General features: G+C 43.4%; 208 protein-coding genes and 1 tRNA gene (2 of these 209 only partly in view). 109 read left to right on the top strand and 100 right to left on the bottom strand.

Annotated elements, in window-relative coordinates; genetic code table 11:
• Nucleotides 1-991, top strand: the 3' portion of a protein-coding gene (locus tag WAE59_RS21940; RefSeq protein ID WP_337858136.1) for a peptide chain release factor 3. The gene continues 590 nt to the left of window position 1, outside the view; the window shows 991 of its 1581 coding nt (coding positions 591-1581); its start codon lies beyond the left edge, outside the window; the stop codon is at nucleotides 989-991.
• A gap of 53 nt (nucleotides 992-1044) precedes the next feature.
• Here the strand turns inward: WAE59_RS21940 and argH are convergent, their stop codons facing one another.
• From argH to WAE59_RS21895, 9 genes are all read right to left on the bottom strand, one after another.
• Nucleotides 1045-2376 (bottom strand): argininosuccinate lyase, encoded by a 1332-nt coding sequence (gene argH, locus WAE59_RS21935; protein ID WP_337858135.1) that lies wholly within the window; start codon nucleotides 2374-2376, stop codon nucleotides 1045-1047.
• 48 nt (nucleotides 2377-2424) lie between these two features.
• Nucleotides 2425-3492, bottom strand: a complete 1068-nt coding sequence (locus tag WAE59_RS21930; protein WP_337858134.1) for a M20 family metallo-hydrolase — start codon at nucleotides 3490-3492, stop codon at nucleotides 2425-2427.
• A 5-nt stretch (nucleotides 3493-3497) separates the two neighbouring features.
• A complete protein-coding gene (gene proC / locus WAE59_RS21925) occupies nucleotides 3498-4316 on the bottom strand; it encodes a pyrroline-5-carboxylate reductase (protein WP_337858133.1) in 819 nt (272 codons plus the stop codon).
• A 4-nt stretch (nucleotides 4317-4320) separates the two neighbouring features.
• Nucleotides 4321-5109 carry an acetylglutamate kinase gene (argB, locus tag WAE59_RS21920; RefSeq protein ID WP_337858132.1) on the bottom strand — a complete coding sequence of 263 codons (789 nt, stop codon included), beginning with the start codon at nucleotides 5107-5109 and terminating at the stop codon, nucleotides 4321-4323.
• 22 nt (nucleotides 5110-5131) lie between these two features.
• On the bottom strand, nucleotides 5132-6097 hold the full coding sequence (locus tag WAE59_RS21915; protein WP_337858131.1) for an acetylornithine carbamoyltransferase: 966 nt from the start codon (nucleotides 6095-6097) through the stop codon (nucleotides 5132-5134).
• Nucleotides 6094-7227 (bottom strand): aspartate aminotransferase family protein, encoded by a 1134-nt coding sequence (locus WAE59_RS21910; RefSeq protein WP_337858130.1) that lies wholly within the window; start codon nucleotides 7225-7227, stop codon nucleotides 6094-6096. Before WAE59_RS21910 ends, WAE59_RS21915 begins: the two co-directional genes overlap by 4 nt.
• Nucleotides 7228-7358: 131 nt before the next feature.
• Nucleotides 7359-8333: an N-acetyl-gamma-glutamyl-phosphate reductase gene (argC, locus tag WAE59_RS21905; RefSeq protein ID WP_337858129.1), complete on the bottom strand. Its 975-nt coding sequence runs from the start codon at nucleotides 8331-8333 to the stop codon at nucleotides 7359-7361.
• Nucleotides 8320-9516, bottom strand: coding sequence for an argininosuccinate synthase (argG, locus tag WAE59_RS21900; protein WP_337858128.1), 1197 nt, complete (start codon nucleotides 9514-9516; stop codon nucleotides 8320-8322). The genes argC and argG overlap by 14 nt, the downstream gene beginning before the upstream one ends.
• An 11-nt stretch (nucleotides 9517-9527) precedes the next feature.
• On the bottom strand, nucleotides 9528-10229 hold the full coding sequence (locus WAE59_RS21895) for a GNAT family N-acetyltransferase (RefSeq protein WP_337858127.1): 702 nt from the start codon (nucleotides 10227-10229) through the stop codon (nucleotides 9528-9530).
• A 399-nt stretch (nucleotides 10230-10628) separates the two neighbouring features.
• Here WAE59_RS21895 and WAE59_RS21890 point away from each other — a divergent pair, with 399 nt between their 5' ends.
• The 4 genes from WAE59_RS21890 to WAE59_RS21875 all read left to right on the top strand — a co-directional run bounded on the left by WAE59_RS21890 (nucleotide 10629) and on the right by WAE59_RS21875 (nucleotide 14064).
• Nucleotides 10629-11777: a M28 family metallopeptidase gene (locus tag WAE59_RS21890; RefSeq protein ID WP_337858126.1), complete on the top strand. Its 1149-nt coding sequence runs from the start codon at nucleotides 10629-10631 to the stop codon at nucleotides 11775-11777.
• A gap of 11 nt (nucleotides 11778-11788) precedes the next feature.
• Nucleotides 11789-12859 (top strand): NADPH dehydrogenase NamA, encoded by a 1071-nt coding sequence (namA, locus tag WAE59_RS21885; RefSeq protein ID WP_337858125.1) that lies wholly within the window; start codon nucleotides 11789-11791, stop codon nucleotides 12857-12859.
• A 218-nt stretch (nucleotides 12860-13077) separates the two neighbouring features.
• A complete protein-coding gene (locus WAE59_RS21880) occupies nucleotides 13078-13383 on the top strand; it encodes a YbaB/EbfC family nucleoid-associated protein (RefSeq protein ID WP_337858124.1) in 306 nt (101 codons plus the stop codon).
• 3 nt (nucleotides 13384-13386) lie between these two features.
• The gene (locus tag WAE59_RS21875; RefSeq protein ID WP_337858123.1) at nucleotides 13387-14064 is read left to right on the top strand and encodes a metal-dependent hydrolase; all 678 of its coding nucleotides are present in this window, start codon (nucleotides 13387-13389) and stop codon (nucleotides 14062-14064) included.
• 17 nt (nucleotides 14065-14081) lie between these two features.
• Here WAE59_RS21875 and polA read toward each other — a convergent pair whose 3' ends face one another.
• Nucleotides 14082-16886: a DNA polymerase I gene (gene polA, locus WAE59_RS21870; protein WP_337858122.1), complete on the bottom strand. Its 2805-nt coding sequence runs from the start codon at nucleotides 16884-16886 to the stop codon at nucleotides 14082-14084.
• Between the two features lie 113 nt (nucleotides 16887-16999).
• Here polA and WAE59_RS21865 point away from each other — a divergent pair, with 113 nt between their 5' ends.
• Complete coding sequence (locus tag WAE59_RS21865; protein WP_337858121.1) at nucleotides 17000-17689, top strand: hypothetical protein; 690 nt, start codon at nucleotides 17000-17002, stop codon at nucleotides 17687-17689.
• A gap of 1 nt (nucleotide 17690) precedes the next feature.
• Here WAE59_RS21865 and WAE59_RS21860 read toward each other — a convergent pair whose 3' ends face one another.
• Together WAE59_RS21860 and trmB are read right to left on the bottom strand one after the other, a co-directional pair.
• Nucleotides 17691-18017: an MGMT family protein gene (locus WAE59_RS21860; protein WP_337858120.1), complete on the bottom strand. Its 327-nt coding sequence runs from the start codon at nucleotides 18015-18017 to the stop codon at nucleotides 17691-17693.
• On the bottom strand, nucleotides 18017-18667 hold the full coding sequence (trmB, locus tag WAE59_RS21855; protein ID WP_337858119.1) for a tRNA (guanosine(46)-N7)-methyltransferase TrmB: 651 nt from the start codon (nucleotides 18665-18667) through the stop codon (nucleotides 18017-18019). Before trmB ends, WAE59_RS21860 begins: the two co-directional genes overlap by 1 nt.
• Nucleotides 18668-18788: 121 nt before the next feature.
• Between trmB and fcl the strand changes: the two genes are divergently transcribed.
• From fcl to WAE59_RS21805, 10 genes are all read left to right on the top strand, one after another.
• The gene (gene fcl, locus WAE59_RS21850) at nucleotides 18789-19718 is read left to right on the top strand and encodes a GDP-L-fucose synthase (RefSeq protein ID WP_337858118.1); all 930 of its coding nucleotides are present in this window, start codon (nucleotides 18789-18791) and stop codon (nucleotides 19716-19718) included.
• Nucleotides 19719-19776: 58 nt separating this feature from the next.
• Entirely contained in the window at nucleotides 19777-20709 is a 933-nt protein-coding gene (locus tag WAE59_RS21845; RefSeq protein WP_337858117.1) for a hydrogen peroxide-inducible genes activator, read from the top strand.
• Nucleotides 20710-20809: 100 nt separating this feature from the next.
• The gene (locus WAE59_RS21840; protein ID WP_337858116.1) at nucleotides 20810-21355 is read left to right on the top strand and encodes an RNA polymerase sigma-70 factor; all 546 of its coding nucleotides are present in this window, start codon (nucleotides 20810-20812) and stop codon (nucleotides 21353-21355) included.
• A 57-nt stretch (nucleotides 21356-21412) separates the two neighbouring features.
• A complete protein-coding gene (locus tag WAE59_RS21835) occupies nucleotides 21413-22579 on the top strand; it encodes a FecR domain-containing protein (protein WP_337858115.1) in 1167 nt (388 codons plus the stop codon).
• Between the two features lie 242 nt (nucleotides 22580-22821).
• Nucleotides 22822-25998, top strand: a complete 3177-nt coding sequence (locus tag WAE59_RS21830; protein WP_337858114.1) for a SusC/RagA family TonB-linked outer membrane protein — start codon at nucleotides 22822-22824, stop codon at nucleotides 25996-25998.
• Nucleotides 25999-26012: 14 nt separating this feature from the next.
• A complete protein-coding gene (locus tag WAE59_RS21825; protein ID WP_337858113.1) occupies nucleotides 26013-27452 on the top strand; it encodes a RagB/SusD family nutrient uptake outer membrane protein in 1440 nt (479 codons plus the stop codon).
• Nucleotides 27453-27460: 8 nt separating this feature from the next.
• On the top strand, nucleotides 27461-27928 hold the full coding sequence (locus tag WAE59_RS21820; RefSeq protein WP_337858112.1) for a hypothetical protein: 468 nt from the start codon (nucleotides 27461-27463) through the stop codon (nucleotides 27926-27928).
• Nucleotides 27929-27934: 6 nt separating this feature from the next.
• Nucleotides 27935-30754, top strand: a complete 2820-nt coding sequence (locus WAE59_RS21815; RefSeq protein ID WP_337858111.1) for a M16 family metallopeptidase — start codon at nucleotides 27935-27937, stop codon at nucleotides 30752-30754.
• A gap of 5 nt (nucleotides 30755-30759) precedes the next feature.
• Nucleotides 30760-32526, top strand: coding sequence for a hypothetical protein (locus WAE59_RS21810; RefSeq protein ID WP_337858110.1), 1767 nt, complete (start codon nucleotides 30760-30762; stop codon nucleotides 32524-32526).
• 14 nt (nucleotides 32527-32540) lie between these two features.
• Complete coding sequence (locus WAE59_RS21805) at nucleotides 32541-34103, top strand: calcineurin-like phosphoesterase family protein (RefSeq protein WP_337858109.1); 1563 nt, start codon at nucleotides 32541-32543, stop codon at nucleotides 34101-34103.
• A gap of 46 nt (nucleotides 34104-34149) precedes the next feature.
• On the opposite strand, the gene WAE59_RS21800 is transcribed toward WAE59_RS21805, so the two are convergent.
• Both WAE59_RS21800 and WAE59_RS21795 read right to left on the bottom strand, forming a co-directional pair.
• Nucleotides 34150-35604 (bottom strand): alpha-N-arabinofuranosidase, encoded by a 1455-nt coding sequence (locus WAE59_RS21800; RefSeq protein ID WP_337858108.1) that lies wholly within the window; start codon nucleotides 35602-35604, stop codon nucleotides 34150-34152.
• A 102-nt stretch (nucleotides 35605-35706) separates the two neighbouring features.
• A complete protein-coding gene (locus tag WAE59_RS21795) occupies nucleotides 35707-36453 on the bottom strand; it encodes an outer membrane beta-barrel protein (protein ID WP_337858107.1) in 747 nt (248 codons plus the stop codon).
• Between the two features lie 154 nt (nucleotides 36454-36607).
• Here WAE59_RS21795 and WAE59_RS21790 point away from each other — a divergent pair, with 154 nt between their 5' ends.
• Entirely contained in the window at nucleotides 36608-39319 is a 2712-nt protein-coding gene (locus tag WAE59_RS21790) for a PQQ-dependent sugar dehydrogenase (RefSeq protein ID WP_337858106.1), read from the top strand.
• A gap of 69 nt (nucleotides 39320-39388) precedes the next feature.
• On the opposite strand, the gene WAE59_RS21785 is transcribed toward WAE59_RS21790, so the two are convergent.
• The 3 genes from WAE59_RS21785 to WAE59_RS21775 all read right to left on the bottom strand — a co-directional run bounded on the left by WAE59_RS21785 (nucleotide 39389) and on the right by WAE59_RS21775 (nucleotide 40904).
• Nucleotides 39389-39994 (bottom strand): superoxide dismutase, encoded by a 606-nt coding sequence (locus tag WAE59_RS21785; RefSeq protein ID WP_337858105.1) that lies wholly within the window; start codon nucleotides 39992-39994, stop codon nucleotides 39389-39391.
• A gap of 85 nt (nucleotides 39995-40079) precedes the next feature.
• Nucleotides 40080-40553 (bottom strand): nucleoside deaminase, encoded by a 474-nt coding sequence (locus WAE59_RS21780; RefSeq protein WP_337858201.1) that lies wholly within the window; start codon nucleotides 40551-40553, stop codon nucleotides 40080-40082.
• 15 nt (nucleotides 40554-40568) lie between these two features.
• Nucleotides 40569-40904 carry a tRNA-binding protein gene (locus tag WAE59_RS21775; RefSeq protein WP_337858200.1) on the bottom strand — a complete coding sequence of 112 codons (336 nt, stop codon included), beginning with the start codon at nucleotides 40902-40904 and terminating at the stop codon, nucleotides 40569-40571.
• A 213-nt stretch (nucleotides 40905-41117) separates the two neighbouring features.
• Between WAE59_RS21775 and WAE59_RS21770 the strand changes: the two genes are divergently transcribed.
• A complete protein-coding gene (locus WAE59_RS21770; RefSeq protein WP_337858104.1) occupies nucleotides 41118-42302 on the top strand; it encodes a class I SAM-dependent rRNA methyltransferase in 1185 nt (394 codons plus the stop codon).
• Here the strand turns inward: WAE59_RS21770 and WAE59_RS21765 are convergent, their stop codons facing one another.
• The 7 genes from WAE59_RS21765 to WAE59_RS21735 form a co-directional block, all read right to left on the bottom strand.
• A complete protein-coding gene (locus WAE59_RS21765; RefSeq protein ID WP_337858103.1) occupies nucleotides 42303-42542 on the bottom strand; it encodes a DUF6814 family protein in 240 nt (79 codons plus the stop codon).
• 9 nt (nucleotides 42543-42551) lie between these two features.
• Nucleotides 42552-44087, bottom strand: a complete 1536-nt coding sequence (locus WAE59_RS21760) for an MFS transporter (RefSeq protein ID WP_337858102.1) — start codon at nucleotides 44085-44087, stop codon at nucleotides 42552-42554.
• A 77-nt stretch (nucleotides 44088-44164) separates the two neighbouring features.
• On the bottom strand, nucleotides 44165-45220 hold the full coding sequence (locus tag WAE59_RS21755) for a nucleoid-associated protein (protein WP_337858101.1): 1056 nt from the start codon (nucleotides 45218-45220) through the stop codon (nucleotides 44165-44167).
• Between the two features lie 12 nt (nucleotides 45221-45232).
• Complete coding sequence (locus tag WAE59_RS21750; RefSeq protein WP_337858100.1) at nucleotides 45233-46024, bottom strand: TerC family protein; 792 nt, start codon at nucleotides 46022-46024, stop codon at nucleotides 45233-45235.
• An 83-nt stretch (nucleotides 46025-46107) separates the two neighbouring features.
• Nucleotides 46108-47412, bottom strand: coding sequence for a hypothetical protein (locus WAE59_RS21745; RefSeq protein WP_337858099.1), 1305 nt, complete (start codon nucleotides 47410-47412; stop codon nucleotides 46108-46110).
• Complete coding sequence (locus WAE59_RS21740) at nucleotides 47409-47936, bottom strand: hypothetical protein (RefSeq protein ID WP_337858098.1); 528 nt, start codon at nucleotides 47934-47936, stop codon at nucleotides 47409-47411. The genes WAE59_RS21745 and WAE59_RS21740 overlap by 4 nt, the downstream gene beginning before the upstream one ends.
• 1 nt (nucleotide 47937) lies before the next feature.
• A complete protein-coding gene (locus WAE59_RS21735) occupies nucleotides 47938-48483 on the bottom strand; it encodes an RNA polymerase sigma factor (RefSeq protein WP_337858097.1) in 546 nt (181 codons plus the stop codon).
• 146 nt (nucleotides 48484-48629) lie between these two features.
• On the opposite strand from WAE59_RS21735, the gene aspS reads away from it, so the two are divergent.
• A complete protein-coding gene (gene aspS / locus WAE59_RS21730) occupies nucleotides 48630-50384 on the top strand; it encodes an aspartate--tRNA ligase (protein ID WP_337858096.1) in 1755 nt (584 codons plus the stop codon).
• A 60-nt stretch (nucleotides 50385-50444) separates the two neighbouring features.
• Here aspS and WAE59_RS21725 read toward each other — a convergent pair whose 3' ends face one another.
• The 9 genes from WAE59_RS21725 to WAE59_RS21685 form a co-directional block, all read right to left on the bottom strand.
• Nucleotides 50445-50891, bottom strand: coding sequence for a hypothetical protein (locus WAE59_RS21725; protein WP_337858095.1), 447 nt, complete (start codon nucleotides 50889-50891; stop codon nucleotides 50445-50447).
• Nucleotides 50869-51252 carry a phage holin family protein gene (locus WAE59_RS21720; RefSeq protein ID WP_337858094.1) on the bottom strand — a complete coding sequence of 128 codons (384 nt, stop codon included), beginning with the start codon at nucleotides 51250-51252 and terminating at the stop codon, nucleotides 50869-50871. The genes WAE59_RS21725 and WAE59_RS21720 overlap by 23 nt, the downstream gene beginning before the upstream one ends.
• 20 nt (nucleotides 51253-51272) lie before the next feature.
• The gene (locus tag WAE59_RS21715) at nucleotides 51273-51539 is read right to left on the bottom strand and encodes a YtxH domain-containing protein (RefSeq protein ID WP_337858093.1); all 267 of its coding nucleotides are present in this window, start codon (nucleotides 51537-51539) and stop codon (nucleotides 51273-51275) included.
• 54 nt (nucleotides 51540-51593) lie between these two features.
• A complete protein-coding gene (locus WAE59_RS21710; protein ID WP_337858092.1) occupies nucleotides 51594-52646 on the bottom strand; it encodes an AI-2E family transporter in 1053 nt (350 codons plus the stop codon).
• Between the two features lie 11 nt (nucleotides 52647-52657).
• Nucleotides 52658-54106, bottom strand: a complete 1449-nt coding sequence (locus WAE59_RS21705) for a hybrid sensor histidine kinase/response regulator (RefSeq protein ID WP_337858091.1) — start codon at nucleotides 54104-54106, stop codon at nucleotides 52658-52660.
• Between the two features lie 8 nt (nucleotides 54107-54114).
• Nucleotides 54115-55680, bottom strand: a complete 1566-nt coding sequence (locus tag WAE59_RS21700) for a sensor histidine kinase (RefSeq protein WP_337858090.1) — start codon at nucleotides 55678-55680, stop codon at nucleotides 54115-54117.
• Nucleotides 55681-55746: 66 nt separating this feature from the next.
• A complete protein-coding gene (locus tag WAE59_RS21695; RefSeq protein WP_337858089.1) occupies nucleotides 55747-57147 on the bottom strand; it encodes a sigma-54-dependent transcriptional regulator in 1401 nt (466 codons plus the stop codon).
• 189 nt (nucleotides 57148-57336) lie between these two features.
• Nucleotides 57337-58113, bottom strand: a complete 777-nt coding sequence (locus WAE59_RS21690) for an enoyl-CoA hydratase/isomerase family protein (RefSeq protein ID WP_337858088.1) — start codon at nucleotides 58111-58113, stop codon at nucleotides 57337-57339.
• 3 nt (nucleotides 58114-58116) lie between these two features.
• Nucleotides 58117-58536, bottom strand: a complete 420-nt coding sequence (locus WAE59_RS21685; RefSeq protein ID WP_337858087.1) for a cobalamin B12-binding domain-containing protein — start codon at nucleotides 58534-58536, stop codon at nucleotides 58117-58119.
• A gap of 80 nt (nucleotides 58537-58616) precedes the next feature.
• On the opposite strand from WAE59_RS21685, the gene WAE59_RS21680 reads away from it, so the two are divergent.
• Nucleotides 58617-60278, top strand: a complete 1662-nt coding sequence (locus WAE59_RS21680) for a glutamine--tRNA ligase/YqeY domain fusion protein (protein ID WP_337858086.1) — start codon at nucleotides 58617-58619, stop codon at nucleotides 60276-60278.
• A 28-nt stretch (nucleotides 60279-60306) separates the two neighbouring features.
• Here WAE59_RS21680 and WAE59_RS21675 read toward each other — a convergent pair whose 3' ends face one another.
• The gene (locus WAE59_RS21675; protein WP_337858085.1) at nucleotides 60307-61140 is read right to left on the bottom strand and encodes an N-acetylmuramoyl-L-alanine amidase; all 834 of its coding nucleotides are present in this window, start codon (nucleotides 61138-61140) and stop codon (nucleotides 60307-60309) included.
• A 116-nt stretch (nucleotides 61141-61256) separates the two neighbouring features.
• On the opposite strand from WAE59_RS21675, the gene WAE59_RS21670 reads away from it, so the two are divergent.
• Nucleotides 61257-62933: a dipeptidyl-peptidase 3 family protein gene (locus tag WAE59_RS21670; protein WP_337858084.1), complete on the top strand. Its 1677-nt coding sequence runs from the start codon at nucleotides 61257-61259 to the stop codon at nucleotides 62931-62933.
• A gap of 53 nt (nucleotides 62934-62986) precedes the next feature.
• Here the strand turns inward: WAE59_RS21670 and WAE59_RS21665 are convergent, their stop codons facing one another.
• The 8 genes from WAE59_RS21665 to gltX all read right to left on the bottom strand — a co-directional run bounded on the left by WAE59_RS21665 (nucleotide 62987) and on the right by gltX (nucleotide 72376).
• Nucleotides 62987-63355 (bottom strand): response regulator, encoded by a 369-nt coding sequence (locus tag WAE59_RS21665; protein ID WP_337858083.1) that lies wholly within the window; start codon nucleotides 63353-63355, stop codon nucleotides 62987-62989.
• A gap of 15 nt (nucleotides 63356-63370) precedes the next feature.
• Complete coding sequence (locus tag WAE59_RS21660; RefSeq protein ID WP_337858082.1) at nucleotides 63371-63937, bottom strand: chemotaxis protein CheB; 567 nt, start codon at nucleotides 63935-63937, stop codon at nucleotides 63371-63373.
• Nucleotides 63934-64755: a CheR family methyltransferase gene (locus WAE59_RS21655; protein ID WP_337858081.1), complete on the bottom strand. Its 822-nt coding sequence runs from the start codon at nucleotides 64753-64755 to the stop codon at nucleotides 63934-63936. Before WAE59_RS21655 ends, WAE59_RS21660 begins: the two co-directional genes overlap by 4 nt.
• Before the next feature lies 1 nt (nucleotide 64756).
• Nucleotides 64757-65122 (bottom strand): response regulator, encoded by a 366-nt coding sequence (locus tag WAE59_RS21650; protein ID WP_337858080.1) that lies wholly within the window; start codon nucleotides 65120-65122, stop codon nucleotides 64757-64759.
• 3 nt (nucleotides 65123-65125) lie between these two features.
• Nucleotides 65126-68722 (bottom strand): response regulator, encoded by a 3597-nt coding sequence (locus tag WAE59_RS21645; RefSeq protein ID WP_337858079.1) that lies wholly within the window; start codon nucleotides 68720-68722, stop codon nucleotides 65126-65128.
• Between the two features lie 13 nt (nucleotides 68723-68735).
• Complete coding sequence (locus WAE59_RS21640; protein WP_337858078.1) at nucleotides 68736-69860, bottom strand: hybrid sensor histidine kinase/response regulator; 1125 nt, start codon at nucleotides 69858-69860, stop codon at nucleotides 68736-68738.
• 93 nt (nucleotides 69861-69953) lie between these two features.
• Nucleotides 69954-70793, bottom strand: coding sequence for a KPN_02809 family neutral zinc metallopeptidase (gene ypfJ, locus WAE59_RS21635; protein WP_337858077.1), 840 nt, complete (start codon nucleotides 70791-70793; stop codon nucleotides 69954-69956).
• 74 nt (nucleotides 70794-70867) lie between these two features.
• Nucleotides 70868-72376, bottom strand: a complete 1509-nt coding sequence (gltX, locus tag WAE59_RS21630) for a glutamate--tRNA ligase (RefSeq protein WP_337858076.1) — start codon at nucleotides 72374-72376, stop codon at nucleotides 70868-70870.
• A gap of 47 nt (nucleotides 72377-72423) precedes the next feature.
• On the opposite strand from gltX, the gene WAE59_RS21625 reads away from it, so the two are divergent.
• The 6 genes from WAE59_RS21625 (at nucleotide 72424) to WAE59_RS21600 (ending at nucleotide 77675) form a co-directional block, all read left to right on the top strand.
• Nucleotides 72424-73647, top strand: coding sequence for a sensor histidine kinase (locus WAE59_RS21625; RefSeq protein WP_337858075.1), 1224 nt, complete (start codon nucleotides 72424-72426; stop codon nucleotides 73645-73647).
• The gene (locus WAE59_RS21620; RefSeq protein WP_337858074.1) at nucleotides 73625-74128 is read left to right on the top strand and encodes a DinB family protein; all 504 of its coding nucleotides are present in this window, start codon (nucleotides 73625-73627) and stop codon (nucleotides 74126-74128) included. The genes WAE59_RS21625 and WAE59_RS21620 overlap by 23 nt, the downstream gene beginning before the upstream one ends.
• The gene (locus tag WAE59_RS21615) at nucleotides 74125-74544 is read left to right on the top strand and encodes a hotdog fold thioesterase (protein ID WP_337858073.1); all 420 of its coding nucleotides are present in this window, start codon (nucleotides 74125-74127) and stop codon (nucleotides 74542-74544) included. Before WAE59_RS21620 ends, WAE59_RS21615 begins: the two co-directional genes overlap by 4 nt.
• A gap of 28 nt (nucleotides 74545-74572) precedes the next feature.
• Nucleotides 74573-75121, top strand: coding sequence for a LemA family protein (locus WAE59_RS21610; RefSeq protein ID WP_337858072.1), 549 nt, complete (start codon nucleotides 74573-74575; stop codon nucleotides 75119-75121).
• A gap of 18 nt (nucleotides 75122-75139) precedes the next feature.
• Nucleotides 75140-77116: a DUF2207 domain-containing protein gene (locus tag WAE59_RS21605; protein ID WP_337858071.1), complete on the top strand. Its 1977-nt coding sequence runs from the start codon at nucleotides 75140-75142 to the stop codon at nucleotides 77114-77116.
• Between the two features lie 85 nt (nucleotides 77117-77201).
• Nucleotides 77202-77675, top strand: coding sequence for a VOC family protein (locus tag WAE59_RS21600; protein WP_337858070.1), 474 nt, complete (start codon nucleotides 77202-77204; stop codon nucleotides 77673-77675).
• Between the two features lie 287 nt (nucleotides 77676-77962).
• Here the strand turns inward: WAE59_RS21600 and WAE59_RS21595 are convergent, their stop codons facing one another.
• Entirely contained in the window at nucleotides 77963-78460 is a 498-nt protein-coding gene (locus WAE59_RS21595; protein ID WP_337858069.1) for an Lrp/AsnC family transcriptional regulator, read from the bottom strand.
• A gap of 132 nt (nucleotides 78461-78592) precedes the next feature.
• Between WAE59_RS21595 and WAE59_RS21590 the strand changes: the two genes are divergently transcribed.
• Nucleotides 78593-78775, top strand: coding sequence for a hypothetical protein (locus tag WAE59_RS21590; RefSeq protein WP_337858068.1), 183 nt, complete (start codon nucleotides 78593-78595; stop codon nucleotides 78773-78775).
• Nucleotides 78776-78809: 34 nt separating this feature from the next.
• Entirely contained in the window at nucleotides 78810-79364 is a 555-nt protein-coding gene (locus WAE59_RS21585) for a DUF2911 domain-containing protein (protein ID WP_337858067.1), read from the top strand.
• On the opposite strand, the gene WAE59_RS21580 is transcribed toward WAE59_RS21585, so the two are convergent.
• Both WAE59_RS21580 and WAE59_RS21575 read right to left on the bottom strand, forming a co-directional pair.
• A complete protein-coding gene (locus tag WAE59_RS21580) occupies nucleotides 79357-79737 on the bottom strand; it encodes a hypothetical protein (protein WP_337858066.1) in 381 nt (126 codons plus the stop codon). The two genes, WAE59_RS21585 and WAE59_RS21580, sit on opposite strands and share 8 nt — an antisense overlap.
• Nucleotides 79734-80312 (bottom strand): RNA polymerase sigma factor, encoded by a 579-nt coding sequence (locus WAE59_RS21575; RefSeq protein WP_337858065.1) that lies wholly within the window; start codon nucleotides 80310-80312, stop codon nucleotides 79734-79736. The genes WAE59_RS21580 and WAE59_RS21575 overlap by 4 nt, the downstream gene beginning before the upstream one ends.
• 146 nt (nucleotides 80313-80458) lie before the next feature.
• Between WAE59_RS21575 and WAE59_RS21570 the strand changes: the two genes are divergently transcribed.
• From WAE59_RS21570 to WAE59_RS21545, 6 genes are all read left to right on the top strand, one after another.
• Entirely contained in the window at nucleotides 80459-80815 is a 357-nt protein-coding gene (locus WAE59_RS21570) for a DUF6249 domain-containing protein (RefSeq protein WP_337858064.1), read from the top strand.
• Between the two features lie 210 nt (nucleotides 80816-81025).
• Nucleotides 81026-81646 carry a TetR/AcrR family transcriptional regulator gene (locus WAE59_RS21565; protein ID WP_337858063.1) on the top strand — a complete coding sequence of 207 codons (621 nt, stop codon included), beginning with the start codon at nucleotides 81026-81028 and terminating at the stop codon, nucleotides 81644-81646.
• Nucleotides 81643-82959 (top strand): TolC family protein, encoded by a 1317-nt coding sequence (locus WAE59_RS21560; protein ID WP_337858062.1) that lies wholly within the window; start codon nucleotides 81643-81645, stop codon nucleotides 82957-82959. Before WAE59_RS21565 ends, WAE59_RS21560 begins: the two co-directional genes overlap by 4 nt.
• Nucleotides 82960-82978: 19 nt before the next feature.
• A complete protein-coding gene (locus tag WAE59_RS21555) occupies nucleotides 82979-84022 on the top strand; it encodes an HlyD family secretion protein (RefSeq protein ID WP_337858061.1) in 1044 nt (347 codons plus the stop codon).
• Nucleotides 84023-84025: 3 nt separating this feature from the next.
• The gene (locus WAE59_RS21550) at nucleotides 84026-85573 is read left to right on the top strand and encodes a DHA2 family efflux MFS transporter permease subunit (protein WP_337858060.1); all 1548 of its coding nucleotides are present in this window, start codon (nucleotides 84026-84028) and stop codon (nucleotides 85571-85573) included.
• A gap of 248 nt (nucleotides 85574-85821) precedes the next feature.
• Nucleotides 85822-88410, top strand: a complete 2589-nt coding sequence (locus WAE59_RS21545; protein ID WP_337858059.1) for a phosphoenolpyruvate carboxylase — start codon at nucleotides 85822-85824, stop codon at nucleotides 88408-88410.
• A 54-nt stretch (nucleotides 88411-88464) separates the two neighbouring features.
• On the opposite strand, the gene WAE59_RS21540 is transcribed toward WAE59_RS21545, so the two are convergent.
• The 8 genes from WAE59_RS21540 to WAE59_RS21505 all read right to left on the bottom strand — a co-directional run bounded on the left by WAE59_RS21540 (nucleotide 88465) and on the right by WAE59_RS21505 (nucleotide 93886).
• A complete protein-coding gene (locus WAE59_RS21540; protein WP_337858058.1) occupies nucleotides 88465-88713 on the bottom strand; it encodes a DUF6952 family protein in 249 nt (82 codons plus the stop codon).
• Nucleotides 88710-89021, bottom strand: a complete 312-nt coding sequence (locus tag WAE59_RS21535) for a thioredoxin family protein (RefSeq protein ID WP_337858057.1) — start codon at nucleotides 89019-89021, stop codon at nucleotides 88710-88712. Before WAE59_RS21535 ends, WAE59_RS21540 begins: the two co-directional genes overlap by 4 nt.
• A gap of 18 nt (nucleotides 89022-89039) precedes the next feature.
• A complete protein-coding gene (locus tag WAE59_RS21530) occupies nucleotides 89040-89672 on the bottom strand; it encodes a peroxiredoxin (protein WP_337858056.1) in 633 nt (210 codons plus the stop codon).
• Nucleotides 89673-89834: 162 nt separating this feature from the next.
• Nucleotides 89835-90998 (bottom strand): hypothetical protein, encoded by a 1164-nt coding sequence (locus tag WAE59_RS21525; RefSeq protein ID WP_337858055.1) that lies wholly within the window; start codon nucleotides 90996-90998, stop codon nucleotides 89835-89837.
• A 107-nt stretch (nucleotides 90999-91105) separates the two neighbouring features.
• The gene (gene ygiD / locus WAE59_RS21520; RefSeq protein ID WP_337858054.1) at nucleotides 91106-91933 is read right to left on the bottom strand and encodes a 4,5-DOPA dioxygenase extradiol; all 828 of its coding nucleotides are present in this window, start codon (nucleotides 91931-91933) and stop codon (nucleotides 91106-91108) included.
• A 115-nt stretch (nucleotides 91934-92048) separates the two neighbouring features.
• Nucleotides 92049-92855: a hypothetical protein gene (locus WAE59_RS21515; protein ID WP_337858053.1), complete on the bottom strand. Its 807-nt coding sequence runs from the start codon at nucleotides 92853-92855 to the stop codon at nucleotides 92049-92051.
• 7 nt (nucleotides 92856-92862) lie between these two features.
• Nucleotides 92863-93399: a heavy-metal-associated domain-containing protein gene (locus tag WAE59_RS21510; protein WP_337858052.1), complete on the bottom strand. Its 537-nt coding sequence runs from the start codon at nucleotides 93397-93399 to the stop codon at nucleotides 92863-92865.
• 88 nt (nucleotides 93400-93487) lie between these two features.
• Nucleotides 93488-93886, bottom strand: coding sequence for an HYC_CC_PP family protein (locus WAE59_RS21505; RefSeq protein ID WP_337858051.1), 399 nt, complete (start codon nucleotides 93884-93886; stop codon nucleotides 93488-93490).
• 132 nt (nucleotides 93887-94018) lie between these two features.
• On the opposite strand from WAE59_RS21505, the gene WAE59_RS21500 reads away from it, so the two are divergent.
• From WAE59_RS21500 to WAE59_RS21490, 3 genes are read left to right on the top strand one after another with little or no spacing between them, the layout of a single operon-like run.
• Nucleotides 94019-94708: a peptidylprolyl isomerase gene (locus WAE59_RS21500; RefSeq protein WP_337858050.1), complete on the top strand. Its 690-nt coding sequence runs from the start codon at nucleotides 94019-94021 to the stop codon at nucleotides 94706-94708.
• 7 nt (nucleotides 94709-94715) lie between these two features.
• A complete protein-coding gene (locus WAE59_RS21495; RefSeq protein WP_337858049.1) occupies nucleotides 94716-95486 on the top strand; it encodes an exodeoxyribonuclease III in 771 nt (256 codons plus the stop codon).
• Nucleotides 95487-95489: 3 nt separating this feature from the next.
• The gene (locus WAE59_RS21490) at nucleotides 95490-96458 is read left to right on the top strand and encodes a formimidoylglutamase (protein WP_337858048.1); all 969 of its coding nucleotides are present in this window, start codon (nucleotides 95490-95492) and stop codon (nucleotides 96456-96458) included.
• Nucleotides 96459-96624: 166 nt separating this feature from the next.
• Here WAE59_RS21490 and WAE59_RS21485 read toward each other — a convergent pair whose 3' ends face one another.
• The 8 genes from WAE59_RS21485 to WAE59_RS21450 all read right to left on the bottom strand — a co-directional run bounded on the left by WAE59_RS21485 (nucleotide 96625) and on the right by WAE59_RS21450 (nucleotide 105058).
• On the bottom strand, nucleotides 96625-98385 hold the full coding sequence (locus tag WAE59_RS21485) for an OmpA family protein (RefSeq protein WP_337858047.1): 1761 nt from the start codon (nucleotides 98383-98385) through the stop codon (nucleotides 96625-96627).
• Nucleotides 98386-98450: 65 nt separating this feature from the next.
• On the bottom strand, nucleotides 98451-99011 hold the full coding sequence (locus WAE59_RS21480) for a 5-formyltetrahydrofolate cyclo-ligase (RefSeq protein WP_337858046.1): 561 nt from the start codon (nucleotides 99009-99011) through the stop codon (nucleotides 98451-98453).
• A 107-nt stretch (nucleotides 99012-99118) separates the two neighbouring features.
• Complete coding sequence (efp, locus tag WAE59_RS21475) at nucleotides 99119-99679, bottom strand: elongation factor P (RefSeq protein WP_337858045.1); 561 nt, start codon at nucleotides 99677-99679, stop codon at nucleotides 99119-99121.
• A 157-nt stretch (nucleotides 99680-99836) separates the two neighbouring features.
• Entirely contained in the window at nucleotides 99837-100451 is a 615-nt protein-coding gene (locus WAE59_RS21470) for an ABC transporter ATP-binding protein (RefSeq protein WP_337858044.1), read from the bottom strand.
• A gap of 3 nt (nucleotides 100452-100454) precedes the next feature.
• The gene (gene lpxA, locus WAE59_RS21465) at nucleotides 100455-101240 is read right to left on the bottom strand and encodes an acyl-ACP--UDP-N-acetylglucosamine O-acyltransferase (protein ID WP_084238270.1); all 786 of its coding nucleotides are present in this window, start codon (nucleotides 101238-101240) and stop codon (nucleotides 100455-100457) included.
• The gene (locus tag WAE59_RS21460; RefSeq protein ID WP_337858043.1) at nucleotides 101237-102649 is read right to left on the bottom strand and encodes a bifunctional UDP-3-O-[3-hydroxymyristoyl] N-acetylglucosamine deacetylase/3-hydroxyacyl-ACP dehydratase; all 1413 of its coding nucleotides are present in this window, start codon (nucleotides 102647-102649) and stop codon (nucleotides 101237-101239) included. Before WAE59_RS21460 ends, lpxA begins: the two co-directional genes overlap by 4 nt.
• Nucleotides 102639-103715, bottom strand: a complete 1077-nt coding sequence (lpxD, locus tag WAE59_RS21455) for a UDP-3-O-(3-hydroxymyristoyl)glucosamine N-acyltransferase (protein ID WP_337858042.1) — start codon at nucleotides 103713-103715, stop codon at nucleotides 102639-102641. The genes WAE59_RS21460 and lpxD overlap by 11 nt, the downstream gene beginning before the upstream one ends.
• Nucleotides 103716-103834: 119 nt before the next feature.
• Nucleotides 103835-105058, bottom strand: a complete 1224-nt coding sequence (locus tag WAE59_RS21450) for an HD domain-containing protein (protein ID WP_337858041.1) — start codon at nucleotides 105056-105058, stop codon at nucleotides 103835-103837.
• A gap of 105 nt (nucleotides 105059-105163) precedes the next feature.
• Between WAE59_RS21450 and porX the strand changes: the two genes are divergently transcribed.
• From porX to WAE59_RS21430, 4 genes are all read left to right on the top strand, one after another.
• A complete protein-coding gene (gene porX, locus WAE59_RS21445) occupies nucleotides 105164-106717 on the top strand; it encodes a T9SS response regulator signal transducer PorX (protein ID WP_337858040.1) in 1554 nt (517 codons plus the stop codon).
• A gap of 2 nt (nucleotides 106718-106719) precedes the next feature.
• Entirely contained in the window at nucleotides 106720-107136 is a 417-nt protein-coding gene (tsaE, locus tag WAE59_RS21440; RefSeq protein WP_337858039.1) for a tRNA (adenosine(37)-N6)-threonylcarbamoyltransferase complex ATPase subunit type 1 TsaE, read from the top strand.
• A 67-nt stretch (nucleotides 107137-107203) separates the two neighbouring features.
• Entirely contained in the window at nucleotides 107204-108433 is a 1230-nt protein-coding gene (locus tag WAE59_RS21435) for an alanine dehydrogenase (RefSeq protein ID WP_337858038.1), read from the top strand.
• Nucleotide 108434: 1 nt separating this feature from the next.
• A complete protein-coding gene (locus WAE59_RS21430; protein WP_337858037.1) occupies nucleotides 108435-109115 on the top strand; it encodes a M15 family metallopeptidase in 681 nt (226 codons plus the stop codon).
• Here the strand turns inward: WAE59_RS21430 and WAE59_RS21425 are convergent.
• The gene (locus tag WAE59_RS21425) at nucleotides 109110-110429 is read right to left on the bottom strand and encodes a D-alanyl-D-alanine carboxypeptidase/D-alanyl-D-alanine-endopeptidase (RefSeq protein WP_337858036.1); all 1320 of its coding nucleotides are present in this window, start codon (nucleotides 110427-110429) and stop codon (nucleotides 109110-109112) included. The genes WAE59_RS21430 and WAE59_RS21425 overlap by 6 nt on opposite strands.
• A gap of 42 nt (nucleotides 110430-110471) precedes the next feature.
• On the opposite strand from WAE59_RS21425, the gene WAE59_RS21420 reads away from it, so the two are divergent.
• The 4 genes from WAE59_RS21420 to WAE59_RS21405 all read left to right on the top strand — a co-directional run bounded on the left by WAE59_RS21420 (nucleotide 110472) and on the right by WAE59_RS21405 (nucleotide 113887).
• Nucleotides 110472-111713, top strand: coding sequence for an aspartyl protease family protein (locus tag WAE59_RS21420; protein WP_337858035.1), 1242 nt, complete (start codon nucleotides 110472-110474; stop codon nucleotides 111711-111713).
• A 22-nt stretch (nucleotides 111714-111735) separates the two neighbouring features.
• The gene (locus WAE59_RS21415) at nucleotides 111736-112605 is read left to right on the top strand and encodes a phosphodiester glycosidase family protein (RefSeq protein ID WP_337858034.1); all 870 of its coding nucleotides are present in this window, start codon (nucleotides 111736-111738) and stop codon (nucleotides 112603-112605) included.
• Between the two features lie 12 nt (nucleotides 112606-112617).
• Nucleotides 112618-113610, top strand: a complete 993-nt coding sequence (locus tag WAE59_RS21410; RefSeq protein WP_337858033.1) for a hypothetical protein — start codon at nucleotides 112618-112620, stop codon at nucleotides 113608-113610.
• Nucleotides 113611-113695: 85 nt separating this feature from the next.
• On the top strand, nucleotides 113696-113887 hold the full coding sequence (locus WAE59_RS21405) for a cold-shock protein (protein WP_090993574.1): 192 nt from the start codon (nucleotides 113696-113698) through the stop codon (nucleotides 113885-113887).
• 198 nt (nucleotides 113888-114085) lie between these two features.
• Here the strand turns inward: WAE59_RS21405 and WAE59_RS21400 are convergent, their stop codons facing one another.
• A complete protein-coding gene (locus WAE59_RS21400) occupies nucleotides 114086-114877 on the bottom strand; it encodes a glycerophosphodiester phosphodiesterase (protein ID WP_337858032.1) in 792 nt (263 codons plus the stop codon).
• Between the two features lie 93 nt (nucleotides 114878-114970).
• On the opposite strand from WAE59_RS21400, the gene WAE59_RS21395 reads away from it, so the two are divergent.
• The 5 genes from WAE59_RS21395 (at nucleotide 114971) to WAE59_RS21375 (ending at nucleotide 124618) form a co-directional block, all read left to right on the top strand.
• Complete coding sequence (locus WAE59_RS21395; RefSeq protein WP_337858031.1) at nucleotides 114971-118312, top strand: hypothetical protein; 3342 nt, start codon at nucleotides 114971-114973, stop codon at nucleotides 118310-118312.
• A 12-nt stretch (nucleotides 118313-118324) separates the two neighbouring features.
• Nucleotides 118325-118768 carry an rRNA maturation RNase YbeY gene (gene ybeY, locus WAE59_RS21390; RefSeq protein ID WP_337858030.1) on the top strand — a complete coding sequence of 148 codons (444 nt, stop codon included), beginning with the start codon at nucleotides 118325-118327 and terminating at the stop codon, nucleotides 118766-118768.
• Between the two features lie 280 nt (nucleotides 118769-119048).
• Entirely contained in the window at nucleotides 119049-120908 is a 1860-nt protein-coding gene (locus WAE59_RS21385) for an ABC-F family ATP-binding cassette domain-containing protein (protein ID WP_337858029.1), read from the top strand.
• A gap of 76 nt (nucleotides 120909-120984) precedes the next feature.
• Nucleotides 120985-122847 carry a tRNA uridine-5-carboxymethylaminomethyl(34) synthesis enzyme MnmG gene (mnmG, locus tag WAE59_RS21380; RefSeq protein WP_337858028.1) on the top strand — a complete coding sequence of 621 codons (1863 nt, stop codon included), beginning with the start codon at nucleotides 120985-120987 and terminating at the stop codon, nucleotides 122845-122847.
• Between the two features lie 142 nt (nucleotides 122848-122989).
• Nucleotides 122990-124618, top strand: coding sequence for an Ig-like domain-containing protein (locus tag WAE59_RS21375; protein WP_337858027.1), 1629 nt, complete (start codon nucleotides 122990-122992; stop codon nucleotides 124616-124618).
• On the opposite strand, the gene WAE59_RS21370 is transcribed toward WAE59_RS21375, so the two are convergent.
• Together WAE59_RS21370 and nadB are read right to left on the bottom strand one after the other, a co-directional pair.
• Nucleotides 124619-125128: a gamma carbonic anhydrase family protein gene (locus WAE59_RS21370; RefSeq protein ID WP_337858026.1), complete on the bottom strand. Its 510-nt coding sequence runs from the start codon at nucleotides 125126-125128 to the stop codon at nucleotides 124619-124621.
• A gap of 4 nt (nucleotides 125129-125132) precedes the next feature.
• Complete coding sequence (gene nadB, locus WAE59_RS21365; RefSeq protein ID WP_337858025.1) at nucleotides 125133-126719, bottom strand: L-aspartate oxidase; 1587 nt, start codon at nucleotides 126717-126719, stop codon at nucleotides 125133-125135.
• Between the two features lie 393 nt (nucleotides 126720-127112).
• Between nadB and nadA the strand changes: the two genes are divergently transcribed.
• Together nadA and thiL are read left to right on the top strand one after the other, a co-directional pair.
• Entirely contained in the window at nucleotides 127113-128153 is a 1041-nt protein-coding gene (gene nadA, locus WAE59_RS21360) for a quinolinate synthase NadA (RefSeq protein WP_337858199.1), read from the top strand.
• A gap of 55 nt (nucleotides 128154-128208) precedes the next feature.
• Nucleotides 128209-129252: a thiamine-phosphate kinase gene (gene thiL, locus WAE59_RS21355; RefSeq protein ID WP_337858024.1), complete on the top strand. Its 1044-nt coding sequence runs from the start codon at nucleotides 128209-128211 to the stop codon at nucleotides 129250-129252.
• On the opposite strand, the gene WAE59_RS21350 is transcribed toward thiL, so the two are convergent.
• Nucleotides 129247-130554, bottom strand: coding sequence for a DNA recombination protein RmuC (locus WAE59_RS21350; RefSeq protein WP_337858023.1), 1308 nt, complete (start codon nucleotides 130552-130554; stop codon nucleotides 129247-129249). The two genes, thiL and WAE59_RS21350, sit on opposite strands and share 6 nt — an antisense overlap.
• Nucleotides 130555-130748: 194 nt before the next feature.
• Between WAE59_RS21350 and WAE59_RS21345 the strand changes: the two genes are divergently transcribed.
• Nucleotides 130749-131444, top strand: coding sequence for a zinc metallopeptidase (locus WAE59_RS21345; protein WP_337858022.1), 696 nt, complete (start codon nucleotides 130749-130751; stop codon nucleotides 131442-131444).
• Between the two features lie 4 nt (nucleotides 131445-131448).
• On the opposite strand, the gene apaG is transcribed toward WAE59_RS21345, so the two are convergent.
• Together apaG and dusB are read right to left on the bottom strand one after the other, a co-directional pair.
• Entirely contained in the window at nucleotides 131449-131835 is a 387-nt protein-coding gene (gene apaG, locus WAE59_RS21340) for a Co2+/Mg2+ efflux protein ApaG (protein ID WP_337858021.1), read from the bottom strand.
• A 32-nt stretch (nucleotides 131836-131867) separates the two neighbouring features.
• Complete coding sequence (gene dusB, locus WAE59_RS21335) at nucleotides 131868-132875, bottom strand: tRNA dihydrouridine synthase DusB (RefSeq protein ID WP_337858020.1); 1008 nt, start codon at nucleotides 132873-132875, stop codon at nucleotides 131868-131870.
• Nucleotides 132876-132928: 53 nt separating this feature from the next.
• Here dusB and WAE59_RS21330 point away from each other — a divergent pair, with 53 nt between their 5' ends.
• Entirely contained in the window at nucleotides 132929-133825 is an 897-nt protein-coding gene (locus WAE59_RS21330; protein WP_337858019.1) for a CPBP family intramembrane glutamic endopeptidase, read from the top strand.
• Nucleotides 133822-134631 carry a phosphatidate cytidylyltransferase gene (locus WAE59_RS21325; RefSeq protein WP_337858018.1) on the top strand — a complete coding sequence of 270 codons (810 nt, stop codon included), beginning with the start codon at nucleotides 133822-133824 and terminating at the stop codon, nucleotides 134629-134631. Before WAE59_RS21330 ends, WAE59_RS21325 begins: the two co-directional genes overlap by 4 nt.
• 156 nt (nucleotides 134632-134787) lie before the next feature.
• On the opposite strand, the gene WAE59_RS21320 is transcribed toward WAE59_RS21325, so the two are convergent.
• Nucleotides 134788-135003 (bottom strand): DUF3820 family protein, encoded by a 216-nt coding sequence (locus WAE59_RS21320; protein ID WP_337858017.1) that lies wholly within the window; start codon nucleotides 135001-135003, stop codon nucleotides 134788-134790.
• Between the two features lie 12 nt (nucleotides 135004-135015).
• On the bottom strand, nucleotides 135016-138357 hold the full coding sequence (gene mfd / locus WAE59_RS21315; protein WP_337858016.1) for a transcription-repair coupling factor: 3342 nt from the start codon (nucleotides 138355-138357) through the stop codon (nucleotides 135016-135018).
• A 77-nt stretch (nucleotides 138358-138434) separates the two neighbouring features.
• On the opposite strand from mfd, the gene WAE59_RS21310 reads away from it, so the two are divergent.
• The 13 genes from WAE59_RS21310 to WAE59_RS21250 all read left to right on the top strand — a co-directional run bounded on the left by WAE59_RS21310 (nucleotide 138435) and on the right by WAE59_RS21250 (nucleotide 156038).
• Entirely contained in the window at nucleotides 138435-138782 is a 348-nt protein-coding gene (locus WAE59_RS21310; RefSeq protein WP_337858015.1) for a DUF2752 domain-containing protein, read from the top strand.
• Nucleotides 138775-139134, top strand: a complete 360-nt coding sequence (locus WAE59_RS21305; RefSeq protein WP_337858014.1) for a TM2 domain-containing protein — start codon at nucleotides 138775-138777, stop codon at nucleotides 139132-139134. Before WAE59_RS21310 ends, WAE59_RS21305 begins: the two co-directional genes overlap by 8 nt.
• 20 nt (nucleotides 139135-139154) lie before the next feature.
• The gene (locus tag WAE59_RS21300; protein ID WP_337858013.1) at nucleotides 139155-140252 is read left to right on the top strand and encodes a Nif3-like dinuclear metal center hexameric protein; all 1098 of its coding nucleotides are present in this window, start codon (nucleotides 139155-139157) and stop codon (nucleotides 140250-140252) included.
• A gap of 64 nt (nucleotides 140253-140316) precedes the next feature.
• Entirely contained in the window at nucleotides 140317-142116 is a 1800-nt protein-coding gene (locus WAE59_RS21295) for a 7TM diverse intracellular signaling domain-containing protein (RefSeq protein WP_337858012.1), read from the top strand.
• A gap of 501 nt (nucleotides 142117-142617) precedes the next feature.
• The gene (locus WAE59_RS21290) at nucleotides 142618-145824 is read left to right on the top strand and encodes a SusC/RagA family TonB-linked outer membrane protein (RefSeq protein WP_337858011.1); all 3207 of its coding nucleotides are present in this window, start codon (nucleotides 142618-142620) and stop codon (nucleotides 145822-145824) included.
• 31 nt (nucleotides 145825-145855) lie between these two features.
• Nucleotides 145856-147784 (top strand): RagB/SusD family nutrient uptake outer membrane protein, encoded by a 1929-nt coding sequence (locus tag WAE59_RS21285; RefSeq protein ID WP_337858010.1) that lies wholly within the window; start codon nucleotides 145856-145858, stop codon nucleotides 147782-147784.
• A 19-nt stretch (nucleotides 147785-147803) separates the two neighbouring features.
• The gene (locus WAE59_RS21280) at nucleotides 147804-149027 is read left to right on the top strand and encodes a DUF5000 domain-containing lipoprotein (protein ID WP_337858009.1); all 1224 of its coding nucleotides are present in this window, start codon (nucleotides 147804-147806) and stop codon (nucleotides 149025-149027) included.
• A 24-nt stretch (nucleotides 149028-149051) separates the two neighbouring features.
• Nucleotides 149052-150401, top strand: coding sequence for a DUF4998 domain-containing protein (locus WAE59_RS21275; protein WP_337858008.1), 1350 nt, complete (start codon nucleotides 149052-149054; stop codon nucleotides 150399-150401).
• A complete protein-coding gene (locus WAE59_RS21270; RefSeq protein WP_337858007.1) occupies nucleotides 150401-152188 on the top strand; it encodes a glycoside hydrolase family 9 protein in 1788 nt (595 codons plus the stop codon). Before WAE59_RS21275 ends, WAE59_RS21270 begins: the two co-directional genes overlap by 1 nt.
• 20 nt (nucleotides 152189-152208) lie before the next feature.
• The gene (locus WAE59_RS21265; RefSeq protein ID WP_337858006.1) at nucleotides 152209-152988 is read left to right on the top strand and encodes a ThuA domain-containing protein; all 780 of its coding nucleotides are present in this window, start codon (nucleotides 152209-152211) and stop codon (nucleotides 152986-152988) included.
• Nucleotides 152989-152999: 11 nt separating this feature from the next.
• Entirely contained in the window at nucleotides 153000-153782 is a 783-nt protein-coding gene (locus WAE59_RS21260; protein WP_337858005.1) for a ThuA domain-containing protein, read from the top strand.
• The gene (locus tag WAE59_RS21255; protein WP_337858004.1) at nucleotides 153769-154989 is read left to right on the top strand and encodes a DUF5009 domain-containing protein; all 1221 of its coding nucleotides are present in this window, start codon (nucleotides 153769-153771) and stop codon (nucleotides 154987-154989) included. The genes WAE59_RS21260 and WAE59_RS21255 overlap by 14 nt, the downstream gene beginning before the upstream one ends.
• A gap of 35 nt (nucleotides 154990-155024) precedes the next feature.
• Entirely contained in the window at nucleotides 155025-156038 is a 1014-nt protein-coding gene (locus WAE59_RS21250; RefSeq protein ID WP_337858003.1) for a glycoside hydrolase family 18 protein, read from the top strand.
• Here WAE59_RS21250 and WAE59_RS21245 read toward each other — a convergent pair.
• On the bottom strand, nucleotides 156028-156861 hold the full coding sequence (locus WAE59_RS21245) for a ThuA domain-containing protein (protein ID WP_337858002.1): 834 nt from the start codon (nucleotides 156859-156861) through the stop codon (nucleotides 156028-156030). The two genes, WAE59_RS21250 and WAE59_RS21245, sit on opposite strands and share 11 nt — an antisense overlap.
• A gap of 256 nt (nucleotides 156862-157117) precedes the next feature.
• Between WAE59_RS21245 and WAE59_RS21240 the strand changes: the two genes are divergently transcribed.
• From WAE59_RS21240 to WAE59_RS21230, 3 genes are all read left to right on the top strand, one after another.
• Nucleotides 157118-158644, top strand: a complete 1527-nt coding sequence (locus WAE59_RS21240) for a hypothetical protein (protein WP_337858001.1) — start codon at nucleotides 157118-157120, stop codon at nucleotides 158642-158644.
• Between the two features lie 171 nt (nucleotides 158645-158815).
• Nucleotides 158816-159559 carry a zinc ribbon domain-containing protein gene (locus WAE59_RS21235; protein ID WP_337858000.1) on the top strand — a complete coding sequence of 248 codons (744 nt, stop codon included), beginning with the start codon at nucleotides 158816-158818 and terminating at the stop codon, nucleotides 159557-159559.
• Between the two features lie 97 nt (nucleotides 159560-159656).
• The gene (locus WAE59_RS21230; protein ID WP_337857999.1) at nucleotides 159657-161144 is read left to right on the top strand and encodes a tetratricopeptide repeat protein; all 1488 of its coding nucleotides are present in this window, start codon (nucleotides 159657-159659) and stop codon (nucleotides 161142-161144) included.
• 1 nt (nucleotide 161145) lies between these two features.
• Here the strand turns inward: WAE59_RS21230 and WAE59_RS21225 are convergent, their stop codons facing one another.
• The 4 genes from WAE59_RS21225 to rsfS all read right to left on the bottom strand — a co-directional run bounded on the left by WAE59_RS21225 (nucleotide 161146) and on the right by rsfS (nucleotide 165488).
• Nucleotides 161146-162228: a 3-oxoacyl-ACP synthase III family protein gene (locus WAE59_RS21225; protein WP_337857998.1), complete on the bottom strand. Its 1083-nt coding sequence runs from the start codon at nucleotides 162226-162228 to the stop codon at nucleotides 161146-161148.
• 65 nt (nucleotides 162229-162293) lie between these two features.
• Entirely contained in the window at nucleotides 162294-162938 is a 645-nt protein-coding gene (locus WAE59_RS21220) for a LutC/YkgG family protein (protein WP_337857997.1), read from the bottom strand.
• 57 nt (nucleotides 162939-162995) lie between these two features.
• A complete protein-coding gene (gene ftsH, locus WAE59_RS21215) occupies nucleotides 162996-165086 on the bottom strand; it encodes an ATP-dependent zinc metalloprotease FtsH (RefSeq protein ID WP_337857996.1) in 2091 nt (696 codons plus the stop codon).
• Nucleotides 165087-165113: 27 nt separating this feature from the next.
• The gene (rsfS, locus tag WAE59_RS21210; RefSeq protein WP_337857995.1) at nucleotides 165114-165488 is read right to left on the bottom strand and encodes a ribosome silencing factor; all 375 of its coding nucleotides are present in this window, start codon (nucleotides 165486-165488) and stop codon (nucleotides 165114-165116) included.
• Nucleotides 165489-165529: 41 nt separating this feature from the next.
• Between rsfS and WAE59_RS21205 the strand changes: the two genes are divergently transcribed.
• Both WAE59_RS21205 and pfkA read left to right on the top strand, forming a co-directional pair.
• Complete coding sequence (locus WAE59_RS21205; protein WP_337857994.1) at nucleotides 165530-166300, top strand: biotin--[acetyl-CoA-carboxylase] ligase; 771 nt, start codon at nucleotides 165530-165532, stop codon at nucleotides 166298-166300.
• Nucleotides 166301-166436: 136 nt separating this feature from the next.
• On the top strand, nucleotides 166437-167420 hold the full coding sequence (gene pfkA, locus WAE59_RS21200; RefSeq protein ID WP_337857993.1) for a 6-phosphofructokinase: 984 nt from the start codon (nucleotides 166437-166439) through the stop codon (nucleotides 167418-167420).
• Between the two features lie 21 nt (nucleotides 167421-167441).
• Here the strand turns inward: pfkA and WAE59_RS21195 are convergent, their stop codons facing one another.
• The gene (locus WAE59_RS21195; protein WP_337857992.1) at nucleotides 167442-167762 is read right to left on the bottom strand and encodes a heavy metal-binding domain-containing protein; all 321 of its coding nucleotides are present in this window, start codon (nucleotides 167760-167762) and stop codon (nucleotides 167442-167444) included.
• A 193-nt stretch (nucleotides 167763-167955) separates the two neighbouring features.
• On the opposite strand from WAE59_RS21195, the gene WAE59_RS21190 reads away from it, so the two are divergent.
• The 3 genes from WAE59_RS21190 to trmD all read left to right on the top strand — a co-directional run bounded on the left by WAE59_RS21190 (nucleotide 167956) and on the right by trmD (nucleotide 169872).
• Nucleotides 167956-168525 carry a 30S ribosomal protein S16 gene (locus WAE59_RS21190; protein ID WP_337857991.1) on the top strand — a complete coding sequence of 190 codons (570 nt, stop codon included), beginning with the start codon at nucleotides 167956-167958 and terminating at the stop codon, nucleotides 168523-168525.
• Between the two features lie 126 nt (nucleotides 168526-168651).
• Entirely contained in the window at nucleotides 168652-169179 is a 528-nt protein-coding gene (gene rimM, locus WAE59_RS21185) for a ribosome maturation factor RimM (protein WP_337857990.1), read from the top strand.
• Nucleotides 169180-169194: 15 nt separating this feature from the next.
• Nucleotides 169195-169872: a tRNA (guanosine(37)-N1)-methyltransferase TrmD gene (gene trmD, locus WAE59_RS21180; RefSeq protein WP_337857989.1), complete on the top strand. Its 678-nt coding sequence runs from the start codon at nucleotides 169195-169197 to the stop codon at nucleotides 169870-169872.
• Here the strand turns inward: trmD and WAE59_RS21175 are convergent.
• Entirely contained in the window at nucleotides 169869-170285 is a 417-nt protein-coding gene (locus WAE59_RS21175) for a hypothetical protein (RefSeq protein WP_337857988.1), read from the bottom strand. The two genes, trmD and WAE59_RS21175, sit on opposite strands and share 4 nt — an antisense overlap.
• A gap of 43 nt (nucleotides 170286-170328) precedes the next feature.
• On the opposite strand from WAE59_RS21175, the gene WAE59_RS21170 reads away from it, so the two are divergent.
• The 5 genes from WAE59_RS21170 (at nucleotide 170329) to WAE59_RS21150 (ending at nucleotide 173998) form a co-directional block, all read left to right on the top strand.
• A complete protein-coding gene (locus WAE59_RS21170; protein ID WP_337857987.1) occupies nucleotides 170329-170619 on the top strand; it encodes a hypothetical protein in 291 nt (96 codons plus the stop codon).
• A gap of 65 nt (nucleotides 170620-170684) precedes the next feature.
• Nucleotides 170685-170963: a hypothetical protein gene (locus WAE59_RS21165; RefSeq protein ID WP_337857986.1), complete on the top strand. Its 279-nt coding sequence runs from the start codon at nucleotides 170685-170687 to the stop codon at nucleotides 170961-170963.
• 120 nt (nucleotides 170964-171083) lie between these two features.
• On the top strand, nucleotides 171084-171431 hold the full coding sequence (rplS, locus tag WAE59_RS21160; protein WP_131593363.1) for a 50S ribosomal protein L19: 348 nt from the start codon (nucleotides 171084-171086) through the stop codon (nucleotides 171429-171431).
• Between the two features lie 219 nt (nucleotides 171432-171650).
• Entirely contained in the window at nucleotides 171651-172877 is a 1227-nt protein-coding gene (locus WAE59_RS21155) for a Glu/Leu/Phe/Val dehydrogenase dimerization domain-containing protein (protein WP_337857985.1), read from the top strand.
• Nucleotides 172878-172879: 2 nt separating this feature from the next.
• The gene (locus tag WAE59_RS21150) at nucleotides 172880-173998 is read left to right on the top strand and encodes a mechanosensitive ion channel family protein (RefSeq protein WP_337857984.1); all 1119 of its coding nucleotides are present in this window, start codon (nucleotides 172880-172882) and stop codon (nucleotides 173996-173998) included.
• A 58-nt stretch (nucleotides 173999-174056) separates the two neighbouring features.
• On the opposite strand, the gene WAE59_RS21145 is transcribed toward WAE59_RS21150, so the two are convergent.
• The 3 genes from WAE59_RS21145 to WAE59_RS21135 are packed head-to-tail and all read right to left on the bottom strand — an operon-like array spanning nucleotide 174057 to nucleotide 177501.
• Nucleotides 174057-174716, bottom strand: coding sequence for a phosphatidylserine decarboxylase family protein (locus tag WAE59_RS21145; protein ID WP_337857983.1), 660 nt, complete (start codon nucleotides 174714-174716; stop codon nucleotides 174057-174059).
• A gap of 56 nt (nucleotides 174717-174772) precedes the next feature.
• Complete coding sequence (hpt, locus tag WAE59_RS21140) at nucleotides 174773-175318, bottom strand: hypoxanthine phosphoribosyltransferase (protein ID WP_337857982.1); 546 nt, start codon at nucleotides 175316-175318, stop codon at nucleotides 174773-174775.
• Between the two features lie 2 nt (nucleotides 175319-175320).
• Complete coding sequence (locus WAE59_RS21135) at nucleotides 175321-177501, bottom strand: transglycosylase domain-containing protein (RefSeq protein ID WP_337857981.1); 2181 nt, start codon at nucleotides 177499-177501, stop codon at nucleotides 175321-175323.
• Between the two features lie 116 nt (nucleotides 177502-177617).
• Between WAE59_RS21135 and WAE59_RS21130 the strand changes: the two genes are divergently transcribed.
• The 3 genes from WAE59_RS21130 to WAE59_RS21120 are packed head-to-tail and all read left to right on the top strand — an operon-like array spanning nucleotide 177618 to nucleotide 179672.
• Nucleotides 177618-178691: an Mrp/NBP35 family ATP-binding protein gene (locus WAE59_RS21130; RefSeq protein WP_337857980.1), complete on the top strand. Its 1074-nt coding sequence runs from the start codon at nucleotides 177618-177620 to the stop codon at nucleotides 178689-178691.
• A gap of 37 nt (nucleotides 178692-178728) precedes the next feature.
• Nucleotides 178729-178974 (top strand): NifU family protein, encoded by a 246-nt coding sequence (locus WAE59_RS21125; RefSeq protein WP_136836724.1) that lies wholly within the window; start codon nucleotides 178729-178731, stop codon nucleotides 178972-178974.
• Nucleotides 178975-179030: 56 nt separating this feature from the next.
• Nucleotides 179031-179672 (top strand): hypothetical protein, encoded by a 642-nt coding sequence (locus WAE59_RS21120; RefSeq protein ID WP_337857979.1) that lies wholly within the window; start codon nucleotides 179031-179033, stop codon nucleotides 179670-179672.
• On the opposite strand, the gene def is transcribed toward WAE59_RS21120, so the two are convergent.
• The 4 genes from def to WAE59_RS21100 are packed head-to-tail and all read right to left on the bottom strand — an operon-like array spanning nucleotide 179669 to nucleotide 183681.
• Nucleotides 179669-180223: a peptide deformylase gene (def, locus tag WAE59_RS21115; RefSeq protein ID WP_337857978.1), complete on the bottom strand. Its 555-nt coding sequence runs from the start codon at nucleotides 180221-180223 to the stop codon at nucleotides 179669-179671. The two genes, WAE59_RS21120 and def, sit on opposite strands and share 4 nt — an antisense overlap.
• Before the next feature lie 18 nt (nucleotides 180224-180241).
• On the bottom strand, nucleotides 180242-181471 hold the full coding sequence (locus WAE59_RS21110; protein WP_337857977.1) for a M16 family metallopeptidase: 1230 nt from the start codon (nucleotides 181469-181471) through the stop codon (nucleotides 180242-180244).
• 42 nt (nucleotides 181472-181513) lie between these two features.
• Nucleotides 181514-182701: a hypothetical protein gene (locus WAE59_RS21105; RefSeq protein WP_337857976.1), complete on the bottom strand. Its 1188-nt coding sequence runs from the start codon at nucleotides 182699-182701 to the stop codon at nucleotides 181514-181516.
• Nucleotides 182698-183681 (bottom strand): DUF2157 domain-containing protein, encoded by a 984-nt coding sequence (locus WAE59_RS21100; protein ID WP_337857975.1) that lies wholly within the window; start codon nucleotides 183679-183681, stop codon nucleotides 182698-182700. Before WAE59_RS21100 ends, WAE59_RS21105 begins: the two co-directional genes overlap by 4 nt.
• Before the next feature lie 141 nt (nucleotides 183682-183822).
• Between WAE59_RS21100 and htpG the strand changes: the two genes are divergently transcribed.
• The 8 genes from htpG (at nucleotide 183823) to WAE59_RS21060 (ending at nucleotide 191324) form a co-directional block, all read left to right on the top strand.
• Nucleotides 183823-185712, top strand: a complete 1890-nt coding sequence (htpG, locus tag WAE59_RS21095) for a molecular chaperone HtpG (protein WP_337857974.1) — start codon at nucleotides 183823-183825, stop codon at nucleotides 185710-185712.
• A 201-nt stretch (nucleotides 185713-185913) separates the two neighbouring features.
• Nucleotides 185914-186600 carry a DUF4397 domain-containing protein gene (locus WAE59_RS21090; protein ID WP_337857973.1) on the top strand — a complete coding sequence of 229 codons (687 nt, stop codon included), beginning with the start codon at nucleotides 185914-185916 and terminating at the stop codon, nucleotides 186598-186600.
• A 94-nt stretch (nucleotides 186601-186694) separates the two neighbouring features.
• Nucleotides 186695-187264 carry an RNA polymerase sigma factor gene (locus tag WAE59_RS21085; RefSeq protein WP_337857972.1) on the top strand — a complete coding sequence of 190 codons (570 nt, stop codon included), beginning with the start codon at nucleotides 186695-186697 and terminating at the stop codon, nucleotides 187262-187264.
• Nucleotides 187251-188504, top strand: coding sequence for an outer membrane beta-barrel protein (locus WAE59_RS21080; RefSeq protein WP_337857971.1), 1254 nt, complete (start codon nucleotides 187251-187253; stop codon nucleotides 188502-188504). Before WAE59_RS21085 ends, WAE59_RS21080 begins: the two co-directional genes overlap by 14 nt.
• Before the next feature lie 113 nt (nucleotides 188505-188617).
• Nucleotides 188618-188989, top strand: coding sequence for a hypothetical protein (locus WAE59_RS21075; RefSeq protein ID WP_337857970.1), 372 nt, complete (start codon nucleotides 188618-188620; stop codon nucleotides 188987-188989).
• Nucleotides 188990-189027: 38 nt separating this feature from the next.
• A complete protein-coding gene (locus WAE59_RS21070) occupies nucleotides 189028-189621 on the top strand; it encodes a penicillin-binding protein activator LpoB (protein ID WP_337857969.1) in 594 nt (197 codons plus the stop codon).
• Nucleotides 189622-189646: 25 nt separating this feature from the next.
• Complete coding sequence (locus WAE59_RS21065; RefSeq protein ID WP_337857968.1) at nucleotides 189647-191080, top strand: COG3014 family protein; 1434 nt, start codon at nucleotides 189647-189649, stop codon at nucleotides 191078-191080.
• Complete coding sequence (locus WAE59_RS21060) at nucleotides 191064-191324, top strand: hypothetical protein (protein WP_337857967.1); 261 nt, start codon at nucleotides 191064-191066, stop codon at nucleotides 191322-191324. Before WAE59_RS21065 ends, WAE59_RS21060 begins: the two co-directional genes overlap by 17 nt.
• Before the next feature lie 3 nt (nucleotides 191325-191327).
• Here WAE59_RS21060 and WAE59_RS21055 read toward each other — a convergent pair whose 3' ends face one another.
• The 8 genes from WAE59_RS21055 to ruvX form a co-directional block, all read right to left on the bottom strand.
• Entirely contained in the window at nucleotides 191328-192866 is a 1539-nt protein-coding gene (locus WAE59_RS21055; RefSeq protein WP_337857966.1) for a YifB family Mg chelatase-like AAA ATPase, read from the bottom strand.
• Nucleotides 192867-192993: 127 nt separating this feature from the next.
• Nucleotides 192994-194334, bottom strand: a complete 1341-nt coding sequence (ffh, locus tag WAE59_RS21050; protein WP_337857965.1) for a signal recognition particle protein — start codon at nucleotides 194332-194334, stop codon at nucleotides 192994-192996.
• A gap of 111 nt (nucleotides 194335-194445) precedes the next feature.
• Nucleotides 194446-195477, bottom strand: a complete 1032-nt coding sequence (locus tag WAE59_RS21045; protein WP_337857964.1) for a DUF3078 domain-containing protein — start codon at nucleotides 195475-195477, stop codon at nucleotides 194446-194448.
• Between the two features lie 72 nt (nucleotides 195478-195549).
• Nucleotides 195550-195885 (bottom strand): hypothetical protein, encoded by a 336-nt coding sequence (locus tag WAE59_RS21040; protein WP_337857963.1) that lies wholly within the window; start codon nucleotides 195883-195885, stop codon nucleotides 195550-195552.
• Nucleotides 195882-196676, bottom strand: coding sequence for a hypothetical protein (locus tag WAE59_RS21035; RefSeq protein WP_337857962.1), 795 nt, complete (start codon nucleotides 196674-196676; stop codon nucleotides 195882-195884). Before WAE59_RS21035 ends, WAE59_RS21040 begins: the two co-directional genes overlap by 4 nt.
• Nucleotides 196677-196725: 49 nt before the next feature.
• The gene (locus tag WAE59_RS21030; protein ID WP_337857961.1) at nucleotides 196726-197727 is read right to left on the bottom strand and encodes a glucosaminidase domain-containing protein; all 1002 of its coding nucleotides are present in this window, start codon (nucleotides 197725-197727) and stop codon (nucleotides 196726-196728) included.
• A gap of 2 nt (nucleotides 197728-197729) precedes the next feature.
• Nucleotides 197730-198365: an O-methyltransferase gene (locus tag WAE59_RS21025; RefSeq protein ID WP_337857960.1), complete on the bottom strand. Its 636-nt coding sequence runs from the start codon at nucleotides 198363-198365 to the stop codon at nucleotides 197730-197732.
• Between the two features lie 4 nt (nucleotides 198366-198369).
• Nucleotides 198370-198789, bottom strand: coding sequence for a Holliday junction resolvase RuvX (ruvX, locus tag WAE59_RS21020; protein ID WP_337857959.1), 420 nt, complete (start codon nucleotides 198787-198789; stop codon nucleotides 198370-198372).
• Nucleotides 198790-199016: 227 nt separating this feature from the next.
• Between ruvX and WAE59_RS21015 the strand changes: the two genes are divergently transcribed.
• Genes WAE59_RS21015 through WAE59_RS21005 form a run of 3 tightly spaced genes read left to right on the top strand, consistent with a single transcriptional unit; the run spans nucleotide 199017 to nucleotide 202148 of the window.
• A complete protein-coding gene (locus WAE59_RS21015) occupies nucleotides 199017-200165 on the top strand; it encodes a DNA polymerase III subunit (RefSeq protein ID WP_337857958.1) in 1149 nt (382 codons plus the stop codon).
• Nucleotides 200166-200167: 2 nt separating this feature from the next.
• Nucleotides 200168-201679: a regulatory iron-sulfur-containing complex subunit RicT gene (gene ricT / locus WAE59_RS21010; protein WP_337857957.1), complete on the top strand. Its 1512-nt coding sequence runs from the start codon at nucleotides 200168-200170 to the stop codon at nucleotides 201677-201679.
• Entirely contained in the window at nucleotides 201666-202148 is a 483-nt protein-coding gene (locus tag WAE59_RS21005; RefSeq protein WP_337857956.1) for a gliding motility lipoprotein GldH, read from the top strand. The genes ricT and WAE59_RS21005 overlap by 14 nt, the downstream gene beginning before the upstream one ends.
• Here the strand turns inward: WAE59_RS21005 and WAE59_RS21000 are convergent.
• Nucleotides 202131-203432, bottom strand: coding sequence for a UDP-N-acetylmuramoyl-tripeptide--D-alanyl-D-alanine ligase (locus WAE59_RS21000; RefSeq protein ID WP_337857955.1), 1302 nt, complete (start codon nucleotides 203430-203432; stop codon nucleotides 202131-202133). The genes WAE59_RS21005 and WAE59_RS21000 overlap by 18 nt on opposite strands.
• Before the next feature lie 92 nt (nucleotides 203433-203524).
• Here WAE59_RS21000 and WAE59_RS20995 point away from each other — a divergent pair, with 92 nt between their 5' ends.
• The 4 genes from WAE59_RS20995 (at nucleotide 203525) to WAE59_RS20980 (ending at nucleotide 212081) form a co-directional block, all read left to right on the top strand.
• Nucleotides 203525-206002, top strand: coding sequence for a M14 family metallopeptidase (locus tag WAE59_RS20995; RefSeq protein WP_337857954.1), 2478 nt, complete (start codon nucleotides 203525-203527; stop codon nucleotides 206000-206002).
• A gap of 319 nt (nucleotides 206003-206321) precedes the next feature.
• Nucleotides 206322-209468 (top strand): SusC/RagA family TonB-linked outer membrane protein, encoded by a 3147-nt coding sequence (locus WAE59_RS20990; protein WP_337857953.1) that lies wholly within the window; start codon nucleotides 206322-206324, stop codon nucleotides 209466-209468.
• A 5-nt stretch (nucleotides 209469-209473) separates the two neighbouring features.
• A complete protein-coding gene (locus WAE59_RS20985) occupies nucleotides 209474-210955 on the top strand; it encodes a SusD/RagB family nutrient-binding outer membrane lipoprotein (protein WP_337857952.1) in 1482 nt (493 codons plus the stop codon).
• Between the two features lie 7 nt (nucleotides 210956-210962).
• Nucleotides 210963-212081 (top strand): hypothetical protein, encoded by a 1119-nt coding sequence (locus tag WAE59_RS20980; protein ID WP_337857951.1) that lies wholly within the window; start codon nucleotides 210963-210965, stop codon nucleotides 212079-212081.
• A 47-nt stretch (nucleotides 212082-212128) separates the two neighbouring features.
• On the opposite strand, the gene WAE59_RS20975 is transcribed toward WAE59_RS20980, so the two are convergent.
• Entirely contained in the window at nucleotides 212129-212989 is an 861-nt protein-coding gene (locus WAE59_RS20975) for a S66 peptidase family protein (RefSeq protein ID WP_337857950.1), read from the bottom strand.
• 40 nt (nucleotides 212990-213029) lie between these two features.
• On the opposite strand from WAE59_RS20975, the gene metG reads away from it, so the two are divergent.
• From metG to WAE59_RS20935, 8 genes are all read left to right on the top strand, one after another.
• Entirely contained in the window at nucleotides 213030-215138 is a 2109-nt protein-coding gene (gene metG / locus WAE59_RS20970; protein WP_337857949.1) for a methionine--tRNA ligase, read from the top strand.
• A 290-nt stretch (nucleotides 215139-215428) separates the two neighbouring features.
• Nucleotides 215429-218599, top strand: a complete 3171-nt coding sequence (locus tag WAE59_RS20965; protein ID WP_337857948.1) for a SusC/RagA family TonB-linked outer membrane protein — start codon at nucleotides 215429-215431, stop codon at nucleotides 218597-218599.
• Between the two features lie 11 nt (nucleotides 218600-218610).
• Nucleotides 218611-220521, top strand: a complete 1911-nt coding sequence (locus WAE59_RS20960) for a RagB/SusD family nutrient uptake outer membrane protein (protein WP_337857947.1) — start codon at nucleotides 218611-218613, stop codon at nucleotides 220519-220521.
• A 19-nt stretch (nucleotides 220522-220540) separates the two neighbouring features.
• Nucleotides 220541-221245 carry a DUF3823 domain-containing protein gene (locus WAE59_RS20955; RefSeq protein ID WP_337857946.1) on the top strand — a complete coding sequence of 235 codons (705 nt, stop codon included), beginning with the start codon at nucleotides 220541-220543 and terminating at the stop codon, nucleotides 221243-221245.
• Nucleotides 221246-221294: 49 nt separating this feature from the next.
• Complete coding sequence (locus WAE59_RS20950) at nucleotides 221295-221957, top strand: helix-turn-helix domain-containing protein (RefSeq protein ID WP_337857945.1); 663 nt, start codon at nucleotides 221295-221297, stop codon at nucleotides 221955-221957.
• Between the two features lie 244 nt (nucleotides 221958-222201).
• On the top strand, nucleotides 222202-223074 hold the full coding sequence (locus tag WAE59_RS20945) for a universal stress protein (protein WP_337857944.1): 873 nt from the start codon (nucleotides 222202-222204) through the stop codon (nucleotides 223072-223074).
• A gap of 4 nt (nucleotides 223075-223078) precedes the next feature.
• Nucleotides 223079-223798 carry a TIGR00730 family Rossman fold protein gene (locus WAE59_RS20940; RefSeq protein WP_337857943.1) on the top strand — a complete coding sequence of 240 codons (720 nt, stop codon included), beginning with the start codon at nucleotides 223079-223081 and terminating at the stop codon, nucleotides 223796-223798.
• Nucleotides 223799-223902: 104 nt separating this feature from the next.
• Nucleotides 223903-223974 (top strand) — tRNA-Arg (locus WAE59_RS20935).
• Nucleotides 223975-224016: 42 nt separating this feature from the next.
• Here the strand turns inward: WAE59_RS20935 and WAE59_RS20930 are convergent.
• Nucleotides 224017-225084, bottom strand: a complete 1068-nt coding sequence (locus WAE59_RS20930) for a DNA polymerase beta superfamily protein (protein ID WP_337857942.1) — start codon at nucleotides 225082-225084, stop codon at nucleotides 224017-224019.
• Nucleotides 225081-225836, bottom strand: coding sequence for a nucleotidyltransferase domain-containing protein (locus tag WAE59_RS20925; protein WP_337857941.1), 756 nt, complete (start codon nucleotides 225834-225836; stop codon nucleotides 225081-225083). The genes WAE59_RS20930 and WAE59_RS20925 overlap by 4 nt, the downstream gene beginning before the upstream one ends.
• Nucleotides 225837-226152: 316 nt before the next feature.
• Between WAE59_RS20925 and WAE59_RS20920 the strand changes: the two genes are divergently transcribed.
• Nucleotides 226153-227202, top strand: coding sequence for a helix-turn-helix transcriptional regulator (locus WAE59_RS20920; protein WP_337857940.1), 1050 nt, complete (start codon nucleotides 226153-226155; stop codon nucleotides 227200-227202).
• Between the two features lie 154 nt (nucleotides 227203-227356).
• On the opposite strand, the gene WAE59_RS20915 is transcribed toward WAE59_RS20920, so the two are convergent.
• From WAE59_RS20915 to WAE59_RS20900, 4 genes are all read right to left on the bottom strand, one after another.
• The gene (locus WAE59_RS20915) at nucleotides 227357-227977 is read right to left on the bottom strand and encodes a DUF4291 domain-containing protein (RefSeq protein WP_337857939.1); all 621 of its coding nucleotides are present in this window, start codon (nucleotides 227975-227977) and stop codon (nucleotides 227357-227359) included.
• A gap of 6 nt (nucleotides 227978-227983) precedes the next feature.
• Nucleotides 227984-228856: a hypothetical protein gene (locus WAE59_RS20910; RefSeq protein ID WP_337857938.1), complete on the bottom strand. Its 873-nt coding sequence runs from the start codon at nucleotides 228854-228856 to the stop codon at nucleotides 227984-227986.
• Between the two features lie 47 nt (nucleotides 228857-228903).
• Nucleotides 228904-229926 carry an SPFH domain-containing protein gene (locus tag WAE59_RS20905; RefSeq protein WP_337857937.1) on the bottom strand — a complete coding sequence of 341 codons (1023 nt, stop codon included), beginning with the start codon at nucleotides 229924-229926 and terminating at the stop codon, nucleotides 228904-228906.
• Nucleotides 229927-230049: 123 nt separating this feature from the next.
• Nucleotides 230050-230686, bottom strand: partial view of an NUDIX hydrolase gene (locus tag WAE59_RS20900; RefSeq protein WP_337857936.1) — the 3' portion only. The gene runs 71 nt beyond the window's last position; the window shows 637 of its 708 coding nt (coding positions 72-708); the start codon falls outside the window, past its right edge; the stop codon is at nucleotides 230050-230052.

Genomic DNA, 230686 nt, shown 5'->3' with positions numbered 1-230686 from the left:
CGAATCAGTGATCCAGGTAAATGACCTGAACGATGAAAACCTGAGTAATTTCCTGAAGGCAAAAGAACTGGAAGGACTAAAAGGTGACCTTGAACTCGTAGATGGCGTATATGGCCAGCTGGATAAGAGCATGTACATTGAAGGGCTGCTGGCACCGGTATTCTTTGGCAGTGCCATCAATAACTTCGGGATCAAGGAATTGCTGGACACCTTCATCAACATTGCCCCTAGTCCAAAAAGCCGTGAGGCTGAACAGCGTGAGGTGATGGTAGAAGAAAAAAACTTCAGCGGCTTTGTATTTAAAATCCATGCCAACCTCGATCCTAAACACAGGGACAGGATTGCTTTCCTAAGGATTTGCTCAGGCAAGTTTGAACGTAACAAGTTTTACTTCCATACGCGCCAGGGTAAGAAAATGAAGTTTTCCAATCCGATGGACTTCATGGCCAATGAAAAGAGCATTGTAGAAGAAGCCTGGCCGGGCGATGTGGTCGGTTTGTACGACAGTGGTAACTTTAAAATCGGCGACACCTTAACTGAAGGTGAACAATTGCAATACAAAGGCATTCCGAGCTTCTCTCCCGAGATTTTCAAGGAGGTAGAAAACAGAGATCCACTAAAAACCAAACAGCTGGAAAAAGGCATACAGCAGCTTACCGAAGAGGGTGTTGCGCAGTTATTTACCATGCAGCCCGGTAACCGCAAGGTGGTGGGTGCTGTAGGTGAACTTCAGTTCGAAGTGATTGCTTTCCGTCTGGAGCATGAGTACGGCGCGAAAGCTGCCTTTCGGATGTTAAGCTATACGCGCTCCAACTGGGTAACTTCTAAAGACAAAACAAAACTTCAGGAATTCCTGAAGCGCAAACAACAACATATAGGTGAAGATAAAGATGGCAATCCGGTGTACCTGGCCGACAATGAGTTCATGATCAACATGACCATGCGGGATTATCCTGATATCGAATTCCATAAAACATCTGAGTTTAAATAAAAGAAGGGCGGCCCAATCAAATGAGCCGCCCTTGCTTTATAAAAATATACGGATCAGGAGATCAATTTTTCAATTGCCTGATGTGTTTTCTCAAATTTAAACTGTGACAGCACTTCCTCCATCATGGCCGAAATCTCCGCATTGCAAAGGTTACCAATGCTGCCTTCATGGGTATGGTGTATCGCGGTTCCAGGTTCAAATGTGCCATTTTCAATCTGTTCGCCAACAATTTTATAAGCTTCTCTGAAAGGTGTGCCTTTCAGCGCCAGTTCATTCACCACCTCTACACTAAACAGGTAGGCATATTTTTTATCATCGAGGATCTGATCTTTAACGCTGATATTTTGCAGCATGAAAGTGGTCATCTCCAGACACTCATTTAAAGAAGTAATGGCCGGAAACAAGTTTTCCTTCAGCAGTTGAAGATCACGGTGATAGCCTGAGGGAAGATTGGTGATCATCATGGCAATCTCATTCGGCAAAGCCTGAATCTTATTGCAGCGTGAACGGATCAGTTCAAATACGTCAGGGTTTTTCTTATGCGGCATGATGCTGGATCCTGTAGTCAGCTCATCAGGGAAACTGATAAAACCAAAGTTCTGGTTGATAAACAGGCAGACATCCATTGCCATTTTTGCAAGTGTAGCCGCTATAGAAGACATCGCCTGTCCCAGGATGCGTTCCGTTTTGCCCCTACCCATCTGTGCATAAACAACATTGTAATTCAGCCTTTCAAAGCCCAACAATTCAGTGGTCATGGTACGGTTCAGTGGGAAGGATGAACCATAACCCGCAGCAGAACCCAATGGATTCTTGTTGCAGACTTTATAGGCGGCCAGCATCATCTCCAGATCATCTACCAGACTTTCTGCATAGGCACCGAACCAAAGTCCGAATGACGACGGCATCGCGATCTGCAAATGGGTATAACCCGGCAACAATTTATTCTGATGTGTATTGCTCAATTCGATCAACTGGACAAAAAGCTGTGAGGTATTGCCCACCATTTCCTCGATGCAGCTCCTGAAATAAAGCTTCAGGTCGACCAGCACCTGGTCATTTCTGGACCTCCCGCTGTGAATTTTCTTTCCGGCTTCACCAATCCTTTGTGTCAGCAACCATTCGACCTGGGAATGTACATCTTCTACTGTATCTTCGATTGTAAAATTGCCGGCTTCAATCTCTTTATAAATGTTTTTCAGTTCAACCTGGATAGCGTTCAGCTCCTCGGCAGTCAGCAAACCAATGCTTTCCAACATCTCCACATGCGCCAGTGAACCCAGTACATCAAATGCTGCCATCTGCAAATCCAGTTCCCTGTCCCTGCCTACCGTGAAAGTTTCGATATCCTTATTTACGTTTACGTTTTTTTGCCAGATTTTCATGTATTGTCTATTTGTATTCCGCAAGTGCGGATCAATATGCTTTCAAATTTATTTTCCGTTGATCACCGGTTTCAGCATTGCAATATACAACTCAATGCCTTCTGCGATTTCATCTACATGCACATACTCATCTGCCATGTGCGAGCGGGCAGAATCACCAGGGCCAACTTTTACAGAAGGGATACTCAGCAAAGCCTGGTCTGAAGTGGTAGGCGAGCCATAAGTACTACGCCCCAAGGCAATGCCGGCCTGCACCAAAGGGTGATTTTTATCAATGGACGATGGCTTCAACCGGATAGAACGTGGCTTTACCCCACAATCCACATTGGTGCGGATGATCTTCAATACCTCTTCATTGGTATAAGCATCAGTCACACGTACGTCCACGGTAAAGGTGCAGGTGGCAGGCACCACATTGTGCTGTGAACCTGCATTAATGATCGTCACGCTCATCTTCAATGGGCCGAAAACTTCAGATACTTTTGCAAACTGATAATTTCGGAACCATTCAATATCCTTCAGGGCTTTGTAAATCGCGTTATCCCCTTCCTCCCGGGCTGCATGTCCGGCTTTTCCGGTCGAAGTGCAGTCGAGCACCAGCAATCCCCTTTCGGCAATCGCCAGGTTCATCTGTGTAGGCTCTCCAACGATCGCAAATTCCAGTTCTCCCAAATCGGGCAATACACATTCCAGTCCATCGTTTCCGGAAATTTCTTCTTCCGCAGTGGTCGCCAGGCAAATGTTGTAACTCAATCCTTCCTGCTCATAGAAGTATAAAAAGGTTCCTACCAGCGATACAAGGCATCCTCCGGCATCGTTACTGCCCAAGCCATACAACTTGCCATCTTCTACAGCAGCATCATAAGGATCGCGCGTATAGCCTGAATTGGGTTTTACGGTATCATGGTGCGAATTCAGTAAGACAGTAGGCTTGCTGGAATCAAAATGTCTATTGTAAGCCCAGATGTTATTGAGCTTACGGTGAGTATTGATATTTCTTTGCTGCAAAAATTGTTCTATCCTATCCGCCGTTTTATCCTCCTCCTTACTGAAGGACTGAATGGCTATCAGCTGTTTCAACAATTCTAAACTATCCTTTTGCAGTTGTTCGATCATAAATTTTATTCTTTTGTATACAATGCGCCGGCTTTGATGGCCGACAACTTTATGCCTTTGATCAGCGAAGAGCTGAAGCCGTTGTGTTCCATCTCGTTCAATCCCGCAATGGTACAGCCTTTAGGCGAAGTCACTTTATCTATTTCCTGTTCGGGGTGCGACTGCATCTGAAGCAATAGATCTGCGGCTCCCTTTGCCGTCTGCACAGCCATTTTCAAAGCCTCATCGGCATGAAAGCCGATCTCTACTCCGCCCTGCGAAGCTGCCCTGATTGCCCTCAGAAAGAAAGCAATACCGCAGGCACACAGTGCTGTAGCTGATGTCATCAGGTCTTCATTGATCTTCACCACTGAACCCACTGTTTCAAACATCCTGGTTACTTCATCTAAATTCTCTTTGGAAGCATTATCGCTGGCTACACAGGTCATCGACTGCCCGATGGCGATCGCCGTATTCGGCATGGCACGTACTACTTCTACCCCTTCTCCCAACTTATGCCTGATGTCGGCGCAACTCACACCTGAAGCTACAGAAATGAATACCTGCCTGTTTCTGTCTACAGATGGTTTGATCTGCTCCAAAAGCTGGTTCAACTGTTGAGGCAAAACGGCCAAAACAATGATATCGGCACCCGCAACTACAGCTGCATTATCCGCGCTAACCGCAAATCCCTGTTCGGCTAGTGCATTCAGGTTGGCCACGTTCCGGCGCGTCAGCGTGATCTGACCGGGCTGCGCATAATCAGCCTTAATCAGGCCTTTAGCCAGTGACACACCTATGTTTCCACTTCCTAAAATGGCAATACTGCCTTTAAACTGGTTCATGTTTTTATTTGATTAATCGGGTTCCAAAATTTTGCTCGTCTATCGCAGGCAGTTCATCAGCTTTGCCAATATATACCGCAGCAACACCACTTTTGATCGCTTCAAAAGCATTGTGCAATTTAGGGATCATTCCTCCGGAAACAATACCTTCGGCCTTCAAAGCTTCAAATTCATCCATTTTTATTTCCGGAACCAGGGAACCATCATCCTCCACATCCCTCATTACTCCTCTTTTTTCAAAGCAATAAATGAGTGAAGTATCGTATTTTGCCGACATCGCTACGGCTACAGCTGAAGCAATAGTATCCGCATTGGTGTTTAGAAGCTGACTGTCCCCATCATGGGTTATCGCACACAAAACTGGAGTCAGACCTGCATTGAGCAGGCTTTCCAGCGTATCCGCAGCTACAGAACCGGCATCCAGATCGCCTACAAAACCATAGTCAATATCTTTTACCGGACGCTTCACCGCTTTAATGACGTTACCATCTGCACCCGTCAGGCCGATTGCATTGCAGCCTTTGGCCTGTAACTGGGCCACCATATTTTTGTTGATGAGACCGGCATAGACCATGGTCACAATCCTCAGGGTTTCTATGTCTGTAATTCGGCGTCCTTCTACCATTTTGGCCTCTATGCCTAATGAAGTGCCCAATTCGGTCGCGATCTTACCACCACCGTGGATTAAAATCTTATCTCCGGGCAACGCAGTGAAGTCCAACAGGAACTGATGCAGTTTCTCCGAATTATCGATGACGTTTCCGCCGATCTTGATGACGTTTAGTTTTCTCATGATCTTTAGGATAATGACCGTATTATACCAATTTTTCCAATATGTTTTTCAATACCGCCTGTGCCGCCCAAAGTCTGTTGCCTGCTTCATGGATCACCAGTGAGTTTGGCCCGTCCAGGATTTCCGAAGAAAGTTCCAGGTCGCGGCGCACAGGTAAGCAGTGCATTACCTTAGCATCATTCGTAGGCTCCAAATGCGCATTGGTCAGCATCCAGCCTTCCGGAAAAGGCAAAACCTTTCCGTAGTCCTGATAGCTCGACCAGTTCTTCACATAGATATAGTCTGCTCCGGTCAATGCTTCATCCAGGTTGTGAGTGATGGTTGCACCGGGGGTAAAATCTTCAGAAAGTTCATATCCTTCCGGCTGTGCAATCGTGAAGTGCAGCATGCCTTCTGCCTGCGCCTGGCACATCCATTCTGCAAAAGAATTCGGTACGGCCTGCGGCAAAGCTTTGATGTGTGGTGCCCATGCCAGCACGACCTTGGGTTTGCCTGCGCCCGTCCAGGTTTCCCTGATGGTTACCAGGTCGGCAAGGCTCTGCAGAGGATGGCGCGTAGCACTTTCCAGACTTACTACAGGTACTTTACAAAACTCGATGAACTTGTTGAAAAAATCCTCGTTATAGTCTTCATCCCTGTTCTGCAGTTTGGGAAAGGAACGCAGGCCCAGGATATCACAATACTGCCCCATTACAGCCGCAGCTTCCCTGATGTGCTCTACGGTGGTGCCGTTCATCACCACACCATCCTGTGTTTCCAATGCCCAGCCCTCTTTGTCCATATTCATCACCATCACACTCATGCCCAGATTTAGCGCCGCTTTTTGCGTGCTCAGCCGGGTACGCAGACTAGGATTCAGGAATACTAAACCCAGCGTCTTGTTTTTTCCAAGATCCTGGTGTGCATAGGGGCTTTTCTTCAAAGCCAATGCATCATCAACCAATTGGTCGATCTGTGCTACATCATTTACTGAGGTAAACTGGTTCATCCTTTTAAAGCAATTTTAAATTCGTTTAAAAACTGATCTGCATGATCTTTAGTTAGATTCAGAGCTGGCAATAACCTGATGACATTGGGCTTGGCTTCGCCAGTAAAGATATAATGTTTGTAAAGTAAGTCTTTTTTAACATGACCAAGCGATTCCGGCAATTCAATACCGATCATCAGGCCACGTCCGCGTACCTCTTTCACTTCTTCAATTTTTTGGAGTTCTTCGATCAGATAGCTCCCTACAGCGGCTGCATTTTCCATCAACTTGTCCTGCGCAATTACTTCAAGTACAGACAAAGCTGCTGCACAAGCCAAATGATTGCCACCGAAAGTAGTACCCAGCATCCCATGCCATGGCTTAAATTTCGGAGCGATGGAAATCCCTGCTATCGGAAAACCGTTACCCATGCCCTTAGCCATCGTATATACATCGGCTGCTACGCCTGCATAGTCATGGGAGTAAAACAAGCCTGTACGGCCATAACCGCACTGTACGCTGTCGGCAATGTATACCGCATTGTACTGATCACAAAGGGAACGGATCTTTTTAAGGAAATCTACAGAAGCTTCTTTGATGCCGCCTACACCCTGAATGCCCTCAATGATCACAGCAGCGATTTCCTGCCCATAGTCGGCAAATGCCTGACCCAATGCTTCTACATCATTGTGTGGCAGGAAAATGATGTTATCGGTTTCATTTACCGGGGCAATGATCTTCGGATTGTCAGTTACAGCGACTGCCAATGAAGTCCTGCCATGAAATGCGCCTTTAAAAGCAATCACTTTTTTTCTGCCATTGTAAAAAGAAGCCAGTTTTAAAGCGTTCTCATTGGCTTCTGCTCCTGAATTACACAGGAACAACTGATAATCAGGCTTTCCGGAAACTTCACCAAGTTTTTCTGCCAGTTGCACCTGCAAGGGAATCTTAACAGAATTGGAGTAAAAACCGACTTTATTCAGCTGTTCGGTCAGTCGCTCCACATAGTGCGGATGCGTATGGCCGATGGAGATCACGGCATGACCGCCATACAGGTCCAGGTATTCTTGTCCTGCTGCATCCCAGACAGTGCTGCCAGATGCTTTTACAATTTCTATATCGTTTAGTGGGTATACGTCAAATAAGTTCATTTTCTTTAAGTTTTTGCTCCACGTCATCCTGAATTTATTCCAGGATTCCGTTTATGCCAGTTAGAAATAATTGCTGCTAGGTCCTGAAATAAATTCAGGACGACGGTGAAATGAGTTAGGGCAACGACCGCTTAAAAAGCCGCTGCCTTAAGCCGTAATCCTTCGCTTTCAGGCAAACCAAACATGAGGTTCATGTTTTGTACCGCCTGTCCGCTGGCACCTTTCAACAAATTATCAATGATACTGATGATGAACAACTTACCCCCATGCTTCTCCACATGCACTAAGCCCTTATTGGTATTCACCACCTGTTTTAAGTCAATATTCTTTTTGCTCACATGGGTAAACACATGATCCGCATAATAGCTTTCATAGAGCTCCTGCGCTGCTGCTTCACTGAGCTCAGTTTCGAGGTATACTGCTGCCAGTATCCCCCTGGTAAAATCTCCGCGCTGCGGAATGAAGTTCAATACTTCAGCAAAACCTGGTGTCAATTGCGACAAGCTCTCGCCGATCTCGTTCAGATGCTGGTGCTCAAACGCCTTATAGATCGACAGGTTATTGTTCCTCCAGCTGAAATGTGAGGTGGTCGATAAGCTCTGTCCCGCCCCTGTAGACCCTGTCGTCGCATTGATGTGTACTTCACTGTTGATGAGTCCTTTTGCTGCCAAAGGCAATAAGGCAAGTTGGATACAGGTTGCAAAACAACCCGGATTTGCGATGTAGCTCGCAGCTTTAATACGTTCACGGTTCAGCTCGGGCAATCCATACACCCAATCTGCACCGGCATTGGCCTTCAGTCTGAAATCCTGGCTGAGGTCGACAATTTTGATGCCTTCAGCGATAGGATTAGCGTCCAGGAATTTCTTCGCATCGCCATGACCTACGCACAGGAACAGCACATCAATCTCCGATGACAGTTCAGCAGTAAAACGCAGGTCCGTATCGCCCAGCAAATCGGTATGCACATCCGAGATCAGGTTGCCCGCATTGCTATTGCTGTGCACAAAAGCAATCTCTACAGAAGGATGGTTGACCAGCAAACGGAGCATTTCGCCGCCAGTATACCCTGCTCCACCTACGATACCCGCTTTAATTGTTTTCATCGCTGTTTACTTTATGCCAGATCATCACCTGGTTGCCAAAAATCTTCGAAAAACCTTTCACATCTTCACCGCTCCATGCATTGTTCATCTCGCCATAGCTGCCGAATTTATTGCTCATCAGGTCATGTGCCGACTCAATTCCGATGATATTGAAACGGTAAGGCAATAATTCTACAAACACTTTACCGCTTACCGTTTTCTGCATATCAGACAGGAAAGCTTCAATGTTGCGCATGATTGGGTCATGGAACTGACCTTCATGCAGCCAGTTGCCATAGAACGACGACAACTGTTCTTTCCAGGACAGTTGCCATTTCGTCAAGGTATGTTTTTCTAACGTATGGTGTGCTTTGATGATCACCATCGGCGCAGCAGCTTCAAATCCGACACGGCCTTTGATGCCAATGATGGTATCTCCTACGTGGATGTCTCTGCCAATACCATAAGGCTGTGCGATGGCCTGTAATTTCTGGATTGCCCTTACCGGTTCAAATGTTTCGCCATCAATAGCCACCAGTTCACCTTTTTCAAAAGTAAGCTCCAGTTTGCGGGGTGCTGTTTCCGAAACCTGGGTTGGCCATGCCTCTTCAGGTAGGGTCTCGTTGGAGGTCAGGGTTTCCTTACCACCTACAGAAGTTCCCCAAAGCCCTTTATTAATGGAATATCTTGCTTTTTCAGCACTATATTCCACGCCATGGGCAGCTAAATATTCTATTTCCGCTTCGCGGGACAATTTCAAATCTCTGATCGGGGTGATGATCTCTACATTAGGAATGATAATATTGAAGATCATGTCGAAACGCACCTGGTCATTACCAGCTCCTGTACTTCCGTGAGCCACATAATCAGCGCCGATCTTTTTTACATAATTGGCTATCGCTGTGGCCTGGCTCACACGCTCTGCACTTACAGAAAGCGGGTACGTGGCATTTTTCAGGACATTTCCAAATACCAGGTATTTAATACAGCTGTTGTAATAGTTGGTAGTTTCATCTACCACAGCATGAGAAGCCACACCAAGGGCATACGCACGTTTTTCTATTTCCTGCAATTCTTCATCAGAAAAACCGCCGGTGTTCACAATCACAGAGTGAACTTCTAATCCACGATCCTGAGCAAGGTAAATGCAACAAAACGAGGTATCCAGACCTCCGCTAAAAGCTAAAACTACTTTCTTCTTCATGATATAAACAGCTATTTAAATAAAACGGTAAACAATAACAACAGGGATTTCAGTCCCTTACTCTGGGGTTTTGATTTCAGTACCAGCTTCTGCTTGATACTCATGAAACGTTCGTACAGACTTGGGTTCTTATGCAGCTCCTCGGCAAATTTTTTGGCGGCATCGTGCTTTTGCTCAACCGGATCGTACAGCATGGCAGTACACATGCAGTTTTTACGCTCCTTCATTTTCAGGATCTCAAAGTTCACACAACTCTGACAGCCTTTCCAGAACTCTTCGTCCTGGGTCAGCTCCGAATAGGTAACCGGCTCATAGCCCAAATCCGAATTGATCTTCATGACGGCCAGACCGGTAGTCAACCCAAAGATTTTGGCCTTAGGGTATTTCTGTCGGGAGAGCTCAAAAATCTTATGCTTGATGGCATTCGCCAAACCTGCTTTACGGTATTTCGGACTCACGATGAGACCCGAATTAGCTACGAACTGCCCATGGCTCCAGGTTTCGATATAGCAAAAGCCCGCCCATGTCCCATCTTTGTGAAATGCGATCACCGATTTGCCGTCTACCATTTTACCGGCTACGTAATCGGGTGAACGTTTGGCGATACCTGTACCTCGTGCTTTAGCAGATTCTAACATTTCCTCGCAGATTTCTTCTGCAAAGACACGATGTTCAGGAAGTGCAACCTGCACTATAAAATCGTTTATATTCATTAATATACTAACGAAAAAATATGAATGTTCTGATTAATTGTTTTTTGAGAGGCAATCCTCTTCGTAAATGACCTGTTTAAAAGGAATTTACTCAGATCCGCGGCGTATAGGTTTGCCGGTTCGTAGTCACAAAAAACACGGGTTGTAAACGTTCTATAAACAGACTTCGTGAAGCAATATTCTTTGCTTCAACAATAGAAAGTTTATGCGCTGCGTGTTTGATCATTTCTTGTTTCTAAATAGTTCTTTGAATGTATTGAGGCGCAAAGGTTTAAATAAATATTGAGTTGTGCAATACGTTTTTCATTTTTTTACATTTTCCGTATAGAGATTTAACCTCAATTTAACCAACTGTTTCCATATATTTACGGGAACACACCAGATAAAACCTACACCACCATGAACAGATACCTGGCATTACTTTGCCTGTTGCTCTGCCAGCAGGCCTTTGGCCAAGATGTACAAAAAGCAAAAAACACCGTGGCATTACTCAGCTCCGAAACCTTCTGGGGCCGTGGCTACACCAAAAACGGAATGGGCAAAACTGCCGATTTCATCGTCAGCGAATTTCTGTCTTACGGACTAAAGCCCATGGACCAGAAGGATTTCCGGCAAAACTTTGAAATGCCTGTCAATACTTTCCCCGGAAAAATGTCGGCCAGCATCAATGGCAAAACCCTCAGCCCTGGCAAAGACTTCATTGTTTTCGCAGAAAGCGGCACAAAAGCCGGCACTGGAAAGCTTCGCCAAACGGACTCGGCAAGCTTTATAGATCCCGACCAACGGTTTATCGTGCTCCTCAAAGACAAACTGACCTGGTCAGTTTCCATGCAGCAGGCCGATTACACCGGGATCCAGGTCGACAAACGCGCATTAGACTCTCCCCCGGAAAGCTATGCGATCGACATCCAGAATGCATTTGAACCTGTATTCAAAGCTTCCAATATTTGCGGCATCGTGCCCGGCACCCGAAAACCTGATTCCCTGGTCATCATTACCGCACATTATGATCACCTCGGTGGCATGGGCAGCGACACCTATTTCCCTGGTGCCAATGACAATGCCAGTGGCGTGGCATTCCTGCTGAATCTGGCCAAATATTATGCAAGCAACCCACAGCCCTACAGCATGGGCTTCCTCTGCTTTGCAGCAGAAGAAGCGGGCCTCGTCGGCTCTAAGTACTTCACAGAAAACCCATTGAAACCACTCGCTAATATCCGCTTTCTCATCAATGTAGATATGGTAGGCACGGGCGAAGAAGGCATTACGGTAGTCAACGCCACCCAGCATCCTACTGAATTTAAAGTCCTCAACAAGATCAACGACGCGCAAAAGTACCTCCCCAAAATCAATTCGAGGGGCAAGGCGGCCAACAGCGACCATTACTTCTTCAGTGAAAAAGGCGTCCCCGCATTCTTCATTTACACACAGGGAGGCATCAGCGCTTACCACGATATTCTTGACAAATCCAATACGCTTCCCCTGACAGAATTCTCCGATTTATTTAAGTTATTTGTGTCATTCAACCAGTCGTTGATGGAAAAATAAAGAAAGATCTTATGTCCAGCTTATTCTCCCCGATTCAAATCAAAAACCTCTCCCTTAAAAATAGAATTGTGGTCTCCCCGATGTGCCAATACTCGGCCACTGATGGCTTTGCTACCGATTGGCACCTGGTGCACCTTGGAAGTCGAGCAGTAGGCGGTGCCGGGCTCATCATCCTCGAAGCCGCAGCGGTAAGCCCCGAGGGGCGCATCAGCTATGGCGACCTGGGAATCTGGAGTCAGGAGCACGTCCCTTTTTTAAAACGCATTACCGATTTTATCCATAGTCAGGGTGCCGCCAGCGGCATCCAACTGGCCCATGCCGGCAGAAAAGCCAGTACAGAAATCCCCTGGAAAGGTGGCAAGCAGATCAAGGACGGCCCAGGCAGCTGGCGTACTGTGGCACCCAGCGCTATTCCTTTTCACGAAGGAGACAACCCACCTAAAGAAATCTCACTCAATTACATTCATGAACTGAAACAGGATTTCAGGAATGCTGCACAGCGTGCCCTGGAAGCGGGATTCAAAGTCATAGAGCTACATGCCGCCCACGGCTACCTACTTCATCAATTCCTTTCTCCTTTGAGCAATCAAAGAATCGATCAATACGGTGGAAGTTTTGAAAACCGCATTCGTTTGCTGACAGAAGTCATTCAGGATGTTCAGCAGGTATGGCCATCAGAGAACCCCTTGTTTGTACGCATTTCCGCAACTGACTGGGCAGAAGGGGGCTGGAACCCGGAAGAATCGCTAAAACTGGCCGCAATATTGAAAGACCTGGGTGTTGACCTCGTCGATTGTTCCTCCGGCGGACTGGCAGCGCATCAGCAGATTCCGGTATTCCCCGGCTACCAGGTACAATTTGCTGAAGAGATCAGAAAGACGGGAATCCTAACAGGCGCAGTTGGTCTAATCACCACGGCAGAACAATCAGAGCGTATTCTCCAGGAAGGAAAGGCCGACCTCATTTTCATGGCAAGGGAGCTGCTCAGAGATCCGTATTTCCCGTTACATGCTGCTCAGGAACTGGGCGACGATCTGAAATGGCCTGATCAGTATGACAGAGCGAAACGGAGGCACAACTAGTATAGGCAAGGCCTCACATTAAACACACAATAGTCACACTTTCTTCACAAAAAGGTACCTGTTTGTGGCTTTCTTGTGAACAAGGTGTGAAGAAGGTCTGAACCAGCATCCTTTTGTGAACGAACTGTTCTCATCCGAAGTATATCTTTTGATAGATTGCAGCAAATTAAACCAAATTGCTTTAATTTCGTTTTATATTAAAACTAAGATCTGATACTATGTTCGATAAACTCATGGCAGCCCAGCAAAAGGCTGAAGAAATAAAAAAACGTTTGGATACCATATCTGTATTCGGCGAAGTGGAAGGTGGCGCAATCAAAATCACTGCTACAGCCAATAAGGCCATCACTGCAGTAGAGATTGATGAAGCATTTTTCAAGCAGGCGGATAAAGAAGAGCTGGAAGAGCTCCTGCTTACCGCAATCAATAAAGCATTAGCTCAGGCTGATCAGGTAAGCGCTGTAGAAATGCAATCAGCGACTAAAGATATGCTGGGTGGACTTGGTGGAATGTTTGGAGGATAAGCCGTGAAATATACGTATTATGGCCAATCCTGCTTCTCTATAGAAGCCGATGGCAAAAAATTCCTGTTCGACCCCTTCATCTCACATAACCCGCTGGCGAAGGACATTGACATTAGCAAGATAGAGGCAGACTATATCCTGGTAAGCCATGGTCATGGCGACCATGTGGCCGATCTGGTACAAATTGCCAACCAGACCAAAGCCCAGGTAATTGCCATGGTAGAAGTGGCTTCATGGATCAAAAAGCAGGGTGTAGAAAATGTGACAGACATCAACTTCGGAAAGTCGAAGTTTGATTTTGGCACTTTGCGTACAGTATGGGCCGTACACAGCAGTTCCAATCCGGATGAAAGTTACGGCGGAAACCCCGCTGGTTTTGTCCTTGAACTGGAAGGAAAAACCATCTACTTTGCAGGTGATACCGCATTGACTTTAGAAATGAAACTCCTTGCTGACCTCTATAAATTGGACTATGCAATTTTGCCGATTGGCGGACATTACACCATGGATGTAGATGATGCATTGGTAGCTACCAAGTTCCTGGAATGCGAAAAAGTGATCGGAGTACACTATAATACTTTCCCTCCAATAGCCATTGATACCGAAGAGGCCGTGGCGAAATTTAAAAGAGAGCACAAAACACTATTGCTTCCCTCAATCGGGGAAACAATAGAATTATAGCACACAGTTGGCTGCGATTAATGCGCAGCCAACCAAGTTTCACCTTCGCCGATCTCCACTTCAATCGGCACGGTCGTTTTAATTGCCGTTTTCATTCGGTGTGCAATGATCTCCTTCATTTCATCTACTTCTGTCTTCAATACATCGAAGACCAACTCATCATGTACTTGCATGGTCATCTTAGACTGCAGCCCTCTTTCTTTAATATCTTTATGAATATTGATCATGGCCACCTTGATCATATCCGCCGCTGATCCTTGAATAGGCGCATTAATCGCATTTCGCTCCGCGAAACCTCTTACGGTCTGGTTCGCAGAATTGATGTCTCTCAGGTACCTTCTGCGGCCCAGGATCGTCTCTACAAACCCATTCTCACGGGCAAAGTTCATGGTGTCTGACATATACCGCTTGATGCCCGGATATTGCGTGAAATACTGTTCGATGATTTCCGCAGCTTCCTTACGTGGTATCCCCAGATTTTGCGAGAGACCGAAAGCAGACTGCCCATAGATGATACCGAAATTGACGGCCTTTGCGTTTCGACGCTGTGTGGCATCTACTTCCGCTATCGCAATTCCGTATACCCTTGCGGCGGTAGCAGTATGGATGTCAATGCCTTTGGCGAATGCATCCAGCATATTTTCTTCCTTGCTAATATCAGCAATGATCCGGAGTTCAATCTGCGAATAATCTGCAGAAAGCAGGATATGATTTTCATCCCGGGGAATGAAGGCCTTCCTTACTTCCCTGCCCCGTTCTGTTCGTATCGGAATATTTTGCAGGTTGGGGTTATTGGAGCTCAACCTACCCGTTGCGGCTACTGCCTGATTGTAACTCGTATGCACCCTTCCTGTTTTGGGATTTACCAATAATGGCAGGGCATCCACATAGGTAGATTTTAGTTTCTGCAATTGCCTGAAATCGAGGATATCCTTCACCACATCACTTTTACTGGCCAGGGCCAGCAACACATCCTCTCCGGTTTGGTACTGACCGGTTTTCGTTTTTTTAGCCTTGGGATCCAAACAGAGCTTCTCAAACAAGACTTCACCCAACTGCTTTGGCGATGCAAGATTGAACGTCACACCGCATTTATCATATACGCTCTGCTCGAACCTGCGGATATCGATCTCCAGCTCTTTGGAATAATTGATCAGCGTATCCATATCGATACGTACACCTTCCTTCTCTATATCCGCAAGTACATAGATCAGCGGGTTTTCTACCTCCATGGCCAACTGCTCTGCGTTCAACTCTTTCAGCATTGGCCTGAAAGTCTCAGCGAGCTGCAGGGTCACGTCGGCATCTTCAGCGGCATAATCCACTACCTTTTCCACAGCCACATCCCTCATAGTCCCCTGGTTTTTCCCTTTAGGACCAATCAGCGTAGTGATAGATATCGGGGAATAATTGAGGTAGTTTTCCGAAAGCACATCCATTCCATGACGCGTATCCGGGTCAATCAGGTAATGTGCAAGCATGGTGTCAAACAATTTTCCTTTGATAGCCACACCATACCAGCTCAGGATGAGCATATCGTACTTGATGTTCTGACCGATCTTGGCGATATTTTCATTTTCCCATACTGGCTTAAACTCATCTACGATCAACTGTGCCTCCTCCCGGTTTTCGGGAACCGGAATGTAATAACCTTCTCCTGCTTTAAAAGAGAAAGACAGGCCCACCAGGTCGGCCAGGTTTGCATCCGTGCCTGTAGTCTCCGTATCAAAGGAAAGACTTTCCTGTTGGAGCAACAGCGCAATCAATTCTTTCCTCAGCTCGGGTGTATCTACCAGTTTATAGTCGTGGGGCGTATTCTCTATGGTCTTCGCTTCCGGTTGTTCAAACATCTCCGGTGTAGCCACAAATACTTTAGGATCGCGTTCAGGCAGTGCGCTACCAAAAAGATCTGTTTGCATTCCTGCCCCAACTTTTGCATCATTGACGCTAAAGCCATCTCCGAATACCCGTTTTCCAATGGTACGGAATTCCAGTTCGGCAAATAAAGGTTCCAATAGTTCGCGACTTGGCTCTTCCAGTTCCAGGGACTTTTCATCAAAATCTACAGGTACATCCAGGATTATCGTTGCCAGTTTCTTAGATACAATCCCCTGTTGCGCATACATTTCTACGTTTTCACGCTGCTTGCCTTTCAGTTCATGGGAATTCGCAATGATATTTTCCATAGAACCGTATTGCTTGATCAAAGACTTCGCAGTTTTTTCTCCGATACCTGGAATACCCGGAATATTATCTACCGCATCGCCCCAGAGGCCAAGGATATCGATTACCTGTAAGGGATTCTCAATCTCCCATTTGGCCAAAACTTCCGGCACCCCCATGATTTCCATCTCATTGCCCATTCTCGCGGGTTTATAAATGAAGATGTTTTCTGATACCAGCTGCGCGAAATCTTTGTCGGGCGTCATACAATATACCTGAAAGCCTTCTTTTTCTGCTTCCTTCGCCAAAGTACCGATGATGTCGTCGGCCTCATAACCATCCTTGGTGATGACCGGAATACGGAAACCTTCGATCAGTTTGAAGATATAGGGTAAAGCCGCGGAAAGGTCCTCAGGCATGGCCTGGCGGTGGGCTTTATAAGCCTCGAAATCTACATGCCTTTCTGTAGGGGCATCGGTATCAAAAACAACCGCAATATGGCTGGGCTTTTCCTTTTTTAATACCTCCATCAGCGTATTGGCAAAACCCATTACGGCAGAAGTATTGATTCCTGTTGAGGTAAACCTGGGGTTTTTACTCAGGGCAAAATGCGCCCTGTAGATCAGTGCCATGCCATCTAGGAGAAAAAGTTTTTTCATCGGATCTATAATTTTGCTTTTCAGTGCTGGGATAAAGGTAACAATTACTGGCAATCTAAAATAATCCAGGCAGAAGGGAACAACAAAGCCCAAATAATTTCCGTTATTTGAGCATGACCCAAACCTTAAAAGCAGTGGCCTTGTTTTTAGGCCTTTTTATTAGCACAGCAACAGCAGTCGCCCAGGATGCTGTAGTGATCAGCGATGGCAATTACGTTCGCGGCACCATCAAAGCCACCAATTTTTCCAGCGTAGTGTTAAAGAACGAAGATGAATCGCTATCGCAGTACATGGCCAAAGACATCAAGGAATTTGTATGGAACGGGGAGACTTATGTGAGCAAGCCTATCGTAGTTAAGAAACGTATGGAGCACCGCTTTTTTAAATTGGTGGAGCAAGGCGCTGTCAATCTTTATGCTATCGGCGGGACAACTATGGCTGAAGAGCCGCCTGTAAAAAAGACAAGGGTAAGACCCGACATCAGTGTAGGTGGCGGGACAGGTGGTTTCGGTGCCGGCGGTGGCATAGGCATTAGTTTGGGCGGCGGAAGGCGTAGTAGCGAACCTACAGCCAAGACCGTTTTGCCGGTAACCTACTTTATTGAGAAATTTGGTACAGGCCCAATGCTCGAATTGAATGTGGAAGCGGCACCCTCAGCAGGAAAAACACAGCAGATCAAAAGCGCCTTACTCCAAAAGATGAGCAATGACGAAACGCTTGCCGAACGCATCAAGTCGACCGAAGAATTTGATGCCAAATCAGTCAGGGCTTTGGTAGTTGCGTACAACTCGATGAAAAAATAACTTACAGTTCTTCCAGCGGATTCCAGAAATGCTTTTTAAAGTTCTGGATTTTATCATCTTTCACCGTCACACCTTCCTGCTCCAGCAATTCCTGCATCAGCTCAGGAGGGTTAAAATGAAATTTGCCGGTTAGTAAACCAGCACTGTTGACCACCCTGTGTGCAGGAACCGGCAGTTCCGCCGAGCCAGCATTGCTCATGGCATACCCTACCATCCTCGCAGAACCTCCTGCGCCCAAACTTTTGGCAATGGCCCCGTAGGACGAAACCCGTCCTTTGGGGATAAGTCTCACCAATTCAAAAACCTGGTCGTAGAAGGAAGGTTCCATTAAATAAACGAGAATTGAATGTAATTGATGTTTTTATCGTGTTTCAGGTAAATTCTTTCGTAATGCGTCTTAATCGACAAGACCGCGTCGGCGTATTCAGATTTATACAATTGATCCGTTTGCTTATGGGTGATGAGTCCAAGCTGGGCTACGGTTTCCACGGTGTAAGCATAGAGGCCATCATTGTCGGTTTTCAGGTTCACTTTACCTCCGGTTTTCAGCATCACTTTGTACCTGTCCAGAAATGCAGGAAAAGTAAGTCGCTTTTTCTCCCGGCTATCCTGTGGCTGCGGATCAGGGAAGGTGATCCAGATCTCATCTACTTCGCCTTCGGCAAAATAATCCATAATGTCTTCAATCTGTATTCTTAAGAAAGCCAGGTTAGGAATACCCTCATCTACACCGGTACGTGCACCACGCCAGATTCGATTGCCTTTCAGATCGACACCGATAAAATTCTTTTCAGGAAAAAGCTTGGCCAGCCCGACAGAATATTCGCCCTTACCACAAGCCAGCTCCAGCACCACTGGCTTGTCATTTTTAAAATGATCTGCCGCCCATTTCCCTTTCAGCACTTTACCCTGGTCAAGCTGATAAACATTCGGAAAAGTATCTATTTCCGCAAACTTTCTTAATTTATCTTTACCCACTTTGTATTCTTTTTTACAAACTTAGGCAAAACTTGGTAAATTACTAGAAAGCGGGATAATGACTGCGTTTGTCGATTAACGAAAGGATTTCCTTATTTTTGCAGGATTAAACATTCATTCATTGGAAAAGAACGCAAAAATATATGTAGCCGGGCACCGTGGCATGGTAGGATCGGCCATTTACCGCAAACTCATTGCAACAGGCTATACCAACGTGATCACACGGAGCTCATCAGAACTCGACCTGCGCAATCAGCAGGATGTTATTGATTTTTTTGAATCGGAGAAGCCGGAATACGTGTTTCTTGCCGCAGCAAAGGTCGGCGGTATTGTGGCCAACAATACCTATCGTGCTGACTTTCTGTATGAAAACCTGTGCATCCAGAACAATGTAATCCAACAGGCTCATAAAGCCGGCGTAAAAAAGCTCATGTTTCTGGGTTCAAGTTGCATTTATCCTAAGTTAGCCCCACAGCCTTTAAAAGAAGAATACCTGCTCACAGGCCTCCTGGAAGAAACGAATGAACCCTATGCCATTGCCAAAATTGCAGGGATCAAAATGGCTGATGCATACCGTGCGCAATATGGTTGTAATTTCATCTCGGTAATGCCGACCAACCTATATGGCTACAACGACAATTACCATCCTCAGAACTCACATGTATTACCTGCATTGATCCGCAAATTCCATGAAGCTAAAGTGAATGGCAGTCCAGAGGTGACCATCTGGGGTTCGGGCTCACCGATGCGGGAATTTCTTTTTGCAGACGACTTAGCAGATGCCTGTTACTTTTTAATGCAAAACTTCAATGAAGCGGGATTCGTGAACATTGGCACAGGGCACGACCTGACCATCAAAGACCTGGCGCTACTTATCAAAAAGATCATTGGTTTTGAAGGAGCGTTGATATTCGACAGCAGTAAACCAGATGGAACACCACGCAAACTGATGGATGTATCTAAACTGAATGCACTGGGCTGGAAGCATAAAATTGAACTGGAAGAAGGCATACAACTGGCTTATAAAGACTTTTTAGCAAAACACATCTAAACATTTGCCCATATAGCTAGAATTGATATCTTTGCTAAAGAACATCAATTTTAGCTATATGACTTTAGTCCAACTGGAATACATTGTTGCCGTAGATACTTACAGAAGCTTCGTAGGCGCTGCAGAGAAATGCTTTGTAACCCAGCCTACCCTGAGTATGCAGGTACAAAAGCTGGAGGAAACGCTCAATGTCAAAATCTTCGACCGCAGCAAGCAGCCCATCATCCCAACAGAAATCGGGGCCCAGATCATAGAACAGGCACGCCTCGTTTTGCAGGAAAGCCAAAAGATCAAAGAGATCATCAGCAGTCAGCAACAGGATGTAGTAGGCGAACTAAAGGTGGGCATCATCCCTACCGTAGCCCCCTACCTCCTCCCAAAAGTCATATCTGCCATGATGGAGAAATATCCGGAACTGAAACTCCTCATCTGGGAATACACCACAGAGGAGATCATCCATCACCTGAAAACAGGGGTACTGGACTGCGGAATCCTCGCCACTCCTCTCGCGGACAATGCCATTGCCGAGACCCCCATGTACTATGAAAACTTTGTGACCTATATCAGCAAGAACAGTAAACTGTACAAAAAGAAAACCATAGATGCGGACGACCTGGAAGATGAGAACATCTGGTTACTGAACGAAGGGCATTGCATGCGCTCACAGGTACTCAACATTTGTCGGTCGACCAAGCACAATCGCCTGCAGGGGCTTACTTACAATACAGGGAGTGTAGAAACGCTGATCCGTATGGTAGACATCAACAATGGAGCAACGCTGCTGCCAGAACTGGCGCTGGAAGAGCTGAGCAACAAACAGCTGAGCAAAGTCCGCTATTTTAAATCGCCGGAACCGGTCCGCGAGATCAGCCTGGCTACCCACAAGAACTTCATCAAAAGGAGAATGCTGAATGCGCTGAAAGAAGAGATCCTGAATGTGATTCCTAAGACCATGAAGCAAAAGAAGAAAAAAGACGTTGTTGGTCTGTAACCAAAACCAACTCTCTGTTGGCAATAGGATTTAATGTATTGGATTGCTGGGAGATAAATCTTATTTTTGACCTGCAGATTCATTTAAATCTTCAATCAGGTTGTCCAGGGAAACACATACCGTTAATTCTTTTGAAGAATTATTTAGAAGCAATTATTCCAAGCTCTGTCATTTTGCCATGCAATTTTTGAATGACAATGATGCAGCGAAAGATATTGTTCAGGAGAGCTTTGTGACCTATTGGAACCTCCGGGAACGGCTCTCGGATGCACCGGAAGCCATTGTCAGTTTCCTTTACTCTTCGGTAAGAAACGCCTGCCTGAACAAGCTCCGCAGGCAAAAATTGGAATTGGGCTATCTGAACCAACAGGAGCTGGATCCTGCTGAAGATGCCGTAGCCTTAAACGCCATGATACGTTCGGAAGTACTCAGCGAACTGAATAAAGTGATTACTACTTTGCCGGAAAGCTGCCAGCGCATCTTTCGCATGGGCTACCTTGAAGGGCTGAAAAACCCTCAGATTGCCGAAGAGCTGGGCATTAGCATCAATACCGTGAAGACCCAAAAGAAAAGAGGGCTTGAGCTTTTAAAGCTCCGTTTGAATCCGGATTTCTTCGCCTTACTATCCCTCTTCCTGATCAAATAAAAATTATTTTCATTTCTTTTCACCCCATTTTCATTTTCAGGTTTCTTATACCTGTCTATGGGAACGCAAAGCAATTACAAACATACCGCAACACTCATCATCAAATTCCTGAAGAATGAGCTGACAGGCCAGGAGGCCCTTGATTTTGAGCGCTGGCTCAATGCCTCAACGGAGAACAGGGAGCTCGTGGAATCCTTCCGCAATACCAGGGATGTGCAAAAAGAGATCAGTTATCTCCATGGAACGGACATAGACGAAGGCTGGGCAGCCATTAGTAGCAGGATCACGGAGCGACCGGCGAAAAGAATGCTCTGGAACAGCGCATGGAAATATAGCGCAGCTGCTGTATTCCTGATTACTGTTGGATTTGGACTTTACCGCTACAACCAGCAGTCCAGCGATGCCGCACAAGTGACCAGCAAGGTGGCGGACGTGATGCCGGGCAGTAAAAAAGCAGTACTGAGCATGGCCGATGGCTCAGAGATCAGCCTCAATGAAGCCTCACTTCGTCTAAACGGTGCGGATAAAAAAATGGATGTACATGCTTATCAGGGCTTATTGGTCTTTAACCAGACCTCGAAAACCACTCGTAAAGGATATAACACCGTAAAAACCCCAAGAGCAGGAGAATACCGGATGATCTTGCCCGATGGCACGAAGATCTGGCTCAATGCGGCCTCTTCCATCGCCTTCGCAACCGATTTTAACAAAACCAACCGAAAGGTAATCCTCAAAGGGGAAGCTTATTTCGAGGTTGCGCACAACAAAGCCCTGCCTTTTAAAGTCGATTTTAACGAAACGGAAGTGGAAGTTTTAGGCACGCACTTTAACATCAGCTCCTTTGGCGGCAAAAGCAGGACAACACTGATACAGGGCTCTATCAAGATTACAGAGGCAGGTAAGAAGCAAATGCTCATACCGGGAGAAACCGCATCTGTAGAAGAGGGGGCTTTAGCCATCAGTCAGGCAAACATGCAGAAATCCATTGCCTGGACGGAAGGGACCTTTTATTTTGACGGAGATACCATGCCCGAGATCATGAATCAAATCTTCAGATGGTATGATGTAGAAGTAAAGTACAAAGGAAAACCTATTGAAAAAAAATATAGCGGAAATATCCGCCGGCAGGCAACTTTGAAACAGACGCTGGAAATGCTCAATGCGGTGAGCGGGATCAAGTTTAGCCTGGAGGGCAGAACGGTAACCGTCGACTACGATAAATAAACCTTAAACCAAAAAACCAAACCACATGAACTAACCACTACCACACCACGGACAAAAGAATAGACATAAAAAAACCGGAAACACTGCCATGTTCCCGGAATTTATTGTGCGGCTATTCTCATTTGATGACTATCGAATTTCAATCAATTTTCAAAACCAACACATACAAAAATATGAAACAATTTCTTCTCGGCAAGTGTGCGGGAATATCCATGTCATTTAATAGAAAGATACTATTAGTTATGAGGTTAACTATTTTCTTATTAATACTCGGCACCCTGGCTGTACAAGCATCCGGCTACGCCCAAAAAGTCAGCCTTTCGGTACGCAATGCCAATATGGAAAGCGTATTTAAAGACATCAACAAACAAACAGGATATTTTTTCCTGTATGATGCAGATGTACTGAAGAAATCGGGCAGCATCAGTCTGGACCTCAACAATGCCGGACTTAACGAGGCACTTAAACAAGTGACAGCTGGAAAATCGCTGAGCTATAAGATCATTGATAAAACGGTGATCATTTCAGAGGTAAAGCTTAATGCGAAGGACATAACAGTAAAGGGCACGGTTCGCTCAAAAGAAGGCCCAGGCCAGCAAGACCTCCCTATACCAGGTGTAATTGTGACTTTAAAAGGAACACAGAAATCGGTAAGGACTTTTGAAAACGGCAGCTATTTCCTGGAAGCACCGGAAAACGGGACACTGGTATTTTCCATGATCGGATATGCCACGAAAGAGGTTCCAGTCAATGGCAAGACCACCATTGATGTGCTATTGAACGAAACAGCCAGCGATCTTCAGGAAGTGATCATTACCGCGTACGGTACAAAAGAGAAAAAAGAAAATCAGGTGGGAAGTGCTTTTCAAATGACCAGAAAAGATCTGGATAACCGTCCTTTGGACCGCATCGACCGATTATTAGAAGGTGTAGTACCAGGTGTACAGGTGGAAATGCAAGACGGTACGGCAGCAAGCGCAAGGCCGAGATATCAAACACGCATCCGTGGAGAATCGTCTTTCAGCTCTTCCAATGAACCCCTTTGGGTCCTCGATGGAATTCCTATCAATACAGGAGATGAGACCAATATGATTACGGGCACACAGACCAGCGTCAGTCCGTTAAGCTACCTTAATCCAAACGATATAGAAAGCATAACTATACTCAAGGATGCGACAGCAACCTCCATTTATGGTGCAAATGGCGCGAATGGTGTGGTGCTTATTAATACAAAAAAAGGTCTAGAAGGAGTAAATAATGTAGATTACAGTTTTAGAACAGGCATCAATTTACTGAACAACAACCGTTTCCATGTGTTAAGTGCTGATGAATACCGTGAACTGTCAGCAGAGTCTTTTGCCAACTCTCCTTTGGCCACCAACCCGATCATAGACAAGGGAACCAGCACAGACTGGTATGATGTTTTTTTCCGCAATGGCATTACTACGCAGCATGACATCTCTTTTAGGGGAGGAAACAACAAAACAAGATATTTTGTCTCTGGGGCGTATTTCAACGAAAAGCCAATCATGATCAAGAACTCGACCCAGAGATTCTCTAGCAGGATCAACCTGGATCAGGAAATCAATAACTCTATTGACATGTTTTTCCGCCTTGGCGCATCGTATAACCTCAATGATATGTTCAACCCCGGAAATGCATACTACATTAACCGTCCAATAGACAGTCCATTGAATCCAGATGGTTCTTATGTAATGCAGTTTTACAATAAGCTTGCAGATGCAGAATTTAACGACAATAACCAGAAGGCAATGGCCATAAACGGCAATATTGGGGGTAAAATCAGTATTATTCCTGGGCTTACTTACACAACGACAAATGGCATTGATTACAACTCGATCAACGAAAATATGTACACGTCCATCTATACGTTTTTAGGTCGCGATGGCGCTGAAGCTTACAAAGGACAGAGCACAAACTTTACCTGGAACTCACAACACCGTTTGAATTATGAGAAAACCATCAACCAGCATGCCTTTTCTGTATTGCTGGGAGGAGAGGCTTCTGATAAGGACAGAAGATCGATTTCATCAACCGGGCGCGGTTTTGCAAATGACAAGATCAGAGAAGTAAGCTATGCTGTAACAACGTTGGGAACCAGTTCTGCTGATGAGCAGAGCTCTCTTTCGTACTATGGCCAGTTTAACTATTCCTTGTCTGAAAAATACCATTTAATAGCCAGTTTCCGTGGCGACGCGAACTCCGACTTCGGTTCTGACGTTAGGTGGGCAACTTTTAAGTCTATCGGTGCCGCATGGACCATCAGTAAAGAAGATTTCTGGAATATCCCTGCCATCGACTTTGCAAAACTGAAATTGAGTTATGGTAACAATGGAAACTCGAGAATAGGCGCATACAAATCCAAGGGCATTTACAGTTTTTCGATCAGCAATAATTATAATGGTCAGCCAGGTGCAATTATGTCCAACGGTGAGAACCCTGGGCTATCATGGGAAACTACACAAATCCTTAACGGGGGAATCAGTCTGGGTTTGTTTGGACGGATTTCGATAGATCTTGAAGCCTATCAGAATACCACAAAAGATATCCTCGATGATGTAGATGTATCCCGGACCAGTGGGTTTGTAGGCATTTTGCAAAACCTGGGCTCAGTCAGGAATACGGGGGTAGAACTAACCCTGAATACGCAAAATATCATTAAGAAAGATTTTGAATGGAGAACCCGTTTTAATTTAGCAGCCAATAGGAATAAAATCCTGAAACTGCAGAATGGTAATGACAAAGTATTTGGTAGCACTATCAGAAGCGAAGGAGACCCTCTGGGAACATTTTACCTGATCAGGTGGGCTGGCGTAGACCCTCGTGATGGAGGACCACTCTGGTATGATGCCCGAGGTAACTTGACGAAAGAGTTTGATCTGAATAACCGTGTAATGTTAGGAACCGGCAATCCCGATTTCTTCGGCGGCATGACCAATACTTTCAAATACAAGAATTTTTCATTGAATGCATTGCTTGTTTACAATGCGGGCGGCTATGCTTTTAGCAACCTTCAGCGGGACGCTGAATCTGACGGAAGAAATCTGGCAGCAAATAATCAGTCAAGAAACCAATTGGACAGGTGGAGAGAACCGGGTGACCTGACCATTGTACCCAGAACTTCACTAGGAGAAAATGCAAATAATGGCCGTAACTCGACACGTTTCCTGCACAAAAAAACAAGCTTAAGACTAACCAATGTGAGCATGAACTATAATCTACCGCAAGGTCTCCTGCAGCCTGTAAAACTGCGTCAGGCCAGCTTCTATCTGCAAGCTGATAATGTAGGCTTTTGGACACCTTACAAGACTAAAAAGAACTACAACGACTATAAAAATTCATTTAATCCTTACCCACAGCCGCTGGTATTGTCCTTTGGTCTGAACGTAGGCTTTTAATAATATACTGAGAGATGAAAAATATATCTAAAATAGCTTTATTGACGCTCCTGACAATCGGTCTGGGCTCATGTAAAAAATTCTTAGAAAAAGACCCTATAGGAAGAATTGGGAAACAAGTGCTCTTTGAAGACGTGAATGGGGCCACCCTGGCCCTGAACGGATCCTACAAATCAATGCTCAATTACTATAAAGCAGAATTCGGTATGTACGGAGATGTAGCTTCCGATAACCTGACTACCGTTTTGGCCAACGATGTATATATGCCGGAGCAATTTAATTTCAGCAGTACACCTGACGATGAGGCCAGCGCTGCAGGACACATTTGGCTGGCTATCTTCGAAAGTCTTAATAATGTCAACAATCTGATCAATGCCTTGCCAGAGTTAAAAACCAAATTTCCGGATCAGACAGCACAATTGGAGACGATACAAGGACAGGCTTTAGTGCTGCGTGCGCTGTGCCATTTGGACCTGACCAAAGTCTTTGCACAGCCTTATAATTTTACACCAGATGCTTCACACCTGGGTGTTCCTATATTATTAAAAACACCGACACCGGGTCAGGAAATCCCAAGGAAAACCATGAAGGAAACCTACGATCAGATCCTGAAAGACATTAACGATGCACTTCCTCTTTTACAGAAATACAACAATACGAATCAGGCAGTAGTGAGCTATCAGACTGCACTTGCTCTGCTTTCCAGAATCAATCTATACAAAGGCGATTGGGCCCAAAGTGTAACTTATGCAGATCAGGTAATTGCAGGCAACACCTTTAAACTGGCTACTGCTACTGAATATAAAAATGTCTTTATAGCCTACCCCTCTCCTGCTACCACCCCAAGGGTAGAAGTACTTTTTCAACTTTCTGCATTCGGCTTACCAAGCTATTCAACTACAGACATCAACTCTATATTTTCTTCATTCAGCAGCGCAAAATACAGGGCATCTACAAAACTGCTCAATTCTTTTGATGTTACAGACATCAGAAAGACAGAAATGTTTGTCAGTACTTCCGCAAAATCGATTACTAAAAAGTACGCGGATACCATTGCTACGGCGCCAAGGCCATTTGCAGTAAAAGTGATCCGGTTATCGGAAGTCTACCTGAACCGTGCAGAAGCCAACTGGAATCTGGGAAAATATGAACTTGCAGCAGAAGACTTACGAATCATTTCTCAACGTGCACATCCCGGACAGACGATCGCCATCAGCTACACTAACAATGCAAATCTATATAAACAGATTGCAGATGAAAGGAACCGGGAATTGTGTTTTGAAGGACACCGTCTGTTTGATATTGTAAGACGTAAGGAAGGTCTAGAACGCGGGGCTGACTGCAATTCGACCATATGCAAGCTAACTTATCCAAATGACAAGTTTGTCCTGCCAATAACAAACAAAGAGCTTGACGCAAACAAAGCAATGAAACAAAACCCAGGATATAACTAGTTAAAGAGATGAAAAACAAAATAAAAAACTCATTGGCCATGGCTATTGTATCGGCAATAATGCTATTGGCTGCCTGCTCCAAAGAACAAGTGCCGTATGATAACCCGTTTATTCATATCAATTTTGAAAATAAGAGCGCTATAGAAGTGCTAGCAAACCGGAAAGATACTGTTGCCTATCCAGTGTATCTGAGCACGAAACTTTTGTTTGAACCTGTAGAGGTCCAATATGAGGTGAAGGTAGGGGACGGCCTGTTAGAAGGCAAGGATTTTGAACTGATTACCAAAGGCAACAGTCTCAATTTTCCGCAGGGGATTTTCGAAAGACAGATCAAAATTGCCTGGAAAGAGGCTACGCTAGATCCGGCAAAAGATAATACCATCACCATCAGGTTGCTGAGCAATAATAAAAACTTTACAATGGGCATGCCTGGTCCAGATCAGTTGCAAAAACAATTAGTTATCACTAAAAAGTAAAAGCAAATGAAGATAACGATTAATTTAATGTTTTTACTCGCCTGGTGTAGCGGAATATTGGGCTCCCAGGCATTCGCTCAGCAATTGCCACAAGACCCAAACCTGCTGAAGGGAAAGCTTAAAAACGGCTTTACGTATTACATTTACAAGAGCAATAAAACGCCGGGGACTTCAGCCTTAAGACTGTTTCTCGATGCCGGCTCCTTGCAGGAAGAGCCGGATCAATTGGGGCTGGCCCATTTTATAGAGCACATGGCCTTCAACGGAACCAAACATTATTCTAAGAATGATGTGATTGAGTTTCTGGAGTCCAAAGGAGTGAAATTTGGTGCCGACCTGAATGCGCATACCAGTTTTGATGAAACGGTATACAAGATCAGCATCAATACCGAAGACGAAAAGAACCTGGAGAAATCGATAGACATCATGGCCGACTGGGCTTTTGGTGTAAGCTTCGATCAGCAGGAGATTGACAAGGAACGTGGTGTGGTAATAGAAGAATGGAGGAGCAAGCAAGGTGCTGACAACCGGTTGCGCGACCAATATCTGCCTGTGCTTTTCAATAAATCACGTTATGCAGAAAGACTGCCCATCGGTAAAGTGGAGATCCTGAAGAATTTTAAGCGCCAACGGATCGTAGACTTCTACGAGAAATGGTACCGGCCAGACCTGATGTCTATTGCGATTGTAACAGACATCGACCCTAAAAAAGTAGAAAGCTACATCCAGAAAGAGTTCAATCAGTACCGTGCGAAAAGTAAGGAAAAACGTATCTACTACGAACTGCCGCAGCACAAAGATACTTTGTTTTCGATCCTGACTGACAAAGAGGCCCGATCCATAGAGTTGAGTGTATTCCATAAGATCAAAGCATCTGCAGGGGTCAAAACGGAACAGGATTATCAACAGCAATTGATCAAAACGTTTTTCAATGCACTAGCGAAAAACCGTTTCAGTAGGATTTCACAACTCCAGAACGACTTCAAAGACGGAAGTTTTTCAGTAAGCAATGTTGTCCTGAAAAACGGGATCGTAGCCGGAGGTGTAGCCTTATACCATGACCAAATCCAGGAAGGCATCAGACAATACCTGATAGAAAGCCAAAGGATTGCCCGGTTTGGGTTTACCAAAGCTGAAATACAGAAATTCAGGGATGAATATATCGCTGCCATCAAACGTTCTGCGGCTGCAGAAGACAAGACACAGGCCGAAACTTACCTCAATGAGATCCATGATACCTTCTATGAAGGCAGCACCATGATCGCAAAAACAACCCGCAATCAACTCGCATTAAAATACGCTCCTCAAATAGATTCATTGACCCTACTCACCTTTTTACAATCGAAAAACAACCCGGACAATACCGTTGTCCTGCTGACAGCTCCTGAAAAGGATGCTGCCAGCCTACCGGGCCAACAGGCACTAAAAACCTTGTTTGCAGAAGTGAAAGCAATGAAACTAAAGCCATGGACTGATCAGGTGAGCATCCCTGATCGTTTACTGGTACAGGAACCAACAGCAGGAAAAGTAATCGGGGAAGAAAGGATTGATGCAGTAGGCCTTCTGAAATGGACCTTATCCAACGGCACTACCGTATACCTGAAGCCAACGACAGAGAAGAAAGATTACATCTCCATCTCCGGTTTTAGAAAAGGGGGCATTTATGCTTTAGATTCTACCCAGTTTGCCACAGCACAATTTGTAAAGCCGGTAACCGGGCTGAGCGGGGCCGGGGCATTTAGCCGTCGCGCCTTAACCGAATTCCTTACTGGCAATTCCGCTTCTGCCACACTGGTGCTTTCCGGCACCCGTGAAGGTGTAGTAACCAGTGCTGACTGGAAAGATGCAAAAACCATGTTTCAGCTGATGTACCTGAAATGGGTTTATCCTAACGCGGATCAGGTCACCTTTGAGCAAACGAAGCGCAGCACCATAGAAAGCCTGGAAAACAATAAACTCTCTCCTTCCTATGCTTACAATAAAGCGATTGCAGAATTGCTGAAAGGCGATGACGACTACGCTTCTGACATGACTGCGGAACGCATCAATAAAGAAGTCCGCTTCGAGAACATCATTCCTATATTTAAAAGCCGTTTTGGGTCGGCAAAAGACTTCCAGTTTGTAGTGGTAGGCGGCTTCCATCCGGACAGCATCAGACCGATGATTGAGCAATACATCGGGGGATTGCCTTCTGGTGATTACAAGAAAGGATTCGAATACAAAGGACCGGTAGGTGGTACTGAGGGCAAGGACATTCTGGTGTATGCAGGCGCTGCCCCTAAAAGTACGGTGAACCTGTTTTACCAAAGCAACAAAGTCAACTATGAATATCCAGAGATCCTGGTGCAGACCTTACTTCAGGAAGTGCTGAAAGTGAAGCTGCGCCTGAACCTGAGGGAAGAGAATTCAGGAGTTTATGGTGTCGGTGTAGCCATCTCTGCGACCAGCATCCCCTCTCCTTTGATTCGTTCAAGAATCTCCTTCAGTTGTGCCCCGGAATCGGCGGAATTTCTGATTAAACAAGCTAAGCTGGAAGTAGCCAAAGTGGCCAATGAACCCAATTATTTCCTGAGCGATCTTGCAAATATCAAAGTACAACAGATCGATGCTTACAAAAAGCAGGCAGGAAAAAACCTGTTTTGGAGTTCAGCGCTTAGAAACCAGTTTTACTACGGCTTCAAAGGCTACAGCTACTTCAATGAATACGAAAATATGATCAACAATATCACTCCTGCATCGATTGCAGCTTATGCTAAAAAGTATCTGATAGATACCCCCGGCATAAAGGCTGTTCTGATGCCGGAAAACTTTAAGACATTAAACTAATTGCGATGAAAAATATTCAAAAAATTTCCTTTCTGCTGATGTTGATCTTCCTGACTGCAGCGGGATGTAAAAAAGACCCCATTATGTATAGTAAAGGTATAGAGTCCTTTACACTGGTTGAAAAAAATGCCGCAGGTGTAGTGCTAAAGGAATATCCGGGGAGTATAACAAATGATGAGATCCTGGTATCCCTTCCTATAGAGGTTGACGTCACAAAACTAATTGTAGACTTCAAAACTGAAAATCCAAGAACAATTGTTCAGGTGGGTAACGAAGTTCAGGAGCCAGGATTAACAGAACAGGACTTCTCACATCCTTTAGCTTTCAGGATAAAAGCAGAGGACAAGAGCACACGTACTTATCAGGTTAGGGTAGAGAAGAAAATTGCACTGGAATCCTTTGGCTTTTACAAAGCCGACAATCCTGTATTACAGGACGATTATAAAGGAATCATCCGCGGAACGAAGATTGAAATTCCTGTACCTGAATCGATCGACCTGACAAAACTCGTTGCGAGATTTAAAACGACGACTGGTGCATCATTAAAAATCGGAGCAACGGCTCAACAAAGTCAGGTAAGTGTCAACGACTTTAGCAATCCCATTGAATATCTATTTTCTGATCCTGCACTGCAGATGGCTGAGCCGATCAAATTCACCGCATCGATATCGTTTATCGGCCCGAAATGGTGGATCATCGGAGAAAGCAACATCATTGTACCGACTACGAGTGACCTTAAGATGGCCATCAACCCCATCACCAAATATCCATACCTAGTCTATTACAGATCGGGAAAGGATGAGCAGGGAAATACTATCGCTACAGAGAACAGAAAAGCTGCCGTCATCAGTTATACAGGATCGACCTGGACTTACCTTGGGGCCTCAACTGGAATTTCAGAGGCAAGGGCGGTGGGCACTCAAATTTCCTTTGATGACGAGGGTAATCCTTATATTGGGTATAACGACTATAGCGACAGTCAGCAAAAAGGAACTGTGCTTAAATATGAAAACAACAAATGGGCGCCAGTCGGTGCAAAGTATTTTACACCAATGAAGCTGGATAAGTTCTCTTTTGCCATAGGCGAAAATAGCCAGCCGATAGTAGCGGTTTCAACTGGAACTGCAATAACAGGATATGCACGTCGTGCGATTTATGTTTCGGGTTTCATCACGGGTCAGTGGAACAACATGACACCAGCGATCGCGAACCCATTGATTGGCGCTGTATCTGCTTTTAGGGGGCTAGACGGAAAAAGTTACCTCGCCGTACTTGATAGAAACAGCAATTTAAGCATGTATAAGCTGGTAAATGGCGTTTGGACGGCCGTTGGCCCTACTGGCTTCAGGGCAGCTGATAACTTGGCTCCCTATACGTCGGTAATTGGCGCTGCAAGTGCAACAGGAGAAGTTTATATCGGATACCAAACTGTAGTTTCCAGTCAGCGCCTGAACCGCATACTTAAGTTCAACAAAGTAAGTGCTGTCTGGGAAGAACTCGGGTCTGCCGGAAACAGCCAGGGCGAAGATGAAAAATATGCATTAGCCATAGACCCAAGCGGAAAACTGTACTTCGCTTTTGGGAATAACTCGGGTTTGTACTTCCGGACGTTTAACGAAGCTACAAATAACTGGAACACGCAACGATTAGTGGTATCAGGTAAAATCAACGGCTTTGACCTCCAGGTTTCCTCCGATGCTATTCCCTATATCGCGGTGAGTACAGCAGGTGACAACAAAACTACAGTATACAAATACACGACTACAAAGTAAGCAATATTCAACTTATGAAATTAAGACTAGTAGTAGTATTAGCGATGATCTTTGTGCAAGTGAAGGCACAAACAGTGGCATCCGGCTACGTATACCATGACAGCAACAACAACGGCAAAAAAGATCCCAATGAAAAAGGGATTGCCCGCATTGCGGTCAGCAATGGACAGGAAGTTACACTAACAGATGCGAAGGGCTTTTACAAGCTCCCTATTGCTGAAGACAATATGATCAGCGTGATTAAACCCACAGGATATCAGGTTCCTTTGAATGCAGATAACCTGCCGCAGTATTTTTACAACCACAAGCCGAAGGGCTCTCCGGTGCTAAAATACAAGGGTGTAGCCCCTACCGGCCCTCTGCCAAAGTCTGTGGATTTTGCTTTAAGAACCCATAAAGAAAATGACAACTACACTGCGCTGATTTTTGGTGACCCACAGGTCTATAACGAAGAACAGGTGGATTACTTCGTCCGCGATGTTATTAAGGAAGTAGAGGGCGTTAAAAACGTTTGCTTCGGCATCAGTATGGGGGATGAGGTAGGCGATAAGCTGGATCTGTTTCCTTCCTATACCGCAGCCGTGAGGCGGGTAGGTATTCCATGGTACAACATGATAGGCAATCACGACCTGGATATGGATGCGAAAGACGACTTGTTTTCAGACGAATCTTTCGAAGCTCATTTTGGCCCTGCTACCTATGCCTTTAACTATGGGAAAGTGCACTTTATCGTGCTCGACGATGTGTTGTACCCAGATCCGAGAGATGGCCGTGGTTACTACGGAGGCCTCAGGGAAGATCAGTTGAAGTTTGTAGAAAACGACCTGAAGTATGTACCCAAAGATTACCTGATCGTGATGACCATGCACATCCCGATGAGCGAGCCGGAATTTCTTTTTAGCTCAGCAACCAGGAAAAGGTTGTTCAATGCCATCAAAGATTTCCCTCATACGCTGTCCATTTCTGCACACACGCACATGCAGCGCCAGGATTTTTATGTCAGGGGAACGGAATGGCTGCAGGATAAACCACATCACCATTTCAATATAGGAACTGCATCCGGCGATTTCTATTCAGGCTTGAGCGATAAAAATGGCACACCGATCTCTACCATGCGGGACGGTACACCAAAAGGCTATGGTTTCATTCATTTTAAGGGAAACCAATATGTAATCGACTATAAGGTAGCAGGTAAAGATGCCAGCGAACAGATGAGGATCACAGTTCCGGAAAAATTGACCAAAAACAGCGACAGCATTGCAGAGGTATGCGTCAATTTCTATACCGGAGCGAAGGACAATAAGGTACAATACAGGATAGATAACGGGGACTGGAAACCAATGGAGCAGCGTTTTGAATTTGACCCTTTCTACCTGGCAGAGGTCGCCGAATGGAAGCGTATTACAGACAAGACGAAGAAAGCCAGAAGACCTTCCAATCCCGCTAAAAGCACGCATTTATGGAAAGGTATTTTGCCTTCGGACCTAAGCCCGGGAACCCACGCTATCGAAGTGAAGGCAGTAGATGTATTTGGCCGCTCTTTTTCTCAAAGGAGCAGTTATACGATTGTTGAGTAATTTAAAACATCCCGAAGCAGAATGACTGCTCCGGGATGTTTTTCTATCAGTTAAGGGTGAGCATCACCACACTTTTTGCAGGGATCTGCACCGTTTTACCTTTTGCGGCAAAGTCTTTCAATACGATCTTATTTTTATTTTCAAAGGTATTGTAGTCAGACACATTTGCTGAACTTAGGATTTTCCCTGATAACACCTCTGAATCCAAATTTACATTAACGTTGGCTGTCAGAGAAGTGTTCACTATGCTTACATGCACAACGCCTTTGGCATCTCTGGAGGCACTGACATTCAAATCAGGATGCGAAATGTCTGTCTTGACCAACGTGGCGTCCTGATGCACTTTATACAGGTCGAAAATATAATAGGTTGGCGTGAGCAACATCTGATCTCCCTTCGTTAAGATCACCGACTGAATTACGTTTACGGTCTGCGCAAGGTTGGCCATTTTTACGCGCTCTGCATGGTTATTGAATACGTTCAGGGTAAGACCAGCAACCAGCGCATCACGCAGGGTATTCTGCTGGTACATAAAGCTTGGGTTGGTTCCGGCCTCTACATCAGCCCAGACACCCCATTCATCAACCACCAGAGCTACTTTTTTCCCTTTATCGTATTTATCCATGATCGCCGAATGTTTGGTTACGATCTCTTCAATTCTTTTTGCCTGCTTAATAGAAGTTTGGTATTCTGCTTCATTGAAATCTGTGGCCTTACCCCTTGGCTCCCACCGTCCACTCGGAAAGGTATAGTAATGCAGCGATAAACCCCACATGCTCCTGCCCGGGATATTTTTCATCAATACCTCTGTCCAGTTGTAATCATCGATATTGGCTCCGCCTGCAATCTTCTTCAACGGGGCGCCCGGATAGCTCATACAGAAGGTCTCATACTGCTTATACAGATCGGCATAATACTCGGGCCGCATGTTTCCTCCACAGCCCCAACTTTCATTTCCTACTCCCCAGAAAGGAACTTTAAAGGGCTCAGGATGTCCATTTTTTGCGCGGAGTGCCGATAAGGTACTCTTGCCTCCATAGTTCAGGTATTCGATCCAGTCTTTCATTTCCTGCGGATTTCCAGTTCCGACGTTTCCGGCCAAGTAAGGATCACAACCAATGAGGCTGCAAAGCTCCAGAAATTCATGCGTACCGAAGGAATTGTCTTCGGGTACCATGCCCCAGGTGGTGTTGATGCCTATGGGTCTCGAGACTTTGGTGCCGATTCCATCGCGCCAATGGTATTGGTCGGCAAAACATCCGCCAGGCCAGCGCAAATTGGGTACTTTGATTTCCTTCAAAGCTTTAACAATATCCATCCTGATCTTTCCATTTCGGTAAAATCCATCGTAAATACTTCTGCCCAGGTGCTCAGCAAACTGTCCATAAATGTGTTTGGATATGATCACGTCGGTTTTCTGAAGTTTCAAATCTGCTGATTCCTGTGAAAAAGCAAGGTATGGGCCTGCCAGCAGCCATAAAGTGGCAAATAGTTTTTTCATTATATCTGGTTTTCTCTCAGACAAAGCTAAGTCATACCACAAAAACTCATGATTCGATATTAACCCATCATCACCTTATTTTAACCCTGGGTCCGACAAACATTAAAACCTGAGCCCAAGCCCGATAGAGCAGGTCAGCATTGCGGTCTTCAAATTATTGCCATTGGCTGCTACATCTTTTTTAAAAACAGGCAGCATGGTATAGCTCATTCTGAAATCCCCAAGAGGCGACACGCTGCGGGTATTGTGCTCACCGACTTTGATCCCCAGCAGAATACTATTGTTGAAATGATTGACGTTATCCAGCCGGCTTTTTTCATTAACGGCTCGTCGCCCTGAAGCATCTATTGATTCCGCATACCTTACTTTCGTAGTGGCACGAACAGAGATCGCAGGTGCCATCCCCGCATACGCAGCGACATAAGTTCTGCTATCAGGATCAGCGAAATTGTAGTTTACGGTGATCGGAAACTCCAGGTAAGCCAGGTTGTAATTGAAATAATTGTAGGCCTGCTGTTCATTCCCTTCCTCATCATAAGTAACCACATAGTCGTTTTTCTCCCGATGTGCCATCCCCCTGGAGCTATACAATACCTCGGCGCCGATACTAAACCGATTCGAGATGCTTCCTTCCGCGGTTAAACCACCAAATCCGGAAGCATGGAAAAAACGCCTGAAATAGTCGAGTCTGGCACGCTGGGCAGGACCAAAGGGTTCTACCGTACGGGTAAAAAGCGAAGCGTTGAACCCTCCCTTGATGCCAAATTTTACTTTACGTTCAAATGGGTCCTGGGCATGTGCATACAGCCCATAGAAGAGCAAGACGCTCAAAATAGATGTAAATTTCATAACGGTTATATTTGTGTGTAATCTAATTTATGAAATAAAAATCCATTGGCTGATTTTACCCCATCATTATCTGATCTTCGCATAATGATGTTACAAAACATAGATATCTGAGAATACTCTTATTTTTGGTACAAAATCAAAATTGAAACCATTCATGTTCCAAATCAAACCCGCAAAACTCTACCTGACCATAGTGTCGGCTGTTGCGATTACTTCAGCTCTACTTGCCTTTAAGACGGGAAGTACAGATGCAAAACATGCTTTAAAGCCGCTGGACACGGTTAAAAGCAGTCTTAAAAAACCAGAAGACAACAGATTTACAAAAACTATTCTATCCAATGACCTGAATGAACCCATAGAGCTTTCCCTGGCCCCTGACGGCAGGGTCTTCTTTGTGGAGCGTGCCGGAAATTTCTATGTATATAACCCGGCAACGAAAAAAACTTCCCTGATTTATAAATTCCCTGTCAAGGCGGTTGACAAATACCTGAACGGTATGCTGGGCATGACCATAGATCCTGATTTTGCCAGCAACAACTACCTGTACTTTTTCTACACCGCATCTGCAGGTAATCAGTACAAACAGCACATTTCACGCTTTAAGATCAGCAAAACCAGTGTGCTGGACCTGAAATCGGAAAAAGTGATCATTGAGGTACCCATAGACCTGGAGGTAAGTGCACATACCGGGGGCTCCATGGCCTGGGACAAGGACAAAAACCTATTCATCTCTACCGGTGACAACACTGTTCCATTTGAATCTCAAGGTTATGCCCCCATAGACAGACGTCCAAACCGCGTAAACTATACCGCCGAACGTTCGGCAGGAAATACCAATGACCTTCGTGGCAAGATCCTCAGGATTCATCCCGAAGCAGATGGCAGTTATACCATTCCTGAGGGAAACCTCTTCCCAAAAGGGACAGAGAAGACCAGACCTGAAATTTATGTGATGGGCTGCAGAAATCCTTACCGGATTTCTGTTGATGCCGCTACGGGCTACTTGTACTGGGGTGAAGTAGGTCCGGATGCCGGTACCGATGCTGCTCAGGGTGTACGTGGATATGATGAATTCAATCAGGCTAAAAAAGCCGGAAACTATGGCTGGCCGTATGTCATTGGCAATAACATCCCTTATAAGGAATTTGATTTTGCCACTAAAGCTGTGGGCGCAAGTTTCGACCTCAATGGTACTGAGAACAACTCGCCTTACAATACCGGACTACAAAAACTGCCTGCAGCGCAAAAACCCTTAGTGGCTTATCCCTACAATAAATCGGAAGAATATCCTTTCCTTGGTGAGGGAGGCAGATGTGCCATGTCAGGGCCTGTATACCACTATGATCCGGCGATAAAGGCTACTGGCAAAATGCCTGAGTATTACGATAAAGCGCTGTTTGTATACGACTGGATGCGCAATTGGATTTTCGCCATGCGCCTGGATGAGAACCAGAATTACAAAAGCATGGAGCCTTTTATGGAAAGCAATGGCGACTTCAGGCGCCCTATGGATATTGAGGTGGGACCTGACGGCTCTTTATACATCCTGGAATACGGATCTGTATATGGCATAGACAATGTGGATGCGAGGCTGGTGAGGATTGATTTCAACGGAGGCAACCGCGCGCCTTTCGCAAAGATTGCTACAAACGATACCATAGGACTTGCACCTTATAAAGTTTCCTTCGCCTCAAAAAGTTACGACAATGATACCGGTGACAAACTGAGCTACCAATGGACTTTCGAAGGTGGTAAAGTAGGATCTACAGCGGAAAATCCAGAGCACACTTTTAAGAAGAATGGCATTTACAAGGTTTTGTTGAAAGTGACCGATCAGTCCGGAAAATTTTCAACTACCTCTAAAGTTATAAAAGTGGGCAATACGATGCCACAGGTCGCCATCAACACCAGTAGCAATAGCACCTTCTTTTTCCCCAAAGCATCGGCTTTTAGTTACAATGTAGTGGTAAAAGACAGAGAAGACAAGGTGATCAGCCCGGCGAGGCTAAAAGTGAGCATGAACTATATTGCTAAAGTGGCGAGCACACAGGCCCTGATAGGACATCAGGAAATCAGCCCGACTTACAATTTCGGTAAATCGCTGATCGCTAAAAGTGACTGTAAAGCCTGTCACCAGGTAAATGCCAAATCCGTTGGTCCCTCATTCATGCAGGTAGCCAAGCGTTATGCAACTAATAAATCTGCAGTGACTGTGTTATCCAAAAAAATCATTGCCGGTGGTGGCGGGGTTTGGGGCGAACATTCCATGAGCGCCCATCCCCAACTGAGCAGGGACGATGCCAGCGAGATGGTGAAATACATCCTCTCTTTGACTGCAACGGCGGCTAACCCGGCCTTACCAAAACAAGGCAGCACAACATTGAACAAACACCTGACCACAAGGGATCAGGGCAGGTACGTATTCACGGCTTCCTATACAGACAATGGCGGAGCGATTACACCACTAACGAAAAAAGAGACCATCTTGTTGCGTCCGGCAAAAGTACAGGCAGAAGATGCAGACCTGCTAAACAATGTACAACGGAGCGAAACCTATCTGGGCAGCATCCATAACGGTTCCTATTTTGTGTTCAAAAACATCGACCTGAAGAACATCTCCCGGTTAACCTACAACTATGCCTCTGCACAGCACAACGGTACGATAGAAGTGCATATAGATTCAGCGGAAGGACTACTGATCAGTACGGTGGATTTCAGTACAACTGGGGACTGGAAAAAATATGTAGATCTAAATGCCCAGATTAAGAATCCTGGTGGAAGGCATGACCTCTATTTTGTGGTGAAAAAAGCGTCGAAGCCAAATAATGACCTGATCAGTATCGATTGGATCAATTTCGCACAGTAAGGTAAAGGCAATGCATAAAAAAGGCCCCGCTGCGATGCAACGGGGCCTTTTTTATAGCTAATTTTAAGATTAAGCTTTTTTGAAACGCTCAGCTACAGCATCCCAGTTTACTACATTCCAGAAAGCAGCAATGTAATCAGGACGTTTGTTTTGGTATTTCAGGTAATAAGCATGTTCCCATACATCCATACCCAAAATAGGAGTACCTTTTACTTCAGCGATATCCATTAAAGGGTTATCTTGATTTGGTGTAGAAGAAACTACCAGTTTTTTATCGGCACCAACACTTAACCAAGCCCATCCGGAACCAAAACGTGTAGCACCTGCTTCTGCAAATTTAGTTTTGAAGTCTGCAAATGAACCAAAAGCAGCATTGATTGCATCAGCCAGTGCACCTTTAGGTTCACCACCTTTGTTTGGACCAATTACTTCCCAGAACAAGGAGTGGTTATAGTGACCACCACCGTTGTTTCTTACTGCAGCAGGGAATTTAGAGATATTTTTAACGATTTCTTCAATGCTTTGGCTTGCCTCAGGTTTGCCTTCCAATGCCTTGTTCAGGTTGGTTACATAAGCCTGGTGGTGTTTACCATGGTGGATTTCCATAGTTTGTTTATCGATATGCGGTTCTAATGCATCTGTTGCGTACGGTAACGCAGGTAATTCAAAAGCCATATTTATTTATTTTAAAAATTAAAACTTGTTTTTCAAGACAAATATAACATTCGGGGGTTAAGTTTTGTTCTTTCCTTTGTAAAGTTTAGCCTCTTTTGTTGAGAAAGAACCTGGTCATCAGTTCTCCGCATTCATCGGACAGTACTCCTCCTTTTAAATTTGTTTTTGGATGCAACAATTGCGCTCCTTTGGTACTGAAGCCACGCTTTGGCTCTGCTGCGCCATAGACAAGGCGGCCCAATTGTGTCCAGTAGCTCGCTCCGGCACACATCACACAAGGCTCGATGGTAACATACAGCGTACAGTCTTTCAAGTATTTTCCACCCAAAGTTTGCGCTGCGGCAGTAAAAGCCTGCATTTCAGCATGGGCTGTGACATCATTCAGCTGCTCGGTAAGGTTATAGCCGCGACCTACGATGCGGCCTTTACAGACGACGATGGCCCCGATAGGGATCTCTTCTGCCTTATAGGCTTTCTGTGCCTCCTGCAAAGCCATACGCATATAATGCTCATCTTCCGCTGCCGGGTTCTCTTCTTCTGAAAAATTATAAAAGCTCATGTCCAAAGATAGCATTTATATCATTTTACTTCCATTGGGCACCTTCCCTTTGAGCGTGCAAAGCACAATATGACCATTTTCATCTGCGAAGCCAGTGACCAAAAATTCCGACATAAACTTGCCGATCTGTTTTTTGGGGAAATTAACGACTCCAATTATTTGCTGACCGACCAGTTCTTCTTTAGTGTAATGACTTGTGATCTGGGCACTACTCATCTTAATGCCCAATTCGCCAAAATCAACTTTTAGTTTGTATGCCGGTTTACGAGCCTCCGGGAAATCAAAAACCTCAAGGATCGTTCCTGCACGCAATTCCACTTTTTCAAAGTCGGCCCAATTTATTTCTTCCATCATAGGGCTAAAAGTATCAAATTTAGTTTTCTCAGGAAAATCTTGAGCTCTTGCTTTTTTCAGCGAAAGATGCAGCCTGCGAAGAGAATGCTCAATTTTTCATTCCTTTTTCTAAAATTTAGTTTTCTAAGAGCAGGCCTAAGCGGTTTCGCTTTTTCAGCGAAAGATGCAGCCTGCGAAGAGAATGCTCAATTTTTCCTTTACTTTTGCATCATGATTGAGGTAATACTGAAAAAAGGCAAAGAAAAAGCAGCTGTGCTGCGCCACCCATGGATTTTCTCCGGAGCACTCGACAAAGTGAAAGGCAAACCCTTAAATGGAGAAGTAGTGGCAGTAAGGTCGGCCGATAAAGAATTTCTTGCTTACGCTTATTACCACGACCAATCCAGGGTCGCATTGCGCCTCCTGGAATGGAACGAAGAAACGATCATTGATAAGGCATGGTATAGCCAAAAAATAAAGCAAGCAATTGCCTCACGTTCACACCTGCTGAGCGAAGAGACCAATACTTGTCGTCTGGTATTCAGCGAGGCTGATATCCTTCCCGGCCTGATCGTCGACAAATACGCGGATTTCTTATCCCTGCAAGTATTGAGCGCAGGTATAGACGCGGTACAGAGCGACATTATAGAAATCCTGATCGCAGAATTAAATCCTAAAGGAATATTTGACAAGAGCGATGCCGGCGCAAGAAAACACGAAAACCTGGAGCCTGTACAAGGATTATTATGGGGTGAGACTCCTCCTGAGTTTATAGAAGTAAAAGAAAATGGCATCAAATACCACATCAACATTGCCGATGGCCAGAAATCCGGATTTTATTGTGACCAGCGGGACAACAGGATGATCCTTGCCGAATACACAAAAGAGAAAACCGTATTGGATTGCTTTTGCTATAGTGGTGGCTTTTCATTAAACAGCCTGAACCATGGCGCGACCCACGTAACCAGTGTAGACAGTTCCGGTCTGGCCATAGAAACCCTACAACATAATTTGGGACTGAACGGCTTTGCTGCCGACAAACAAAACAGTATACAATCTGATGTTAATAAACAACTGAGGACATTCAAAGAAGAAGGAAGAAAATTTGACGTCATTGTATTGGATCCGCCTAAATATGCACCTTCCCGTTCTGCGCTTGATCGTGCAGCAAGAGCATACAAAGACCTCAACAGGCTGGGCATGCTGCTACTCGAAAGCGGGGGCATACTGGCTACTTTCTCCTGCTCAGGAGCGGTAGATATGGAAACCTTTAAGCAGATCATTGCCTGGGCTGCATTGGATGCAGGTAAGGAAGTCCAGATCATCAAACAATTCCATCAGCCGGAAGACCATCCGGTAAGGATTTCCTTTCCGGAAGGCGAATACCTGAAAGGTTTGTTGCTCCGCGTCTTGTAATTAGTCTTCGGGGAGTTGATCATACTCCCCTTTCATGGCGTAGTACCCAAAAATGACCAATCCAGCACTGATGGGAATAAAGATGAACAATATAATCCCCCATTGCAGGGCAGTATTTGTTTTAGCCACTCCTTCCGCTGCGAGGCCTACCTTTTCTATGGCCTGCATGAACATAAATATAATGGATGCGGGGCCCAATACGATCCACAATAATCCTAATGCTTTCTTTAATCCGTTCATAACCTTATTTTATGATTCAGCCTCTCCGTGGTCGGGCTTTTTGTTTGACAAATAAACAGCTCCAATAACAAAACTCAATGCGGCGATACCGATTGGATACCATAAACCAGATAATGGCGTGGAACCGGAGAAACTGGCTATCAGTGTAGCAATGAAGGGCACCAGTCCGCCAAACACCCCATTACCAACATGATATGGCAGGGACATCGAAGTATACCTGATCTTGGTAGGGAACAGCTCTACCAGGAAAGCTGCAATAGGGCCATAAACCATTGTGACCAGTAAGATTTGAAAAAAGATCAGCGCAACAAATTTCCAGAATACTGGTGTGGACAATTTTTTATCAATAAAACTATCAGGATGGGCAATTGCTGGTTTACTGGCATCTGCATATTGTGTATGTGACTGAACTTTGGTGAAAGAAGCGCCATCTTGCAAGCTAACCATAAAACTGGCAGAAATCAAACTGTCCTGTGTACCCTCAATCAAACGCTTACTCACCACAGGACCGGAAACTTCTTTAATATCTTGCTGTGTCACCCTGCTGAAATCTGTGTCATCTAGGAAAACCTGATAAATCGGCCGGTAAAAAATAATCCCCAGTAGCATACCTGTGAGCATGATCCATTTCCGACCTACTTTATCACTCCAGGAACCGAAGATGACGAAAAATGGAGTTGCAAAGGCAATTCCCCATAAAAGAATGTACCTGGAATCATTGAAATCAACTTTACAGGTATTTTCTATGAAAGACTGTGCATAGAATTGCCCTGTGTACCAGATCACGCCCTGACCCATGGTAGCACCAAACAGGGCAAGCAATACCATTTTGAAATTGGCCTTGTGACTGAAACTTTCCTTTAGTGGGTTTTTAGAAATATTGCCTTCTGTCTTCAGTTTGGTGAACATGGGTGATTCATGCATTTTCATCCGGATGTAGATGGACACCCCTACCAGTAAGATAGACAAGAGAAAAGGCACCCTCCAGCCCCAGTCTGCAAAACCCTCGGCCCCGATGATGTTTTTGGTCAGTACGATAATGCCAAGAGAAAGGAACAGTCCGCCTGTGGCTGTGGTCTGGATCCAACTGGTAAAGAATCCTCTTTTATGTGCTGGCGCATGCTCTGCTACGTAGGTCGCTGCGCCACCATATTCTCCTCCGAGGGCGAGTCCCTGAATGAGGCGCAGTATGAGTACTAGGATGGGAGCTGCATAGCCGATACTGGAATAGGAGGGTATCAATCCGATCAGGAAGGTGGAACCTCCCATGAGGACTAAGGTAAGCAGGAAGGTATATTTCCTGCCAATCAGGTCACCTAGGCGCCCAAATACGAGGGCTCCAAATGGCCGGACAATAAATCCTGCTGCAAAAATGGCCAGGGTATTGATCAGTGCAGAGGCGCCCGCATCTGCAGGAAACAATTGTGCCCCAATGATGGTAGCCAGGCTACCGAAGATGTAGAAATCATACCATTCGATCAGCGTGCCCAATGAAGAGGCACCGATCACCTTGAAAATACTGCTTTGTTGTGGTTCCCGGCTCATGTAAGTAATTGGAATATTTGGCTTTAGAAATAAAGCTACAATTTATTCTCAATTATGCACACGCGGTGCTTAAAAAATTATTCTTCTTCTTTAAAATAAACTTTATAATAGTTCATGTACTTCTCATCGTCGAAGCCCTTTTCTATCAACTCCTTATCTCCATGGATATAGATATGAAAGTTCTTATCGAGTTTAAGTACGCTTTTAAATACCCTGGCCTGCTTTTTTACCGCAGCTCCGGAGATGTCGAAGCTATCTGGTATCGGTGCATCGAACTCTTCTTCGTAGTTTTTTTTAAAGTTTTTGAAGGATGCTATTCCTTCTTCATTTCCGATAACTTCATTTGAGAATTCTTCCAGATCAAAGCTTTCCTTTTCCTTGAAATATTTCATTGATTTATTGAGCAGATCAATCTTATCTGCTTTAGAGATTTCAAAATCCTGATCCAGCTTCTCAGTAACGAAGGTCTTGTAAACGCCAAGGACATTATTGGTTTGGTTGAAATTGTCATTTCTGATCCTCAGTTTCAGGAACTCATCTTTCCAATAAACAGCCTCTGTACCCCTGTTGGTATGGTCTATTACAGCGACACAAAAGCCTTCTTCCTTGTCTGTATTGAAGATCAGGCAACCTTTGTCCAATTTGTTGATGTTGATCGCATCCTGCTCATAGCTCAGTGCAAAGCCACTATTTTCGGGATAGACTTTCAAATAGGTTTCCTTGGTCTCCGATTTGAAGATCCCAATCGCATCATGTAGTTCACCTTCAATCTGCACGTTTTCAAAATAAGCCAGGTAAAGTTCTCCTGATTTGATTTTAGGATGCCCGGAAACTTCGTAAAGGTACTTCGCAAGTTCTTTACTGTTTTCGTGGAAGGTTTCTCCGTTCTCAAAGATCCCCGCAGCAAAGTGATAGACTTCATTCAGGTTCAGGTCCGAATTGGGATGAAAAAACCGATAGACTTCATTTACTTTCTCATAAGGCCCCAAAAAGTATTGTTGCAGCAAATTACTCAGCATACTGTCCTGAATGGCTACTGATGTTTCGGACAATACGTAAAATTCGTCCTGGGATTTATTTCCGATCCTATGGATGGAAAGTTCTGCCAGGGAGGCTTCAAAAAAAGAGATCATGAAATGGTTTTACTATTTTTCGGTTTGTTCTTTGTGTGGCGTATTTTTCAGCTTAATGGGCTTCTCTGTATTTTTCTTCATTTTCAGATTGAGCATTTCTACCAGAATAGAGAACGCCATGGCAAAATAAATGTAACCTTTGGGAATATGCTGGTCCAGGCCTTCTGCGAGCAGAGAAACACCGATCAGTAGTAGAAAGGAGAGGGCAAGCATCTTAACTGTAGGGTGATTATTGACGAAGTCACTGATCGCGCTGGCCGAAATCATCATGATAATGACTGCAATCATTACCGCAGCAATCATAATCTCTACATGCTCTGCCATCCCTACTGCGGTAATTACAGAATCCAGCGAGAACACGATATCCAGAAGAAGTATTTGAACAATGACGCCGGAAAACGAATAAACTTTCCCTTTCAGTTCTTTCTCTTCTTCGCTTTCCAGTTTATCATGGATTTCATGGGTGCTTTTATAGATGAGGAATAATCCACCAATGATGAGGATGAGGTCACGACCCGATATAGCCAGCTTTTCCAGCCATTCCTGACTGCTGACATTAAACCAGGCGCCGATGTTGAATAGCGGGGTAGTCAATGTCATGACCCAGGTCAGCGACAATAAGAGTAGTATCCTGGTAATCATAGCAAGACCTAAGCCCAGCTGACGGCCTTTTTTCTGTTGATGGGCAGGCAGTTTACCTGACAGGATCGAAATAAAAATGATGTTATCTATTCCTAATACAATTTCAAGGACGGTTAAAGTCAGGAGAGAAATCCAGGCTTCAGGACTACTTAAAAATTCCATATGGTAAATTTTTCTTGGCGCTAAGATATAAAAAAAGCTTGCTGAATCATCAACAAGCTTCCGGTGTGTTTGGTTTAGCTTTTTTATCTAAACAGTACGGAACCATAATCAGACTTGATTTTTACAAGTCCTGTTCCTCCATTTCCTATCCTGCCGGTATAATTTTTTGAGGTTGAATTGCGATCTCCCAAAAGCTGTGCTGAAATCTGATCTCCGTACTTGAATGGGGCATAACTCGTCTTTACATCAAAATCTGCATTGAAACCTCCCGCAAATCCGACATTGATCGCCAGGTAATTTCCATCTATCTGTAGTGACCTGCACTGGGCACCAACTTCATCTATGCTGAGTTTGTTGTATTGCATGTCTATATTGCCATTGCCTTTTAACGAACCGATCGTTACGGACGTGTATTGTGTATTCAGGTCAAGCCCACTTACCGTTCCCAGGCTGAGGTTACTGTATTGCTGGTTGATGCGTGCGTTTGCCTTAACGGTGTTTATTGTCGCATTGGCATATTGAATATTAAGATCCAGTTGTTCAGTCGTACCGATAGTCAAGCCTGAACCGTATTGCTGCTTGATCAATGCCATTCCTCGGATTGTGTTGATGCTCACTGCAGCGTATTGTGCATCAAGATCCAGATTCGATACAGTACCAATAGTCAATCCGGAGCCATATTGGTGCTTGATTACTGCTTTATTGATACGCTGAATATCTGTCTTACCATACTGTACGGAGATATAATTGTTGTTGCTCTTTAAGTTGGTTGCCGAAAAATTGCCATACTGCACTTTGGCATACAATGCTCCTGTCAGATCTTCCAGGGAAACATTGCCGTAATTCTGCGATAAGGTAAGGGAATTTGAAACAGGCATATAAACGATATAATCTACTTTCACTTCCACCCTGCCGCGTTTCCTGGTTAGCCCCAGATTCACCTGATTGATCTTCGTCTTAAAAACAACCTGATCTCCCTGCTTCCCAGCCTCAATGTTCACTCCATCTAAAAGTTTCTGGGCATCAGTATCGGAGTTACCATAGGCTTTGATACTCACTTCAACCTTCACTTCCTTCTTTTCCCAGGTCTTGATTTGCATCGATCCGTACTCATTGCTGAGCACAACTTTATCGTTAGCTGTAGCAGGGTAAGTACGGCTGAAAATTTTTAATTTCTGCGGGCCGTCTAAATTCACCTGATCGGCCTTCAGAACCGCAAGATTTACATCCAGATTAAGGTTTACTTTGGCAAGAACGTTCTCCAACCGTTGCATCCCCAACTCTATTTGACGCTCAATGGCCCGCTCATCAATATTGACCTCCACATGCTGCGCAAAAGCTCCGTTCATGGTGAAAAGTAAAAATAATAGTATGGTTAAAGCTCTCATATACTGTTCTCTTTTTTATACTGGTCTACCTCGTTGATGATCGATAGCTGCTGATTGATAATTTGAAGTTGTATCTCCAGGTTTCTGACCATGGCTTTTACTACTATTTTTTTGTTTGGGCTGGTTTGCAGTTCTTCTTTAAGTCTGGTATAATCCGCAGCCAGGTCATTCAGATCCTGACTAAACTTCTTATACAGATCAGGGTTGCTTGTGGCAAACACCATTAGGCTATCTTTTTTCTCTTCGATCAGTGTCGCAAATTTCATCTCCTTTTTTGCATATGAAGGATTGATGTCCGCGATATCCAGTTCCCTTGTCCTGTTACGATAGGTATATATAAAAATAAACGTGATGATCACGGTGAAGGATGCTGCTATACTGAACCAAAACGGCACCCTTAAAGGCTTTTTTAGGCGGTCCTGCTCCAGGCCGATTTCAATTCTGCTCCATAAATCTCCTGGTGGGGACGCGACATCAAACGCTTTCTTATTTGCTTTGATATACTCTTCTAAGTTATTGCTCATCTCATGCTCCTCTCTTTGCTAATAAGCTATTTAATTTCACTTTGGCCCTCATGTACTGTGATCTTGAGGTATTTTCTGATATTTTCAAAATGTGGGCAATTTCTTCATGATCATAACCCTCAAATAAATACAAGGTCAACACAACACGGTATCCGTCTGGCAGTTTCGAAACCGCGTCCCTAATTTCATTCACCTTCATCTCCAGATCATCAAAAGGCACTGTTTCCTCGGCTGCAACATCAATACCATCTATGCTGATAAATTCGGCTTTGCGTTTCCTGAGTTGATTGATTGATTTGTTGATCACGATCTGCTTTAACCAAAGACCAAAAGTAGTTTCCCCTCTAAAACTATCTATCCGGGTAAATGCATCTAAAAATGCCTCCTGTAATACATCCTCTGCCTCCGCCTCCTGGGCCAGAATCCTCAAAGCAACATTATACATCGCTTTCGCGTACAACTTGTAAATCTCAAATTGTGCTTTCCTGTTGGCCTTACGACATTCTTCTACCAGGTGAAGGTGCTTATCTATGTATACTGCTTCCAATGATCTTTGTATTCGTTATATAGGACAATGAGGAATCTGAAACGTTGCATATCTGTTTGATTTTTTTTCAATGTCCCATTAAAATCTCCATAGCCTGAAATATGTGGTTCAAAATCAATATTTTTGCCGCTTAATTATTATTAATAATGCTAAGAACAACTACTTGCGGCGCTTTGACCATCGATAACCTGGGAGAAAATGTGATCCTATGCGGCTGGGTACAGAAATCCAGAGATCTTGGAGGAATGACCTTTATTGATATTCGTGACAGATATGGAATCACCCAATTGGTTTTCAATATGGATGACAACCGCGAATTATGCGAAGCAGCACGCAACCTGGGCCGAGAGTTTGTAATCAAAGCCAGCGGTCTTGTCGTAGAACGCTCCAACAAGAACCTGAAAATGCCAACAGGGGAAGTGGAAATCAAGATCACTGCGCTTGAGGTATTGAATGCAGCCAAATTACCTCCCTTTTTAATTGATGATGAAACCGACGGCGGCGACGATCTTCGGATGAAATACCGTTACCTGGATTTACGCAGAAATCCTGTACGCAATAATATGGTCTTACGCCATAAAATGGCCCAGGCTGTAAGACGTTATCTGGATGGACTGGACTTTATCGAAGTAGAAACTCCTGTCCTGATCAAATCGACACCTGAGGGTGCACGTGATTTCGTAGTACCAAGCCGAATGAATGCAGGCGAATTTTATGCCCTGCCACAATCTCCACAGACTTTCAAGCAACTGCTGATGGTTTCTGGTTTTGACCGGTATTTCCAGATCGTTAAATGTTTCAGGGACGAAGATCTAAGGGCCGACAGGCAACCAGAGTTTACACAGATTGATTGTGAAATGTCATTCATTGAACAGGAAGATATTCTGAACACTTTTGAAGGACTGATCCGAACCCTCTTCAAAGATATCAAAGGAATAGACCTCCCTGAGGTACCGAGAATGCAGTATTCCGACGCGATGCGCTTATACGGATCTGATAAACCGGATACCCGCTTCGATATGCAGTTCGTTGAATTGAATGACATTGTAAAGGGCAAAGATTTCCCTGTATTTGACAATGCTGAACTCATTATCGGCATCAACGCTAAAGGCTGTGCGGGCTATACCCGTAAACAGGTAGATGAACTGACAGATTTCATCAAGCGTCCTCAAATCGGGGCAACAGGCTTAATTTATTTAAGACACAATGAAGATGGTTCGCTGAAATCATCCGTTGATAAGTTTTACAACGAAGATGAACTGAAGAAATGGTCTGCCGCATTCCAAACTCAGCCAGGAGATCTCGTTCTCGTGATGGCAGGAGGGCAGGATAAAGTGCGCAAACAACTGAGCGAACTGCGCCTGGAAATGGGCACACGTCTCGGACTGCGCGACAGGAATACTTTTAGTGCACTTTGGGTCCTCGACTTTCCTTTGTTGGAATGGGATGAGGAAACGGAACGCTATCATGCCATGCACCACCCCTTTACCTCACCTAAACCGGAGGATATAGCCTTACTGGATACCAAACCCGGTGAAGTGCGGGCCAATGCTTACGACATGGTCGTTAATGGAACTGAAATTGGCGGTGGCTCTATTCGTATCCACGACAGGACGCTTCAGGCCTTAATGTTTAAACATCTCGGTTTTTCTGCTGAAGAAGCTCAAAAACAGTTTGGATTCCTGATGGATGCTTTTGAATTTGGTGCTCCGCCACATGGTGGAATCGCATTTGGTTTTGATAGGCTTTGCTCTATTTTTGCCGGTTTAGACAGCATCAGAGACGTCATCGCATTCCCTAAGAATAATTCTGGCCGTGACGTAATGATAGACAGTCCTTCTACTATTGACGAGAAACAACTGACAGAGCTGAAGATCAGGTCTACTGCAGAGCCAAAATAGGAATCAATTCACTACTAATACAAAAAAGAGCATCGTCGGTTGGCGATGCTCTTTTTTGTATTAATAGGTTTCACTATCGGGTGGTATGCCATAATCCACATACCCCACAGGTTTGTCTTTTTTCTTTTTAGGCCCAAACCAGGACTTAACCGAATTAAAAATAGCAGAAAGATGTTCAGCATCCAGGGTCTTGCCTACCTTTCCTGAAGCTAATCCAACCAAAGCTTTTGTAATAAATCCAGAACCACGGAATACAGTATTATTCATGATCAGAGGTAAGACCAGGGACATGATGCTGCTACTAATATTCAGCTTATCATCTACTTTTAAAAATGAAGAAGGTGTTGCATACTTCTTGATCAGATTTCCGACCGTAAATTGCTTAAGATAGGTTTTACCATCATTTACCAATGCTTCCGCCTGGAGATCGCTTTCCAACTTTAGCGAACAGACCATTGCATGGAGCTCGTCCAGGTTATTGATGTTATATTTTCTGATCTTCTTCATCCTTATCTGCAAGTTTGTTAAAGTAGTTTCTAATCGTAAAGTTAATAATGGCCTTCTCGATATATTTATCTTTCGTATAATACACGATCATTGCCAGGAGGGCATATATGAGTGCCACACAACCAAAACCTCTGGTGAAGCTCCCCAATACATCTGACAGGAAAAGCGCTAACGTAACGGTTCCGAAAAGAAAAGCAAGGATAAAACAAATGACAACCACAGCATTCGTCACTATGTCTGCAAATATTTTAGACACTTTCTCTACCAGATAAAGCCGCATATACTCTACCTTGGTATCCAGGTAGCTTCTTGCATCTTCGTAAAGATCTTCGATCCCTTTTTCTTTATTGTTTTCCTGCATGATATCGTTGGTTATCGTGCCTAAGCGTGTTCAGTGTCGTCAACAAATTCCTCTTCAGTCTGTTGAATTTTACTTTTCACAGAACTCACCACTTTATCTTTAAAACTAGCCAGGTTATTAATTTCATCCGCAGCCCTGTCTTTAATAGAGTCTCCAAGATCTTTTAATGATTGACTCAATTTATCTCTTGTCTCACTTCCTTTATCAGGAGCAAACAGCAATCCCAGTGCCGCGCCTGCAGCTAAACCGGCTAAAAGTCCTATCAATACTTTTGAATTATCGTTCATGGCATTTAATTTTTATGTTTATTACTTAATTTCTTTTTCATGGAACTTATACCATCATAACTCTCCCTGATCGGAAATTGTTTTAATTCTCTCCAATCTTTCAGAGGCTAATGAGCTCGTTTCATATATTTTGATCAATAATACGAAATAAGATAATAATAACGGACCAAAGACCAATCCTAAAATTCCAAACAAAGGGATGCCAATAACTACACCAATTACAGTGATGATCGGATGAATATTTCCAACTTTTTTAGCGATCATAAACCTAAGGACATTATCTATGTTTATGATGACTATAAAACCAAAGATCAACATGGCCCATCCAGCAAAATTATTTCCGTTGGCAATCTGCATCAGCGCAGCCGGAACAAATACCACTGGCGGCCCAAGAACTGGCACAAAAGAGATAAAGGTAGTGATCACTCCCCAAAAAACGGGGTCAGTATAACCCAGAACATAAAAAGACAATCCGACAAGAGAGCCTTGCACCAGGGCAATAAAACCTTGTCCCAAAACATTGGCATAAGTAGTATTCCGCATTTCCTCTGCAAAGCGCTGTGCATTTTGTGAACGGAACGGTGCATATTTCAACAATGCTGCCTCAAATTTTTCCTTTTCCACTAACATGAAATACAGTAAAAAATACATAAGTAAGAGCCCCAAAATGATATTGAATGCTCCTGAAATAAGAGAAGGGAAGAGATCCGTCGCCCAGGTTCCTGCCTTCTTCATTCCTTCCTCCACCATATTCTGGAAATCACCACCAATAGGAATCAGGTGCTTGACCTTAAACAGCATATCCTTAAAATAGCTTGGATCGTTTTGCAATTCGGCAATCTTATCAATCACCATACTGCTCAGGGCATAAAAAGGAAGGATAATGACAATAACTGAGATGAACAATAACAATATGGCCGAGAAGCTTCTGTTCATTTTTTTATCGTCTACCAGGTACATATAAGCAGGACGCAGGATGGTATATAGAACCAGGGTACTAAGAATGGAACCAAAGATCCCTTGCAGTGAATAAGCGATCAAACATCCAAGAGCGATGATGATGATCAAATTAATGGTATTCCGCTGCTTATAGGTAAATAATGACATACAATATTAATTTAAGACCATAATGAAATCTCATTCTCTATGGGGAGCTGCAACACAAAACTTCCATTGCTGACCCTAAGGTTTCCATTGTGTGTGGTCAACACCCGCTGCGCATGGGTCAGACCAAGGCCATTTGCACGCTTTTTCGTGGTAAAAAAAGGCTCAAATATTTGATCCTGATATTTCGGATCTACCCCCGGACCGTTGTCCGCAATACTGATCTCATACCTGTCCTGGCTCAGGGCACCGGAAATATGGATGAGCTTGGGATATTGTTGCATGGCCTCTACCGCATTCTTAACGATGCTCCTCAGAACGTCCTTAATCTTTAATTTATCCAGTAATATCTTTTTATCAAGCCTAAACAAGTCCAGGCTCAATTTGATATGGTGGCCAACCAGCAAATCTTCCATTTCTGAAATAGATTCCTCTATCAATTCCGCAATATCACAGCGCTGCAGATTCAGCGTTTTAGTCTCAGTACTGGAAATAAAATTTTGCATCAGACCAGTTACGCGGTCACAATTGCCTTTGATGATCTCCAGATATGCCTGTACAGATTCATTTTCAGAGATCTCCTCTTGTGATGCAAGTTCATCCAGCACAAGATTGATCGCCGTGAGCGGATCGCGGATCTCCTGGCCCAGCCCCTTTGCAATATGTTCCGAAATGGCCATTTTCCCCAAAGTAACCGATTGGTCCTCTATACCCTTTCTATAACTCAGGTCCCTGATGATGGTATGGTAAACCTCGGTAAAATTGATCAGATCCATTTGTATGAAAGAGGAGATGCTGCAATAATAAACCCCTCCATTTTTTGAGACCAATTCACACTCAAAATCCCTCAAAGAGCCACTGCCTTCCAACAGTTCACGAAAACGTTCACGTTCTGCGGCATTATGAAATAGATCCTTATCAGTCAAAGTCATAAACTCCGATCTTTCGTAACCGAAAAACTTTAATCCTCCATTGTTGATATCATGGATGCGTCCGGAATAATCGGAAACCAGAATGGGATCGTTGGCCTGCTCAAATATTGTTTTATACTTGCGCTCACTATCCTTCAGTGCTTTAAGTGTATTGGCTTGCTTGAGCGAATAACGAATACTTCTATCGACCAGCGAAGGCTCAATCCTATCTTTGATCAGGTAATCCGCCGCCCCACTATCCATCGCCTGCTGATCTATACTAATGTCGCCATTACCCGTAAGCATTATGATTGGTTGTTCACATCCGGAACGAATGGCCTCATTGAGCAAATCGATACCAGTGCCCTTACCCAGCCTATAGTCAACCAGATACACATCAAATTGCCTCTTCAGAATCGCACTGATGCCTTTATCATAACTGTTTACCCAAGATAAAGAATAACTATCCGCGAGTTGATCAAATATACCCTTAGTGAGGATGTAATCATCTTCATCATCGTCAATTAATAAAACCAATATTTCTTGTTTCATTCTCTAATTCATTTTGATTGCTTCAACGGTAAAATCACGCTGAATGTCGTTCCTTTTCCTTGTTCACTGAAGGCAGAAATAAACCCGGAATGATTTGATACAATTTTTTTGCATATGGCCAGTCCAATGCCCGTACCCTCATAGTCAGATCTGGAATGGAGCCGATGAAAAATATCAAATATCCGTTCTGCATCCTGTTTTTCAAATCCAATTCCATTGTCCGACACCTCAATAACACCATACCACTGATTTTGGTTGACTTCAGGTAGACCAAGTGTCATGCCATTTACTTTCTTTCCGGTAATACTGATAATTGGATCAATACCTGCGGCGGTAAATTTAAGTGCATTTCCGATTAAATTCTGAAATAATTGACTCAGTTGACTCTCGATGCCTTCAACCTCCAGTTCAAGGGACAGATGTATCGTAGCTTTTTTTTGTTCAATGTAAAAATCTAAATCTTTTAAAGTTCTTTGCAGAAGATTGGCCAGATTGATCTTTGCAAAATGCCGGGGCTCCCTTGTAGCCTTCGAAAAAGTGAGCAGATCATCGATCAGTTTGCGCATTCGCTCCGAAGCCTTGCGCATCCGTTCTATGTAGTCTACAGCTTCTTCGTCCAGTCCTACGAAGCTTTTTTTCATCAAACGTTCACCAAAAGCCTGGATCTTCCGCAAAGGCTCCTGCAAATCATGGGAGGCAACATAAGCAAATTGCTCCAGATCCTGATTCGAGCGGTTCAGTTCGATCACTTTTTCTTCCAATTGCACTTGGGCTTCCCTCAATTCCGTAACATCTTGTGTTGTACCAATATAAGCATAGCGGTCATCCAGCCCAATTTTTTTATACTCAGCAATGGAAAGTACGTGGCGGATCTCGCCTGAAGGCCTGATGATCCTATAATTGATTTTAAAAGCATTTTTTTGCTGCCCGGCCTGACTGAAGCTTTCTAAAAAATGCGCCAGGTCATCTTCATGCACAAGACTCCGGTAGAATCGTAGGTTAATGAACACCGAATGAGGCAGAAATCCATGAATAATGTACATTTCATCAGACCACAACATAAACTCCTTTCCATCGGCGAGTTCCCAGCTTCCATTATGAGAAACAGCCTCAGCTTCCCTAAGCAAAGACTCATTTACTTTTAATTTTAAAACTGCATCCTTTAATTCTGTGATATCTTGTATGGTACCTACAATTTTATGGTCTTTGCTTACATAACTTCCCTGCCCTAAAATGTATTTTCTGGTACCGGAAGGTAGTGCCACCTGATATTCCACCGCAAAGGACGTCCTGTTAACTACAGCAGCCGCCAGCTCTTTAGCTACCTTTTCGCGATATTCAGGAATAATAATTTCTTCATTAAGCGCTGAATCCGGTAAAAAATTATTTGAACTGAAACCATAAATCCGGTATAGTTCTTCAGACCACCTTACCGATTGGTTGCCGAGATCAATCTCCCAGCTTCCAAGGTTTGAGGTCCGTTCTACCAGCTCAGCAAGCTCAGCCTTGTCTCTCAACAATCTATTCTCGGCGATCAGGCCGGCCATTTCATTCCTCGAGTTTCTGAGCGACATAGTCCGGCTGATAAGGCAAAAAGCCAGTATCAGGCACCCAACGGAAACAAGGACTGAAAACAACACTTATGTATCCAAATTAATCGCTTTCATTTTATTGTATAACGTTTTTCGGTCTATGTTTAAGATCTTGGCGGCTTTGGTTTTATTAAAATTCACTTCCCGTAAAACCTTTAAAATCGCCTCATACTCCGCTTCCAGAGCGGCATTCTTTAAATCTCTGGGCTTCTCAATTTTTGAGATGGAATTCTCTATTGCTGAAGCCTTCGCATAGGTTGAAATTTCCAAAGGCAAAGCTTTCAGCTGAATTTCCTGGGATTCCGTAAGCAATGTCGCTCTTCGTACCACATTTTTCAATTCTCTCACATTACCCGGCCAGTTATACGTCAGGAAGCAATCTTCCACTTCCTGAGAGAAGCCCTGCACATTACGTCCAAGCTCCTGGTTTGCAACCCCCAGAAATGTTGTTGCAAAAACCATAATATCACTTCCCCGTTGACTCAATGGCGGAAGATTGATCGAAAATTCATTAAACCTGTGGTATAAATCTTCTCTAAACCTGCCCTTTTGGATCGCATTGGCCAGGTTCTCGTTGGTCGCAACAATAATCCTCACATCCAGATCGATCTCTTTGGTGCTCCCGATGCGTTTGATTTTACGCTCCTGAACTGTCCGAAGTAGCGCGGCTTGGATCTCATAAGATAGATTACCTACCTCATCCAGAAATAAAGTTCCTCCATTAGCCATTTCGAAATGGCCGATTTTTGTATATAAAGCTCCAGTGAAGGACCCTTTCTCATGTCCAAAAAATTCGCTGCCTGCGAGTTCCTTCGTCAGGGATCCGCAATCCATAGCCACAAAAGGACCATCTTTTCTGGGGCTGTTTAAGTGAATGGCTTTGGCTACAGATTCTTTTCCTGTGCCGCTTTCCCCGGTTAAAATAACACTGTAGGCCGTCGGCGCAACCAGCTGAATCTGTTTCAGCAGCTCCCTTGAAGCTCCACTTTGACCAGCGACAAAATTTTCGGCAGGACTATATGCCGGCTTGACGGCCTTTTGCTTAGGAGCTTCCTGAGCCCCCTCTCGTTTGTCGACATTCAGCGCAATTTGCGTGTCAATTGCTTTGTTGATCGTATTTAATATTTCGTCCGGATAAAGTGGCTTGGTAATGTAATCATAAGCGCCCAGCTTGATCAACTCGACAGCAAGTTTAATATCGGAATATCCGGTAATTATAATCACACCGGTACTTGGATATTTTTCCTTAATCTTAATGAGAATTTCTTTACCATCGGTATCTTCCAGCCGGTAATCACACAATACCAGATCATAACTTTCTTTTGCCAGGTAATCCATTGCAATGACTCCGCTTGTGGCAGTAGATACAATAAAAGAATTTCGGGTCAAAAACCTGGAGAGTAACAGACCGATGTTTACTTCATCGTCAACAATCAATATTTTTCTCATAACAATAGCATTAGCGCGAATTCATGAAATAAATATAGCTAGTTTTTTTATAATGGGAAATTTTTTCTACACTTTCATGATAAAATACCCAAAAAATACGTTTAAAACCAAAAAAAATGACGACAACAAATAACTGTGCCAAAAATTCCACAAATTCCTGAAAATTGCTAAACCTTGTCTGCCAGCACTTTACTTACCTGAAAAAGCTGGCTTCCTTTTTTCGAGAAAGGCCGCAGTTCCCTCGTTGAAATCGTCTGTTCCAAAACACCGTCCAAATTCAGTAATCTCGATTTCAAACCCGTTTTGATCCAGGGCAGCATTAATTGCTCTTATGGCGCTGGATATGGCCAGTGGGGCCCTCTGAATGATCTGAGCCAGCAGATCTTCTGCTTTACCAAGCAATTGAGACTGAGGAACAACATGATTGACTAGTCCGATTTTTTCGGCCTGAACCGCAGAGATCATCTCCGCAGAAAGAATCATTTCAATTGCCTTTCCCTTACCGACCAGCTGGGTTAAACGCTGGGTGCCGCCATATCCCGGAATTAAACCCAGGGTAACCTCAGGAAGACCCAATTTAGCGTTTTCCGAAGCGATCCGGATGTGACAAGCCATTGCCAGCTCCAAACCGCCCCCCAGGGCAAATCCATTAATAGCGGCAAGAAAAGGTTTCGCCGATTTTTCGATGGCATCAAAAACAGAGGCCTGGCCTGTCCTTGCCAATTCCTCACCTTCCTCCACACCAAAATCTTTAAATTCAGAAATATCTGCTCCAGCTACAAAAGCTTTTTCTCCCGCCCCGGTCAACAACACTGCACGAACATTTTCATTCTGCTGTACTCCAGCAACTACCTCTGCCAGTTCTTTTAATGTTTCCTTATTCAATGCGTTTAATTTACGCTCACGGTTGATGGTTACATAAAGTACCTGTCCTTTCAGTTCCGATAAAATATTTTGATAAGTCATGATCTAAAAATTTCTATGTTGAGTTACCCAATTCTCGATATAAGCGACAATGCTAGCCATGGTAGCACCAGGAGCAAACAATTCACCGACACCCAGCTCTTTCAGCTTTTTCATATCTGCTTCCGGAATGATTCCGCCACCAGTTATAAGCACATCTGTCATCCCCTTCATTTTCATGATTTCTACAATTTTAGGGAAAACCGTCATATGTGCGCCTGATAAAATAGAAACCCCTATAGCATCAACATCCTCTTGAAGGGCTGTATTCACCACCATTTCAGGACTCTGTCGCAATCCGGTATAGATTACCTCCATCCCCGCATCCCTGAGTGAAGTCGCAATCACTTTCGCGCCGCGATCATGTCCGTCCAGTCCAACTTTAGCTACTAAAACACGGATTGGTCTCTTTAAAGTGCTGCTCATAATTTATACTAATAGTATAGGGTAAATGTAAGTAAATTAGCGGTTTTATGTTAACTTTGAGCACTAAAATTACAGTTTTTATGAGTGAGGAAAGATCATTGAACTTTATCGAAGAGATCATTGAGAACGATTTAAATAGCGGAAAATACGACACATTAATTACCCGTTTTCCACCTGAACCGAATGGCTATCTGCATATCGGTCATGCTAAGGCAATATGCCTGAACTTTGGCTTGACCCAGAAATATGGAGGATATACCAACCTCAGGTTTGATGACACCAATCCGGTTACTGAAAAAACGGAATACGTCGACAGTCAGCAACATGACATCAAATGGCTCGGCTTTCAATGGAAGAACGAACTGTACACTTCTGATTATTTCGATACGCTGTATGACTATGCAGTAACGCTGATAAAAAAAGACCTTGCTTATGTAGACCATAGCACCGCGGAAGAGATTGCATTGCTCAAAGGAACCCCAACTGAAGCAGGAAAAGATAGTCCATATAGAAACCGGACAATAGCAGAAAACCTGGACCTGTTCAGCCGAATGAAAAACGGGGAATTTGAGGACGGTGCCTGTACGCTACGCGCAAAAATTGATATGGCCAGCACCAATATGCTGATGAGGGATCCAATTATTTACAGGATCAAGCATGCTGCACACCACCGTACGGGTGATAAATGGTGTATTTACCCGATGTACGATTTTGCACACGGACAAAGCGATAGCATAGAAACCATTACGCACTCTATTTGCACCCTGGAATATGTTGCGCACCGTGAACTTTATGACTGGCTAATCGAGAAACTGGAAATCTTTCCTTCCAGGCAATATGAATTTGCACGTCTGAACTTGTCATATACTGTAATGAGCAAACGCAAACTGCTTCAACTGGTTAATGATGGCGTAGTAAGTGGATGGGACGATCCTCGCATGCCAACAATCAGTGGACTCAGGAGAAGAGGATATACACCTGAAAGTATCCGCGAATTCTGTGAGCGAATCGGGATCGCCAAAAGAGAAAATCTCATTGAACTTAGCCTATTGGAATTCTGCGTGAGGGAACACCTGAATAAAACAGCCAACAGAGTCATGGCTGTATTGGATCCGATCAAATTGATCATCAATAATTATCCTCAGGGACAAGAAGAAGTCCTGATCGGAGAAAACAATCCTGAAGCAGAAGATAAGGGTGGAAACCGGGAAATCCCATTCAGTAACGAGCTATGGATAGAGCGTGAGGACTTCATGGAAGAGCCTGCTAAAAAATGGTTCAGACTAGCTCCAGGAGCTATGGTACGACTAAAACATGCTTATATCGTAAAGTGCGAAAATTTCATTAAAGATTCCGAAGGCAATGTTACTGAGATTCACTGCAGTTACATCCCTGAATCGAAAAGTGGTGAGGATACCAGTGGAATCAATGTCAAAGGTACAATACACTGGGTGAGTAGTAAACACGCTAAAAAAGCAGAAATACGGACTTATGACCGCCTGTTTAGTGTCGAATCACCAGATTCTGAAGAAGGGGACTTTAAAGATTACTTAAACCCAAACAGCATTGAAGTCATTCAAGAGGCTTATATAGAACCATACCTGGCCGGAGCAGATAAAAATGCACGTTACCAGTTCATCAGAAAAGGTTACTACTGCCTCGACAAAGATTCAACGACCGATCATTTGGTTTTCAATCGGACAGTTGGACTGAAAGATGCCTGGGCAAAGACAAATAAATAATAAAAGGGGCTTAGGCCCCTTTTATTATTTACATATATTTCTTGTATAAATTAAACAAAATCAATTTATCCGCTGGCTTTAATTCCTGACTGATGTCGTTTTGCACAAAGTGAATTTTAAAGGCTTCTATCGCCGCCCGGGGGTTTTTAATGTCATAGCCAATGATCCGAAGTGCTGCCATCGCATCAAAATCAGCAGGAGGCATTTTCAATACCGCATCATACCACAAGCCAAAACCTTTGTCGGCCAGCTTTTTCCATGGGAAGTTTTTAGGATCATTCTTGCGCCCTGGTGCAATGTCTGCATGCCCGATAAAATTAGCAACAGGTATGTTATAGCGCTTTTTTAAGTCGGTCAATACTTTGACCAGGGCGTCGATCTGCACATCTGAAAAAGGCTCAGCTCCGTTATTATCGATCTCTATCCCTATTGAAGAAGAGTTCAGATCTGTTTCATTTCCCCATTTACTTACACCGGCATGATTGGCCCTCAGGTAATCATTTACCAGTTGGAAGATCTTTCCGTCTCTGCCAATCAGATAATGTGAACTCACCCCCTCTTTCTTACGTGTAAAAACTTTAATCGTCAGATCGGAAGAAGTCTGTGCAGTATGGTGTAAAACCACAAAATTTGGTTTACGGATTCCAAAATTAACCGACCCAACCCACTCTTGTTGGTCCGCAGGTGCCGACGTGACCTGCTGGTCCACCGGAGGCATTGACTTAATGATCTCCGCATAACTTTTGGCCTGACCTTTATAGATCTTATTTGTAGCAGCGTATTTACCTGACCCACAGGCGCTGAAAAGCAGAAGTAAACCGATTGCAACTGTTTTTAATTGATGTTTTTTGGGGTGTTCCATATGAATAGATAGCAAGGTGTGAAATTACTATTTTTTACTATTTTAGCCGCAATTAAATCCATAATGGATCCTAGGTGTTTGAATACATAGGAACTACTGATAAAACTACCTTGAATATGAAATACATTCACAAAGCGACTCTTTTTATTGCTGGATGCTCAATCATCTCCGGAATTGCCGCTTGTACCAATCCACGTGAAAACAGCGCAAAAACAACTGCGACAGTAGCAGAAGATAGCCTTCAAAAATATGTAGATGAGCGCCTTGCAATATACGAAACGGTGAAGCTTAGTACAAATCTCAATGAGCTTAGCCCTAACGAGCGTAAGATTCTTCCGCTACTGATCCAGGCCGCGAAAATTATGGACGAACTCTTCTGGAAGCAAGCTTATCCTCAAAGGGACAGCCTCCTGAATACTGTAAAGGACGAAAAAACGAAATCTTTTATATGGATTAATTATGGCCCATGGGACCGGCTGAATGGAGATAAGCCTTTTGTAGCTGGGATCGGAACTAAACCAGAAGCAGCAACCTTTTATCCATCTGACATGACCAAAACGGAATTGGAGAAGTCAGCCATAAAAGATAAATTGGGACTGTATTCCGTTGTTAAAAGAGATAGTAGCGGTAAGTTAACTACTATACCATACCACGTCCTATACGCGGAAGAGCTACAGAAAGCCTCCAGTTTACTCAAACAGGCTGCAATCCTGGCAGAAGACCCAGGATTTAAAAAATACCTCAATCTACGGGCAGATGCATTGGTTACTGATCAATATACAGCGAGTGATTACGCCTGGCTTGATATGAAAGACAATACACTGGATATCATCCTGGGGCCTATTGAAAATTATGAAGATAAGTTATTCAATGCCAGGGCATCCTATGAAGCCTACGTGCTGGTAAAGGATAAAATCTGGAGTAAACGCCTGGCTAAATACGTCAGTATGCTTCCGGAACTACAAAAAGGATTACCTGTGCCTCCAAAATATAAAGCTGAAAAGCCCGGTACAGATTCCGAACTCAATGCATATGACGTCGTATACTATGCCGGAGATTGCAATGCCGGTTCAAAAACTATAGCTGTAAATCTGCCGAATGATGAAATCATCCAACAGAAAAAAGGTACCAGACGTTCTCAGCTTAAAAACGCAATGAAAGCAAAGTTCGATAAAATACTCATTCCTATTTCCAAGGAGCTTATCGATCCGGAGCAACAGCAATACATCAACTTCGACGCCTTCTTTGCTAATGTAATGTTCCATGAAGTAGCACACGGACTCGGTATAAAGAATACAGTCACAGGAAAGGGTTTTGTAAAAGAAGCACTACAGGAACAGTATTCATGGCTAGAGGAAGGTAAAGCGGATGTATTAGGCCTTTACATGGTCACAGGCTTACTAAAAAAGGGTGAGTTGAGTGGAGACATCAAACAGTTCTATACTACCTATATGGCAGGGATTTTGCGCTCAGTAAGATTCGGTGCAGCGAGTGCACACGGAAAAGCGAACATGCAGTGCTTTAACTTCTTTCAACAGGAAGGAGCCTTTGTCCGCAATTCCAATGGAACCTATAAGGTAGATTTCAGCAAATTTGAGGGGGCTATGAATAAATTGGGTGCAATGATTCTTACTTTACAAGGCAACGGAGATAAAGCTGCAGTAGAAAAGGCTCAAAAAGAAAATGCCGTAATCACCCCGGAATTACAGACTGACCTGGATAAACTCACCAAAAAAGGCATCCCTGTAGATATCGTATTCGAACAGGGGGTCGATGTCCTGGGTGTAAAATAATAAAAATATTAAAAAGCGGATCTCATCGGAACTCCGCTTTTTTTAGTTCAATATCAATTGGAAATATACTTTACAACAATGCTTTCCAGTTCCTGGATATCAAAAGGTTTAGACAAATAATCATCCGCTCCGGCTTGCTCAGCCAGTGTTTTCACATCATTATTTGCAGAAAAGTAAATCACAGGGATGTGTTTCAGGGTATCGTCGCTCTTTAATGACCTTGTGGCATCAATACCACCAACATCCGGCAGCCAGTTATCCATAAATATAATATCCGGCATATAAGCCGATACTTGTCCGATAATATCATTAGAGGTAACCGAGGTTTTGATCTCGTATCCCGCATCTTCAAGGATAATCGTGCACAATTCCAGGATATCCGGGTTATCATCAAATACAAATACTTTTTTGTTCCTATCCATTTAATCAGGTATTAATTAAGCCAATAAATTTATAAATTCTCCCATATCTTCGATGTTCAAAATATGGTCTATGTCCACATGGAGTTTTGCCTGAGCCGGCATATAAGGTACTTGAGCGGAATCTGGGTTCTGAATTAATGCGTTACCAGACCAGGATTTTACACTTTTCAGGCCATTTACCCCATCTGAGTTTGATCCAGACAGTAAAAGACAGTAGAGGTGATTTCTATAAACCTCCGCCGCGGTCTGAAAAGTCACATCAATTGCGGGCCTGGAATAGTTGATCTTTTCAGAATAATCCAGGGAAAATGTCTTATCCCGCTCAATGAGCAGGTGATAATCTGAGGGTGCAATATACACTGTACCACCTTTGATAGGCTCTTTTTCATCTACTTCTTTCACTACCAGTTTAGTCCTGCTGGAAAGCAGGTCTGTAAGCAATGAATCGGTACCGTGCTTCCTGTGGATAACAATAATAATAGGAAAAGGGATGGTAGCATCAACCTTGGGGAGCAACCGTAGTAATACATCCAGGCTTCCAGCAGAGCCTCCTATTATAAATGCTTCACACTTTGTCATCATACAACCTTTCGCCAAATTTTTTCTGCGTCTAAACGCCGGTATCTGTTTGCAATATGCGAGAAATTCAATGTTTCCTTCGTTCCTAAAGCCAAATAACCAAGTGCTTCCAGGCTCTCATCAAAAAGATTTAAGACCTTATGCTGCAAATCCCGATCAAAATAGATCAATACATTTCTGCATAAAATCAGCTGAAATTCATTGAATGAATGATCAGACACCAGATTATGGGTAGAGAATATGATCTTATGCTTCAGCTCCTCGTCAAACTTGGCCAATGAGTAGTTTGCAGTATAATAGCTCGAAAAATCTTTTGTGCCACCGGACAAAATATAGTTTTCTGAATATTGCTTCATCTGACTCAGGGCAAACATACTCTGTGCTGCCTTTTCTAAAACCGCAGGATTCAGGTCCGTTGCGTAAATCAATGATTTGTGCAACAGATTAAGCTCCTTCAGCAATATCGAAATGGAATATGCCTCTTCTCCTGTCGAACAGCCGGCCAACCATATTCTGATGAAGGGATAAGTCCCCAATTTAGGCAAGACCTCTTCTCTTAGTTTTTTAAAGAACTCAGGATCTCGGAACATCTCCGTCACATTAACCGTGATCTGCTCTACAAAACGCTTAAAGTAGATCTGATCATTATTGATCCGGTATCTGAATTCTGCAAAACTCACGGCTTTATCTAATCCATACAATCTAATGATCCGTCGTTTTAAAGAAGCTCTGGAATAACCGGTAAAATCATAGCCATATTGTTCCAGCAGATCTGATAAAAGAACTTCTACCTGTTCGTCATTAATTACGGGTATTTCCAATTTAAATATATTTTTTTAGTAAACCCGTCAGCTCCTCCACATTGATTGGCTTGGACACATAAGCCGCTGCTCCTGCACTAAGACATCTTTCTTTGTCTCCTACCATAGCCTGTGCCGTGACAGCGATCACCGGAATATGTTTCAACTCTGGTATTTTTCCTATCTCAGCCATCGCCTGATAACCATCCATTCCAGGCATCATCATATCCATCAATACAACAGCGATATCTTCATCTTGTTTTAACAGGTCTATCCCCTCCTCAGCACCAGAAGCAGCCAGACAGAGGTACCCCTTAGCCCTCAAGACAGCCTTCAGAGCAAAAATATTCCTGTTATCATCGTCAATTATTAAAACCTTAGCCGTCATGTGTTATACCTTATCGTAAAGCCAAACCCGCAACAGAGAGATCAGCTGATCAATATCTACTGGCTTCGAAATATAATCCGAGGCGCCTGCTGCTATACATTTTTCGCGGTCTCCCATCATTGCCTTAGCTGTAACGGCCAGGACAGGCAATTGTTTGTAGCCGGGCATTTTCCGGATCTCTTTCGTACTCTCATAACCATCCATTTCCGGCATCATCATGTCCATCAACACAATATCCACTAAAGGGTTATCCTTAAGGATTTGCAAGGCCTCTTTACCATCTGTAGCTGCCAGCACTTTCATTTTGTGCTGCTCTAAGGCTTTAGTCAGGGAAAAGATATTTCTGACGTCATCATCAGCAATCAGCACAGTCTTATTGTTCAATACCTCGTAAAGCCCGCCAAGTTGCTCAGACGATGGCTTTTTCTTCCCGTCCACCTCCTTAGCTTCCACCAAATGAAGGAACAACCCCGCCTCGTCTAATATACGCTGGTAAGAATGTGCTGTTTTCACCACAATAGAGTCTGCATACTGCTTGATTTTATTTTCCTCCCCCTTAGATAAATTTTTACCGGTAAATATGATGATCGGCAAGTTTTCCAGCCCCTCACTTTTTTTGATGGTCTCCAGGGTCTCATAAGCATTTTTCGCAGGAATCCCCATATCCAGGATCACACAATCCACTTCTTTTTTATGTAATGCACCAATGCTCTGCCCCACGTTATTGACGACTTCAGTATTGATATTATAATTGCTTAAAAAGTAACTGAGGGCTTCTGCATGCTGCTTATTCTCCTCTACGATCAATACTTTTTTTGGATGCCGGCTCAGTGCGTACTCCAGTTTCTGAAAGATCTGTTGCATGTGCTCTAAAGCCACGGGTTTATTGATGAAATCAACAGCACCTTTAAGCAAACTTTCTTTTTTCACCTCCATAGACGACATGATGTGTACTGGGATTGGTCTGGTTTCCGGATTGGATTTTAACTCTTCCATTACCTGCCAGCCATCCTTTACCGGCAGTTGGATATCCAGCAATATAGCTAGGGGTTTATAATGATTGGCCATTTCTATGCCTACATCACCCCGAACAGCTACAATCCCCTTATAACCTCGTTTTCTGGTAAAATTTAGCAAAGTCTTTGCAAATGCAGTATCATCTTCCACGATCAGGATGATCTTGTCGCCCTGATTGATGTTGCTTCTGTCATCCTCCAGCTCCTGGGGAATGCGGTCTACCGTAAACCGCTCCGGAACGATTACCCTGGCTTTTTCAGTTGGAGCAGTTACCTCAAATGCTACAGCATCCTGCTCAAAAGTCTTTTGCTCAACTGCTCCACGATCCAGTGGAAGGGACAATGTAAATTCACTCCCTACATTTTCTTTACTGACGAGGGCAATTTCTCCACCCAGTAACTTCGCCAATTCCCGGCTGATAGAGAGCCCAAGACCTGTTCCTCCAAACTTACGCCTGGTCGAACCATCTGCCTGCTGAAATGCTTCGAAGATCAATCCTAGTTTATCATTTGCAATACCGATGCCAGTATCAGTTACCTTAAACAGTACTGCTTTTCCATTTTCACTTCTCCTCACCGTAAGGGATACCCGTCCTTGCTCAGTGAATTTTACGGCATTAGACAATAGGTTTTTAAGGATTTGCTCCAGCCGCATCTTATCCGTATTGATCGACTGAATATTATCATCCACATCGATCACCAGGCTAAGGGCCTTATTATTTGCCAGAGGGTTAAATAGCGACCTCATATCCGTCACCACCTCATTAACGTTTACCTCAGCAAACTCCAGCTTCATTTTACCGGCCTCAATCTTAGATAAATCCAAAATCTCGTCAATTAAGCCAAGCAGTCCTTGTCCGGAACTCTGGATCACTTCGGCATATTCGATATATTCCTTATCCAGATCTTTATTTTCAGACATTAATTTCGATAAAAGTAAGATCGAATTTAATGGTGTCCGTAATTCATGAGACATATTCGCCAGAAATTCAGATTTATATTTCGTACTCTGTTCCAATTGCTCGGCTTTCTGCTGGATATCCAAATTACGCTCCTGAATCAACTGGTTCTTTTCTTCCAGTAAACTTGTACGTTCTTCCAGCTCCTGATTACTTTGAAGCAACTCCTCCTGCTGTACCCTGAGCTCTTCTTCAGAAGTCTGTATTTTTTGGGTCTGGGCCTCCAATTCTGCATTTAAGCCCTCCAGCTCACTATGCTGCGCCTGCAGCTCTTCAGACTGCGCTTGGGTTTCTTCCAATAATTCCTGCAGCTTTCTCCTATTCTGGGCTACATGAATCGCGATGCCGATATTAGTGGCAATACCGCTCAGGAACTCCAGGTGTATTGGGGAATAAGGGGTCAGAGATCCAAACTCCATCACTCCGGCAACCTCATTATTCCTCAGAATCGGGACAGCAACAATATTTCTTGGTCTTGTACTGCCGGCCGCATAACTTACTGTCATTTCTCCTTCAGGTATATCCTCAATCAGGATTTGTTTCCCTGACTTAAACACCTGCCCTGCCACGCCTTCACCGATCGCCAGATTGCTGTTCTTGAAATCTTTGGGAAGAGAATACCCTCCTTCCAAATGCAGCTTTTTATCTTCTCCAATAAGATAGAAAGCAGCAACCACACTGTTGGTATGCTGAATTATATTTTCCAGAATGTCATTAGCGAGCTCAGCAACGCTTTTCTCACCGACCATCTTGTCGTTGAGGTTTGCAATACCCGATTGGAGCCATTCCTTATCTGCAAGCAGGGAAAAAGAATACTGCAGGGAATCGGCCATCGTATTCAATGAACCGGCAAGGCTTCCAAGACCATCCTTTGTTTCCTCATCTAACCTGATCTGGTAATCTCCATTAGAGATTTGCCCGGCAATGCCCTGAATGACTTCTATTCTGTGGTCTATTTCATCATTCTTTTGCTGTAATTCCCTTTGAAGTGCAAGTCGCTTGCTAAAATCCGAAGAAACCTTTCTATAGAAGAAAATAGTAATCAAAATCGCCAGCGCCGCGGCAATCAGGATCAATACCGGTGTATAGCTGGCAAAAAGGTTCATGCTTTCTGTTCTTTCTTCCAGCAATCGTTTTTCTTCAGCCTGCATTTTATTGACCAAAGCCCTTGCGTTATCCATGTAAGACTTTCCATTGAGCAGCTCGGCTACACTCACATTTCCTCCCCTCGTCCTAATGCCAATGGTCTGTTCCAAAACAATGAGCCTTCCCTCCACCACCTCCTGCAATTCTTTTACATTTTTCTGCTGGAACGGATTGTCCCTGGTTTCCAGGGTAATTTTATTGATCAATTCCAAAGCCTTTTCCCGCGCACCTTCATAAGGTTCTAAAAAGACTTTGTCTCCGGTCAGCAGGTATCCGCGCTGACCGGTTTCTGCATCTTTCAGCGTAGACATCACCTCATCCAGACCACTTTTTACCTGATTACTGTGGGCGACCATATCTGCGCTGCTGATCAGGTTGCTGATACTCATGTAAGAAGCAAAGGAACTGATAAAAAGGATCAGCATAGAAAGCCCGAGACCGATACGCAGATTATTCCTTAAAGTTTTTGTTTGGTTCATAAAAATCAATGTATTAATCTGTTTCTACTCCAGAATTGAGGGGCAACAGAAAGAAGAACTCAGACCCTTGCCCTAATTTACTTTTCACACCTACTTCTCCCTGATGACGCCTGATGATCTCCGACGAGATGTAAAGGCCGATACCAAGTCCCTGAAAATGTATCGCAGTTTCTTCCACGCGGTAAAACTTATCAAATACGCTTTTTTGTTGAGCCGGTTCTATCCCAATACCATAGTCCTTGACTCCCAGATATACTTTATCTCCTTCCAGACTGGCGTTGATTTCAATCTCCGTGGTACCGGGAGAATATTTGATGGCGTTGGTGAGGAAGTTAATGATTACCTGTTCGATACGCATTTCATCGGCAAAGACATCTTCCCCGATTTTTCCATTTCTCCGGATAGTGAATTCAGGATTGGACTGGTGAATAATGTCCACTACACTGTCCAGCAAACAGTCAAAGGAAAAATGTTTCTTGCTGAATTTCATTTTTCCACTTTCAATCTTAGAAATGTCCAGCAGATCGGCTATCAGCTCATTCAGTTTTTCCAATTGCACCTGCGCTTTACCTAAATGCCGTTTTACCGTAGGTATATCGCCTTTTTCTACGCTTCTTCCCAGTAATTGCATGTACCCCTTCACACTCGTAAGCGGTGTCTTTAATTCATGACTGGCAATACTGATGAATTCATCCTTTTTACGTTCCGCTTGTTTCCTGTATTCAATCTCGTCAAGCAATGCGCTTTGGATCTCGATCAGCTTTCGGCTCTGCTCATAAATTCGGTAAAATGTCTTTACCTTGAGCAATAGGATATCCATATCCACGGGTTTGGTAATGTAATCCAAGCCCCCTGAAGAATAACCTCTGGTAATGAATTTAAGCTCTTTATTTACTGCAGACAAAAATATGATAGCCGTCTCTTTTGCCCTGCTATAGCCAGAAATGGCTTCAGCTACCTCAAAGCCATCCATACCAGGCATCTGCACATCCAGGATGATCAGGACATATTCATTTTTCAGCACTTTCTTAAGTGCTTCTTCACCCGAAGAAGCGGTATCTACTTCAAAGTTATGTCGCTCAAGCACCCGTTTCAATGAAATCAGGTTCTCAGGGGTATCATCTACAATTAATATCATTCGCTAAGGTCAACGGGCTTGTGGTTCGTATTTTTATCATCATCCCTGAAGCCTGACGACTTTTCGGGTACGTGGTGTTTGCATTGTATTTCATCAGAGTTCTGTAGAATTAAAGGTATCACCCTGTTTAATATCTCCCGTCTCAAATCCTTTTTTAAACCAATACATCCTTTGAGCCGAGGTTCCATGTGTAAAAGCATCCGGAACTACTTCACCTTGCGATTGCTTTTGCAGTTTATCGTCACCAATTGCATTTGCAGCATTTAGCGCCTCCTCAAGATCTCCCTCCTCCAATTTGAAGTCTTTTAGGTTCTGTGCATGGTGTGCCCAAAGCCCAGCCAGAAAATCGGCCTGTAGTTCGAGTTTAACAGACAACTTGTTGTATTCTTTTTCACTGAGTTCAGCTCTGGCCTTCTGCAGCTTATCGGATATTCCTAGGAGGTTTTGTACATGGTGACCCACTTCGTGTGCAATTACATAGGCTTGTGCAAAATCACCGGAGGCACCGAATCGGTCCTTGAGTTCTGCATAAAAAGATAAATCTATATATACCTGATGGTCACCGGGACAATAGAAAGGCCCAACAGCAGCACTGGCATTTCCGCAAGCAGACTGTACCATATCTGTGAACAATACCAATTTAGGCTCTTCATAGCTTCGGCCCATCGCCTCGAACTGCCCGGCCCAAACCTGGTTAGTCGATTCTAATACACCATCCACAAACTTGCCTTCGGCATCCGTAGGATCACCTGTTTTACCCTGCACCTGTTCACTTTGGGAAACAGGCATCTGACTCACCAGTCCGGTAAGGTCTTTTCCAAAAAATAAGCCTACAAGTACGATGATAATACCCAAGCCGCCGCCAAGTTTCAGGCCACCGCCCATCCCTCTCCGATCGTCTATATTACCACTCCCTTTGCCGAACCATTGCATATGCGATTTGTTTAATTTGGTACAACGAGACAGTTCAACAATCTTTATACCAAATTAAACAAATCCAACATATTTTAAGCAAATGCGATCAGTGCTTTCTCAATCCGTTCTTTCGTTTCCTTTCCTCCAAGTGCCACTGCAATATCAAATATAGCCGGACCAAACTTACCTCCGACCAACATGATCCGGAAAGGAAGCATCAGTTCCCCCGGTTTAAATCCTTGTTCAGCAGCCAATTCCTTGAACTTTTCTTCCAGTTCCAAAGCAGAAAGCCCCTCATCAACCAGACCTGCATAAGCTTCAAAAAAGGCAGCTTTCTCCACAGTCCATTTCGGCTTCACTGCAGGGAGATCAAATTCCACAGGTGCCTTAAAGAAATATATTGTTTGTGCTACAAAATCTGTCAACAGATTGCATCGATCTTTAATCAGGTCAATAACCTTCGTTAAATATACATCATCCTGCAAGTCCAGACCTTCCGCCAGAAATGCTGTCTTCACCGCCGGAATCAGTTTTCCTGCTGCTGCATTTTTGATCCACTCATGGTTATACCATTTTGCTTTTTCAAAGTCAAACTTCGCCCCCGCCTTGCTGATCCGCTCTACAGAGAATTTTTCTATCAGCTCAGCCATAGAAAATAGTTCCTGATCAGTACCATCATTCCAGCCCAGCATTGCCAGCAGATTCACGAAAGCCTCCGGCATAAAACCCAGTTCTTTGAATCCCTGTGTCAGATCGCCGGTTTTCGGATCTGTCCAATTCTGTGCATATACCGGGAATCCAAGTCGGTCACCATCCCTTTTACTCAGTTTACCATTACCATCCGGCTTCAGGATCAAGGGTAAATGCACCCATGCCGGCATTACGTCAGCCCAGCCCAGATACCTCCAAAGCAAGATATGTATTGGAGCAGAGGGCAGCCATTCTTCTCCTCTGAAAATGTGGCTGATCTCCATCGCCTTATCATCGGCCACTACGGCCAGGTGGTAGGTAGGCATTCCATCTGCCTTGAGCAACACTTTATCATCAACGAGATTGGTTTCAAAGCTCACGTGCCCGCGGATCAGGTCAGTGAAAGAAACCAGTTCATCTTCAGGCATTTTGATCCGCACCACATGTGGGGTTCCAGATGCCAGCAGGGCAGTTACCTCTGATTCGCTTAAAGTCAAAGAATTACGCATAGATGAGCGGGTAGCCTGTCCGTAAGTAAAATTTGGAACCTCTTTGCGCTTCGCATCAAGTTCCTCCGGAGTATCAAAAGCATAGTAAGCATAGCCGTCAGCGATCAACTGGTCTGCATATTGTTTATAAGTTGCCTTGCGTTCGCTCTGACGGTAAGGTCCAAAGGGTCCGCCTTTCTCCGGACTCTCATCAGGTTCCATGCCACACCATTTCAGGCAGGAAACAATATACTCTTCTGCCCCTTCTACAAAACGGGTCTGATCTGTGTCTTCCACACGAAGAACAAAAGTTCCGTTATGCTTTTTGGCAAACAAATAATTGAACAAAGCGGTACGCACGCCGCCCAAATGCAGGCCTCCCGTTGGGCTGGGGGCAAATCTTACTCTTACTTTCTTTTCCATATTAATAGCAGCAAAGATATATTTTTGTAATTTGCCTTCATAATCCTATGAATCCGTACGAGAAAAAGCGCCGCTGGAAGTTCTTCTTATTGTTCTTTGCCATTATCATTGGCACAGCATCTGTTTTTTACTCTGATTTCTTTGTCAAGAAAATGGAACGGGAAGAACAGTTGCAGTTTCAGCTTTTTGTTAAGGTGACGGAGCAATCTCTCATCATGTACGACGACGATCGTTATACCGGATTGATCGACCTCATCCGGGCCAACACCAAATTGCCAATCATCCTTACCAATGCTAAAGGCGAGATTCTGGCCACTCAAAACCTCGATTCAACCAAAACCAACTATGAGGTGACCAATAAGGAAGGTGTGACTTACGATCCTGCTTATTTTCAACGGGAGCTCCGAAAAATGAAGAAACAACATCCCAGAACCCCCATCACGGGGCTGGAGCCGGATGGTTCCCGCTGGTATATTTATTATAAAGATTCTCCTACGCTCACTCAATTACGCTATTTTCCATACATTCAGTTGGGGGTGATTGCACTGTTCCTGCTTACAGCATATGTAGCTTTTAGTTCAGCACGGAAAGCCGAACAGGACCAAGTCTGGGTGGGAATGGCCAAAGAAACTGCCCATCAGCTTGGCACACCTATCTCTTCTCTCATGGCCTGGGTAGAACTGATCAAGTCACGCTTTGACGCGGAGGATGACCCGCTGATTGCCGAGATGGAAAATGACATCAAGCGATTGGAAGTCATTACAGACCGGTTCTCGAAAATCGGCTCCAAGCCTATTGTCGAAGACCATGTGGTCTACACCGTCATTCATAACTTCGTAGAGTACTTCAGGATCCGTACCTCAGATAAGATCATATTTACCATTACAGGTGATGAACAGGTCCGTGCGTTACTCAATGTACCACTGTTCGACTGGGTTACAGAAAACTTACTAAAAAACGCAGCAAATGCAATTGAAAATGAAGGAAAGATCACCATCAACATCATTGAGAACCTCACCAAAGAGGAGGTATTCATTGATGTGACCGATACCGGAAAGGGCATCGCACGGTCTAAGTTTGACGCAGTATTCCAACCGGGTTATACTACCAGAAAACGAGGCTGGGGACTTGGACTTTCCCTCACCAAAAGAATCATAGAAAACTACCATCATGGCCAAATCTTTGTCAAGGATTCGGAGTTGGGCAAAGGGACTACATTCCGGATCGTTTTAAAAAGCAGCATTACTTATGAACCGACCTCAAATACATGAGTACCCAGCATGGGGCGAAAACTACATTAAATTAGTAGATGGAGATGTGATGGAAATCCTGGAGCGTCAAGCTTCTGAATTTCCTGATTTCATCAACAGCCTGTCAGAGAAAGCAGATTATGCTTACGCTCCGGGAAAGTGGACAATTAAGGAACTGGCAGGCCATATCATAGATACAGAAAGAATCCTGGTATATCGGCTTACCTGCTTTGCCAGGGGAGAAACACAAGCCCTTCCGGGCTTCGAAGAAGACGACTACGTAGCCAATGCTCACTTCTCTGACCGTAGCCTGTCCAATTTTTCCAGGGAATTCGAATTGTTGCGCAGGGCCAACCTTTATTTATTTGGATCCCTTCAGGAAGCAGAGCTTGACCGTACCGGCACCGCCTCCGGTAGGCAGATTAGTGTAAGGGCCTTATTATTTGTAATCGCCGGACACCTTATCCATCATACACAAATCATTAAAGAAAGGTATCTATGATCTGGTTCAGTGAATTCAGTGCAGAAAAGTTAAATGACCGGCCCAAAAATCACATGGGTGCCTTCCTCGACATCCGCTTTACAGCGGTTGGGGAAGATAGCCTCACGGCCACCATGCCGGTAGACGAACGCACCCATCAACCCGCAGGCATCTTGCATGGCGGGGCCTCGGTGGTACTTGCCGAAACTCTGGGGAGCGTCGCCTCTTACATGTGCATCGATCCCGATAAATATCAGGCCGTGGGCCTGGAGATCAATGCCAATCACCTGCGCCCGGTAAAGAGCGGGCTGGTCACAGGTATTTGCAAGCCCCTGCATATCGGAGCGAAGACACATGTCTGGGAGATTAAGATTTACAATGACAAGGGAAAAATGAATTGTGTAAGCAGGCTTACTGTAGCGATCATTAGTAAATAAACAAGTTTTTCCTATCTTCCTCCTACCTATGTTATACATCCCCATCTCCCTATTGGCTCTGCTGATATTTGGCAGCATATTTTATTACAACGCACTTGTCAACAAAAAAAACAGGATGAAAGAAGCCTGGAGCGGCATAGATGTTTATTTAAAAAAACGTTACGAACTCATTCCTAACCTCATTGAAACGGTAAAAGGATACGCCAGACATGAACAACAGCTAATGGTAGAGCTGGCGACCTTACGTACACAAGCCATTCATGCCCAAGAGGATCAGGAAAAAATAAACACGGAGAACCATCTCTCTCAACACATTGCCCGCTTGATGCTAATTGCAGAAAATTACCCGGACCTGAAAGCCAGTACCAATTTCCAGCAGCTGCAAACACAATTGGAAACCCTTGAAACAGAAATAGAGCTTTCCAGAAGATATTACAATGGCACAGTAAGGGAAAATAACATCCAGGTACAATCATTTCCTTCCAATCTGGTAGCCAGGGTCTTTGGATTTAAAGACGGATCCTTCTTCGAAGTTGACAACCCTGCGGAACGCTCCTCTGTAAAAGTTTCTTTTTAACAGAAAAATCGGATACAAATGAAAATCAACCAATTGACACGATATCTGCTGCTGATCTTCTGGATGATGAGCATGCTCTGGCCAGCAGCAACTGTTGCTCAGGACATCATGCTGGCAGAGCCGAAAACGCAGGCCGCAGCTGAGCATCACACACAAGACGAAGCACAGGAAGCACAATATGAACGGATCGTTTCTTTTCATTCAGACATCAGGATTGATGTCTCTGGAATGATCCGCCTGACTGAAAAAATCCAGGTGTATGCTACCGGTGATCAGATAAAACGGGGTCTGGTACGACGCATCCCAATTTACCGTAAAGACATTTTTGGAGATAGGAAACCTGCGGATTTTAAGATCAGCAGCATTTTAAAAGATGGAAAAAAGGAGAAGTATAAGACTAAAAACGATGGCAGTGTACGAAGTATTTACATCGGCGATGAAGATATCACCCTGAGCCCGGGCTTGTATACTTATGAAATCAATTATGAGACTAAAGGCCAGATCGGCTTTTTCAAGGATTACGACGAGATTTACTGGAATGTCACAGGCAGTGAATGGGACTTTAACATTGAGCAGGCTTCGGCGACAGTAACATTTCCAAATGGAGCATCCCACGGCAATACGGCCTGTTATACCGGAGCTAAGGGTTCAACAGGGAAGGATTGTGAATTCAGTGTGAATGCTGACCAGTCCCTGACTTTTAAAACAACAAATTATTTACCCTCTGGAACGGGGTTTACCATTGCCGCTGCATTCACCAAAGGCATTATCCGCAGACCTTCCAATTTTGAACTTTTCTATCAGGATTACCTCAAAATCAGCTTGTCGCTCCTCTTGCTGATTGGGCTTGGAACGTATTATTATATCAGCTGGTCGCGTTATGGCCGTGATCCGGAGCAACCAGTGATCATACCGACTTTTAACATCCCCAACAACTGGTCGCCAGCCCTGTTGCGCTATTTCTACAAGAAAAAGATAGATGACAAGTCTTTTGCCATCTCCATCATTAACATGGCAGTTAAAAAAGTTGTGAAAATCCGGAAAGGTATCGGAACGAAAGAAGACTATGCTGTAGAGAAGTCGACCGCAGCAGCTAACCTTTTGTCTAAAGAAGAAGAGGCCATTTATACCCGTTTTCTTGGTAAAAAGGATCGCATATACATCAATAAGGCCAATGGATCAACCATCAATGCGGCAAAAAATGCACATCGTGATCGTTTGAAGCCACAGATCAACTTGACAGATTTTTTCGTCAGCCATAAAAAGCACCTCATCAGGGCTACCGCGATGACCGCGGGTATACTGATTACCTTTATGATCTTCGTAGAGACAGGCACACCTTTGATGATGCTATTTTTTAGTCCTTTTATTGTGATCGGAGGATACTGTTTTGTGATGGGCATCAAATCGTTGCCTAAGGCTCCAGTAGTTGGAATATTTTTAATCATCTGGGGTGCGGGCTTTGGTGGTATTCCTTTGGGCATGCTGATGTTTAACCTAAGCAGTCTGCCCATCATTTCATTGGCTTTTATCCTGTCGAGCACCGTCATGTTTTCTTTATATGTTTACCTCATAAAGGCGCCCACGGTCGCAGGAACGGAGTTGATTAGTAAAATCAAGGGATTCAAAATGTACCTGGAGACCGCAGAGGAACATCGGCTAAACCTCTTGAACCCACCTGAACATACCCCTGAACTCTTTGAGAAATTCCTTCCCTATGCCATGGCACTGGACGTAGAAAATGCATGGGGAGACAAGTTTGAAGCCCTCCTGAGTCAGGCAGATTACATGCCCGACTGGTATGACGGCGACCGTTTTAATCACCGCAACTTAAGTCCTGGATTCATTGTACCATTCAGTACTGCGATCGGCGACAGCAAGCCAGACACAGGATCTTCCTCCGGTTCATCAGGAAGCTCCAGCTGGAGTTCAGGCAGCAGTGGAGGAGGATCTTCCGGCGGAGGTGGAGGCGGCGGCGGAGGTGGGGGCTGGTAGCAGATGCTCAGGTTATTGTTTTTATCGATGTTCCGATCAATAAATACAATTTCTAATGCCTGGTATAATGCCATAGCTTTACAAAATGATAAAAGGACTATTTGAAACGCACATCTTCGTCGAAGACCTGGAGAGATCTATTGATTTCTATAAAAATGTTCTGGGATTAACTCCATGTAACTATACTGATGAACGCAGAATTGCTTTTTTCTGGATAGGCGAGCCGAAAACAGCAATGTTAGGTTTATGGGAAAAACCAAAAGAACAAATAGAAAGCAGACACTTTGCCTTTAAATGTGATGTTGATGATATCCTGAATAAATCCATATCGTTTTTAAAAGCAGCAAATCTGCAACCCTATAATTTTCTGAAGGATGGATCAGAGCAACCGATGGTCTTCGCCTGGATGCCTGCAATAGCCATTTATTTTAAAGACCCCGACGGACATGATTTGGAGTTTATCGCGATGTTAGAAGGTGAAGGCAGACCTGAATTGGGTGTGATTTCTTTTCAAGAATGGCTTGCTGTTCAGCCGCAAGGATATCAGCCAAATATATGAAGCAATTGACTTTATAAAACCAGACGCTTCTTTCTTCCGTATCTGCTAATGAAAAACAAATACCTATGAAAAGAGAAGGGGCCGGCAGAAATTCTACCGGCCTTTTCTTATGAATTGTTTTTTATTCCTTCACCTGATGGAGCGGTCAAAACATCTACTATCGAATTTACAGGAATATGTGCTGGTTCGCCCCTGCTTCATACCAGCATTAGGTCAGCTTCGGGTAAAGGTACCCAATACCCGAAGCGCTCCCCTTTCTGGTCAGATTCTGGCCTGTTTCTGCCCAATCAATTTCCGCGATTTGCCGGAAGATGGTTTAGGTTGAAAATCTCACCGGATTTGATTTCATCAGTCACAATCATGGATCTGATGCAGTCGATGCATTGCAAATGATCCAACAATTCTTTGTAAAACCGGTGGTAAGCATGCAGATCTACAGTGAGCACCTCCAGGCTAAAGTCGTATTCACCGACGACTTTGTAGCAATTCACTACTTCCGGCAAATTTTGGATCACACGTGTGACCATGTCCAACACCTCAACAGAATGCTGCTTTAGCTGCAGGTGCATAAAGGCCCGAACCCGAATGTTGACTTTGTAGGGGTTCAAAAGGGCTTTATATCCCAATATGAAGCCCTGGTTTTCCAGATTTCTGGTCCGTTTTCCGATTGCTTCTTCGGAAAGGTGAATCTTGCGGGAAATATCTGCAAAGCTGGCTCTTGCATCTTTTTGCAGACAGTTCATGATCTGCACGTCGTGCAGATCTAATTTTCGAAATAAATACATAGGCGTTATGTGTTTTTAGCCGAATCTATTTATTTTCCCAGACATAATAAAAATCCGAACGCAGTTTTTTTTTCCTGAAAAAGCGTAAACAGAATTAAATCAATATCTTTGGGCCAATAAAGAATCTGTATAATGACAAAACAAGACAACAATACCAGTTTCGACTGGGTTTATTACGTACTAGGCCTATTTTTTGGAACTTTAACCGCTGCGATCATCTCCGGACATTTCGGATGGTCTGTTTTGGGTGGCATCATTGGTTTCGTTATTGCTGCCATTTTCTTAAACGGTATCGTTAAAGATCGCGAATACTAAACAGCCCCTTTTATACTGCCTCATCTTTACTGCCATGAAGAAATTAAGGTTATTTGCGCTGCTCTGTTTTTTTGCTGCTGGTGCTCAGGCACAAGACATAAAATTTCCCGGACTGGATTCCAGTCCGGCAGATATTGTCTACTATCCCTTAAATGTTGCCAAGGCTAAAGATAATTCTGCCCCCCTCATCAAAGTCATCTATTCCCGCCCATCAAAGAAAGGCCGGGAAATTTTTGGTGTTTTGGAACAATTTGGAAAAGTATGGCGCCTGGGGGCCAATGAATCTACAGAAATCCGCTTTTATAAACCTGCCTCCATTGCTGGCAAACGGATAAAAAGTGGCTCATATAGCCTTTTCGCCATCCCCCAAAAAGACAAATGGACATTAATCCTGAATAAACAAACGGACAAATGGGGTGCTTTTACTTACGACCAAAGCAAAGATGTATTGCGTCTGGATCTTCCTGTAAAAGCCATGGCGAAAACAATGGAAGTATTTACCATCACCTTTATACCATCAGCTGAAGGGGCCAACATGATCTTCGCCTGGGACAATACCATTGTAGAATTGCCGATCACGATCAGGTAGCACTCCGGTTTCTCCGCAAAAACCGGTCAAAGTAAAAGAGCGCAATCACTACATCTGTAAAGAGAAAAACCTTCAGCAACATCGACTGAAGCTCGGTAGCCAGCGAGCTGTCAAACTTAATTTGAAATCTCCCTGAAGGTAGGACATCACTAAAATCGCTCCGAGTACCTGCATAAACGATTAACCCCAAAATAGCCGCCACAAAAACCGCGGAAATCCCATAGATGATGCGTTTATCAACATGGGTCTGAAGCGAAACAGGTTTGATTTCCCCCCTTAGCTCTTCCATCACATTCCGGGTAAAGGCCATGGAAGGACTTTCAAGTTCGATGCTGTCCAACAGCTTTTCCAGTTGTTCTTCTGTCATTTTCATATCAAATCCTTTACTTCGTCTTTCAATAACAATTGCAGTTTTTCCTTCAGTTTGAGCCGGGCACGGTGTAGCTTTACCTTCACGTTATTTTCCGATATACCCAGAACTTTCCCAATCTCTTCCTGGCTCTGCTCGCCCTTGTAAAACAAGGTAATGAGCACTGCGTCTTCCGGAGACAGCAGGTCTATTGCATAGTTCAGGTATGCATGCGCCGATTTTTGCTCTACTAAATTAGCATTATTATCGGAATGTTCCTGCCCCAACTGCAGAGCACTTGTCTCGTCATCTATCGAAATGGTATCCAACTTTTTCTTTCGCAGGAAAGACATCGCCGTGGTATAAGTAATGCTGTACAGCCAGGTAGAAAACTTCGCCGAGTGCTTATAAGTGCCTAAGGCACGATAAGCTTTTACGAAACAGTCCTGAGCAATTTCCTCGGCATCTTCCCTGTTTTTAGCAAACCGAAGCGCCAGTGTAAATACGAAACGCTGGTGGAGCTTTACCAAGTCGGCGTAAGCCATGGTATTGCCCCTCAGCACTTCCGCAATCAGGTCTACTTCTTTTTTTTGCTGCATATATGGGTTATGACGCCGCATGACGGAACCTGGTTACATTGAGCTAATGATTATTTTTTTGATTTGGCTGTAACCTGTTTCTTTTTGCTGTGGTCATAGTAAACAGAACAGGCTTAAATTCAATATTAATCATTAAATTCAACACAATGGAAGGAGTAATTATATGTGTAATGCTTTTTATCTGTACCACGGCATTGGTTTTCGGACTAAGGTACATGAGCAATAAAGAAAAAATGGCGATGATAGAACGGGGCATGGATCCAGGTGTACAAAAACCCAGGGCCGCAGCCCCCACACCTTTCCTCAGCCTTAAATTCGGCTTGCTGATGGCCGGACTGGGATTGGGCCTCATTGCCGCACTGTTTACCGTAATGGCAGACAATATGGAGAATAAATATGCCGTAGCGGTTTACTTCGGCTTCATATTACTTTTTGGCGGTATAGGCCTCATCATTTCTTATGTCATTGAAAAAAGATGGCTTGATCAGCAGAAAGACCTTTAAAGAGATTTCAGGCTAATTTAATTTCAGGAGCATCATAGCGCTAGTTTATCCCGGTTATACCTGGCATGAACTAGCGCCATGGTGCTTTTACACCAACCATCCCCTGAGTTTGACACTTTTGTCAAAACCTCGTCAATTCAATATCTCCATGGATGATTTTTGAGAAAACTAATCAATCGATTGATTAGTTTTGTGCCATCAAATTATCACATGGAAAAAATCGATAAGCGTGCAAGTATCCTTGAAGCAGCTGAAAAGCTGTTTTCGGAACTCGGGTACGAAGGTGCATCTACCCGACAGATCGCCAAAGAAGCCGGAGCCAACATGGCCATGATCAGTTACTACTTCGGCTCCAAAGAAGGGGTATTCATGGAGCTCCTCACCCTTCGCATCCAGGCATTCAAAAAAGACCTGGACCAGATTAATCAGGACAACCTTAGCGGAATGGAAAAATTGCTCAAGGTCACAGAAGGTTATGCCCGGAGGATCCTTTGCAATCATGCACTTCATAAAATGATGAACCGCGAACTTTCCCTTCCGCAGCGCCCGGAAATGTTCATCACCATCAAAAATGCAATGGCAGAAAATATGCTCATGATCGAGCGCATCATCAACGATGGCATTGCCGATGGCAGTTTTAAAACCGTCGACGTACGCATGCTCATCGCAACCATCATGGGTACGATCAGCAATGTAGCCATCTCACCTGCTAAAATCACTTATGGTACTACACTGGACATCAATAAAAAGGCCGACCGAAAGGTCATCACCGACCGCCTGATTGCCCATTTGAAAGACCTCATCACCACTTATTTAACACCCCAACAATGATACGTAATCGGATTACATTAAGCTTTTTGACATTCCTGCTTCCGGGAATGATCTACGCTCAGGACCTGAGAAAGCTGACTTTACCGGAAGCCATTGCCTTAGGCATAGAAAACAGCAAAAACTTAAAGCTTTCACAAAATAAGATCGACGAGGCGGTAGCAAGGCTGGCAACGGTAAAAGACAATGCCCTTCCTACAGCCAAAGCCTCTTTCCTTTACAACCACGCGGAAATCCCCACCAATAAACTGAGCATCGGTGGTGCAGACCCGATCAACCTGCCGAAACGGGCAGATGCTTTCGTGGGCACCGCAGCGGTAGAAGAATTGGTATACGGGGGCGGTAAGCTGAAATACGCCGAAGAATCTACACGCTTATTGAAAGAGGTGGCCAACCTGGATGCGGACAAAGACAAAGAAGAAATCAGCTATGCCGTAATCAATACCTACTACTCACTTTTTAAAGTCCTGCAAAGTAAAAAGGTGGTAAACCAGAACCTGGAATCCATTGCCAGCCAGCTGAAACAGGCCCAGCGCTTCTTTGAACAAGGCGTGGTGACCAAAAATGATGTCCTGAGGTTCCAACTGCAACAAGCGAATGTATCGCTGACGGAAATGGAGATCGAGAACAACAGAAAGATCATCAACTACAACCTGGACATTTTACTGGGCCTGAACGACAATACCCAGATAGAGATCAGCGAACCTGACAATGCTTTAAAAACTGCGGGAACTTTGAGCAGCTATATCGACATGGCCATGAGCAACCGTCAGGAGCTCAGACAACTGGACCTGCAGAACAAAGTGGCAGACCTGAACATCAAATCCATCAGGGCCAATACTTTACCTACCGTAGGTGTAGGCGCCAACTTGTATTACATTAATCCAAGCGGCAAGTTCATCCCTCCTACAGATCAGTTCATCATGCCCATTACCCTGGGCGCCAATGTCTCCTGGAACATCGGGAACCTCTGGACGAACAAAAACAAAGTCACGGAGGCCCGAATTCAGCAGAAAAGCGTGGTGATCCAAAAGGACATCCTCTCCGATGAACTGAAAAAGGACATCAACAAGGACTACCAGAATTATCAGCTGGCCATCAATAAGATCAATGTCTTGGAAACTTCCATTGCACAGGCAACAGAAAATGACAAGCTCCTGGCTTCCAAATACAAAAACAATGTAGCTTCTGCCATAGACCGGATTGATGCGGAAACTTTGCTCTACCAGGCTAAGATCAACCTGGAAATCGCGAAAGCAGATGCCGGACTGGCGTACTATACCTTATTAAAATCAACTGGAAAAATTTCTCAATAATACCATAACAAATACTGCGATGACAACCGAAAAGAAAAAGAAAAATAAAGTTATCCCCATCATATTGGGCCTGCTCGTCCTGATTGGTGCCATATTCGGCACTAAGGCTTACATCTATTACAGTAAGCATGTAGATACCGATGATGCCCAGATCGATGGCGACATCAGCCCCGTAGTAGCCCGCGTAGGTGGCTATGTAAACGAGATCGCCTTTGAAGAAAACACCCTGGTACATGAAGGTGACGTGCTGGTAAAACTGGATGACCGTGATTATAAAGTGAAACTGGAACAGGCAATGGCCGGGCAACAGGGCGCCAGCGCTGGTGTAGGGGTTTCTGAAGCCCAGATTGCTGCTACTGCTGCAAATACAAGTACCGCCAAAGCAAATATTGAAGCGGCTAGGGTAAAACTGGACCTCGCAAATAAAGATTATGCGCGCTATGCAAATCTGGTGAAGGACGGTTCCATCACCCAACAGGCCTTTGATCAGGCCAAGGCAACAAAGGAATCGGCTGAAGCGGCGTACGTAGCTGCGAAAGACCAATACACGGCAGCAGTAAAACAGGTGGGAACTACCCAATCGCAACTGGCCGTGAGCAGCAATGGCGTCAGCCAGCGCCAGTCGGACGTAGATTTTGCGAAATTGCAATTGTCATACACCGATATCAAAGCCCCGGCAACCGGAATTGTGTCTAAAAAGAATGTGCAAAAAGGTCAGCTGGTGCAGGCCGGACAGGCATTGTTCTCCATCGTCAATGAAAACAGCATTTATGTAACTGCAAATTTCAAAGAGACGCAACTGGAGGAGATCACACCGGGACTCAAAGTAAAAGTCGAAGTAGATGCCTATCCTGATGCAGAGATCGAAGGTGAAGTCTACAATTTCGCGCCGATCACCGGTGCAAAAGGTTCGCTCCTGCCGCCGGACAATGCTACAGGTAACTTCGTAAAAGTGGTACAGCGTGTACCGGTAAAGATCAAAATCAAAAATGCGCCTAAAGACATCCTGGCCAAATTACGTCCGGGTATGAGCGTGAAAGTTTCTGTTTCTATAAAAGACTAAACAATGGCCGAAAAAGGTTTAAAAAAGTGGATCATCACCTTCACCGTGATCACAGCTTCCCTCCTGGAGCTGATTGACACGACCATCGTGAACGTGGCGATACCACAGATACAGGGTAACCTGGGCGCTACCCTGGAGGATGTCGCCTGGTTATCTACCGGCTATGCCGTAGCGAATGTCATCGTCCTGCCCATGTCGGGCTGGCTGGGCAGCCGCTTTGGCCGGAAAAACTATTTCCTGTTTTCCATCATTCTCTTTACCATCGCCTCTTTCCTCTGCGGAAATGCCACAAATCTGGAAGAACTGATTGCATTCAGGATCCTGCAGGGATTGGCAGGGGGTGGTCTGATCTCTACCGCTCAGGCGATCCTGATCGAGACCTGGCCAAGAGAAGATGTGGGGATTGCGACGGCATTATTTGGACTGGGTGCCGTAGTAGGCCCTACAGTGGGTCCTACCATCGGGGGGTACCTGCTGGAGATCAGCACCTGGCCCATGATTTTTTATGTGAACATTCCAGTCGGGATCCTGGCCGCTTATTGTACCTATATGTTTGTGCGGGAAACACCTAAGGACGGAAAAGGGATGCCTGTCGACTGGTGGGGCATTGCCCTGCTGGCCATCGCAGTAGGCAGCTTACAGACCGTTCTGGAAAAAGGAGAAAGTGAAGATTGGTTTGCTACGCCCTACATTACTGCGCTTGCCGTGGCTTCCGTACTGGGCCTCCTGCTGTTCATCTGGCGGGAAACCACCACAGAGCACCCGATCGTAAACTTCAAGATCATGAGACACCGCAGCTTTTCTGTAGGGATGTTCACCTCTTTTGTTCTTGGTTTTGGCCTCTATGGATCTGTGTTTGTATTTCCGGTATTTTGTCAGAATCTGTTGGGCTTTTCTCCCTTGCAAACGGGGGAATTACTTTTCCCTGGCGGCTTATGTACCATTGTGATGATGCCCTTTATCGGGATCATGCTGAAGAAAAACATTCCGGCCCAGTTTATGGCCACCATAGGGATGTTCCTTTTCTTCGTGTTCTGTAGTATGCTGAGCAACTCTACCTTACAGTCTGGCGAAAATGACTTTTTCCTGCCCCTGATCATCCGGGGCGTTGGAATGGCCCTGCTCTTCGTACCGCTGACCACACTGGCGATCCAGGACTTAAAAGGTCCGGAGATCGGTCAAGGTTCGGGATTAAACAACATGATGAGGCAATTGGGCGGTTCTTTCGGCATTGCCGCATTGACCACACTGATCCACGTAAGACAGGGCTTTCACCGCAACAACCTGTTGGTGAATGTAAATGAATACAACCCGGCTTTTACCGAGCGCTTCAACGGCTTCGTCCACAATTTCATGGCCAAAGGCTATACTTACCTGGATGCGAAAACACTGGCAGCAAAAGCCATAGAAGGTACGCTGACCAAACAAACCTTATTGCTGACCTATAGCGATGCTTATTGGGTTGCAGGACTGGTATTGTTATGCTCTATCCCATTGCTGTATCTGCAGAAATTTAAAAAGAATGTGGAGGTTCCGGCCGACCTGCATTAAAATAAAAAGCCGTTAAGAAATCTTAACGGCTTTTTGCTACCCCAAAAAATTTAACAATTAATTGCATCATTTAGATGTCAACCCAGACATCAAAATCCGCACATACGTTTAAAAGGATTTGTTTAACCTTTGTATGTCTAAATTAGTGATTTCCCCTCAAAAAAACAAAATTTAAATTAATCCCAGTACGCAGGTCGTTTTTTTAGCTGATTTTTGGTAGCTTAAGGGCTTCAAATTTTCCTTAAAAAATGATGCAGAAACAACGCGCAAAAGGCCAGAGAGAATCCGTATTCAACAACGAAGTAGTTTCCAGGTTCGAACTTTACAATAGCCTTTTCCTTACCCTTCCGTTCTACAAGATCAAAGACACAGGCACCTTACTGCCGCTATTTATCAAATTCTGTGAAGAAGGCATTCATCAGCATGAAACCCCGGCAGAGATCATCAATGCGTTTTTTAAGAAATACACCCAGACCAATGCCACTAAAGATGTCATCGATCTGCTGTTCCGCTTTATTCAGTACATTGAACGCCAGGTGGTGTTATTTGATGCGATTGAAGATGCTTCTTTCAATAAACTCAATGCAGATGATGAAGAAAACGCCCTGCTTTCTTACCTGAAAAAAGGGGTGGACAACCATGCACTGAGCGACAAGATCGAGAAACTGATTGAAGATTTCTCGCTGCGGCTGGTACTCACAGCACACCCGACACAGTTCTATCCGGGCAGTGTGCTTTCCATCATTACCGACCTGACCTCGGCCATTAAAAACAATGAAATTTCAAATATCCACCTGCTGCTGCAACAACTGGGAAAAACGCCTTTCTTCAATAAGAAGTCGCCAACACCGGTTGATGAAGCACTGAGTCTGGCCTGGTACCTGGAAAATGTATTCTATTTTGCTGCAGCCAATATCCAATCGGGCGTAGACAAAACCCTGAATGAGTACAGTCTGGAACCTAAAAAGGTAATTGAGCTGGGATTCTGGCCTGGGGGCGACAGGGACGGCAATCCAAACGTACATGCAGACTCTACCATACAGGTTTCCAAAATGCTGCGTCAGATCCTTTTCCGCTGCTATTACAGGGATTTCAGGAACCTGAAACGCCGCATCACCTTCAGGGGCGTGGAAGATTCCGTAGCATTGGTACACGACATTCTGTATCAGAATGCTTTCGATTCCAACATCGATATGGAAAACATTTCCTGCGATGTGATTGGTCACCTGAACGACATCAAAACTACCCTGGACAACGACCATGATGGCCTCTTCGTAGACCTGGTTTCCGACCTCATCCGTAAAGTAGAGTTGTATGGCTGTCACTTTGCTTCCCTTGACATCAGACAGGACAGCAGGGTATTAAGAGCTGTACATGCTTATTGCAGACAAAGCAAACCCATTGTATCTCTTTTCCCGGAAAACTACGATGAATTGTCCGAACAGGAGAAAATCCAAACACTTTCCTTTAAAAGCGCAAAACTTAGTTATGAAGGAAAGCCCGACTCCCTGACAGAGGACACCTTACAGACCATTGCAGAAGTAAAACAGATCCAGCAAAGCAATGGCGAACTGGCCTGCCACCGCTTCATCATCAGCAATTGCCAGCAGGCAAGTGATATCCTGCAGCTGATCGAACTGTTCCTTTGGAATGGCTGGGACGAAAACGATCTGAGCATCGATTTTGTACCGCTCTTTGAAACAGTACATGACCTGGCAGGGGCTTCCGAAATCATGGAAACCCTGTATTCGCACCCATTCTATAAAAAACACCTGGAAAGCCGCGGCAACAAACAGGACATTATGCTGGGCTTCTCCGACAGTACTAAAGACGGAGGCTACCTGATGGCCAACTGGTCAATCTTTAATGCCAAAGTGAGCCTGACGGAAACCGCGAACAAACACAACATCCAACTGGCCTTCTTTGACGGACGCGGCGGACCTCCTTCACGTGGGGGTGGTAAAACACACCGCTTCTATGCTTCCATGGGCAAAGAGATCGCCAATAAAAACATACAGCTTACTATACAGGGACAGACCATCAGTTCACAATATGGATCGATAGATAGTGCAGAGTTCAACATTGAACAGCTCATCAATGCAGGTATTTCAGCGGGCATCAGGGAAAAGCACAACATCCTTTTGGATCCTGTACACAAGAACCTGCTGGATGAAATGGCGGAGGACAGTTTTGAATCTTTTGTCGCCCTGCGTAAACATCCTTTGTTCTTAAGCTATCTGGAGAAATTCTCTCCACTGACATTATTGTCGAAAATCACGATCAGCAGCCGCCCGGTGAAAAGAAATTCGGGTGGGGCGCTGAAGCTGGAAGACCTCCGCGCGATTAGTTTTGTAACGGCCTGGAGCCAGTTAAAACAGAACATCCCGGGTTTCTATGGCGTCGGAACAGCTTTGAAAAACCAGGAAGATAAAGGCAACTGGGATAAGGTCGTAGAAACCTATAATGAATCCGGGTACTTCAAGACCATCGTGGAGAACTGCATGATGTCCATGAGCAAATCAGATTTCGCGATCACGGCACATTTCGTAAACGACAAGGACTACGGACAGTTCTGGCAGGTCTTGTTCGATGAATTTGAGCTTTCTAAACAGATGTTATTAAAGCTTTCGGGCCAGGAGGCACTCATGGAGAATTATCCCGCAGAGAAGCGCTCAATTGCCGTCAGAGAGAAGATTGTACTGCCGCTGGTATTGATCCAGCATTACGCATTAGAGCAGCTCCAGGGCGAGCTTTCGGAGACCGAGCAGGCTTCCTACGAGAAGCTGGCCATCAGAACGGTTTACGGAATTGTAAATGCCGGCAGGAACCTGGCTTAATCAGAAATAAAAAAAGCGACCCTAGGGTCGCTTTTTTTATTTAGGCCATTACGACTATCTGTCTATAGAACCCATTACCTTTTGAGAAAATGCATTCAGTGCGTCTTTCTCTGTGGCCCCAGCTTTCACATCGGCATGTACTTCCAATGCGCCGCAGATATTGGTGATCAGCTCACCCGCCATATCGATTTCTGCTTCATGTACTCCCCTGAACTCACAGAAGGCTTCCAACACATTTAAAGTTGCTTCAAGGTCTTCTGTTGTGCTGCTCTGAAACAGCTGTCTGATTACTGGTATCTTCATGACTTGATCTGATCAAATAATCCGTTCAACACTTCTGCTTTATTGGTCTGCACCTGCCCTACCAAAACTCCGCCTTCAAAAGCAGCGAATGTCGGCAGGTTGTCCACGTTCGCCAGTTTACGGGAGTCAGGGAGTTTTTCAGCATCCACAATCAGGAAAGCGACTTCCTCATTCTCGGCAGCCAGCTTCTTGAATTTTGGTTTCATGATCCTGCAGTTTCCACACCAGGAAGCCGCATATTGCACCATGACCTTGTTGTTTTCAGCAACATATTGTTGAAGGTTGTCTTCTGTTAATTCTAAAAACATACGTTTCCTTTTTTTAAATTAGTTTGCGCTCAGGTATTCTGCTACGCTGTTTCTGTTTGCATTCATGGCTTCTTTTCCTTCTTCCCAGTTCGCAGGGCAAACCTCACCATGTGTCTGAACGTGTGCATAAGCATCGATCAAACGCAAATATTCTTTAACATTACGTCCTACCGGCATATCGTTTACACTTTCGTGGAATACTTTTCCTGTCTCATCAATCAGGTACGTAGCCCTGAAAGTTACATTGGAACCAGAGAATGTTTCGTTTCCTTCTGCATCATAATCTACATCCTGCTCTACAATACCCAGGATGTTTGCCAATTGTCTGTGCGTATCAGCCAGGATCGGATAAGTCACACCTTCGATACCGCCATTGTCCTTTGCCGTGTTCAACCAGGCGAAGTGAACTTCGTTGGTATCGCATGAAGCACCGATCACGATGGTATTTCTTTTTTCAAACTCAGGCAGGGCAGCCTGGAAAGCATGCAATTCTGTAGGACAAACAAAAGTGAAATCTTTTGGATACCAGAACAATAAAACTTTGCTCTGTTTGTTTACTGCTTCTTCAAATACATTGATCTTCAGATCATCGCCCATCTCTGACATTGCATCGATGCTCACACTCGGGAACTTTTTACCTACTATTGCCATAATTATAATTGTTTTATGTTTTTTATTCTGCGGCAAATGTACGGCAAGCGAAACTGAAAAGCAACGAATTCACACGCATCCCGAATACTTAATCTTGATAGGCGAATAGCTTTTATCTATAATCTTTTCGAAAAACTTAGTTTTAATCTATTAAATCTACCCTTACCTCAGGACTTTTCCAGTCTTGTCGAAAGTCATGTTAAATGGTTTCAGGTATTGATTCACCAGCACGGCAAACTCTCTTCTGGAAACCACTCTTTTCTCTTCAAATTCAGTATTGAAATGATAGGCTTTTTTCCAGTTCTTCTTGACTTCGGCTGTCGTATTCGCCAGAGACACTCCGCCTACATAAGCGATCATGTCCAATGTTGTCGACAGGCTCATGTCTTTACCCTTGTGGTCATCAAACCAGATCTGGGCTTTGTAATAGAAGGATTTAACAGGTTCCCTGATTTCTTCCATGGTTACGGGACGGTCAGGCCTGAAATAGGCCGTGCCATTCGTCAGTTCGGCTTTCAGGAAGCCGGACATGCCAACCATTTGGATGGCCCGCCAATTGCTATCGGCTGGGGTGATGTCTGCAAATGGCAGCAATGACAGCTTGTAATTGAGCAACTCTCCCTGGATGACCTTCAGCTTGGCTTCCGAGGTTTTGGTTTTAAAAAAAGCCGCGTAGGCTGCTGTCGCACCTGCTGCCTGTCCAGCTGCAAGGCTTTCATGTTCCGGATCGAGCAGCACCAGGTTTTCCTGACCGGGCAGCATCAAAGCGGAGAAAGTCAGCACATTCGCAGAGCTGTTCCCGATCGCTTTTCCGGTAGCAACACTGGTTCTGTACATAAAATCGTCATACCCAAAGGCCTTCCATTGCCTGGTTATTTTTGGCAATTGGAGATCAGCACTGAGTTTCCCACTATGCTCAGCATGCACCAATACGACTGCTTTAATTGATTTTCCGCCCATCAGTTCCAGGTTCCAGCCTCCTCCCGAACGTTTGATCTTGATCCAGTCTGTACCCCGCACAATTGTCAGGTTCTTTAGGGTGTCTGTCCAGGTCTTCAGCGTAACCGCAGCTGAGCTGTGGCTTTCAGCCATCCTTTTCTGTAACTCGGCCGAAATTCCCGAGGGAAGTTCGTCTGGCGTGGCCATCACAAAGCCAGGATTGGGCAGGAGCAATACGGTTTTGGCCCCGGATACTGCCGACTGAATGCTCGCCGCGATGGCATTACTCCCATTCCCGATGACCAATACGCCCGTCTTTGTCGTCTGTGCTTGTCCCAACTGAACCAACAACAGTGATGCGCACACCAAAAAAAATCCCCTTATCATTTTTAACATCGATTTAAACCGCAATATCCTTTATTGCAAGCTATTTACGTTATAAAAATAACAAAGGAAATTTAATTTAACCTTTTTTAACAAAAAGAGGGAGAGGCTCAGCCAATCCTCACAGAGGTCATCGTCAGTGAACCTCCAATGGCCTTATCATTGAAAAGGGAAATCGGCTCTTTTTCCTGCTTTAAGCCCAGGGTATACATCAGCGGCAGATAGTGCTCTGGCGTTGGAATGGCCAGCATCGCTTCTTTGCCCAAACTCTGGTAATTCATCAGCGGGCGATGATCATTATTCAGGATCAGTTCTTTGAATTTATCATTGATCTGCAGCGCCCAGTCATAACCTCCACCGTTCATCATCGGCCAACTGATCATACGTAAGTTATGCACCATGTTGCCACTACCCAAAATCAGCACGCCTTTTTTCCTGAGCTGATAGAGTTCTCCTGCAAGTCCATAATGATAGCGGGCATCTTTGGTATAATCAATACTCAGCTGAAGTACGGGAATGTTGGCCTCGGGATACATGTGCCTGACGACCGTCCAGGCTCCATGATCTAAACCCCAGTCGTGGTCCAGTCCCACAACTGTACTGTGGACCAGCTGCGCAGTTTCTGCAGCCAGTGCAGGATTTCCGGGTGCCGGATAGGCAACGTCGAAAAGTTCCTGGGGAAAACCACCAAAGTCGTGAATGGTCTGTGGAAAATCCATTGCAGTAATGTGCGTCCCTTTGGTAAACCAGTGCGCCGAAACTACCAGAACAGCAGCGGGCTGAGGGATATCCTTTGCGATAGCCGCCCATTGTGTGCTGAACTCATTGTCTTCAATTCCATTCATGGGAGAACCATGCCCGATGAAGAGCACGGGCATCAGGTAATCCTGCTCGGGCAGCTTGCTGGTAAAAGTATTGAACTGAGATAAAGCCGACATAACGTTACATTAAAGGAGGATGCCCTCTCAGACATCCTCTGGTGAACGATTTAACAGTGCTAAATTACTTCGCTTTACCGCTCAATTCATTGACTTATGGTAAGAAACGCAGGCGCTATTTGAGCACACTAAAAAAGTTAAACTCTACACGGGCCAGGTACATGTTCTTGTTGTAACGCCCTGGAAGGTTTCCCGCCACTTCAAAACGGTATCCGAGGTCAATCCTCGTCCTGCTGTTGATGATCACCTGTACCGCAGGGGCGAGATCCAGGTATGACCTTCCATTTTCCGGATTGGTCTTGCCCAATGCCTCGAAATACAAATTGAAATTTGGTTGCTTATAGTCCTTATACACAGAAGGCAGCAGCAGGTATCCTGAGGACAGGCTATATCCCAGAAGCTGGTCCGGAGCTGGCATGTGGTGTTCCTGCTTGTCCAGATCTTTGAACGATTTGGTATAGCTCAGCGTTCCTGAAAGTGCCAGCTTGTGCAGCAACTGGGTAACGACCAGGCCTGCCTGAACGCCGCTGTTGTCACCTTCGAGGTTGATGTCCTGCGTATAGGTAGGCCGGTTACTGGTACTGATGCGTCCAAAAGCAGCAGCTCTGAAATGACTCTGCGCCTCATCCACCGACAAAAACCGGTACTTTGCATACAGGCTTCCGCCTTCTACACGGTACCGGCCATCCATATCAGAAGCAAAGCCCTGTGCATGGATCATAAAATTCTTATTGAACCCGATCATCAGTTCCGGAATGAACCGGTTGGCAAAGTCCGGATTAAAGAAGCCCTCACTGGTCAGCCGTATGCCGATTGATTTCGACGGCATATTACTTGCCGGTTCTGAAAAGACATACAGCTCCTGTGATTTGACACTGCCGGCCAATAAAGCCAGCAGCGTCAATAACTTGAAAAACTTCATAAAAGGATTAGATCGTTAAATGATAAATTCTTGTCTTTTTACCATTTACAGTGCCTGCTCCCGAAGCGTAGCTCTCGGTTTTATATTGCGCAGCCGCTTTCTTAAAGGCCGATCCGGAGATGAAATCTTTATCTACCACATTGGCCTTCACCGGTCCGTTCAGGGTTTTTCCCTTGGTGTTCAGGAATTTATAGACATTGCTGCCGACAATGGCCTGACCATTGTCATCCACTTTAGTATTGCTAAAATTGAACACAGCGGTCAAATTCCCGACGGAGAATCCCGCGTCCTGTACTTTGTTCTTGATCTGATCGATGTTTACGCCTTTATCTTTTTTGAAGTCAATGACAAACACATTCCTGTTCAGATCGGGTTTAATGGCTTCAATAAAATCCAGTGTCCGCAATGATTTCTCTGTGGCCTGCGAACACATTGAGCAGGTGAGCCCGGTTACTTGCAGTTCAGCAGATGAGATTTGTTGTGCAGAAACTTTGCCTGCAGCCAGTAAAATAAAAAATATGCTTAATAATTTGATCGTTTTCATGTAAATCGTTTTTAACCGTAAAATAAATTGTCAATAAAAAAGCCGCTACAGGTTAGTATAACCCATACGGCAACAATTCATTCCTGGTCTAATTCCTGAAAACGCAGTGGTAAAGGTGCAGCGCGACGACTGCGGAAAGCGGCGGAGCTTTATTCTCTGCCTTACGGAACAAACGGCTGAAGGTACCCTTAATCGAATGGCTTAGCGCCGGTCCTAAAAATAGCTCCAGGCTAAAATTTTGAGGCAGCTTTACTTTAAGCCCGGCTTCATGACTGTCCTTTACCTTCACATCTACGGAAGTATCTTTGCAGCAGTCATGTGCCTTTTTTACTTTATTTTCACCCTTACAAGCTCCACATCTGGCCTGTTCGATCAGCTTCACAGCAGAAAGCTTTCCTCCGCAAAAATGCATATTCACAGCAATCCCGATCACGGTGATCAGGTAAAAGGCACATAAGGCCATCGCTATTTTCTGCTGCAGTTTCATTCCAATACAAAACTAAACAATAAATCGCATAAACAAAGCCCTGCTTGTAGCTGCAACGTAAAATAATTGATAGGCCGGGCGGGTTTGCTACTCACATTTTTAACTTAACTTAGCAGGCATTAAATCAAAAAAATGAACCGCATCTTTACCTTTATCCTCTGCTTTTGCTGCCTTAGTGCCTTTTCTGCAAAGCCTAAACATCAATACATCCGAATCAAAACCGGCAAGGGTGAATGCATCATCCAGCTCTACAATGAAACCCCAAAACACCGGGACAACTTCATCAAGTTAACCAAATCGAAGGTACTCAACGGCACCTTGTTCCACCGCATCATCAAGGACTTCATGATCCAGGGTGGAGATCCTGATTCTAAAAAAGCCATTGCCGGAGCAGAACTCGGAAATGGCACTGTCGGCTATACCATTCCTGCCGAATTCCGAGACAGCCTTTTTCATAAGAAAGGAGCCCTCGGTGCTGCACGGGACGATAATCCGGGAAAAGAATCCAGCGGAAGTCAGTTCTACATCGTACAAGGCAAGAAATTTACGGACGAACAACTCAATACCGTGGAAGAAAAACGCCTGAAATTTAAATTGCCGGAATGGCAGAGGGAAATTTATAAAACCCTGGGCGGCAGTCCGCACCTGGACAGAAACTATACCGTATTCGGCGAAGTGGTCAAAGGTCTGGAAATGGTCGATGCCATCGCAGTAATGGAAAGGGATGCTAAAGACAGGCCACTGGTCGACATCAGCATGACCATCACCCTCTTAAAACGAAGGGAAGCCCGCCGCCTGGAAAAAGAACTCAACATCAAATAACAATAACATGAAAATCATTTCTTATAACGTAAACGGCATCCGCTCGGCCAGCACTAAAAATTTCTTCGGCTGGCTGCAGTCTACCGATGCCGATATGGTTTGCCTGCAGGAAGTCAAAGCCCTGCCCTCCCAGATTCCGGAGATCATTGTCTTGATCGAGCAGCTGGGCTATCACCATTACTGGTTCCCCGCAGAAAAAAAAGGCTATAGTGGTGTTGCCATTTTCAGCAAGATCAAACCCAATCACGTAGAATATGGTTGCGGCGAAGAATGGATCGATAAAGAAGGACGCATTTTAAGGGCCGATTTCGATACTTTTTCATTGATGAGCGTCTACTTGCCGTCTGGATCAAGTGGAGACGAGAGACAGGTTAAAAAGTATGAATTTATGCGCTTTTTTGATCAGTATGTAGGAGAACTACGGAACGAACTGCCAAACCTGATCATCTCCGGTGATTACAACATCTGTCATACCGCCATCGACATCCATAACCCAAAATCCAATGCCAATTCCTCAGGCTTCCTTCCGGAGGAGCGCGAATGGATGCAGTTGTTCCTGGACAATGGTTTCATCGACACCTTCAGACATTTCAACAAGGACCCGCACCATTATACCTGGTGGAGTTTCCGTGCCGGATCCAGGGGCAAGAACCTGGGCTGGCGCATCGATTATCATTTGGCCTCCCTGCCTATGCTGGACCGGCTGAAGAATGTCCAGATCCTGCCCGATGCCGTGCATTCAGACCATTGCCCTGTATTGCTGGAACTTAATCCTTAAGCCATGGATGGGCTTCAGTTCTACTCCCGGGAAGATATCCTTAAGCTGGTCAACCTGCGTGAAGGGGAAAGCAAGCTTGGAGAATGTGTCCAGCTTAGCCAAAACCTGGATGAGCTCTCTTCCAGTACAGCCAGGTTTGTCCTGCTGGGCATCCCGGAAGATATTGGCGTGAGGGCCAATTACGGAATAGGGGGAACTGCGACTGCCTGGCCCGCAGCACTAAAGGCCATACTGAATGTACAAAGCAACCGATTCCTCCAGGGATCTGAATTACTGGTATTGGGCCACATCGCAGTCCATGAGCCAACACATACGGACACAGCCGCGCTGCAGGAAAAGGTTGCTGCGATCGACGACCTGGTTTTTCCGATCATTCAGCAAATTGTTGCTGCCGGAAAAATCCCCATCGTGATCGGTGGTGGGCACAACAATGCCTATCCCATCATCAAAGGAGCTGCACTGGCGAAAAACCGGAGTATCCACGTCATCAATATCGATGCGCATGCGGACCTAAGACCTGCTAATGGCAGACATAGTGGCAATGGCTTTACTTATGCGCTTAGAGCAGGCTTCTTGGCGAAATACGGGCTCTTTGGCCTCCACCAGAACTACAACAATGAAGCAATCTTGCAGGAGGTAGCGGATAATCCGGTCATTTCAGCGATCTTCTTCGAAGAAATGCTCGTCAACTCCAATTTCAAAATCCAGTTCTGGAAAGAACTCTCGGACAATTTTGAGCAGCCAGGACTGGAAATCGATCTCGATAGTATAGAGGGATTACTTTCCAGTGCAGCAACACCTTCTGGGCTGGAACTGAATCTGGTAAGGGAACTGATCCTCACCTCTACTCAAAAATATACTTACCTGCACCTCTGCGAAGGGGCGGTTGAAATGGCCGATGGCCGCAGCGCTCCTCAAACAGCCAAGGCAATTGCCTACCTCATTACGGATTTCATCAGAAACCAGAAATAAAATGAGGGTGTCCGAAAAGGTGCGATTTACTATTCTATGTTTCTCGTCATCCTGAATTTAGTTCAGGATCCCCGCTTGAGCATGGTTTAAATAGCATGTCAGTAGATCCTGAAATAAATTCAGGATGACGTACGTACCTTTTCGGACATCCTCTTTTATTTTTCAATCAATACTTTAACACCTTGATTTCTGTTCTCCGATTCTCCTGATGTATTGCCTCATCACATTCAACACCATTCCCACATTTGTTCAATAAGCGGCTCTCACCATATCCTTTGGCCTCCATCCTGTCCCTGGAAATCCCCTTGCTTACCAGATAATCTACAGCGGACTCTGCCCTTTTCTGAGATAAAACCATGTTATAGGCATCCTTGCCTCTGCTATCGGTATGTGAAGAGAGTTCAATACGCAGGCTTGGGTTCTGCTGCATGACATTCCATACATTATCAAGGATCCTTTTGGCATCCGGCCTGATGAACGACTGGTCGAAATCATAATGGATATTCTTCAGCACAAATACGGCACCGGCATCCAGGTTGCTGATACCCAGTTTTAAGGTTACGTATAGCGTTTTACTCCTGTCGAGCCCCTTAGTACTGATGTCCTCGGTCTGTGAGAATTTTCCAGACTGATTGGCTACCACCTGGTAATCTGAAGCCTGCTCCAGCTGATAGACAAACTTGGCTTCCGCGTCCGAAATCTGGCTCATGTTCTTGTTGCTGGCAGTATTGGTCAGCACCGTACTGATTCCCGGCAGTTTTGCATTGTCATTGGCCCTGATCGTTTCGCCAATCAGCGTAAACCTCGGATCATCATGATAAATCTCCTTATAGATCAGGGACCCGGACTTGTCGAAATCACTTTCCATAATCAGCACTTTTTCAGCAGCAATCCCATTCTTCAGGGCAGAGATCTCGTACTTGCCACGCTGCGCAGCCCTCACTTTATCGGCCTCCCCATTGGCATTGCTGAGGGAGATCTCCTCTTGTCCGGCACGACTGATGACCACCTTCACTCCACTGAGGGCAAGTCCCGTCTGTTTGTCTTTTACCACCACCAAAATGTCTTTAGGCGCAGTATTTATTGGGCTGATAGGGCTTTTTACCACACTGGAAACCGCTTCTTTTTGCTTTTTCGATTGACGTCCAAAGCTAAACCTGATTCCCGCAGCTACGTTTACAGCCTGCACGAAGGTTTTCTGACTAAGGGGTACTTCCTCGTAAAAATCGGAAAGGTTTGTGATCCTATCGTCTTTTACAGCAAAAACATCTGCCGCAGTAATGGCTTTCTTTTCCTGATACCTGAGCACATGAAATTCACTGGAATCTCCGGCAAAGCTTTTTCCAAAGCTCCGTAAATAGTCGGCCTGTAAAAATACCCCCCAATTCGCATTCAACCGGTAGGAGAGGCGAAATCCGCCCAATCCCATCAATGCTTTGCTGATCCGTTTTGGATTATCAGTGTACTGGTTATCGAATAGCCTCAGCGCCGGCCCTACGGCCTGATTGATGTACACCGATTGCTGATATTTAGGAAAGCCCTGGAAGAGTACGCCTCCCCGCAAAAAAGCTTCCAGATCCAGTGAGCCCAAGCTATTTTTATAGCTTGGTCCGATACTCAACCCAATATGTTGGAACGAGGGATGGTTGTCGTAATTCGCTGCGATATAGCCATTGCTGAAAAATACACTGTCGAACTTTCTGATGTTGTGGTTCAAAAACCGGCCGTCAATCCCCAGTCCCCATTTTCCGGCTTTGAAATGATGGTCAATGGCAATCCCGGCATGATACCCCGGTTCTGCCCTGCCGATATTGCCTTTATAAGTGCCCAAAGGCATGCTTAGTCCGCCATAGGCGGAGATTTGCTGCGCCCAGCTGAAGCTGGCGACCAATAGCAAAATACAGGTAAATAGTAACTTTTTCATCATCTTCCTTTCTTTTTTGTGAACGATCTGATCTGATATCAGGAAAGGAAGAGATTTGTTACCCTCTTTTAGAAAAAATAGGTTTTATCAGGCGTCAGGCAACAGTCCATGCGGACATCATGCTCATTGAAATCCTCGATCTGAGCTATGGGTTCAAACAAACTTAGGCCGACTTTAAAAGTCTGGATACCCGACAAAAAGCGGTCATAAAAACCTTTTCCATATCCCGCGCGATAGCCCTTCAGGTCAAATCCCAGCAAAGGAACCAACACCAGATCTACATCTCCTGTATGCAAATGTCCTTTTTCAGGCTCCAAAATTTGGTAGAGGTTCCTGCGTAGGCTTTCCTTGCCTTCATAAATGTAATTCTGCATTAGGGCGGTATCGAAATCTGCTCTTGGCACAATGATCCTGATCTCAGGGTGAAATTCGGCCAACCATTCAATAATCAAAAAGGTATCAGGTTCATTTTTCTCAACGATCGGAAGAAAAATATGGAGCACGCGTACAGCAGAAAGATCGAGGAGTTTAAACTGCGCCAATAATCCCTGACTAAGGAGAGTCAATTGACTGGTAGATAAAGATTTTCTTTGTTCCAGAGCTTGCTTTCTGAGTACCGCTTTTTTCATACGCGGCAAAATAATCAAATCTGCAGAATAGCCCTAAAAAAAGATGGCTTCGGGAACCACTCCGAAGCCACAATCAACCTAAACCTAAAACTAAACTATGAAAATTCTTATTTTACTCTTTCTACGTAATCGCCTGTACGTGTATCAATCTTCACTTTGTCGCCCTGATTGATAAACATCGGCACTTTTATTTCTACTCCGGTTTCTACTGTAGCATATTTCAATGCGTTTGTAGAAGTGTCGCCTTTTACTGCAGGCTCAGAGTAGGTAATTTCTAATTCAACATGTGAAGGCGTTTGCGCCATGATCGGCTCATCACTTTCAAAAGCAATGATCACATTCATGCCTTCCTTCAGGAAGCGGAGACTTTTACCGAACAACAGCTTAGGAATGTTAAACTGTTCGTAGGTATTGTTATCCATTACCACCAGTGCTTCGCCATCTTCATAAAGATATTGGTAATCGCTGGTCTCTACACGGCAAATTTCTACTTCTTCATCAACACGAAATCTGTATTCAACCAATTTTCCGGTTTTTACATTCCTCATTCTGGCCTGGTAGAACGCACGGAGATTACCCGGCGTACGGTGTAGAAACTCTTCTACTTGTACCAATTCTCCGTTAAAACGAAGGATATTACCATTTTTAATGTCTGATGCTTTTGCCATTTTTAGTTGAAATTGAGCCTAAACTTTCGGCCTTTTTTCGTGCCGCAAAGGTAAGACTATAATTTAATTAAACAATAATTATTTTAAAATATTTTTTTCATGCCCTTTAACGCCCTAAATAGGCGCCTTGACTGGGCTTAACAAATATAATTTTTACTTATTTATAATCCTTTATTTGCACGAAATGGTTACAAAAGGAATACTCGAATTCCTGATTTGAGCCTACAATCACTGTTTTTTTTTCGCTGAATGCAGCGATCAGTTCCTGATACCAGGCTAAGCCCTGGGCGTCCAGGTTGGAGCCTGGCTCATCCAGCAGCAGCAGGGGATCTGCGGTACAACAGGCAAGAACCAGCTTCGTCCGCTGCTTCATTCCGGAAGAAAAGTACTTTAAAGGCTTGTCTTCTGAGCTGCCCAGCCCCAACTGCGCCAATACATCCCGCTTGCTCAGGCCAGGGTACAACTGCTTAAACTGAAAATGAAAATCGATGGTTTCCTGGAGCGTAAATTCTTCGATCAGATCGAGGTATGGTGCAGCAAAGCTGACATGCTTATAGATTTGTTCTACTGGAACTTCCTTATCCAGTTGATAGTTGATATGACCTGCTGAGGGCGTCAGATTTCCCAGGATCACACTCAGCAGGGTCGATTTTCCCGAGCCATTTGGCCCAAGAACGGCATATTTTCCGCCAGATTCAAATTGGTAGTTCAGTCCCCGGAAAATCCATTCCTGGTTAAAGCGCCGGCCAATATCATCTAACTTTATGGTCATGAACTAACTTCCTGAACCGAAGCCTTTCATCACTCCCCTATTGGAGTTCCTGATAAAATCAACGATCTCATCACGGATTTCAGTCGGCTTAAATTCAGCTTCGATCATGTCCAGTGCTTTGGTTACATTGTTGTGTTTCACAAATAATACCCTATAAATCTCCTGGATCTCATTAATTTTCTCTGAAGAAAATCCCCTCCTCCTCAAACCAACGGAATTGATCCCTGCATAGGATAGCGGCTCACGGGCGGCTTTCACGTAAGGGGGAACATCCTTTCTCACCAATGAACCTCCGGTAACAAAGGCATGAGAACCTACCTTCACAAACTGGTGGATGGCAACCAATCCGGCCAGTACGACGTAGTTTCCGATCGTAATGTGCCCCGCAAGTGTGGTGCTGTTGGAGAAAATACAGTAATCACCTACTTCACAGTCATGTGCAATGTGCGAATAAGCCTGGATCAAACAATTACTGCCGATCACCGTCTTCCATTTATCTTTCGTGCCACGGTTGATCGTTACACACTCCCTGATGGTGGTGTTGTCGCCGATCTCAGCGGTGGTTACCTCGCCTGCAAACTTCAGGTCCTGGGGCACACCAGAGATCACAGATCCCGGGAAAACCCGGCAATTCTTGCCAATCCTCGCACCATCCATGATCACCACATTAGAGCCAATCCATGTACCTTCACCGATCTCCACATCTTTGTGGATCACTGCAAAAGGTTCAATTACTACATTATCGGCAATTTTTGCCTGCGGATGTATATACGCTAGGGGTTGTATCATGCTGTGGTTTCGTTTTCTTTTACTTTACTAATCTGGGCCATCATCTCGGCTTCAACAACAATTTTCTCGCCTACCATACCTACACCTTTCATCTGTGCGATACCTCTGCGTATGGGCTCCATTAAATCGCACCTGAAAACGATGGTGTCACCTGGCAATACCTGTGCCCTGAACCTTACCTTGTCGATCTTAAGGAAATAAGTCAGGTAATTCCTTGGATCCGGCACCGTGCTCAATACCAGCACGCCGCCGGTTTGCGCCATGGCCTCTATCTGGATCACTCCCGGAAGAACCGGGGCACCGGGAAAATGACCCCTGAAAAATTCTTCATTCATGGTGACATTCTTCACGCCCACAACATGGGTTTTAGAGAGCTCCAGAATTTTATCTATGAATAAAAACGGTTGTCTGTGGGGCAGGATGTCCATAATCTGAACAACGTCATATAATGGCTTCGCTGCCGGATCGTATACCGGTTGTACTTTTTTATTTTTTTCTTTTTTAATGGCTGCTTTGATCTTTTTAGCAAAAGCGACGTTCGCAGCATGTCCAGGTCTGGCAGCCATGATGTGGCCCTTCAGATGCACGCCGACCAGCGCCAGGTCTCCGATCATATCCAGCAATTTATGTCTTGCAGGCTCATTTTGATACCGCAGCTCCATGTTGTTGAGGATGCCCTGTGGCGCCACTTCCATTTCAGCACGGTTGAAGATCTTGGCCAGGTGGTCCAGCTCATCTTTAGTCACTTCTTTATCTACGATGACGATGGCATTATTCAGGTCCCCGCCTTTGATCAGGTTGTTCTGCAACTGGTATTCGAGTTCATGCAGGAAGCAAAAAGTCCTGCAGGAAGCAATTTCTTTTTTAAATTCAGCGATGCTGGAGATTCCGGCATGCTGACTGCCCAAAACAGGTGAATTGTAGTCAATCATGCAAGTGAACCTGTAATCGTCCAGGGGCATGGCCACGATCTCCACCTTTCTATCTGGCTCAGTATAAGTGATGTTGTGGGGGATCTGGAAGTATTCACGGTCTACAGACTGCAACTGCACTCCTGCCTCTTCCAGCGCTTCAATGAACAAAATCGCACTTCCATCCATGATGGGGGTCTCCGGCCCGTCGAGCTTCATCAGCACGTTATCCAGATCCATGCCGACCAAAGATGCCATTACATGCTCCACTGTGCTCACACTGGCCCCGTTCTGGGAAATCGTAGTTCCCCTTGCAGTATCGGTTACATTGTCGCAGTCTGCGTCTACAATAGGGCTGCCCGGCAGATCAGTTCTCTGGAATTTAAAGCCGTGATTTTCAGGCGCAGGACAAAAAGTCAGCGTAACATTCGCTCCCGTATGCAGGCCTACGCCCGTTACAGAAACCTCATTTTTAATGGTTTTTTGCTTAACGTTCATTCTTATTTATCGTACTGTTTTGATCTATTATTGTTTTGAGCTGCGCAATTGTATGTTCTAATGAAGCGATTCTTTTCTCTACGGAAGGCAATTGTTTGAAAATTACTGAAGCCCGCATCCAGTCCCTCAGTGGCTGGGCCGGACTACCGTGCCACTGTTTATTTTCTTCAGAAGTGTTGAAATTGATACCGGCCTGGGCTCCTACCTGTGTCCCCTTAGCCAGGGAAAGGTGACCTGCAATACCTACCTGACCGCCTATTACTGCGCGTTCGCCAAGCTTGGTGCTACCGGAAATCCCCGTCTGAGCTGCAACAACACTATGCTGTCCTACATCTACATTATGGGCAATCTGGATCAGGTTATCCAGTTTTACGCCTTTACGGATAAAAGTAGAACCCATCGTCGCCCGGTCTATTGCCGTATTGGCACCGATCTCCACATCATCCTCGATCACCACATTTCCAATCTGGGCGATCTTGGAATAGGTACCATCTGCCTGGGGGGCAAAGCCGAAACCGTCGCTCCCGATCACTGTATTGCCGTGGATCATCACGCGGTCGCCAATTACGGAGCGGTTATAAATCTTCACTCCCGGATACAAAGTGCAGTCATTGCCAATCCGGGATTCCGGACCGATGTAAACTTGTGCCAGAACGCGGGTATTGTCGCCAATCACTACGTTTTCTGCCACATAAGTAAATGCGGCAATAAAGACATTTTTACCAATCTTTACAGAGGGATGGATAAAACTTGGCTGTTCTATGCCCGATTTGGTATTCTGATTGACTTCATTGTATTTTTTCAGCAGCACAGAAAACGCACTGTAAGGATCTGCTACCCTGATTAACGTACTTTTAACTTCCTCTGTAGGCACAAAATCCTGACCCACGATGACAACCGATGCATTCGTTGAATACAGGTAATTTTCATATTTGGGATTAGACAAAAAGCACAAGGAACCGGCTTCACCGCTTTCTATTTTTGAAAGCTCCTGCACTGTCACATTTGCATCGCCCTCAATGACGCCATTTATAAACTCGCTTATCTGCTTGGCAGTAAATTGCATTTTACAAAGTTATATGTTAAATTGATATGAACAAATAAACCTATTTTGGTTACAAGTACATCCGGAGGATGTAAAAAACTAAAAACGGGATTAAATTTTAATTATTTTGTTAAATTATGCTAAATAATTCTGGGATAGCATAGTATGTGCTTTTTCACTGTTTTGTCTAAAGATTCTAAGTTAGATAAATCTGAGGCTTTTGCAATATCAATCGTGCTATTGTTTTTCAGCAGGATGTTGATATTACTGTTCCCCGCGTCATACGCCCTGTTTCTGATCACATCAGTAAAAACAAAATATTCCAGATCCGGATCGTCCAGTTTCAGGGCCAGGGCAGTATTCTCCCGCAGCATCACTACACGGGCCGGATCAGGCGCCTCATTGCTGATCTCCACCTTGTACAGGTTCCGGTCAGCGAGCATATTGCAAAGCTTCGACAGGATCCTGTCGGAATGCGACCGCCAAACTTTGATCGACGCAAAAATGTCCTGATCGTCCAGCTTGGTAAACATTTCAAGATGTATGTCCGACGAGAAAAAATCAGCTTCAGTCACTTCATTTTGCAGAAAATGCGCCAGCGCAGGTGTAGCAAATAGCTCCGCTCCCTCCGCAGCCAGCATTTTTGCCCGCTTCAGGATTTTCACCAGTACCATTTCCCCTGCCACTACTGTTTTGTGCAGGTAAACCTGCCAGTACATCAGCCTCCTGGAGATCAGAAAATTCTCAATGGAATAAATCCCTTTTTCCTCGATCACCAGGTCATCGTCCAATACATTGAACATCTTGATGATCCGGTCAAAACTGATCACGCCTTCACTCACGCCGGTAAAAAAGCTGTCCCGGTTCAGGTAGTCCATGCGGTCCAGGTCCAACTGTCCTGAAACCAATTGCGCCAGGAACCTTTTGTGGTATTTGCCTTTGAAGATATTGATTGCAGGTGTCAATCGCCCGTCAAATTCCTCATTGAGCTTGTCCATGATCAGCATGGAAATGTCTTCATGCCTGATGCCATTCACGAGGGAATGCTCCAGTGCATGGGAAAAGGGGCCGTGCCCGATATCATGAAGCAATATTGCGATCGTAGCAGCCTCTTCTTCCTCCTTTGTGATCACATGTCCTTTACCCCTCAAAACCTCTATCGCAAGCCCCATAAGGTGCATTGCTCCCAAGGCATGATGGAAGCGGGTATGAAGCGCGCCGGGATAAACCAGGTGCGTCATGCCCAGTTGTTTGATATATCTTAGCCTCTGAAAATACGGATGGGATACCAGGTCAAATAGGATGGCCGACGGGATATTGATAAAGCCATATACCGGATCGTTGATGATTTTCTTTTTGTTCAATCCTTAAAAATAAAATTATACGGTACAAAAATTGCTATTTTTATCCATAGTTAGAAAGAGCAGGGCTTTTTTTGACAAATTATTTTACATTATATAAAAACCAGCATGCAGGAAACCAAAATTCTCTGGGCAGATGACGAGATCAACTTATTAAAACCACATATATTACTATTAAACGAAAAAGGCTACCATGTCACCACCTTTACCAACGGAAATGACGCCCTGGAGGCCTTTGGAAAAACACATTTTGACCTGGTATTTCTGGACGAGAACATGCCCGGAATGAGCGGACTGGAAACATTGTCTGCCATCAAAAATATCAGGAATGATGTTCCTGTAGTCCTCATCACCAAAAGTGAAGAAGAAAACCTGATGGAGGACGCCATCGGATCCAAAATCGACGACTACCTGATCAAACCGGTAAACCCAAAACAGGTGCTGCTCACCATCAAGAAACTCATCGACAATAAACGTCTGGTGAGCGAAAAGACTTCAATGGCTTATCAGCAGGATTTCCGCCGTCTGGGCATGACACTGAATGATAAACTCAGTTATGAAGAATGGGTAGATGTCTACAAGAAACTGGTCTTCTGGGAACTGGAACTGGAAAAACTGGACGATCCGCAGATGCACGAGATCCTGACCATGCAGAAGTCTGAAGCCAATACACAGTTTTCCCGCTTCATCGAAGACCACTACCTCGAATGGGTAAACGGCAAGGGAAAAGCGCCTTTATTGTCAAATGAACTGCTCAAGAAAAAGGTCTTTCCGCTCATCAACAGCACCACTCCGGTATTTTTTATCCTCATCGATAACCTCCGCTACGACCAGTGGCGCATCATCAATCCACTGATTACAGAGTATTTCCGGCTCGACGAAGAGGAAACCTATTCCAGTATCCTGCCTACAGCGACCCAATACGCACGTAATTCCATTTTTTCCGGACTTATGCCCCTGGAAATGGAAAAACGATTTCCCGGCCTTTGGCAAAATGACGACGATGAGGGGGGTAAAAACATGCACGAAGGTGCTTTTCTGAGTGATCAGATCAAACGCAGCCTCAGGAAGGACTGCAAACACAGCTACCATAAGATCCTGACCTACGATGACGGAAAAGCGCTCAACGAGCAGTTGAATAACCTGATGCAAAATGAATTCAACGCCATTGTCTACAACTTCGTCGACATGCTTTCTCATGCGCGTACAGATATGCAGATGATCCGCGAACTGGCCAACGATGATGCCGCCTACCGTTCCCTTACCTTGTCCTGGTTCGAGCACTCCCCTTTAATGGAGCTCATCAAAAAACTGGCACAGAAGAACGTTAAGATCGTACTCACTACCGACCATGGGACCATCAGGGTAAAACATCCGAGCAAAGTGATCGGCGACCGAAATACCAATACCAACCTTCGCTATAAACAGGGAAGAAACCTGAACTACAATGCCAAAGAGGTATTTCTCATCAAAAACCCACATGAGGCCCAGTTGCCAAAGATCAACATCAGTTCGAACTACATCTTTGCCAAGGAAGACCGTTATTTCGTGTACCAGAACAACTATAATCAATTTGTGAATTATTATAACGAGACCTTTCAGCACGGAGGCATTTCCCTCGAAGAAATGATCATCCCTATTGCTACGTACAGCTCCAAATAAATATGAACATCAAAATAAACCAGCTGGCTGATCTGGATGAGGCAGCCAGCGAACTATTGCTTTTTGCAGGCCCGGAAAAGATCTTCATTTTCGAGGGCGACATGGGGGCCGGAAAAACGACTTTTATCAAAGCCATTACCTATGCCCTTGGCGTGAGGGAAACCGTGTCCAGTCCTACTTTTTCCATTGTCAACGAATATGATGCAGAAGGCCGCATCATTTACCACTTTGATTTCTACCGGATCAAATCCATCAGGGAAGCTTACGATATTGGCTACGAAGAGTACTTTTATTCGGGAAACATCTGCCTGATCGAATGGCCGGAAAAGATTGAAGAACTCCTGCCCGATCATTATATAAAGATCAGGATTGAAAGTTTGAGCGAAACCGAAAGAATGCTCTCACTGTCAAAAATTTAAGCAGACTTCCCTGCATTATACCTGTTATTTTTTATTAATTTCAGGCAAAATATCATAATTACCCAAAATGGCTACAGGATTCAGAGAAGGTATGGCCGCCATTGCTCAAAAAGGGCTTATACAACCCAAAGAAGCAATGTCAGAAACGCAGCAAAGAAACAATAGTCTGTACATTGGCATTCCAAAAGAGATCTCTTTTCAGGAAAACCGGATCGCACTTACCCCGCTCTCCGTCGCTTTACTCGTTCACAACGGGCACAAAGTGATCATAGAAAGCGGTGCAGGTGTAGGTGCTTATTTTTCTGATAATGATTACAGCGAACAGGGAGCCATCATTTCTTTTGATAAAAAAGAGGTCTTCAATGCCGACGTGATCGTCAAGATCGCCCCGCCAACCCTGGAAGAGATCGAACTCCTGCACAAAGGACAGACGCTCATTTCGGCACTTCAGATGGGCGGACTGAAAGAAAGCTACCTGAAAGCTTTGATGAATAAAAAAATCAATGCCCTCTGTTTCGAAAATTTGCGCGATGAGGGGGATATCCTCAGCGTCGTCCGTGCAATGAGTGAAATCGTCGGTGCTACCTCTATCTTCATTGCAGCAGAATACCTGAGTAATGTCGCGGGCGGGAAAGGTCTCATGCTCGGCGGCTTTACGGGCGTCCCCCCTACAGAAATCGTCATTCTCGGTGCCGGAACTGTGGGCGAATACGCTGCCCGCACGGCACTTTCACTGGGTGCCGAGGTCAAGGTATTCGACAGTTCTATTTATCGGCTCAGACGACTGCAAAACAACCTGGGCAGCCGTGTATTTACCTCTGTCATGCAACCGATCGTCCTGGAAAAGGCAATCGTAACCTGTGATGTGGTCATCGGCGCCATCCGCGCATCCCATGGACGCAGCCCCTGTATCGTTACAGAAGAGACGGTTAGCCGTATGAAACCAAATTCCGTGCTCATCGACGTGAGCATCGACCAGGGTGGCTGTTTCGAGACTTCAGAGGTAACCAACCACAAAGATCCGGTATTCCGCAAATATGATGTCATCCACTATTGCGTGCCCAATATTGCCTCAAGGGTACCCCGTACCGCATCTTATGCCCTGACCAATATCTTCAGCCCTATTCTTGTCGACATTGGCGATATGGGTGGTTTGATGGGTGTAGTTTGGAACAGGCCCGGAATCAGGGAAGCACTCTACATATATCAGGGACACCTGACGAATAAGGATCTGGCCAATATGTTCAATCTGCCTTACAAAGACATTGAGCTCCTGGCAGCAGCCAACAACCAGTAACATGAAGCTAAAGCTGTTATTTGCCCTTTGCATAACGGCCTTTTATGCCGCCGCCCAGCAAGCAGGTAATCCTTATGGACTGGCGCTTGTCAATACCAGGGAGGCCTACCGGAAATCCTGCCTGGAAAACCCTGACAATGAGCTCCTGGAAATTAAAAAAATCATTCCCAATATCCGGCTGGACATCCGGTATGCCAGCCGCAACAATTTCATGAAGCAGGTCATGTACAGTCAGGCCCGCGCCTTTGCCCGAAAACCGGTGGTCGCGCAGCTCCAAAAAATCCAGAAGGAACTGAACAAAAAGGGCTATGGGCTCAAGATTTATGATGCTTACCGCCCCTATGCAGTCACCTTGTCATTTTACGCAAAAGCCAGCGACAAAAACTTCGTGGCCAATCCCAAAAAAGGCTCCAAACACAATAGGGGCTGTGCGGTAGACCTCACGCTGATCGACCTGAAAACGGGCAAAGAAATCGCCATGCCCACAGCCTACGACAGCTTTGCCCCGGAGGCAGCAGCCAACTACAGCAAGCTTGCCGCGGATATCCTTAAAAACAGAAGCCTCCTGATCTCAGCCATGCAAAGTCATGGTTTCAAAGTCATTCCCAACGAATGGTGGCATTTCGACTTCATCGGCTGGCAAAACTACCCGCTGATGGACATCCCCTTTGAACAATTATAGGCGTTCATGCACGTAAGTGATGATCTTTTCAATCTCCTTCCGCACAGCAGCCGTAGGGCTTACAAAATTATTGTTCATGAAGGAGAAGGCATAGGTCTTGTGCTTTTTTGTCAGCACATAGCCGCTCTGACTGTGGTTGTTGGACAAGGTGCCTGTTTTTCCAAATACAAATGGATCCGTAGTCTTCGGATAGGCATTTTTTAATGTGCCCGACATTCCTCCTGCCGCCAGCATCGCATACAAGCGATTGGGATCACCTACTTCCTTATAGATCATTTCCAGCAATTTAACCAGGTTGTCGGGTGTATTCAGGTTGTACCTGGACAAGCCCGATCCATCTACCCAGACCAGCTTATCGGGCAGGCCGGCCAGGTATTTTTCCTGCACAAAATTCATCAGCTTTGCCGCATTCGTCTCCAGCCCGGCACGGTCCGCACAGACGAGCAACAGCTGCTCTGCAATGAAATTATCGCTTGGGAGCATCATTTCTTTCAGCACGGTATCCCTTTTACTGCTGTAAAGCACCCTGGCCTGTTCGGGCATTTTCCGCCCCAGCAGCTCCACTGGCTTTCCGCAGATTTGGCTCAATAAAGCTAAAGTAGTGGCTGTAGAGACCTTATAAGGTACCCTTTGGAGGTAATCTTTAGGCGGGACCAGGGGCGGATAGCTGAAATGGTTTGCGTTGAATGCCCGGGTCACTTTAAAGGACGTATCCCTGGACAGGCTATCTTTGAACAGGCAGTCTGTAAACAATGCCGGAGATGTCGTCAGAACGCCATTTTCGGTCTTTAAACACACCAGATTATCCAGGATGGGAAGTTCATTGATCTCCGCCTGGTAATCGTCGTTGTAATCGTCCCATTGCCATCCCCTTCCATAGAAATCACCGGTGTAGCGGCCAGCAGCAAAGAACAGCTTTTTTGGGCTGGTTTTGAGAAAATGTATTACGCGGTCCGACTGTAACCTGGTTTGCAACAGGGCCGGATCTCCTGTGCCCCAAAAAATCAATGAATCGCCCTGCTCTACATAACGCAGACCAGGAATAGAATCCCCAATCAGCTTCAGACTGGCATAGAACGTGAGCAATTTGGTATTAGATGCCGGCGTGAAATGCAGGTCGGCGTTCTTACGGAACACCGCCTCATTTTTAGCAAGGTCATAAAGCGCAAAGCCTACATGGTGTTGCTGCAATACCGCCGAGCGTTTGAGCATCCTTCCGATCTTTTGCTCTGTAGAACAGCCTGTCGCACAAATGACCGAGACCAGAAGACCCGCCATTGCAAGGCATTTATTATTTATTCTTGCTTTATACATTCTGACAACTAATTTATTTAAATTAGTTCAAATGAACCGGATATGCGAGCTGTTAATTTTGATTTATTTAGGATCTTTATCGTCTGTCTTGCGCTGCAGTTTTCCATGCCTGACCTTGCAACTGCACAACGGTTTACCTTCCCCGGAAAACGAAAAAGTCAGAATATAAGCTTTGATCTGGTCAGGAACCTGGTGATTGTCCCGCTCTACATCAACGAAAAAGGCCCTTATCATTTCATTTTAGACACGGGAGTAAGTCCCATGATCATTACCGATAGCACCATTCTTCAGGACCTCAGCCTGCAAAAACTCAGGCAGGTAAAGATCAGCGGGCTGGGTAAAGGTCTGGATCTGGATGCCCTACTCTCCAATCAGATCACTGCCCGTATCGGAAAAGCCAGCATCCAAAATATTCCCACCGCAATCCTGAAAGAAGATGTGCTGGGCCTGTCCAACTATGTGGGAACCCGCATCTATGGATTGATCGGCTACCATTTCTTCAATAGTTTCGTCGCAGAAATCAATTACACGGGCCGCCAGTTAAAATTCTGGTTACCAGACCACCATCAAAAAATCAAAGGGGAACCTGTACCCATCGAAATTCTGAACGGAAAACCTTACACGACCGTTAAGGTCAACATGCCGGACCAGGAAAGCTTAGCTGTTAAGGTCGTGATCGATAATGGTGCCAGTCATGCCATTTCCCTGGAAACTTTGCACGACCAGCCTTTTCCCCTTCCCCCGCACTCCATTTCAGCCAATCTCGGAATAGGTCTGGGCGGACCGATCAGCGGCAATATTGGTCGCATACCATCAATAACTATAGGGACTTTCAATCTCGAAAACGTGATATCTTCCTACCCAATCTATGATGATGCTGCCGCAAAAGCACTGTTACTGAACCGAAACGGAAATCTGGGGGCAGAAGTCCTTTCCCGCTTCAATGTGACTTTCGATTACAACAATGACCTGATGTACCTCAGGCGGAATGCAAATTACAAACGACCTTTTAACCACGACATGTCGGGGTTGGAAGTGTACGTGGAAGAAAAGCCACTCAAACGCTATTTCGTTGGACGTGTAGAGCCCGATTCACCTGCCTCAGAGGCCGGCCTGGAAATTGGAGACGAGATCCTGACCATCAATTTCATCAATGCCACAGCCCTCGATCTGAATGACTTTACCCGGTACCTGCGTTCGGAAAACGGAAAAACACTCTACCTGTCCATCAATCGCCTTGGAGATCTGCTGATTAAAACGATTAAATTGAAGAAACGGATATAAATTTTTAGTTTTACGGCTCAGTATGGCTAAAAAAACGATCCTTTTTATTCTCCTCTGTGCCAGCCTCCAAACGGTATCTGCACAGCATACAGACTCCCTTACTTTTGTAAAAGCCAAATGGGACAAAACGCGCATTGCAAAAAGAACAAACCTGATCCGCCATCACTTCAACAGCAATGATTTGTTTGGTGCCAATCAAAACATCAGCTATATTGAAGTTTCATCCAAAGGAAAAAGCCCTGTGCTTGCCCTGGCCGCCGATGAGAAAGTACTGAAAACAACCAGCAGCTTTGGGAAAGAAAATCAGGCACTCGCAGCGCTCAACGGTACTTTCTTCGACGTCAAAAATGGTGGCTCAGTTGACTTCGTCAAAGTCGATGGAAAGGTGATCAACCCTAACCGACTGGAAAAAGACAACAGCCGCGCCGCACATCAGCAAGCAGCCATCATCATCGAAGAAGGCAAACTCCGCATCCAGAAATGGGATGGCAGTGCCGACTGGGAGCAAAAAATTGCAGCGGCAAACGTGATGCTCAGCGGTCCGCTGCTTAGCCTTGACCGCAAAGAAGAACGTATCGATTCCAATGCTTTCAACTCCAACAGGCACCCCAGGACGGCCATTGGCCTGAAGCCTGATGGGAAAGTCATCCTGCTCTGCATTGATGGGAGAAACGCTAATTCTGCAGGCGCCACCTTACCAGAACTCCTGAAGATCATGAAATGGCTGGGCTGTTCCAGTTCCATCAACCTGGATGGAGGCGGCTCCACAACGCTATGGCTCAATGAATTTCCAGATGGAGGTGTAATCAACTATCCGACTGACAACAAGCTCTGGGACCACGCAGGTGAGCGAAAAGTCGCCAACGTGATCCTTCTTAAAAACCGCCCTTAGCGCTATATTCAAATGATAAAACCATTCCATACACCCTTTTTTATTTGCTTGGTTCTGCTCGTCACCTCCTGCGGAACTGAGGGCAACAAAAAGCAATTGTCAGGGAGCAAACAGACAGCAACCGAAAGCGAGGAAGACAAACCTAAGGAACGCCTGAAGTTTGACGACATTATTGGCATTCGTTATACCGAAGTCAAGCGCAGGTTTAGCAACAACCTTTCGTTCAATGAGCTCGGTTTCCAACAGGAGCCATCATGGATCATTGAATTTCAATCTCAGGATACCGTACTGGCCTATAGCCCGGTGAAGGAACGAATGTTGCCCTTCTTCTTAATGTACGACCATGGCGACGTATACAACTTTGCAAAAGAGTTTTTCCGGATCAAAAAAATCAGCAAGGACAGTCTCGTTTTTCAGCGTTTGCATGTAGAGAAAAAAAAGATTGCTTCGGACATCAAATCCGACGTGAACATGACTTTTTATGCCAACAGCTATATTGAGAAAGTACTCAAAACTACAGCGGCTCAATTACAAAGGCCAACCAGGGCTGATACCGCTTATATACAGGACTTAACCAACAAGGCCAACCAGGAGCCCGGTAGTGCCAATAAAGCCTTTGCCGGTCGTCAGCCTGTGAAATTTACCTCCACCAGCCCATTGTTGAGTGTGATGAAAAAAAGCACTGTAGACAAGATGAATGGAAGGACAGAAGCTTTTGATTACCTTTTCCCTAAATACCGGATTGTGATCTCCAAGGCTTATAAGGATTTTGCATTCGAATTTAAGGTCGTCGTAGATGCACAGGGCAAAATGCACCTGACGAATGTTGGGTATACAGGCTTAACAGAACCCGAAGCCCGGGAAAAAACGATCAAGGCGGTCATTGATGTGTACCTCCGGAATCTCATGAAAACCGAGCCCGGAACTACGCTGGGAATCGTACATCCCAGCGAGATTACATTGGTCGTAGTAGGCAGAAAATCAGGCACAAAGGCTTCACAATAGCTATATTTATCAAAAAAATTTGCATTTGCACTTTATATCAAAATAATATGTACATTGCACACTTAATTTTTTAATAAATAATACAATGCAAGAAGGAACAGTAAAATTTTTTAATGTAACTAAAGGTTTCGGATTCATTATCCCTGCAAACGGAGATAGCGAAATCTTTGTACATTCAACAGGCCTTATCGATGAAATTCGCGAAAATGACAAAGTTGAATACGATGTTGAAAGCGGAAAAAAAGGCTTGAACGCGGTTAATGTTAAAGTAATCTAGATTATTAAAAACATAAATTGTACAAAGGGCGGCTGATTGATCAGGCCGCCCTTTTTTATGGATGAGTTTAGGGTGAGTCCGCCCTGAGTCCACGGTGAGTCCACGTTAAGTCCACCTTTTTCCAAAAAAACCTGGACTCAGTACAGAACTACCAGGGATTCTGGGTGGATTCAGCTGAGACCCTTCTAAAGCCTGGCTTTATTTGCGCTCTTTTAACGTTTCAAAAAGCAGTTCGGGCTCATTGGTTGTGATGAACTCTACATTACTGTTGAGCAGCCATTCCATATCCGCTTTGGCATTTACTGTCCAGGCATTGATCGTGAGTCCCAGTTCTTTTGCTTTATGAAACCACTCCCCTTTCTGATATACGCTGAAGTGATAATCTGCGCCATAGAATCCGTCTGCCTTTAGTTTTTCCAGTTCCACATCCCCTTTCAGGTAAGCCACGTTCGCTTTAGGATCGATGGTACGGATGCGCTCCAGGATATCGTAGCCAAAACTGATATAATCTACCCATGCACTTGCTTTCAGCTTTTTAACCATAGCTACCGAACGCTTGGTCGTTTCCGCATCCCATTCAGGACTTACGTTTGACACTTTGATCTCCAGGATCAACTTGGTTTTCTTCTGTTTAAGTCCTGCTTTGAGGTAATTTTCCAGGGTCGGAATGCTTTCCCCGTTAGACAGCTTTTTAGATAAAAGCTCCTGATAAGTCGCGTTAGCTATTTTTATGCCCTGGAAATCTGCATCATGATTAACAACCAATACGCTGTCCCGGGTCATGTGTACATCAAATTCCGAACCATAGCAACCCAATCTAATGGCCTCATTTAAAGAAGCAATAGAATTTTCAGGAAGGCTTTTTTTCTTCCATGCACCCCGGTGTGCAATTACAGGATTTTTATTCCAGGACTGAAGGGATAATGATACGGGTTCTATGTTTTTTGTAAATAATGCCATCAGAGAAACGGCTAATATGGAAGCTTTCATAATCAAACTAATTTTTGCAAAACTAAGCAATAGGGAATATATCAATATTTTCTTAAAGTTATTTTTTTAACTTTAGTTCTCATTCCGGAATTCATGAATAGCAATTACGATCTTCTGATATCCAAAATCAATGAGTTTACACAGAAATTCTACCTGAATAAACTTTTAAGGGGCAGCATTTATGCCGCTGCATTGCTATTGGCACTCTACCTATGCCTCTTTGTTTTCGTGTATTATACACATCCTGGTGTAGGCACCAAAACATTTTTATTCTTCTCGTTTATCCTGATTGCCCTGATTTCCATCTATTTCTGGATGCTCAGGCCTGCGCTCTCCTATTTCAGGCTGGGAGAAAAACTGAGCAAGGAACAAGCGGCTGATCTGATCGGAAGTCATTTTTCTCATGTGAAAGATAAACTGTTAAATACCCTTCAGCTCAAAAGTCTGGCCGACCAGAATCCGGCCAACAGTCAATTGATCCTTGCAGGTATAGATCAAAAAATCAGCGAGTTGAGGCCAATTCCTTTTACAAGTGCCATTCGGTTAAACGACAATAGAAAGCACGTCAAATACCTGCTTTTCCCATTTTCGGTCATTCTCCTGATTGTCGTCATCGCTCCTGCGATCTGGAGAGAAGGCACTACAGGCCTGATCCAATACGATAAGGTCATTTTACCGAAAGCCCCCTTTGAATTTGAGCTGATGAACAAAAAGCAGCTTTTCTCCCAGGGAGAGGATGTTACGATCAATCTGAGAATGAAAGGCAATGAGATCCCCCAGGATGTTTATGTATCAGACGGCATCAATACTTACAAACTGGAAAAAGAAAGCAGCACCCGCTTCAATTATACCTTCAAAAACGTTCAAAAGAACAAAGAGCTGCAGTTTACGGCGGGAGGTTTTGAATCTCAAACCTTTGTTATAGAGGTAAAGCCCAGGCCTTCGGTACTGAGTGTACAAGCGAAACTGCAGTATCCTGCTTACTTGAATAAGTCGACAGAAACGGTAGCAAATGCCGGTGATCTCCTATTGCCAGAGGGTACACTCGTGGCCTGGAAAATAACGACTGAGAACAGCAGCGAACTGAGTTTTATATTGGGAAACACACCACATGTGCTTGAGGGACAGTCGAACAGTTTTAGTTTTAGTTCGAAATTAAAAGACAATATAGGGTACAGGATCCTTCCCAGAAATCAATTTGTCAACAGTAAAGATTCTTTGAGTCACCAGGTCACCGTGATCAAGGATGCTCATCCCAGTATAAATGTCATAGAAACAGCGGATTCGCTGAGCAGCAAAGTGCTGTACTTTTCCGGCAATATCTCAGATGACCATGGCTTTTCGGCTTTAAGATTGAAATTCAATATCAGGGAAAACGGGCAAATTAAAAGTTCGGTAAGCAAATCCATTTCTGTCAAAAAGGAGCAGTTGGAACAGTCTTTCTTCTTTTTATGGAGCCTTACGGAGGCCGCTGTGAAGCCCGGGCAGGTTGTGGAGTATTATTTCGAGGTAGCAGACAATGATGGCGTAAACGGGCCTAAAATTGCCAAATCAGACATCAAGACGCTTGATGTTCCTACACCAAAGCAAATCGCAGAAAAAATAGACCAGGGAAGTACTGCTTTAAAGCAAAAAATGGAAAAGGCGATTAAGCTTGCCTCAAACGTTGAGAAGGACAGCAAAAAACTGGCTGAAACGCTCCTGGATAAGAAACAACTCTCTTTCGATGATAAAAAGCAGGTGGAACAACTGCTGCAGAAACAAAAGGAATTGGAAGAAGCTGTCAAAGAAATTAAAGCCCTGAATGAAAAAAACACCTTCGAAAAAGAGGAAAACAATGCGATAAAACAGGAGCTGGCTGAAAAACAGAAGCAGATCGACAATCTCTTCAACAATGTTCTGGATGAGAAGACAAAAGAATTGCTTGAGAAGCTCCAGCGTATGATGGACGACAACAATAAAAATCAGACGCAGAATGAGTTGTCGAAAATGCAGATGGACAACAAATCATTGAAGAATGAATTGGACCGGATCCTGGAACTCTACAAACAACTGGAATTTGAACAGAACCTCCAGCAAAACATAGATAAACTGGATGAACTCGCTAAAAAGCAACAAGAACTTGCTAAAAAGACCGCTGAGAAAGCAGAAAAGGAGCTTAAATCACCAAGCAGTGACAAATCTAATACGGAACAGTTGAAACAGGAACAGCAGCAACTTTCCAGCGATTTTGAAGACCTGAAAAAAGAGATGGATAAACTGGATCAGAAGAACCAGGAAATGGAGCGGCCAAATTCTTTTAAAAAACCTGAACAACAGAGCAAAAGCATACAGGAAAAACAAAAAGCAGGAGAAAACAAACTCAATCAGAACAACAAAAAAGAAGCTGCTCAACAGCAACAAAAGGCGGGGGATGAAATGGAGCAGCTGGCCAGGGAGATGAAGGAAATGCAAGAGGAATCTGAATCTATGGAAAATAATGTCAATGCAAAAGATTTGCGGCAACTTCTTGAAAACCTGCTCAATACCTCATTCGATCAGGAAAAAGTGATGATGAACCTCAGGAACATGAGCAGTAGCGACCCGCTGTACACGGCAAATGTACAGAAACAGCGCAGCATCAAAGACAACATGAAGACCATTGCCGATAGCCTCTTTTCGCTGAGCAAGCGCGTACCACAGATCGAAACTACGGTAAATGAGGAAATGCAGCAGATCAACTTCAATATGGACAAGAGCTTGGAAAATCTGGGTGAAAGGAATACTTCTGCAGCCAACAGGAATCAGCAATATGCAATGACTTCCATCAACAACCTCTCTCTAATGCTGAACGAAGCGCTGGAACAGTTGCAGAACATGCAGAAAAATGCAAAATCCGGGAAAGGAAAAAAACAAAATATGCAACAATTGCAGAAAATGCAACAGCAATTGAATGAAAGTATGCAGAAAGCCCGTGAACAGATGCAAAAAAGCGGGAATCAGGGAACAGTACCTAAAGGCCAAATGAGCCAGGAATTCAGTAAAATGGCGCAACAACAGCAAATGATCCGTGAAGCGCTGCAAAAAATCAACAGAACCGACAATAAAGATGGAAAGGGTAAGCTTGGCGACCTGAATAAAGCGATAGAAGACATGAAAGCCACCGAACGTGATCTGGTCAATAAGAAGCTGCAACAAGAGACCATGAACCGTCAAAAGGATTTGATGACAAAACTTCTGGATGCAGAAAAAGCAGAACTTGAACAGGATGAAGATAGCAAAAGAGAAAGCAAAGCGGCAAAAGATTTCCCAGCCTCCTATCAGCAATTGATGGACAAGTTCAGGAAAACACAGCAATCTGAAACAGAATGGCTGCAAAAATTGCCGCCCAATTTGAATGAGTATTACAAAACAAAAATTGCGGAATATTTTAAATTGCTAAATTTGCCCAAATAATTCTGTCCTTTTATGCCAGCCATCCATTTCTTTACCGAAGACGTCAAATATAACCTGAAAAATAAGCTTGCACTAAAAGCCTGGATCAAAGCGACCATTCAGTCGGAAGGCTATCGTCTGGATGAACTGAGCTTCATACTTTGCTCAGACGAATACTTATTGCGGATCAATCAGGAATACTTAGACCACGACACCTATACTGATGTGATCACTTTCGATAATTCTGAAATAGCTAAGACCATTACAGGAGATATATTCATCAGCATAGAAAGGATCATTGAAAATGCGAATCAGTATGGACTTCTGATTTCGGATGAACTGCAGCGGGTAATGATACATGGCACGCTGCACTTACTGGGCTACAAGGATAAAGGAAAAGCAGCGAAAAAACGCATGACTGAAAAAGAGGACGAATATTTGGCTGCACGCTCATTTATTGAAACAAGCAGAATTTAGCGATACCGTTTCCTCTTTGGGTAAAAAACGACCTCAAATAACGGCTTCTAAGCGCAGATCGGCTATCTGGTCAACACAAGCATCATAAACCCATTAAAACGCCTTAAATCGCATGAAATAACGCCAAATGGACTGGAATTCTTCTTTCAGTCTTTCGCAATGCGGCTTTTTATAAATCCGCGAGCGCAATAGGAATATACCTCAGCTCTTTAGATTTATATTTTATTTATTCCGTACTTTTGCAATAATTTTCTTATACATATATCGTTAATCAAAAACTTTGAGCACACTAATTGCAGCCGAAAACCTGGGCCATGCTTATCATGATGAATGGCTTTTTAAAAACTTGACACTGGGCATCCAGACCGGTCAGCGTGTAGCGCTGGTTGGAATAAACGGTGCTGGTAAAAGTACCCTACTCAAATTACTGGCCGAGCGCTTTTCTCCCCTGGAAGGAAAGATCGTAAAAAACAAAATGGTGAAGATTGGTTTCCTGGATCAGGAACCCTCCTTCCCGGACGACTACTCGATCAGTGATTTTATTTTTTCATTGGAGAACAAACAACAACAACTCATAAAAGAATACGAAGAGTTGATTGAAGATCCTAATCCTGATGAGAAAAAACTGAACCGGCTGTATGAAGAACTTAGTGAGCATAATGCCTGGGAATATGAGCACGAGATCAAAACGATTTTGAGTAGAATGGGAATTACCCATTTGCAACAAAAAATAGCAACCCTATCTGGTGGACAAAAGAAACGACTGGCCTTAGCTAAACTGCTGATTGAAGATCCTGAGATTTATGTGCTGGACGAGCCTACCAACCATTTGGATATTGATACCATTGAATGGCTGGAGAAATTACTGACCTCAGGCAACAAGACCATTTTGCTGGTTACCCACGACAGGTATTTTTTAGACAATGTATGCAACACCATTGTTGAATTAGACCGTGGTAAGATTTACAACTATAACGGCAACTATGCTTATTTCCTGGAAAAAAAATCTGAAAGGGAAGCAGCGGATGAAAGCACTTTCCAAAAAAACAAAAACCTGTTAAAAAAAGAACTGGAATGGATGCGCAGAATGCCACAAGCCAGGGCAACAAAATCTCAGGCCAGGATTGATGCGTTTTATGATCTGGATGCAAAGACCAAACAGCGCTCCGACAACCAAAGCATTACCCTTAATGTTAAAATGGCGAGGCAGGGAAATAAAATTTTAGAACTCGATCATATTGGACAGACATTCGATGAAAAGAAAATCATCAATGATTTTAGCTATGTTTTCAAACGTGCCGACAGGATTGGTCTGGCGGGTAAAAACGGAACAGGAAAATCTACATTACTAAACATCATGACTGGCTTTCTTCATCCGGAAAAAGGAAATGTAAGCACAGGAGAAACCACCGTTTATGGGTATTACAAACAAGGGGGTTTAGCATTCAATGGAAAAGAGCGTGTGATTGACATTGTAAAATCAGATGCGGAGTATATCAAAATGGCAGATGGCTCAACCATTTCTGCTTCACAACTACTTACCCTTTTTCTCTTCCCTCCCAAAAAACAACATGGAATGGTGGAAAAACTCAGTGGAGGAGAAAAGAAGCGCTTGCACCTCATGAAGGTATTGATGCAAAATCCAAATTTCCTGATTCTGGATGAACCTACCAATGATTTGGATATAGATACGTTAAACGTACTGGAAGAATTTCTGGAGAATTTTCCAGGTGTACTTATCCTAGTATCTCACGACAGGTACCTACTGGATAAAATGAGTGAGCAATTGTTCATCATGGAAGGAAACGGTGAAGTCACCATCTATAATGGAAATTACTCAGAATACCGCTTGAGCTTAGATGCACCAAAGGAAAAATCTGAGCCCAAAAAGAAGGAAACCTCAACTCCAATAAGCGCAGCTGTAAATGCTAAAAAGCTAAATTACAAAGAACAGAAAGAGCTGGAAACACTGGAAAATAGGATGCCTGATATCGAATCAGAGATTGCAAAACTCAATGAATCAATATTAAAAATAGACGCTGCAGACTATATTAAACTACAAGAAGTGGCACAATCTATAGAAAAATTAACCAAGGAAATGGACACAGCGATGGAACGCTGGCTGGAATTATCTGAATAAAAAACACTGTTCCACGTGAAACACCTCCCCTATTTTGCGGCAGGTTTCACGTGGAACATAACCTTAAAATTAGAAAATGTTTAAAGAATATGACGTAATTGTAGTAGGTGCAGGACATGCTGGATGTGAAGCCGCGGCCGCTGCAGCCAACCTCGGATCATCGGTATTACTCATCACCATGAACATGGAAACCATAGCACAAATGAGTTGCAACCCAGCAATGGGTGGCGTAGCGAAAGGTCAGATCGTTCGGGAAATCGATGCATTGGGTGGTTATTCTGGCATCATTTCCGATAAAACTACATTGCAATTTAGGATGCTGAACCTATCAAAAGGACCGGCGATGTGGAGTCCAAGGAGCCAAAATGACCGCAAAAGATTTGCTGAAGAATGGAGATTGGCCTTAGAGAGAACGCCAAATGTAGACTTCTGGCAAGAGATGGTAAGCAGTTTAATGATCAAAAACAACACTGTAATTGGCGTAAAAACCTCTTTAGGAATTGAGATCAAAGGCAAATCTGTAGTGCTAACTAACGGTACATTTCTGAATGGGCTGATCCATATTGGAGAAAAAAAATTCGGCGGAGGTCGCACCGGAGAGAAATCAGCCACCGGATTAACCGAGCAATTAACAGAAATTGGCTTCGAAGCCGGAAGGATGAAGACTGGTACCCCACCCCGTGTAGATGGACGATCATTGAATTATTCGCTTATGGAAGAGCAATGGGGAGATGAAAATCCAGGCAGATTCTCCTATACCAATGTAGAAAGATCAAAGGAACAACGCTGCTGTTGGATCACCTATACCAACGCAAATGTACATGAAACCCTGAAGGAAGGCTTTGAAAAATCGCCGATGTTTACGGGTAGAATTAAAGGATTAGGACCAAGATATTGCCCTTCAATAGAAGATAAAATTAACCGATTTGCAGAACGGGAACGCCATCAAATCTTTGTAGAACCCGAAGGATGGGATACCTGTGAAATTTACGTGAACGGATTTTCCACTTCATTACCAGAAGATGTACAATATAAAGCGCTAACCCAAATACCTGGTTTTGAGAATGCTAAAATGTTCAGACCAGGCTATGCAATTGAATATGATTATTTTCCACCTACCCAACTGGGTCTTACTTTGGAAACCAAATTAATCAGCAACTTGTTCTTTGCAGGTCAAATTAATGGCACAACTGGATACGAAGAGGCTGCTAGTCAAGGGTTTATAGCTGGAATAAATGCGCACCAGAAAGTATATGACAAACATGAACTGATCATGAAACGCTCGGAATCTTATATAGGTGTGCTCATAGATGACTTGGTGACTAAGGGAACAGAAGAGCCTTATCGGATGTTCACTTCAAGAGCTGAGCACCGCCTGCTATTGAGACAGGACAATGCAGACATCAGACTCTCCCCTATTGGCCATCAACTCGGATTGATCAGTGATGAACGTATGGAAATCGTAAAGGCTAAAGTAGCCAATTCAGATGCTATCGTTAATTTCGCAAAGAAACAAGGGATTGAAATGTCCGAAGCAAATTCTATATTAACGGAACTTGGAACCAGTCCGTTAAATCAAAATGTAAAATTATTTAGCTTATTGAGTCGACCTCAGGTTGGCATTTCAGATATCAGATCCGTCAGCAATTCATTTAATGAATTCCTAAATGAATTCGATCAGGAAACTATTGAACAAGCTGAGATAAAAATTAAATACGAAAGCTATTTTGAGAAAGAGCAGGAAATTGTAAATAAAATGCAAAAAATGGAAGATAAAGACATCAATCCAAATTTTGATTATTCTCAGTTGGTATCTTTATCAAAAGAAGCCCGAGAAAAATTATTGAAGATCAAACCGAGAACTTTAGGCCAGGCATCCAGAATTTCCGGAGTTTCCCCGTCGGATATCTCTGTTTTAATGGTCCATATTAGCAAATAACAGTTAAAGTACTGATATTTAAGTATTTGATATAAATAGTAGAGAGATTAAAATGACTTCATTAAAAGCGATATAAGGAGTTTTTATTATTTTTTAATGATAATGATCGAAAAACACTCACAATTTAATACAACGCATAAAAATGGCTAAAAATAAGAACAGTCAATTTTCATCAAATTTTGTAGCCCTTTTTGTCGCCTTGCTCTTTGCCTATGGCTGTGCAAGTATACAGCAGCCTCAAGGCGGACCCAGAGATACTACCCCGCCGAAGATATTGGGTATGGTGCCAAAAAATCTGAGCACAAATTTCAACGCAAAAAAGGTGGTGATTGAATTCGATGAATATTTCAATATTCAAAATGAATTCAAAGAATTTTCTGTATCCCCCGAAATGGAGAAACCACCGGTATTAAAGAAAAAAGGAAAAAAGCTCGAAATTAACTTTCCAGACACTTTAGAAAAAAATACCACTTATACGCTAAATTTCGGAAAGGCAATTGCTGATGTCAATGAAAGCAATGTGGTCAAAAATTTGACCTATGTGTTTTCTACAGGACCAGAATTGGACTCGCTTAGCATTAAAGGTAAAGTCATCAATAGTCTCAGCGGTCTTCCGGAAATTGATGCACTGGCCTTCGTATTTCCACTTAACCGTGATACGCTATTCGGAAAAGGACGTCCATCTATCTATACGACAACTGATAGCAGCGGTAATTACAGTTTGAATAACCTGAGGAAAGATACATACAGACTCTATGTATTAAAGGAAAAAAATGGCGATAAAATCTATCAGCAAGCCATTGATGAAATAGGGTTTAGGAAGGATTCCATTGTACTGGACAGCAATATTACCAACGCTAATATGGAGATTTTCCAGGAAGATGCCGTAAACTTTCGGATATTGGAAAGGAAGTTAAATAATGACGGGAGCATTACCATGTCCTTCAACCAGAAACTGAAAAAACCCAGTATATCTGTCACAGATCCAGCTCCTCTTGATGTAAAAAAATGGGTAAAATGGTCGAGAAACAACGATTCACTTAAAGTATGGTTGAGCGATATGAACTTCGATTCTGTAAAAATAGCGATCAGTGATGAAGCTAAACTCCTGCAAACTGTGAACTTTACCAGGGGTAAAAAAGAAACCTACAATCGGGTAGTAGATGCGCGTGATAATCTGGAATCCAGACTATTAAATCCAAATAGACCCTTGAAGTTAACTTTCAATTTTCCCATTGAAAGTATAGATGTCAGCAAGATCACCTTGCTTGAAGATTCTGTTAAGAAAACTGGCTTCAGCATTGAAAAAGACAGCAGCGATTTTCTCTCTTATACGGTAAAATATCCATGGAGGGGTAAGAAAATTTACGATATGAAATTTGAAGCAGCTGCAGTAACTGCCATTTTCAATGCAAAAAATAAAGAATTCAGGAAAAGTTTTGAATTGGCTAAGCACGACGATTATGGTACACTTTCAGTAAAAATCACTGTGCCGGAGAAAGACAAAAGCTATATTCTGGAAGTGGTGAACGAGGCCAAAAATGTAGTCAATACCTTGCTTATTAAAAGAGATACCTCGGTTATTTTCGCCAATTATAAAGGAGGAAAATACTTCTTAAGAATTACTTATGATAGCAATAAAAACGGCAAATGGGATACCGGTAATGTAGCGCAAAGAACCCAGCCAGAAAAGATATGGAACGAACCTAAAGAACTCTCTATCAGACCCAACTGGGAAAGAAATGAAGTCATTACCATCCCAAAAGAATAACTATCTAAACCAGTCGCTATACATGATATAGTTGTCCGGTAACTTATTCAATAAAGCCCTTTGCTCTTCAGTAATGGGCTTTATTTTTTTTGCAGGAGTGCCTGCATAAATGAAACCAGACTCACAATGTGTATTTTCCAGCACTACAGAACCAGCTGCAATGATGGTATATTCCTCTATCAGCACATGATCCATTACGATAGCACCCATTCCAATTAAAATATGGTCTTTTAAGGTACAGCCATGAACAATGGCATTGTGTCCAATAGAAACCCGATTACCGATCACAGTCGGGGCCTTCAGGTATGTAGCATGGATCACTGCGCCATCCTGGATATTGCTATCGTTACCAATCCTGATGCTATTGACATCACCACGAATAACTGCATTGAACCAAACTGAACAATTTTTTCCCATTACCACATCACCCACTATGGTCGCATTAGGCGCTATGAAGCAATTGTCATCCCATTTGGGATATATTTCTTTTACTGGTAAAATGACTGGCATAGAATTAAAATATGGTATCGGTTAACTGCTCATTATGAACAGGATAGTCAGTTGTATAATGCAATCCCCTACTCTCTTTACGCGCCATGGCAGACTTGATCACAATATAAGCGACCTGTATGACATTCCGCAATTCGCACAATTTTACAGAAACTTTGTTTGCTTTATAGAAATCTTCCGTCTCCTGGTGAAGCAAATAAAGTCTTCTCATTGCCCTTTCCAATCGAAAATCAGAACGTACAATACCCACATAATCGCTCATCAGTTTCTGCATTTCGCGAAGGTTATGCGTAACAAGAATATCTTCGTTACTCTGTGTAACGCCGTGATCATTCCAATCCGGAATATTATCAGGAATCACGTTGTTCTTAAAAGCCTTTACGGCATCTTCAAAAATTCTGTGTGCAAAGACCGGAGCTTCCAGCAAAGAATTGGAAGCCAAACGATTAGCACCATGAAGTCCAGTAGAAGAACACTCACCACAGGCGTATAAGTTTCGGATAGAAGATCTTCCATATTCATCTACCAGAATACCTCCGCACATGTAATGAGCAGCTGGGGTAACTGGTATTAAATCTTTAGTCATGTCTATCCCTATTGACAAGCACTTGGCATAAATATTAGGGAAATGAGCGAGTATATCCGATTTTTTCCTGTTTCTAATGTCCAGATAAACAAAGTCTTCACCAGATTTTTTCATCTCAGAATCAATCGCCCGGGCTACAATATCCCTTGGTGCAAGAGAACCACGTTTATCGTATTCGTACATGAATTCCTCACCATTTTTTCGTCGTAAAACACCTCCAAAACCTCTGACAGCTTCAGAAATCAAGAAGGCAGGGTACTCCCCGGGATGGTATAAAGCAGTCGGATGAAATTGAATAAATTCCATATTCCTCAATTTACCTTTTGCACGATAAACCATAGCCATCCCATCCCCAGTTGCAATAACTGGATTAGTTGTGCTGGAGTAAATATGTCCGGCGCCACCAGAAGCCATGATAGTCACATTTGCCAGGATCTTTTCCACATCGTTAAGCTCTGTGTTAAAAGCATATATCCCATAACAGTTGATATCTTCGGTACTCTTATCCACATGTTGTCCCAGGTGATGTTGGGTAATCAGCTCCAAACAGAAGTAGTGTGTTAATATCTCTATGTTGTTATTCTGGTGAATTTGTTTTAAAAGCACACTTTCTATCTCATATCCGGTCACATCTTTATAATGGAGCACACGATGTTCAGAGTGTCCGCCTTCTTTGGCCAGATCGTAGACTCCCGTCTGATTTTTATCGAAATTAATGCCATAATCAATGATCTCCTGGATACGCTGAGGGCCCTCTTTTACAACGATTTCCACAATCTCCGGATCACATAATCCGTCGCCGGCAATCAGGGTATCTTCGATGTGTTTTTCAAAAGAATCATCCTTATCTACCACTACGGCTACTCCACCCTGTGCATACTTCGTATTTGACTCATCTTCATTGGATTTGGTTACGATTAGCACCTTTCCATACTGGGCAGCCTTCAGGGCAAAGCTTAAACCAGCTATACCTGAACCTATGACCAAAAAATCTACTTTTCTCATTAAAATGTGTTAATTCAACAGGTTGTTAACAACCTCCATATAATTGTTAACTTAATGTCTAAATAAATAGAGCAATTATTTATGAATGTTTAAAGCTAAGGTAAAATGGCAAGTTGACACAATATTTTAAGTTATTTTTGAGCAACTTTGCAACAGTTATTAACTTTTTACACACACATTAACAATACACATATTGATATGGATAAGTTTTTAGCGCGTTTAATATCTAGTTGTAAATCAGTTCATATTTTGAATAAAAATGTAATCTAAATGTTAGTAAATTATTAATAAGTCATATTTACACGCTAAAAAATCAAAATTTACAAACACTACCAACACACTAATAAACAATAGAAATCTATTTATATTAAATAATTATAATTTATTGAAGTGTTGAAAGCTGTTACCTTTACAGCGCTTCAAAAAAATAGAAAGAGAAAAATGGACACCTTAGAGGAATTGAACAGAAAAGGTTTTGTTGATGAAAAGATCGATCCCACTTTAGATCTTTTCGAAGAAATCGAAAAGTTAAAAAAGGAAAAAAATGCAATAGTCCTTGCACATTACTATCAAGAACCTGATATTCAGGATATAGCAGATTATATTGGGGATAGTTTAGGCCTTTCTCAGGAAGCTGCCAAGACAGAAGCTGAGGTAATCGTTTTTGCAGGAGTACATTTTATGGCGGAAACAGCCAAGATTTTGTCGCCCCAGAAAAAGGTTTTGCTGCCAGATTTTAAGGCAGGATGTTCACTGGCCGACAGCTGTCCACCACATCTTTTTAGAAAATTTAAAGAGAAATACCCTGACCATGTGGTCATTACCTATGTGAATTGTACTGCCGAACTCAAAGCGCTGAGCGATATTGTCTGTACTTCAACCAATGCCGTTCAGATTGTAGAGAGTTTGCCAAAAGATACAAAGATCATCTTCGGTCCTGATAAAAACCTGGGTGCCTGGGTGGCCAAAAAAACCGGCAGAGACCTGGTGCTCTGGAACGGAGCGTGTATGGTACATGAAATTTTTTCGAGAGAAAAGATCACTAAATTAAGAGAGCGGCACCCTCAGGCTAAGTTCATTGCACATCCTGAATGTGAAGAAGCCGTTTTGCAAATGGCTGATTATATTGGATCTACAACCGGATTATTGAAATATGCGATCAACAGCGACGCCAAGGAATTCATTGTTGCGACCGAGAGCGGAATTATACATCAGATGGAAAAGGCTTGTCCGGATAAGACATTTATACCAGCTCCGCCAAACAACAGTTGCGCCTGCAATGACTGTCCGTACATGAAAAGAAATACTTTAGAGAAATTGTATTTGTGTCTCAAGAATGGGTATCCAGAGGTAACGGTACCTGAAAATATTATTGTGGAAGCAAGAAAACCAATTGAAAGAATGCTGGAAATTTCAGCAAATTTAGGGCTGTAGTATTTCACAGAACGATGTGGATAACTATGTTAATTTACTGTAAAAGAATAAGATAATGTTTGAGAATAAAGAGCGTACTGATATTGCAAATCTTGGAGAGTTTGGCTTGATCAAACACCTGACAGACAATTTCAAAATCAGACATGAAAGTAGCATAAAAGGAGTTGGCGATGATGCGGCCGTGTTGAACTTTGATGGTAAGGAAGTGCTCATTTCAACCGATCTCCTTTTGGAAGGGATACATTTTGATCTGGCCTATGTTCCGCTTGTACATTTGGGCTATAAGGCTGTACAAGTGAATCTGAGCGATATCTACGCGATGAATGGTATTGCCACCCAGATCACAGTTTCTATTGGCTTATCGAGCAAATTTCCACTGGAAGCTGTAGAGGAAATTTACAAGGGTATAGAACTCGCCTGTAATAAATTCAATATCGACCTGATCGGCGGAGATACTTCATCCAGCAAACAAGGTTTGGTCATCAGTGTAACCAGTATTGGATATGCAGATAAAAAAGACGTCGTTTACCGCAATGGCGCAGAAGAAGGTGATCTGATCTGTGTTTCGGGAGATTTGGGCGGGGCCTATGTTGGTCTTCAAATCCTGGAACGCGAAAAGCTGGTTTACCTGGAAAATCCAAATATACAGCCGGATCTGGAAGGAAAAGATTACATCATCGAGCGTCAACTGAAGCCTGAAGGAAGGAGAGATATCGTAGATCTGCTTGCTCAAATGGATATCAAACCTACTTCGATGATTGATGTATCTGATGGCCTGGCTTCAGAGATCCTGCATATTTGTAAACAGTCAGATAAAGGCTGTACACTGTATGAAGAAAAGTTTCCTATAGATCCGACGACTTATGAAACTGCCAGGGAACTGGGATTGGATCCTACGATTTGTGCATTGAGTGGAGGTGAGGACTACGAACTGCTATTTACCATTAAACAATCAGACTATCCAAAGCTCAAAAACGATGTTGACATCAGCATCATCGGACACATCACCGATAAAAATTCAGGCTGTAAGATGGTCTCTAAATCCGATGTGGTACATGAATTGAAAGCCCAGGGCTGGAATGCATTCCAGGGACTATAACAAGTCCTGATCTAAAAATTTGGTGTCAATCTGCTTTGTAGCTTTGGCACCTAATTTTTTGATCTTTTCTGAAGTGTTGGATAAATTTCCAGCACCGCTGGAGAGTTTGTTCAATGCCCTGTCATAGGCATCCTGACTCTGCTTAATGTTCTTTCCGATGCTCTCCATGTCTCCTAAAAATCCCACAAACTTATCATACATACTACCGCTCAGCCTGGCAATTTCCAGTACGTTCCTGTTTTGGCGTTCTTGTTTCCATATGCTGGCAATGGTGCGGAGCGTGGCCAAGAGTGTGGAGGGACTCACGATAACCACTTTTCTGTCCCAGGCATAATTGAAGAGCTCTGCATCCTGTTGCACAGCGATACCAAATGAAGATTCTATTGGAATGAAGAGCAGAACGAAATCCGGAGAATTGATGGCATATAGGTCATGATAGTTTTTTCCGGAAAGACCCTGAATGTGATTTTTGATAGATGCAATATGTTGCTTGAGGTAGAGTTCGCGTTCTAAGTCAGTATCCGCTGCTACCAGGCGTTCGTAAGCTACGAGAGACACCTTGGCATCAACGATCACATGTTTATCGTCTGGCAGGTCTATAATGACGTCTGGCTGTACACGGTTACCTTCGGCGGCACTCAAATTGGTTTGGATCCTGTATTCTCTGTCTTTAATCAGGCCGGAGCGCTCCAATACCCTTTCGAGGATTACTTCTCCCCAGTTGCCTTGTTTTTTACTGTCTCCTTTCAATGCTTTAGTCAGGTTATTGGCATCTTCCTGGATTTGCTTACTTTGATCCATCAACTGTGAAATCACCCCTTTTAATACATTTCTTTCATCAGATTCAGACTTGTAAACTTTCTCTACTTTTTCTTCAAAAGCTTTGATGTTTTCTTTCAGTGGATTTAGGATCAGATCCAGGTTAGCCCGGTTTTGTTCTGTAAATTTCAGGCTTTTCTCTTCAAGTAACTTGCCGGCTATGTACTCAAATTCCAGTTTGAATTTTTGCTGAAGCTCCAGAATGTATTTATCCTGTTCGACTTGCCTTTCCCTTTGAGCCATCAATTGTTCCTCAGCTTTGATGGTTTTACTGCGTTCATTCATATAGTTGATCCTTAAATCATTGAGATCATCTTCTAATTTTATTTTTTCTTCGCGCAGGTAACTTATCGCTTTTAGGTGTTCGCTTTCTTTCAGTTCGAGTAAGGGAATATGTTCCTGATTCGGTTTGTTCTTTTTTAAAATCAGAAAAACAAGAGATACTAAAATTATGATCAATATAGCGATGATAGCGATTTCCATACTAATTTTTTTATCAAAAATCGTAAAAATAAAAATAGGTGGCAAGTAATTTATCACTTTCTCTAAACCAGTATATATGGGAAGAATCAGTTAGTCATGTTTCTTTTTAGCTATAATTTAAATCTTTGTGTTTTATAAAATGGAAATGGGAACACTTTTTGAATGTAATCCATTGAAAAACATACACTACGACAATGGGAATCTATTTGATATTGATCATCCCGGTTCTAATACTCAGCATGTTTGTGCAGTGGCGATTTAGAAATAAATTTTCAAAATACGCAGAAATGCAGTTGAACTCGGGATTTTCGGGAAAAGAAGTGGCAGAGAAAATGCTCCGTGATAACGGGATATTCGATGTGAGGGTAATGAGTACCGATGTTCAGTTGTCGGATCATTATAATCCCGAAGAGAAAACCGTTAACCTAAGTACCGATGTATACTACGGACGCAGTGTAGCTGCTGCTGCCGTTGCGGCACATGAATGTGGACATGCCTTACAGCAGGCCAGGTCTTATCATTGGCTGAAACTCCGAAGTAGTATGGTTCCAGTAGTGAGCATTACCTCCAACCTGCTGCAGTGGGTATTGATATTAGGGGTATTACTAATTGCATTTACTTTTAATCCTATCGTTTTGGCCATAGGGGTCGCTGGATTGGCACTAATTACCGTGTTCAGCATCATCACCCTTCCGGTTGAATTTGATGCCAGCAAAAGGGCTTTAAACTGGTTAAAAGAAAATAAAGGAATTCTCTATACAGCTGAAGAAAACAGGCAGGCAAAAGATGCGCTTTGGTGGGCCGCCATGACTTATGTTGTAGCAGCACTGGGTGCGATGACCAACCTCATCTATTATTTATCTATTCTTTTTGGAAGGAACAGGGATTAAAATATCAATTCAGACGGTAGGGTACAATGAGTTCAAATTCCGGAATTTCTACAGTAAACTCAGTATGATCTGACAAGCGATGCATTAAGTAGTTACCGCTCATGGTCCCCATATCTGTAGTCAATTGACATCCTGAAACATAGGAATGTCCTTCACCAGGATGCATTACCGGTTGCTGACCGACAACACCCTCACCCTCCACTTCACGCTGAGTGCCATTGGAGTCGAAAATAAACCATTGGCGTCTCATAAGTTGTATGGTATAATCGGATAGGTTTTCTATATTGATGCGATAAGCAAACGCAAATTGCTGATCAGCTGGATTTGAATATTCATCCTGATACACCGTTTCTACCGATATTTTGATTCCGTTTGTGATTGCTGTTACCATTGCGGGGTCAATTTAGAAAAATTTTTCAAAAATCAGGCCATTTCCCTAACTGGTTCGATATTCCGGTATTTATCTGCCACTTCGTCAAGGATTGCATGTATGGTTTCAATATTGTCTTCTTTCACGAGTAGCATCCGGTAGGGTTTGAAATCCGGAAGGCCTTTGAAATAATTTGAATAATGACGACGCATTTCAAAAACACCTACTTTCGGACCTTTCCAGGCAATAGATTTTTCAAAATGGGTACGGCATACGGATACGCGTTCCTCGACCGTAGGTCCGGCAAGCGTTTTTCCGGTGTTGAAGAAATGCCTGATTTCTCTGAAGATCCAGGGATAGCCAATTGCAGCCCTTCCGATCATGATCCCATCTACCTCATATTCCAGTCGCCAGTCTGCAGCTTTTCTGATGCTGTCTACATCGCCATTTCCAAAAATGGGAATTTTGATCCGAGGGTTTCTTTTGATTTCGCGAATTAGTGTCCAGTCGGCTTCTCCCTTATACAATTGAGCCCTGGTCCTGCCGTGTATGGTTAGGGCCTGTATTCCGATATCCTGTAGCCTTTCCGCTACTTCTTCTACGTTTTTGGTATTGTCGTCCCAACCCAATCTTGTTTTAACGGTAACAGGAAGATGAGTAGCTTTTACCACGGCTTCTGTCATTTTTACCATCTTGTCGATGTCCTGTAATAGTGCAGAACCAGCACCCCTGCAGGCCACTTGTTTCACCGGACAGCCGTAATTGATGTCCATGAGGTCTGGTTTTGCCAGCGTTGCAATTTCAGTAGCTTCCCGCATGTGATCGATTTCACTACCGAAAATTTGTATCCCGATAGGTCGCTCGTACTCGAATATATCGAGTTTAGCACGGCTTTTAGCGGCATCACGGATTAACCCTTCTGACGATATAAATTCCGTATACATCATGTCTACCCCGCTTTGTTTACAAACAAAACGAAAGGGAGGATCGCTTACATCTTCCATGGGGGCAAGCAGCAAAGGGAAATCACCCAAATCAATATTACCTATCTTTACAGACATTTTTCTATCTTCAAATCAAATTTCAAAGTACAAAGGTACAAAATAAATAAAAAATGGATTTCATACCCCGGGAGCAGGAAGAGACGAGTGGTTTTATGCAGCTGTTCAGATTGGTGATGTATTTTTGTATCTCCGGACTGGTGATATTGGGAATAGGTTGCGGTCTGGTATACCTGATTTATGGTATGGCAGGATTCGAGATGATGGCACATCCACGTGTGGGTAGCCTTGGCCCCCTTCGGATCATTCAAATATCAAGTTCTGTATTTGTGCTCTTTCCAGCCCTATGGCTTGCCTGGTCGGAAGGTCAGCATATTGGTCATTTTTATAAGTTCAAGCCCATTCGTCTGTCTTTATTGAGTTGTGTAATAGCGATCTTCATCATCTCTATGCCAGTACTGGAATGGACAATTGCGATCAATCAGAAAATGCTATTGCCGGATTTTTTGCAGGCGCTTCAGAATTGGATGCAGGAAAAGGAAGAAGCGGCAGCAGAGCTGACAAAAACGCTGCTTCAGATCAACGGCATTTCGGATTTTCTGATCAATATTTTTATGATCGCTGTAATGCCCGCGGTCGCAGAGGAATTTATGTTCAGGGGGGCTATACAGCGTTCTTTCAGTAAAATTTTCAGAAATCAGCATGTCGCAATATGGATCACAGCCTTTATTTTCAGTGCGATACATGTGCAGTTTTTCGGTTTTCTTCCAAGATTTCTGATGGGGGCCGCTTTCGGATATCTCTATTTTTGGAGTGGAAGCTTGTGGTATGCCATTCTTGCCCATTTTCTGAATAATGCATACGCTGTCTGTGCGGCATGGTATATGCAAAAAAACAATATACCTTTGAGCGAGGCAGATCAATTGCATTTCACCTGGTATGGGTATGCAATCAGTTTTATTCTGACGATACTGGCTTTTCAATTCTTTAAAAAACAAACCAATAAATGAAGACAAGGGCAATAACCGCTTTCTTTTTTACCATCGTGATGCTGGGCTCTATATTTTTAGGCGGCTATACTTTTACGTTATTTTACCTGGCATTAAGCCTGGTCAGCTTGCTGGAATTCTTTAAGCTGATTAAAACTTCAGGAATCAGGCCGCATCGAAACATTGCTTTAGTGGCCGCTGCGCTGATTTTTCTGATGACTGCCGGCTATCACTTTCTGCAGTTCGAAACGAAATACATGTTGTTACTCGCACCACTGATCTTTTCGGTATTCATCGCCGAGCTGTATAAAAAAGATAAGATTCCCTTTGCAAACATCTCCTACACATTTGTAGGCTTTGTTTATGTAACCGCTCCTTTTTGTTTCTTTTATTCACTTGGTTTTTTGAAAGATACGAGCAGCTACAACCACCACCTGCCCCTGGCTTTTCTGCTGATGTTATGGGCCAGTGATACGGGTGCTTACCTTTTTGGGATGAAACTGGGAAAAACACGGTTATTTGAGCGTCATTCCCCTAAAAAGACCTGGGAGGGTTTCTTTGGAGGGATGTTTACCAGCGTATTGGTGGCCCTTATAATTTCCACTCAATTTACAGAAATGAATGGATGGTATTGGGCGGGCATGGCCGTACTGATCGTCGGTTTTGGTACCTTAGGAGACCTTGTAGAATCTATGCTGAAAAGAAGTTTGAACGTAAAGGATTCCGGGACCCTATTGCCGGGACATGGCGGTTTTCTCGATCGTTTTGATGGTCTGCTCATTTCGGCACCGGTGGTTTACACCTATTTGTATCTGTTGCTATACTGATCCACTTATTCTACAAAAGAAGCCTTCTTAGTGTTCCCGGAGTTTGCCTGAAGACAAGGCATAGAAAGCCCAGCTTTTTCCTGGAAAAACGTGGGGTAAAGGTGGGGTGACTGTGGCCTGAGCCTGGGCTTACCAGGGCCTTGACCGGAGTCGCTCCTATCGCTTGGATTTAAGCGGTTGAAGCAAATACTCCAGTCCGTTGAGTTTGATTTCGTAAAGCGTTGCGATGAGCTGACCAAGTTTGCCGGGAGGCCAGCCCTCTTTATGGAACCAGATCAGGTAAGATTCAGGAAGGTCGCAAAGTATGCGGCCTTTATATTTTCCAAATGGCATTTGCATGGTGACGAGGTCCTGCAGTAATTGTGGGTTCATTTTAAAAGGGGCTTAATTCACTACCAGTTCCAGTATTTCTACTGCCTCATCTACCGAGTTAAGGTTGTCAAAGGCAATCCTCAGGCTGTCTTTTACTTCCTTCAGGTTGCAAAGTCTGGGATGCATTTGTGCAAAATGCAATATTTTATTGAACATTGCCGAATCAAAGAATGCAGATTGTTTGTCACTCACGAAATAGCCCCTTAAGGTGCCCTTTTTGAAAGTGATCTTTTCAAAAGCCAGTTTCTTGGCTACCCATTGCAGACGCAGCACATTCAGCATCGTTTTCACCGGTTTGGGAACCGGGCCGAATCGGTCTTTCATCGATTTCTCGAATACCTTAAGCTGCGTTTCATTCTCTATTTTTGAAAGCTCAGTATACAAGTTATAGCGTTCTGTAATGTTGGTGACGTAATCGTCGGGAATGTAGAGTTCCAGGTCGGTATCTATCTGTGTAAAACTCACAAAAGGACGTGCAGCTTCATCTTTAAAGAGATCTTTGAATTCATCATCTTTCAGTTCCTGGATGGCTTCGTCCAATATCTTATGATACATCTCAAAACCTATTTCAGCAATAAAGCCACTTTGCTCCGCTCCTAAGAGGTTTCCACTACCGCGAATGTCTAAATCCCTCATGGCAATGTTAAAGCCGCTCCCAAGGTCTGAAAACTCTTCTATGGCGCTTAGTCGTTTCCTCGCTTCGGAAGTCAGGGTGCTGAGGGGTGGACTCAGCAAATAGCAAAAAGCTTTTTTATTGGAGCGTCCCACCCTACCCCGCATCTGGTGCAGATCGCTCAGGCCAAACATGTGCGCATGGTTGATGATGATGGTATTGGCATTGGGAATGTCTAATCCGGCTTCAATAATGGTGGTTGCGACAAGTACATCTTTCTCACCATTGATGAAATCGAGCATGACGTCTTCCAGCTGATCGCCGTCCAGTTGACCGTGCGCTATACCAATACGGGCTCTTGGAACCAGTTTTTGGATGAGTCCGCCAAGTTGTGGAAGGTCATTGACCCGGTTGTGGATGAAAAAGACCTGTCCGCCCCTGTCCAGTTCATACTGAACAGCTTCCTGGATGAGTTTATCGTTAAAAACATGGAGTTCAGTATTTACAGCCTGCCGGTTTGGTGGCGGTGTACTCATGATGGAAAGGTCCCTTGCACCCATCAGGGAGAAGTGCAGCGTACGCGGAATTGGTGTAGCCGTGAGGGTAAGTGTATCTACATTGACCCTAAGGGCTTTTAATTTCTCTTTGGAGGTTACACCGAATTTCTGTTCCTCATCGATGATCATGATGCCCAGGTCTTTGAATTTTACATCTTTACTGAGTAAGCGGTGCGTACCTATGATGATGTCGACCTTGCCTTCTGCTACCGCTGCAAGCGTGTCTTTGATCTGTTTGTTGGTCTTGAAACGGTTGATGTAATCAACGTTACATGGAAAGCCTTTCAGACGGCCGGAAAAGGTCTTGAAATGCTGGAGGGCAAGGATGGTTGTAGGCACGAGCACAGCAGCCTGTTTGCCATTGGCTACAGCTTTAAAAGCAGCGCGAATAGCGATTTCCGTCTTGCCAAAGCCCACGTCGCCACAAACCAGCCGGTCCATCGGATGCGGGGCTTCCATATCCCGTTTGACATCTGCGGTGGCTTTCTCCTGATCCGGGGTGTCTTCGTAAATGAAAGAAGCCTCAAGTTCTGTTTCCAGGTAACCATCCGGGTCGAATGCCGTCCCTACCTGTGCTTTCCTCATCGCATAAAGCTTGATGAGGTCACGGGCAATGTCCTTAACTTTTTTTTTAGTGGTTTTCTTGAGTTTGTCCCATGCTTCCGTACCCAATTTGTTCATTTTGGGTGCGGTGCCATCTTTTCCACTGTATTTCGCTATGCGGTTGAGGGAGTTGATGTTGACATAGAGCAGGTCATTATCTGCATACACCAGGCGGATCATTTCCTGGGTCTTTCCGTTGACCTCTACTTTCTCCAGGCCGGCATATTTGCCGATGCCATGATCAATATGGGTGACGAAATCGCCTGGTTTGAGGTCGCGGAGTTCTTTAAGTGTAATGGCCTGACTGCGCTGATAGCCCCTTTTGAGTTTATATTTGTAGAAGCGGTCGAAAATCTGATGATCGGTATAGCATGCCAGGTGTTGTGCCGCATCTACAAAACCCTCACGCAGGGGGATATTGACCGGGATGAATTTGACGCTCTTATCGATGTCATCTAAAATGGCATATAGCCGTTCCGTTTGTTTGGTAGAAGAGCTGAAGATGAAATTATGAATGCCCTGTTTCTCGTTTTCTTTGAGGTTGTGGATCAGTAATGTAAAATCCTTATTGAAGGAGGGTTGGGGCCTGGTTTCAAAATTAAAAACATGTTCGGTTTTGTAGAAAAACTGTTTGCCGAATTCAACCAGGGTGAAATCCTGTAAGGTATCGGCCATCAGCTTTTCATCAGTAAAGGCGAATTTTGGATCTATCCAGTCCGGGTTTTCCTGTTTTTCTTTCTCAGGTAGTGCTTTCCAGAGTTCTACCGCCTTTTTATAGCCGGTCTTGACTACGTCAAGGGCAAATTCCACGTCCTTAAACCAGAGTTGGGTATCACTGTCGATGTAATCCAACAGACTGATGTTGTTTTCTGTCAGGTATTTGGATTGTACATTTGGGATGATGGTCAGTGTTTTTACTTCATCTACAGACAGCTGGCTTTCTATCTCAAAGGTACGGATGCTTTCTACTTCATCACCAAAGAATTCGATGCGGTAAGGCAGGTCGTGCGAAAAAGAAAAAATGTCGACGATGCCACCACGGATGGAAAATTGTCCGGGTTCGTATACAAATTCCGTACGTTCGAAGTCGTAGTCAAATAAAAATTCATTGATGAAATCGATACCCAGCTTCGCTCCTATGCTAATTTCGAGTGTATTTTTCTCCAGCATTTCACGGTTGATTACCTTTTCTGCCAGAGCTTCCGGATAGGTGACCACGATTTTACCGTATTCAGCATGGTGGTTGAGTTCATTGAGTACCTCTGCCCTGGCAAGTACATTGGCAGTATCTACCTGTGTAAATTCAAAAGCTTTTCGGAAGGATGAGGGAAACAATAAAATTTCCTTTTCGAGGATGCCTTCGAGGTCGGCTATTAAATAAGAAGCCTCTTCCCTGTCCGGCATTACAAATAAAATGGGTTTGTGCAGGAGAAAATAGGAGGCTGTGGCAATTGTTGCATCGGCAGAACCAACCAGGCCTTTTAGCTGAAGTTTGTTACCTTTGGCCATATTGAGTGCCTTGGCCAATGCTACAATGCGCTCATCTGTTTTATATTGATTGATCAGGTCGCGGATGTTCACAATACAAATGTACTATTTATGCTGAGGATTAAATGTAACAATGAACCGATTGCGCAATCTAAAATAAAAAATGAGCCATGAACCAGGTGTGGTCAAAAGTCTGGAACCGGATTCCGCTGGAGTTGATTTTTTGGATAGCAGCAGTGTTATTACTGGCTTTTGCAGAACCGGAAGTTCATGGACAACAGCATCATTTTACGCTTTGTCCGCTGGCTAATATGGGACTGGACTGGTGTCCGGGCTGTGGTATCGGAAGGTCGATCACGCAGCTCCTTCGGGGAAATCCGGTAGAGAGCATCAGGCAGCATTGGTTTGGGATACCGGCGTTGATGATCATTATTTACAGGATCGTGACGCTGATAAAATTAGAGATCAGGAATAAAAAGGGATTTAAAATAAACTATAAGGAGGAAAAAAATGTTTGATTCACCATTTATGTCGCTGCCAGGCATTTCGCCGCAGGAATATTCGTATTTACAGAGTGCAACTCAGGGATTCAGTGAGCAACAGTTGCGGGGTTTTTTGATGATCTATGGCAGTAAGCGCCGGAATCCGGATGATATGGTCTTGTATTCGATCCTTGGATTTTTCGTACCCGGGCTTCCGAGGTTTCTTGTGGGACAGATCGGTATGGGGATCCTTTACTTTTTTACGCTCGGACTGTGTTTTATCGGTACGATCATTGATTTGGTAAACCACAAGACTTTGGCTTTTGAATACAACCAGAAAATGGTTTTTGAAAGTTTGCAGATGGTAAAAATGGGAAATATCCAATAGGATTTTCTTATTTTTAGCAGATGAGATTAGCAGCACTGATTCAACATCTGGAGGCTTATGCCCCGTCCAATTACCAGGAAGACTATGACAATTCAGGATTGATCATTGGAAATGTCAATGCCGAGGTTCATGCTGCACTGGTTGCACTGGACTGTACGGAGCAAATTGTGGATGAGGCGATTGCACAGGGCTGCAATTTGATCATTACCCATCATCCCATTGTTTTCAAAGGGTTGAAAAAAATCACCGGTAAAACCTATGTGGAGCGGGTAGTGTTGAAAGCGATCCGGCATAATATTGCCCTGTACGCTATTCATACCAATCTTGACCACGTGAAAAATGGGGTAAATGGGGTGATCTGCGATCGTTTGGGCCTAAAGGGAACAAAAATCCTGCAGCCCAAATCATCATTGATGAAAAAACTGGTGACGTTTTGTCCGACAGAGCTGGCGCCGGTAGTGAGGAATGCCTTGTTTGAAGCAGGGGCGGGGCGGATTGGTGAATACGGCGATTGCAGTTTCAACGCAGATGGGATTGGGACATTTAAAGCAGGTGAGTCTACAGATCCTTATGTGGGAGAAAAGGGTGTACAGCATCATGAACCTGAAGTGAGGATAGAAACCGTATTCCTGGCACAGAACGAACGTAAAGTGTTGCTGGCCCTATTTGAGCACCACCCCTATGAAGAAGTGGCCTACGACATTTATCCGCTGGAAAATAAGCTGGAAACAGTGGGCGCAGGTATGCTGGGCTGGCTGGAAGAAGAAATGGATGGCAGGGACTTTCTGAGGCTGGTGAAGGAGCGGATGGATGCCAGTGTGATCCGGCATACCAAATTGTTGCCAAAGAAAATCAGAAAGGTCGCTGTTTGTGGTGGTTCAGGCAGTTTTTTACTCAAGGAGGCTATAGCGGCAGGAGCTGATGCTTTCGTCACTGCCGATTTTAAATACCATGAATTTTTTGATGCGGATGAGAGAATAGTCATTGCAGATATCGGGCATTTTGAAAGTGAGCAATTTACTTCTGATCTTTTAATCGATATAATCCAGGAAAAATTCCCTAACTTTCCGGTGCGTCTAACCGAACATAATACCAACCCTGTAAACTATTTTTTATAAAATCCACTTGACCTCCGTACGGTTTATATCCAAAGCTGTCTTCAGTTTATGTTTGATGTGCCTGATGTTTTTAAATACACGGGCTCAGCAGGCCGTTGAAATCAATGACCGCCTGCCTCATCACGTGTTCAGGTATGGTCAGATTGAATATTTTGAGGATCAATCCGGTCTGCTTAGTTTCGATGCCGTGCAATCTGCAGCAGCAGCGGGTAAATTCAGGAAAAACCTGATCTCTACGCCAAGGATCACACATCCGGGTTCTGTTTATTGGTATCGGATCAAAATTAAGTTTAAGCCAGAGTCCGGAGAAGACTGGATCCTGGAATTTTTTGATCAGACGATTGACGAGATCCATCTTTTTGCACCGGATGATTCGGGAAAATATAGAAAGAACAGTTTTGGAGCGGGTTATCCCTTTAAGCAGCGGTTTTATCAGCATAAGAATTTCCTTTACAAACTGGACAATTCGCGGGCGGTAGAGCAGGTATTTTATGTGAGTGTAAAATCCGCGCAGCCAGGGAGTACGCTGATCGTGCTCCGTCATATGCGTTGGTTCGTTCAGTATTCCATCCAGGAGTACCTGCTTTTTGGACTTTTTTATGGCATGATTGCCGTATTTGCCCTCTATAATTTACTGATGTTTTTTGCAATAAGGCGTGTACAATACCTCTATTATGTGCTTTACAACATGAGTATCGGTTTGTATGAGATGTGTATAGATGGTATCGCTTTTCAATACCTATGGCCGGAGTATCCCAACTGGAACCGTTACGCCTATGGTCCGGTACTTTATTTGAGCAGTATTTTTGGGCTGCTGTTTGCCATCAATTTTCTATACATCAGGAGCAAGGCACCGCGATTGTACCGATTGATCATCGTTGTGATCATCCTTAGGACAGTTTTCTTTCTGGCCTGTATCTATAAGCCCCATCTTTTTACTTACAAATTAATAGAAGTGGTGCCACTTGGCATTGCGCTCGGTTGCGGAATCTATATCTGGAAGCAGGGATATAAGCCGGGACGGTTTTTTGTGATCGGTTATTCCTTCCTTTTTACCGGTTTGCTGGTCAAAGTCCTGGTGCTGCTGAATGTCAGCTGGCTTCCTTATGGGCCGATCACCCACTATAGCCTGAGCTTTTGTTTTGTGATCGAGATGGTACTGGTTTCCTTTGCGATCGGAGACAATATCAGGTCATTGAGGAAGAAAAAAGAGCGAGCACAAAAGCGGATCATCAACCAGCTTCAGATCAATGAGGCATTGAAGGATAAACTCAATAAAGAATTGAGTTCACTTGTTGATCAGCGCACAAAGGAGGTGAGGGACAAAGCTGCCATCATCGAGAAGCAAAATGAAGAGATCTCGCTGATGAATGTCATGCTGGAAAAAGATAACCAGGAACTGCATAAAAACATAGAGCAGGTTACGCGGGCCAGGGTGATGTCCAAGGAGGTGGATTTCATCGAATTCAGCAAGGTATATCCAGACCGGGAGACTTGTTTCAACTATCTGTCTGATTTAAAATGGGCAGAAGGTTATTCCTGTAGAAAATGTTCCAATGCCCATTATTTAGCGGGGTTTCTGCCTTTCAGCAGGCGATGTACCAAATGTGGATATGACGAGTCTGTGATTGCACATACGATCTTTCAAAATAGCAGAATACCCATCAATAAGGCATTTTATATGCTTTTTCTAGTATACTCTACTAAAGGTAAAATCTCTTCTTACAAGCTGTCGCAAATTCTGCTCATCCGTCAAAGTACCTGCTGGGCTTATAACAGTAAAATGCAAAAAGTACTGGATGATCGCAAAAATGAACTTAAAAATGCCGGAGAGGGCGGTTGGAGTAAATTGATCCTGGAATAAAAACACCTTTTTTTCATGTTTTTTTAGCGTATCGGTACTAAAAATCCGATGGGGCTTAAAATGGTCTGAATCAGATATAAATGACTTTAGCCAATGTTTTTTAAGCGTATTACTATTTTGCATAACTGTCTATTTATCAATTTGTTGTGTGTTTTTTTTCTTGGAGTTGTCATTTCATTCGAATAGATTTACATCATCAAACCAAAATATAAACCAAACCGAACTACATGAAGAGACTTAGACCTACACTCATTTAACCTTTGTTTCCCTGATTCCGGGGAAACCAAACCATTGCAGTACGATGATTTTTTCGCTTGAATGCCAGATCGCTGGTGTTTGGGTTTTTTAAATCCTTAGGATTTGATTAGGCTTTGTATTGCCTGAAGAATTATGGTTTGCTGCATTCAAGATTTATTGACCTAATAACAGAATAAAAACCAAATACTCTTATGATGAAATCTAAATTAAATATGAAAACGTTTACATTCTTATCTGAAGGCCATGAATAGATACCTGACTTTGTTATTGATACTGTTTTGCAGTACAGCGATGGCCCAGCAGTTGAAGATCAGAGGTTCCGTGAAAGACAGCATTAGCGGGATACCAGGTGCTAGTGTAAAGATACAAGGCACCTCCCAGGGTGTTTCAACAGACGGGGCAGGAAACTATGCCCTGGAGGCATCCTCAAATGCCACACTTGTCTTTTCTTTTGTCGGCTATGTAACCAAAACTATAAATTTAAAAGATGTGAACGCACCCGCATCTGGAAACTATACCTTAAACGTAGTGTTGCAGGCGGTAGACAATGGCCTGGATGAGGTTGCTATTGTCGGCTTCGGTACGCAGAAGAAGACTACGATGGTCAGTTCAGTGACGACCATCAATCCGAAGCTATTGAAAGGTCCAACCGGAAATCTGACTCAAATGCTTGCCGGAAGATTGGCAGGGGTAATCGGTTATCAAAGTGGTGGCGAACCTGGTGCAGACAATGCGTCTTTTTTTGTGCGCGGACTTGGTTCTTTTGGAGCAGGAAAGGTTGATCCACTGATTCTGATCGACGGAATAGAGTCTACGCAAAATGATCTGGCCAGGTTACAGGCAGATGATATCGCCAGTTTTTCCGTATTAAAGGATGCTACGGCAGCAGCTGTATATGGTGCCCGTGGTGCGAATGGAATCATCCTGGTGAAAACTAAGGAGGGGGAGCCTGGAAAGACCAAATTTACCTTCCGTAATGACAATACCCTTTCCGGGAATACAGAAAACCTTCAGTTTGCAGACAACATTACCTATATGAAGTTGGCAAACGAGGCCGCGCTGACCCGGAATCCACTGAACCCACTTCCTTATTCACAGACCAAGATCAACCGAACGGAGATGGGCACTTCAAATCCATACCTCTACCCAAGTAACAATTGGATAGACCAGGTTATCAAGGATTATACTTACAACCAGCGTTTTAACATGAGTGTAACCGGTGGTGCAGATAAGGCCAATTACTACATCGGGGGAACTTTCAATGTAGATAATGGGGTGTACAAGGTAGATAAACTGAATAACTTCAATAGCAATGTGAAGCTGATCAACTATTCTTTACGCTCCAACGTGACAATCCATTTGACTAAAAGTACCAGAGCTGATATCCGGGTATATGGACAGTTTGACGATTATAACGGTCCGATAGGAGATGGAAAAGCAGTTTTTCAGGCAGCCATGTTTTCTAATCCGGTTCAGTTCCCGATCCGTTTTCCCGCCGAGTACGCACCAAGGATTAAACATCCGCTTTTTGGCAATGCGGTAAGGGAAGCCGTTCCGGGATCTGTGACTGGCGGAGGTTTGTACATCAATCCCTATGCGGAACTGGTAAAAGGATATCGGCAGAATAACAAATCTAACCTTCAGCCACAGATAGAGATCAATCAGGACCTGAATGGTCTGGTGAAGGGTTTGAAAGCAAGGTTTATGGGCTATGTTCAGCGCAATTCCGCTTTCGATGTGGCCAGGCAATACTCCCCGTTTTACTATAGTGCGAACTCTATCGATGGCAGCGATATTACATTGACAGAGATCAATTCGGGTTTGGCGGGATCTATAGGTACCACGGGTAGCGAATACTTAAGTTACTCCCCTGGAAATAAGACTGTTTCTTCTACACTATACACGGAAGCGGCAGTAAATTACGCCAGAACATTTGCAAACAAGCATGCAGTATCCGGGATGCTCGTGACTATTTTAAAGAACTCCTTATCTGGAAATGCAGGAAGTTTGCAAGCTTCACTTCCTAAAAGGAACCAGGGCTTATCCGGACGGATGGAGTATGGGTATGATGACCGGTACATTGCCGAGTTCAACTTTGGTTATAATGGAACAGAAAGATTTGCGGAACGGAACCGTTATGGCTTCTTCCCTTCTGCTGGTGTTGCTTATGTCATATCTAACGAGGCTTTCTTTAAACCTTTGACAAATGTGGTGAATAAGTTGAAAGTCAGGGCGACTTACGGCTTAAATGGAAATGATGCCATTGGCCCTGATTCAGACAGGTTTTTCTACTTGTCGGAAGTACTCCTTGATAGTGGACCTGGTGCTGTTTTCGGAGAAGATCCCTCTGCATTGTATGGCCGGAATGGCATCACGATAAGAAGATATGCCAATGCTGACATCACATGGGAGGAATCCAGACAGCTAAACTTAGGTATGGATTTCTCTCTTTTCAATAAGGTGAACGTTACAATAGACGCTTATCAAAAGAAAACGTCAAATATTTTACAGGAACGTAGTGGAATACCCAGCACAATGGGATTGATTGCCAGTGCAAGTGCGAATGTTGGCAAGCAGGAAAGCAAGGGTGTAGACGTTCAGATGGACTACAATACGACCCTTGGCAAAAAAGGCTGGGCAACAATACGGGGAACCTTTACTTATGCAACGAATAAGATTGTGAAATTTGACGAGCCGACTTATCCGGCTAACCTGTCACACTTGTACCGGGTGGGACATTCCAGTGGCGAGGCAAGAGGGTATATCGCGGAGCGACTATTTACAGATGATATAGAAGTTGCGAACTCACCCAGCCAGGCTGCAATAGCGGGGGTAGAGCGGGTTAGAGGAGGAGACATCAAATACAGGGATGTAAATGGAGACGGCGTAATCAATGCGGATGACAGGGTATTTATGGGCCTTCCTACTACTCCGGAGATCACTTATGGTTTTGGATTTTCAGCCGGTTACGGTGCTTTTGATTTCAATGCACAAATGCAGGGTAATGCGCGTTTCGCTTTCTTCATCAACAGCGGGGGATTCAACAGAGATAATCTGAGTTTGAGCGGAATAGCCCCTTTCATTCAGAACGGAGGATATCAGACAGGTTTGCTGCAGGCAGTAGCAGATAATCACTGGTCGGAAGACAACAGAAACGCTTATGCCTTTTTTCCTCGTTTAAGCAGTGTCTCGACACCAAATAACAGTGTCAACTCCAGTTGGTGGCTGCGCAATGGTGCATTTTTGAGACTTCAGCAGGTAGAGATTGGTTATACGCCAAAAGCTAAGTTTAGAAGCAAAATCGGGCTGAGCAATTTGCGCATTTACGCGAGTGCAAGAAATCTGTTTGTAATGAGCAAGTTCAAACTGTGGGATCCTGAGGTAAGGGGTAATGGCCTGGATTATCCCTTGCAGCGTGTGTACAACCTGGGTATAAACATAGGATTTTAAGGCTGAAGATCACAATATTATAATCAAAGACATGATGAAAAATACATATCAATATTTAACAAAAGTTTTGCTGGTAGTGATGCTGCTTGTTAATTTATCCTGCAAGAAGTACCTCGATGTGGTGCCGGATAATGTGGCGACGATTGACAACGCCTTTACGAGCAGGAATGAGGCAGAAAAATATTTATTTACCTGTTATTCTTATTTGCCCAACAATGCCTGGCCTTTGTCCAACCATGGATTCCTGGGCGGGGACGAGATGTGGATCCCTAACAGTAGAAGAGGCACTTTTGATACAGGTGGAGGAGCAATGATCTGGGATGTGGCGCGTGGCAGTCAAAATGCCGGAGAACCCATTGCAGGGGTGTGGAACTCCATGTTTGTGGCCATCAGGCAGTGTAATATCTTTTTAGAAAATGTTTCTGACGAAAATAAGGTGTTTGACCTGACTATCGATTTGAGACAACGCTGGATCGCCGAAGTGAAATTGCTCAAAGCTTATTACAACTATCAGTTGCTAAGGATGTATGGCCCAATTCCCCTGATAGATAAAAACATAGATATTTCTGCACCAACAGAACAGATGCAAGTGAAACGAGTGCCTTTTGATGCCTGTGTAGATTATATCGTATCGTTGATCGATGAAGCGACACCGTTTTTGCCGGTTGTTATCGGGGAAAGGGCAACTGAGCTGGGTCGACTGACACAACCGATCGCATTGTCCATTAAGGCAAAGTTGTTGGTGATGGCGGCTAGTCCATTATTTAATGGAAATTCGGATTATACCAATTTTAAAGACAAAGAAGGCACTCAATTGATTGATCCGGCCTTTAGTGCTGCAAAATGGGACCGTGCGGCTCTTGCAGCTAAAGCAGCAGTGGACATTTCTGAGCAAGCAGGAATCCAGCTGTACCGGTTTGTACCTCTTGCCAATTTATCGGCAGTGACCAACCAGCAGATGAGCATCAGAAATTCCATTTCTGAAAGGTGGAATGTAGAACGCGTATGGGGATTGTCCAATAGCAATGCGACTACCTTACAGCGCGTAGCTATGGGCTGCCTTGCTGCGGGCTTTAATGCCAATAACTCCAATGGACAGCTTTCTGCGCCACTAAAAATGGTAGACATGTTTTATTCTGCAAACGGGGTTCCGATCAATGAAGACAGGACTTTAGATTTTACGAATAAAAATCAGTTGCGCATTGCTACTGCTGATGAGAAATTTTACATCAATGAAGGTTACCAAAGTGCGAGGATCAATTTTGACAGGGAGCCGCGCTTCTATGCAGACCTTGGTTTTGACGGCGGTGTTTGGTATATGATCGCGAATAATCCTGGTGTGAACGGATCTGATGTTGGAACTTTTTATATGCAAGCCAAATATGGACAGCCTGGAAATGCAGGAGTAGAAGGTTATTACAATGAGACCGGGTATTTCATCAAAAAACTGGTGGAATGGAACCTGACCAACTCTACAAGTGCCAATACAGTACGGAGCTATGAGTGGCCGGAAATCAGGCTGGCCGACCTGTATTTAATATATGCTGAAGCATTAAACGAAGCAAAAGGGCCTGCAGAAACGGATATTTTTAAATACCTGGACCTGATTAGGGACAGAGCAGGTTTGAAGGGAGTTAAAGAATCCTGGGGAAGCTATGCGCTCAATCCAACCAAGTACGCAACCAAGGAAGGGTTGAGGGAGATCATCAAACGGGAGCGGACCATAGAGCTTGCTTTTGAAGGAAGCCGTTTCTGGGATCTCAGACGCTGGAAGGATGCTGCAGTAGCACTGAATGCACCAATAACCGGCTGGACAATCAGTCAGGCGACTGCGGCGGGCTATTACCAGCCTAAGGTTATCTTTTCTCAGACCTTCGTAGCACCAAGAGATTATTTGTGGCCTATTTCCAATGGAGCCTTTCGTGTAAATACAAACCTGGTTCAAAATCCGGGATGGTAATTATCTAAAAACTTTAAACATGAAATCATTAAAATCAATTTTCATTGCAGGTCTGTTGGGTATCCTGGTTACCGGATGCCAGAAGGAGTTAATAGGACCTCTGTCAAATAATACCACTCCTCCGGGACAGGTATCTAATGTAAAAGTGACGAACCAATCGGGGCAGGCTACACTGACTTACCGCTTACCGGCAGATCAGGATGTTGCTTATGTGAAGGCGGTGTATACGCTGCTTTCAGGCGCACAGAGAGAAGTTAGGGCCTCGTTTTACACCAGTCAGATTGTAGTAGACGGTTTTGGTGACACGGAGACCCATACCGTTACGCTGTATGCGGTAAATAAAAGTGAGGTCGCGTCGGCCCCGGTAGAAGTAACCGTAAAGCCCTTGGAAAATGCGATACAAATTGCCTTTAAAACGCTTAAGGTTGTTCCAGCTTTCGGCGGGGTGAATGTTTCATTAAAAAATGAAGCGAAGGCCAATCTGGCCATCATCCCAATGGTAAAGCACAGTTATAAGGGTTGGGTACCTCTGGATGGAATCTATACTTCCACAACAAATATCAGTAAGAATATCAGGGGACTGGATACTGTTCCGGTTAAGATCGCAGTGGTGATAAGAGACAGGTTCCTTAACCAGACAGATACTTTATTTGAAGAAGTGAAGCCATTGTTTGAATTGCCGCTTGCAAAGAATAAATACAAAGCCATGAGTCCGGTTATCTGGCCTGGTGACCAGCGGGCAGATTTTTCTAATGCAGGAAATGCAGGAACAGGCATCGCGAAAATGTGGGATGGAGAAACAGTAAACTTTCCAAGTTGTGCCTATACTCCACCAAGCATCATAGACCAGGGACCTCATTCCATCACCTTTGATGTTGGGCAGTTGGCGAAATTCAGCCGGATAGTGATCTGGGATTACCCGGAAACAATAAATGGAATCAAAACCTGGTTTTATAGGGGCAATATGAAGAATTTTGAGATCTGGGGTTCTGCAGATCCAAATCCTGACGGGACCTATGACAGCTGGTATAAATTGGGGACTTATCAATCGGTGAAACCCTCAGGCCTGCCCTATTCGGAAATGAGCACGGAAGATGACGCTACGGCAAGAGCAGGTTTCAGCTGGGACTTCGACATCAATGTACCGAAGCTAAGGTACCTGAGGATAAAATGTCTGAACAACTGGCAAGGTACAAACTTCCTGATGATCACGGAAGTACAGGTTTACGGTAACCCTAATTAAGTAATCAAATTAAACAATTTGGAAATGAAAAGTATATTCAACAGCAGTACTTTATGGATTTGCAGCCTGATATGTATCACTGCGATGAGTGCCTGTACAAAAATGGATGATTTCAAGAAGTATGTAGCCGGTGGAGAAATTTCCTATACGGGAAAAGTAGATTCTCTAAAAATACGGTCCGGTAAAAACCGGGTATTGGTTCAGGGTTTGTTTATCTCTGACCCGAAAGTGAGGTCCTGCAAGATCTTGTGGAACAGCAGAAGGGATTCTGTAATAGTACCGGTGACACGGGCCAACGATGTGGATACTTTGAAAAAGTACATCACAGACCTGCAGGAAGGATCTTACAATTTTGAGGTGATCACTTACGATCAAAAAGGAAACCCTTCGATCCCGATCACAATGAGCGGTGTAAAGGTATATGGTGACCGTTATGCAGCTTCCATCATCAATATGCCAATCTCTGACGTAACGCTGGAAAATGCAGTAGCTACGGTAAATTGGGGTGGAGTAGATAAAACCAGTGGGGCCTTATATATGGACCTGACCTACACGAAGGAAAACAATGCTGTCACAAAACTGAAAATCCCGACAAGTGCAGTACAGACGCTTTTGTCGAGCTATAAGTATAGGAGTACGTTCAGTTACCGGACGGTATATTTACCCGATACGCTGGCCATAGATACCTTTTATACAGAATTGCGCACCGGAGTAAGTGCGAGAACAGATGTGACTGCTTCTTTCATAGATAACCCAGGCAAAATGGATCCAAAGAGTACTACAGGGCAGAAGTTCCAGCCGGTTAGTTTAACTCAGGGTGCAGTGGTAAGCGGAAATACGGCCACCTGGAGAAAGCTGGCGGGCTGGACTTCCAATGATCAGGCCAATAACTGGGGAACCGGCTTTGGTACCTATGGTACCTGGGTTGAGCGAACTGCGGAGACGGTAGCCAACTTCGGTACCATGTCGCTGGAAGCAGGAAAGAATCCTACGACTCCGGCATTGAATACGATGACCAATGGTAAGATCTATCAGACTAAGCTATTACCCGCAGGAGAATACAGTCTGGAAGCCAGGGTAGGAAATGCCAGTCCGACCTCCTCCATGTATTTTGTGGCCAATGTAGGTAATGAGATTCCAAATATTGCGGATCTGATCAGCCGGCCATCGATCACCAATTTTACGGGGGCTGCTACGGATGCGACCTATCTTCCGATCACGACTTCGGCACAGGGTTATACCATCAATATAAACTTTACGATCCAGCATGAGACGAGGGTGTCTTTTGGATTTGTCGCGACCTTATTGGGTAATGCTACAACCAATCAGTATTTGAAGATATCAGGAGTAAGGATGAAATCACTTGCATTTTAATGATGCTGAAGTACGGTATATGGTCTTGGGTAATGCTGATGTTTATCCTGATCCTGAACACAGGCATGCAAGTACCAGGAGAAGTAAAGATTCTGGTCAATCAGGTAGCCTATGATGAGGAGGGGGTTAAAACAGCGATTGTCAAGAGCGATGCCCCCCTTCCTATTGGTTTGGCGTTTAAGGTATTCGATACGCTAAACCGTAAGGTTCTTTTCGTAGGAAAAGCAGGCAGGTCGGAACAGGTAAGCGATTGGGGTGCCGGATCCTGGTATACCAGGCTTTCTTTTACAGGTTTAAAGCATACGGGGATCTGCAAACTGCAGATCTCCATCGCTGGGAAGGTATATGATTCTTATCCCTTCAAGGTGCAGAAGAAAGCGCTGGGGACTATTGTGATACCTGCGATCGTGGATTTCTTTTATCATCAGCGGGCAAGCTCTCCAGAGGAAAAAGAAGCAGATAAAAGTGTCCAGCTTTTTGGGAGTAGCCGGACTGTAGACCTGAGTGGAGGCTGGTGCGATGCCTCAGGGGATGTCAGTAAATATTTTTCGCATCTGGCCTATACCAATGTCATGCTGCCACAACAAATCCCGATGGTGACCTGGTCTATGGTCAATACGACAGAGCAGATTCCTGATATGCTAGAAGCCATGGGAAGCCTGGGATTATTGAGGAACGAAGCCCTGTATGGCGCAGATTATATCATGCGCTCGCTTGCACCAGAAGGCTATTTCTACATGACGGTATTTAGTTATTTTAATAAAAACCCAAAAGCGAGAAGGGTCGTTGGTTTGTTGGCTGACAGCAAAACCACTTCCGATTATCAGTGTGCTTACAGGGAAGGTGGAGGAATGGCAATTGCCGCACTCGCCCGTATCTCTGTTTGGAAGTTAAGTGGTGCTTTTTCACCGGAAGAATATCTTGCGGCTGCGGAGCGGGCATTTGCACATTTGGAACAGTTTAGTTTGACATATGCTGATGATGGGAAAGACAATATCATAGACGATTATTGTGCATTGATGGCTGCCACTGAACTTTGGAAAGCGACAGGCAAAGTACAATACCAGAAAGCAGCCCGGATAAGGGCGGCCAACCTCGGTCGCCGGCTGAGTCCTTCCGGTTATTTTGTAGCAAATGATCAGGGCAGGCCGTTCTGGCATGCTGCCGATGCCGGTTTGCCCGTCATCGCGCTTGCGAGGTACCTGGATATGGAGAAAGAAAAGCGTAACCGGGCGACGGCCTTGCAGACAATAAAAAAGGCGCTCGACTATCAGCTGAGCATCACTGACGCAGTAAGTAATCCTTTTGGATATGCCAGACAACACTCTTTGTACAAAGGTAAGTTACAGCAGGGCTTCTTTATTCCTCATGAAAATGAAAGTGGTTGGTGGTGGCAGGGAGAAGATGCCCGTTTGGGCTCCTTGGCCGCTGCGGCTATTGTTGGTGGCCGCCTGGTTTATCCGGGAAAAGGAGCTTTTGGGGTGAAGGCGGAACTGTCGGAATTTGCCGAGAATCAGGTTTCCTGGATCCTGGGACGAAATCCTTATGATGTTTGTATGATGTATGGCTATGGACAGCACAATGTGCCATATATGGCTGCGATGTACGGTCATGGTACAGGTAAAGGAGGGATCTCCAACGGTATAACGGGAAAAGATGGTAAAGGAGATGGATCCGGGATTGACTTCAAAGTACAAGATAATGGTAATGAATGGAGGTGGAGCGAACAATGGATCCCCCATACTGGCTGGTTCCTGCAAGCGGTCAGCGCGATGTATGCGAACTGAATGATAAAATGTAATTTGATATGAAAACAAAAAATCTGAGGATAGCGATAATTGCCTTTTTAATATTGATGCTGCACCTGTCGGTACCAGCAGTTACAAAGGTTCCAAAATTCAAGGTATTGGTACTTACAGAACGTGGAGGAGGGCATGAAGGTTTTGTTGCGGCGGCCCTTAGTTGGATGGATACTTTAGCAAAAAAAGAGAATTTTGGGCTGAAAGTGATTAATGACACAAAGGAGATTACAAGTGATTACCTTTCAAACTATCAGGTTTTTGTGCAATTGAACTTTCCTCCTTATACCTGGAGTGATGCATCAAAGGCTGTATTTGAAAAATACATAGAAGAAGGACGCGGAGGTTGGGTCGGGTTTCATCATGCGACCTTACTGGGAGAGTTTGACGGGTATGCCATGTGGAACTGGTTTTCTGGCTTCATGGGTGATATCCGGTTCAAAAATTACATCGCTGAGCGGGCAAGTGCCACTGTGAGGGTAGAAATGCCCAAGCACCCGGTGATGAAGGGGCTCCCCTCGTCTTTCACCATTCCTGATGATGAATGGTACACATTCAATAAAAACCCGCGTCCAAATGTCCGTGTGCTGGCGAATGTAGATGAGTCGACCTACAAACCAGTTTCTGCAATAAAAATGGGTGACCATCCGGTTATTTGGATAAATGAAAAGATGAAAGCCAGGAATGTATATTTTTTGATGGGACATCATGCAAATCTGCTCAAGTCGCAGGAGTTTAAAAAAATGTTCGGGAACGCCATTTTATGGGCTTCGGGCAGATTAAATTAAAACACAGAAGGATGAATAACATTTTTTTTCGCAGTATGCTGAGCTTGTTTCTGGTACTGTCCGGCATGAGCTTAAAAGCTCAGTTTCCAAGATTTAAGGTCCTGGCTTTTTATAGCAAAACGGTTGAGTCTGCGCATGTAGACTTTGCTAACGATGCCATAAAATTCTTCAAGGAGCTGACCGTAGGCCGGGGATTCGTGTTTGATACCACGAGTAATATGGCCGATTTGAATGAAAATAAGATCAAGGATTATCAGTTATTGATGATGATCAACGATTTTCCACACAGTGAGGCTCAGCGCAAGGCCTTTCAGAACTATATGGAGCAGGGAGGAGGCTGGTTTGGTTTTCATGTAGCAGCTTATAATGATAGAACTACCAAATGGCCCTGGTTCGTAGATTTTTTAGGAGGCGGTATCTTTTATCGGAATAACTGGCCACCCATGCCTGCAGCGCTTGTTGTAGAAGATCTGCAGCATCCGGTAACCAAGGGCTTGCCCAAAACATTTGTAGCTCCAATCAATGAATGGTATCAGTGGAAGCCGAGTCCCAGGGAACGCAAAAACGTGAAGGTCTTTGCTTCGCTATCTTCAGACAATTACCCTTTGGGCTTGAAGGATATCATTCCGGATGGGGATACCCCCGTTGCCTGGAGTAATACGGATTACAGGATGGTTTACCTGAATGTTGGACATGGCCACCATATTTTTACCGATGCGACACAAAATAAAATGATTATAGCGGCATTACGCTGGGTAATTGCGACAGATAAAAAAGGAAATGTATTTAGATAGTGCTTCAGAACTGAAAATGGAAAAGAAGAGCCATAGAATCTTATCAATCGACATCATGCGGGGTCTCACCCTATTCCTGATGCTCTTTGTGAATGATCTATATGAACCCGGAGTTCCCAAATGGTTGTTGCATACTGAAGGCAGCGTAGACGGAATGGGGCTGGCCGATTGGGTGTTCCCGGGATTTTTATTTATGGTAGGCATGTCTATCCCCTACGCCATTGCTTCAAGAAGAAAAAAAGGAGAAGCGACCATGGATATCTTCGGTCACATCCTCATCAGGAGCATGAGTTTGCTGTTGATTGGTGTACTCATGCTGAATTCGGGCCGGATCAATTCAGAACTTAGCGGGATCGATCGCAACCTTTGGGCGGTTTTGCTCTACATTTCGGTTTTTCTGATTTGGAATGCGTACCCTCAAAGCATTGTCCTTAAAAACCTGTTCATTGGACTGAAGTTGTTGGGTGTGATCACACTAATCGTGCTGTTGGTCATCTTTAAAGCCGGTGAAATCGATGATCCTTCCTGGCTTAAGATAGAATGGTGGGGTATTCTCGGACTCATTGGCTGGGGATATTTTGTGGCTGCTACAGCCGGACTTTTTTTAAAGTCCAGATTTTGGCCTGTATTTTTCCTATGGCTATTTTTTGTCGGGCTAAATATTCTTTCTCAATTGGGCTTAACAGAAGCGCTTAATTTTCTCAAGCCGGTGTTTGGAGTTATTATAGATGGGAATGTCCCTGCGATTGTATTGGCTGGTCTGACCGTCAGCACTATCTTAACCAATAAGGAATTAGGATCAAAGCGTATTGTGGTCGTGATCACAATCCTTGGTTTCGCTTGTTTGGGCATAGGTTTCTTCCTTCGAAATTGGTTCATACTATCGAAAATATATGGTACACCAAGCTGGGCCATGGTTTGTAATGGAATAAGTATGCTGGTGTATGCTTTCTTGTTTTTTTTGATAGACGTTAAAGGAGTTAGCAAGTGGGGCCTGGCTTTTGGAGCCGCAGGTAAAAACTCGCTGACAACTTATCTTGCTCCGGATGTGATTTATTTCATCTGCTGGGGAATGGGCTTCCATGTTTTTTTATATAAACAGGAGATGAATCCATTAGTAGCAGTAGCAGGTTCATTGGGATGGTCGGCACTTATGATTGGCTTTTATATTCTGCTTTCGAAAATCAATATACGTTTGAAACTCTGACCGTAAATCGAATTTTTAACCTGAAATATTAAACTATGATTAAATTTACAAAGAATCTTCTATTCCTGTCGTTGGTGACGATTTCTTCTTTTGGACAGGGAACGGTTGGAAACAAAACGAAAAAGGTCGTGGTAGCTTACGTTACGTCCTGGACAAGCGTAATGCCCGACCCAAAATATGTCACGCATATCAATTATGCCTTTGGCCACGTAAGTCAAAGTTTTGACGGCATCCGCATAGATAATGAGCGTAGACTTAAGCAGTTGACTGAGCTGAAAACGCAGTCTCCGGCGTTAAAAATTTTAATCTCTATTGGAGGCTGGGGAAGTGGACGGTTTAGCGAAATGGCGGGACTCGAAGCCAACAGACAGAAATTTGCCGAAGATTGCCTTCGGGTAATTAAGGAATTCAATCTCGATGGGATAGATATCGATTGGGAATATCCAACAAGTGGCATGGCAAAAATCTCCTCTTCGCCGGAGGATATGCAAAATTATACCTTGCTAATGGGGGCGATCCGAAAGAAAATCGGCGCAAAAAAACTGCTTACACTGGCTTCGGTGGCAGATGCCAAATATATTGATTTTAAAGCGATTGAGCCAGTTGTTGATTTCGTCAACATCATGACTTATGATATGGGGAATCCTCCATACCATCACGCTGGTTTATACCGCTCCAAGTATACGCGTGGGATCAGTGTTGATGAAGCTGTTGACGCTCACATAAATGCGGGCATGCCCATAAACAAACTCGTATTGGGTATACCTTTTTACGGTCACGGAAAAGATGGCGTAGCAGGATTTATTGACTACAAACAAATTTTGGATCTGAAGGGATTCAATCGCCGCTGGGATGATGTGGCCAAAGCACCCTTTTTGGAAAATGGAAATGCAGAATTTGTTTGTACTTACGAAGATCCGGAATCCATTGCAATAAAGTGTAGTTACCTCCTTAAGCGCGGAATGCTGGGGGCAATGTATTGGGAATATGCCGGTGATACCGAAGATGGAATTTTAAGAAAAGCGGTATATAGTGGTGTCAATAGGTAGTACGCTTGCCTCCCAGCCATAGTAAAGCATTTGTGATGAGTTTGTTTTGTACTTCATTGCCGAAAGTGAAAGAAAGTTCTTTGGTGCTATTATGCTCATAGTCTATATCATTGTGTCCCATATTGACATAGAGCATACGGTATTTTTTATTGGTCCACACCACGGGATAATATCCGCTATGCCAGATTTCATGAGCTTTAGGTCCTGTGCCTAAAGGAAAGCTGCTGCTGTCAATGGCCAAAAGGATATCTATATCCGGATTTTTTCGCAGGTCATTCTGCCACCTGTACCATTCATTTGGTGCAGATTTGAAGGTATGAGGAAGGCCCTTGACAAGAGGATGTTTGGATTGTTCAACCCGAAGCACAGCAGATGTTGGTCTCCAGGTATTGCTTCCATATCCTCCAGAGCCCAGGAACTGCTCATGATACCAATCCCAGTTATTGGGATAGGTGGATTTGGCCAGGGCAAAGGCGGAGAAATGAAATCCCATCCAGGCTCCGCCGTTTTTCATGTAGTTTTCAAAGGCGTTCCGTTGTTCTGGTTTTTCCGGTCTGGTGTCAAGAAATAAAACTACCTGATAGTTTGACAGAAACTGCGGGTTCATGTTGTTCCAGTTGGAAGTTGTATCGTAAGTAAAATGGTATTTCAAGGCCTGTTTTGGAAACCATTGGTTGGCTTCCCGCACATAACTGATATGAGCCTGGTCATTTTTCCCGGTAAAAAAAGCAATGACCTTGAATTTGTTTTTTTGAGCGGACAAGGAAGGCGAAATGAGCAATAGTAAAAAAAGGCCTTTGCAAAATTGTATCATCAAACGCATACTTCAGATTTAAGTTGTTTTGATTAAAGTTATTTGCTTTATTTCAATAAAAGTGATGCATTGGATACATTAAGACCGGACAGCGCTGCCTTGAAGTTTTGTAGTGTGGTTGAAGCGTATTGGCATTTTTAAGCAATACTTTTAGTGTATGATTGGCCTAATGATTAATTGAAACAGGTTTGTCGGCCAGGCGTATTACTTGATAAATGTCATTTTTTTGTCCTTTTTTAAAATCGTGTAATTAAATAATTTAAAGATGAATTATAGAAGATATTTCGGAATATTACTGATCATAGCTGCTCCTTTCTGGTGTCAGGCACAGGGTAAATGGCAGTCCAGGTATGTTAAGCAAACGAAAGACAGCAGTCTTTTGTATCTCGTTGATGTGCAGGGAAACACCATTCCTGATTTTAGTGGAGTAGGTTATCATCGGCAAAGCATGGATCCGCCCGTTGTCAGGGTCTTTAAAGAAATCCGTGCTGGAGGCAATGATGATCAGGAAATGATTCAGTCTGCGATAGACGAACTTTCGAAAGTGCCTTTAGACCACCAAGGCTTCAGAGGAGCGATTTTATTGAAAGAAGGTGTATACAAAATTCCCGGGACTATAAAGATATCGACCAGTGGTATCGTTCTTAGAGGTGAAGGAGAAAAGACCCGGCTCATTGCGACCGGGAAAGGCCAGCGGAAGCTGATCTCCGTAATCGGCCAGGGAAATCTGGAAGAGATAGCAGGAAGCCGGGTAAAAATCTATGACAAATATGTGCCGGTTGGCAGCCGGTCATTTCGCGTTGCCGAAACGCGGGGCTTAAAGAAAGGCGATGCAATTATTGTTTATCGACCGGGTACCGCAAAATGGATTGCTGACTTAAAGATGGATAGTATTGCACAAGGTGAAGGCACTGTTCAGTGGCAGAAAGATGATTACAATTTTAATTTTGAACGAAGGATAACAGCCATAAAAGGAGATACAGTTGAAATAGATCAGCCGATTGTAATGGCAATGGAGGACCAATATGGTGGTGGAGAGATTTATAAGTATAGGTTTGAAGGAAGGATCAACGAAGTTGGTATTGAGGAGCTTTCACTGGAATCCGAGTTTGTTTCGGATACAGATGAAGACCATGGCTGGGATGCCATATATTTTAATAAAGTAGAGCATGCCTGGGTGCGTAAGGTCATAAGCCGGAATTTCGGGTATTCCTGCGTGAACCTTGGCGGGTCGAGCAAAAACATCACCGTAAGTGAGAGCAAATGTCTTTCTCCAAAATCACAAATAATCGGGGGACGCAGGTATTCGTTCAATAACGACGGACAGCAAAATCTTTTTATGAACTGTTATTCCTCTGAAGGGAGGCATGATTATGTAACCGGGGCTAAGGTCTGCGGGCCTAATGTTTTTTACAATTGCGTTTCTGTAAATGCAAAAGCTGATATTGGCCCCCATCATCGTTGGGCGATGGGGACACTTTATGATAACATTGTAACCGATGGGGAAATCAATATTCAGGATAGAGGCAACTGGGGAACAGGGCACGGCTGGGCGGGGGTTACTCAAGTGCTTTGGAACTGTACTGCGGCGAAGGCTAGTGTGCAACAACCCTATGTCTCAGGACAAAATTACAGCATAGGATTGAAAGGCAATAAAACCATTGGAAGATTGAAGGGTAGGCCGGAAGGAAGTTGGGAAGGTAATAACAGGAACGGACTCGAACCAGGTTCTCTGTACATTATGCAGTTGAAGGCTGCGAAAAAAAGAGCGCCGCAAATAACAGGTTTATAGCAAAATACAGATGAAAAGCAAAAATAATACTTATCTTTGCAAGCTTTAAAGAGCCAATCTGTTAAGAGATCGAAAGTGATTTGATTAAATATCTTTTTGGCGGCTGGAGTAGAAGCGCTTTAAAACATTGAAAATCAGTTAAATATTAATACCAATAAATTATTTCATTTAATGGAACAAACTGTAGAGGAAAAGCTAAAAGCTTTATACGAATTACAAACCCTGCACACTAAGATCGATAAGATACGTCAGATACGTGGTGAATTGCCGATGGAAGTAGCTGATCTGGAAGATGACGTAGCGGGTCTTGAAACACGTATACAAAAATTTAAGGGAGAGTTGGATGATACTGAAGATGCGATTGTAACGCGTAAAAATATGATCAAGGAAGCTCAAAACTTGATCAAAAAATACGAAACTCAATTGAAGGATGTTAAAAATAATCGTGAATACGATGCTTTAACAAAAGAAGTAGAAATTCAAACACTCGAAATCCAGGTTTGTGAGAAAAAGATTAGAGAGTTTGGTTTTGATATCACTCAGAAGACTGAAGTATATGAGAAAGCTTTAGCAGATTTAGAAGTGAGAAGAAAGGACTTGGACATTAAGAAAGGGGAGCTTCAGACGATTACTGCTGAGACAGAAAAAGAAGAACAAACTTTGAATAAAAAAGCAGAAAAAGCAGAGACTCAGATTGAGGACCGGCTTTTGGTAGCTTATAAAAGATTAAGAGGTAATGCAAATAATGGCCTGGCAGTGGTAACGATTGATCGTGATTCATGCTCGGGATGTTTCAACCAGATACCTCCTCAACGTCAGCTTGATATCCGTCAGCGTAAAAAGATCATCGTATGTGAACATTGCGGTAGGATCTTGGTGGATGAGGCTTTAACACATGAAGAAGTTCAGCTTTAGTCATTAAAGATTAGGAATTATTAAAAAGGTCAGATTTCATCTGGCCTTTTTTTGTGCTTATTTTGGAAGGAATATTGCTGTTGAAACAAAAATTAATATGAGTAAAAACTACAGGCGATACTTCGTTGGCTTTCTGATGGTGATCTTTCCGATGCATCTCTTTGCATCTTTCGATTTTAACGCAAATTGTCTTAAGGCTTATCAGTCCATTTTTGAGTTGAAATTGAATTCAGCCAGGCAATTGATTGCCAATGAAAAGAAAGTAAATCCCTCCAATGGAATGATTCCTCTTTTGGAAAATTACACAGATTATTTCTATTTGTTGACAACTGATAGTAAGGATGAATTCGAAAGGTTGGAGAAATATAAATCAAGACGTTTGGACCTGATCTCCGAAGGAGATAAAAACTCACCGTACTATTTATATGCTCAGGCAGAGATTAACCTCCAATGGGCACTAATCAGAGGCCGTTATGAAGAATATTTTACTGCCGCCAGAGAAATCAAGAGGGCACATAGCCTGTTGCTGGAGAACCAAAAGAAATTTCCAGGATTTCATCTGAATCTTAAAGGTATTGGGTTAATCAATGCGTTTTTGGGTAATTTGCCCGATGGTATATTGAAAAGTGCATTGGCTACTTTTGGAGTTAAGGGTAATATGGGTGTTGGTATCGGTATGTTGGATCAGCTGGCGGAAAATCTACCGAAATCCAAATATGAAGCCTTTTACGAAGAGGTCGTATTTTATTATGTATTTGTGCTCAACGATATTGCCCACAGTCCTTTGGCCTATGATAAAACGATGAAGTACACTGCAAGGATCTCGGATCAAAGCCTGCTTAAAACTTACTTACAGGCATCAGTGTGTGCAAAAAACGGAAGTAACGATGAGGCACTAAAAATATTGGCTGGCCGGCCAAGTGGCATTGCTTACCAGCCCTTCCCTTATCTGGATTTTTTAACGGGCATTGTCAAATTAAATAAATTGGACTACACAGCGTCCTCATCTTTCAATAGATTTCTACAGCAAAATAAGGGCGTGAATTACATTAGGGATGCTAACCTGCACCTATCTTGGATTTCTTTGCTCAAAGGCGACAAGGAGGCTTATAATGGCTTTATTTCCAAGGTTAGGAAAGAAGGCTATCTTTTCCAAGAAAAGGATAAGCAAGCCTTGAAAGAGGCAAATGACGTAACTCCGGATAAAGTTCTTTTGAAGGCCCGGTTGTTATTTGACGGAGGGTATTATAGTCAGGCCAATTCGCTGCTGGCCAAATTCATCCCTTCCCAATTTATCCAGGGACGGGATCGCACGGAATTTTTCTATCGATCGGGAAGAATTAATGCTAGTTTGGGAAAAGATGATCAGGCTTTAATTGATTATCAGAATGCGGTCGATTCTGGTAGAACCTTAAAGTACTATTTTTCCGCTAATGCGGCGCTTCAGATGGGTAAGATCTACGAAGCACGAAAGAACTATTCAAAAGCTAAAGATTTTTATAACATCGCAATCCAAATGAAAGGACATGACTATGAAAGCAGCATAGAAGCTCAGGCAAAATCCGGGTTAAGCAGGGTTAAGTGAATTAAAAACGATATACGAATGCGTTAATATGCATTCCTGCACCAACCGATGCAAATACGGCATATTCGCCGCTTTTAATTTGATAGCCTTTAACCAGATCTTTTCTCACCAGATCAAGTAAGGTTGGAATGGTGGCAACTGAGCTATTACCCAACCAGGATATCGTCATAGGAACTAAGTTTTCAGGAACGCTGTCCAGATCGTAAAGTTTAAATAATCTTTTCATAATGGCATGGTCCATTTTGCCATTAGCTTGATGAATGAACACTGTTTTAATGTCATGAATTCCTATCCCAGCCTTATCGATAGCTGTTTTCACCACTTTAGGGACATTGAGCACCGCGAATTCATAAAGCTTTCGCCCGTTCATTTTCAGATAAGTGTTGCCGTTCTTCTCATTTGGATTGTTGCTATTTCCCATAACGAGTAAAGAGCCGTAATTTAACGCATAAGTTTGGGTTTTGTGTGCAATTATACCCATATCCTGTTGTGATTCATGCGCTTCAAAAATTACTGCTGCAGCTCCATCTGAAAAGATCATACTATCGCGATCATGTGGGTCCGTGATCCTTGATAAGGTTTCAGCGCCAATAACCATTACTTTTTTTGCATCACCACTTTGGATAAGGTAATTGGCCTGTATGGCTCCTTGTACCCAGCCAGGACAACCAAATATAATATCATAAGCCACACAGTCGGGATTTTCTATTTTTAGAGCCTGTTTTACTTTTGCCGCGAGGGCAGGTAAAATATCCATGCGGTTACTTCCGTGTCTGACATCTCCAAAGTTGTGGCAGAAGATGATATGGTCAAGGCTTTCCTTATCTATTTTTGCATCTGCTAATGCGCGCTGTGCTGCAATTGCTGCAATGTCACTATTGACAAGATCCTCGTCGATATATCTTCGTTCTTTGATCTCAGTAATTTCTGTGAATTTGCTGATAACGTCTGCAATATCTTTATCTAAAACTGCACCGTTATCGAAAAACGTAGAACTGAGAAAGTAGCTCCCAGATATGATGTTGTCAGGAATATAGCTGCCTGTTCCCCTAATTACTGAGTTTAGCTTTATGTTATTGCTCATTATGAACCGCAGACTGTTTTGGTATGCAGTATAAATCTAGGATAATTTTATCGCAAATAAAAATGCTAAGAGAAATCTTCCACTAAAAACACAAATAATTCCTTGGGTCCATGTGCACCTAAAACGAGTGTTTTCTCGATATCTGCGGTTCTGCTTGGCCCGGTAATGGTGCTGATCATTGAGGGAATTTGATCACTATATTTATCTTTTATAAGTTTGAATGCGTCTTTTAAATCCATAACCAATTGCCCCGTTCTTGCAATCACAATGTGGTGGTGAGGATAAATACTCAATCTTCTTCCTGCTGCGTTTTGATTGGAGACCATTACAGATCCGTTGCGCGCAATTAGCGCCTCACATAGAGTGATCCCAACTTCTGCAAATTCAAAATCTCTGTCGGTTTGGTAGAATGGAAATTCATATGAGGCAAGGAGTTCCTGAAGTTCTGGTTCCCAGCAATAGATCTTTCTCCATTTAAATTTGTCTGCAAGCTGCAGAATATTTTCTATGAATTCGATGCCATTTTCGCAGTAAATAAAGTTGCCAGAAACTGCGGTGAGTTGTTCAGCAAATAAAATTTCAGGAATTTCATCTGTAGGTGTATAAAGAACACTGTCTTCAATGTTAGGATAGGGATTGTCCCTCTTTTCTAAAAGGGCTTTCCTTATCTTTTTTAACATTAACTCTTTAGAGGAGATATTTTCTTGCATAGAAAAATGGATTTTCTGCCGTCTGATATCAGACGGCAGTTCCATAAAGTTGTGTTACTAGGATTCAGATTGTGACGGTGTAATTGACGTAGTTGGATCAGAAGTCTCGCCGACTCCGTCGTGTAACAATCCTTCGGCCGCAGGCTTTTGATCTCCCGTACCGTTTACAAATTCGTCGTAAGTAGTACGATTGTCGAAAGGCCTTTTGCCCAGAATTTCTTCCAGATCTGCCTGGAAAAGGATTTCCTTTTCGATTAGTTTTTGGGCTAATTTTTCCAGACCATCTCTTTTTTCTGTCAACAAGTCTTTTGTTCTTGTATAGACGGAAGAAATCAAGGTACGAACCTCGTTGTCAATCATCTCAGAGGTTTTCTCTGAGTATGGCTTGTTGAAGTTGTATTCGTTCTGTGGGTCATGGAAAGATACATTTCCGATAGTACTGTTCATACCGTAGATTGTAATCATTGCGTAGGATAACTTTGTGATTCTTTCGAGGTCATTTTGAGCACCTGTAGAGATTTTACCAAATACGATATCTTCTGCAACCCTTCCTCCCATGGTCATGCACATTCCATCGGTCAATTGTTCTGTGGTATACAAGAATTGTTCTTTAGGGAGGTATTGTGCATACCCCAGTGCAGCAACTCCGCGTGGTACAATGGAAACCTTAACAAGTGGATCTGCATGTTCAAGGAACCATCCCGCTATCGCGTGACCTGCTTCATGGTATGCAACAATTCTTTTCTCTTCTGGAGAGATGATTTTATTTTTCTTTTCCAGCCCTCCAATCACACGGTCTACCGCATCCTGAAAGTCCTGCATGTCTACACTTTCCTTATTTTTCCTAGCAGCGATAAGTGCAGCTTCATTACAAACGTTCGCAATTTCGGCTCCTGCAAATCCTGGTGTCTGGGCAGATAACTTTTTAGCATCTACTTCCGTGGCAGTTTTTATAGGTTTCAAGTGTACTTTAAAGATTTGCTCACGACCAACCAGATCAGGTTTATCGATAGAAATCTGTCTGTCGAACCTCCCTGGCCTTAACAATGCCGTATCCAATACATCCGGGCGGTTAGTCGCAGCAAGTATGATGATACCGGAGTCTGTTCCAAATCCATCCATTTCGACTAAAAGTTGGTTAAGGGTGTTCTCACGCTCGTCATTGCCTCCCATCATGCTGTTTTTTCCACGCGCACGACCTATTGCATCCACTTCATCGATGAAGATAATACAAGGAGCTTTGTCTTTTGCCTGCTTGAATAAATCTCGAACCCTGGAGGCGCCTACCCCAACAAACATCTCTACAAAATCAGAGCCGGAAAGAGAGAAGAAAGGAACCTGCGCTTCACCAGCCACAGCCTTAGCCAATAGCGTTTTACCTGTACCAGGCGAACCTACAAGAAGCGCTCCTTTAGGTATTTTTCCTCCGAGATTGGTATATTTTTTAGGATTCTTAAGAAAGTCAACGATTTCCATTACCTCTTGCTTAGCTTCTTCCAGGCCGGCAACGTCATTAAAGGTCACATTTACCTGGCTTTCTTTATCGAACAGTGTTGCTTTGGATTTTCCGATATTGAAAATCTGTCCGCCACCACCACCGGCACCACCACCCATACGGCGCATGATGAAGATCCAAAAGGCGATGAAAAGGAGTATTGGGATAATGGCTGTGAAAAACCAAGAATTGAATGCACTCTGTTTGGTGTCAAATTCAGCTTTTACCTGCTGATTGTTAGGTATGCCAGCCTGAGACTCTTTCAGATCTTCCTTTAAACCGTCAAAGGAACCCGATTTGAAAAAAACCAAGGGGCCAGTTGAAGGCGCAAAATTATTTTTTGTTTCGTAAGATTTATACTTTGGATCTTTTAATCGATCCTTTTTGATGTAAACCTCAACTTTTACAACATCTTCACTTTTATAAGCAACAAGCTTTTCTACGTCTCCCGGAATAAGCATTTGCTGCTCAAAAGTAGGATAGTTTACTTCCTTGGTGCTTTCGCTACTAAACAGGAATTGTAATAAGATCAGACCTAAAATAATGGCAGCATAAACCCAAAAGATGTTAAATTTTGAACCTTTCTGTGGCTTCTTTGGAATATTGGGAATTCTTTTTATTAGTTTAGGTTTTGTATTAGGGTTCTCTTTCATCGTTAATCAAAAATGTAGGTGTGAGGGTTATGCGCTTTTGTAGGAAGTGGCCTGAGCATCGCCCCAAAGGTCTTCAATTCCATAAAATTCGCGTTTTTCTGTTTTAAAAATGTGAACTACAATGTCAAAATAATCCAAGATAATCCAGTCAGCAGCTTCCTGCCCTTCTTTACGCCATGGATTGGTTTGGGTGTTTTTATAAATTTCTTCTTCTACACTATCCGCAATGGCTTTTACCTGGGTAGCGGAGTTTGCACTGCAAATGATGAAGTAGTCGGAAACAGAGCTATTCAGTTCTCTTAAATCTAAACGTACAATATCGTTTCCTTTTTTTTCTTGAATACCGTGGACGGCTATTTCGGAGAGGTATGTAGAAAGGTTTCCTATTTTCTTTTTTACCATTAAAATGTTTTAATTTTGATAAACAAATATACAATCAACACTTGCAAAATAATACTTTTTCAACATTATTTGTTGGTCAAAATTTGATCAGATTATCCGCCGTTGATTCTACCAATAACTTTTTAAAATTGATGGTGTCAAATTCCGAGCCACTACCGGAAGGTACTGTTATTATGGCAGATGATCAGTTTGCGGGACGAGGTCAACAAAATAATGTGTGGCATTCCAGGGCGGGATTAAACTTAACTTTTAGTATTTTCCTTAGGCCGTTTTTTTTGCTTCCTTCTAACCAATTTATGTTGAATATAGCGGTTAGTACGGCGATAAACAAGGCCCTTGAGCTTTTTTTACCCGAAGGGGTTAAGGTTAAATGGCCAAATGATATTTTTTTTGGAGACAGAAAGTTGGGTGGTGTTTTGATAGAAAACAGCCTGCAAGGTAATTTGATCAAAACAAGCATTATTGGCATAGGCATCAATGTAAACCAACGTGACTTCAACGTAAAAAAAGTAGGGGCTGCAATTTCAATGTGCGAAATTTTACAGCAAGATGTTGATTTGGTAAAGTTGTTAAGTGAAATTTGCCTGCAGATGGAACAGCAATATTTTCTCTTGAAAGCGTGTAATTATGATGTGTTGTTTAGGGAATATCTGGATAGGTTGTATAGATTTGAACAGAAAGCGCTTTACAAGGATGATAATGGCATCTTCGAAGGCAAGATTGTAGACGTTTCAAGTAACGGGCAATTGACAATCGCGGCTGGTGGACAAAATCGAAACTATAATTTTAAAGAAGTTGAGTTCATATTTTGACCGATTTCTCATGCATATTGTGTATAATTGGGGTGCTGCGAATAAATACGGCTTAATCGTTTTAACCAAGTAAAATTAATGTAGAATATTGGCTCCTTTGGTGGTGTTTCATCGGGGTTCGCTAAGTAATAAAATAATGAATAAGATTAAAAATATCGGTGTATTGACATCTGGAGGAGATGCTCCGGGAATGAATGCTGCTATACGTGCAGTAGTAAGAGCTGCGATTTATTATGATTTGGAGGTAACCGGGGTTTTGAGAGGTTATGAGGGACTGATCAATGGTGATTTTATCGAAATGGACAGGAAGTCGGTTGCGAATATCATCCAGCGTGGAGGAACTATTTTAAAAACAGCCAGGAGTGATGCATTTCGTACCATTGAGGGAAGGAAAGAAGCTTACAGGCAATTAAAGGAAAAGCAGATTGATGCGCTCGTTGTAATTGGAGGAGACGGAACTTTTACTGGAGCAAACCTTTTTTCTCACGAGTTCGATATTCCAGTGATTGGGTTGCCCGGAACAATAGACAATGATTTGGAAGGAACAGACTTTACCATTGGATACGATACTGCTATAAATACCGTAATCAATGCTGTGGACAAGATCAGAGATACCGCAGAATCTCACGACAGGTTATTTATTGTAGAGGTAATGGGACGGGATTCTGGCCTTATAGCACTGAGAAGTGGCATCGGGGTTGGAGCTGAGGCCATCATGATTCCAGAAGCAAATATGGGTGTGGAGGGATTAGTGGCCAGATTGGAAATCGGACGAAAGGATAAGGCGTCTAAAATTATCATCGTAGCAGAAGGAGATGATTTGGGAGGAGCCTTTAATGTTGGGGAAGTTCTGAAACAAAAATTCCCTAACTATGATATCAGGGTATCCGTTCTTGGGCACATCCAGCGTGGAGGAAAGCCAAGCTGCATGGATAGAGTGCTGGCAAGCAGGTTGGGTGTTACCGCAGTTGAAGGGCTACTGGCCGGCAAATCCGGGGTAATGGCAGGTTTAGTCAATAAAGAACTCATTTTTACGCCATTTGACCATGCAATCAAACACATTGATGCAAAGGAAATCAGTCCTGCGTGGCTGAAGCTAGTAGAGATATTATCACTTTAAAGGGGGTCTAAGCCCCTTTTTTTATTCGATAATTACAGCTGTTCCGGTTGCTGCTACCATCAGCATACTGCCGCCGCTGCCAACGGTTTCATAATCCAGGTCTACACCAATAATTGCATTAGCGCCCATTGCTGCTGCATACTGCTGCATTTCATTAATTGCGGTATCCTTTCCTTCTCTCAGTACTTGCTCATAAGAACCGGACCGTCCGCCAACGATATCACGTATTCCTGCAAATAAATCTTTAAAGATATTGGCTCCGATAATCGTTTCGCCACTTACGAGGCCGATATACTTGACTACTTTTTTTCCTTCTATCGAATTTGTGGTTGTAACTAGCATAGTTATAAAGTTTCATGTTTTGATGTGCTGAAGCAGAAATTGTTACAGCTGACCTCAGGGCTATTTACGTAATTTAGCTCTTCGAGAATAAAAAGGTATTGCATCTTGTTAATCAGTAGGATTTTACTTATTTTTGCAACCCCGCAAGCATGAAGCTCCGGGAACTATGTTGAATACATAAAACAAATAAGAAATGGCAACTAAAATCAGATTGCAAAGATTCGGTAAAAAGGGAAAACCTTTTTTCCATGTAGTGGTAGCAGATTCCCGTTCTCCAAGAGACGGTAAATTTATTGAACGTTTAGGTTCTTATAACCCAAACACCAATCCAGCTACTATCGAGCTGAACTTCGATAAAACTTTAGACTGGGTAAACAAAGGTGCTGAACCTACGGATACTTGTCGTGCAATTCTATCTTACAAAGGTGTTTTGTATAAAAAACACTTAGAAGGTGGAGTAAAAAAAGGAGCATTGACAGCGGAACAAGCAGAAGCTAAATTTGCTGAATGGTTAAGTGCTAAAGATGGTCGGATTGAAGGTAAAAAAGACAGCTTGACTAAATCTAAGGATGAAGTTAAGAAAGCTGCTTTAGCTGCTGAAGCAAAGAAAAATGCTGATCGCGCTGCTGCCCTTGCTATCAAAAATGCACCTGTGGTAGAAGAAGTTGAGGAAGAAACTGTTGCTGAGACTTCAGACGAAGCTACTGTTGCAACAGAGGAAACACCTGTTGCAGAAACAGGCGCGGAAGAAGAAAAAGCGTAATCTTTTTAAAATTCGAAGAAATAGCGAAGAGCCTTTCAGTTTGGAAGAGTTCTTCGCTATTTTCTTTTAACAGTGGTCAAAGCGAAAAAAAACGGAGCATATTCTGCTATTTAAATTAAATAGGAAATGACTATAGAAGAAGCATTTTATATTGGGTACGTTACTAAAACAAAGGGACTAAAGGGAGAACTTCAGGTCTTTTTTGAATATGAAGATCCTGAATTATTGGATATGGACATCGTTTTTGCCGAAATTAATGGCAAGATGGTCCCTTTCTTTGTATCCTCTTATAAACTTCACACAAACAATACGGGTAACTTTTACTTCGATGATGTAGATCACATTGAAAAAGCCCAATTATTGGTTAGAAAAAAAATTTATTTACCCCTTTCTAAGAAGCCGGAAAGAGATGAGGATGATTTCTTTTATACGGATCTGGTAGGATTTGTTGCTATGGATCGGCTCTTGGGAGAACTTGGAGAGATTTCGGAAGTTCATGAATACCCACAGCAATTTGTTGCTGCAGTTTCTCATAAGGGCAAGGAAATTATGTTTCCTTTGAATGATGATTTTATTGTTGAAATCGATGAAGATCATAAAATACTAAATGTCGATTTACCGGATGGTCTCTTAGATGTTTACCTTAACGATTAATGTTAGCTTTGTATTATGCGTTTTGATATTATTTCAGTATTGCCCGGCTTATTGGAAAGCCCATTCGCCCACTCTATCCTACAGCGGGCTCAAAAAAAAGGAATAGCGGAGATTGTTGTTCATAATTTGAGGGATTACGCAACCAATAAACAAAAAAGCGTGGATGACTATCCGTACGGAGGAGGTAGTGGCATGGTAATGTCCATTCCGCCGTTCGCGGCTTGTATCGATTCTCTTTTTAAAGAACGTGATTATGATGAGGTCATTTTCATGAGCCCGGATGGAGAAACTTTCAGTCAAACAATCGCGAATGAATTTTCAGGTAAGGCAAATGTGATCATACTGTGCGGACATTATAAAGGAATTGATCAAAGAATCAGGGATATTTACGTCACCAGAGAGATCTCCATTGGCGATTATGTCCTTTCAGGAGGGGAGCTTCCTGCCGCAGTGTTGGTAGATGCTATAGTTCGCCTGATACCAGGGGTATTAAATGATGAAACCTCTGCCTTATCCGATAGCTTTCAGGGAGATTTACTTGACGCTCCTATCTACACCCGGCCAGCGGAATGGAAGGGGCATAGCGTACCTGAAATATTATTGAGCGGCCATGAAGCAAATATCAATGAATGGCGGCATGAGCAAGCGCTTAGACGTACGCAAGAGCGACGTCCTGACCTGCTTGAGGATTAGTTATTTTTGCTCATTAACAAAATGATTTTCTCCTTGTCTTTGATTTGATCTTTTAATGCTGCAACTAGTTCCTTGCAGGTTTTAGTATTTCCCTTTTCGTCATCTGAAGAATTCATTGTGGCGATACTGGCATACGTTGGAAGTTCTGACTGAAAAAATGTATTTGGGCTTACTTCTAATATCTTTGCCATTTCTGATATATCCTTGTATTTTAAGGATTCTTTAACCAGACTTAATTTTAAGCCGTCAAAGGTTTTCCCCATCTGTACTGCTAACCAGCTGAGCGATCTGGCTTTATCTTTTAGGATTTCGTCAACAATATTTTTTAAGTACATAAAATAATCAGTAATATTTTGGTTTAAGCTTAAAATTTTAAGTAATTTTGCTTTAAAAAAATATGCATAAATGAGCATTTTTTTGATAAAAATACATAAAATTAGGATAACCAAATAGCAGATGAACAAAATAGTTGTCAGCGACCATGAGTCCAGAAAATATAAAATTAACGATTGTCTTTTAAAGTTACCGGTTGCAGAATATAGGGCGGCCGTTAGATTTTTGCCGAAGTATCTGGATATTTCGCTTAACACATTTCATAATTACAGAAATATCCTCTTAAATGACAGCCAGGATATACCGCATGAAAAGGTCGTGCTGCTTGAAAAGTTATTTGAGTTGAGGCCTGGCGAATTGTATAATAAGATGATCTGGACAAAGCCACTCAGGGAGTTTATAAAAAAGGGATGAGATCCGGAGCCGATTGGGATGTTTAGTAAAGAAATAATTCGTAAAGAGCTAAAACTAATAAAAGCATGAAAGAGCAAAAAAAGTACAAAATTGATGAGGAGATGCAAAAATTGAATTTGCCGGAATATAAGGCAGCAATAAGAATCATCCCAAAAGAACTAGGTATAGCATTTAATACTTTTCATAATTATCGTAAATTGACAGTACGAGATTCAAGGGATATCCCTTATGATAATGTAAGGAAATTGGAGAAGATATTTGGTTTAAATGAAGGTGGATTGGTCAATTACCGCATCGAATGTAAAAGCCTAAGGGAATTAATGAAAGAAGAAGATCGGGTTTGAATTTGTGGAAATAATAAAGAATGTGGAAAAAAATAAAAATCCCTTTTATTTTTAAAAAAAAATTCCTAATATTGCAGTCCGATTTTAAATAACAAAAAGTCGGCTTAATAGCTTAAAATCATGGATTTAGTAAAATTTGTTGAAGAGCAGGTAATCGCAAAAAATGAGTTTCCTGCATTCAAATCAGGAGATACAGTGAGTGTTCACTATAAAATTCGCGAAGGTAATAAAGAGCGTATTCAAATTTACCAAGGCGTAGTATTACAACGTAATAGCGTAGGTGCTAACGAAACGTTTACTGTTCGTAAAATGTCTAATGGAGTTGGCGTTGAGCGTATCTTCCCTATCAATTCTCCAAATATCGCTAAAATTGAGGTAAACAGCCACGGTAAAGTACGCAGATCGAAATTATTCTATCTACGCGAACTGACCGGTAAAGCAGCCCGTATCAAATCTAAGAGGGTTTAATCTCTTATTTCAAATATTTTAGCCTTCCCAATGCAATTGGGGAGGTTTTTTTGTATGTATTCGATTTCCGAATAGTTAGTTTGGACTTTCAATAATTTTTTTAGCATTGGGGAATGCTTCATTGGATTTATCTAAGTTTGTGGCGACTAACTTAGGAGTAATGTTGATCAGTATTATACTGATGCCAACCAATACCTCCGAAAATTTAGAAATATTGAAATGAAAGAACTGTTAAAGAAATTTGAGGAAAAGAGACCGGAAATTGTTTTCGAATGGAAAGATAAGGAGTCTGAAGCTGAAGGTTGGGTTGTTATCAATTCGTTACGTGGTGGAGCAGCAGGTGGTGGCACGAGAATGCGTAAAGGACTTGATAAACGTGAGGTAGAATCTTTAGCAAAGACTATGGAGGTAAAGTTTACTGTATCAGGTCCGCCAATTGGTGGAGCTAAGTCGGGTATTAATTTCGATCCGGCGGATCCGAGGAAAAAACAAGTTTTAGAGCGCTGGTATAAAGCGGTTATGCCAATTCTAAAAAGTTATTATGGGACAGGGGGAGATTTAAATATCGATGAGATTCATGAGGTAATACCAATTACTGAGAACTATGGGTTATGGCATCCACAAGAAGGAGTTATTAACGGGCATTATCAAGCTAGAGAGAATGAACGCATCCATCAGATAGGACAGTTGCGTTATGGCGTTTCTAAGGTCTTGGAGGATTTGAATTATACTCCGGATATCAAAAGAAAATACAAAGTTGCTGATATGATCACGGGTTATGGTGTAGCAGAGTCTATTAGTCACTTCTATAACATTTGGGGCGGGGAGCTTCGTGGTAAGCGGGCAATTATTCAGGGATGGGGAAACGTTGCGGCGGCGGCTGGATATTATCTGGCACTAAATGGTGTTAAAGTTGTTGGGATCATCGACCGTGTAGGAGGATTAATTCGGACAGAAGGATTTAGTTCGGAAGAAATCATTAACCTATTTAATAACAGGCAAGGAAATACACTCGTTGCAGAGCAATTAATCCCCTTTCCAGAAGCAAATGAAATGATTTGGAAAATCGGGGCAGAAATATTTGTTCCTGCTGCTGCTTCTAGACTTGTAAAACAAGAGGAGGTTGATCAACTGATCTTGGGTGGTCTTGAGGTAATTGCTTGTGGAGCGAATGTTCCTTTTGCGGATAAGGAAATCTTCTTCGGAAGTATCATGGAACATGCAGATAATCATGTCGCTGTAATTCCAGATTTTATTGCTAACTGTGGGATGGCCCGGGTATTTGCTTATCTGATGCAAAGAAATGTCGAAATGAGCGACGATGCTATATTTAGTGATGCTTCTCAGGTGATATATAAGGCCCTGGAATTGATACACAAGGACTCTCCTCTGCGGACAAAACTGTCAAAAACCGCATTTGAAATCGCATTGAAACAATTAGTATAGCTATGGAAGATCAATTTTTGAAGGAAATATTTTGGGGGAATACAGTTCGGCAATATGGTGTGTTTGTCATCATTATTTTGCTCGGCTTGCTTTCTAAGAAATTGGTTTCACGTCTTTTTAGCCTTGCCTTATTCAAAATATTCAGGCGCTTTGCTCAGGAAGTTAACGTAGAAACTTTCGTTGGGTTACTGCTGAAGCCGGTAGAATCGTTCATTTCATTTTGTACCATCTATCTGGCGATTAATACACTCAGTCATCCGCTTGATATCGTTCTTTGGCATCGTTCTAAGACTAAAGTCGCCGTATCTATTGGAGATTGTCTCGATAAGGTATTTTTATTCCTGATTATTCTTTCTATTTTCTGGATTATCCTTCGCATCATTGATTTTATCGCTTTCGTTTTAAAGCATAGGGCTAGCCTTACAAATAATAAGGCAGATGATCAATTGGTTCCTTTCTTGAAGGAGCTTACGAAAACATTGATTTGCTTTTTAGGTTTTTTTGTGTTGCTTGGGTTTGTCTTTGAAATTAATGTACTCACTTTAATTACCGGTTTAGGAATTGGTGGAATTGCAATAGCGCTGGCAGCTAAAGAAAGCCTGGAAAATCTGATCGGTTCTTTCACCATTTTTCTCGATAAGCCATTTACTGTAGGCGACGTGGTTAAAGTAGATGGTGTAGAAGGAACCATAGAGAAAGTTGGGTTTAGAAGCACTTGGCTGATTAGTCCTGATAAGACCACCATCGTCATACCAAACAGGGCCATGATCGATGGGGTGCTGGAAAATGTAACGCTTAGAAATTACAGGAGAGTGAACTTTTTCATTGGCATTACTTATGAGACGAGGTCTACTGATATAAAGTTGATCCTGACGGCTATTGAGAGCTTCCTGGAGCAGCATCCTGAAACAAAGGACGGATCTGCTGCATTTGATAATTTCGGCGATTCTGCGCTAAATATACAGGTCACCTATCTTGTGATCAATATGGAACACCGCAGATACGTGAAGGTAAAAGAGGAGGTGAATTTTAAATTGATGGAAATTGTCGGGGAGTACAGGTCAGGATTTGCCTATCCTACTCAACGCTCGATTACCGATCATCCGGTTACGGGACAATAAATTCCTATAAACAAAAAGGCTCCTTATATAAGGAGCCTTTTTTATAAATCAGAAAGACTTACCCAAGTTCTGCCAGAACAGTAATACCGCCCTTCACGACTTGATTCAGCTCTAAGTTTACTTTAGTTCCCACAGGAAGAAAAATGTCTACCCTTGATCCGAATTTAATAAAACCAAACTCTTTCGTCTGCTCTACAACATCTCCTTCTTTAACATACCAAACAATACGACGGGCCAAAGCTCCGGCAATCTGTCTAAATAGCACAGGGGTGCCATTTTTATGCTCTACCACGACAGTAGTGCGTTCGTTTTCGGTCGAAGATTTAGGGTTCCATGCTGCGAGATACTTTCCTGGGTGATATTTGAAAAACTTAACGGTTCCCGATATCGGGTTTCTATTAATGTGCACATTTACTGGCGACATAAAAATAGATACTTGAAGTCTTTTATCTTTAAAATATTCTCCTTCTTCTGTCTCCTCAATAACAACAACCTTACCATCTGCAGGGCAGATCACCAGATTTTCTCCATTAGTGAATGAACGGCCCGGGTTACGGAAAAACTGTAGCACAATGATGAAAAGAGACAAGGAAAAAATGTAAGCCAACCATCTTAACCAGGTAATATCTGCAAAACGGTATTCAATTATTGCATTGAGAACGAAAATGAAGAGTAGAGATAATGCAATAGTAGTATAGCCTTCTTTGTGTATGGTCATCGTATGTATGGGTTATTTGTGCAAAATTGTAAAAAAATGTTGGATTAAAGTATAAATCAGCCAATAGATTTCACTCTATAGATGTCCTTTAAGTTTCTTCCCAGGCCATCATAATCCAGGCCATATCCTACGACGAACTCATTTGCGATCTCGAAACCAACATACTCAAGTTCTGGTATGGTCGTTTTCAGTGCCGCAGGCTTTAGTAATAGGGAACATATCTTTACGGAAGAAGGGCTTTGCTTGTAAACTTCTTTGAGGATGTAGTTGAGTGTAAGCCCGGTATCAACGATGTCTTCTACCAATATTATGTCGCGGTTATGAAGGTTATCCGGAAGCCCAAAGGATTGTTTTATATTTCCACTGGTTGTCGTACCTTCATAAGAGGACACTTTGATGAAGCCGACCTCACAGGAGATGCTGACCTCCTTGAGTAAATCAGCCATAAAAATAAAGCTGCCATTCAATACCCCTATAAAAATTGGGCACTTATGTTCGTAGTCTACATCTAGTTGAATAGCGATTAGCCGGGTTCGTTTGGCGATATTGTCATTTTCAAGGAGCATTTCAAACTCTTTGTCTTTGATTTGAATCTTAGTCATGACTACTGTCCGTTTGCTTTTTTTTGTTCTTCCATCGCTTTCTCGAGTTCTTTCTCACGTCTTCTTTCTTCTCTTTTCTCCTCCCTCAATTGCTTCCGGGTTTTCACGGTATCGACTTTGACGGGCGATTTTGAGGTCGAATCTTTTTTGCCGGGACCACCAAACAGCCGGTCAAAAAGAGTTTTAGATTGATCCTGTGTTTCTATAACTGGCAGTGGATCATCTGTGTCAAAAGCATTGGTGTCTACAGGTGTAGAGTCTGGAAGCAGGTATTTCCTTAGTCCTTCCCTAAGGTGAACATTGTAAAAGCCATAGCCACTTGAATCCGGGCTGGTTAAGCCCCGTTTGGCCATAATGGCACCGATATATTTAAAGTAGGGATAAAGATAGTCTTTCAGCCCTCCATCACCCCTGAATTTATATAAGGCGATTTTTGGACGAGGCACAATGTTCGCCAGAAATATACCTTCACCAATGTTAAGTTCATATGGTGTTTTGCCAAAATAATGACGTGTAGCTTCTCCAATGCCATATACATTCTGCCCCATTTCAATGATATTGAAATAGACTTCCAGCATCCTGTTCTTACTAATCAGATGATTGTTTTCTATAAGCCATACGATTAGTATTTCTTCTGCTTTACGTGCTAATGTTTTTTGTCGGCTCAAAAAAACGTTTTTAACGAGCTGCATGGAAATTGTGCTTCCGCCCCTGACAAAGCGCTTCTCTTTAAAATTTACAGCAAAGGATTTTCTGATGGATTCAGAGACGAAACCTTTGTGGCTGAAGAACGACGGATCCTCTGACGTGAGTATTGCATTTTTAAAGTTGCTGGACACTTCGGAGAGCGGGGTATAATTTGGGTTGGAGGGGCCAATTACAATATCCCGCATTGGTTTACCTTTTTCGTAAGGTGTGTAGACGAAATCCTTATTGATTTTTTGTAGGTTGGTTTTTCCCCATCTTACAATTTTAAAGTTGCTGGGGGTAAGTCCAGAACTGAATTTAACACTGTCGGGTAATGAAGAATCCAGGTAAAAATTCAGATCATATTTTAGATTTCCGCTTACTTTTAAACCATCAAGAGATTCAAATAGTCCTTTCGGGAAAGAATTGAAAATCTCCTGGGCATCTTGGTCGGGAGCCAACAGTTTAACTTCGTATATTTTGTTTGGAGAAAGGGTGTATTTCAAATATGGATGAACAAAAGCTTTCTTGATAAAGATCGTAGATGAGCTATCTAAAGATAAGTAGTTTGGACCAATAAGCATATTCGCATCGATCTTTGCATCAGGAACTACGATATCATTAGATGCAATCTTTGGGTGATTGATCAATAAATTTCTCACAGACCAGGAACCTTCAATTTTAAAATCAGCCCCGCTGTAGTCGGCACTTTTCATTTCTGTCCTGATGGTATCGAAGCTTAGTTTTGCGTGCAGTTTATTGTTGAGGTAAGGAAGTTCTACCTTTCCCCCGTCTGCGAAGAATTTCACATCCAATTGTTTTCTGCCAGGATTTACGGTGCCATTAATGTGCCAGGTTGCGGCATTGCCGTTTACAAGAATCGTTGAATTTAACTTGCCGCCTTCTATGGTCGCTGTTGTAGTCAAGAATGATAATTTAGAAGTGTCATTGTCATTTACTGATAACATCAGGTCTTTAAGCTCCATATCATCCGGAATTTTATAAAGCAACTGATTCAGCAAGTTGTGGGCAAGATCAGCAAGATCAAGTTTGTTTTTCGGCTCTTGAGTATTCTTTTTCCTGCGTTTCAGGATGAAATCGAGATTACTCAGGGAATCCCTGAATACAACATTGATCTTTCCGTTGTTCAGGACCAACTGAGATAGTTTAACATTGCCGAGAATGAGCGGGAAGAGCTTGACTCCAACGATCATATCTGAAATGGAAGTTAAGGTATCCCTGTCTTTTGGAACAATGGTGATCGCCTTCATGTGGACTGTACTTAGCCCGCTAAAGCCAGCTTCACCGATTTTCACCTCCAGACCATAATCTTTATCCGCCTTCTCAATGGCTTTAGCCATCATTTTTTTTAACAAAGCCTCACGTTTACTGTAAGCAATAGCACCGACAACAATGGATATGAGAATAAAAACCCCTAAAATCCACGCTCCAATCTTTAGGTATTTTTTAGGGATATTAATTTTTGGAAGATGCATGCTGTAAATAGGTGTTTAATGCTAACGTAAAATGAAAATGTTTATTTCGTGTTAAAATTACACTTAAAAAGCTTAATCTCAATTAATGTGCCTTTGTTTTGTTTATTTTTGCAGCAATGAGTATTAGCCCGGAAAAAGTGCTGTCCGCTTTGAAAAATGTGGAAGATCCGGATCTGAAGAAAGATCTGGTAACCTTAAACATGATCAAAGACTTGAAGATAGCAGACAATCATGTCAGTTTTACATTAGAGTTGACCACCCCGGCATGTCCGATGAAGGATATGTTGAAAAATGCCTGTTTGAATGCGATCAAGCATTTCGTGAGTCAGGAGGCAGAAGTTGAAATTAATATAAGTTCCCGAGTTACGAAGCCTATGGATACCAATCAATTAAAAGACATCAGGAATATCATTTTGGTTTCCTCAGGTAAAGGGGGAGTGGGGAAGTCGACGGTGGCCAGCAACCTTGCGGTTTCTCTTGCAGCTGGAGGAGCGAAGGTTGGTTTAATTGATGCAGATATTTATGGTCCTTCTGTTCCTACAATGTTTGATCTGGTAGGTGCAAAGCCAAGTGCCAGAGAAACAGAAGAAGGTAAGACACTCATCCTGCCTATCGAGAAGTATGGCATCAAATTGCTTTCCCTTGGTTTTTTTGCTGACCCAGATCAACCAGTGCCATGGCGTGGGCCGATGGCTTCTAATGCAGTAAAACAATTGTTTAATGACGCAGATTGGGGTGAATTAGATTACCTTATTGTAGACCTTCCTCCTGGTACTGGTGATATACATATTACGATTACTCAAGGTTTCCCTATCGCAGGAGCTGTGATCGTAACCACGCCCCAGCAGGTTGCTTTGGCTGATACACGTAAAGGTTTGGCAATGTTCCGTATGCAGGGTATTGATATTCCGGTTTTAGGCGTTATAGAAAATATGGCCTATTTTACACCAGAGGAACTACCAGACAATAAATATTATCTTTTTGGTCGGGATGGAGGGAAAACCTTGGCCAGTTCGTTCAATGTGCCGTTCTTAGGAGAGATTCCCATTGTGCAGGGTATCTCTGAGGCAGGAGATAAAGGAGCTCCAATCGCATTAAATGCGGACAGTCCACTGTCTGTTTCATTTGCAGAGATCGCAGGGCGAGTGGCCCAACAGATTGCTATTAGCAATGCGCAAACTGCTAATTGATAAATTTTTACTATTTTTATACTTTAAAATATAACCAATGAATTTAACAGAACAAGTTGAGCAGGCATTAGAAACCATCAGACCATACCTTATCGCTGATGGAGGGGATGTTGCAATAGAAGAGATTACGGAAGACAAAGTGGTTAAATTAAAATTACTGGGAAACTGCGGATCGTGCAAAATGAGTTTTATGACTATGAAGGCAGGTATAGAGCAGGCAATCATGAAAGCCGTTCCAGAAATAACCTCGGTAGTTGCGGTTAATCTGGCTGAGCCTGTATAAGGCTGATTTAACACAATTTAACTAGCCAATTGTTAGAATAGCGCTATTTTTGTCTCATGAAGTATTCATTCGCCATTATATTGCTTCTTTTTGTTTCCTCTGCTTTTGCCCAGCGCATTTACAAGGAAAAGAAACTGATCCAGTTTTCGGGGTTGATTACCGATGTGGATAGTAATGGTGTGGTGCCTTATGTTACTGTAACCAATCTAAGCTATAACGATCAAAAATACGCAGCTAATTATAAGGGCTTTTTCTCTTTCATCGCTCATCCTGGGGATAGTATTCTTTATACCGCTGTAGGCTATAAGGATTTCGTGTATGTACTACAACCTGAAATTGAAGATAGCAAGTATACTGCGATGATCCGTTTAAAATCGGAGATCATCAATCTTCCAATGGTTCGGGTGTATCCATGGGCCACGGTGGAAGAATTTACGCGTGAATTTTTGGCCATGAAGGTTGCTGATGACGATTATGTGATTGCTGCAAAAAACCTCTCGCAGCATAGCCTTAGCGGGATGATAAGGACGCTTCCAAGAGATGGTGGGGAGATATCAAACAGTAACTATCGAATGAACCATGACAGGTCATTGAATAAAAATATGGTTCAGACCAATCCCCTACTTAATCCATTTGCATGGGGTAAGCTCATGCAGACCATCTTTAAAGGGGATCAGAGCAGAAGCGCAGATAACTAGCGCCTTTTGCTTTGGTTAGGGAAACGCATTTTATAATCGGCTTTAATGTTACCCTTAGAGATTGCAGTCAGTTTGCTTTTTAGTAGTGTTTTGCGAAGGGGGCTCAGCTTGTCTGTAAATAGGGTGCCTTCAATGTGATCGTATTCATGTTGAATTACGCGAGCAGGCATTCCGCTAACCTCGTCTTCATGTAAGTTCCAGTTTTCGTCATAGTATTTGATACGGACATTAGGCTTGCGCATCACGTCTTCACGTACGTCAGGAATACTTAGACAACCTTCATTGAAGGCCCAGGCCTCTCCTGTTTCTTCCAAAATTTCAGCATTGATGAATACCTTTTTGTAGCGATTCTTGTCATCAGCACCGGTGTCTACGATAAATAACCTGATGGGCAGTCCAATCTGAGGCGCAGCAAGACCCACACCACTTGCATGGTACATGGTGTCAAACATGTTGCTGATCAGCTGCTGTAAGTCCGGGTAGTTCTCATCAATAGGAGCACATACTTTTTTCAAAACCGGGTCGCCATAGGCTACAATTGGTAACTTCATGCCACAAAAGTACGAATATTACCCTAAAGGATAAAAAGTTAGGGAACTCAAATTGCGCTCATTGAGCATTTCATTGGCAATGTTTGCCATATCGGATGAACTGACGGACTGAATTTTACGGAAAACTGTGTCGAGATCATCTATTTTATCATAGTCAATCAGGCTCTTGGCCATAGAAATAATCAATCCGATTCGATTTTCTTCCCCAAGGGCAATTTGTCCAATGAATTTGTTTTTTGCCCTTTGCAACATTACTTCTGTCAATGGGCGGTCCTTTATTTTCTTAAACTCTTTAAAAATGAGTGTCCAGGCCTTGTCTGTCTTTTCCTTATCTGTACCGAAATACAACGTGAAAAGCCCTGTGTCACTCAAAGGGCTATAGTTGGTTTCAATGGTATAGGCAATGCCGTACTTCTCCCGGATCTGCAGATTTAGAATGGAACTCATTCCGTTTCCTCCCAATAGATTATTGAGTAAAAGCAATCCGGTTTTATAAGGATGGTGTAAAGAATAGCTTTGCATTCCCAATACTGCATGAACCTGTTGAATGGGTTTATGTTGAGTCTTTTCTATTACAGGAGCGGCCAAAGGCGCTATCCTGGACGGGTTATACAGGTTTTGGGGAATTTCCTTATAATATTTACTTCCGACCTTGATCACTTTATTCAACGAGTAGTTGCCTAATACTGCAATTACAATACGATCTGTATGGTAATTGTTCTTGATGAACTGTTGAACATCTTTCCTGGAAAATCCGTTAACGCTTTCGGGAGTTCCGAGTATGTTGCGGCCCAGTGAGTGTCCGGTAAATATAAGGTCTTCAAAGTCATCATATATCGCCTCCTCTGGCTGGTCCAGATAGGATGCAATCTCATCCAGAATTACACTCTTTTCCTTTTCCATTTCATCTTCAGGAAAAGTGGAGTGAAATACAATATCGTTGAACAGTTCGAGTGTACGGTCCAGATACGGATTTAAAAAGGATGCATGAATGCAGGTGTATTCTTTAGTCGTATAAGCATTTAGGTCTGCACCCACACTTTCCAATCTGTTGAGGATCTGGTTCGTTGTTCTTTTTTCTGTCTTTTTGAAGATCAGGTGTTCGATGAAGTGTGCGAGTCCGGCCTGGTCTGATGTCTCATCTCTTGAGCCACTATTGACAATAATGCAAGCATGAGAAATGGCTGAAGCCGCCGGCACATGAAGTAGTCGGATGCCATTTGGCAGGGTATGAACATTATATTCCATTGGGTGGCAAAGATACACAAGATAACTGAGATGCCATTGTGACTAGAAATTGCTGCTTGCACCTCCGCCGCCAAATGTTCCACCACCCATCCTTTGAGATTGGAGATCGGGCTGCGAACCTGAAAAGGTTTCTCCAACGATCAATGATTCCACCTGAATCTTATCCAAAAGATCGTCGTCCTCAATCTCAGCAGCAGTGAATCCGTATTTATTGTCTTTCAGATATCTCATTGCTATCCATGCAATACCAATTAATCCAGCACCAACTAACACCAGCAGATGCTCGGGTGGCATCAAATGATAGTAATTTTTAAGCGTAAAAGCTGCTACAGCTACAAGGATTAATCCACTTCGGAGTAAGATGACATCCTTCTTTTTCAGGCCATAGGAGATGTACAACAGCGGTGAGATAAAAGTCCAGCACCAGAAGAACCAGCCAAAAGGAATACCCTGTCCCTCTTTCAGCACTTCAGCACCGAAACTTGCCCCAAGTTCACGTACTACGAAGTAATTGCCTGATGCATACAGGAGCAGAGGACTCAGCATTTTTGCCGCAGATATGCAATTGCTATACAAAAGGTAAAGTTTTTTCTTTTCCAATAAGTAGCTGCTGTAAAGCAATGTACCCGTCAGCGCCATCATTAAAAAAGGAAGTGTGTGGAGCGGATATATCCCAATTTCCATCCATCCAAAGCAAACGAATGCAGCAAAAGCAAGTATACAGGTGACCGCCATCAATGCATCTGCAAATCGCAAGGTTAGATAGCCGGCCAGCAAAAAAGAAAACCCGAACAAAAAGATTTCTTCATGATGAAAGTGGGCCGAAAGGGAGATGAGGTCCATCATGAAAATATATGCTGCCAGCAGCAACCCCGCAGATGTCCACATCAAAGCATCGTCAGCACCGGATTGATAATGGTGTTTAGCACTTACGATAGATTCCAGTGCAACGTAAGTCAGTACGGCAAGGAAAAATAGGTAGTAAGGGGAATCTACAATTTTTAAATCATAGCTGATCAGACTGATCAATCCGAAGCTAAAACTGAGAATAACCAGGGTCAATAGAAAAATCCCGAGTCTTATAAATACATTTGGTGTATAAAATCCGACAGGATATCTGGCTTTTATGGTTTTCAATTCTTCTGCGTCAATCTCTCCACTGTTGAATGCGAGCATGGTTTGATCCTGGATCTTCCGGTTTTTTAACCATTCATTGTTATAGATGATCATAGGGCTTTGACTTTCTTGTTTAGGTGGATTAGTAATTTAATAAACATTACTGCAGAGCCAATAAAGTAAATGCCGGCCAGATAAAAAACACCAATGTCATGGCCCTTTAAGAGATAGCGTACAACAACTGCAGAAAAGGAGATATAGGTGTAAACCACACAAAGCAAAACAAAATAGAAAGACTTATGGGTCAGTGCATCCCGGTAAATGTACCAGGCGAAAGCAAATAACAGGACAACCCAAAGGATGGAACCTTCCTGCTCAAAATCGTGAAAATAACCATATAGCAGGGCAATGAAAGTCAATTGCGTACCGAAATGTGTATAGCTGAAATGAAAGTGCTTTTTAATATTGAATCGCTCAGAGAGAAAAGCTGCCGCAATGAGGAATATTCCCAGGGCAATCCCGGTTAGGATCAGTGGCCGGCCACCTTGGTCAATATTGGATACCAGTGTCAGGGGATTTACCGAAATTCCTGCCCAGATTCCTAAATTGGTGATGGCCATACTTAAGATGCCAAGATGGTCGAAGTCGTAGGCAACATAAAATAAAACCAGCATTGGGATGAATGTGGCAAGCCCATAATTGTTTCCAAAAACACCATATTGAAATTGGAGGTAACCAAGAAAGCTCAGGAAGCTCAGACAGGCCAATAAGAGCAGGTAGTCGAACAGCGTACTCGGTGCCTTCACTTTTTCCTTTTTGAAAGGAGATTTATGACGAAAGCAGAAATAAAAACAGCCTAGACTAGTGGCAGCGATAAAAGCAAGAATGACCTGATGCCCTATCGTATCTATATTCTTATAGATCAGAATGCCAAGCCCTGTACTGAGCAGCATTACACCGAGGTAAAGCAATGTCTTTAGTTCCCAGTGTAAAGAGAATAAGGGTCTGCTTCTTTTGTCACGGATGTTGTCTAAGGTTTCTTTCCGGATACAGCCTTCTTCAAAAAGCGTTTCATAAAGGTCACTGTTCATCATTAGGGGATTAACTCATAGGAGTGTCAAGTATAAGAAAATTTTCTGGCGCTTAGCACATTGGTCAAACTGTCAATTTGACAAGAAACAGGATTTGGAATAGGCATTGATAGGCTCGCTATGTACTTAAAAATGAGTTAACATATGAGCATAGAAGAAAAAGGAACCATATCCATTCACACGGAGAACATTTTCCCAATCATCAAGAAATTCCTGTATTCAGACAACGAGATCTTTTTAAGAGAACTGGTGTCCAATGCCGTTGATGCGGTACAAAAAATTAAACGCTTAGCAGCACTTGGCCAATATAATGGTGAGCTGGGCGATCCGCTTGTAGAAGTCGCAGTAGATAAAGAAGCGAAAACCATTACCATTAGCGACAATGGCTTGGGCATGACCGCAGAGGAAATTAAAAAATACATCAATCAGGTAGCGTTCTCTGGCGCAAGTGAGTTCGTGGAGAAATTTAAGGATGCAAAAGATGCCAATGAGATCATTGGTAAGTTCGGTTTAGGCTTCTATTCAGCCTTTATGGTGGCCGATTTAGTAGAAATCCAAACCCTTTCTTATCAGGAAGGTGCAGAATCCGCACGCTGGGTTTGCGACGGCAGTACTTCTTTTGAAATCACTGCTGGTGATAAAACCACTCGTGGTACGAGCATCATCCTCCACATCAATGCAGAATCTGAAGAATTCCTGGAGAACCATAAACTGAAAGAGATCCTTGATAAATACGGAAAGTTTTTGCCTGTGCCGATTAAATTTGGAACCAAAACAATTCAAGAGCCAGATGGTGAAGATGAAGAAGGTAAACCCAAGACCAAAAGTGTAGAGGTAGATGATATCATCAATACAACCAATCCGATCTGGACAAAAGCACCTGCAGATTTGTCAGATGAAGACTATCTCGATTTCTACAAACAACTGTACCCTTTCTCCGAAGACCCTTTATTCTGGATTCACCTGAATGTGGATTATCCTTTCAACCTGACAGGAGTGTTGTATTTTCCCAAGCTTAAGAACGATTACGAATTTCAGCGAAACAAAATCAAGTTGTTCTCTCGCCAGGTCTTCATCACTGATGAGGTGAAGGACATTGTGCCGGAGTTCCTGATGTTGCTGCATGGCGTGATTGATTCACCGGATATTCCGCTAAACGTTTCAAGAAGTTTTCTGCAGGCCGACAGCAATGTGAAAAAGATCAATAGCTATATCACTAAAAAGGTAGCAGATAAATTGCAGGAACTGTTCAATAAAGACCGTAAAGCCTATGAACAGAAATGGACTGACATCGGTCTTTTCGTAAAATATGGTATGGTGAGTGAGGAAAAATTCTATGACAAAGCCAAGGATTTTGCTTTATTGACCAATACCAAGGAAGAGCATTTTACTTTGGAAGAGTATCGGGATAAAGTAAAAGACATTCAAACCGATAAAAATGGAACTTTGGTGTACATCTATGCCAATGACCCGGCAAAGCAAGACAGCTTCATTCAATCAGCGAATAAAAAGGACTACGACGTACTCCTGATGAATTCGCCAATTGACAATCACTTCGTGAGCCAGCTGGAGCAAAAATTGGAAAAAACTTCGCTGAAGCGTGTAGATTCCAGTGTTGCCAGCCAGTTGATCGATAAGGATGAAAACCATGAATCTGTTTTATCTGAAGATCAGTCTAAAGAAGTAAAAGAAATTTTTGAGAAAGCGATTACCAAACCAGGTTACAGCGTGGAAATCGTAGGTCTGAACCCAGAAGAGTTACCGGTTACAGTAACTATGGATGAGTTCATGCGCCGTATGAAAGACATGGCTGCTATGGGCGGAGGTATGGGTTTTTATGGCAATATGCCAGATAGTTATAAGGTTGCCATTAATGGCAATCATAAACTGATCTCCAAGATCCTCGCTGCTGAAAATGCAGAGACAAAAGCTATATTAGCCAAACAGGCAGTTGACCTTGCGCTGCTTGCTCAGGGGATGCTTACAGGGGCAGAGCTAACAGCCTTTGTCAGCAGAAGTGTTGAGTTGATCTAATAGTTAATCATTTATGCAGCCCCGCAGTTTTGGAAAGAACTGCGGGGCTTTTTGTTTAATAAGGAAGCAGATAAAAATAAAAAAATGAATATTATCGATTTAGCTGTAGCGTTTTTCGAATTTATACCGTTTACAGAATAAAAAGTGTTAATGGCCATTAACCCATTGTATGATAACCTTATAAAAAGACAATTCAACATCATGAAGATAAAAGCATTATTCGCTATTGCGGCCCTATCCGCAACCATAGCATCTTGTACTAAAGACTACGACAATTATACGCCACAACCCATTTCTGGTTTAAGCATATACCAGGCTTCGCCAACTACAGAGAAGTTGGATGTCTATGTGGGTTCTAATAAAGCCAATGAGACAGATTTTGCTTTAGGCAACAAGATAGAGTACCTGAATGTTTATTCAGGAGAAAGACAGGTGACCTTGAGAAAAAAAGGAACAGAACCGGTTTTACTGACTGAGAAGCTAACATTTGAGCCACAGATCGGTTACTCCCTTTTTATCGCAGACAATTTGGCTGCAGTGAAGTTTCTTATGCTGAAGGATGACTTGAGCAAGCCAGCTACAGGAAAAGCAAGAGTACGTTTTGTGAACCTAAGCCCTGATGGTGGCGCTTTAAATTTGAATATTGAAGGGAAAGATACTGACCTTTTTACAAACAAATTGTTCAAAGAGTACACTTCCTTTGAAGACATCGATGCAGCAGATAAAGTAACTTTTAATGTAAAAAACACCGCCGGAGGAGCTATCGCTACTAAAATACAGGATGTGAAAATTGAGTCAGGAAAGATTTACACCGTATGGGTGAAAGGATTAAAAGCAACCACTGATGATACGAAAATCGGTGTACTTGTTTCAGAGCATAAGCTTTAAAATAGAAAAGGGCATTGGAGATGTAATTGGCTCAATGCCCTTTTTTATATATTTTTAACCAGCGATTCGTTAGCCATATGGTAATAAAATAGAGATGCTCAAGCTTGAGGAAGTTATAGCGGGATGTTTGAGGAACGACAATAAAAGTAAAGAACTGATATATAAATCATTCTATGGCTATTTAATGGGCGTTATTCTGCGCTATGTGCACGACCGGAATGATTCAGAAGAACTGGTCAATGACAGCTTCATCAAAATATTCAAAAGCATCGCCCAATTCAGTTTTCCTAAGGAAGAAGTAGAACTTCAAAAAGCCTTTAGAGGCTGGATCGCCCGGATTTCTTCCCGTACGGCTATAGATTTTCTAAGAACAAGCCGGACCTATCTTTCCGTAGATGATCTTGCTGAGGAGCAGCAGCCCATCACGCAATTCAACGCAATCTCACAGCTCAACGTTCAGGATATTTTCAAATTGCTGAAAGCATTGCCGGAAATGCATCGCTTAGTATTCAATATGTATGAAGTCGAAGGCTTTTCACATGATGAAATATCCAAAATGTTAAGTATACCGGAAAGTTCCAGTAGGGTATACCTAACCAGGGCTAAAAATAAATTAAGAGAATTGTATTCAAAAACTTTAACCAATTCATATGCAGCCAACTAATCATATGAACCCTGCAGAGGATGAGTTCATTGCTCATGTCCGGCAAAGCCTCTCCGATCACGAAGAGGAATATGTACCGGGAGCCTGGGAGAAATTTAATAAAAAAGAGAAGAAAAGTCAGGTTGTCTGGCTTTGGAGCTTGAGTACTGCCGCGGCAGTACTGATTGTATGTGCATTGGTATTCCTTCGTGAGGGTAAAAATACACCTGAACCGGGCGTTAAATTTAATTCCACTGCTGACTTTGGATCGGTAAAAAAAGAAACAAAGAAACAGGAACCCGGAACTGAGCTGAGAATGTCGGATAATACCGTTGTGGTTGGACAACAGGTAGAGGGCGGCACAGTGGTTCCTGTAAATGGATATAAAAATATAAACTCCTCCGAGGGTTTAGCTGCGGCAAACATTCCGTCGGTGACGAATACCAATCTCAAGCCCAATATACAAGATCTGGCCGGAAATAAAGTGCCTGATGACAGGGCTTCGGTTGAGAAGGGGGAGATACCAGCGGAAAAGGAAAAAATGAGTTTTGAAGAGTTTCTGGAAAAAGAAAGTGCAAGTAATGCTATCGTTAAAACTTCAACAAAACAAAAAGAGGACAAATGGGAAATGGGGCTCATGTTGGCGCCTTCCATGGGTAACAATAAAAAATTAAATATGGGATATGGCTTAAGCATGGCTTACGCTTTGTCTGATAAGGTTGCCATCGGTTCTGGTCTCGCGTATAACGAAATGGGGGCTGCGAGAGACAATGCAGCGCCCGAAGCTATGCCAAACGCGCCCTCTTCTATGACTGCACTTGCTAGCAGCAGTAAACAATTACAGTCTGTTCAAACCAGGGTTAGAGGGGTAGATATTCCTTTAGAGCTGAGGTACAAGTTCAGTCCAAAGCTTTACGCCAATGCGGGAATATCTGTTTTTGCCGTGTTTAAGCAAGAGCAACAAAACACTTTCCTGCAAAGCAGTGTAGAGTCTGCGGCATCAGCAGGTTTACTGAATCAGGACAAAGATGCTTTTCGACAGGTATTGGTCAATAGGCTGGTTTCTGAGGAGGCACCAAAAGAAGAACTTAAAAGCGACCCTTACCTGGGCTTTTATAACTTTTCTATCGGCTTCAAGCAAAAAGTTTCTAAAAAAAGTGCCATTGCGATCGAACCTTTCCTGAAAGTACCAATGAAGGAGACCACGAATGAAAACCTGCGTTTAATAGGTACCGGGGTCAAATTGAAGTTTGACTTTTAGATCTGTAACCTTTTTAAAATTTAGTCGTCTATATATTGACACAGAGATTAAAATCGACAGATGAAAGCAGGGGAAATATTGATTAATTTTGTGTCAGTTAAATCTTTATATAGATGAAAGCAAGAATAATTACTTTGGGATTGGCGACACTTTTCGCCTTTTCTGCGAAGCTGTCTGCACAACAAACGTCCTCATTATTAGCAGATCAGAATCCCAGACACCAGGAGGCTCTGGCAAAATACATCGCAGTTTCTGATTCGCTTACTCAGACACAAGGAACCACAGTTCAGGCAACCTATAAGGCCTATGATTGGTATGAAGCCAGGGAAGAGCGTAGAAAACAAAGACGCGAGCGCAACTATCAATACGACTTATATAGCTATCCTTACTATCAAAATAGTTTCTATCAGCCTTATTCAGGATATTATGGGAACTTTGGATATACCCATTGGTCCGGCCGGAATAGGTTTTGGTATGGCTGGTAGTCTTAATTTTCGCTTAAATAACCCCATATTTTATAAAAATGCAGTTTAAAAAAATAGTAACCCTGGTCGCCATTGCGGTTTCAGGGATCGTAATCTCTTCATGTTCAAGGAAAGTGACTAGAATCGACACCAATGCAACTGTCGACGTTAGTGGAAAATGGAATAATACCGATTCGAGGTTAGTTGCCCAGGAAATGACTGGAAGTGTACTTGGAGCCAAATGGTTGTCTAATCATCTCGAAGCGAAATCTGGAAAAAGACCAGTCGTCGTCGTAGGTGTGGTACAAAATAAAAGCCATGAACACATCGATGCAGAAACTTTTGTAAAGGATGTAGAAAGTGCATTTGTATCCAGCGAGCGGGTACGCCTGGTGCAGGGAGGAAAGAAACGCGAAGAACTGCGGGCAGAGAAAGCCGATCAGCAGGATAATGCTTCAGTTTCTACCATGAAAAAGTTTGGACTTGAAAATGGCGCTGATTATATCCTGCAGGGCTCCATAAATTCCATCGTTGATTCCCATAAAAGAGACAAAGTTGTCTATTATCAGGTAAACCTGGAACTGACTGACATACAGACTAATGAAGTGGTTTGGATTGGTGATAAAAAAATAGCTAAATCCGTTAAGAACTAGTCGGTAAAATCGACTTTAGCATACCATGACAAGCATCAATAGGCATTATTTTAGGGCATCAGTTCTTCTCGTTCTGATGCTTTTTCTTTTCAGTTGCGCATCCTACAATGACAAAATCGCTGCTTATTACAAACAGGTTTCCAGTGGTAATTATAAAGAAGCTCAAAAGGAACTGGAAAAGAACAGTCTGCTCGGTAAGCCCAGAAATAGACTTTTGTTGCTTTTGGAACAAGGGAAAATGAGTCACCTGAACGGCGACTATAATGAGAGTAACCGCTATTTTAACGAAGCGGATGAGCTATTCGAAAAAAGACTCGGAGGTGCCGGAGATGCAGTAGTAGGTACTTTGGTCAATCCCATGGCACAAAGTTATAAAGGAGAGGATTTCGAGAAATTCATGATTCATTACTATAAGGCGCTCAATTACCTCTACCTCAACAAAACAGAAGACGCAATTGTAGAGGCTAGAAGGATCAGCTTGCAGTCGCAGGAACAAGAGGATAAATTTGGAGAGAAGGTAAACCGATATAGTAAAGATGCTTTTTCTTTGACGCTACAGGGCTTGATCTATGAATGTGGCGGAGACATCAACAATGCTTTTATCGCTTACAGGAATGCTGCAGAAACCTATCTTGGTACGACTGATAAGACATGGTATGGAACCGCAATGCCTGTGAGCCTGCAATATGATGTGCTTAGAACAGCAGAGTTGAACGGATTTACTTCGGAAAGGCTACGATTTGAGACACTATTTGGTCTAAAATATCAAGCCCGGCCGGTATCTGAAGGAGGTGAACTCGTTTTCTTCTGGGAGAACGGACTCGCGCCGGTAAAGCAACAACAGGAATTTTTCTTTTCCCTGATCAGAAGTAGCGGAGGCGACCTCGTCTTTACTAATGCAGCAGGTACGCTATTTATACCTTACAACAGTAGTTATGGCAGTAACGACATCAATTTAAACGGTTTGAACAGTTTGAGGGCCACCTTCCCAAAATATGTTGCTCAGCACCCTCATTTTTCACTGGCCACCCTTTCTGGAAACGGTGATACGGTAAACTTTGAAAAAACAGAAGATATCAATCAGCTTGCTGTTAAAACTTTGGATCAGCGTTTTGTAAAGGAAATGGGTAAAATCCTGACCCGGCTGGCTGTGAAGAAAAGTGCGGAATACCTTTTAAAGGAAAGCTCCAAAGGAAGCGGGAAGAATGGAAAGGACAACACACTGCTGGAAGGATTAGGTTTTGGGGTTCAGCTCTATAGTCTGCTGTCGGAAAAAGCGGATACCCGGAACTGGCAGTCACTCCCTGCAGAGATAAAATATGCTCGTATTCCTTTGCAGAAAGGCGAAAATACCATTACTTTGAATCTAAATGGTGCCAATGGCACAAAAGAAACAAGAACAATAAAGATTACCGGAACAGGAAAGCTCCAGATATATAATTATGCAACAGCCCTTTGACATTACCATCGCCAATATTGATTATGCCGTTTTCCCGGAAGGGAATGATACTTACGTCATCTTTAAAGAAGGCAAGGAATACGTACATATTCAGAAGGATACCGATACCCAATGGATAAAACTAGATCCTGAAACGGCTACACCTGTATTTGAAACCAATGAGGAAATCAACAGTATTGGTGCAGCCATACTGGCTTATGTTCCTGAAGAAGAAGAAGACGAGGATTACGAAGAGGAAGCATAATTTTTATCCTGACCAGCTGTCGCGGTCCAGGCTGCGGTAATGGATGGCTTCGGCCAAATGTTCCAGTTGTATGGTTTCACTGCCCTCAATGTCTGCAATTGTACGTGATACTTTTAGAATACGGTCGTAGGCACGTGCAGAAAGTCCAAGCCTTTCCATCGCCTTTTTGATGAGGGCCTGACCAGCAGGATCAATTTTGCAAATACGTCTAACCATGTTGGGATTCATTTGTGCATTGTAGTGCAAGGCATCATTTCCCCGGAAGCGTTGGGATTGAAATGCCCTCGCCTGGATTACCCGCATCCTGATTGCTTCGCTTTTTTCTCCATCTGCCATTGAAATCAGGTCATCGAATTCCACCGGTGTGACCTCAACATGCAAATCTATCCTGTCCAGTAAGGGTCCGGAAATCTTGCTTAGGTATTTCTGTACTATACCAGGAGCGCAGGTACATTCTTTCTCCGGATGATTGTAAAAGCCGCATGGACAAGGATTCATTGAAGCGATTAGCATAAAACTGGCGGGGTATTCTACAGTAATCCTGGCCCGGGACAGCACCACGTTCCTGTCCTCCAGCGGCTGACGCATAACTTCCAGTACTGATCGCTTGAATTCCGGTAGTTCATCCAGAAACAGCACTCCGTTATGCGCCAGGGAAATTTCCCCCGGCTGGGGATTTGCTCCTCCTCCAACTAATGCAATGTCCGAAACCGTATGGTGTGGACAACGGTAGGGGCGCTCTGTCATCAGGGAATCAGCAGCGCCGAGCTTTCCTGCTACGGAATGGATTTTAGTAGTCTCCAGGGCTTCCTGTAAGCTTAATGGTGGCAATATCGTTGGCAGGCGTTTGGCCAACATTGTCTTTCCTGCTCCGGGAGGGCCAATGAGGATCAGGTTATGTCCTCCGGCAGCGGCGATTTCAAGAGCCCGCTTAATATTTTCTTGCCCTTTGACGTCAGAAAAATCATAAGAATAGCTATTTACTTTATTAAAGAACTCATCACGCGTGTTCACTACTACGGGATTATGAGTTTCGTTACCGTTAAACAAGCCAATCACTTCGCTTAGGTTCCGCAGTCCGTAAACCTGAAGGTCATTTACAATTGCTGCTTCTCTTGAATTGTCTTTAGGTAAGATAAAACCTTTAAAACCGGCATTGCGTGCTTGTATCGCTATTGGCAAAGCTCCCTTCATCGGTTGCAGCCCACCGTCCAGCGACAGTTCTCCCATAATGAAGTAGTCAGTAATCCTCTCTGTTTCAAGCTGTCCGGAAGCAGCAAGAATCCCGATAGCGATGGGTAGGTCATAGGCTGAGCCCTCCTTCCTGATATCGGCTGGTGCGAGGTTGATGACGATCTTTTGTCTGGGCATCTTTAATCCCGCCGACTGAATGGCACTTTCAATTCGTCTCAAACTTTCTTTAATCGCATTATCGGGCAAGCCTACAATATGGTAGCGCGTTCCCGCGCCTATACTCACTTCGATGGTTATGGTCAATGCATTCACGCCAAACACTGCACTGCCATAGGTTTTAATCAGCATAGTTTAAAAATAATAGTACAGGTGAAGTTAGTCCTGTTTTATGTTAAGGTGGTAAAGGCATATTGGTTTAAATAAAAAAATCCCGGCCTATTGGGCCGGGATCTTAAAATTTTCTAAGGATAATGACTTACATCCTGCCCTGAGGCATTTTAGGCATATTGCGCATCATCTTTGCTGCGGCTGCCGGATTGGAGAATTGTTTCATTACCTTCCGCATATCTTCAAATTGCTTGATCAGCTTCGTTACTTCTTCAATGGATGTACCGGAACCTTTAGCGATACGGACTCTCCTGCTTTGTTGGATACTGTCCGGATTTTCACGCTCGAATTTTGTCATTGACTGTATAACAGCTTCAACGCTTTTGAAGGCATCGTCCTCAATGTCCACATTCTTCATCATTTTACCTACTCCCGGAATCATACCCATCAAATCCTTCATGTTGCCCATTTTCTTGATCTGTTGGATCTGGTTGTAGAAGTCATTGAAATCGAACTTGTTCTTGCGGATCTTTTTCTGAAGTTCAGCTGCTTCCTTTTCGTCGAACTGCTGTTGGGCACGCTCTACCAGGGAAACAACGTCACCCATACCCAGGATCCTCGAAGCCATCCTTTCCGGATAGAATACATCCAGGGCATCCATTTTCTCTCCGGTACCGATGAATTTGATCGGTTTGTTCACCACTGACTTAATGGAAAGGGCCGCACCACCACGGGTATCACCATCCAGTTTGGTCAGTACTACACCGGTAAAGTCGAGCCTGTCATTGAAAGCTTTTGCTGTATTAACCGCATCCTGTCCGGTCATGGCATCAACAACAAACAGGATTTCGTGCGGTTTAGTATTTTCTTTTACGGCGGCGATCTCATTCATCATCTCCTCATCAATTGCCAATCGGCCTGCCGTATCTATGATGATTACATTGTTGTTTTGCTTCTTACCTTCTGCGATACCTTCCAGCGCGATGCCTACGGGATCTTTGGAAGCGATATTCGCATAGACTGGAACACCGATCTGTTCGCCGAGAATCTGCAACTGGTCTACCGCAGCCGGGCGGTACACATCGCCGGCCACCAATAAAGGTTTCTTGCCTTTACTTTTCAGGAAATTGGCCAGTTTACCTGTAAAGGTTGTTTTACCCGCACCGTTCAGTCCGGCAATTAATATGATCGTAGGGTTATTCTTTAAATCCAGTTCAGTAACCTCTCCGCCCATCAAAGCGGTCAGTTCGTCGTTCATCACCTTGGTCAGCAACTGGCCAGGAGATACCGCGGTCAATACATTTAAACCTAAAGCTTTTTCTTTAACCTCGTCCGTGAAACTTTTTGCTGTTTTATAATTTACGTCGGCATCCAACAAAGCTTTACGGATTTCCTTCATGGTTTCGGCCACGTTGATTTCTGTAATGCTTCCCTGTCCTTTTAAAACTTTAAATGCACGGTCTAGTTTATCCTGTAAATTCTCAAACATTTTCTTTAATGCTTAGTGTTCAAAATTGTAAGTTCCAAAGTTATTAATTTTGCGCTAAAGCACAGCTAATATTTTATTTAATCAGCAGCAGCAAACGCAATAAAATCAGGCTTATCTTGGGAAGGTAAAGCCAAATCCAAGGGAAAGATTCTGGCTGGCCTGGATTTCCGGATCCGAATCCTTATCAAACAATCCTACCCCATTGATCGTCACGTTCATAAATTTGTTGATCCGGGATTTTAAGGTTACGTCCAGACGATGGTCAATATGCTCTAACTTCCTGTCGTATGGAATGAACATATTATAACGGGCATATAGGAATACGTTGGTGAAGATTTGCTTTTCCCCAAAAGTACTCGTGATCTGGAAAGCCAGCTCATTCCTAAAGTTTTTGTCGGAAGGTACCCCAAAATAGTCTGCTTTTTTACTATTCGGATTTCTTGCCAGTTCTGCTTCAATAAGGGCATCCATATTCCCTATAAACGTTTGTTTGGCCGTTCCTGTACCTAATCGAGTTGAAAAATAATTAACAGGTTTATACTCAAAACCGATGGATTCCGTAATGTATCCCGGAGAGAAAAACTTAGAGATCAGTTGTTTTTGCTCATCATTATTGGGGCCGCCCCGGTAATAATTGTATCCATCATCGAATTGCGTTTCTAATGTCACCGAGCCAAAGAAAAACCAGCTTTTAGACAACTGGATATTTGCTTTATTGTCCCAAAAAATCCTGTCTTTGGTTTTCTTTTGCAACTGATCTTTGTTCTTGATCTTTCCGTATTCCATCCTCAAGTCGCTGGTATAGCTAAAGCCTTCCTTGGTGTAGGATGCTTTGTAATTGACCAGACCACCAACAGCAAATGAGTTCACCCCACCACTCCTCCAGTTCTTGGAAAAAGCACCCTGGTTCACATCTATACCAATTGTTGTAGTTGTTCTCCAATAGTTCACTTTTTCGTCGATCACCATAGGTACAATCTTTACCGGTTTAAAATCGAGGGATCCTATTCTCGATGGCAAAGGGCTACGTTTGAGTTTAATTTCCAGTCCCTTGGTGTTAATAGGGAGCGTATCAATCTCCTGAGCAAACAGGCTTGATGAGGAAATAAACAGCAATAAGAGGCAGATATTAAAACGCTTCATTATTACAAAGAAAAACAAAAATGTGATTGATTAAAAGTTTATTAGGAAACTAATTGCAAAATAAGGAGGCAGTTATCTCGTTTTTTTTAAATAATGTAGCCAGGAAAAGGGCTTCCTAACAGTCAGATAGCTCATGTTGTGCTCATTTGCATAGGCTTCCTTTTCAAAACAAATGTTGAAATAAGCCAGGTAATGATTGTTGAACCGTAGTAGGTTGGCCAGATAATGGACGAGGTAAAGCAGGAAGAAAGGCAGTAGCAGCAATTCCAGTTGCTGGCGGAAGTGAATGCGCTCATGATTGATCAGCAAAGGATCTTTCTTCAAAGCTGCATTTCTGACGATGATAAAAGGAAATATCGCCATACCGTTTGCAGGCAGTTTTGGCCATATCAGGAACCAGGGTTTCAAAACTCTTCCAGATTTACTTTTGGCAATGGAGGCAGTCTGAAAGCTGCTGGGTTGCGCTTATAGCTGACATAGCTGTTTTTCAGAAAAACCACAAAAGCGTAATCCGATGCCGTCAGTACAAATTCATAGGACGGCCTGTACTGCTGCATGAAATCAGTGATTTCATAATCTCCAATCTGCAATACCTGTTTCACATACTCCGGTCGGAAGCGGTAGTCTATAATCGCCTCCCGGTAATCTCTTTCCAGGATTTTCTGCAGGTGACGGGCATTTTTTCCTTCCCTGCTCAACAGGTTATAGATTGCATCTATACCCAGGCCAACGCCGCCAAGTCCCATATTCAGCAGATCCTTTGCTTTGCCTTTGTCTAAGGCGTATTTGTATTCTTTGAAAGTCTTATCGTATTGCTCCTTTGGGCTCAGTTTTTTAGCTAAAATGGAGACTTCACGCAGGTTGATGCCCAGTGATTTCAACTGAAAATAAACGGACTTCTGCCCCTTATACATGATGGTGTCTACCGCATAGCCTTGCAGTATGGCAAACAAAGTATCCCCCAGGGCAACTTTCACATTAAATTCTCCCTTAGTGGTATTGTAAATCCCCTCGTCTTTGCTGGCATTGTAAATAAATACTTTTGCCAGGCGGAGTTTACTGTCTTTGTCTACCACAAAGCCCTGCACATTTCCTGTCTGTGCTTTAGCTGCATCATGCAGGAAAAAAGACAGCAGTAATGCCACTGCAATCATGCAGTAAGTTCTGGAGATCAAGAAAATGCCTGATAAAAATCTCATTGAAAAACAAAGCTACAAGTTAAACAAATGCCTCAGATATAACTTAACATTATTTAACTAAGATCAGTTTTTGCCCAATTTTAATACCAGTATCTGCCAGGTTGTTTAGTAGCTTCAATTCTTCTATGCCAATATTAAAGCGTTTGGATATGCTGTATAGGGTATCTCCCTTTTGGACGGTATAAGTTTTATCTGCGGGAATGGCCAAAGGATCTGAGCTTGGTAGCGGTGTAACCACTTTGGATGTCTCGCCCTGCTTTACCGAATCCGCTACAGGTTTCCTGGATGAGGAAGGTCTATACACAGGAGCAGGTGGCAGGTCCGGATTCACTACCGGTGCAGAAATCCTTAAGGTATCTGGGGTTTTGATGACCTGTTTGGAGGGAGGTGTAGCCACTGGGGTAAATTTCTTCTGTTCTTTAGGAATGTTGGCATTGATTTCCGTAAATACCCGGTCTTCGCGTTTCAATTTCTCATTTTCCGATTCCGGAATGTCGTATTGGTACAACTGGTATTTATCGATCACATTGATCAGCAGGTTCGGGTAGTTCGGGTTGGTGGCATAGCCCGCAGTTTTCAATCCTCTGGCCCAGTTTTTATAGTCGTTTTTGTCCAGTTCAAACAAGAAACTGTAGCGTTTCCGCTTCAAAAATTCAGAATGGTCCTTGTATGATTCCCTGGCGTCTTTGTACACACGGAAGCAATCGTCGGCCTTGTCGTCGTCTTTATAATATCCCTTCCCTTTCCAGTCTGAGGTACATTTGATGCCGAAATGGTTGTTGGCATAACGCGCGAGGCTGCTGTTGCCACTCCCCGATTCAATGATCCCTTGTGCCAATGTAATACTAGCTGGAATCCCATACCGGTTCATCTCTTCTATGGCCACATCCTTAAACAACTGAATGTAGCTCAGTGTGGTCTGTGATTTAAAATCAGGATTGGATTTGTTGGCTGCTTTCTCAATCTTCTTATTGTTGCGGCTATATTGCCTCGACTTACAGGCAGAGAAAAAGATGGCGATAATGGCAAGGCTGAGTATTTTATTGTTCATTGTTATTTTTTCCGGATGATGAATAGACCATCCCTTACCGGGAGGATCAGCTTTTCTACGCGCTCATCTGCTGCGATCTTGTCGTTAAATGTAGTGATATTTTTGGTGTCTTTGTCGGGATTGTTGTTCAGCACTTTTCCGCTCCAGAGTACATTATCTACGATGATGAGTCCTCCTTTTCTCACGCGATCAAAGACCATGTCATAATAGGTGCCATTGTTTTTCTTATCGGCGTCAATGAAAACGAGGTCGAAACTTTCTTCAAGCGTCTGAAGGGTTTGGTTGGCATCGCCAAGGATATAACTGATCTGCTCATTGTATGCTGAAGCAGCGAAATTCCTGCGTACCATATCTTCCAGCTCCTCGTTGATGTCCAGGGTGTACAGCATCCCATCTTCAGTAAGACCTTCTGCCAGGCAAATCGTCGCATACCCGGTGAAGGTTCCTATTTCCAGGATGCGCCTGGGACTGGTCATTTTACTGAGCATGCTCAGTACCCTGCCCTGATAATGTCCTGATAGCATTCGGGGCATCAGTACTTTGAGCTGGGTTTCGCGGTCTATTTGTTGTAGTAGCTCTGGTTCTGGTTCGCAATAGTTGAGCAGTAGTTGCTGTAAGTCGTCGTTGATGAGGCTCATGTTCTTAGGTTAAACGGTTGGCTTCCATGAAATATTGCAGGATGATCGTGGCGGATATGGTATCAACCCTTTCCTTATTCTGACGGTCTTGTTTTTTCAATCCGCTCTGCAGGATCGTTTGATGGGCGAGTTTGGAAGTAAAGCGCTCATCGATCCAATGTTGAGGGATGTCCGGATAGGTTTTTTTCAACGTTCTTGCAAAACCTTTTACATGCTGGGCAGAATCAGAGGGGGAGCCATCCATTTGTTTTGGATCACCAAAGACGAAGGCAGAAACGGTTTCCGTAGACAGGTACTTCTTTAAAAATTCCATGATGTCTTTAGGGTGTACCGTATCCAGTCCGGTTGCAATGATCTGCAGAGGGTCGGTGACGGCAAGGCCGATTCTCTTTGTGCCGTAATCAAAAGCTAAAATCCTGCTCATATTTTTTTGAGGGGAAAAATACGCCCTCCCGGGTCAAAGATAAGAAAGGATTTCAGAACAGAACCGGCAGATCCGCTATTGGGCAGAATCAGGACTGAAATGGGATTTGGAGGGAATTGCTTCGGGTTTTGGGTACCTTTACCCGAAGCAGGCCCAACCAAAGCCCAACGGAATCCCCAAGCTGGTAGTTAGGTGGTATTTCTTAAAATTTTACTATTTTGCACCAAATGCAGTTTAAAAACATCATAGGTCAGGAGCAGGTTAAGCAGCAATTGTTGCAAACGGTGGCGGAGAACAGGATCAGTCATGCGCAGTTATTTCTGTCCTGTGACGGAAGCGGTGCGCTACTCCTGGCTATTGCCTATGCGCAGTATATCAACTGTATTGATAAGCAGTCTGATGACAGTTGTGGCCTGTGCTCTTCCTGTCGTAAATACGAACGCTACATCCATCCCGATCTGCATTTTTCTTATCCTTTTTTTGCGTCGAAAGATGTCCGGATAGCCGTAGATGTACTCGAAGAATGGCGGAGTATGTTGTTGGAAGATCCCTATTTCGATATGGACATCTGGCGGTCGAAACTGAGCGCGGAAAATAAACAGGCAAATATCAACATTGCTGAATGTCACGACATCATCAAAAAATTGAGCTATAAAGCTTTTGAGGGTGATACCAAGGTCCTGATCATGTGGCTGCCTGAATACCTCGATAAAGAGGGCAACTCTTTACTCAAGATCATAGAAGAACCACCTGCAAATACCTTGTTCCTATTGGTGGCCAATAATCAGGAACAGATCTTATCTACGTTACTGTCAAGGACGCAGATCGTAAAAATACCCAAGCTAGACTATGGCACCATGGAGACTTACCTGATGGAAGAACATGGGCTTTCCGAAAATCAGGCTACAGAATACAGCTTTCTGGCAGATGGAAACCTGATTGAGGCGAAACAGCTGATCTTACATACCCAAAATGAGCACGCAGACAAGTTTGCAGAATGGCTGAGGATGGGATATGGGAACCGGGTACTAGACCTCACCGTCTTTACCGAGCAGATTGCTGGCTGGGGCAGGGAAAACCAAAAAAACTTTTTAAAGTACGGGATCAGTTTCATGAGAGAATGCAGTTTATTGCTCTCCGGGGCCGAAGAACTGGTGAAATTGCCGGGCGCAGCTCTAGATACCGCAAAGAAATTATCGACCCATGTCCTGAGCCTGAACATGGCCGATGCTATTATTTCAGAATTGGAAAAGGCTCATTATCATATAGAAAGAAATGCGAACCCGAAAATTCTGTTTTTAGATGTATCTTTACAGCTAGTAAAAATAATTAAGTTTAAAACGCTCCCTAAGGGGACTCAATATATATACAATTAATTATGGGATGTGGAAGTTGTTCTACAGGAGGCGGTTGCGCCCCCGCAGGCTGCAAAAGTAATGGCTCATGCCTTACTGGCGGATGCGGAAAAATGGAAGTTTACGATTGGCTGTCTAACTTAGATACGCCTTCTAATTATACACCTTTTCAGGTTATCGAAGTTAAATTTAAAGGCGCAAGGAAGGAATTCTTCCTGAATGTCGATAATATTTACCTGGAAATTGGAGAGTTGATCGCTGTGGAAGGCCCTACGGGCGGATACGACATCGGCCATGTTTCCCTCACGGGTGAATTGGTGCGGATGCAGATGAAGCGCCGCAAAACACCGATCGATCAGGTCACCAGAAAAGTGTACCGGAAAGCTACAGAAGCTGATGTGGAGAAATGGAAGATCGCCAAAGGACTGGAGTGGGAAACGATGCACAAAGCGCGTACCCTTGCCCTTGATCTTCGCTTGTCTATGAAAATCAGTGATGTCGATTATCAGGGAGATAAAACCAAAGCCACCTTTTTCTATACTGCTGAAGGCAGGGTAGATTTCAGGGAGCTGATCAAAAAAATGGCTGAAACATTCCGCATAAGGATTGAAATGCGTCAGATCGGAATGCGTCAGGAAGCTGGCCGCCTGGGCGGTATTGGATCATGCGGGCGCGAACTGTGCTGTTCTACCTGGCTTACAAATTTCAAGACCGTATCTACTGCTGCTGCAAGGTATCAGAATCTTTCTTTGAATACACTAAAGCTGGCCGGGCAATGCGGTAAACTGAAATGCTGTCTGAACTATGAACTGGATACTTATCTGGATGCGTTAAAAGATATTCCCGACCGTATAGAGGCATTGCAGACCGAAATTGGTGTGGCCCGTCATCAGAAAACGGACATCTTCAAGAAAATCATGTGGTTTGCCTATCCAAATACTGAGGACTGGATCCCATTGAAAGTCGATCGGGTAAAGGAAATCATGGCCATGAACAAGCGTGGTCAGAAACCGGTTAACCTGAAAGAGGAAGCATTGGAACTGACACCTGTTGCTGTAGTGGAGAAGACCCATGATTATGAAAATGTGGTGGGTCAGGACAGTTTGACCAGGCTCGACGATAAATCGAGAAATAAGAACAATAGAAACAACAGGAATAAAGGGAACGATAGAAATAAACAGGTCAAGGGAAATCAGCCTGCATCATCCGGGAAACCTGCTCAGCCTGAAGCCAGAAAAGGTCAACAACCGAAGCAGGCGCAACAGGGACCTCAGCAGGCAAAACCGGCTCAGGGGGGAAGGACTCCGCAACAAAATAAGCCCGGACAACAGCCCAAGCAGAACCAGCAGCCCAGGCCACCAAGACCCGAAGGACAGAAAAAAGAAAATGCAGCAGTAATGGGTACTCCTGCGGAAGGTTTGAACACTCAGGAGGGCGTGCCCGCGACGGGGCAGCCATCTGCCAACAGAAACCGCAACCGCAACAACCGCAGAAAGAAACCAAAAGACAATAAGCCTAAAAATGAATCAGAATAAGCTTTTGATTTTATTTATTGCCCTGTTCAGTTCCATAGTCGCATTGCTTGGATGTGAACAGGGCACTATGGTAGACAGCAATATGAGCATGCCTTCCCGAAACTGGAACTATGCAAATAAGGTGAAGGTTCAGGTTGAGATCAAAGACCAAAATAGGCCAGTAGACATTCATTTTAAGCTCAGGCATACTGCCGACTACCGATATTCCAATATATTTGTTCTGCTGCATATCAAAGGCGCAGGAGGTACTAAGAGAACGATTCGATACGAGTATAAGCTGGCCCAGCCGGACGGACAATGGAACGGATCAGGCTCTGGCAACCTATTTACCTATACCCTGCCATTGCTCACCAATTATAAATTTCCGGTTCCCGGAAAATATGACCTGGAAGTAGAGCAAAATATGCGTGATAACCCTCTTCAGGAGATCAGCGATGCAGGGATTAAAGTATCACAGCAAGGGCAGTAACTGCTCCAAGGCCATTCCCCTCGATCCTTTTAATAAAACCAGATGGTCTTTTATGGGATTGATTGCCAGGAATTCTTTAGCCTCAGCAGGACTGTTGAAGAATAGCGCATCCAGTTCATCCTTTAACGTGTAGAATTGCTTTCCAATCAGTATGACGGTATCCAGATCTAATAATGCGGCCTCCTGGGCAATCAGGTCATGCTGTTCAGCAGATTCAGTCCCCAACTCAAACATATCTCCTATGATCACCGTTTTATGCGCAGCATTGAGCAGCGCAATATTTTTCAGCGCGGCAGACATGCTGCTGGGATTGGCATTGTAAAAATCGCAAACGACCGTGTTATGCGCTGTTTTACTGATCTGAGAACGGTTGTTTTTAGGGATATACCCCGACAAACCTTTGTTGATCTGAACTGGATTTACTTCGAAAAACTGTCCGATACAGATTGCTGCCAATATATTTTCAAAATTATAAGCGCCTGTAAGGTTAAGTCCGGTTTGGTGGTCACCAGTGTTATCGCTCCAGGAGATTTCAATGAAAGGGTCAGTTTTCAGCAGTTTTCCCCATACAGAGTTGTTGCTTTCTGTGCCGTAGTAAATGATTTTATGGAGTGCTGCGGTTTCGCTCATTTCCAATAGGTGCTGGCTATCGTGGCAAACAAAGGCGAAACCGTCATGTAGTTTCAAATAAGCGTACAGTTCGGCTTTCCCCTTTTTTACGCCTTCAAATCCACCGAAGCCATCCAAATGAGCCATGCCTACATTGGTGATGAGCCCATGCGTGGGTTGCGCGATGCTGCAAAGAAATTCGATCTCCTTCTGGTGATTGGCACCCATTTCGATAATGGCGATCTCGATATCTTTCTGAATTGAAAGGATAGATAAAGGGACACCGATATGGTTGTTGAGATTTCCTTTGGTAGCAAAAGTTCTGTATTTTTCCGATAAAACAGCATTAATCAGTTCTTTAGTCGTAGTTTTTCCATTGCTGCCAGTAAGGCCTATTACCGGAATGTTGAGCTGAGCCCGGTGGTATGTGGCCAGCTGCTGTAAGGCGGTTAATACATCTGGAACCAGCAAATAGCGTTCGTCAAGCTGGTAGTCGGGATTGTCGATGATGACATAGGCGGCCCCATCATTGATTGCTTTTTCTGCAAACTGGTTGGCATCAAAGTTTTCTCCCTTTAATGCAAAAAATAAGCAACCTGGGCTGATGGTCCTTGTATCTGTAGAGATGCCAGGGTGTTTCAGGTAATGTTGATACAGGGAGTCGATACTTGTCATGGGAGAAAAGGAATAAATGATATGGTAAAATTACGTTATGAAAGAGAAACAAAAAATAAACTTTAGTATTTTGTACACTTAAACCAGATTTTATGAGCCGTATTGTCTTGCCTTTCCTGTTTTTGATCCTGGTTTGCAATGTTGCGGTAGGACAATTGAAATCTCCAGATGAATTTTTGGGTTATGAACTGGGCAGCAGGTTTACCTCACATGAGCGGGTACTGGAATACTTCCGCTACCTGGGAAAGGCTGAAGGTGTGCGTCTTCAAAGTTATGGAAAAAGCTATGAGCAGCGGGAATTGCTGGTTGCCATTGTTTCCTCCAGGGAAAACATGGAAAATCTGGAGCAGATCCGTCGTTCAAACCTAAACCTGAGTAAAGCGAAACCCTCCGATCTGAATAAGCAACCGGCTATTCTTTGGTTAAGTTACAACGTACATGGTAATGAAGCCAGCAGTACAGAAACGGCAATGAAAATGCTGTATGAGCTGGTTGTCAGGAAGACAAAAAACATACAGGAATGGCTGAAGAATACTGTGGTGGTCATTGATCCCTGCCTGAACCCCGACGGGAGAGAACGGTATGTCAATTATTTCAATGAAGTGAGTGGCTCGAAGCCAAATGCCAATCCTATGGCGAGAGAGCATTTTGAACCCTGGCCGGGCGGTCGGTACAATCACTATTATTTTGATCTCAACCGGGATTGGGCATGGCAAACACAAGTGGAGACCAAGCAGCGGCTGAGGCTTTACCAGGACTGGATGCCGGAATTGCATGTCGATTTTCATGAGCAAAACTACAATGAACCCTATTATTTTGCCCCTGCGGCAGAACCAATACATGAAGATGTTTCAAAATGGCAGAGAGATTTTCAGGTCATCGTAGGGAAAAATAATGCAAAGTATTTTGATGAACAGGGCTGGAAATATTTTACGAAGGAACGCTTTGATCTCTTGTATCCTTCCTATGGAGATACCTATCCGCTGTATAATGGTAGTATTGGGATGACCTATGAACAGGGAGGTATTGGTGCCGGACTTGCGGTGGTGACCATTGATGGCGACACGCTGACTTTAAAAGACCGCATAGATCATCATTATGTGAGTGGGATGGCTACACTGGAAACGGTCTCCAAACATGCGACGAAGCTGGTCGAAGAGTTTAGACTGTATTTTCAGCAAGCTGTTGAGGTGCCGCAGGGCGTTTATAAAACCTATGTAGTGAAAGCCCAAAATGTGAACAGGCTAAAACGGCTCAGTAAACTATTGAAAGACAATGGAATTTCTTTTGCCTATGGTTCAGTGGAAAAAAATTGGCGCGGCTATAATTTTGAGACTAAAAAGACCGAAAACTTTAAGCTGGAAAGGAATGACCTGGTGCTGAACCTTCAACAGCCTAAGGCGGTATTGGCGAATGTGCTTTTTGAGCCACAGACCTCTATTAAGGACTCCAATACTTATGACATTACTGCATGGGCCCTTCCCTATGCCTATGGGCTAAAAGCTTACGCCCTTAAAGAGCCTGTAAAAGGTTTGTTCACAGAGATAGCGGAAGAACCTAAGAGCGAGATTGGGGAAAAGCCTTATGCCTGGATTTTTCCCTGGAATTCTCTGGAGGATGCGCAATTGCTGATTGCTTTACAAAAGGCTGGAATTAAAGTGCGAATGGCAGAGGAGGGATTCACTTCTGCAGGCAAGGTCTTTCCTTCAGGGTCGATCCTGATATATCGTAATGAGAATGAAAAATTAGTCAGGAATTTATCGGCAAAAATTTTAGCTATACAGAGGGAACTTGGCCTTTCTGTTTATTCCAGTCCAAGCGGCTACGTGGAAAAAGGAAAAGATTTTGGGTCTACAGTGTACCCCGTCTTGAGCATCCCCAAAGTTGCGGTTGTTTCCGGTATGGGGATTTCTTCCCAGAGCGTCGGAGAAATCTGGCATTTTTTTGAGCAGGAGCTTCATTATCCCATTACAATGATTGCAGAGCACCATTTGTCGGTATTAGATATCAATAAAATTAACGTATTGATCTTACCTGATGGGGTATATGCAGATCATACTAATGAGAAATTAGAAGACTGGATTAAACTTGGCGGAAAAGTGATCTTATTTGAGGACGCAATAGCTGCTGTAGCTGGGAAGAAGCCATTTTCGGTTAAGCTAAAGGACACTTTGAAAGAGGAAGAATCACAGACAGGTTTTAAGAAGTACGGTGAGCGAAAACAGGAGGACATGTCCAACGCTATTCCTGGAGCGATATTTAAGGTAGAGCTCGACAGTAGTCACCCGTTGTCGGCCGGCTTGGGAGATTACTATTACACTTTAAAGACAGACGATAAAATTTATGACCCCTTGACAAAAGGATGGAACGTAGGTGTTTTAAAACCAAATGCTTACATGGCGGGGATAGCAGGGAAATCAGTGTTGCGAAAGCTGGATCAAGGGATGTTGTTTGGTGTACAATCTATCGGAAAAGGTGTGGCTGTTTATTTAGGCAGTGATATATTATTTCGATCTTTTTGGGAAAATGGAAAACAAATGTTTGCAAACGCTGTTTTTCTAATAAACTAGCAGTAATAGAACGTTTTAGATTCCCAGTCTGATAAGTGCCAAGCGAAACATTTTTAAAATCCCCCTATTTGCTAGAATTTGTTAAAAAATGTTAAATATTTTGTGACGATCACTTGTAAGGATGCTTTTCGGATGAAAAGGGATGTGAATCTAGGTTTGTCGAAATAAAATTCTGCATATCTCCGGTTTTTAGTCATTTTGAGTTGTTTTTCATTGTCATTTTAATGTCATTTAGTTGTGGGCGTTTAAAAAGACTTATGCAAGCATATCAAATTCTTTATATTTGGTTAATTATTGACTAACCTAAATTTTATTTTTTATGAAAAAACTTGTACAAAGTTTGTTCATTTTGCTGTTCATAGCGGGCACCGCTATGGCTCAAGATCGAACTGTTACAGGAACGGTTACAGGCAAGGATGACGGTCTTCCTCTTCCTGGTGTAACGGTTTTAGTTAAGGGTACTAAAAATGGTACTCAAACAGGCGCAGATGGTAAATATGCAATATCTGTACCTTCCGGTTCTGTAGAATTGGTGTTTTCTTATCTGGGATTTACTACCCAGACAATTTCAAGTGCTTCTAGTGTAGTGAACGTGACTTTACAATCGGATGCAACCGCTCTTTCTGAGGTTGTGGTAACTGCAGTTGGTATCACAAGAGAGGCCAAATCATTGGGATATTCAGTGAGTACGATCAAAGGTGATGAGCTGACCAAGGCCAGAGAGACGAACGTAATCAACTCTCTTGCTGGTAAAGTATCTGGTGTAAGGGTGACTTCACAGTCGGGAACTGTAGGTGGTTCGTCTAAGATCATCATCAGGGGAGCTTCATCATTCAACTCAGGTAGTACATCCAATCAGCCCATTTTCGTGATTGATGGTTTACCTGTAGACAATAGCTCGCAACAGGTGAATACCATCTCGACCAGTTCAGTTCCTCAAGGAAGTGCAGGATCAGATTATGGAAACAGAGCCGGGGATTTAAACTCCGACGATATTGAATCCATGACGGTTTTGAAAGGTGCTGCCGCAACAGCGCTTTATGGTGCGCGTGCAAAAAATGGCGCAATTGTAATTACGACCAAAAAAGGTAAAAAAGGTCAAACGACAATTACTGTAAATTCTTCGACTCGATTTGATAATGTGCTGAAACTGCCAAGTTTCCAGAATGAATATGCGCAGGGTGTACAAGGTGTATATAGCACCGGACCAACTGTCAACAGTTCAAGTTTGAACGGCTGGGGACCGAAAATCAGCGAGGTGCAGGACAGGAAGTTTACAGATTATCTGGGCAATCAGGTTACTTTGCAGGCTTACCCTGACAACGTGAAAGATTTTTACAATACAGGAAAAACCTATATTAATTCTGTTTCTTTTGATGGCGGTGGTGAATCTGGTGATTATCGGTTCGGATATACTAATACTATCCAGGACGGTATTATTCCTAATGAGAAATTGAAAAAGAATGTTGTTAGTTTTAATGCAGGAAGAACTGTAGCTCCCGGGCTCGATGTACGTACCAATGTGAACTATACCCGTACAGTTGCAGATGGACGTCCGGTACAAAGTTCTAATAACCCGAGTGTACTTCAATCTATAGTTTACGGTCTTCCTAGAACAATTGACACAAAAGTATTGAAAGACAATTATTTTGATCCGGTTACTAAACAGCAAATCGCACTTACACCAACACGGACAGGTAATAACCCGTACTGGGTAGTTAATAATAACAACTTTTCAAATGTTGTTGACCGTGTTTATGGTAACGCGATCGTAACTTATAAACCATTGAATTGGTTGACAATTTCCAATAATCTAGGTACTGACTTCTACAATGAATTTAGAAGAGGAGTAACAAGACAGGGAACAATTGGTTCATTAACAGGAGATTTCTACGCAGCAAATATTTACAACAGGATCATCAACAATGACCTCTTGCTTACTGTCGATCAGAAATTGACAGAGGACCTGAGCTTGAAAGTAATTGGTGGTTACAATATTTTTGAAAATTTCTACCGTCGCGATCTTTCAGATGCGCAGCAATTAATTGCTGATCAGTTATACAATTATGCGAATGCAGGAAGTGTGGTGACTACAAATACTTCTAATCAAAAACGTATTCAAGGTGTATATGGTGATGTTGGTCTATCTTACAAAGATTATTTGTTCTTAAATGTTACGGGAAGAAATGACTGGTCATCTACATTACCTGTAAATAACAGATCATATTTTTACCCTTCAGTAAGTTCAAGTTTTGTATTTAGCGAGTTGCTTCCAAAAAGTGATTGGTTTAACTATGGTAAATTAAGAGCGAGTTATGCTAACGTAGGTAGTGATACTGATCCATATCAAGGTGTATTCCAGTATTCTCCAATAAGCGCAGCCTTTGCACAATATGGATATGGTTCTACATTTCCATTTAATGGCGTATTAGCATTCAGTAGCCCTGCTACTATCCCAAATTTAAACTTGAAACCACAAAATCAGGCTTCTTATGAAGTTGGTGCTGAGCTGAGATTTTTGCAGAGCCGTGTGAACTTGGATGTAACTTATTACAATACCAATACTTCAGATCAGATCGTGCGGTTGCCTTTGCCACAATCAACAGGTTATTCTGCGGCGTTGTTGAATGCTGGATCTGTTAAAAATAGCGGTTTTGAGATCGTTTTGGGACTGATTCCTTTTAAAACGCAAGACTTTACCTGGAACATGGATGTAAACTTCTCGAGAAATATTCAAAAAATCGAGTTGCCATCTAATCTAGCTTCTTACTCATTGGCTAGTGGTTGGAGTGGATTGTCAATCAAAGCTGAATCAGGAAAACCATTTGGAATTTATGGTGTGGCTTGGGAAAGAGATGGTTCAGGAAATTTGGTTATCGACCCTGCTACTGGACTTAGAAGAACAGTTAGTGACAAAAGGTTAGGCAATATGAGCCCTGACTGGTTAGGTGGAATCAACAATAGCTTTTCTTATAAGGGAGCTTCACTGAGCTTCCTGGTAGATATCAGAAAAGGTGGAGTTATCTATTCTAACTCAGTATCTTCATTAAGAACCAGTGGTTTGGCTGAAGAAACATTGTTGAATAGAGGTCGGGTATTTATAGATAAAGGAGTCAATCCTTCCGGAAATGCAAACGTAACACCAGTTACAAGTATGCAGGATTACTGGGCTCAATATACAACTACAAACACTGAAGCAAATATATTTGATGCTTCTTATGTAAAGCTTAGAGAGGTTAGGTTGTCGTATCAAATACCTGCTAAAGTTTTCCAAACAAGTGCTAAATTTATTAAAGGAGCGGAGATTGGTGTAGAAGGCAGAAACTTATGGATTATCCATGACAACGTTCCGCACATTGATCCTGAGGCTAACTTCTTCGGAACAGAGAGTGTTGCTGAAGGGGTTGAGTTTAACTCAATACCATCAACAAGAACAATTGGTTTCAATATCAGACTTAAGATTTAATGAAAATGAAAAAGATAATATATACGTTTAGTGTCTTGACCATGTTGTTGACACTATCTTCATGCAAGAAATATCTTGATATAAACACAAGTCCAAATACGGCTGAACAGGTTGATCCGAAGTTACTTTTCTCTTATGCAACCGTGGCTTATATGAACTTAAGATCAAGTGGAGATTTATACATTCCTATGGGACTGGCCAGCCAATCCCTTAACGCTGGAGGAAATAATCCCACAGGTTGGTCGGGTGGAGACCCAAGCCCAGATATTTATACATTCTCGGCGAACTTTTTCAACAATACTTGGGTATCTTTATACGTAAGAGGTGGTGCCAATCTTCAACAGGCAATTAGACTTTCAGAGGCTGCTACCCCGGTAAATAATAATGCTGCTGCCCAAAGCAAAGTATTGTTAGCAATGATGGTTTATGATATTACAACGACCTTCGGAGATGTGCCTTTTACGGAGGCGTGGAAATCTGAGATTTTGTATCCAAAATTTGATGATCAAAAAACTGTTCTTGAGGGTACATTAACTCTTCTAGATCAAGCACTAGCACAATTCGATGTAAATAGCCCATTAAAAATTGGTGCTAATAACGATGGATACGATTTGCTTTATAAAGGCGATATCGCGAAATGGAAAAAATTGGCCAAATCGTTAAAATTACGCACGTTGTTAACAATGGTTGATAAAGAATCTTCTAAAGCAGCTGCTATTGGTGCACTACTGACTGATGCTACACAACCCATGGTTAGTGCCGTAGCAGATAACGTTGCTATTCCATATCAGGACGTGGCTAATAAAAGAAATCCGAAATATGCGATTAGCTTGCAATACAATAGCGGTGTAAACTTCTTCTTTGCAAGTAAACCTGTTGTAGACATTATGAATGCAGCTCCAATCGCTGACCCAAGATTGCCTAGGTTTTTTGATAAGCCAGCAAGTCAGGCAACTTATATTGGAGTAGCCCCGGGCGCTGATGCTGTGGATGCTGTTAATCCAAGGATCGCAGCTACTTTACATTCCCCTGCTGCACCAGAAGTTTTCTATACTTATCAAGAGCAACTATTTGCCGAGGCAGAGGTATATGCGAGAGGATTAGGCGTTGCTGTAGATTTGACCAAAGCAACAACATTGTTCAAGCAGGGAGTTGAAGAGTCAAGCAAGTTTTTTGGAGTAAGTGCTACGAATGCAACTGCTTTCTCTGCGGCCTTCCCCGCATTCACTACTCCAGCTGCAGCTATAAAGGCAATTCACGAACAACAATGGGTTGATAAAATGGATCGTGGTTTGGATGCATTCACTCAGTGGAGAAGGTCGGGTCCAGATGGAAGTGAGGTTCCTGTGTTGACTTTGCCGATAGGTGCGCCAGCCGGACCTATTTTTAGAAGATTTGAATATCCAATCACTAATGAGATTTCAAATAATCCTAATGCGCCAAAGACAACAGTGAGATATAATGAAAAAATGTGGTTCGATTTATAATAGAAATATGAAAAAGCTTATAATATTACTTTCTCTGACTTCAGCATTTTTTCTGCAGTCATGTGAAAAAAAAGGTCCTGGGGATAACTATGATTTTAGCAATTCTCTTCCAGCCTATGTGGAAATAACAACGAAAACTAATTTGGGTGTTGTTCAAGGTAATAGTGCTACCATAGCATTACGTTTGAAAACAGCTGTTCAACAGGATGTAGTGGTTAGCTATTCGGTGACTGGAGCATTTTCTACAACTGGAACTGTCACTATACCAAGAGACGGATTAACAGCGAATGCAGTTGTTGCTGTACCTGCTGGTATTGTGCCTGCTGCATCTGCAAGTGCAACCGCTGTATTTAAAATAACGGGGGCAAAAAAAGGAACTGAAGATTTATCTATAGGTGCCTTGGGTGCAAATAGCAATGAGATTAGAAACATTGTTGTTGGAAAGAATCTAATTGGTGTAACAAGTGATGCTGTTTCGATTAAGGAAACGATTGCAGATCAAACTATAAAAGTTCCGATAACTATAACTTCTGCTTTGAAGTCACAGACGAGCTTGACCTATACGTTAGTTCCTAAGGCTGGAAATTCTGCAAATAATTTAGAACTGATTTCTGCTAATCCATTGGTAATTGCTGCAGGGGCAACAACAGCTACAATTGAGATTAAAGTCAAAGACAATTTGACTTTAAATGCTGATAATGTATATGAGCTTAGGTTGACCGGCGCGACTGCACCTGTTGGTTCTGAGGTTTCTATAAATGCTGATAAAGCTTTGTATACTATTACGGTCACGGATGATCTAAAAACAGTTGGATTTGCAACTACTACAGCGGTAGATGTTACAGCATCTGGTAATAGAAATTTTGAAGTGAAATTATCTGCTCCAAGTTCAGCTGCAATCACCGTTCCTTATAGTATTGAGGGTGGTGTTGTTGGTACAGATTATATATTGAGAACTACAGGAACATTGACATTTCCAGCAGGAACAACGACAAGCAATATTAACTTAGATATTCTACCTACTTATGTTAAAGGAAAAGTTTTGAAAATCAAACTAGATTCTATAACAGGTGATGTAGAGGCAAGTTTAGGTACTGCTAAAGAATTAACAGTTAATCTCAAATAAGAATAACCTAATTCATGAAAAAGGGCGGATTTTTTATCCGCCCTTTTTCATTTAAAAAGCCCCCCAACCACCACCGCTCTATTATCCTCAATATGTCCTACCGGAAAATCAAACCATACCGGATATCCATATTTCTTCACCACTTCCCAGATCACTTCCTCTGGTGATTGTCCAAATGGCATTTTCTCTTCAGGGAGTTCATTAAATGCACCCACAATCAGCCCTTTCAATTTATCTAGTTTTCCTGCCCTTTTCAGCATCCGCATCAGGCGGTCTATCGCTGCGGGACGCTCGCCAACATCTTCAATAAACAGCACCTTGTCGGTATAATCTATATCAGATGAAGAGCCATGCATCATCACCAGTAAAGTAAGATTACCACCAATAACAATTCCCTCCATGTCACCCTTTCTGTTCATAACTGAGGGCGTATAATCGTACTCCAACTGCTCTCCGAATAATGCCGCCTTTAACGAAGCCAATGACTCTGGTGTAGCCTCATCAAAAGTGTAAGGCATCTGTCCATGGATGCTCTGAATGCCAAACTGCGCATAAATATGTGATAAGAGCACAGTAATGTCACTGAATCCTACAATCCATTTAGGATGCTCTAAAAAGGCGCTAAAGTCCAGGTCATCTACAATTCGAATACAGCCATAGCCTCCTCTGCCAGCAACAATAGCTTTTACAGAAGGATCATCTAAAAAACCTTGTAAATCTGCTGTACGCAGCTCGTCATCGCCAGCAAATTGGTGTTGGGCAGCACCCACACTCTTACCCAGGACCACCTCCAATCCCCAGGATTTAAATACCTCCAGCGCTTTGGAAATATCTCTGGGAAGTTTACTTGCCGGACAAACGATCGCAATTTTGTCGCCTTTTTTTAAATATGCTGGCTGTTTAATCATTGGTAAAACACTTATCTTTGACAAATTAATAAAAATAGTTTTGGATAGCAGTAAAATAAAAAGATATACCGTAACGGCAGCTTTGCCTTATACAAATGGTCCTGTACACATTGGCCACCTGGCTGGAGTTTACCTGCCTGCTGATACTTACGTACGTTACCTGAGGTCAAACAAAAGGGATGTGAAATTCATTTGCGGATCTGACGAAAATGGTGTTCCCATCACGCTGAAGGCTAAAAAAGAAGGAACAACACCGCAAGCCATTGTAGATAAATACCATAAGATCATCGGCGATTCATTTAAAGAGTTTGGGGTTTCTTTCGATATCTATCACCGTACTTCTTCTGCTACACACCATCAGACGGCTTCAGATTTTTTCCTGAACCTTTATGAAAAAGGGGTATTTACCGAGGAAATCACCGAGCAATATTACGACGAGAAAGCACAAACTTTCCTCGCTGACCGCTACATCACCGGTACTTGTCCAAAATGTGGCAATGAAAATGCCTATGGCGACCAATGTGAAAACTGTGGCAGTACTTTAAATGCCACAGACCTCATCAATCCTAAATCGACCCTCTCCGGTGAACCTCCCGTGCGCAAAGAAACCAAGAACTGGTTTCTCCCTTTGGATAAATATGAGGATCAGCTGAGAAATTATATCGACAGCCATAAGGAGTGGAAACCAAATGTATTCGGACAGTGTCAGAGCTGGTTGAATGCAGGTTTACAACCACGCGCTATGACCCGGGATCTGGACTGGGGCATTCAGGTGCCTGTAAAAGGTGCCGACGGAAAGGTTTTGTACGTTTGGTTTGATGCACCTATCGGTTACATCTCGGCCACTAAAGAACTGTTCAACTATGCCAGACTGGATGTATGGAACCCGAAAGCGGAAGAGTTTTACATCAATCAGAAAGAAGTAGAAAAAGGCAATTGGGAAGACTACTGGAAAGATGAAAGCAGCAAACTGGTGCACTTTATCGGTAAAGACAATATTGTGTTCCATTGCATTATTTTCCCGGCAATGCTGATGGCGCATGGCGATTATATCCTGGCAGACAATGTACCCGCCAATGAATTTCTCAACCTGGAAGGTCAGAAGATCTCCACCTCCAAGAACTGGGCGGTATGGCTCAATGAATACCTTGAAGAGTTCAAAGATAAACAGGACGTACTGCGTTATGTGCTGACCGCCACCGCTCCGGAAACGAAGGACAACGACTTTACCTGGAAAGATTTCCAGGCCAGAAATAACAACGAGCTGGTAGCTATTCTCGGCAATTTCATCAACCGGGTTACGGTGCTGACGCATAAATATTTCGGAGGCAAAGTACCTACTTGCATGACCATCACCCCGGAAGATCAGCAGGTCATAGATGACCTGGCTGCTTATCCGGCTAAAATCAGTGCATCTATAGAAAACTACCGTTTCAGGGAAGCGCTCACAGAGGTAATGAACGTGGCGCGATTGGGTAATAAATATCTGGCGGATACCGAGCCGTGGAAAGCCATCAAAACAGATGAAGACCGCGTAAGAACAATCCTGTACATCAGTTTGCAGATTGCAGCTACACTGGAGATTCTGATCGAACCATTTATGCCTTTCACAGCAGATAAACTGATGAAAATGCTGAACTATGGCGGTCACCTTTGGGAAGATGCCGGGAAAATGGACCTGTTGAAAAGAGGTCACCAGTTGAATGAGCCGGTACTGTTATTCGAAAAAATTGAGGACGATGTTGTTCAGTTCCAAATCGACAAACTGAACCAAAGCAAGGCAGATAATGTGGCTGCAACAGCAACAGTTGCCCCTGCTAAGGACAATGTCCAGTTCGAGCAATTTGGGGCAATAGACCTCAGGGTAGCCACCATCATCGCTGCAGAAAAAGTAGAGAAGACCAAGAAATTATTGAAACTAACTTTAGACACTGGAATCGACCAGCGCACGGTAGTCTCCGGCATTGCAGAATTTTATAAGCCTGAGGAAATCATCGGGCAACAGGTAAGCCTCATCGTCAATCTCGCACCAAGAGAGATCAAAGGAATCGTTTCTCAGGGAATGATCCTGATGTCGGAAGATACAGATGGTAAACTTGCTTTCGTCTCACCTGTCCAAAAGCACAGCAATGGCAGTGTGATCAGGTAGAATCAAATTTTTAATAAAGGAGCCCGGACCGATAAGCCTATCGTCCGGGCTTTTTTGGTTTTAGTCCGTTTTTAACGACTAAATGCTTTTAGTCGTGCAAAAATCAACAATTGTTACAGCATTGGAAACAATTGTTATAGCCCGAAACGGACAAATCGGCTAATCTTGTTGTGTAATTATTACCTATAAAACCAATAAGAAAGGAGGACAAAATCCTCACGGATGGAACACCCATACCCATCGTGAAATCATCAAGTTTCAAGAAGCCAAATTGTAAATTTTTAAATCTTATGAACAGAAAACATCTACCAATGAAAAGTTGCTATCAACTTTTACTGGCCATATGTATGGTCAGCTTCTGCGTCAACTCATTAAAAGCAGGATATAAAATACCCAATCAGCCATATGCTGATATTACGGTTACAGGAACCGTGTCCGACGAGTCGGGTCCCATACCCGGAGTCTCCGTCAGCCTCAAAGGGACAGACCGTGCCGTGATGACCGGTGCTACCGGTAAATACAGCATCTCCGTTCCCGACACCGCAACCTTAATCTTCACCTATGTCGGTTACACTACCCAGGAAATTAAAGTAAACAAGAGAACAACCGTCGATGTGAAGCTCGCCAGTTCAGATACTATGTTGGAAAATGTAGTAGTCACAGGCTATGGCACGCAGAAAAAGGAAGCGATTACAGGGGCCATTTCCTCCATCGGCGCCGCCGAGATCGGCAAGGTGCATGGCGGCGCTACAGTAAGTACCGGTCTGGCAGGAAAAGTGCCGGGTGTGTCATTCAGGCAACGCGACGGCCGGCCAGGTGCAGGTGCCAGTATCCAGGTTCGGAATATGGGCGGAGCCTTGTACGTCATCGATGGAATCCAGCAGGATGAAGGACAGTTCAATAACCTTGCTCCTGCGGACATTGAAAGCATTTCTGTCCTGAAGGACGGTAGCGCAGCCATTTATGGTAGTCGCGCGGCAAATGGGGTTATCATCGTAACCACCAAAAAAGGAAAAAGTAATACTAAAAATACGATCCGGGTAGATGCCTATACCGGATTTCAGAACTGGACAAGATTTCCGGAAACCACCAATGCCTATGAGTGGATGCTGGGTAAGGCTATAGCCGATATGAACCAGACCGGAAAAACGGACATTACGCAGGCCGAATTGGAAAAATGGAAGGCGGGTACAGAATACGGCTTTAAAAGCCAGGACTGGCGAGACCTGATCATTGCCAAGAATGCGCCACAGAGCCAGATCAATATCAGTGCAGCAGGTGGCTCAGACAAGATCAACTATTACCTGTCGGGAACGCGGATCGACCAAAAAGGTGTATACGGCAATAGCCGGGAGTTTGAGTTCAACAGAACCAATATTCAAAGTAATGTAGACGCAAAAATTACCGACCGGCTTAAAGTTGGCGTTCAGATCAATGGCCGTTTAGAGGTGCGCGACCAGCCAGGTGTACCTGGTCAGGATGATTACGCCGCGGCTAAATTTGCCTTATTCCGCAATCGCCCTACAGAACAGGCCTATGCAAATGGCAATCCGCTTTATCCCAATGACATTGGGCACAATACCGAGCAGTTTGCCGTACAATCCAAGGAACTATCCGGATACTGGAGGTCAGACTGGCGGGTTTTACAAGCAAACTTTAGTGGAGAATATGATACCCCTTTGAAGGGTTTGAAAATAAAAGGCCTTTACTCTTATTACCTGGCCGACAATGTGACCAACGGACATGAGTACACCTACAACGTATACGAATACCATCCGGAAGATGATACCTATGAGGAAAAAGTAGGCAGTTCTAATCCCTACAGGGAGCGTAGCCTGACCAAGCAATTTAACATTGCTTCGCAACTGCAGGCCAATTATTCAAGGGTATTTGGAAGACACTCCTTCGATGCTATTGTCCTGGCCGAAAGGATAGAACGCCAAAGGTTATTTACCTTCCAGCACGCAGTACCCCTCACAAACGTACTGCCTGTACTGCAGTTTCCTACCCTCGACGAACAGGATTACAATGATGCCATTGATGAAGAAGCAAGATTGGGATATGTAGTAAAGTTGAATTACAATTACGCTAATAAGTATTATGTAGAGTTCTCAGGCAGACGGGATGCTTCCTGGAAATTTGCACCGACCAAACGCGTAGGCTATTTCCCTTCCGGATCCGTGGGCTGGAGGGTTACTGAAGAGGAATTTGTGAAGAAATTACTCGGTGAGCAGAAGATCTTGAATGACCTGAAATTTAGGGCTTCCTATGGTCTCCTTGGAGATGATGATGTAGGTATTGGGCCCTTCGATTACCTAACGGGGTACCGGTTTACACGAAACTCAGTAATCCTTGGCGGTAGTAACATTACACCCGTAGAAGACCGTGGACAACCTATAGACAACATCAGTTGGTTCGAAAGCCGGATTTTTGATGTCGGCGCAGAGTTTTCGCTCTTCAATTCTACGCTTACCGGTTCCGCAGATTATTTTTATAGAAAGCGGACCGGATTAAAAGGTACGAGGAACGATGTCGTAGCTCCAATAGAACTGGGTTACACCCTGGCTCAGGAAAATTTAAACAGTGATGCACAGTATGGTGGAGAATTCTCCCTGGCATACAACAATAAAATAGGTCAACTGAACTATCGGGTAACTGGAAACATGCTGCTGACCAGATCCAAAGCGCTGGATTCTTACAAGCCACGGTTCAACAATTCATGGGATCAATACCGAAATTCCGGAGAACAGAGGTTTAAAGACATCTTCTGGGGTTACGAAGTGACCGGGCAATTCCAAAACCAGGAGCAGATCAATAACCACCCCGTTAATATAGACGGTAAAGGAAACTCTACCCTGCTCCCCGGTGACCTGATCTATAAAGACATCAATGGAGATGGTGTGATCGATGGCTTTGATGAAAGGCCCATCGGCTACAATACGGGAGGTCAGCCCAATGCTACCTACGGTTTCTCGCTTGGCTTGTCCTGGAAAGGATGGGATTTTAGTGCAGATTTCTCCGGAGCAGGATTGTATACCTGGAACCAGAACTGGGAACAACGCTGGGCATTTCAGAACGGTGGAGCTTTGCTGCAAAACTTTTCTGATGACAGCTGGTCGAGGGTTGATCCTTTTGATGTAAATAGTCCCTGGAAGTCAGCAAAATATCCGGCTTTGCGGTATAATGATGGTGGTCACGCCAATTACAATAAAAACTCCAGCTTCTGGGCTCACAACGTCAAGTATTTCAGGGCAAGGACGATTGAACTGGGCTATACACTGCCGGCCAACTGGATGCAAAAGGCAAAAATCCAGTCTGTAAGGGTATACGCACAGGGCTATAACTTGTTTTCATTCGATAACCTGAAGGAATTTGGCATTGATCCGGAGATACAAGATGACAACGGTCTGCAGTATCCGCAGACAAAATTCATCAACTTCGGCTTACAGGTATCACTATAACTAGCAGCAACATGAAAAAATATAAAATTATGGCAGCGCTTCTAACCTTTTTGGTATTTGCTGAAGCCTGTAAAAAAGACTCAGATTTCTTAGATAAAAGGCCTACCGATGCCATTAGTGTAGAGGAACTCTGGAAAGATAAAAATCTAGTTCTAACCGTGATTGGTGATTTATACGATCAATATCCCGATTACCAACGTGTAGACCGCTGGGCCGATTTCACGGCATTTGATGAAGCATTTGCTTCTGCCAACGGAGAATACGGCAGGCATCAGAACTCTGAATATGGCTACGATGCCTGGAACTCCTGGAATTATGCTTATCTCCGTGAGATCAATCTTTTCCTTCAGCGGGCAGATGAACCCACTAATTTACTAGATCAAGCAGATACAGACAGATTTAAAGCAGAAGCCAGATTTCTCCGCGCAGCCTTTTACTTCGATATTGTAAAACGAATGGGCGGTGTCCCTTTGATCTTGGAACCCCTTACTTATGATTACGGAGGCGACCCTAGCTATCTTCAGAAACCCCGTTCTAAAGAAACAGAAATCTATGACTTTGTCCTATCAGAACTTGAAGCCATTAAAACCATACTGCCTGATAACAGTTCAGATCCCGCCAGGGCATCTAAGGGAGCCGCTCTGACGCTAAAAGCGAGAGCAGCACTGTACGCCGCTTCCATTGCGAAACACGGCGCCAGCGCTCCCGGAGTAAGCTTACCAGGAGGAGAAGTCGGAATACCCGTTGCCCAGGCCGAGGCTTATTACCGGACTGCACTAGCTGCTGCCGAAGAAATAATCGGAGGAGGGAAGTATTCACTCTATAAGAAAAACGCAAACCTGTCCGAAAACTTTGCAGCATTGTTTACCGACAAAGGGAGCAACCCCGAAGTGATCTTCGTACAGGATTATAAGCTGCGGACAAAGAAGGTTCACGGTTTTACGGTGGACAATCAGCCACGCTCTATAGCTGAGGAGCAACAGGGAGGAAGATTGAACCCATCACTGAATCTAGCGCAATCTTTTGAAAAGCTGGACAATACTTTCGCCCCCTTTGCCACGGTATCGGGTGGAAATGCAATCTATTACGATAACCTAACCGACATCTTTGCTGGTCGCGATGCGAGGTTGGCCGGTACGGTGATCCTGCCTGGTTCGCAGTTTAAAGGCAAGTCGATAGACATTTGGGCCGGTTATCAGTTAGCAAACGGTTCTATTGTTACCGGAAATACCTTCGGACAAACTAAATTGGCTTCTGATGCCGGACTGCCAGGGGCTACAGGTAATGTACAGGTAGTGGGTGGTGATGGGCCGATTGATGGCCTGGAATTCAGTGCGCAAACAGGTTTTTATATCCGTAAATATTTAGATCCCGCAATCGGTTCTGGCCAGATCGGTACCCGCAGTGAGGTTTGGTGGATCCGCTTCAGGTATGCTGAAGTATTGCTTAATGCTGCCGAAGCAGCATTTGAGTTGGGAGATAACACTACAGCTGCAGGATATATGAAACAGGTCCGTGACCGGGCAGGCCTCACTACCGCGCTCAGTCCGGCCCAGATCACTTTCGACCGTATTGTACATGAACGCAGAGTAGAATTGGCTTTCGAAGACCATCAGCTTTGGGACATGAAGCGCTGGCGGTTGGCACATAAGGTCTGGAATGGTGTAGCCAATACAGCGGCCGATTTTACTACAGCCACTAATCTGGGATCAGCAGAGAAAGTAAGCACCATGATTTTTGGACTTTGGCCGTATAAATATTATGAGCCAGGCAGCCCCAATCATCAGAAGTATATTTTTAAAGTCGTGAAACCTTCACGTGTACAGGCTGCGCACCGTTTCAGATTGGGCAATTATTATTCCCAGATCCCACAAAACGTGTTGAACGGAAACCCGCTCATCTTAAGAAACCCAAATCAATAGATCAAGAAATTCAACAGATATGAAAGAGAAATTTTTAGCAATCGCCCTTTGCCTGATGGTATTGATGGCTTCCTGCGCGAAAGACAATTACGAACCGCCTCAATCAGATTTTTCAGGCCGCCTGGTTTACCAGGGACAACCTATTGGGATTCGCAATGCTGCTTTTAAAATGGAACTGTGGCAACGAGGCTTTGGAAACTTCGGTGTAATCGATGTGAATGTAAATCAGGAAGGTAAATTCAGCTCCAAGTTGTTCGATGGAAATTATAAATTTACCGTCTCCAACGGACAAGTTCCCTTTCTTTGGCCAAAAAACACTGCAGGAAGGCCGGATTCCATAGATGTAAATTTGGCTGGCAACAAAACCCTTGATCTGGAGGTACGGCCCTACTATATGATCCGGAATGCAGTGATCACCACCGCTGGAGGGAAAGTAAATGCGACCTGTGCGCTGGAGAAAATCATCACCGATGCCAATGGAAAAGATTTGGAAAGTGTAAGCTTATACATCAATAAAACCCAGTTTGTGGATGCTGATGGTACCAACAACATCGCCAAGCAGGAACTCAGCGGAGCTGCGCTTGCCAATTTGGCCAGCCTGAGTATGAGCGTTGATATTCCCACGATCTCTCCTACTCAAAATTATGTGTTTGCGCGTGTCGGGGCCAAGATTGCCGGCGTGGAGCATATGATTTTTAGCCCTTTGGTGAAACTTACATTTTAAATTGGGGGACATATTAGCTATCTTTATTTTCACCCTATAGAAGCTAAATATGTTAATCATCCCTAAATTAACTTTAGCCCTGTTTTTTCTGTTTTCCCTTTTTTCGGGTCAGCAGCAAGAACAGGGTTATATGATCTACGTGATCTGTCTTGTGCTGTTCGTCCTTTCCGGGCTGCTGCTGAAAAAATACATTGATGACAAGGCCAGATGGCAAAAGGAACTCCATCTGGAACGACTGAAAAGTAAAGCAATGCAGTCTGCTTATGAGCAGAAGATTCAGCGAATTCTCGCAAACCATGATGCTGAAAGCGAGGGTATAGAGGATATTGAACTCATTACTGAAAGCACAGATTTACCTCAGCAGAAGGAGAAGAAATTCTTCGATACGCTCATTTCTCTAATTCTGGATCGAATCTCAGACCCGCAGCTTTCTGTAGAAGAGTTGGGCAAGGCGATTGGGCTCAGCCGATCGAGTCTTTATAAGAAATTAAAGTCCAGAACTGGTTATGTGCCCAATGAATTCATCCGGCTGATTCGCCTTAAGCATGCAGCCGAATTGCTTCGCAGCCATGAATATAATGTGTCTGAGATCAGTTACATGGTAGGTTTCAATTCACATTCTTATTTCTCCAAGTGTTTCGTCCAGCAGTTCAACTTAACCCCTACGGAATTTGCTGAGTCTTACAGACAAGAGGATGCCATTGCCTATTGATCTTAGGGGGGGTGAATGCAGTTGGAATGAGTCGCAGTTCATTTCACCATGTCTAAGGAATAAATGTGTGGAGAGTCCACGTTTTATCTGAAAAAAGGTGGACTCAACGTGGACTTATGGTGGACTCACTGTGCAAACAGCCAAAGCGCAGGTATGACACTTATCAGAAGTAAGGATGACCAGGGTCACTTTTCCTCTGAATCATTTTGATGACCTTGGTACTAAGATATTCAATCTTAGTATTATGAAACAAATTGTTGTCCCCACAGATTTCTCCGAGGCTGCCACAGTTGCTGCAGATTATGCATTACACGTTGCCAAATATCTGAAATCAAATCTGGAGTTGTGTCATTCATTTCTGGTTCCCTTGGATGCTACGGTGGCTGGACAAGTGGTTTGGCCTGTGTATGATTACGATTCTTTGAAAGAGGATGTGGACCTGCATCTGGATCGCTTGGCGAAGGCGCTCATGCTGAGAGGGAAGTCTTTGAGTATTCCAAATACATTTAAGCCTGTAGTTGAATATACTGCAGACGCTGGTGCAACCGGAGAACTTGTGAGCAGTTTGGTCAGGGAAAAACAGGCGGGCCTGGTCGTAGTCGGGATGTCGGGGCATGGCGCTGTCAGGAAATTTTTCACTGGCAGCACGAGCCGGGACCTGATCGAGAACGGTTATTTCCCATTATTACTGGTTCCAGCCGGATATGTGTTCAAGCCCATTCATAAAATTGCTTTTGCAACAGACCTCAGCATCGGAGATATCGAAGTGCTGAATGCGCTCGCAGTCTTTGCTCGGTGTTTTGATGCAGAGATTGTCATTGTTCATGTAGACAGGCACCCGGGGCGGGCAGAGCGGAAAGATGTTGCAGATTTCTTAAGTGAGGTAACCTGCAAGATCAATTATGATAAGATTTACTATCGGGAGGTCAACAGTAAAAACGTAAATGATGGGTTGCAATGGCTGACCGAGCATGGCTGGATTGACCTGATGGTGATGGTTCACCGCAGCGATAATCTTCTGGATCGTTTGCTGAAGAGGAGCGTGACCAGGAGGCAGGCTGATCGCATCAATATCCCCTTAATGGTGCTGCCGGAAGGACTAAACCCTGTGTTTTAAGCTTATGAACAAAGAAGATATTGTTTTTCTGGATGGGCCACAATCCCGCTGGCGCGAATTTAAATTTACCTTGAGTACCATGTGGCAGCTGATCAAGGGTTTCAGAGCCCTGCATTTCCTGGGACCCTGCATTACAGTATTTGGTTCGGCAAGGTTTAAGGAAGACCATCCCTATTATGAATTGACCAGAAAAGCTTCTGCTGAGTTTGCCCGGCTGGGCTTTACCATCATGACTGGAGGTGGTCCGGGTTTGATGGAGGCGGCCAATCGTGGTGCGAAGGACGTAGGCGGCAGATCCGTAGGCTGCAATATTGAGTTGCCGCATGAGCAATTGCCCAATCCATACCTCGACAAGTGGGTGTCCATGAAGCATTTTTTTGTACGTAAGGTGTTGCTGGTTAAGTATTCTTTTGCTTTTGTGGTAATGCCCGGGGGATTTGGGACTTTGGATGAGTTTTTTGAGGCAATGACTTTGATTCAGACGAGGACCATTAGGAATTTTCCGATCATCATTTTGGGAAGGGAATTCCATCAGGAACTGATAGACCATATTGTGATGATGCAGCGGCAGACAACCATAGGTGTAGAAGATACACACCTGTTTCTGGTGACGGATGACATTCAGGAGGCCGTAGACCTGATTCGTGAGAAGAGCATCAGAGAATATGGATTGGGGCCTAAAAAGACAATGCAACCATTTGGGTGGTTGTTTGAACGGAAGTAGATTGAGCGCAGATTTTTTTGTTAAAGGACTTTCCGAAACAAAAGGTTTTATTGCTATATTTGCGCCTGCTGTTTGAAAAGCTTTGCTTTGAAGGCAGTGATTCTGGTTTCGTAGTTCAACGGATAGAATAGAAGTTTCCTAAACTTTAGATATGGGTTCGATTCCCGTCGAGACCACAAAATAGAAAAGCCTTTAGATAAAATCTGAAGGCTTTTTGCTTATCCCCGATAGTATTTATTCCTGATTTCTATTAAAATGGATTCGGCTTTATTGCTTTCTGGTCGATCTGGTAGTGTAGATTTTTCATACGCTTCCTTCACACACTCCATTTTATCTTCAACCATTTCCATCAATCTATCAAACTCAAATTCACCATTGCGGATTTTTAATAAAAAATCTCTGTCCTCACGTTTCACGATGACCTGTTGATACCGCGCAATTTCTTCCGCCATGTTAAGTAGCCTCAATGTGTGCATCATGTTCTTTGCATCATAACTTTTGCCATGTGATAAAGTGCTTTGATAACGGTGATCATTTCGCTTTTCCTCCCATTCCTGATACTCCTTATAGTCACGGCAGTATGTCGAATACCCGTCTTTATTGAAGTTCATAACTGCAAGGTTTTCTATTCCTTTGGGTATGGAACTCAGTTGGACATCATGAGCGTCCGGACCGGAAATAATCCCCCGAAAGCTACCCCCATTCAACTGCTTTTGATGATAGAGTAAGTACACGTTCCTGAAATGATCGAGATTGACCAAACCGCAGTCTTCTTGCGAGTAATGATAGGCTGCAAGCCACTCTCTTAAAGGAATGCTCCCGTTATTATAGATTACAAAACAAAAGTCCAGGACAGATTTGCGCTCTGGATCCATCGGCTTATTAATCTTCTTATTCAATCCGTGTGCTTTCCTGATTTGTGTTTGTGCATAACCGGCAAAAGTGTCCTGGCAAAGCTTAGAAAGAAAATCTTCCGGTTTAATCAAATCCATCAGAGGGTGCCGAAATAAAACATGTTCCGGGGGTGTACTCAACAACTCCAATATATTGGGATTGTTCTTTGTCAGTAATTCAAGGAACCGGCCGATCTCAAAGTATACTTCATCATTGGTTGCGTTGGCAATTTGTTGTTGTTGATCAAATCCATATAGCTGATGCTCGGGCATGATGAAGATTCCTTTTTTGTCTACATCGGAACCCTGTACATTCAGATTGTATGCTGTACTTCCACTAATGCAGTCCAGCAGGATCAATTGCTTTTGGTTTTTCAGTTCTTCGTAGGTCATGACATTATGTATTTCCTGAACAACTGATCCAGTTCATGGATTTGTGGCTTTAAAGAGGGAAGTGTTGGTACTTGTTCTTTACACAGGGATAAGGTAGTAGTCAGCCAGTCGTTCAATAGTGCTACCGGTGCAATCATTGTCTTTTCATCTACCAAAAGCTTTTGAGCTAACAACTCGTCAATGCTGTGTTGAACTTTGGGGTCTGTAATCAGTACACGTAGATGTTCAAACTCCATTGGCGGTACGCTTTGACGTTCAATAATCCAAGAGCATGCGAGAACGGGACGCAGGGCATAAAAATAACGTTTCATTTTTACCTGATCACTTTGCAGATCGTCACGGAATGTGTTGTATGCCATAGAAAGATAGTGATTTGCAGCAGACCGTAAAGAAAAATAATTCGGCATGAGCGCACGCATTTCCGATGCGAAAGCAGGATGCTGGCGATACACAATAGGCGATTGCAACCACTCATACAATGGTCCGTTGGATTTTAGGAATAGCTTTAAGGCCTTTTTGATATCCCAGCCACCGATATCAAGTACTTCGTCAACCGGCAAGCCGACGGTATCCGGAGCGTTGGCTATACTCAAATAATCATTAGCTGATCTGGTATATATAAACCGAACATCAAAGTCGCTATCTGGCGAAGCAAAACCCCAAGCGCGGCTGCCAGACTCGCAGGCATACAATACTTTTATATTTTCAGACTGCTCCAATTCAAGCAGTTTTTTTAGTATGGTCTTTTTCATTCAATCATTTACAATCTAGGATCTACGTTACCTTATCATTAAAGAAAGCCCTGTCGGTACGCATATAAATAGTGCCGATGCCTTCATTTCTAATTTCTAGAGCAGAAAGCTCAAGTCATCTGCCGGAAAATGTGTAGTGGATATCGTTAGTAACATTAGTTAAAGTTTGTAGGGTTTAATATAAGTATTCTCCTCAATGCGGCGTGCATTACCCTCTTTATTAGTAATGCACGCTTACAACACCACAAAGATTGAGTGGTCCTGCGCAGTCTTTTTGCGCAGTAAAAAATAATTGCCATATTTATTAAAATATTTTATGCCAGTAAACCGTAACGCCCTGATTCGCTATCGTACCATCGACAACTGCCTGCGCAACCGTTATAAAAAATGGACGCTGGATGACCTGATTGATGCCTGCTCTGATGCGCTTTATGAATTTGAAGGGATTGATAAAGGCGTGAGCCGCCGTTCAGTACAAGCTGATCTGGAAATGATGCGTAGCAATAAACTGGGTTATGAAGCTCCTATCATTGTGGTCGATAAGAAATATTATACTTACGCAGATAAAAACTACAGCATTACCAATAGCCCGATTACGCAGCAGGATATGCAGGTATTGAGCGAGGCTTCCGGCTTACTGAAGCAGTTGAAAGGCTTCAGCCATTTTGCGGATTTAAATGAAGTCGTGAGTAAACTGGAGGATAAAATCTATTCGCAAAAGACACATAGCGCTCCGGTGATAGATTTTGAAAGGAATGACAACCTGAAAGGACTGGAGTATATTGAAGTGATCCGGAAAGCAATAGTAGCAAAGAAAACACTTTGTTTAACCTATCAATCCTTTAAAGCAAGGGAATCCAGTACGTTTTGTTTTAGCGCATATTTACTCAAGGAATATCGGAACCGCTGGTTCGTATTGGGCATACAGCATAAAAAAGGAGGACAACTGTTTAATCTTGCGCTGGACAGAATCCAGTCTATTGAGGAAGATGATGAAAAGTACAGGGAAAATAATGTTGTCGACCTATATACTTACTATAATGACTTGATTGGAGTAACTAAATCTCCTGGACAACGTGATTGTGAAGTCGTTTTCTGGATTGATAATGATAATGCACCTTATATCGTGACCAAACCTTTACACCATACGCAAAGTCTGTTGGGGGAGGAAGACAATGGAAAGATTTTCAGCATAAAAGTAGTGCTCAATTTTGAGCTTGAGCGGGAATTATTGGGTTTCGGTTCAAAAATTAGGGTGCTGAGGCCGAGGATTTTGGTAAAGCAAATGAAGCAGCAATTGCAAAAGGCAGTTGATCGCTATAATATACCAAGGGATGAGGGCACAATTGATTTGGAGAGGGGTTGAAAATTCCTCACGGCTGTTCAAAAATTGGTTAAGTCTAAAGTTAAAAGAGTTTGAAATCTGTGTCGTCATGCCCCCTCTACGGGAATACCTTTTTTATACCGGTATTGACAGATGTTTGACTATTAACTCATTTAGTTGGAAGTTGTACAATATCTCATATCACACTTGAATTAAAATCTTCGAGAACATTTTCTATTGGTACACAAAGTTCATTTAACTGATTTCTATCTAGAACTTGCTTCTGCGATTTCACAAATTCAGTGATGTCCTCAATTCGTTGAATCTGATTTTTTCCAAATTTTGCTAAAGTTTCTCCCTTCATGCCCAATTGAATTGCTCTTCTTTGCATTTTATTTCCATAAGGATCATAATCCGGATCCCACTGTAAACGTACATCGCTAGAATTAAGTTCTTTGCTCCATTGTTCGTGATTACTATAGTGTAGACCATTAAAGGAGGAATAAACCGCTTTCTTAAGTATTTCACTGAAATCACTTTTACTAATCCATAAGGCAAGAACTCTTTCCTGATTTTCTTTCTCCGCCCAACCGCATCTGTACATCATCCATAGAAAATTGGGTTTTATCCATGACATACGGGTGTAACTAAAGTCATTACCCCCAAGGAATTGATGTGTTATAGCAAAATCTGCAATACTTTTTTTATAAGCTTGATAAACCACAATGTGGTCTTCTGATTGATGTCCCAGGATATGCTGCCCGGTTTCGGGCAATCTTTTTAAATGCTCAATATAGAGCTCAGTTTCTATTGTCATAAGATTTTATTTTTTGACTACCAATCTGGCTGTTTCCGGCGCGATGCCTATTGTAGCGGTCGCACCGCTATTGAAGCTTAAGAAATCAGTTTCTATGCCATCACTAAAAATAACTCCATTTGTAGGCATTAAAGATTCGAGCTTTAGAGGAGATTTCTGTTTAATCGATCCGAGGGTGATTCCGGTCTGTGTTCTAATACTTTTAAACGGTTCTCTCACTGCGAAAATCAGTTCATTCTCTTTAAAAACAGGCCTTTTAAGTTGCTGATTTCCTCCAAAAGCATTTGTGATACCGTATGCCATATTCATAATTGAACTTAGCCAGCCTGTGGCGCCTGCAGGTGTAGAAACGATCAGTCCGCTTGAAGAATGTTCTTCGGTAATTGCGCCATGTGTAATTTTGTACTTTGCTGAGACATGTGAAGAGGCTCCAATAAAGAGATCGTTAAAGGCGAGCAATCGTTGTCCATCATTTAGCTTAGCCTCTGCGAACCGCCTTGTTTCAGCTTGATATTGATTTGCTATCACGGCTTCAACCCCTTGAATAAAATCCAGCGTGTTAAATGGTAGCAGAACTCCGTCATAACGAGCTGTATCTGGATTCACGGCTACAATCGGAATACTTCTGGCGTATTTTGCGGTGTTGGCTACAAGTCCATCCTGTCCAATTACAATGATGACATTTTTTTCGGAGAAAATAAAAGAAGGGACAAAGGCTCTGTCAAGAATTTTATATTTGATGGTTTTGGTTAGCCTGGTCTGTAGCGCATTCAAGGAGTTGTGAAAGGTTTCATGTTCGTTCTCATAATCGTCAAAATTTCCGCCTAATTTTTCAATATAAAACCTGGCCTGTGCCTTGGTATTGAACCGTTCTGTCAACGATTCCAGTCTGGTTTTGTTTTTGATTATAATGGCATACTCTACACTCATTTTCTTTTTTCTGGTTTTTCGCTAAGCAATACATTTAATAAATCGGGGCTGATATTTAGGTTGCCTATTTTATCCGAATTTTCGGCAAGTTCTCTGAAGGCCAGTGCAATATTGAGCCTTGGATCAGAGTTGTTGCTCAACGCCGTTAATATTTTCCAGTCCATTTGTTTGTATGGTTTCAGTGTAGCTTCTAAAACGTAGCCCTGAGTTTCTGCTTCTATTTTATCATTGGCGGTTTTCTGCTCAATGAACTGCTTTCTTTGATTCTCTACAGAAATATCTGCTTCCAGCTGCATCTCTCTCAATTTTCTTTCGTTGTCAGACTGCTGGACCATGGATTCCATTTTCTTTTCGGCAATCTGCTTTTGTTTTTCCTCTACGGCGATTTCTGTATTTAGCTCTGTTTCTTTTATTATACGTTCCTGCTCAACAGCAAAGTTTCTGCGTTCATAAATGGCCTGATCTGCTTCCTGCTGTAGCTTCTCCCGGGTTTCAGTTTCTAATGCCCTTGCCATTTCAGGAGTAGCGGAAATACCAAGAATATTGGCTCCGAGAATTTCAATACCCAACATGCCAATTGCAGCAGATGCCTTTAAACCTTCCAGAATGTTATTCTCTATGGCCTTGGCAGATCTTATAGCATCTTTCAGTTTGATGCTATGGATATATGCCGAAGTGGCGGTTTGAGCTTCGTTGATAATTCGCTGGTTCAGTTTCTCAAGATCGTTTTTTTTGTATATCCCATTGTCGTTTACAGTGAAATCTAAAACATCGGCCAGTTCTTTTGGTCTGCTGATTTTATAACTGATCTGACCTTGAATATTTACTTGCTGGTAATCGTTGGTAGATTCACTAAAAATAAAGGGGAGATCATTACTTCCCATTGGGATGGCAACAATAGAACTATTTGGGGCAAAATAAAAGAAAGAGAGTCCGCGTCCTTCTCTTTTTATGTTACCATTTTTGAAATGGAACACATAAGTCATTGAGTCAAATTTGATGTGCTGGATACCAAACATATGCGTTGAATTTTAAATATATAAATACTTATTTGCGTAATAATGACACAAATAAAAGAACTTATTTTGTACACTCCAAATAATTTGTGTTTTTTTTACGCAAATTTAGGTTTGCTCCCGTTGTTAAAGAAGCTTGTAAAGGTCGAATCCTTTGACTTTAAGTTGCTTATATTTTTCGTTATCGAATGAATATAGTTTGCCTGGACGTCCTGCATTGACGACGGGAGCCTTTTCTTCTAATTCTACGACTAAGCCTAGTGACATTACTTTTCGCTTAAAGTTCCTGCGATCTATCTCATGTCCTAGTAATTTCATGTAAAGTTGTTCCAGATCAGAGAAGAGAAATTTTTTGGCCAGAAGTTCGAATCCTATTGGTTCATAGGTGATCTTGGCCCGCAGTCTCATGATGGCTTTATCTACAATTTCCTTATGATCAAAAGCCAGTCCAGGCAGGTCGTAGATGTTAAACCAGGCTGCTTCTGAAGCATCTGATGAAGCAAAAAGACTAAAGTCAGCAGATTTAACAAGGCCAAAATATGAAATCGAAATAACTCTTCTCCGAGGGTCTCTGTCCGGTTTCCCGAATGTAAATAGCTGCTCCAGGTAATTTATGGATACGCCTGCTTCCTCCTGTAACTCGCGTTCTACTGCTTGTTCCAGTGTTTCATGATTGAGCACAAACCCCCCAGGTAGTGCCCATTCATTGATGTGAGGCATTATCTTTCGTTTAATCAATAGAACGGATATTCCATTTTCCTGA

It is taken from the genome of Pedobacter sp. GR22-6 (assembly GCF_037402555.1).
Classification (GTDB): domain Bacteria; phylum Bacteroidota; class Bacteroidia; order Sphingobacteriales; family Sphingobacteriaceae; genus Pedobacter.
This window is presented reverse-complemented; position numbering and strand designations above follow the sequence as displayed.

What these genes read in the sequence shown, in the direction of transcription:
- argH (WP_337858135.1), bottom strand. Translation starts at nt 2,376, where the DNA reads ATGAAAATCTGGCAAAAAAACGTAAACGTAAATAAGGATATCGAAACT.
- WAE59_RS21930 (WP_337858134.1), bottom strand. Translation starts at nt 3,492, where the DNA reads ATGATCGAACAACTGCAAAAGGATAGTTTAGAATTGTTGAAACAGCTG.
- proC (WP_337858133.1), bottom strand. Translation starts at nt 4,316, where the DNA reads ATGAACCAGTTTAAAGGCAGTATTGCCATTTTAGGAAGTGGAAACATA.
- argB (WP_337858132.1), bottom strand. Translation starts at nt 5,109, where the DNA reads ATGAGAAAACTAAACGTCATCAAGATCGGCGGAAACGTCATCGATAAT.
- WAE59_RS21915 (WP_337858131.1), bottom strand. Translation starts at nt 6,097, where the DNA reads ATGAACCAGTTTACCTCAGTAAATGATGTAGCACAGATCGACCAATTG.
- WAE59_RS21910 (WP_337858130.1), bottom strand. Translation starts at nt 7,227, where the DNA reads ATGAACTTATTTGACGTATACCCACTAAACGATATAGAAATTGTAAAA.
- argC (WP_337858129.1), bottom strand. Translation starts at nt 8,333, where the DNA reads ATGAAAACAATTAAAGCGGGTATCGTAGGTGGAGCAGGGTATACTGGC.
- argG (WP_337858128.1), bottom strand. Translation starts at nt 9,516, where the DNA reads ATGAAGAAGAAAGTAGTTTTAGCTTTTAGCGGAGGTCTGGATACCTCG.
- WAE59_RS21895 (WP_337858127.1), bottom strand. Translation starts at nt 10,229, where the DNA reads ATGAATATAAACGATTTTATAGTGCAGGTTGCACTTCCTGAACATCGT.
- WAE59_RS21890 (WP_337858126.1), top strand. Translation starts at nt 10,629, where the DNA reads ATGAACAGATACCTGGCATTACTTTGCCTGTTGCTCTGCCAGCAGGCC.
- namA (WP_337858125.1), top strand. Translation starts at nt 11,789, where the DNA reads ATGTCCAGCTTATTCTCCCCGATTCAAATCAAAAACCTCTCCCTTAAA.
- WAE59_RS21880 (WP_337858124.1), top strand. Translation starts at nt 13,078, where the DNA reads ATGTTCGATAAACTCATGGCAGCCCAGCAAAAGGCTGAAGAAATAAAA.
- polA (WP_337858122.1), bottom strand. Translation starts at nt 16,886, where the DNA reads ATGAAAAAACTTTTTCTCCTAGATGGCATGGCACTGATCTACAGGGCG.
- WAE59_RS21865 (WP_337858121.1), top strand. Translation starts at nt 17,000, where the DNA reads ATGACCCAAACCTTAAAAGCAGTGGCCTTGTTTTTAGGCCTTTTTATT.
- WAE59_RS21860 (WP_337858120.1), bottom strand. Translation starts at nt 18,017, where the DNA reads ATGGAACCTTCCTTCTACGACCAGGTTTTTGAATTGGTGAGACTTATC.
- WAE59_RS21845 (WP_337858117.1), top strand. Translation starts at nt 19,777, where the DNA reads ATGACTTTAGTCCAACTGGAATACATTGTTGCCGTAGATACTTACAGA.
- WAE59_RS21835 (WP_337858115.1), top strand. Translation starts at nt 21,413, where the DNA reads ATGGGAACGCAAAGCAATTACAAACATACCGCAACACTCATCATCAAA.
- WAE59_RS21830 (WP_337858114.1), top strand. Translation starts at nt 22,822, where the DNA reads ATGAGGTTAACTATTTTCTTATTAATACTCGGCACCCTGGCTGTACAA.
- WAE59_RS21825 (WP_337858113.1), top strand. Translation starts at nt 26,013, where the DNA reads ATGAAAAATATATCTAAAATAGCTTTATTGACGCTCCTGACAATCGGT.
- WAE59_RS21820 (WP_337858112.1), top strand. Translation starts at nt 27,461, where the DNA reads ATGAAAAACAAAATAAAAAACTCATTGGCCATGGCTATTGTATCGGCA.
- WAE59_RS21815 (WP_337858111.1), top strand. Translation starts at nt 27,935, where the DNA reads ATGAAGATAACGATTAATTTAATGTTTTTACTCGCCTGGTGTAGCGGA.
- WAE59_RS21810 (WP_337858110.1), top strand. Translation starts at nt 30,760, where the DNA reads ATGAAAAATATTCAAAAAATTTCCTTTCTGCTGATGTTGATCTTCCTG.
- WAE59_RS21805 (WP_337858109.1), top strand. Translation starts at nt 32,541, where the DNA reads ATGAAATTAAGACTAGTAGTAGTATTAGCGATGATCTTTGTGCAAGTG.
- WAE59_RS21800 (WP_337858108.1), bottom strand. Translation starts at nt 35,604, where the DNA reads ATGAAAAAACTATTTGCCACTTTATGGCTGCTGGCAGGCCCATACCTT.
- WAE59_RS21795 (WP_337858107.1), bottom strand. Translation starts at nt 36,453, where the DNA reads ATGAAATTTACATCTATTTTGAGCGTCTTGCTCTTCTATGGGCTGTAT.
- WAE59_RS21790 (WP_337858106.1), top strand. Translation starts at nt 36,608, where the DNA reads ATGTTCCAAATCAAACCCGCAAAACTCTACCTGACCATAGTGTCGGCT.
- WAE59_RS21785 (WP_337858105.1), bottom strand. Translation starts at nt 39,994, where the DNA reads ATGGCTTTTGAATTACCTGCGTTACCGTACGCAACAGATGCATTAGAA.
- WAE59_RS21780 (WP_337858201.1), bottom strand. Translation starts at nt 40,553, where the DNA reads ATGAGCTTTTATAATTTTTCAGAAGAAGAGAACCCGGCAGCGGAAGAT.
- WAE59_RS21775 (WP_337858200.1), bottom strand. Translation starts at nt 40,904, where the DNA reads ATGGAAGAAATAAATTGGGCCGACTTTGAAAAAGTGGAATTGCGTGCA.
- WAE59_RS21770 (WP_337858104.1), top strand. Translation starts at nt 41,118, where the DNA reads ATGATTGAGGTAATACTGAAAAAAGGCAAAGAAAAAGCAGCTGTGCTG.
- WAE59_RS21765 (WP_337858103.1), bottom strand. Translation starts at nt 42,542, where the DNA reads ATGAACGGATTAAAGAAAGCATTAGGATTATTGTGGATCGTATTGGGC.
- WAE59_RS21760 (WP_337858102.1), bottom strand. Translation starts at nt 44,087, where the DNA reads ATGAGCCGGGAACCACAACAAAGCAGTATTTTCAAGGTGATCGGTGCC.
- WAE59_RS21755 (WP_337858101.1), bottom strand. Translation starts at nt 45,220, where the DNA reads ATGATCTCTTTTTTTGAAGCCTCCCTGGCAGAACTTTCCATCCATAGG.
- WAE59_RS21750 (WP_337858100.1), bottom strand. Translation starts at nt 46,024, where the DNA reads ATGGAATTTTTAAGTAGTCCTGAAGCCTGGATTTCTCTCCTGACTTTA.
- WAE59_RS21745 (WP_337858099.1), bottom strand. Translation starts at nt 47,412, where the DNA reads ATGAGAGCTTTAACCATACTATTATTTTTACTTTTCACCATGAACGGA.
- WAE59_RS21740 (WP_337858098.1), bottom strand. Translation starts at nt 47,936, where the DNA reads ATGAGCAATAACTTAGAAGAGTATATCAAAGCAAATAAGAAAGCGTTT.
- aspS (WP_337858096.1), top strand. Translation starts at nt 48,630, where the DNA reads ATGCTAAGAACAACTACTTGCGGCGCTTTGACCATCGATAACCTGGGA.
- WAE59_RS21725 (WP_337858095.1), bottom strand. Translation starts at nt 50,891, where the DNA reads ATGAAGAAGATCAGAAAATATAACATCAATAACCTGGACGAGCTCCAT.
- WAE59_RS21720 (WP_337858094.1), bottom strand. Translation starts at nt 51,252, where the DNA reads ATGCAGGAAAACAATAAAGAAAAAGGGATCGAAGATCTTTACGAAGAT.
- WAE59_RS21715 (WP_337858093.1), bottom strand. Translation starts at nt 51,539, where the DNA reads ATGAACGATAATTCAAAAGTATTGATAGGACTTTTAGCCGGTTTAGCT.
- WAE59_RS21710 (WP_337858092.1), bottom strand. Translation starts at nt 52,646, where the DNA reads ATGTCATTATTTACCTATAAGCAGCGGAATACCATTAATTTGATCATC.
- WAE59_RS21705 (WP_337858091.1), bottom strand. Translation starts at nt 54,106, where the DNA reads ATGAAACAAGAAATATTGGTTTTATTAATTGACGATGATGAAGATGAT.
- WAE59_RS21700 (WP_337858090.1), bottom strand. Translation starts at nt 55,680, where the DNA reads ATGTCGCTCAGAAACTCGAGGAATGAAATGGCCGGCCTGATCGCCGAG.
- WAE59_RS21695 (WP_337858089.1), bottom strand. Translation starts at nt 57,147, where the DNA reads ATGAGAAAAATATTGATTGTTGACGATGAAGTAAACATCGGTCTGTTA.
- WAE59_RS21690 (WP_337858088.1), bottom strand. Translation starts at nt 58,113, where the DNA reads ATGACTTATCAAAATATTTTATCGGAACTGAAAGGACAGGTACTTTAT.
- WAE59_RS21685 (WP_337858087.1), bottom strand. Translation starts at nt 58,536, where the DNA reads ATGAGCAGCACTTTAAAGAGACCAATCCGTGTTTTAGTAGCTAAAGTT.
- WAE59_RS21680 (WP_337858086.1), top strand. Translation starts at nt 58,617, where the DNA reads ATGAGTGAGGAAAGATCATTGAACTTTATCGAAGAGATCATTGAGAAC.
- WAE59_RS21675 (WP_337858085.1), bottom strand. Translation starts at nt 61,140, where the DNA reads ATGGAACACCCCAAAAAACATCAATTAAAAACAGTTGCAATCGGTTTA.
- WAE59_RS21670 (WP_337858084.1), top strand. Translation starts at nt 61,257, where the DNA reads ATGAAATACATTCACAAAGCGACTCTTTTTATTGCTGGATGCTCAATC.
- WAE59_RS21665 (WP_337858083.1), bottom strand. Translation starts at nt 63,355, where the DNA reads ATGGATAGGAACAAAAAAGTATTTGTATTTGATGATAACCCGGATATC.
- WAE59_RS21660 (WP_337858082.1), bottom strand. Translation starts at nt 63,937, where the DNA reads ATGATGACAAAGTGTGAAGCATTTATAATAGGAGGCTCTGCTGGAAGC.
- WAE59_RS21650 (WP_337858080.1), bottom strand. Translation starts at nt 65,122, where the DNA reads ATGACGGCTAAGGTTTTAATAATTGACGATGATAACAGGAATATTTTT.
- WAE59_RS21645 (WP_337858079.1), bottom strand. Translation starts at nt 68,722, where the DNA reads ATGAACCAAACAAAAACTTTAAGGAATAATCTGCGTATCGGTCTCGGG.
- WAE59_RS21640 (WP_337858078.1), bottom strand. Translation starts at nt 69,860, where the DNA reads ATGATATTAATTGTAGATGATACCCCTGAGAACCTGATTTCATTGAAA.
- ypfJ (WP_337858077.1), bottom strand. Translation starts at nt 70,793, where the DNA reads ATGCAATGGTTCGGCAAAGGGAGTGGTAATATAGACGATCGGAGAGGG.
- gltX (WP_337858076.1), bottom strand. Translation starts at nt 72,376, where the DNA reads ATGGAAAAGAAAGTAAGAGTAAGATTTGCCCCCAGCCCAACGGGAGGC.
- WAE59_RS21625 (WP_337858075.1), top strand. Translation starts at nt 72,424, where the DNA reads ATGAATCCGTACGAGAAAAAGCGCCGCTGGAAGTTCTTCTTATTGTTC.
- WAE59_RS21620 (WP_337858074.1), top strand. Translation starts at nt 73,625, where the DNA reads ATGAACCGACCTCAAATACATGAGTACCCAGCATGGGGCGAAAACTAC.
- WAE59_RS21615 (WP_337858073.1), top strand. Translation starts at nt 74,125, where the DNA reads ATGATCTGGTTCAGTGAATTCAGTGCAGAAAAGTTAAATGACCGGCCC.
- WAE59_RS21610 (WP_337858072.1), top strand. Translation starts at nt 74,573, where the DNA reads ATGTTATACATCCCCATCTCCCTATTGGCTCTGCTGATATTTGGCAGC.
- WAE59_RS21605 (WP_337858071.1), top strand. Translation starts at nt 75,140, where the DNA reads ATGAAAATCAACCAATTGACACGATATCTGCTGCTGATCTTCTGGATG.
- WAE59_RS21600 (WP_337858070.1), top strand. Translation starts at nt 77,202, where the DNA reads ATGATAAAAGGACTATTTGAAACGCACATCTTCGTCGAAGACCTGGAG.
- WAE59_RS21595 (WP_337858069.1), bottom strand. Translation starts at nt 78,460, where the DNA reads ATGTATTTATTTCGAAAATTAGATCTGCACGACGTGCAGATCATGAAC.
- WAE59_RS21590 (WP_337858068.1), top strand. Translation starts at nt 78,593, where the DNA reads ATGACAAAACAAGACAACAATACCAGTTTCGACTGGGTTTATTACGTA.
- WAE59_RS21585 (WP_337858067.1), top strand. Translation starts at nt 78,810, where the DNA reads ATGAAGAAATTAAGGTTATTTGCGCTGCTCTGTTTTTTTGCTGCTGGT.
- WAE59_RS21580 (WP_337858066.1), bottom strand. Translation starts at nt 79,737, where the DNA reads ATGAAAATGACAGAAGAACAACTGGAAAAGCTGTTGGACAGCATCGAA.
- WAE59_RS21575 (WP_337858065.1), bottom strand. Translation starts at nt 80,312, where the DNA reads ATGCAGCAAAAAAAAGAAGTAGACCTGATTGCGGAAGTGCTGAGGGGC.
- WAE59_RS21570 (WP_337858064.1), top strand. Translation starts at nt 80,459, where the DNA reads ATGGAAGGAGTAATTATATGTGTAATGCTTTTTATCTGTACCACGGCA.
- WAE59_RS21565 (WP_337858063.1), top strand. Translation starts at nt 81,026, where the DNA reads ATGGAAAAAATCGATAAGCGTGCAAGTATCCTTGAAGCAGCTGAAAAG.
- WAE59_RS21560 (WP_337858062.1), top strand. Translation starts at nt 81,643, where the DNA reads ATGATACGTAATCGGATTACATTAAGCTTTTTGACATTCCTGCTTCCG.
- WAE59_RS21555 (WP_337858061.1), top strand. Translation starts at nt 82,979, where the DNA reads ATGACAACCGAAAAGAAAAAGAAAAATAAAGTTATCCCCATCATATTG.
- WAE59_RS21550 (WP_337858060.1), top strand. Translation starts at nt 84,026, where the DNA reads ATGGCCGAAAAAGGTTTAAAAAAGTGGATCATCACCTTCACCGTGATC.
- WAE59_RS21545 (WP_337858059.1), top strand. Translation starts at nt 85,822, where the DNA reads ATGATGCAGAAACAACGCGCAAAAGGCCAGAGAGAATCCGTATTCAAC.
- WAE59_RS21540 (WP_337858058.1), bottom strand. Translation starts at nt 88,713, where the DNA reads ATGAAGATACCAGTAATCAGACAGCTGTTTCAGAGCAGCACAACAGAA.
- WAE59_RS21535 (WP_337858057.1), bottom strand. Translation starts at nt 89,021, where the DNA reads ATGTTTTTAGAATTAACAGAAGACAACCTTCAACAATATGTTGCTGAA.
- WAE59_RS21530 (WP_337858056.1), bottom strand. Translation starts at nt 89,672, where the DNA reads ATGGCAATAGTAGGTAAAAAGTTCCCGAGTGTGAGCATCGATGCAATG.
- WAE59_RS21525 (WP_337858055.1), bottom strand. Translation starts at nt 90,998, where the DNA reads ATGATAAGGGGATTTTTTTTGGTGTGCGCATCACTGTTGTTGGTTCAG.
- ygiD (WP_337858054.1), bottom strand. Translation starts at nt 91,933, where the DNA reads ATGTCGGCTTTATCTCAGTTCAATACTTTTACCAGCAAGCTGCCCGAG.
- WAE59_RS21515 (WP_337858053.1), bottom strand. Translation starts at nt 92,855, where the DNA reads ATGAAGTTTTTCAAGTTATTGACGCTGCTGGCTTTATTGGCCGGCAGT.
- WAE59_RS21510 (WP_337858052.1), bottom strand. Translation starts at nt 93,399, where the DNA reads ATGAAAACGATCAAATTATTAAGCATATTTTTTATTTTACTGGCTGCA.
- WAE59_RS21505 (WP_337858051.1), bottom strand. Translation starts at nt 93,886, where the DNA reads ATGAAACTGCAGCAGAAAATAGCGATGGCCTTATGTGCCTTTTACCTG.
- WAE59_RS21500 (WP_337858050.1), top strand. Translation starts at nt 94,019, where the DNA reads ATGAACCGCATCTTTACCTTTATCCTCTGCTTTTGCTGCCTTAGTGCC.
- WAE59_RS21495 (WP_337858049.1), top strand. Translation starts at nt 94,716, where the DNA reads ATGAAAATCATTTCTTATAACGTAAACGGCATCCGCTCGGCCAGCACT.
- WAE59_RS21490 (WP_337858048.1), top strand. Translation starts at nt 95,490, where the DNA reads ATGGATGGGCTTCAGTTCTACTCCCGGGAAGATATCCTTAAGCTGGTC.
- WAE59_RS21485 (WP_337858047.1), bottom strand. Translation starts at nt 98,385, where the DNA reads ATGATGAAAAAGTTACTATTTACCTGTATTTTGCTATTGGTCGCCAGC.
- WAE59_RS21480 (WP_337858046.1), bottom strand. Translation starts at nt 99,011, where the DNA reads ATGAAAAAAGCGGTACTCAGAAAGCAAGCTCTGGAACAAAGAAAATCT.
- efp (WP_337858045.1), bottom strand. Translation starts at nt 99,679, where the DNA reads ATGGCAAAAGCATCAGACATTAAAAATGGTAATATCCTTCGTTTTAAC.
- WAE59_RS21470 (WP_337858044.1), bottom strand. Translation starts at nt 100,451, where the DNA reads ATGACCATAAAGTTAGATGATATTGGCCGGCGCTTTAACCAGGAATGG.
- lpxA (WP_084238270.1), bottom strand. Translation starts at nt 101,240, where the DNA reads ATGATACAACCCCTAGCGTATATACATCCGCAGGCAAAAATTGCCGAT.
- WAE59_RS21460 (WP_337858043.1), bottom strand. Translation starts at nt 102,649, where the DNA reads ATGAACGTTAAGCAAAAAACCATTAAAAATGAGGTTTCTGTAACGGGC.
- lpxD (WP_337858042.1), bottom strand. Translation starts at nt 103,715, where the DNA reads ATGCAATTTACTGCCAAGCAGATAAGCGAGTTTATAAATGGCGTCATT.
- porX (WP_337858040.1), top strand. Translation starts at nt 105,164, where the DNA reads ATGCAGGAAACCAAAATTCTCTGGGCAGATGACGAGATCAACTTATTA.
- tsaE (WP_337858039.1), top strand. Translation starts at nt 106,720, where the DNA reads ATGAACATCAAAATAAACCAGCTGGCTGATCTGGATGAGGCAGCCAGC.
- WAE59_RS21435 (WP_337858038.1), top strand. Translation starts at nt 107,204, where the DNA reads ATGGCTACAGGATTCAGAGAAGGTATGGCCGCCATTGCTCAAAAAGGG.
- WAE59_RS21430 (WP_337858037.1), top strand. Translation starts at nt 108,435, where the DNA reads ATGAAGCTAAAGCTGTTATTTGCCCTTTGCATAACGGCCTTTTATGCC.
- WAE59_RS21425 (WP_337858036.1), bottom strand. Translation starts at nt 110,429, where the DNA reads ATGTATAAAGCAAGAATAAATAATAAATGCCTTGCAATGGCGGGTCTT.
- WAE59_RS21420 (WP_337858035.1), top strand. Translation starts at nt 110,472, where the DNA reads ATGCGAGCTGTTAATTTTGATTTATTTAGGATCTTTATCGTCTGTCTT.
- WAE59_RS21415 (WP_337858034.1), top strand. Translation starts at nt 111,736, where the DNA reads ATGGCTAAAAAAACGATCCTTTTTATTCTCCTCTGTGCCAGCCTCCAA.
- WAE59_RS21410 (WP_337858033.1), top strand. Translation starts at nt 112,618, where the DNA reads ATGATAAAACCATTCCATACACCCTTTTTTATTTGCTTGGTTCTGCTC.
- WAE59_RS21405 (WP_090993574.1), top strand. Translation starts at nt 113,696, where the DNA reads ATGCAAGAAGGAACAGTAAAATTTTTTAATGTAACTAAAGGTTTCGGA.
- WAE59_RS21400 (WP_337858032.1), bottom strand. Translation starts at nt 114,877, where the DNA reads ATGAAAGCTTCCATATTAGCCGTTTCTCTGATGGCATTATTTACAAAA.
- WAE59_RS21395 (WP_337858031.1), top strand. Translation starts at nt 114,971, where the DNA reads ATGAATAGCAATTACGATCTTCTGATATCCAAAATCAATGAGTTTACA.
- ybeY (WP_337858030.1), top strand. Translation starts at nt 118,325, where the DNA reads ATGCCAGCCATCCATTTCTTTACCGAAGACGTCAAATATAACCTGAAA.
- mnmG (WP_337858028.1), top strand. Translation starts at nt 120,985, where the DNA reads ATGTTTAAAGAATATGACGTAATTGTAGTAGGTGCAGGACATGCTGGA.
- WAE59_RS21375 (WP_337858027.1), top strand. Translation starts at nt 122,990, where the DNA reads ATGGCTAAAAATAAGAACAGTCAATTTTCATCAAATTTTGTAGCCCTT.
- WAE59_RS21370 (WP_337858026.1), bottom strand. Translation starts at nt 125,128, where the DNA reads ATGCCAGTCATTTTACCAGTAAAAGAAATATATCCCAAATGGGATGAC.
- nadB (WP_337858025.1), bottom strand. Translation starts at nt 126,719, where the DNA reads ATGAGAAAAGTAGATTTTTTGGTCATAGGTTCAGGTATAGCTGGTTTA.
- thiL (WP_337858024.1), top strand. Translation starts at nt 128,209, where the DNA reads ATGTTTGAGAATAAAGAGCGTACTGATATTGCAAATCTTGGAGAGTTT.
- WAE59_RS21350 (WP_337858023.1), bottom strand. Translation starts at nt 130,554, where the DNA reads ATGGAAATCGCTATCATCGCTATATTGATCATAATTTTAGTATCTCTT.
- WAE59_RS21345 (WP_337858022.1), top strand. Translation starts at nt 130,749, where the DNA reads ATGGGAATCTATTTGATATTGATCATCCCGGTTCTAATACTCAGCATG.
- apaG (WP_337858021.1), bottom strand. Translation starts at nt 131,835, where the DNA reads ATGGTAACAGCAATCACAAACGGAATCAAAATATCGGTAGAAACGGTG.
- dusB (WP_337858020.1), bottom strand. Translation starts at nt 132,875, where the DNA reads ATGTCTGTAAAGATAGGTAATATTGATTTGGGTGATTTCCCTTTGCTG.
- WAE59_RS21330 (WP_337858019.1), top strand. Translation starts at nt 132,929, where the DNA reads ATGGATTTCATACCCCGGGAGCAGGAAGAGACGAGTGGTTTTATGCAG.
- WAE59_RS21325 (WP_337858018.1), top strand. Translation starts at nt 133,822, where the DNA reads ATGAAGACAAGGGCAATAACCGCTTTCTTTTTTACCATCGTGATGCTG.
- WAE59_RS21320 (WP_337858017.1), bottom strand. Translation starts at nt 135,003, where the DNA reads ATGAACCCACAATTACTGCAGGACCTCGTCACCATGCAAATGCCATTT.
- WAE59_RS21310 (WP_337858015.1), top strand. Translation starts at nt 138,435, where the DNA reads ATGAACCAGGTGTGGTCAAAAGTCTGGAACCGGATTCCGCTGGAGTTG.
- WAE59_RS21305 (WP_337858014.1), top strand. Translation starts at nt 138,775, where the DNA reads ATGTTTGATTCACCATTTATGTCGCTGCCAGGCATTTCGCCGCAGGAA.
- WAE59_RS21300 (WP_337858013.1), top strand. Translation starts at nt 139,155, where the DNA reads ATGAGATTAGCAGCACTGATTCAACATCTGGAGGCTTATGCCCCGTCC.
- WAE59_RS21295 (WP_337858012.1), top strand. Translation starts at nt 140,317, where the DNA reads ATGTTTTTAAATACACGGGCTCAGCAGGCCGTTGAAATCAATGACCGC.
- WAE59_RS21290 (WP_337858011.1), top strand. Translation starts at nt 142,618, where the DNA reads ATGAATAGATACCTGACTTTGTTATTGATACTGTTTTGCAGTACAGCG.
- WAE59_RS21285 (WP_337858010.1), top strand. Translation starts at nt 145,856, where the DNA reads ATGATGAAAAATACATATCAATATTTAACAAAAGTTTTGCTGGTAGTG.
- WAE59_RS21280 (WP_337858009.1), top strand. Translation starts at nt 147,804, where the DNA reads ATGAAATCATTAAAATCAATTTTCATTGCAGGTCTGTTGGGTATCCTG.
- WAE59_RS21275 (WP_337858008.1), top strand. Translation starts at nt 149,052, where the DNA reads ATGAAAAGTATATTCAACAGCAGTACTTTATGGATTTGCAGCCTGATA.
- WAE59_RS21270 (WP_337858007.1), top strand. Translation starts at nt 150,401, where the DNA reads ATGATGCTGAAGTACGGTATATGGTCTTGGGTAATGCTGATGTTTATC.
- WAE59_RS21265 (WP_337858006.1), top strand. Translation starts at nt 152,209, where the DNA reads ATGAAAACAAAAAATCTGAGGATAGCGATAATTGCCTTTTTAATATTG.
- WAE59_RS21260 (WP_337858005.1), top strand. Translation starts at nt 153,000, where the DNA reads ATGAATAACATTTTTTTTCGCAGTATGCTGAGCTTGTTTCTGGTACTG.
- WAE59_RS21255 (WP_337858004.1), top strand. Translation starts at nt 153,769, where the DNA reads ATGTATTTAGATAGTGCTTCAGAACTGAAAATGGAAAAGAAGAGCCAT.
- WAE59_RS21250 (WP_337858003.1), top strand. Translation starts at nt 155,025, where the DNA reads ATGATTAAATTTACAAAGAATCTTCTATTCCTGTCGTTGGTGACGATT.
- WAE59_RS21245 (WP_337858002.1), bottom strand. Translation starts at nt 156,861, where the DNA reads ATGCGTTTGATGATACAATTTTGCAAAGGCCTTTTTTTACTATTGCTC.
- WAE59_RS21240 (WP_337858001.1), top strand. Translation starts at nt 157,118, where the DNA reads ATGAATTATAGAAGATATTTCGGAATATTACTGATCATAGCTGCTCCT.
- WAE59_RS21235 (WP_337858000.1), top strand. Translation starts at nt 158,816, where the DNA reads ATGGAACAAACTGTAGAGGAAAAGCTAAAAGCTTTATACGAATTACAA.
- WAE59_RS21230 (WP_337857999.1), top strand. Translation starts at nt 159,657, where the DNA reads ATGAGTAAAAACTACAGGCGATACTTCGTTGGCTTTCTGATGGTGATC.
- WAE59_RS21225 (WP_337857998.1), bottom strand. Translation starts at nt 162,228, where the DNA reads ATGAGCAATAACATAAAGCTAAACTCAGTAATTAGGGGAACAGGCAGC.
- WAE59_RS21220 (WP_337857997.1), bottom strand. Translation starts at nt 162,938, where the DNA reads ATGCAAGAAAATATCTCCTCTAAAGAGTTAATGTTAAAAAAGATAAGG.
- ftsH (WP_337857996.1), bottom strand. Translation starts at nt 165,086, where the DNA reads ATGAAAGAGAACCCTAATACAAAACCTAAACTAATAAAAAGAATTCCC.
- rsfS (WP_337857995.1), bottom strand. Translation starts at nt 165,488, where the DNA reads ATGGTAAAAAAGAAAATAGGAAACCTTTCTACATACCTCTCCGAAATA.
- pfkA (WP_337857993.1), top strand. Translation starts at nt 166,437, where the DNA reads ATGAATAAGATTAAAAATATCGGTGTATTGACATCTGGAGGAGATGCT.
- WAE59_RS21195 (WP_337857992.1), bottom strand. Translation starts at nt 167,762, where the DNA reads ATGCTAGTTACAACCACAAATTCGATAGAAGGAAAAAAAGTAGTCAAG.
- WAE59_RS21190 (WP_337857991.1), top strand. Translation starts at nt 167,956, where the DNA reads ATGGCAACTAAAATCAGATTGCAAAGATTCGGTAAAAAGGGAAAACCT.
- rimM (WP_337857990.1), top strand. Translation starts at nt 168,652, where the DNA reads ATGACTATAGAAGAAGCATTTTATATTGGGTACGTTACTAAAACAAAG.
- trmD (WP_337857989.1), top strand. Translation starts at nt 169,195, where the DNA reads ATGCGTTTTGATATTATTTCAGTATTGCCCGGCTTATTGGAAAGCCCA.
- WAE59_RS21175 (WP_337857988.1), bottom strand. Translation starts at nt 170,285, where the DNA reads ATGCTCATTTATGCATATTTTTTTAAAGCAAAATTACTTAAAATTTTA.
- WAE59_RS21170 (WP_337857987.1), top strand. Translation starts at nt 170,329, where the DNA reads ATGAACAAAATAGTTGTCAGCGACCATGAGTCCAGAAAATATAAAATT.
- WAE59_RS21165 (WP_337857986.1), top strand. Translation starts at nt 170,685, where the DNA reads ATGAAAGAGCAAAAAAAGTACAAAATTGATGAGGAGATGCAAAAATTG.
- rplS (WP_131593363.1), top strand. Translation starts at nt 171,084, where the DNA reads ATGGATTTAGTAAAATTTGTTGAAGAGCAGGTAATCGCAAAAAATGAG.
- WAE59_RS21155 (WP_337857985.1), top strand. Translation starts at nt 171,651, where the DNA reads ATGAAAGAACTGTTAAAGAAATTTGAGGAAAAGAGACCGGAAATTGTT.
- WAE59_RS21150 (WP_337857984.1), top strand. Translation starts at nt 172,880, where the DNA reads ATGGAAGATCAATTTTTGAAGGAAATATTTTGGGGGAATACAGTTCGG.
- WAE59_RS21145 (WP_337857983.1), bottom strand. Translation starts at nt 174,716, where the DNA reads ATGACCATACACAAAGAAGGCTATACTACTATTGCATTATCTCTACTC.
- hpt (WP_337857982.1), bottom strand. Translation starts at nt 175,318, where the DNA reads ATGACTAAGATTCAAATCAAAGACAAAGAGTTTGAAATGCTCCTTGAA.
- WAE59_RS21135 (WP_337857981.1), bottom strand. Translation starts at nt 177,501, where the DNA reads ATGCATCTTCCAAAAATTAATATCCCTAAAAAATACCTAAAGATTGGA.
- WAE59_RS21130 (WP_337857980.1), top strand. Translation starts at nt 177,618, where the DNA reads ATGAGTATTAGCCCGGAAAAAGTGCTGTCCGCTTTGAAAAATGTGGAA.
- WAE59_RS21125 (WP_136836724.1), top strand. Translation starts at nt 178,729, where the DNA reads ATGAATTTAACAGAACAAGTTGAGCAGGCATTAGAAACCATCAGACCA.
- WAE59_RS21120 (WP_337857979.1), top strand. Translation starts at nt 179,031, where the DNA reads ATGAAGTATTCATTCGCCATTATATTGCTTCTTTTTGTTTCCTCTGCT.
- def (WP_337857978.1), bottom strand. Translation starts at nt 180,223, where the DNA reads ATGAAGTTACCAATTGTAGCCTATGGCGACCCGGTTTTGAAAAAAGTA.
- WAE59_RS21110 (WP_337857977.1), bottom strand. Translation starts at nt 181,471, where the DNA reads ATGGAATATAATGTTCATACCCTGCCAAATGGCATCCGACTACTTCAT.
- WAE59_RS21105 (WP_337857976.1), bottom strand. Translation starts at nt 182,701, where the DNA reads ATGATCATCTATAACAATGAATGGTTAAAAAACCGGAAGATCCAGGAT.
- WAE59_RS21100 (WP_337857975.1), bottom strand. Translation starts at nt 183,681, where the DNA reads ATGATGAACAGTGACCTTTATGAAACGCTTTTTGAAGAAGGCTGTATC.
- htpG (WP_337857974.1), top strand. Translation starts at nt 183,823, where the DNA reads ATGAGCATAGAAGAAAAAGGAACCATATCCATTCACACGGAGAACATT.
- WAE59_RS21090 (WP_337857973.1), top strand. Translation starts at nt 185,914, where the DNA reads ATGAAGATAAAAGCATTATTCGCTATTGCGGCCCTATCCGCAACCATA.
- WAE59_RS21085 (WP_337857972.1), top strand. Translation starts at nt 186,695, where the DNA reads ATGCTCAAGCTTGAGGAAGTTATAGCGGGATGTTTGAGGAACGACAAT.
- WAE59_RS21080 (WP_337857971.1), top strand. Translation starts at nt 187,251, where the DNA reads ATGCAGCCAACTAATCATATGAACCCTGCAGAGGATGAGTTCATTGCT.
- WAE59_RS21075 (WP_337857970.1), top strand. Translation starts at nt 188,618, where the DNA reads ATGAAAGCAAGAATAATTACTTTGGGATTGGCGACACTTTTCGCCTTT.
- WAE59_RS21070 (WP_337857969.1), top strand. Translation starts at nt 189,028, where the DNA reads ATGCAGTTTAAAAAAATAGTAACCCTGGTCGCCATTGCGGTTTCAGGG.
- WAE59_RS21065 (WP_337857968.1), top strand. Translation starts at nt 189,647, where the DNA reads ATGACAAGCATCAATAGGCATTATTTTAGGGCATCAGTTCTTCTCGTT.
- WAE59_RS21060 (WP_337857967.1), top strand. Translation starts at nt 191,064, where the DNA reads ATGCAACAGCCCTTTGACATTACCATCGCCAATATTGATTATGCCGTT.
- WAE59_RS21055 (WP_337857966.1), bottom strand. Translation starts at nt 192,866, where the DNA reads ATGCTGATTAAAACCTATGGCAGTGCAGTGTTTGGCGTGAATGCATTG.
- ffh (WP_337857965.1), bottom strand. Translation starts at nt 194,334, where the DNA reads ATGTTTGAGAATTTACAGGATAAACTAGACCGTGCATTTAAAGTTTTA.
- WAE59_RS21045 (WP_337857964.1), bottom strand. Translation starts at nt 195,477, where the DNA reads ATGAAGCGTTTTAATATCTGCCTCTTATTGCTGTTTATTTCCTCATCA.
- WAE59_RS21035 (WP_337857962.1), bottom strand. Translation starts at nt 196,676, where the DNA reads ATGAGATTTTTATCAGGCATTTTCTTGATCTCCAGAACTTACTGCATG.
- WAE59_RS21030 (WP_337857961.1), bottom strand. Translation starts at nt 197,727, where the DNA reads ATGAACAATAAAATACTCAGCCTTGCCATTATCGCCATCTTTTTCTCT.
- WAE59_RS21025 (WP_337857960.1), bottom strand. Translation starts at nt 198,365, where the DNA reads ATGAGCCTCATCAACGACGACTTACAGCAACTACTGCTCAACTATTGC.
- ruvX (WP_337857959.1), bottom strand. Translation starts at nt 198,789, where the DNA reads ATGAGCAGGATTTTAGCTTTTGATTACGGCACAAAGAGAATCGGCCTT.
- WAE59_RS21015 (WP_337857958.1), top strand. Translation starts at nt 199,017, where the DNA reads ATGCAGTTTAAAAACATCATAGGTCAGGAGCAGGTTAAGCAGCAATTG.
- ricT (WP_337857957.1), top strand. Translation starts at nt 200,168, where the DNA reads ATGGGATGTGGAAGTTGTTCTACAGGAGGCGGTTGCGCCCCCGCAGGC.
- WAE59_RS21005 (WP_337857956.1), top strand. Translation starts at nt 201,666, where the DNA reads ATGAATCAGAATAAGCTTTTGATTTTATTTATTGCCCTGTTCAGTTCC.
- WAE59_RS21000 (WP_337857955.1), bottom strand. Translation starts at nt 203,432, where the DNA reads ATGACAAGTATCGACTCCCTGTATCAACATTACCTGAAACACCCTGGC.
- WAE59_RS20995 (WP_337857954.1), top strand. Translation starts at nt 203,525, where the DNA reads ATGAGCCGTATTGTCTTGCCTTTCCTGTTTTTGATCCTGGTTTGCAAT.
- WAE59_RS20990 (WP_337857953.1), top strand. Translation starts at nt 206,322, where the DNA reads ATGAAAAAACTTGTACAAAGTTTGTTCATTTTGCTGTTCATAGCGGGC.
- WAE59_RS20985 (WP_337857952.1), top strand. Translation starts at nt 209,474, where the DNA reads ATGAAAAAGATAATATATACGTTTAGTGTCTTGACCATGTTGTTGACA.
- WAE59_RS20980 (WP_337857951.1), top strand. Translation starts at nt 210,963, where the DNA reads ATGAAAAAGCTTATAATATTACTTTCTCTGACTTCAGCATTTTTTCTG.
- WAE59_RS20975 (WP_337857950.1), bottom strand. Translation starts at nt 212,989, where the DNA reads ATGATTAAACAGCCAGCATATTTAAAAAAAGGCGACAAAATTGCGATC.
- WAE59_RS20965 (WP_337857948.1), top strand. Translation starts at nt 215,429, where the DNA reads ATGAACAGAAAACATCTACCAATGAAAAGTTGCTATCAACTTTTACTG.
- WAE59_RS20960 (WP_337857947.1), top strand. Translation starts at nt 218,611, where the DNA reads ATGAAAAAATATAAAATTATGGCAGCGCTTCTAACCTTTTTGGTATTT.
- WAE59_RS20955 (WP_337857946.1), top strand. Translation starts at nt 220,541, where the DNA reads ATGAAAGAGAAATTTTTAGCAATCGCCCTTTGCCTGATGGTATTGATG.
- WAE59_RS20950 (WP_337857945.1), top strand. Translation starts at nt 221,295, where the DNA reads ATGTTAATCATCCCTAAATTAACTTTAGCCCTGTTTTTTCTGTTTTCC.
- WAE59_RS20945 (WP_337857944.1), top strand. Translation starts at nt 222,202, where the DNA reads ATGAAACAAATTGTTGTCCCCACAGATTTCTCCGAGGCTGCCACAGTT.
- WAE59_RS20940 (WP_337857943.1), top strand. Translation starts at nt 223,079, where the DNA reads ATGAACAAAGAAGATATTGTTTTTCTGGATGGGCCACAATCCCGCTGG.
- WAE59_RS20930 (WP_337857942.1), bottom strand. Translation starts at nt 225,084, where the DNA reads ATGACCTACGAAGAACTGAAAAACCAAAAGCAATTGATCCTGCTGGAC.
- WAE59_RS20925 (WP_337857941.1), bottom strand. Translation starts at nt 225,836, where the DNA reads ATGAAAAAGACCATACTAAAAAAACTGCTTGAATTGGAGCAGTCTGAA.
- WAE59_RS20920 (WP_337857940.1), top strand. Translation starts at nt 226,153, where the DNA reads ATGCCAGTAAACCGTAACGCCCTGATTCGCTATCGTACCATCGACAAC.
- WAE59_RS20915 (WP_337857939.1), bottom strand. Translation starts at nt 227,977, where the DNA reads ATGACAATAGAAACTGAGCTCTATATTGAGCATTTAAAAAGATTGCCC.
- WAE59_RS20905 (WP_337857937.1), bottom strand. Translation starts at nt 229,926, where the DNA reads ATGTTTGGTATCCAGCACATCAAATTTGACTCAATGACTTATGTGTTC.